Origin of the sequence: Paraburkholderia sp. IMGN_8 (assembly GCF_038050405.1) — a bacterium.
Lineage (GTDB): Bacteria > Pseudomonadota > Gammaproteobacteria > Burkholderiales > Burkholderiaceae > Paraburkholderia.
Window position 1 is genome coordinate 2,358,164 of sequence record NZ_CP150901.1, and the last position, 229,577, is coordinate 2,587,740.

Consider the following 229,577-nt stretch of genomic DNA (forward strand, 5'->3'; position numbering starts at 1 on the left):
GACCGAGCGTTTTGTATCGAACTTCGCTGCGGAGCTTGCGAACGCCCGTGATAAAAAGATCGTCCTAGTCACACTGCGCGCCGGATGACAAAGTGACGGCGTAAGTCTTCAGCCATTCAGGGAGTACGGCGTGTCCGAACCGATCACCTATAGACGCTTCACCAACGACGATATCGCCGCCGCGCACGCGCTCACGATCGAACTGAAATGGCCGCATCGCGCGGACGACTGGAGATTCGTCGCGCAACTCGGCATCGGTTTCGTCGCGGAAGACGCGAGCGGAGTGATCGGCACGGCGTTGTGCTGGAAGTTCGGGGCGGACCGGGCCTCGCTGGGGATGGTGATCGTGTCGCCCGCACAGCAAGGGCGCGGCATCGGCAGGAAGTTGATGGAGCTGGTGCTTGAAGAACTCGGCAGCCGGGTCACGTTCCTCCATGCCACCGTAGCGGGCCAGCCGTTGTACGAAAAGCTCGGCTTTCGCGCGCTCGGCACGCTCGACCAGCATCAGGGCGCGGCGTTTCAGCCGCCCCTCGTCTCGCTGCCGCCGGGCGAGCGTCTGCGCCCGCTCGGTTCGAGCGACACGGCGCGGCTGGTGGAACTGGCGTCGCAGGCGAGCGGGCTGGACCGCAGCGAAGTGTTGCCCGCGTTGTTGAGCGCCGCCGACGGCATCGCGCTCGACCGCGACGGCGAACTCGTCGGCTTCGCCCTGTTTCGCCGCTTCGGCCGGGGTTTTGCGATCGGACCGGTGGTCACGCCCGCGTCGGCGGATTCGAGCCGCGCCAAGGCGTTGATCAGCCATTGGCTGGCGCTCAACGAAGGCGTGTTCGTGCGGATCGATACGCCGGGCGAGAGCGGGCTGACTGAGTGGCTGGAACAGCTGGGGCTGCCGCGCGTGGATACGGTCGTCAAAATGGTCCGTCATGCCGCGCCGGACGGCGCGACCAACACAACCGGCCTTGGCAAGGACGCCGCTTATCAGCAGTTCGGCATCATCAACCAGGCGATCTGCTGATTCATCATGGCCTTCCTTTATAAAGCCGACCCGGCGCGCGGCGCGCAATGGGCCAAGCTGTTCGCGCAAAAAGCGCCGGACTTGCCGTTTCATATCTGGCCCGATCTCGGCGACCCGGCGGCAATCCGCTACCTCGCCGCCTGGCAGCCGCCTGACGATCCCACTCGCACCTTCCCGAATCTCGAAGTCGTGTTTTCGGTCGGGGCGGGCATCGATCAGTTCGACCTGTCGGGCGTGCCGGCGCATGTGCCGGTCGTGCGGATGATCGAACCGGGGATTGTCGAAGGGATGGTGGAATACGTCACGCAGGCCGTGCTGACGATTCATCGCGATCTGTTCGACTACGGTCTTCAGCAACAGCAGCAGGTCTGGCGGGAACAGCCGCTGAAGCCCGCGAGCGAACGCCGGATCGGCGTGCTGGGACTGGGCGTGCTCGGCACCGCGGTGCTGGAGCGGCTGCGTCTGTTCGGCTTCGCATGCGCGGGATGGAGCCGCTCGCCGCGCGCGATCGACGGTGCCGATTGCTATGCGGGCGAAAGCGCCCTCGACGATTTTCTCGCCCGCACCGATATTCTGATCTGCCTGCTGCCGCTGACGCCCGCCACACGCGGCCTGCTCGACGCTGAGTTATTCGCGAAGCTGCCGCGCGGTGCGTCGCTGATCCAGACGGGACGCGGTCCGCATCTGAATCAGCAGGACCTGCTTGCGGCGCTGGACAGCGGCCAGTTGCAGAACGCGATTCTCGACGTCACCGACCCCGAGCCCTTGCCCGCCGGTCATCCGCTGTGGACGCATCCGCGCGTGCGGATCACCCCGCATATCGCCAGCGCGACGCGGCCCGAAACCGCCGTCGACGTGGTGCTCGAGAATCTGCGCCGGCATCGCGAAGGCCTGCCGATGGTCGGTCAAATCGACCGGACGCAGGGATATTGAAGCCGCATTGAGCGCGACATGGCGGGGCCGCGTCCGCTTTTCAGTGTCCGCAGCAGAAAATGCTAAGCACGTGCAGCAAAACGCGTCGCGCGCGCTTTTCAGGCAATTGTTTAGCTGAGCGGGCAATCGTCGCAGGTCAGTAGTATGGAACGGTCAACAGCCCTCTTCCGCGACGAGAAACCACCATGCCGATTCATTCGCTTATCGAAGCCGACCGCAAACATCTGATTCACCCGGTCATCAACTACCGCGTGCACGAAGCCCGTGGCGTCACTGTCCTCGAATCCGCCAGCGGCGCGTTTCTGCGCGACGCGGCAGGCAACGAACTGCTCGACGCATTCTCCGGCCTGTGGTGCGTGAACGTGGGCTACGGCCAGCAGAGCATCGTCGAGGCCGCCACCGAGCAGATGAAGAAACTGCCCTACGCGACCGGCTATTTTCACTTCGGCTCGGCGCCGGCGATCGAACTGGCGGAGAAGCTGGTCGAGGCGTCGCCCGCTTCGCTGCAACACGTTTACTTCACGCTCGGCGGCTCGGACGCAGTCGACTCCGCCATTCGTTTCATCACGCATTACTTCAACGCGACGGGGCGGCCGTCGAAGAAACACATCATCGCGTTGCAGCGCGGCTATCACGGTTCATCGTCGATGGGCGCAGGCCTCACCGCATTGCCGGCGTTCCATCGGAACTTCGATCTGCCGTTACCGACCCAGCATCATCTGCCATCGCCGTACACGTACCGCAATCATTTCGCCGACGACGCCGCGCTGATCGCCGCCTCGGTCGCTGCCCTCGAAGCGAAGGTGGCGGAGCTCGGCGCGGATCATGTCGCGGCCTTCTTCTGCGAACCGATTCAGGGCTCGGGTGGCGTGATCGTGCCGCCGGTCGGCTGGCTGAAAGCGATGCGCGAAGCCTGCCGCAAGCTCGGCATTCTGTTCGTCGCCGACGAGGTCATCACCGGCTTCGGCCGCACCGGTCCGCTGTTTGCGTGCCAGGCCGAAAACGTCGAACCGGATCTGATGACCGTGGCAAAGGGCCTGACCGCCGGCTATGCGCCGATGGGCGCGGTGCTGATGTCCGACGAAATCTACCAGGGCATCGCCGATGGCGACGCCGAAGCGATCGTCGGTCATGGTCACACGTACTCGGCGCATCCGGTTAGCGCGGCGATCGGCCTCGAAGTCATGCGGCTGTATCACGAAGGTGGCCTGCTCGCCAACGGCGTGGCGCGCGCCCCGCGTTTCGCCCGGGGCCTGGATGCGCTGCTCGCCCATCCGCTGGTCGGCGACTCGCGCCACCGTGGCCTGCTCGGCGCGCTCGAACTCGTCGCGGATAAAAACAGCAAAGCGGGTTTCGATCCCTCGTTGAAACTATCCGATCGGATTGCTGCCGCCGCGTATGAAAACCGCCTGATCTTCCGCGCGTTTGGCGACAATATTCTCGGCTTTGCACCGGCGCTGTCGTACACCGAGGCGGAGTTCGATCTGATGTTCGAGAGACTCGAAAAGACTCTCGACGACGTTCTCGCGCAAGCCGATGTCAGGGCCGCGCTTAGGGACAAAAGCCATGTCGCTGCGTGCTAGAGTAGAGGATTCTTAGAGACCCATTCATCCATCGCCGGAGCGATAACGTTACGATGAGCAGCGACTGCAAGCTGGACCGGATTGACCTGCGCATACTTTCACAGTTGCAGAAGAAAGGCCGCATAACCAACGTCGAGCTTGCCGACGCGGTCGGCCTTTCGCCCAGTCCTTGCCTGATCCGCGTCAAGCGTCTGGAGAAAGCCGGCTACATCATCGGCTACGGTGCGCAGATCCAGCTCGAAAAGCTCGGCGACGTGCAGATCGTGTTTACCGAAGTCACGCTCGCCGATCATCGGCGGGAAGACTTCATCAAGTTCGTCAACGCGATCCGCGACGTCGACGAGATCGTCGAGTGCCATCTGGCGAGCGGCGGTTATGACTATCTGCTGAAGTTCGTCACGCGCAGCGTGAGCCACTATCAGAGCATCGTCGAAGGTCTGCTGGAGCGCGATATCGGCATCGAGAAGTACTTCAGCTACGTGATCATCAAATCGCCGTTCGTGAAGAGCCACTACCCGCTCGAAACGCTGTTCTCACAGAACCACAACTAGTACCCGCACCGCCACGCCATTGCCGGCGCCCGTTACGGATAATCGCTAAACCGGGATGTCGGTGCGCTTTCCGTTGTCGCCGGCGTATAACCCGGCACGTTCGCGCGAAACTGATTGAGCAAACCGTTATCGACCTGCGAAAAGCCTTTGAGCTGGAGTTGCATCAACACACGCGTGCCGGTGCTGGGCGACGTGGTCGAACTGGTGGCGTTGGTGTACTTCTCGAACGCGACACCGAGCGACCAGCAATCCGCGTCGTACTGAAGCCCCAGCAAGCCTGCGATCAGCCGATGGGCGCTCATGTCGTAATTGACACGCGCGACACTGACCACGTTGTGCGATAGTGGCCATTGCTCGGACACGATGAACTGATTGACCGGTTGATAGTCGAGCGTGCTGTTGGCGCGCGTGTAGCGATACGCGACATTCAACACCTGCCGTGCGGCCGGCGCCCAGCCAAAGCCGGCTTCCGCATGCGTGAGGTAGTGGTTGGCCTGACTGTACTCCACGGCCTGTTCCGCTGAGAAGCCCGGACCCAGCTTGTACGACGCGCCGCCGATCACACTCGTGCGCGCAACGGTGCCAATTGCGTCGTCTGTGTTGAGGGTCACGCGCGGCGTGCGAAAGTCGTACTGCTCCGCAAGGACGAAACGGGCCCGCTCGTCGCCGCTCGAAGGATCGATGAAACGCGAAGTCAGTGCAGCCGTGATGCGGTTGGAATCGGACACCCGGTCATTGCCAACGAAGCTGTTGGGCATGAACAGTTCCGCTAGTCCGAAATCGGCCGTCGCCGTATCGAACAACGGCGCGAACGACTGGTTGCGGTAAAGCGTGTACACATAGAACAGCCGCGGTTCGAGCGTCTGGATGTACGACTGCCCGAAGAGCCGCACGCTTCGTTCGAAGCGCATGCCCGAATCGAAGCTGAATGTCGGCACGTTGACGTTGAACGTCTTCGGCTGTCCGGCGGGTGCATCCGTTCCGATCGACGTCAGGTCATACGCGGCGAAATGCCATGCGAGCTTCGGCGTGATGAACCAGCCCGGACGCTCGATCGGATAACTTACGTAAGGGTTGAAAACGAAACGGCTGCCTTGCGTCGCATCGGCCGACGAGATCGTGAAGCGCGTCGCATCCGCTTCGGCGCCAAAGTCGAAGCCCCCTACGTTGTAGCGCGCATAACGGACATTGACCTGCGGTTCGCGGTTATAGGTCGAGTCGCTCGAGAAAGCCTGCCAACGCTGCTCGCGAGCCAGCACACTCCACGGCCCGCTTGTGTAAGTCAGACCCGCTTCCTGCTGATACAGCGTGGTGGAACCCGTCGGAAACGCGACACCCGACGCAAGATCGGTCACCACCGTCGAGTCCGAGACCCGGTTGTAGTTGACGTAGGCGGCAAAGCCCGAGCCGAGATTCCAGTTCTGATTCAGCGAGATCGAGTAGCGATCGGTTTTGGTGATCGCGTCGTGCGGCAGCCACGCGACCGAAATCGACCCCGAATCGTTCGGCTGGAGATAGCGGTAGTCCGCCGTCAACATCTCCCCTCTTTTCGACATGATGCGAGGCGTCAGGGTGAGATCGTAGTTCGGTGCGAGGTTGAAGTAGTACGGCACCGAAACGTCGACGCCATTGGTCGAACTCATCGAGAACGTCGGCGGCAGGATGCCGCTGCGCCGCGCGCCGGACAATGGAAACGATAACCACGGACTCGCAAGCAGCGGCACACCCTGGAAAAACAGCACGCTATTGTGCGCGATCCCCTCGTCGTTGCCGCTATCGATGTCAAATTCGGAGGCCTTCAGATACCACGCGGGATCCGACTCGCATTGACAGGTGCTATACGTACCGTGATGAACGACAGTGCGCTCGTTATCGACCAGATCCGCGCGTTGAGCGCTGCCCCAGCCTCCAGTCAGATGAAACCGGTACTTGGGCACGCTGATGTAGCCTTCATTCGCCTCGACGTAATAATGTGCGTCTGGTCCGTCGAACACATTGCCATTGTCGACCAGTTGCACCTGCCCGTAAGCGTCGGCCTTATCGCTATCGACGTCGTAGTGCAGCGCATCGCCCTTGACGATCGACGCGTACCGCCGCAGTTGCGCGTGCCCCTTCAGCGAAACGTCCGTGTCGGTCGTGGTGGTCATCGAATCGCCGATGACCGACGTAGCGGGCTTGTCTCCCGCCCGTAAGGGCTGCTCGGTCAGTTGCGGCTCAAGCCGCAGGCTCCAGACGCCGTCGAGCGGTTCCGGGACCGCAGACGCGCCGACTAATTGTGCATATCCGGCAAGCGGCACGCATCCGGCCGTACCCAGCATGAACGAAACGACAGGCCTTAAGCGTAGGCGTCGAAATACACCGCGTAGTATCAAAACAGATAAGTTTCGGAAAGGATGACAGACGCATCAAGGCGAACGGAAACCCTGACGTGCGTCAGGATGAACAGCGGGGAGTGCGCGCGGCGCTATTGGAGCGTGACGTCGTTAGAGCGGGAATCCGCCACGCCTGCCGCGCCCGCTGCGCCACCCAGCGCCTGCAGCAGATACGGAATCTGGTCTGCAGGCAAAGAAAACGATAGCCCCGCGCTACCGGATAGACGGAACCGGATCACCACCATTTCCATGCCGTTCAGTCTGCCGACTTCCCACCCCTGGCAGTGCAGCGCGAAGCCCATCTCCTGATTGTCATGAAGCACGCGGTCGGCGTGCTCGATTGCGTTCGGGAGCGCCACCAGCAGGTCATTGAGCACCGAACGGTGGAGTGCCGCCGTGGGTTGATTGCCGTGTATCAGCAGATATTGACCATCTGCCGTCAACTGCATATCGGTGATCGAATTCAGCATGAAGGTCGACGGATCAGGCACGGCGTGCGCCCTCCTGCGTGCCTGCGGAACGGTCCACCGCCCTGCCTTGCGCTGCGCTCACCGTGCTGCCGGACACGTCGCGCAACGTGCGCATCGACGCCGTCGCCAGACGTGCTGAAAAGATCGGCGATGAGCTCGCGCGTAAGACAGCCGCAAGAATCGCCGGTGAAAGAAATTCGATCATGATCAATTCTCCAAATGGTGCTACGCAGGTAGCGGAAGCCGACCATTTGACGATACCAGCGCAAGAACGGTTTCAGGTTACGCGTGCCCTACGCTCCCTTCGGATCTGTAACGCATTATTTCGACGTCCCCACTGTAATCCGCACCGGCCCGAGCAGCCGGCTCGACGGACGCGTTAGCAACCCTAATGAGCGGAAAGTTTTCGGTAACGGATGGCAGGGAAGCACGCTCCTATACTTCGCGCTTTCCAGAGCCATGGAACGTCGTTTCGAATGCACCGCTCGCTGTCGAGCGTACTCGTTTGCGCTTCGCGCGCTGCATCAGGACAGAACCCCAAGATGAATCTTCAAGCTTTAACGAGCCGTATCGCGGGCGCGCTCTCGCTCGCCGGCATCACGCTGACAGCCGGGTCGGCTCACGCGGCACAGCCGTTCGTCGTGCAAGACATCCGGATCGAGGGACTCAAACGCATCGAACCCGGCACCCTGTTTGCCTATCTTCCTATCAAGCAAGGCGGCATGTTTAGCGACGACAAGGCTTCGGAAGCCATTCGCGCGCTGTATGCCACCGGTTTCTTCAACGAAGTACGCATCTCGACTGAAGGCAATACCGTCATCGTTCAGGTTCAGGAACGGCCGGCGGTCGGTACGATCGACTTTGCCGGTATTCACGAATTCGACAAGGAAAACCTGACCAAGGCGCTCAGTTCGGTCGGGCTGTCGCAAGGCCGTTACTACGACAAGGCGCTGGTCGACAAAGCCGAGCAGGAGTTAAAGCGCCAGTACCTGACGCGCGGCTATTACGCCGCCGAAGTGACCACCACGATCACGCCGATTGACCGCAACCGCGTGGCGGTGCTGTTCTCGGTCGCAGAAGGCCCGAGCGCGAAGATCCGCCAGATCAACTTCATCGGCAACAGCGCATTCAGCACGGACACGTTACGCGACGAAATGCAGATGTCCACGCCGAACTGGTTCTCGTGGTACACGAAGAACGACCTGTACGCGAAAGACAAGCTGACCGGGGACCTGGAGCACATTCGCTCGTACTACCTGAACCGCGGCTATCTGGAGTTCAACTTCGAGTCGACCCAGGTATCGCTTACGCCGGACAGGAAGGAGATGTACCTGACGGTCACGCTGCATGAAGGCGAGCCGTACACGATTTCGTCGATCAAGCTCGCAGGCAACCTGCTCGATCGCGAGAGCGAGCTAACGCAGCTGATCAAAATCAAGCCGGGCGAGCGCTTCTCCGCCGAAAAACTTCAGGCCGCCACCAAGGCCGTCGTCGACAAGCTCGGCGAGTACGGTTATGCGTTCGCCACCGTCAACGCATTGCCGCAGATCGATCAGGAACACCACAAGGTCGACCTGACGCTGCAAGTGGACCCGAGCCGCCGTGTGTACGTGCGTCACATCAACGTGGTCGGCAACACGCGCACGCGCGATGAAGTGGTGCGCCGCGAAATGCGCCAGCTCGAAAGCTCGTGGTTCGATTCGAACCGCCTCACGCTGTCGAAAGACCGGGTCAACCGTCTCGGCTACTTCACCGATGTCGACGTCACCACGGTGCCGGTAGAAGGTTCGCCCGATCAGGTCGATGTGGACGTCAAGGTGAGCGAAAAGCCGACCGGCGCGATTACTTTGGGCGCGGGCTACTCGTCGACGGACAAGGTGGTGTTGTCAGCCGGTATCTCGCAGGACAACGTGTTCGGCTCGGGCACCAGCCTCGCCTTGAACGTGAACACCGCGAAGACCTACCGCACGCTTACTCTGACGCAAACCGATCCGTACTTCACGGTGGACGGCATCAAGCGGATCACCGACGTCTACTACCGCACGACCTACCCGCTCTATAACTACACCGATACGAGTTTCAGGATCCTCACGATCGGCGCCGACCTGAAATTCGGCATTCCGTTTTCCGAAGCCGACACCGTCTATTTCGGCCTCGGTATCGAACAGAACCGGCTGACGACGGATTCCTTGACTCCTCAGAGCTACAAGGACTACGTGGCGGAATTCGGCCATGTGGTGAACAACGTGCCCATTACGACGGGCTGGGCCCGGGATAACCGCGACAGCGCATTGGTGCCTAGCCGGGGCTATTTCCTGCAAGGCAATGGCGAAGTCGGCACCCCGGCTGGCGGCACCGAGTACTACAAGGCGGACGTTCAGGCGCAGTATTACTATTCATTCGCGCGCGGCTTCATTCTCGGCCTGAATCTTCAAGGCGGCTACGGCAACGGCTTCGCGGGAAAGGCGTACCCGATCTTCAAGAATTACTATGCGGGTGGCATCGGCTCGGTACGCGGCTACGATTCGGGTTCGCTCGGTCCTACCGACAAGACGACTGGCGACCCTATCGGCGGCTCGCGGATGGTCGTGGCCAATGTCGAGATGACGTTCCCGCTGCCGGGCACCGGCTGGGACCGGACACTGCGCGTCTTCACCTTCATGGATGCGGGCAACGTCTGGGGCGACGAAGGCAACAGCACAGGTGCCAACGGTTTGCGGTACAGCTACGGCGCCGGTCTCGAGTGGATCTCGCCGATCGGACCACTCAAGCTGTCTCTCGGCTTCCCGCTGATCAAACACGCCACCGACAAGTACCAGAAATTCCAGTTTCAGATCGGCACATCGTTCTGATCGTGAACGCCCGCGGTCATTGCATGAATACCGCGGGCATGACACACACCAACGCGCCATCCGGTCGCGTTGTCAGGTGCCCACCGGGCCTGAATCGGTTCGCAACCCGTTCAAAGCTCCGCATCTTCGCCCTCCTGCTCCGACTTCACAAAGTCTCCTCAATTTCGCCATTGTTGCTCCGACATTAATACATATCATTCGCTCATCATCAGCGCGACCGCGTACGGTCCGCTTTCCGAGTTCGATATGTCGTTCCAAAGCAGCGGATGGTTGAAATGGCTGAACGTGAACGTCGCACAGACTGCAACCGTCGATTCCGGTTGGGGGGTAACGCAGATTTATGACTATTAACCTTCTTGTAGTCGAACCGGACCAATCAGTCCGGGATCAGTTGCGCTTTCACCTTCATAAGAACCAGATCGCGCTCTCTGTACTGTATAGCGCGGCTCAGCTTGTCAGCCGGGTGGAACTGGAGTGTCCGTCAGCGATTCTATTGCGCGCCGAGCAGCCGATGATCGAGGCGCGAGAGGCGCTCCGACAACTGCGGTTAGCGGGCTACGACATGCCCATATTCGTACAAAGCACCTCCGACGAGATCGTCGACAAAATCGTCGCTTTCGAATTGGGTGCGGACGACTATATCGTCGACCCCGTCGATCCGCACGAATTGACCGCCAGGATCAAGCGCGCCGTGCAACGCTGCAACCGGACGCTTTGCGACGCACCGGAAATTCGTGAGAAGGTTTCGTTCGGCAGTTACCAGATAGACTTCGCTACGCGACGGCTGCTCAAGAACGGCTGCGAAATCTCGCTGCGATCCGGCGAGTTTGCCTTACTCAAGCTGTTCGCAAGCAACCCGATGCGAATATTGACGCGCTCGATGGTCAACAGCCAGCTAGGAAGGGCTGAGAGCCAGAAGGCCAGTCTGGATGTTGCGGTCTGCCGCTTGCGCGGCGTGATAGAGGCAGATCCGTCCGCCCCCAAGTTCATTCAGACCTTGCGCGGACGAGGCTATATGTTCGTACCATCGCCAGAGTCGCCACCCGCGCATGGGGCGCGCGAAAGTGCGAGTTTTGCCGGTCACAGGGAGTTTGGCGAACGAGGCACTGGGGCCGTATGACGACCGGGTCGATATGAAGAGCGATTGATTTGCAACTCGCGTCGTGGGACAGGCGTAACGCTCACGCTGCACGATGGAAGATACTGAAAGATTCCCGCGAACGGGATCGCACGGCACTTTGCGTGCTTGCCGCCATGCGGCGCTATTTTCGATCTTCCGCCACCGCTAGCTGCATGATAGGCAACGTCATCGCGGCGTCGATCACGTCGACATAGTCGTCATACAGGTCACTGGTTGCCGCCAGCAGGCCACCGAACCCGTAGTGGAAATCCGCCGGAACGATCGGCCTGAACCCCGCGGCATAGTGGGCCCGTGACGCGCACCCGCTCAGATCATCTGCGCCACCCGCGGGAACGCGGCCATTGCCGTGTGTGAAAGCATTTATACCCTCCAATCGCAAACCATGGCGGATCGAAGGGCAGCAGATCGCTGCCACGGCCAGAACGAGTATGAGGATGCGCATAAAAGAAACACCGAAATTTAAGTCTGCCAGTCAGACAGACATAGGATACCGAAGTTTTTTGGTTGAATTACAATCCCTTTCCGCCGAACTGAAATACCTGCGACAGTGAGATTCAACAGCGCTCAAGCGCGCCGCAGACGCACGCGGCCCGCAGGCGTAGCGGGGTCGTCCGTCAGGGTGTGGCGCAGACCGTTGCGATGCGTACGCACGCGCTCCTTGATCTCGGCCTCGGTCGCGGCGCCTCGCACGGCAATGCAAGAGTACTCACCGTTGCGGTCGATCCACTCGACGATCCGGCAGCACTCGCCCCACGGTTGCATGAGCGGCGCAGATACGCGGCAGCCGCATATCTTCACGACGTCCGTCACCCGTGCTGCGCTAACGCCGCTTTCCGCCTTGCAGCGGGCTCTGTCAGCGGTGACTGTCTTTCGGCCGGGCCGGAAACCGCGCGACACGGCACGGTTCACAGGTGAGGAAACTTGCATGAGATTGCTCCACTGACGGAACTGACCACCGGATATGGCCTCTTGGTCAGGCCACCGTAAAAATGCCACGCCATCTTATCTAGGCAACGCGCAGACACAACGAAGAAAGGATGGAGAAGTTGTGGAGATTCGTCGGCAACGGTGGATTGACGCGGCATTCATCTAGAATTCAGCCATGCAAAGTGAAACTATCCGTACTCGTCCGAGCCACCCTTTCGGGGTCTTTCTCTCCCACGCGCGGCAGCGGCGAATGAAGATGCGCTTTGGCATTACCTGGAAAATGTTCCTCGCGGTATTAGTCGCTTGCCTGGCGATTTCTTTAACGATGGGCTACGCCGTGCGCGTGAGCTTCGAAAACGGTTTCCTGCACTACGTTCGGGAGCGCAACGCCGGGCGCATCAAAGCCGTCATGGCGAAGGTGACGAGTGAATACGCCGCTCGCGGTAACTGGAATTTCCTGCGCGAGCATCCCGACGCCATGGCTCGCGCTGCTGGACGGTGCCGCACACGACGCCCTGCGCGAAGAGCAGGCCACAGCGCAACTGGGCAAGCCGCCGGCCTGGCGAACCTTTCCCGGGAGCGGAAGCGTTCAGCAACTGCTCGGACCGCTCTCGGGCCCGTCCGAAGGACCGCACTGGGGCATGCGCCTGCCGCCGGCGCCGCCGTCCAATCCCGGCATCACGATAGAGCGTGACCGTGTGTCAGCAAGCGGTGTCGTGGGCGGCGACAGTAGCTATGACCGGCCGCTCCCTCCAGCCCCTTCGTCCCTGTCGCATGACGGCATGATTCGTAACACTTCACCCGAGGGGCCGCCCGTCACACTCTACGACGCCAGCCACGAACTCGTGGCGAGCAACGGCCAGCCTCCGCCACCCGGCAGCGCGATGAGACCCGTTGTCTACAACGGCAAGGTAGTGGGCTGGCTCGCCGCGACCGGGCCCGACACCCTTTCGGACGCCGCCGACATCGCCTTCCAGGCGCAGCAGCAGCGCGCGACCCTGGAGATCGCGGGCGTTGCTGTCGTGCTCGCGGCGCTAGTCGCGCTGATACTTGCGCGCATCGTTCTCGCCCCGGTCAAGCGTTTGATGAATGCGACCCATCGCCTTGCTGGCGGAGACTACACGGCGCGGGTGCCCGCCGGCAGACGCGACGAGCTTGGCCGGCTTGCGTGCGACTTCAACGTATTGGCCGATTCGCTGCATAAAGCCGAGCGCTCCCGGCGCGATTTCATTGCGGATATTTCACACGAGTTGCGCACGCCGCTCGCCGTGCTCCGCGGCGAGCTGGAAGCGATAGAAGACGGTGTGCATGTGTTCGACCACGATTCGCTCGCTTCACTGCAAACCGAAGTGAACATGCTCAACAAGCTCATAGAGGATTTATACGAGCTTTCTCTGAGCGACGTCGGCGCACTCAGTTATCGCAAAACGCCAACTCATGTCGGGCAACTGGCGCGAGCTTCGATCGAGGCCATGCGGGAGTCGTTCAAGGCGAAACGAATTGAACTCGACCTGACCTGTATGCCGGCAATCGCCAACACCACTTTCGCGGTCGATCCCGCGCGTTTCGTACAACTGCTGAAAAATCTGCTGCAAAATTCGTTGCGTTATACCGATCCGGACGGCCAGGTGCGCGTGTCGCTTTCGCAGAGCGCCAGCGGTTGGCAACTTGACGTGCAGGACTCGCTGCCCGGTGTGCCCGAGGCCGCGCTCGGGCATCTGTTCGACCGCTTCTATCGCGTGGACGAATCACGCAGCCGCCAGAACGGCGGCGCGGGCCTGGGCCTCTCGCTGTGCCACGCCATTGTGACGGCGCATGGCGGCACGATCGACGCCAAGGCCTCGCCTCTAGGCGGCGTCTGGATCACTGCCCGCTTTCCGCCGGAAGGAGACTGACATCATGACCGAAGGGCGCCCTTCGCACATCCTGATCGTCGAGGATGAGCCCAAGCTTGCCGCCGTGCTCGAAGATTATTTGCACCTCGAGGGTTTCATCACCACGATCCTCGACGACGGCCATCACGTGATGCCATTCATTCGCTCAACGCCGCCAGCGCTGATGCTGCTCGACCTCATGCTGCCCGGGCGCAGCGGCATGGACATTTGCCGCGAGCTACGGCAATTTTCGGCATTGCCCGTCATTATCCTGACCGCGCGTATCGACGAAATCGACCGCCTGCTGGGTCTCGAGATCGGTGCCGACGACTACGTCTGCAAACCATTCAGTCCGCGCGAAGTGGTTGCGCGCGTCAAGGCGATCCTGCGCCGTGCGATGCCTGCCGCCCCCGCTGCCGACGGTTTGCCCCAGGCGCCACGCGGTCTAGAAGTCGACGAGCAGTTTCATCTTGCTTTACTCGACGGCAAGGAGCTCAAGCTCACGCCTCTTGAATTGCGGCTCCTTGCACTACTGATGAAATCGCCGGGACGCATTTTTTCTCGCGACTACCTGCTGAGCCACCTCTACGCGGATCACCGGGTGGTCACCGACCGCACCGTCGACAGCCATATCAAGAACCTGCGCCGCAAGCTGCAGGGAGCACGGCCGGACAGCGAACCGATCGCGTCCGTATATGGCGTAGGCTACCGTTTGGAAATCTGATCGATACGACCGGATGAGTCAATGCCGTCCTCATCTGGCGCGAGCCATGTTCCCATTCAGGTCGCCTGGCCCGCCGCCGCTGTTGGCTCAGGCGGCGGACTCCATTGCGCGAATTCCTCGCTCAGAAAGTCGACGCACACCCGCACCTTTGCCGATTGCGCGAGACGCGCCGGATACACCGCCCACAGGTTCGCGGGTTGCGTCACGTCCGGAAGTATCTGCTGCAACTGCCCGCTTTCGAGCAGCGGCCGCACGTCCCACATCGAGCGCAGCACGATACCGCGGCCGGCCAACGCCCATTGCACGGCCACTTCGCCGTGATTGGTGGACAACGGCCCGGTGACCTTGATCGACACTGTTTCGCCACGCGCTGTTAAACGCCAGAGACCGAATGGATGATCGCGCTCCTTGATCGCCAGACACGCATGCGACGACAGATCGGCGAGTTGCCGCGGCGCGCCGTACCGCGCGAGGTACTCGGGCGACGCGCACAATACCCGATGATTCGATGCGAGCCGCTTCGCGATCAGATGCGAGGCAATTTCGTCGCCGATCCGGATATCGAGGTCGAAGCCCTCGGCGCCCACGTCGACGAGGCGGTCGAACAGATCGAGCCGCACGCTCAGCTGCGGAAACCGGTCCGAGAAACGGGCGAGCGCGGGCGCCACGTAGCGGCGGCCAAAGCCGAAGCTGCTGGAGATACGCAACTTGCCGCCCGGAATGCGGCGGGTGGTGGAGACGTCTTCCACGAGCTGCTCGACGTCGTCGAGAATTTTTTCGGCCCATGTGTAGACCCGCTCACCCGCTTCCGTGATCGCGACTCGCCGCGTGGAACGGTGCAACAGCTTCGTGCCGAGCGTAGTCTCGAGCACATTGATTCTTTTGCTGACGTACGCCGCCGAGACTGACAAAGCCTCGGCCGCCGCGCTGAAACTCGATTTGCGCGCCACTTCGCAAAACACGCGCAAATCGCCGAGATCGGGTGATGGGACGGTGTTCATAGGTCGTTTATTTGCACATGCGTTTGTACACGAATCGTGCACAGTGGCTTAACTAAAGTGACCATTTTAAGCTTAATTGGCAGGAATAAAATAACCGCTATCGAAACGTCGAAAGTCCCATTGGAGGAGCAGGAACATGTCGAAGAAATATCGGATCGCAGTCATCCCCGGCGACGGCATCGGTGTCGAAGTCATGCCGGAAGCCGTCCGCGTGCTGGACATCGTCGGTAAGCGCTTTGGCATCGAACTGGAATACCAGCACATCGAATGGGCGAGCTGCGAGTACTACGCGAAGCACGGCAAGATGATGCCGGACGACTGGAAGGCCCAGTTGCAATCCGCCGACGCGATTCTGTTCGGCGCGGTCGGCTGGCCTGACACGGTGCCCGACCACATCTCGCTGTGGGGCTCGCTCTTGAAGTTCCGGCGCGAATTCGATCAGTACATCAACCTGCGCCCTGCACGTCTGTTTGCCGGCGTGCCTTCGCCGCTCGCGGGGCGCAAGGCCGGCGACATCGATTTCTGGATCGTGCGCGAGAACACCGAGGGCGAGTATTCGTCGGTGGGCGGCGTGATGTTCGAAGGCACCGAGCGCGAATTCGTGTTGCAGGAGTCCGTGTTCACGCGGCACGGCAGCGAGCGCGTGCTGAAGTTCGCGTTCGATCTCGCGCAAAGGCGCGAGCGCAAGAAGATCACCGTCGCGACGAAGAGCAATGGCATCGCGATCAGCATGCCGTGGTGGGACAAATGCGCGGCAGGCATCGCGGCGCAATACCCGGATGTGGCATGGGACAAGCAGCACATCGACATTCTCTGCGCGCGTTTCGTGCTGAACCCGGACCGCTTCGACGTGGTCGTGGCGACCAATCTGTTCGGCGACATCCTGTCCGATCTCGGTCCGGCCTGTACCGGCACGATCGGCCTCGCGCCCTCGGGCAACCTGAATCCCGATCGCAAGTTTCCCTCGCTGTTCGAACCGGTGCACGGCTCGGCGCCTGATATCGCCGGCAAGAACATCGCCAATCCGATCGCGATGATCTGGTCGGCCGCGATGATGCTCGACTTCCTCGGCAATCACGAAGGCCGCGAACGCGAGGCGCACGACGCGATTCTGGCGGCGATCGAAGCGACGCTGATCGAAGGTCCGCATACCGGCGATCTCGGCGGCAAGGCGAGCACGGCCGAGGTCGGCCAGGCGATCGCGGCGAAACTGGCTTAAGCGAAGTTGAGCAAAGGGCAATCAAGGGGAACCGTATGGCACGTACTTTTGAAGTGAGCGAGCTGATTCGCTCCGACAATTTCATCGACGGACACTGGACGCCGGCTCAAGAAGGCGCACGCTTTGCCGTCACCGATCCGGCCACCGGCAAGACGATCGCCCAGGCCGCAGACAGCAGCCCGGCCGACGCGCGCGCCGCCACCGATGCCGCTGCCCGCGCTCTGCCGGCGTGGCGCGCATTGCTGCCGAAAGAACGCGCGGCGGTGCTGCACCGCTGGCATGCGCTGATCGTCGCGAATCAGGAAGCGCTCGGCGCGCTGATCTCGCTCGAACAGGGCAAGCCGCTTGCCGAAGGCAAAGGCGAAGTGGCGTATGGCGCATCGTACGTCGCCTGGTTCGCTGACGAGGCCACCCGCATTTACGGCGATCTGATTCCGCAGCAGCAGCGCGGCAAGCGCATGACGGCCGTGAAGGAGCCGATCGGTATCGTCGCGGCGATTACGCCGTGGAACTTCCCGCTTGCGATGATCGCGCGCAAGATCGCCCCGGCGCTCGCCGCCGGTTGCACGGTGATCGCCAAACCCGCTGAAGACACGCCGCTCACCGCCTCGGCGCTGGTCCTGCTCGCACACGAAGCCGGCGTGCCGGCGGGCGTGCTGAACCTGATCACGGCGTCGCGCGATCACGCGGTTGCGACCGTCGCGGACTGGCTGCACGATGCGCGCGTGCGCAAGATCACCTTCACCGGCTCGACGCCGGTCGGCAAATATCTCGCACGCGAATCGGCGGAAACGCTCAAGAAACTGTCGCTGGAACTGGGCGGCAATGCGCCCTTCATCGTGTTCGACGACGCGGACCTCGACGCCGCCGTCGCCGGCCTGCTCGCCGCCAAGTTCCGCAATGGCGGCCAGACCTGCGTGTGTCCGAATCGCGTGTATGTGCAGGCAGGTGTGTATGAGCGTTTTGCCGGTATGCTGGCCGAGCGCGTCGGTGCGCTGAAGGTCGCGCCCGCCACCGATCCCGCCGCGCAGATCGGCCCGATGATCAACACGCGTGCGCTCGACAAGATCGCCCGCCACGTCGACGACGCCGTGTCGCACGGCGCGCGCGTGCTGACCGGCGGCAAGCGCCTGCCCGAACTGGGCGCGCACTATTACGCGCCCACCGTGCTCGCCGACGCCACCGCGGACATGCAGTTGAATATCGAAGAGACCTTCGGCCCGATCGTGCCGCTGTTCCGTTTCGACGACGAAGCCGAAGCCGTCCAGGCCGCCAACGACACGCCGTTCGGCCTCGCCGCGTACTTCTACAGCGAAAGCGTGAAGCGCATCGACCGCGTGTCGCGCGCACTCGAAACCGGCATCGTCGGTATCAATGAAGGCGCGGTCGCGAGCGAGGCCGCGCCGTTCGGCGGCGTGAAGGAATCGGGCTACGGACGCGAAGGCTCGAAGTACGGTCTGGACGACTATCTGTCGATCAAATACCTCTGCCAGGGCAATCTCGAATGAGCACCGGAATGAGCACCGAGGCCTATCCCATCGAAGTCGAATTCCCCGATATTTCGGCGCATGAACACTCGCCGTCCGGCATTGCCTACGTCCATACGTTCGACTCGGGCGCGCCGGGACCGCATGTGATGATCAACGCGCTGACGCACGGCAACGAAGTGTGCGGCGCGATCGTGGTGGACGAATTGCTGCGCCGCGGTTTGAGGCCGCGGCGCGGACGCTTGACGCTTGCCTTTGCGAACGTCGCCGCGTATCGCAGCTTCGATCCTGCGAAACCCGACGCGGCCCGTTTCGTCGACCAGGACTTCAATCGCGTGTGGACCGCCGCGGTGCTCGACGATACGTCGCGCACGTCCAGCGAACTGGCCCGCGCGCGGGAAATGCGGCCGGTAATCGACAGCGTCGACGCCCTGCTCGACCTTCATTCGATGCACGAGAAAAGCGCGCCGCTGATCGTCTCGGGACCATTGCAGAAAGGAATCGACCTTGCGGTCAGGCTCGGCACGCCTGCCACCGTGATCTGCGACGAGGGTCATCCGGAAGGACGGCGGATGCGCGATTACGAAGGGTTCGGTGAGCCGGACAGCTCGAAAAACGCGCTGCTGATCGAGTGCGGCCAGCACTGGGAACAGAGCGCGGTTGCGGTGGCGCGCGATACGACCGCGCGCTTTCTTCTGCTGGCGGGCGTGGTCGACGAGGCGGATCTGCCGGCCGGCTGGATTGCACCGCTGCCGCCCGGTCAACACGTCGTGCGGGTGACACAACCGGTGGTGGCCGAGAGCATGGATTTTCGTTTTGCGGCGCCCTACACCGGGCTGGAAATTTTTCCGCAAGCCGGCGCCGTGATCGGCTGGTCGAACGGCGCACCCGTGCTCACGCCTTACGACAACTGCATGCTCGTGATGCCCTCGCTGCGGCAACTGCGTCCCGGCGTCACCGTCGTGCGGCTGGGCAAGGTCGAACGAACCATCACAAACAGCCGGTGAGCTGACTCCCGCACATTCAAAAGGTAACGTGAGCATGAAGGTTCAACACATCAAACAAAGCGTGAATCTGCAGAACCTCGAGGATTGGGGCACAGCAGGACTGCCCGGCACGACGCCGATTAAGGTGTCGGGCGTGCAACGAGTGATCAAGGGCAGCGAATCCATCGACACCGGTATTTTCGAGTGCACGGCGGGCACCTACCGCCGTTCAGTGAAGCAGGCCGAAGTGATGCACTTCCTCGCGGGCCGTGGACGGTTCACGCCTGATAACGAAGAGACCGTGCACTTTGAAAGTGGCGACACGTTGTTCTTCGAAGCCAACACGGAAGGGCTTTGGGAAGTCGAAGAGACCATGCGCAAGGTCTACGTGATTTTTTGAAACCGGGGCAGACGCGGTGTGCACGAGCCAGCACGCGCCGCGCCTGCCCACATGACTTACTAGCCCAGAAACGCCAGCAGATCGGCGTTCACCTTATCCGCCTCGACCGTGCACATACCGTGCTGGCCACCCGGATAGACCTTCAGTGTCGCGTTCTTCACAATCGTTGCGGTCTTGCGGCCCGCCGCGTCGATCGGCACGATCTGGTCGTCGTCGCCGTGCAGCACCAGCGTCGGCACGTCGATCTTCTTCAGATCTTCCGTATAGTCGACTGCGGAGAACTGCTCGATGCAGTCGTATAGCCCTTTGATCGAGCCGGCCATGCCCTGTGCCCAGAACGAATCGATCACGCCTTGCGACACTTTCGCATTCGGGCGGTTGTAGCCGTAGAACGGCAGCGCCAGGTCCTTGAAAAACTGCGAGCGGTCGTCCACAACACCCTTGCGGATGCCGTCGAACACTTCGATCGGCAAGCCACCGGGGTTCGCCTCGGTCTTGAGCATCAGCGGCGGCACGGCGCCGATCAGCACGGCTTTCGCAACGCGCTTCGTGCCGTGACGGCCGATGTAATGCGCGACTTCGCCGCCGCCTGTCGAATGGCCGACCAGCGTTGCGTCCTTCAGGTCGAGATGCTCGATCAGCGCGGCCAGATCGTCAGCGTAAGTATCCATGTCGTTGCCGTCCCACGGCTGGCTCGAACGGCCATGGCCGCGCCGGTCGTGCGCGATCACGCGAAAACCCTTGCTGCCGAGGAACAGCATCTGGGCATCCCAGGCGTCCGCTGACAACGGCCAGCCATGCGAGAAGACGACCGGACGGCCGCTGCCCCAGTCCTTGTAGAAAATCTGCGTACCGTCTTTCGTGGTGATCGTGCTCATCTTTCGACTCCTGTTGGGGTGAAGTCTGCCGTCACCGGCAGGTGGATGAAGCGTGCCCTTTCAAACCCATTCGCGCGACTCAAGCAGGCTGCCCGGCGCGGATCGCACACGTTGCGATATTCGTCGCATGGTAGAAGCAAACGATCCGCTTGGCGAACTAACAGGCTAGTAGAAAATCGCCAGCGGCGGCGTTATTGTTCAGGCGAACACACAGTGGTGCCGACGCCGTCGTAACCGTTCATCGCGGTCCTGCTCCCGCCCTCTTCCCGTCGTTCGATTCGCGAACCACGACGCAAAGCGGGCGCGAACCACGTTGTTGCAGCGCGGTCGATTGACGCAGTCGGCACTTCAAACAGTGAGAATGAGCGCAAGCACGCAATCAGGAAAACTTGATGCCCATCAACGCTTTAGCGTCTCAAAATTCAGACTCAGCACAAAACAACGCGGTTTTTTGACGCACGTCGCGCCGCAGCAAAAAGTTCTGCCATCCCCTACTCTTGTGCCATCTGCCCAGCGCAGTGCGCATCGACAACGGTCGACGCGCGTAGTCCGCCCTCGGGCATCACGCACTTCACGCTTATGAACTCCGCACTCACGGCATTCGATCTCGCTCGCATTCAGTTTGCGTTCACCGTCTCGTTTCATATCGTTTTTCCGGCGCTGAGCATCGGCCTCGCCAGCTTCATCGCCGTGCTCGAATGGCGCTGGCTCAAAACCGGCAAGGCGTACTACAAAGATCTTTGCCTGTTCTGGTCGAAGATCTTCGCAGTCGCCTTCGGTATGGGCGTTGTCTCCGGCGTCGTGATGAGCTATCAGTTCGGCACCAACTGGTCGGGCTTCTCCAGTTTTGCCGGTCCTATCACGGGGCCGCTTCTGATGTACGAGGTGATGACCGCGTTCTTCCTCGAAGCGGGTTTCCTCGGCATCATGCTGTTCGGCTGGCAGCGCGTGAGTCCGCGCGCTCACTTCGGCGCGACGTTGATGGTGGCGATCGGCACGCTGATCTCGACCTTCTGGATCCTCGCCTCGAATAGCTGGATGCAGACGCCGCAAGGCTTCGAAGTCGTGAACGGCCAGGTCGTGCCGCTCGACTGGTTCAAGATCGTCTTCAATCCGTCGTTCCCGTACCGGCTTGCGCATATGGCGATGGCGGCATTCATCGTCGCGGGGCTGGTGGTGTCGGCGGTGGGCGCGTGGCATCTGTTGCGCGGACGGCGCGACCCGGCAGTCAGGAAGATGTTCTCGATGGCGCTCTGGCTGCTGCTGATCCTCACGCCGGTCCAGGCGTTCGTCGGCGATCAGCACGGTTTGAACACGCGCAAGTATCAGCCGGCCAAGATCGCCGCGATCGAAGGTCTGTGGGAAACCGAGAAAGGCGGCACCGCGCTGAATCTGTTCGGCATTCCGGACATGCAGGCGGAAACGACGCGCTATGCGGTGTCGATCCCGCACCTCGGCAGCCTGATCCTCACGCATAGCTGGGATGGCGAGATTCGCGGCCTGAAGGAATTCGCGCCGCAAGACCGGCCGAACTCGACCGTGGTGTTCTGGAGTTTCCGCATCATGGCCGGGCTTGGCGTGCTGATGATTCTGATGTCGGTGACCGCGTGGGTGCTGCGCCGTGGCGACCGGCTGTTCGAGGCGAAGTGGTTCCAGCGGCTCGCTGTCGCGATGGGACCGACCGGTTTCATCACGCTGCTGGCCGGCTGGGTCACCACTGAGGCAGGCCGTCAGCCGTGGGTGGTGTACGGCGTGATGCGCACCTCGCAGGCCGTGTCGCCGCTCACCACGCAACAGGTCGGCATCTCGCTCATGGCGTTCGTGGTCGTCTACTTCCTGGTGTTCGGCACCGGCATCTATTACATGCTCAAGCTGATGCGCTCGGGTCCGGCGCTGCCGGGGCAGACGCCGCATGGCGTGCCGGAACACTCGCCGGATCACACCGCGCGCCGCCCGCTGTCCGCCGCCGATCGACTGATCGACGCCGCCTGACCGTAACGGCTTCCCTACCCGCTTCACTACTGCTGACGAGATAGAAAATGGATGTAACCGTAGTGTGGGCCGCGATCATCGCACTGGGCCTGTTCATGTATGTGGTGCTCGACGGCTTCGATCTGGGCATCGGCATCGTGTTTCCGTTCTTCCCTGACGAAAAGGAACGCGACCTGATGATGAACACCGTCGCGCCGGTGTGGGACGGCAACGAAACCTGGCTGGTGCTCGGCGGCGCGGGGCTATTCGCGGTGTTTCCGGTCGTGTATTCGACCGTGTTGTCCGCGCTCTATCTGCCGCTGATCTTCATGCTCGCGTGCCTGATCTTTCGCGGCGTGTCGTTCGAGATTCGCGCCAAGGCCAACCGCACGAAGCATATATGGGACCTGGCGTTCATCGGCGGCTCGGCGGGTGCGGCGTTCTTTCAGGGCGTCGTGCTGGGCGCATTCCTGCAAGGCATTCCAGTGGTCGACGGCGCCTATGCCGGCGACGCCTTCGGCTGGCTCACGCCGTTCAGTCTGCTGACAGGTCTGGGTCTGATCGTCACCTATGCGCTGCTCGGCTGCTGCTGGCTGGTCGCGAAGACCGAAGGCGATCTGCAACGCCGCCTGCATCGGGTGGTGTGGCCGCTGACGATCGTGCTGCTCGGGTTCATCGCGATAGTCAGCCTGTGGACGCCGTTGCAAGATCCGAACATCGCGCAACGCTGGTTCGACGACGGCCTGTTCTACCGCCTGCTGCCGGTGCCGTTCCTCGTGGCGATCTGCGCGTTCTTCATGCATCGCGCGGTGCGCGAGCGGCATCACAACACGCCGTTCGTGCTGGCATTGGTGCTGGTGCTGCTCGGCTACCTCGGGCTGCTGGTGAGCTTGTGGCCGTATGCGATTCCATCGAGCATGACGCTCTGGCAAGCGGCAGCGCCGCGCTCGAGCCAGATGTTCACGCTGGTCGGCGCGGCGGTGATTCTGCCGATCATCATCGGCTATACGACAATGGGTTATTGGGTATTTCGCGGCAAGGTGCGTCATGGCGACCAACATCACTATCACTAAGGGCGGCCGTGCCGCTCGCCAATCTCCCCGCAAACTGCCGGGCTGGTTGTGGTTCATCGCGCTGTGGTGCTTCGGCGTGGCCTCGGCGATGTCGCTCGGTTATGCGTTCAAGCTTCTGATGAATGCGACGCTTTTCGCTGTCAAATAGATCCTTGTCTGGCGTGATTTCACCCGCCGCGCATAACCTTCGGAATCCTGCATGGACGGCTTAAAAAAACGGGGTATGCGGCTCGTCTACGTAGCAAGCCGGAACCTATGCGCGGGAGACCTGCCTTACCTGGAACGCTGGTCCATCGAACCAGCCGGCGATCGTACAAATTGTCAAATAGACACTTAGAGGTCACTTAAGCGGCAACCCGCAAGGCGCGCCGCACCACCGATCGGCTTATGATCGCGGGGTAGCAAGCGATGACGGGATTCACAGGGAGTAGCCTCCGCCGTCAAGGAGGCTCGCAGCAAAGAAAGGGCCACACGCCGCGGCATGACGCAACCCGCGGCGGACTGACGGACGGGTGTGCGACGGGGGTCGCACCATCCGCGCCTGCGTCGGCACAACCACAGCCACAAGCTGAGCGGCTCAATAGAAGTACAACGAGCAGCACAACGGCGGTAGTCCACAACGCGCAGGCCCGACTCGCGGAGACATCATGAAGTTTCTAGTGGCCGACGACCATGAACTGATCCGGCAAGGCGTCAAGGGGCTGCTGCGCGGGCTCGATCCCGACGCCCAATTCGACGAGGCCGACACCTGGGAAACCCTCGCCGCCGCAGCGCGGCCCGACGCCGATCACGATCTCGCGATCGTCGATCTGCATATGCCGGGAATGAGCGGCGCCTCATCGCTGGAAGTGCTGTTGAAGGCGAATCCCGCGTTGCCGGTGGTCGTGCTCTCCGCCGAAGAATCGCCTGACGAAATGCGCGCAGTGCTCGCAGCCGGTGCGCTCGGCTTCGTGCCGAAGCGGCAGCCCGCCAGCGTCATGCTCAAGGCGATCGAACTGGTGCTGTCAGGCGGTGCATACGTGCCGATGGAAGCGCTCAGCCTGCTGGGCTCGCGCGAGGCACAGACCGAGCCTTTGCATGCCGAAGTGCCTGCTGAGGCGTCCGCTCAGGCGTCCGGCCAGGCCGGCGCCTCGCTGACCGAACCCATCGTGCAAATCCAGACGCTGCAGCCGCACCAGCAGCATTTGCTGGAGAACCTGTCGCCGCGGCAGCAGGACATCATGCGGCTGGTTCATCGCGGCTGGACCAACAAGATGATTGCGCGTGAACTGGGGGTCGCCGAAGGCACGGTCAAGGTGCATCTGTCGGTGATCTTCCGGGCGCTGGGCGTGCACAACCGCTCGACGGCGATCGCCGTGATCAACGGCTGGCTGGAAGCCGGGAAAACCCTGTAGCGGCACCTGCCGCAGTAGGCGGTGTACACGCCGCCTACTTTTGCGACTCGCTCTGGGATTGGCTCTGCGTCTGATTCTGCGTCTGGCTTTCCGACTCGCTCCTCGTTTCGCTCCTCGTTTCGCCCCTCGTTTCGCTCCTCGTTTCGCTCCTCGTTCCGCTCTGCGATCTCTGCGGTTCGCCGGCGCGCCGCTCTATGGTGGCCGCCGCCCGCCCCTTATCCAGTTCGGCCTGTTGCCACAGCATTTCCAGCGTGCGCCGCAAGCGCGCCGGCGTGACCGGCTTGTGCAGCACCGGAATCCCCTGCAAGGCCAGCGCCGCAAGTTCCGCCGACGCCATATCGCCGGTGATCAGCAGCGTCACCACGCCTTCGTGACCGCCATGCGCGAGCACATTGCGCACTGCCGTGAGCGCCTGCGCGCCGGTCCGATGGTTCGCCAACTGGTAATCGCATAACACGGCATCCGGCACGAAGCCGTCGCCAAGCGCCCTGAGCGCGTCGGCTTCGTCGCGTGCGCCGCGCACGCTGCAACCCCAGCGCGCCAGCAGACTGGCGATGCCTTCGAGAATCGACGGGTCGTCGTCGATGCACAGCACGCGCCGCCCTTGCGCCGATGGGCCGCCCGCCACCGCTTCGTTCAGGCTCGCGACAATCCCGCCGGCCTCGCCCGCCCGCACGGGAAAGCGGAACACCGAGCCACGGCCCGGCGCCGAGCGCACCTGCAATTCGCCGCCGAGCAAACCGACCAGCCGCTTCACCGTCGGCAATCCCAGGCCGTGCCCCTGGCGCGCGTCGCGCTGTGGATTGGCCACCTGATAGAACTCCTCGAAAATGCGCTCATGTTCTTCGGGCGGGATGCCGATGCCCGAATCGCGCACCTCGATATAGCCGCCCGAAGGCTGCCCCGAGCGGCGCAAGCCCATCCAGATCGCGCCTTCCTCGGTATAGCGCACCGCATTCGAGAGCAGATTGCTCAACACGCGTTCGAGCAGCACCGGATCGTCGTGCACCACCATCGTGGTCGGCGCGATCCGCAGCGCCAGCCCTTTGGCCGCCGCCTGTGGCCGATACTGGCTGCCGACCCGCTCGAACAGTTCGGAGAGCCGGAAATGCAGACGAAGCACCTGGGTCACGCCGCTTTCGAGCCGGGCCAGATCGAGCACCTGATTGAACAACTGGTTCAGCGCCTCGACGTTATAGACGATGTGCTCGGCGGTCCTCGCGTGCTGCACGGGCGTCGCCGCCGCATCGTTGAGCGAGGCCGCCAGCAGACCGATCGCGTGCAGCGGCTGGCGCAAATCGTGGCTCGCGGCGGCAAAAAAACGCGTCTTGGCGAGACTGGCTTCTTCGGCGACACGCTTTTGCGCGGCCAGCGACTCCGCCAGATATTGCTGATCCACCCGCGCGTGCACGACACGCTGGAACAGCTTGCGATAACTCAACGCATAGACGTTGATCGCACAGAAGAAAAACGCGAGGACGATCGCGAGAATCGTGCGGTCGAACGTATGCGAGCCGAAATGCAACACGATCGACGGCAACAGCAGGAAGGGAATCGAGGTCGAAAAGTTCAGCAGATCGAAGCCGTTCGCCATGAACACGCCCGCCGCCAACGTGACCATCATCACGGTATGCAGCAGCGGCAAGTCGGTTTGCGGGCTCTGGAACGCGAACCAGACCGCGACGCCCGGCGCGCTGTACAGCAGCATGCCGCGCAATGCATGCAGATTGATCCACGCGCGCGGGCTCACGAGGTTCGGATAGCGGCGATTGCAGATCCACAGCGCGAGGCCGGCGCAATTGGCCGCGGCATAGAACCCGAAGCACGCGATGAACAGCGTCGGCGACGGTGGCTTCGGCCAGTAGATCGCCACCAGAACGGCGATCGAAAACCAGTGCGAAAAGAACGCGATCGGGTCCTGGGCGTACAGCACCCGCACCAGGTCTTCGTCGATCGCATGCTGCATAGGGTCGGCCCGCATCGTGTGGTCTCCTTTGTCGACCGGAGTTAGCGCTTTAGCTGTCGGCCAGAGTTCGCGTGTCGGCTGGAGTTAGCGCTTTAGCGCTTACTCCAGCCCCATAGCGCGTTACTCTGGTCCCATGCAAAGCACTTACTCCGGTCCCATGCAAGATGGTTGCTGTCGGGCACGGCAAATTCGATGGCGTAGCGCGAAGAGTCAGCCGCGAAGCAGGCGTCGCGGGCCGGGGGTGCTGCGCACAGGTGCGGCATGGTTCGTTTGCGTGCGCGCAGCGTTTTGGTGCAGCGCACCGCGCGCGACAACGGGTAAGACGGCCCGGCAAGCGCTCTTTTGAATTCGTTTTTGAGATGGTTTACCCAGCAGTTTACCCATCAGCTACCACTTAATCCATATAGGCGAAGCCGTCGCCGGAAACCATACTGGTTTCACATTCCAGCGCGGCTTCAAGTCTTCAACCACCCTTTGCCCGCCTGCAGTTCAGGCTCACCGCGCTCCTTGCCTTACCCCTTATGGAGGCTTTCATGGGCGCAGTTCCGAGCCACGAGTTCGTCCGCAATCTCGACGATGCGATCCTGCCCGACCTGTGGCGCCGGCGTACCCAGCTGTCCGCCGATGAAATGGTGTCGATGGTCGAGCTGGTCAGGCGGGCGCTGCGGACCTATCACCCGCTCGAATTGCAGGCGCTCGGCGAAGACAAGGAAGAGCTGGTCGCGCAGTTCATCTACTCGAAGGTGCTGCGTCTCGCGCCTGGCCACACGGAAACCCATGCCTGCGCCGACAGCGCGCCGTCCAACGGCTACGCACTGTGCGCGTACTTTCGCCGCTATCTGATCGACTGCCTGCGTAGCGCGGGCCACCAGCGCAACGTATCGATGGAAAACGAAGGCATGGTGCAGGAAATCGATCTGCACGCGCATGCGCTGGAAGACCCGGTCGAAAGCGTGCTGTTGCAGTACGGCCTCGACGAACAGCGCGTGCGGTGCGCGGCGCGCGCCTTTATCGAAAGCCTCGACGAACCGGAGCGCATTGTGCTGGCCGGCAGCCTCGGCTGGTGCTCGGAGGGTAAAGGCGGTCTGTCGGCGGTCGCGGCTCAGCATCGTGTGCCCTCATATCACTATCGCGCAGTCAAACTCGGCGTCACCATGAAAAAGACGGCCAATGCCGCCGATTTTTCCAACACCAAGATCGGCCGCTGGCTCACCGACGTGCTCGGCATCGAGATCGACCTCGACAATCGCGCGGCGATTCTGCTCGTGTTGAACCTGCTCGCCGCCGAATCGAGCGACAGCGAAATGAATGAAGTAGCAGCCTAATTGCACCTGAACAAACGGCTCCGTCCGGTCGCCGGCTTTCCTGAACACAGTAGAAGCAGCACATATGGCGTGCGCGCCACGTACCATGCGCCTTTTTTTGTCGTTGCGCACCGCCTACGATAAAAAACCGGCGGCCGCGCACCGTCTTCTTTCCGAACTCCGGGCTCCCCCACCCGGCTCCAACTCCTGACGAGGTGGTCGTGATGAATCGCTTATCGAGCGCCATGACGGCGCTGCAGCCGCATTACGAAGTCGTGGTCGTGGGTTCGGGTTATGGCGGCTCGATTGCCGCCAGCCGCATGGCGCGCGCCGGGCGTCAGGTGTGCGTGCTGGAGCGCGGGCGGGAATTCATGGCCGGCGAATTTCCGCGCACGCCGCTCGAAGGCGCCGCGCAGGTGCAATACAACACCAGTCTCGCGCAGATCGGCTCGCCGCTCGCGCTGCTCGAAGTGCACGTGAATTCCGAGGTGAATGCGGTGGTTGGCTGCGGGCTGGGCGGCACTTCGCTGATCAACGCGAACGTCGCGCTCGAAGCCGATCCGCGTCTGTGGGACGATCCGCGCTGGCCGGCCGCGCTGCGCGGCGACAAGGCGGGTCGCGACACCGGCTACAAGCTTGCCCGCGAGATGCTGCAGCCGTCGCCGGTGCCCGACGATTATCCGCAGCTACCGAAACTGCAGGCGCTCGAACAATCGGCGCAAGCGCTCGGTATGCAGGACCGCTTCTACCGGCCGCCGATCACCGTTACCTTCAAGACCGGCAAGAACGCAGCGGGCGTCGATCAGAACCGCTGCGTCGGCTGCGGCGATTGCAATTCCGGCTGCAACTACGACGCGAAGAATTCGACCCACATGAACTATCTGCCCGATGCGGTCGCGCACGGCGCACAGATTTTCACGGGCGCTGCGGTGCATTCGGTGGTGCGCGACAAAGACACGCAGAAATGGATCGTGAACTATCAACTGGTCAGTCTCGGCCGCGAAAGCTATGGCGCGCCCGATCTGTTCATCAGCGCCGATATCGTGATCGTGGCGGCCGGCACCATCGGTTCCACGGCGCTCCTGCTGCGCTCCAGCAAGGCCGGGCTGCCGGTGTCGAAACAACTCGGCGAACACTTCACCGGTAACGGCGACGTACTCGCCTTCGCCTACAACACCAACCAGGTGATCAACGGCGTCGGCTGGGGCGCGCACACGGCGGGCGAGATTGCGCCAGTCGGGCCGACCATCACCGGCATCATCGACCATCGCAACACTGAAGACGTAAAAGACGGCTTCGTGATCGAAGAAGGCTCGCTCGCCGGACCGATCGGTGTGGCGATGATCGGCGTGCTCGGCGGCGCCGCGCCGCTCGAAGGCGTGGACATTCCCGCGCCGCGGCCAGCGGACGAACCGCTCGGCGCGCCCGCGCGCGTGATCGAGAGTCTCCTGCGCGGGCCCTACCACGGCGCGCTCAACCACTCGCAAACTTACCTCGTGATGGCGCATGACGACGAGAGCGGCCAGATTCGCGTGGATGAAAAAGGCAGTCCGCGCATCCATTGGCCGAACGCCGGCAAGCAACCGATCTTCGAGACGGTCGAAAAGACGCTCATCGACTCGACAGCCCCGCTCGGCGGCGAATTCCTGCGCAATCCGATTTCCGCCGATATGGCCGGCAACCGCGTCGTCACCGTGCATCCGCTCGGCGGTTGCGGGATGGGCGAAGACGCGGAGCACGGCGTGGTCGATCACGCGGGCCGCGTGTTCAGCGGCAACGCGGGCAAGGCGGTGCACGAAGGCCTGTATGTGATGGACGGCGCGGTGATGCCGATGTCGCTCGGGGTCAATCCGCTGCTGACGATCTCGGCGCTTGCCGAGCGCAATTGCGCGTTGCTCGCGGCGTCGCACGACTGGCACATCGACTATGAGTCCAAGGGGGATGCCGCCACGCCGCCGCCCAGGGCAATCGGTTTGCGTTTCACTGAAACGATGGTCGGCACGTATACGCCGACGGTCGCGGGCGGCGCAGTTGCTACGAGCCCGATCCAGTTCACGTTGACCGTCGAATCGGACGATCTGGCCGACATGCTGAACAATCCGCAACACGAGGCGCGCACGGCCGGCACGCTGACCTGCCCCGCGCTTTCCGCGCAACCCATGACGATCGCCGACGGCACATTCAACCTTTTTGTCGTCGATCAATCGGACGTGGATCAGCGTGACATGAACTATCGCATGACGCTCAATGCCACCGAAGGCAAGACGTACTACCTGACTGGGCGAAAGATCATCACGCGCACGTCGCCGATCAATCTGTGGGAACAGACCAACACGTTATACGCCGAGATTCGCGAGTCGCCGCAAGCCGATGCGCCGGCGCTCGGCAAAGCGACGCTGATCATCACGCCGGAGAACTTCCTCAAACAGCAGCGCACGCTGGAAGTCACGAACGCACCTGACCTGAAGACCCGCCTCGAATGGACCTTGAAGTTCGGCAAGTTTTTCGCGGGCGTGCTGTTTACCGAATACGGCGGTGTGGCCGCGCCCCTGCAGTTTTTTGACTCGAAGATGTCACCGCGTTTGAAGCGGGCACTGCGCGCGCCGGCGCCGCAAGTCTTCTTTTTCGACACGCCTGACAAGACGCAACTGCGGCTCACGCGCTACGTCGACAGCGCCAACAAAGCGGCGCGTCCGTTGCTGCTGATCCACGGCTCGGGTGTCTCGAGCCGGATCTATTCCACCGATCTGGTCGCGACCAACCTGGTGGAATATCTCTGCGCGGCCGGCTACGACGTGTGGCTCGTCGATCTGCGCGTCAGCATCGAAATGCCGAGCGTGCTGGTGCCGACCAACGTGGACAAGGTCGCTCGCGAGGACATTCCGGCCGCCGTCGCGAAAGTGCGCGAGTTGACCGGCGCGCCAAAAATTCAGGTGCTGGGCCACTGCATGGGTGGGCTGGCATTGAGCATGTCGTTGCTGTACGGCCTCGAGGGCGTGCGCTCGGCGGTCATCTCGCAAGTATCGGCGCATCCGGTGCCGGGCACGCTGGAACGCATCAAGTGCGGCCTGCATATACCTGACATCATGGAGCATCTCGGCGTGCTCGACCTGACCGCGTATACGCAGCACGAGAAGTGGCCCCACAACCTGCTCGATGAAGCGTTGAAGTTCTACCCGCTCAATCATAAACAGGGCTGCGGCAATCCCATCTGTCATCGTGCGACCTTCCTTTACGGCTTGCTATACGAACACGAACAGTTGAGCGAGACGCTTCATTCGAATCTGCAGGAACTGCTCGGCGTGCATGACGTCGAGGTGTTCAAGCATCTGGCCGCCATGGTGCGGGCGGGCAAGGTTGTCGACGCCGCCGGGAAAGACGTCTACCTCGGGGGGATGAACGGCATGAAGGGACTCGAGGGCATGCGCCTGCCGATCGGTTTCATCCATGGCGATAAAAACGAAACCTATTTGCCGAAAAGCACCCAGATTACCTATGACATTCTGGTCGAGCGTTTCCCTGAGCAGCCGTATGAGCGGCATGTGATTCCCGGCTACGGGCACATCGACTGCATATTCGGCAAGAACGCGGCAGTGGATGTTTATCCGGTGATCGCGAGGTATCTGGATGCGCATTGAGCCAGGCGCGCACGCCCCGCTCAGAACAGCTTGCCCGGATTCAGGATACCGTGCGGGTCCAGTGCATGTTTGATCGCGGCCATTGCGGCCAGCTCGGCGGGCGAACGCGAGATCGGCAAGAACTCACGCTTGAGCAAACCGATCCCGTGTTCCGCCGACACCGAACCATTGAGCGGCCCGAGCATCTCGTAGACGAACGCATAGACCGCGTGATGCTCGACGCCCGGTATCGAATGGCCGTCGACAGTGACATGCAGATTCGAATCGCCGATATGGCCGAAGAAATACGATTCGTTGCCCGGCCAGCGCTGATCGAGCGCCGCGCGGCAACGGTCGACGAATGCGCCGATCTCGCCGATCGGCAAGCTCACATCGAAGTTGATCGCGTCCAGCCGCACCGGAAACTCCGCGGTGCATTCGCGAATCGCCCATAAGGCCCGTACGTCGGCGACCGATTGCGCGATCACGGCGTCGCGCATCACCTGCGCGTCGAGCGCTTCGGTCAGCGCGGCGGAGAAGCGTTCGCCGTCGTCTCTAACGTCGAAGCTCGCGTGTTCGATCAGTGCATAAAGCGGGTGTACGTCTGCGAACGGCGAACGCGCGCCCGTCAGCTTCACGCCGAAATCGTAGAAATCCGGCCACATGATCTCGAACGCGCCGATGTCGTTGCCAAAGCGCGTCGACAAGCGGCGCAGCAGGTTCACCGCGGCATCGTAATCGTCGAGTGCGACCAGCGCCGTGTGCCGCGCCGTGCGTGGTGGATGCAGCCGCAACACCGCGCGAGTAATTACGCCAAGTGTGCCTTCCGAACCGATGAACCAGTGTTTCAGGTCGTAGCCGGTGTTGTTCTTGACCATCTTGCCCAACGACGTCAGCACGTCGCCGTTCGCCAGCACGACTTCCAGCCCGAGCACCTGATCGCGCGCGGTGCCCGACTGGATCACGCGATTGCCGCCCGCGTTGGTGGCCAGATTGCCGCCGATCTGGCACGAGCCGCGCGCGCCCAGATCGAGCGCGAGTTCGAAGCCCGCCTCCGCGGCGGCTTCCTGCGCGGTTTGCAAGGTGGTGCCGGCGCGCACCGTCAGCGTGGCCGAGGCGACATCGATTTCTTCGATACCGCTTAAACGTTCGAGCGACAGCGCGATATCGGCGGCGCGTGCGATCGCGCCGCCGGCGAGGCCGGTCATGCCGCCCTGCGGCACCACGGGTTGATGCGCTGCGTGGCAGATGGCCAGCGCGCGCGAGACCTCTTCCGTGCTGCGCGGCAAGACGAGCGCTGCGGGGCGCGTCGGATCGTGGCGCGTCCAGTCGGTCATCGCGCGTTCGCCGATCTGCTCGCCGACTCGCACCGCGTCGTCACCTAGCGCGGCGCGCAACGCGTCGAGCGTCGCGCAAAGCGGTGCTGGGTTTTTATCTGTCATGCAGTCGGTTCCTGTGCTGCCTTCTTCCGATAACCCATCGAATCGTTGATGCGTCCGAGGATGTAGTCGCCCGCGGCGACCGGTTGATACTTGAGGTCGGCGTCGCTCGTACCGAGTTCGCGCGGATCGACCGTCGCGCCGTAAGTCGGATCATAGAACGTCGCGATCGAATAGCGCTCGCGCCCCGATGCATTGATCACGCGATGCAGCGTCGAGCGGAACCGGTCGTTGGTCCAGCGCGCCAGCAGATCGCCGACGTTCACCACGAAGCTGCCTTCGATCGGCGGCGCCTCGACCCACGTATCGTTGGCGATTTCGCGCACCTGCAAGCCGCCCACCTGATCCTGCCACAACAACGTGATGCAGCCGTAGTCGGTATGCGGCGCGACGCCGAACTGATCGGCGTCCGATTGGGGCGGCTGCGGCGGATAGTAGACCATCTGCGTGCGCTGCATCCGCTTCGTGTAGCGTGGCGCGAAGAAATGCTCGCCGACGCCCAGGCTCACCGCCACCGCCCGCAGCAGATCGGCGCCGCATGTCGCCACCGCTTCGTAATAGCCATAGAGCGCGGGACGCAATTCAGGCATGAAGTCCGGCCAGTTGTTCGGCCCGCGCAGCGCCTGGCCGGCGAGCACATCGGGATCGTCCTCCGGCAACTCCAGCCCGATGCTGAAGAACTCCTTGTAGTCGGGACGCTTCGCCTGATACATGGTCGCGTCGCCGAGCGCGTTGAAACCGCGATGCCTTTGATTCACCGCCGCACGCCGCTTGGTCTCTACAGGAAACGCGAAGAATGTGCGCGCCGCCTGCTCGGCCGCATCGATCGAAGCTTGCGGCACGCCGTGATTGACGATGTAGAAAAAGCCGATCGTCGTGCACGCTTCGCGGATTTCATGGGCCACGCGCTGCAAAGCTTGCGGATCGCCGGCGCGAACGCCGGCGAGGTCGATGATCGGAATACGGGTCACGGGCATCGCTTAGCTCCCTGAAAGTCCCTGAAGGGCCGGCCTATTCAACTGACAAAAGAGGCCCGCCAATCACGCTCAATAAACTCGTCACAGCGGCGCACGCCTCCTGCATCCCAGTTGTATATACCGCCAAAAGCACGCTCGCAAGTAACGTCGCAACGCTTCACGTAAGGGCTTTTCTCTACTCGCGTGTTTATTTATTTCGCAGGAAAACTGCGGTATATACTGCATCGCATGACTCGCGCCGAGCCCGTCTTATGAGCCGCTTGCGCGCGACACCGCTTTGCCAACCGGAGAATCCCATGAGCATCCTTGCAGGCTGGAAGTGTCGTTTGGTCATGCTGGCGTTGTGCGCGGCAAGCGTCAGCGCCCACGCGGAAGACCAGCTCGCCAAAGTGAAGAAAGCCGGCGAACTGGTCGTCGGCACCGAGATGCAATTCGCGCCCTTCGACTTCCTCGAAAACGGCCAGCAAGCGGGCTTCAACAAGGATCTGTTCGCCGAGGTCGGCAAGGAAATGGGCGTGAAGGTGCGCTTCATCGACTTGCCGTGGCCGAGCGTGCTGCCGGGTCTCGAAGCGGGCAAGTTCGATATGGTCGGCGGCCCGCTGACGGTGACGAAGGCGCGCATGGAGCGCTACACATACACGCTGCCAATCGCGGACGCCACCGACGCGCTGCTCAAGCGCGCGAACGATACGTCGGTCAAGCAATCGTCGGACATCGCCGGCAAGACGGTCGGCGCGGGCAAAGGCTCGGCGCAACTCGACCAGCTGAAGAGCTACGCCGCCACCTTGCCGAAGCCGCCTGAAATCCGCGAATACGTTGACAACAATCAGGCCTATGCCGATCTGGCCGCCGGCCGCATTGCGGCAGTCGCGAACTCGATGACCAACATCGCCTATGTCGCCAAGCAGCGTCCGGAAACTTTCGCGGTCGTGCAGCCGCCGTTCGGCGCGAAAGTGTACTTTGCCTACTGCCTGCGTAAAGACGCTGACAGTAAACCGCTTGCCGATGCCTTCAACGCCGCGCTCGTGAAAATGCACAACGACGGACGTCTCGCGACCTTGCAGAAGAAATGGTTCGGCGTCGCGATGGATGCACCAACCACGATGCCCACGCCGAACTATTGATGACCTGATGTCCTGATGCACGCGATTTGACGTATGCGATGCGGGCTTCCTGACGAGCCGCATCGCCCTCCCCGTTCTAGCGAGTGCGACGCTTATGTTCAGCACAACCGTCTTCGCCCAGGGCTTGCCGCTGCTATTGCACGCGGCGCTCGCCACCATCGGCATTTCGCTGACGGGCCTCGTGATCGGCTTCTTCGTCGCGATCGGCGTGTGCGCGGCGCGGCTTTCCGCGAACCGCGCGGCGCGCATGTTCGGCGGCGCCTACGTGTTCTTCTTTCGCGGCGTGCCGATGCTGGTGCAACTGCTGCTTGTGTATTACCTGCTGCCGTTCGCCGGGATCAATGTGTCGCCGGTCGTCGCGGCGATCAGCGCCGTGTCGCTATGTTCCGCGTCATACATCGCCGAGATTCTGCGCGGCGGTTTTCTCAGCATCCCGCCGGGTCATATCGAAGCCGCTCGCATGCTGGGGCTTTCACCGTTCGATATGCTGCGGCGGATTCTGGTCCCGCAGGCGTTTCGTCTGACGCTGCCGTCGCTCGTCAATGAAATGGTGCTGCTGATCAAGGCTTCGTCGTTGATCTCGGTGGTGGGTGTGGCCGAGTTGACCCGCACCGCGCAGAACATCGCGGCCAGTACTTATCGACCGCTCGAAGCGTACCTTGCTGCGGGGCTGATTTACTTCGTGATCTGCGGTGCGCTCGCGCTCGTTGCGCATGCCGCCGAATATCGTTTGCAGCACGCCTGAGCCCAAGCCGGACGTTGACGCCAAGCCATGCAAAAGTTCGACCCCACCGTCATCACGCACAATCTTCAACCGATCGCCGCCGGTCTCGCGACGACGCTCGGCACGTGGATCGCGGGCGTCGCGATCGGCATTCTGATCGGCTTTCTGATCGCCGTGCTGCAACTCTTTTGCGGACGCTGGGTGCGCGGCGCGCTACGCTTCTATATTGAAGCATTTCGCGGCACGCCGTTTCTGGTGCAACTGTTTTTGCTGTACTACGGCGGCCCTTCAATCGGTCTCACGCTCGAACCGATGACGGCCGGCGTGCTCGGCCTCGGCCTGTACGGCAGCGCGTATTTCGCCGAAGCATTCCGCTCCGGTTTCCAATCGGTGCCGCCGGGACATCTCGAGGCGGCGTCCTGCCTCGGACTCACGCGCTGGCAAGCCGTACTGCGCATCCAGGTGCCGCAAATGCTGGTGCTGATCGTGCCGGCGCTGACCAATCTGATTATCGTGCTGAGCAAGGAAACCGCGGTGCTGTCGATCGTCACCGTGCCCGAGCTCACGTTCGTGCTGACCGGCATCGGCTCGGCTACCTTCGCTTTCGTCGAAACGCTGCTGGCGCTGTGCGTGTGCTATCTGGCGCTGGTCGAGCTGACTTCGCGCGCCGGCATGTGGGCCGAAGCCCGCATCGCGCGCTTCATGGCATGAACGGAACTTGGACCACCCTATGAACGCCATCGCCGACATGCCCTCCTCCGCGTCCACCGCTGCCGCCGATACGCCACCCGGCACGCCGCTGATCGAAGTGCGCGACTTGCGCAAACGCTTTGGCGAAGTCGAAGTGCTGCGCGGTGTGGATCTCGAGATCGCCCGTTCCGAAGTGGTCTGCATTATCGGACCGTCGGGCTCGGGTAAGAGTACGCTGCTGCGCTGCCTCGCCGCGCTCGAAACCTACGATCAGGGCGACGTGCGCATCGAAGGCGAACTGCTCGGCTATAGCGAGCGCAACGGCAAACGCATGCGGGCGTCGCAAGGCGAAATCAATCGCGTGCGGCGCAACGTCGGCATGGTGTTTCAACAGTTCAATCTATGGCCGCACATGACGGCGCTCGGCAACGTGATGGAAGCGCTGCTGCGCGTGCGTCATCTATCGCGCGACGAAGCGCGCCGCCGCGCCAACGCGATGCTGGAAACGGTCGGCCTCGCGCACAAGGGCGATGCGTATCCTTCGAAACTCTCGGGTGGCCAGCAGCAGCGCGTCGCGATTGCACGCGCGCTGGCGATGGAGCCGCACATCATGCTGTTCGACGAGCCGACCTCGGCGCTCGATCCGGAACTGGTCGGCGAAGTGCTGCAAGTGATGAAACAACTCGCGCGCGACGGCATGACGATGGCGGTGGTGACACACGAAATGGGCTTTGCCGCGCAAGTCGCCGACAAGGTCATGTTCATCGACCAGGGGCGCATCGCCGTCCAGGGAAAGCCGCGCGAAGTCTTTCACGATGCCGGGCAGCCGCGCTTGCGGCAGTTCCTGCAAAACTACTTCGACCGCAACGCCTTCTGGGCGCGCGGTCCCGACGAGGCGGAGCCGGTATGAGCGCGCTCGTGTTGGCCACCGCCTCGCACGGACAGTAGCGCGAGGGCCGCCGATGTCCGCCACAGTTCGCAGCAAAGCTCACGACAAGCCGCTTCCTGCCGCGGCGATGAAAACCGCGCGCATGGCATCCGATGCGCCGGCCGCGCGCTACGAGCAGGTCAAAAGCCATATTCGCCAGATCATCGACTCGGGTGCGCGGCAAGCGGGCGACCGTCTGCCTTCCGAACTCGACCTGGTGGCGACGCTGGGCGTGTCGCGCATGACGGTCAATCGCGCGCTGCGCGAGCTCGCCGACGAAGGCCTCGTCACACGCGTATCCGGCGTCGGCACCTTCGTCGCGCAAACCAAGCCGCAATCGACGTTGCTGATGATCGCCCATATCGGCGACGAGATCCGCTCGCGCGGCCATGAATACAGCTACGACACCGTGCTGGCGCAACGCGAAACCGCGCCGGTGACGGTGTCGAACGCGTTAGGCCTCGCGCCGGGTGCTTCCGTATTTCACGTGATCTGCGTGCATCGCGAGAACGGCTTGCCGGTGCAACTGGAAGACCGCTACGTCAATCCGGCGATCGCGCCGGATTTTCTGCAGCAGGATTTCGCATCGATCCGGCCGTCGGAGTATCTGTACGATATCGTGCCGGCGCATGACGTCGAGCATGTCGTCGATGCGGGTTTGCCGACGCGCGCCGAAGCCGAGTTGCTGGAGATTCGTGCCGAGGAACCGTGCCTGACGCTCATGCGCCGCACCTGGACGAGCGGCGTCGCGGTGACGTTCGCGCGTTTCGTGCATCCGGGCTCGCGGTATCGGCTGGGTTGCCGTTTCTCGCCGGATATGTCGCAACGGCAAGGCTAGCCGCGCAAACGCGCCGCACGCGTTCGTTAAACGTTCCCCGCCAGATGAAAACGCGACGCCGGATGCCACAACTGCACCGAGGTCGCGACCGCTTCACCCACCCAAGTCCGGCGCCATAGCTGCAAGCACGGCTCGCCGATCTCCATCATCAGATGCCGTCGCACATACGCATCGGGCTTCTGCGCATAGATGCGAAACTCCGCGCGCTGAATCGGCGCGAGACGCACCATGTAGTGATTCGGCGTCTCGACGGTGAAATCCTGTTGCAGATAGTCGGGGAAGACCTTTGGATTGACGTAGCGATCCTCATACTGGATCGGCTCGCCTTCTTCGCTGTGCACGATGCACGAGTGAAATGCCGGGCCCTCGGCGAGACCAAGTGAGTCGAGCGCCTGCGGGTCGTCGCTGGTTTCGAGCGTCAGCACGCGCGCCGAGTGACGATGCCCGCGTGCCGCGATTTCGTCAGCGATATTGCGGATTTCCAGTACCGTTGATTCGTAGCGTTGCGGCGCGACGAAGGTGCCTGAACCCTGCACGCGCGTCAGCACGCGTTCGGTGGTCAGCTCGCGCAACGCGCGCGACACTGTCATGCGCGCAACGCCGAATTCCTTGACCAGTTCCGTTTCGGACGGGATCAGCCCGCCCGGTTTCCATTCCCCTTCACTGATGCGTTTGAGCACGTAGCGTTTGATCTGCTCATAGGCGGGCATCGCCTTGGCGGGGGCCGCATGGTTGCGGCCTGGGTGGTCTTGAGTGTCTGCGGTTTGCGCGTTTGTAATGTTGTTCACGTCGACCTCGTGGGTGGTACGCAATACGCCGGTTCACCAGCTGGTAAGCCCGCTCACCGGCACTGTCTCCAATCAAGCTGTAGGGGTTGCCGATGGGCCGCCGGTGGGCCGTCGTTGACGGCCATGGCAGCGCCGGCCGCACAGCCGGCCACGCTCGCCAATCCGGCAAGGTCCGCAGCAGCGGCAGCGGTGGCAAGCGCAGGCCGCATCTTACCCGGGTTCGGCAGCGGTGGCGGCGCGCCGTCGGCGATCATGCGAAACGCGATGGTCATATCGTCGGCGAGCGGCCGGTCGTCGCGATAGGTCGGCACGACGCCGCGCACACGCTGCCAGAGCGCGTCGGTATGCGGCGCGCGCGGCGCGTCGACGGTTTGCAGGTCGTAGGCCTGCGCCGCGGCCAGCAATTCGATCGCGACAATGCGCCCGGCGTTGTCGACGATCTCCAGCGCTTTGAGCGCGGCGGGCGTCGCGTGGCACAAGTGGTCTTCCTGCAAGCCGGACGTGATGCCGCCGTCGAGGCTCGCGGGCATCGCCAGACGCCGGTTCTGTGCGACCAGCGACGCCGCCGTGTACTGCGCGATCATGAAACCTGAACAGGTGCCGCCCGGCTCGGCGAGAAACGCCGGCAAGCCGCTGACGAGCGGATTGACCAGACGGTCCAGACGCCGCTCGGCCATTGCCGCGACTTGCGCGATCGCGGTGGCGAGACTGTCCATCGCCAGCGCGATCGATGCGCCCACCGCATGCGCCTGCGAATAAACGCGCGGCTCATCCGGCGTGCCGGCGACGATCGGGTTATCGGTAATCGATGCGAGCTCGCGGTTGAGCACTTCGGCGGTCGCGGCCAGCACGTCGCGCGCGGCGCCGTGCACATGCGGAATGGTCCGCAAGCTCAACGGGTCTTGCGTGCGCTGGCCGACCACTGCCGCGAGAATGCCGCTGCCGGCGAGCGCCGTGCGCATCCGTTCGCCGACCAGGCTCAGGCCGGGCGAGATGCGCAATGCCAGCGAATCGGCATCGAACGCGGCGAGCTGGCCTCGCAGATTCTCGAAGCTCATCGCGGCGACCACGTCGGTCCAGTCGAGCAGGCGCTCGGCGCGCGCGAGAGCCAACGCCGCGAGACCTGTCACACACGGTGTGCCGTTGACGAGGCTTAAGCCTTCCTTTGCTTCGAGCACCAGCGGTTCGAAGCCAAGCAGTTGCAACGCGTCGCGCCCTTTGAGCCGTTCGCCGCGATAGCGCACATAGCCTTCGCCGATGCATACCAGCGCGATATGCGCCATGTGGCTCAGATAGCCGACCGAGCCGAAAGCCGGCACTTCGGGCAAGCAATCGGCATTAAGCAACGCGACGAGTTGGTCCGCGACTTCGAGGCGAATCCCCGAATGTCCGTGCGCAAAGTTGTTGACAGCCGCCGCCATGATCGCGCGCGTCTCGGCGACACCGAGCGGCACGCCTACGCCAACCGCATGGCTCATCAGAATGTTGCGCGACAGCGTGTGCTGCTCGGACGGAGATACGATCACGTCGCACAATGCACCGACGCCGGTATTCACGCCATACGCGCGAATACCGCGCTCGACGATCTGTTCGACAAGGACCCGCGCCGCCGCGATGCGCGCGCGGGCGCCGGCGGAAAGTTCGAGCGGCTCACCGGCGGCAACCGCCGCGACCTGAGCCCAGTCGAGAGGACGATCGGAACGGATCACGGCCATGATATTGCCCTTCACGTGGTGAGTTAGCTAGTAGTGCGGTCGTGGTGGCTCGACACGAATTGCCTGAAGCGCTCGGACTTGCATTCGACGAAGACTTCGTCGGGCGTGCCGTCGGCTTCCACCTGGCCTTGATGCAGAAACAACACGCGATTCGACACGTGGCGCGCGAAACCCATTTCGTGCGTCACGACCAGCATCGTGCGGCCTTCTTCGGCGAGCGAGCGCATCACGCGCAATACTTCGCCGACCAGTTCCGGGTCGAGCGCCGAGGTCGGCTCATCGAACAGCATGACCTTCGGATGCATGGCCAAAGCACGCGCAATCGCCACACGCTGTTGCTGGCCGCCAGACAGATGCGCTGGATAGTGGCCGCGCTTTTCCGCGAGGCCCACTTTCGCGAGCAGCGCTTCGGCCTCTTCAACCGATTCGGCACGGCTGCGCTTTTGCACGCGCATCGGCCCTTCGATCAGATTCTCCAGCACGGTCATATGCGACCACAGGTTGAAGTTCTGAAACACCATGCCGAGCTGCGAGCGCACCCGGTCCACCTGGCGGCGGTCGCTCGGTTGCAGTTTGCCGTCGCCGCGGCGCTTCATTTTCAGTTCTTCGCCGGCCAGCGCGACCGAGCCGTCGTCGGGCGTTTCGAGCAGGTTCAGGCAGCGCAGAAAGGTACTCTTGCCGGAGCCGCTCGCGCCGAGAATCGAGATCACGTCGCCTTGATGAGCGTCGAGCGAAATGCCTTTGAGCACGTGATGGTCGCCGAACGACTTATGAATGTTCTTGACCGACAGTGCAACGGGTGCCGTAGCGTTCATGGGAATCTCCACAGGATAAGCGGCCGTTCAGGGCGCGGCGCGACGTGCTTCGGTGGTGGTGGAAACCGGGCGGCTCGGTGCGGTTTGCGTGGGCGCCGCGCGCAGATGGCGCGACAGACGCGTTTCGAGCATGCCGAGCAGGCGCACGATGACGAAATTCAGGAACAGATAGATCAGCGCGGCGCAGATGAACACTTCAGTGGTGCGATACGTTTGCTGAATGATCTGCTGCGCAACGCCAGTCACTTCCCACACGGTGACCAGACTCGCGAGCGCGGTCGATTTGACGAGCAGCACGGCTTCGGTCGAATACGCGGGCAGGCACTGACGCAACGCAATCGGACCGATCACACGGCGCAGCAACGCGAAGCCCGACAGACCGATCGAATAACCCGCTTCGATCTGACCGACCGGCACGGCCATCAACCCGCCGCGAATGATTTCCGCGGTATATCCAGCCGTGCACAACGCGAGCGACAGCACCGCGCACATATACGGCTCGCGCAGCACGGGCCACAGGAAGCTCTCGCGAATCACGCCGAACTGGCCCATCCCGTAGTACACGAGGAACATCTGGATCAGGAGCGGCGAGCCGCGGAACACGAGGATATAAGCTCGCGCAAAGCGATTCGGCAGCCAATGCGGCGACACGCGCATCGTGACGATCACGAGCGAGAGCAAGCCGCCGAGAATCAACGAACAGAAGAACAGCCCGAGTGTGGTCGGCACGGCCGCAATCAGTTGCCGCAGCGTGTCGAGCAGGAAATCGAAGTCGAAATTCATGATGTCCGCTCTTCGTCAGTTGCGCGCGAAGTTGCGCTTGAAGGACCGGCCCACGTGTGCTTCAGCGCGGTTGAAGACCCGGTTCGAGATGCTGGTCATCAGCAGATACAACGCGCCGCCCACCACGAAGAACGTGAAGTATTGATGCGTCGAACCCGCCGCGACCTGGCTTGCACGCAGCAGTTCGGCCAGACCGGTGACGGAAATCAGCGCCGAGTCTTTCAGGCTCAATTGCCACACATTGCCGATGCCGGGCAACGCGAAGCGCAGCACCTGCGGAATCAGGATGCGACGCGCCATTGTCAGCGTCGGCATGCCGATCGAGCGCGCCGCTTCGAGTTCGCCGCGCGACACCGCGAGCACCGCCGAGCGGTACACCTCGGCCTGATACGCGCCGGAAATCATGCCGACCGCGAGCGCGCCGATCACGAATGGCGGCACGCCGACAAAACCCTCCGCGCCAAACCATTGGCCGACGTTGGTCACGAGCGTCGAGCCGCCGAAATAGAACAGATAGATGACGAGCAGTTCAGGCACGCCGCGAAACACGGTGGTGTACAGATCGCCGACGACGCGCAGCGTGCGAAAGCGCGACAGCTTGGCCGCCGCGACGAGCGCGCCAAATACGGCACCGACAGCAAGCGCCGCGAGCGTCAGCGCGACCGTCATCAATGCTGCCAGCAGCAACACGCCGCCCCAGCCTTCCGGCCCGAAGCCGAGCATCTCTATCAGAGCCATTCCCTACCCCTCATCCATTACGACGGATACGACGGATCGAACCAGCCGGCAGGCGCAGCGTGACGCCGCGCCCGCCGCTACAGCTGTACGCGACGACGCATCAAGGCGTGACGTCGGTCTTGAACCACTTGTTGGAGAGTTTCTTGACCGTGCCGTCGGCGAGCGCGGCGCTGATCGCCGTGTCGAACTTCGCTTTCAGATCGGCGTCCTGCTTGCGGAACGCGAGACCTTCGCCCGGACCCCAGATCGGGCCGCCGATCTTCGGGCCGGCCATCACGATCGATGCGGTTTCTTTCTTGTCCATGCTGGCGGCGTAGTAGGTCACGTCGTCGAACGAGGCGTCGATGCGGCCGTTGGCCAGATCCAGATCGCGCTCGGGCGAAGTCTTGTAGACGCGGATCGTGGCGACGTCCTTGAAGCCGTCGTTGATGAACTTGGTGTAGACCGTGCCCGACTGGATGCCGATGGTCTTGCCCTTCAACTGCTTGCGCAACGCGTCGACGGTCGGCTGATCGGTTTTCGGATCGCCCGACAGCTTGACGACCGCGGCGGTCGGCGCGGCCTTCGGCAACACTTTCGCGTCAGTCACGGCGAAAGTCGCGGGTGTGGCGGCGTACGGCTTCGAGAACGCGATGATCTTTTCGCGCTCGGGCGTAATCGAGATCGCATCCATCAGGACGTCGAACTTGCCCGCTTGCAGACCGGGGATCATGCCGTCCCAGTCTTGAGCAACGAGGTTGCACTGCAACTGGATGCGGGCACACAGGTTGGCGACCAGTTCAGGCTCGAAGCCGCCCAGCTTGCCGCCCGGCAAGGTCAGGTTCCACGGCGCGTATCCGCCTTCCAGCGCGATCGTCACTGTCTTCCAGTCTTTCGCCTGCACCGGTGCCGCGAAAATGGTCGCGGCGCCGAGGACGGCGCCCATCAATGCTTTTGCTAACGTCGTGCGCTTGAACTTCACGTCGAAACTCCTTTGATTGAGGAAACCGTCGAGGCGGATTTTTTAACCGCCGCTGAATTTGTATAGACAAGTCTGCATGAGTCAAAAAGCTGTCGCAAGAGGATTTTCTGGAAATCGCTCAAATCATCGGGTAAGCCCCTAGTTGCCCCGTCTTACAAGGCTCTTAAGGAAGTGTTGAAAGGATGGAGGTCGTGCACTGTTCACCACCGCGTGCGTCAGCGCGGTGCGTTTTGTCTAGACAGGTTGGTGCAAAGCGATCGAATGCGCTTCGCGATGGCGCATCCGCGGGCCTACCAGACGAACGGTATAAAGCGGTAGCGCACGCGGGTCATGTAGTCGGCGTAGCCGTCGAGTTGCGATGCCAGCAAGCGCTCTTCACCCACCGCGCGCCAGCCGAGAGCGATCACCATGAGCGGCACGCAAGTGAAACCCCACCACGAACCGAGCAACAGGGGCGTGCCGACGAAGAACAGCAGCGCGGCGGCGTACATCGGGTGACGGACATACGCGTAAGGGCCGCTGTCGACAACCTTGTGACCACGGCTTGTCTGGATTTTCACGACCGGTGCGGCATAGCTGTTCGCCCGGAACACGAAGCGGCACATGAAGATGCAGAGGAACACGCAAAGCGAACCGAAACTCACCAGCGACACCGGCAACGGTGCCGACCAATGGAAGCGCATGGCGTCGAGCCCCATCAGGATCAGCCAACCGCACCACACCAGCGCGACGACGATCATGAAGAAGCGGTCCCAGCGGCTTTGCTGCGCCTGCATGATCGGCGCAAGACGTTCGGCGAGCAAGCCGGGATCGTGGCGCGCCAGCCAGAAGCCGATCCATAGGCTTAGCACGCCTATCTCGAGCAGATACCACCAGGCGGCCGGCCACGCGAGCGTGCCCGCCGCGCCGAATAGCAGCACGCCCATGACGGCCAGCGAGATCAACGTCTGGAAGACGAGGCGCTTGATCATCGTTTCAGGCGGCCGTCGCCGCGGGCTTGCGCACGCGGTCGAATATGCCGGCGATGTCGATGTCGCCGGTGTTCAGGCCGAATTGGTCGCGCAGGCAGGCTGCGAGTTCGTCTGCGGTTTTGAGTTGCCGTTCGCTGATTATTTCGCCATCCGCGGCGCGTTTGTTGAGCTGGTCGTTGAGGAGCGTCAGGCGCGATTGCTCCAGTACACGGCAGACGATCAGGTTGCTCGCGAAGATCGAATCGGGTGAGGTCGAGGTGTACCAGTTGGAGGTTTCGTAGTCGATCCACTCGACTGGGTGCAGATCGAAGCGGTAGATGCGGGACCAGGTTTTGTCTCTCGCCTGCACTTCGAGGTAGAGCGCGTCGTGCGACGCGTCGGCGAGGCGGAAGGTGCCTAGCGGGGTCTGCTGCGCGATGCCTGGGGTTAGGCGTAGGGGCGCTGTTAGTGTCACGCTGCCGAAGCCGACGTCGGCAATCCATTGTGTTTCGTTGTTGTCGTTGTTTCTGTCGAGGTCGACGCTGAGGATCATGTGCGTGCGAGGGGGGATTGCTTCCGGTTCGCGGCCCCACAGGACTCGGCCTATTAGCGGCGTTATTTTGAAGCCTAATTGCTTCAGCACGCTCGCGAAAAGTGCGTTTTGTTCGAAGCAGTAGCCGCCGCAGTTTTGGGTTACCAGCTTTTCTTCTATCGATGGGATGTCCAGGTTTACTGCGCGGCGCGTTAAAGGGTTGAGGTTCTCAAATGGGATCGCTTTAGGGTGGAGCCTGTGCAGCTCTTGCAAGACTTCCAGCGTCGCCGCGCGTGGGCCTTTGTAGCCTATGCGGGTGAAGTAGTTGTCCAGATTCACTGTGTGTGACATCGGTGTCGTCCTTTGGGGCGCCGGGCGCTTATGGGTTTTGCCCTTCGGTGCGGTCTTGGGTGATGATCATAGCTTTTTTGTTGTTCGCCTGCGGTGTTGGCCTTTCCTTGATTTCTTAGTGGTCTATTAGCGTCGCCCCTGTGCGGGGCAGGCACTTACTTTCTTTGCCCACCAAGTGGACTTCCTTCGGGGCGCCGCCGCAAAGAAAGTAAGCAAAGAAAGCAGCTTCACACCGCTAACCCTTAAGCGGGTCCCCTGGCCTGGAGGAGGCAGTGGAGCATCTGGAATCGGTGTTCTCGCACACTCCGCGCTGGTGACAAGGCAGTCATACTTCCGGCGGCGCTGCGCGCGCCGCAGCGGTGCTTCATTAAACCGCCCGGCGCTTTTGGCGCCTGCGCCTGGTTCGGCTCGCGGGCTCGCGCTGCGCCCGCCGTGAAGCACTTCCTCATACCGCTCTAGCAGGGTCCCGCCCTGCCGGGCGAAACCCCGCCGTTTAATCTGTTTTACTGCCCGCCCTTCAACGCCGCCGTCGCTATCGACGGTACGCTGATGCCCTGGCTCGATGCGAACTGCACCGCCGAGCTGAGCGTCGACATCAAGGATTGCAATTGCCCCGGCGCGGACTGCGCTATATATGATGCGGCCTGCGCGGTCTGTGGATTCATCGCCGCCTGCAATAGCGACGAGGGGTTCATCTGGCCAATGCCGCCCAGCCCGGACTGCAAGCTCGAATACTGGCTCACGCCCTTGCCTAACGACGACAAGCCGTCCGTGAACGCCTGCTTGTTCACCGGTGTCGCCGGCGCCGCGCCGCTCGCGCGGTTCGTGAATGCCTGGGTCAGCGTCTGCGATAACGATTGCTGCGTACCGCCCATTTGCGTCAATTGACTCACCGACGGCGTTCCACCACTCAACAATCCCGCCGCCTGTTGCGCCTGGCCCGCCGCGCTGCTCAAACCCATCGCCGATGCAAGACTCGATTGCCCATTCAGTACCTGCTGGTTCGCGCCGACGTACGTCTGCAGCAACTGCGACACACCACCCGATGACGCCGTCGCGCCAGCATCCGCCGAACTGTCGCCGCCTATGCCGAACTGCTTCAGATTCAACTGCGCGCTCGATACGCCACTCACCAGCAAACCACCACTAGCAAGCAACGAAAGCAAAAGCATGCGTTTCTTCATATCTATCTCCTGACATTGGTCTTCCGAGGTACTCGTGCGCTTCGACACCCCCTCATGCCACACGTTCGATATGACTTAAACCATACTGAAACATTACATATTTATTCCGTTTAAATTACATTCAAATGCCGTTTCGCAGCAGTGCGTAAATATCAGTATTACATCTCAGTAATATTGATGCGAATCGTTCTCATTTGTGTTGACGCACCCATTCCGCATGCGTACGATCTCGCCATCTGCTGCATCCGGCGTCGCGAACCGATGCGGCAAATCGCAGGCACGCAGTCATATAGCGCCGCGATGGTTAGATCAGTCGATACAACACAATAAGGATTTCGATGAAGTTCGCCCAGTCCAACGGATCCGCCGCTCACGCGCGCTCACTCCGGGATGCCGATCCGTACGGCCGCGCCGTACGCCGCTCTCGTCTGCCTTCAATGCGGCGCGCCGCCCTCTGCACCGCTTTCGCATGGGCCTCGCTGACAGCCGGCGCGGCCATGGCCGAAGCCAATCCCGATGCCGCGCCGGAAGCGCCGGAAGCCGACCTGAATATCCAGGCGACCCAAACGAGCCAGTGGACCGGTTTCTGGAATCGCCAGACCATGCTCGGCGACATGGGCGGTCTGCGCCCCTGGCTCGGCAAATACGGCGTGACATTCGCGCTGACCGAAACCAGCGAACTTCTCGGCAACGTGCGCGGCGGCCTCGATCGCGGCGTCGCCTACGACGGTCTGACGACGGCCACGGTACAGGTCGATACGCAAAAAGCCTTCGGCTTGCCGGGCGGCCAGTTCAACGTCAGCGCACTGCAAATCCACGGTCGCAATCTGAGTTCCGACAAGCTCGGCACGCTGAATACGGCGAGCGGTATCGAAGCGCAGGATACAACCCGTCTGTGGGAACTCTGGTATCAGCAGTCGTTCCTGAACAAGCGCGTCGACGTCAAGATCGGTCAGCAAAGTATCGACCAGGAATTCATCACCAGCACGTATTCGGCGCTGTTCGTCAATACGATGTTCGGCTGGCCCGCCCTGCCGTCCTACGACATGCCCAATGGCGGCCCGGCTTATCCGCTGTCGGCCCTCGGCGTGCGCGTGCGCGGTCAGATCACGCCTTCGTTGACGGCGCTCGCGGGCGTGTTCGACGGCGATCCGCTCGGCAACAATCCCAACAATAAGAGCGGCACCAACTTCAACCTGCATAACGGCGCGTTGTTCATCGGCGAATTGCAGTACGCCATCAACCAGCCGGCCGACGGCGAAATGGTCGGCGCGGGCGGCGGCGGTTTGCCGGGCACCTACAAGATCGGTGTCTGGTACAACAACGGCAGCTTCGCGGATCTGCGCTACGACAACACTGGTTTGTCGCTGGCGAATCCGGCAAGCACCGGCATCGCCGCGAAGCGCCGTGGCGACTACAGCGTCTACGCGGTAGCCGACCAGATGATCTGGCGTCCGAACCCGGACGAAGCGCGCAGCCTCGGCGTGTTCGCCCGTGTGATGGGCGCGCCGGGCGACCGCAACCTGGTGAGCGTCGCAGCCAACCTCGGCATCGTGCTGAAAGCGCCGTTCGCAGGCCGCGACAACGACAGCGCTGGCCTCGCGCTGACGTACATCAAGGTCGGCAGCCACGCACACGAACTCGATCAGGATAACCTGGCATTCAGCGGCGGCCCGTACGGCGTGCGCACCAGCGAAACCGCGCTCGAAGCGACCTACCAGTACCAGGTTAATCCGTGGTGGACGCTGCAAGCCGACGCGCAATACACGTTCAACGCCGGCGCCGGCCAGAATCCGAGCGATCCGACGCAGCCGCTGCGCAACACGTTCGTCATCGGCGTGCGGACCAACATCACGTTCTGACGCCGTTAGCGCCATTTACACAGGCTCCCAATCCATCATGCTTTCGAACATGACCGCATTCACCGCTTTGTGCGCAGGCACGGAGGCTCATTCATGAACAATCGCACGCGCAAATTTTCGCCGCACGCCGCGCGGGCCCTGATCGCCGTCACTGTCAGCGCCGCTGCATTCGCGACGGCCGGCAGCGCGCACGCCGAGCCGCAGGGTTTCCTTGAAACCGTCAAGCATCACACCACGCTGATCAACACCGTGCCGGAAAACGGCGACCAGAATCCGTACGCGGTCGTGGTCGCGCCGGTCACGGCAGGCACCGTCAAGCAAGGCGACGTGCTGGTCGGCAACTTCAACAACTCGACCAATCTGCAAGGCACCGGCAGCACGATCGTCAACTATCACCCGGACACGAAGCAGATGACGGTGTTCGCCACGGTGCCGCGCGATCTGAAGGAATGCCCGGGCGGCATCGGCCTGTCGACCGCGATGACGATGCTCAAGTCGGGCTACGTGATCGTCGGCAGCACGCCGAGCAACGACGGCACCACCGGCACCAAGGGCGCCGGCTGTCTGATCGTGATCGATCCGAACGGCAAGGTCGCCTCGAGCATCGTCAGCCCGAACATCAACGATCCGTGGGGCAACATGGCGGTCGTCGATAACGGCAGCAGCGCGACGCTGTTCGTCAGCAACGCCGGCTTCGGCGTGGGCGACGCGAACGGCAATCCGCCGGTATTCAAGCAGGCCACCGTGCTGCGTCTGGACCTCGACGTGCCGGCCGGTAAGCCGCCGGTCGTGAAGAAGGAAACGGTCGTGGGCAGCGGCTTCGGCGCGCAGGCCGACAAGGGCGTGTTCCTCGTCGGTCCGACCGGCCTCGCGCTGTCGGCCGATCAGAAACTACTGTACGTGTCCGATGCGATCGGCAACCGCGTCACCGAAATCGACGATCCGATGACGCGTGACACCAGCGCCGGCGTCGGCCGCCAGTTGACCGCCGACGGCCTGCTGCATCGACCGCTGGCAATGGTCACCGCGCCCAACGGCCACCTGCTGGTCACGAATGCGTTGAACGGCCAGGTCGTCGAAATCGATCCGGCCAGCGGCAAGCAACTCTACGCCCGCTGGATCGACACCGACAAGGCGCAATCGCCTCCCGGCAACGGCGACCTGTTCGGCATCGCGATGACACCGGAAGGCGACGGTTTCTATTACGTGCAGGACGACGTGAACACGCTGGTGCTGGCGAAGTAAGTGACGCAACCAGGCGACGCAGATAAACGACGCAAACCCCGCAAAACCCAAGGCCAAATAAAGGCTAAGTAACCATGGCAAACGATCATCCGTCGCGGCCTGCAAGGCGCGGCTTTCTCAAAGCGGGCGGCGCAGCGGTAGCGGCCGGTGCGAGCCTCGGCGCGGGTCTGGGTACGCCCCAGGCCGCGCTCGGCAAGACGCCCGCGCACAATGCCGATCCGCAAATGGCAGTCGAGCCGTTCTATGGCGCGCATCAAGGCGGCATCGTCACGCCGCAGCAGAGTCACACGTACGTGGCCGCGCTCGATCTGACCACCGACAAGCGCGACGACGTCATCGCGCTGCTGCGTGCCTGGACCGACGCCGCCGCACGCCTGACGCAAGGCGCCACGGCCGCGCCGTTGCCCCCGGGCGACGTGGGCGGAGACAAGGCCGCGCCCGATTCCGGCGATGTGCTCGGTCTCGGCCCCGCCGGTTTGACAATCACGTTCGGCTTCGGCCCGGGCCTCTTCACGCATGAAGGCAAGGACCGCTACGGCCTCGCTGCGCGCCGCCCTGCCGCGCTTGTCGATCTGCCGCGTTTTAACGGCGACCAGCTGATCGCCGAGAAAACCGGCGGCGACCTGTTCATCCAGGCATGTGCGAACGATCAGCAAGTCGCTTTCCACGCGGTGCGGCAACTGGCACGCCTCGGCTACGGTGTCGCGACCATGCGTTGGGGCCAGTCCGGCTTCCTGTCGGGTCCGCGCGGTCAGACGCCGCGCAATCTGATGGGCTTCAAGGACGGCACCAATAATCCGTCGACCGCCAAGCCGCAGTTGATGAACGAGTTCGTGTGGGCCGGCGCCACTGCCGACGCACCGTGGATGGAAGGCGGCACCTACACCGTCGTGCGCCGCATCCGTATCACGCTCGAACACTGGGACAACACCGAACTGGGTTTCCAGGAACAGGTGTTCGGCCGTCACAAGTACAGCGGCGCGCCGATCGGCAAGAAGAACGAGTTCGACCCGGTGGACCTCAAGGAAGAGGACAAGGACGGCAATCCTGTCATTCCGGAGAACTCGCACGTGCGTCTGTCGAATCAGGCGAGCAACAACGGTGCGCAGATTCTGCGCCGCTCGTACTCGTACAACGAGGGCACGAACTTCTACATCGAGCGCTGGCCGCCATGGCGCCAGGAAACCGAATACGACGCGGGACTGATTTTCGTCGCCCACCAGAGCGATCCGCGTACCGGCTTCATTCCGATCAACGACAAGCTCGCGAAGTTCGACATGATGAACCAGTTCACGACGCACGTAGGCAGCGCGGTATTCGCGGTGCCGCCGGGCGCGAAGCCGGGTTCGTATATCGGCGCGGGGCTGTTCGAGACATAATGGCAGCCGCCAGACGATCAGCAAAATAAGCAGCAGAGAAGATCAACTATTACATCATCTATGGACTTTAGGATCATGGCTCATTCCTGGTTTGTCACCCGCCTGCGCATCGTCAGCAGCGCAGGCGCGCTCACGCTGGCCGCACTCGGCACCGCACCGACGGCGGCTCACGCTGCGTCGATCACGCTGTACAACGCGCAGCACGAACAGGTCGTCAATCTGCTCGCCAAAGACTTCGAAAAGCAGTCCGGCATTTCGGTGAAGATCCGCAACGGCGAAGGCCCGGCGATGGCCGCGCAACTCGTCGCGGAAGGCGCCGCCACGCCCGCCGACGTGTACTTCACGGAAAACTCGCCCGAGCTGACGCTGCTCGAAGAGAAAGGCCTCTTGAACAAGGTCGACGGCTCGACCCTCGCCACCGTGCCGGCGCGCTTCAACTCGCCGACCGGCGCGTGGGTCGGCGTGACCGCGCGTGAAAGCGTGCTGGCCTACAACACGAGCAAGCTGCAAGCATCGCAACTGCCGCAATCGCTGTTCGACCTGGTCAAGCCGGAATGGAAAGGCAAGGTCGGCATTGCACCGAGCGACGCCGACTTCCTGCCGCTCGTGAGCGCCGTACTCGCGCTGAAGGGCGAAGCGCAAACCGTCCAATGGCTGAAGGGCCTGAAAGCCAACGCGCAGATTTTCGACGACGAAGAAGGCGTGGTCGCCGCCGTCAATCGCGGCGGCGTGGCCACCGGTGTGGTCAACAACTACTACTGGGACCGTCTGCACGCCGAACTCGGCGACGCGAAAACCCGCAGCGCGGTTCATCACTTCGGCAACGGCGATGTCGGCGCGCTGGTGAACGTGTCGGGCGCGGCAGTGCTGAAGTCCGCGCACAACACGGACGGCGCGCAGAAGTTTCTCGCCTATCTGGTCAGCGAACGCGCGCAAAAGTTGATGGCGAACAGCCACGTCATGTTCGAATATCCGCTGCATGCGGGCGTCGCGCCGGACCCGATCCTCAAGCCGTTCGCCGAACTGAGCCCGCCGTCGCTGACGATCCAGCAACTCGGCGACGACAGCCAGGCCGGCAAGCTGCTGCGTCAGGCAGGCTTGCTGTAAATGAGCGATGCCGTGTCAGCCGGGCCACCGGCTGTAACTCCCACCCCGGCGCGCGCCCACTCGCGCGCGCCGCGCGGTTTGTTTGCGGCAGCAACACTCAGCGCTTTGCTGGTGTTGCTGCCGATTGCGTTTACCTTCTGGCGGGCGGCAAGCTTCGGGATCGGCGAGGCGGTCGACCTGATAGTCCGGCCATTGGTGGGTGAACTGCTGGTCAACACGCTGCTGATCGCCGTGTCGACCACGCTTGTCTCCGCTGTCATCGGCACGGCGGCCGCATGGTTCGTCGAACGCACGCATTTGCCGGGACGCCGTGCGTGGGCCGTGCTCACTGCCGCGCCGCTCGCGATGCCGGCCTTCATCTCGAGCTATGCGTGGGTGTCGTTGAGTCTCGATTTACAGGACTTCGCGGGGGCGTTGCTGGTGCTGACGTCCGCGTACTTCCCGCTGGTCTATCTGCCGGTGGCCGCCGCGTTGCGCGGCATGGACCCGGCGCTCGAAGAAAGCGCGCGCGCGCTCGGCTGCAACCGCTGGACAACTTTCATTCGCGTGGTGCTGCCGCAATTGCGCCCGGCGCTGCTCGGCGGCATGTTGCTGGTTGCGCTCGGCGTGCTGTCCGAATTCGGCGCGTTCACGCTGCTGCGCTTTCGCACATTCACGACGCAAATCTACGCGGAATATCGCACCAGTTTCGATGGCGGCGGTGCTTCGCTGCTCGCCTGCCTGCTGATCGTGATCTGCCTTATCGTGCTCGCGTTCGAGTTCCGTGTGCGCGGCGCGGCGCGTTATGAACGCTTCGATCGCGGCACGCGTCGCGCGGTGCTGCGCTACGAACTCGGCGCATGGCGCTGGATCGTGGTGGCCGGCTTCGCCGCGCTGGCGATCGCAACGCTCGGCGTGCCGCTCGGCATGATCGGCTACTGGCTCACGCAGCCGGGCGCTGCCGCCGTCACACCGGCTGACGTGTCACCCGAGTTGCTGTTCAACGCGACGATCTCGTCGCTTGGATTCGGCCTCGCCGCCGCGGCACTGACCACGCTGCTGGTCCTGCCGCTCGCGTTCCTGCTGGTGCGCTATCCGACGCGTTTCGCGACGCTGTTCGAACGCACGGTGTTTCTCGCCCAAGGCATTCCGGGTCTGGTGATCGCGCTGGCGATCGTCTCGCTCGCGGTGCACGCACTGCAACCGCTTTATCAAAGCACGACACTGCTGATCATCGCATATGCGATCCTGTTCATGCCGGTTGCGTTGGTGAGTGTGCGCGCCGCCCTGATGCAGGCACAACCGCGCCTTGAAGAGACAGCCCGCGCGCTCGGCCTCGGCTGGTCGCAGACTGTGTTCCGCGTGTTGTTGCCGCTTGCCGGCCCGGGGCTCGGCGCCGCAGCGGCGATGGTGTTCATCTCGGTCGTCACCGAACTCAACGCGACGTTGCTGCTCTCGCCCATCGACACCCAAACGCTCGCGACACAAGTCTGGGCCGACACGTCGACGATGGCCTTCGCCGCCGCCGCGCCGTATGCGGCACTGCTAACCGGCATTTCGCTGTTCGCCTCCGGCCTGCTGTTCGCGCTGCTCGGCAAATCGGCGCTGCTCGGCGAACGCAGTTGACGCACCTCGCTTTTCTCATCGGATTCTCATGAGCGAACTTCGTATCCGCGGACTGCAAAAATCGTTCGACGGCCATCCGGTGCTGCACGGCATCGATCTGTCCATCGAGCGCGGCACGCTCCTCGCGCTGCTCGGGCCATCCGGCAGCGGCAAGACCACTTTGCTGCGCCTCTTGTGCGGCTTCGAACGCGCGGACAGCGGCACCGTCGAAATCGACGGGCGCCGCGTGGCCGGCGAGAACCTGCATGTCCCGTCCGAACAACGCCGCATCGGCTACGTGCCGCAGGAAGGCGCGCTGTTTCCGCATCTTTCCGTGGCGGACAACATCGTGTTCGGCCTGCCGCGCGCGCAACGCCGTGCGCGTCATCGCGTGGCCGAATTGCTCGAGCTGGTCGGCTTGCCGGCGAACTTCGGCGAGCGCGCGCCGCAGCAACTGTCCGGCGGGCAGCAGCAGCGTGTCGCACTGGCGCGAGCGCTCGCGCCCTCGCCGACGCTGGTGATGCTCGACGAACCGTTTTCGTCGCTCGACGCGGCATTGCGGCTTGAAACGCGGCAAGCGGTGGTGAGCGCGCTGGCCGCGACCGGCGCGACAGCCGTGCTGGTCACGCACGATCAGTCGGAAGCGCTATCGCTCGGCCATGAAGTCGCAGTGCTATGGCAAGGCAAGCTGATTCAGACAGCGACGCCGGAGACCTTGTATCGGCGGCCTGTCACGCGAGAACTGGCGTCGTTTGTCGGCGAGGCGGTGTTGTTGCCGGGCGTGGTCGAACAGGATCGCGTGACGTGCGAATTGGGTGAACTGCCCTTATGCGCGCCGATGGGTCATGGCGCCGTCGACGTGATGGTGCGCCCTGAACAGATCCGTCTGCTGCGCGCGGACGAAACGATGCCGAATGGTGCGGCGTCGTATGAAGCTGTCGTGCAGGACGTGATCTTCCAGGGGCAGGACGCAGGTGTTTCGCTGCAATTGCAGTCGCCCGCGCAGACCGTGGTGCGCGCGCGCGTGCCGGGCTACCTGACGCCGCGGCCGGGCGAGCATGTGCGGCTCGCCGTCGACGGTGATGTGACGGCCTATGCCCGCGGATAATTGACACAAATAAGTGACAAAAATAAGCGACGCAACCAAGCAACACAGTTAAGCGACGCTGCGATGCGTTACCTATCAGCCGTTACGCGGACGCCGCCACACCGGGCGCGCGCGTCTGCGGACGCAGCGACAAGTCCTGCACCATCTGCGCGGCCAGATAGTCGCACGTGGGCCGGTCCGATTTGGCGCTGCGCGCCACCACGATTTCCAGCGGCGCGATTCTCGGCAAACCTTGCGCTTCGCCGAGAATCGCCAGCCGCGACGGCACGCTGCAACGCGTCAGCGCAATCACCGACAATCCCGCATCCACGGTCGCCACGAGACCCATCAGACTCGCGCTGCTGAACGCGGCCCGATAACGGATTCGCGCGCCGTCGAGTGCCGCCAGCGTATGCTGCCGCGCGACACATCCAGGCTCGTAGAGTCCCACCGGCAACGGCGACGCCGCCAGCACCGGTGTATCCACCGAAGCCCCCACCCACACCATCGGCTCGCTGCGCACGAATTCGCCGCGCAACTTGCGGTCGCGCGTGACGAAGGCGAGATCGATCTTGTTATCGGCCAGCATCGGCGCGAGCGACGTGCTCTGCGCGCAGACGATCTCGATCTCCACGTGCGGATACAGATTCGAAAAGCGCCGCAATACCGGCGACAGCAACGACGACACGTAGTCGTCCGGCGCGCCGAGCACCACGCGCCCGGTCACCTCGGGCCGCACGATCGCCGACCATGCTTCCTCATGCAAAGCCAGCACTCGCCGCGCGTACTCGAGCAGCGTGTTGCCGGGCCGCGTGAGCGAGAGATTGCGCGTGTTGCGGGCGAACAGCGTGGTGCCGAGCATGGTTTCGAGCCGCTTGATCTGCATGCTGACCGCCGCCTGCGAGCGGTGCACGGTTGCCGACGCCTTCGTGAAGCTGCCCGTTTCCACCACCGCGAGGAAAGTCCGCAGCAGATCGACGTCGAATTCGGGGTGCATGATTTATCAATCCAGCTTATGGAATTTCTCAATTTAATTCGTTTGTCGGTGCCATGCAAGCCACGCGATACTTGGGACTCACTGCCACGGAGCCGCTTCGCATGTCCCTCACCCCACGTCAACAAGGCGCCATCACGCTGGCCAGCGGCGGGCTATTGATGGGCACGCTCGGCATCTTCGTCGAGGAAGCGCGGCTCGGTGCGCTCACGCTGGTGTTCTTTCGCTGCCTGTTCGGTTTTCTTGCGCTGGCCGCGTATTGCGCGTGGAAGGGCTTTTTCACGCGCCAGCATTTCACGCGGCGCACCGTCGTGCTGGCGCTGATCTCCGGCCTGTTGATGGTCACGCAGTGGGTCGGCTTCTTCGATGCGATTCATCGCACCAGCATCGCGGTCGCGACGGTTGTGTTTCACGTACAGCCATTCTGGGTCGTGCTGATCGGCGCGGCGCTCTTCAACGAGCGACTCGGGATGGACCGGCTCGGCTGGATCGCGACTGCGTTCGTCGGGCTCATACTCGCGTCGGGCGTCGCGGCGACCGACAATCTGCAAGGACACACGAGCTATCTGATCGGCATCGGCGAAGCGTTGGCAGGCTCGGTGCTGTATGCGAGCGTCACGCTGATCGCCAAAGGGCTCGGCAGTTTACGGCCGCACCTGCTGACGCTCGCACAGTGCTTTGTCGGCGTGGTGTGTCTGCCGTTCATTGCGCCGCTCACCGCCGTGCATATCGGGCCGATGCAGTGGTTCTGGCTGGTCGGCATGGGTGTGCTGCACACGGGGCTGTCGTATGTGCTGATTTACGGCGCGCTGCCCAAGCTGACGACGCCGGTCATCGCCGTGTTGCTGTTCGTGTATCCGCTGACGGCGATTGTCGTCGATGCCGTCGTGTATGGGCGGGCGCTGTCGTTGCCGCAACTCGCGGGCATGGCGTTGATTGTCGTCGCGAGTCTGGGCGTCAATCTCGGCTGGCCACTGCTTTCGATGTTGCGGCCCGGTGGACGGGCGCGGCATCACGCCGATTGAGTTTCAGCCGCGCTGCGTGCAGGCGGACCGCGCGCGCGTGGACTTTCAGATGCTGCTGGCGTTGAAGGCGTTGAACGAAACACCGGGCGTTGCGCCCGGTGTTTTTAGTCGTCGTAGTGAAAGCACCTCACTGCGGCAACACCTCCCCCTTCGTCTCCGGCGCAAACGGAATCACGAACAACCCGACGACAAACGCCAACGCCGTTAGCGCCACCGGCACGCCGAGCGTATGCATATGCAGCACGGCCGCCCCTAGCAAAAAGTTGACGCCCGCGCCGACAAACCGCCCGAACGACGTGCAGAACGCGAACGCTGTCGCCCGCACGCGGGTCTCGAACTGCTCCGGCAGCCACAAGCTGAACAACGCGAAATTACCGCCGAAAAATCCCAGCACGAAGAGCCACGCGATGAACGGCGCAAGCCCATTGGGCAGATAGAACGCCCAGCCGAAACTGCCGGCGATCGACACCGCCATACCCGTGAAGTAAACCGCCAGCGTCTTCTTGCGGCCAATGCGTTCGGCCAGCAGCGGCAACGCGAGACAGCCGAGAATCGTCGCAATCGACAGCAAGCCGGTGGCCAGCGACGCGGTTCTGATCGCATCGTTCTTCGCCATGCCGGCTTTCGTCGCCAGTTGAATCACCGCGGACGGCTCGTACACCGCGCCCGCCCACAAACCGACGATGGCGATCGTCAGCAGAATGCACGCGACCCACGTGCGGCGCCGGTAAGCCGGCCCGAGAATCTCACTCAGCGGCTTGGTGCGCACGGTGCGCGCTTCGGCTTTCTGCCACTTCTCCGACTCTTTCACGCGCAGCAAGATCAGAATCGCCACCACCACCGGCACCGCTCCAGTCAGGAACATCGCGCGCCAGCCGTAATGCACGCCGACCGTGTAATTGAGCGCCGCGGCCAGAAAGAAGCCGGCGTAGTAGCCCGTTTGCAGATAACCCGCGCCCATCTTGCGGCGATCTTCGGGCCACGACTCGGCCACATACGTGCCCGCCAACGCCCACTCGCCGCCAATGCCGACGCCGGCAATGAAGCGGTAGATGCCGAGCTCCCACACGTTGTGCGACGTCGCGGCGAGCCCCGTAAAAATGGCGAACGTGAAGATCGTGCCGGCCAGCACCTTGGTGCGTCCAAAGCGGTCGGCGAGCGGTCCCCAGATAAACGACAACCCCCACCCGACCAGAAACAGCGCGAACAGAATCGAACCGGCAAGGCCCACGTTCGCGGGTGTCGCCGCATAGCCCGAGCGCGGCAATAATTCGGTCAAGGCCGGAGTCAGCACGAGCGCATAGATGAACGAGTCCATCCCGTCGAGCGTCCAGCCGGCCCAAGCTCCCCAAAAACCTACAATCTGCGAACGATTGAGCGGCGTGCGACGCCGTGCAACCGACATGCGGTCGGTCAGTGAATTCATCATGCTCCTCCGGTCCTGCAAGTTGGCGTACTTTCGTACATATCGGGAACAACGGGATGGCGCGTTTGTGATGGAGTTGAAGTGCCGTGTTGCAACCACGGCGAGGGACATGGCCAGCGGTCTGCTGGAAAACATTCCGGGTTTGCCCACCTGTAAAACGCGTCTTTTTATATATAATATTTGATCTTATGAGCGACGCAACAGATGGTTTTCCCCTGGACGCCCCGGCGCGCACCCCGCTTCTGCCTGCGGCGGCGCCGCGCGAAAGCACGTCCCGCGTGATCGCGGAGGCGCTGCGCGCGGCGATTGTCGACGGTACGCTGGCGCCTGGCGCGCCGCTGCGGCAAGACGCCATTGCGCGGCATTTCTCCGTCAGCGCCATTCCTGTGCGCGAGGCGCTGCGCCAGCTGGAAAGCGAAGGCTGGGCGAAAGCCGCGGTGCATAAAGGCGCAACCGTCGCGCCGCTGTCGGCGGATGAAGCGCGTGAGATCTACGAGATCCGTTCGGCGCTGGAGAGCCTCGCCATCGGCCTCGCGATTCCGAATCACACCGCCGCCACGCTGCGCGAATCCGCGGACCTGTGCCGCGCAGCCGAGCGTGAAGCCGACCCGTCGCTGTACGTCACGCGCAACGCCGCGTTCCACATAAGCCTGTATGCGCCCGCCGCCCGTCCGCAACTGGAGGACATGATCGGCGCGTTGCATCGGCGCGGCGAACGGTATCTGCGGCTGAAGTTCGGGCTGCCGTCGTACAAGGGCGAATCCGACGAGGAACACACCGCCTTGCTCGACGCGGTGCAACGCCGCGATGTTCCAGCTGCGCAAGCGCTGGTGGTCGCGCATTTGCTCGGCACTGGCGACCTGCTCTACCGTTTCCTGACTGAACGCGCACAGGCGGAAGCCGCGCTAGCGAATCAACCCAAGCCGCGCGCAAGACGCACGCGCACCACCTCCGGGAGCTGAATCCGCCGATGAACCGATCCGCCGAAGCGTCACCCCCAACCCGTTCATGGACCACGCGCCGCGACGAAAAGAACCGGCGCCTGGCCGCCATTGCATCGTGGCTGGAAGACGGCGTACTGCCGACCCACCGCATCGTCGATGCGCTCGAAACGTTGATTCAACCCGGCGACCGCGTCGCGCTCGAAGGCGACAATCAGAAGCAGGCCGACTTCCTGTCGCGCTCGCTCGCCAAAGTGGATGCACAAAAGATTCACGACGTGCATCTGCTGATTTCAAGCATCAGCCGTCCTGAACATCTGACGCTGTTCGAACGCGGTATTGCGCACAAGGTCGATTTCTCATTCGCTGGACCTCAGAGCTTGCGGGTCGCGCAACTGCTCGAAGACGGCCAGCTGGAAATCGGCGCGATCTACACGTACGTCGAGTTGTACGCGCGGATGTTCGTCGATCTGACGCCGCACGTCGCGCTACTGTGCGCGGAGAAAGCCGACCGTCACGGCAATCTGTACACCGGCCCGAATACCGAAGACACGCCGACGATCGCCGAAGCCGCCGCGTTCCGGCACGGCATCGTGATCGTTCAGGTCAATGAGATCGTCGATGAACTGCCGCGCGTCGACATTCCGGGTTCGTGGGTCGACGTGGTCGTGCAAGCTGACCGGCCGTTCGCCGTCGAGCCGCTCTTCACGCGCGATCCCCGGCATATCGGCGACTTGCAGGTGCTCACTGCGATGATGGTGATTCGCGGCATCTACGCGCCGTACGGCGTGACGTCGCTGAATCACGGCATCGGCTTCGACACCGCGGCGATCGAATTGCTGCTGCCCACCTACGGCGAATCGCTCGGCCTGAAAGGCAAGATCTGCCGCAACTGGACCCTCAACCCGCATCCCACGTTGATCCCCGCGATCGAATCGGGTTGGGTTGAAAGCGTGCATTGCTTCGGCAGCGAAGTCGGCATGGAGGCGTATATCGAAGCGCGGCCGGACGTATTTTTCACCGGCAGCGACGGCAGCCTGCGTTCGAACCGCGTGCTGTGCCAGTTGGCCGGACAATACGGCGTCGATCTGTTTATCGGCTCGACGCTGCAGATCGACGCGGACGCGAATTCATCGACGGTGACGCGTGGGCGCCTCGCGGGTTTCGGCGGTGCGCCGAACATGGGTCACGATCCACGCGGCCGGCGTCATTCGAGCGAAGCGTGGCTCAAGCTGCTGAAGAATCAAGGGCCGGTCTCGCGCGGCCAGAAGCTGGTCGTGCAGATGGCCGAAACATACAAGAAAGGCGGCGAGCCGACTTTCGTCGATGAACTCGATGCGATCGCGGTCGGCGCGCAAAGCGGCATGCCGATCGCACCCGTGATGATTTACGGCGACGACGTGAGCCATGTGGTCACCGAGGAAGGCATCGCGCATTTGCACAAGGCCGAAGGGATCGACGAGCGGCGCGCGGCACTGGCAGCGGTGGCGGGCGTGACCCCGATCGGGCTGCGTGCGAAGCCGGAAAAAACGGCCGAGTTGCGCAGGCGCGGCATCGTTGCGTATCCGGAAGATCTGGGCATTCGTCGCGGCGAAGCGAAGCGTTCATTGCTGGCCGCACGCAGCATCGACGATCTGGTGACGTGGTCGGGCGGGCTTTACGCGCCGCCGGCGCGCTTCAGGAGCTGGTAACGATGGCGCCCGCTGTTTTGCTCGAGCGTGCGGATGAATCGTCCGGGCTCGCTACGTGCGATGCCTGGCCTGCAACGGCTGAGCCGCGCACCACGGCAACGCATGAGATCGCTTCCGATGATGCGGGACTTGCCCGGCTCGCCGTCACCGCGCTGATCGAAGAAGCTCAGCTCACGCCGAAACCCGCCCTGGTCGACCGGCGCGGCAGCGGCGCGCATCGCGACCTCGATCTGGCTACCATGCTGCGTTCCGCTCATTCGCTCGAGCCAACTTTCGCGGCGCTCGCGCGGGCATCGCGGCGGCGTGAACCGTCCGCGGTTTTGCGCGCTGAACTCGCGCAGATCGGCCGCGCGGGCGAAGTGGACATGCTGCGCGCCACCGGCGGCAGCAACGCGCATCGAGGCGCGATCTGGATTGTCGGCCTGCTGGTGGCGGGCGCCTCCGGCTCGGGCGGATCTGCATCCTTGCCGGCTGCGCACATCTGCACGCGCGCCGCGCGGATCGCCTGCTTCCCGGATCGCTTCGCCGCGCCCACCGGGAGCCACGGTGAACGCGTACGTCGGCGCTACCAGGTCGGCGGCGCGCGACGAGAGGCGCAAGACGGTTTCCCACACGTTATCGACGTCGGTCTGCCCGCGTTGTTAGCGGCGCGCGTTCGAGGCATCGACGAAGACGCCGCGCGCGTCGACACCCTGCTCTCGATCATGGCCTCACTCGACGATACGTGCCTGTTGCATCGCGCGGGCTTGCCCGGTTTGCACGCTGGACAACGCGGCGCGCGGCGTGTCCTCGACGCCGGCGGCAGCTCGACCGCAGCCGGCCGCGCCGCCCTTGCCGCGCTCGAACACGAACTGCTGTCGCTCAATGCATCGCCCGGCGGCGCAGCCGATCTGCTCGCCGCTACCCTCTTTCTCGACATGCTGGCGCATCACCACGCCGGCGGGAGCTCAGTCCCATGGAACATCTGACCTTCGACTATCCGGCGCAACGCGCCGTCACGACCCGCGCGCATGTCGGCGTGGTCGGTTCGGGCGACCTTGAAGTGCTGCTGTCGCCGGCCGATAGCACTGCCGGGTTGACCGCGCACGTGGTCGTGCGCACCAGCGTCGACGGCTACAGCCATATCTGGAAGAGCGTGCTCGACCGCTTCTTCACGCGCTACGACGGCGCCGCACAAATCGAAATCAACGACTTCGGCGCAACGCCGGGCGTCGTGGCATTGCGGCTCGCGGAAGCCGTCGAAGCCGCCGAACAGGGGGACGACGCATGAGTACAGTTGCTACGACATCAACAACGGGTGCCGCGCCGATGCTGCGCGAAAGCTTCATCGAATTGCCGGCGCGCGAGCGTGCCCGCACGCTGCTGGATGCGGGCACCTTCCGCGAATTGCTCGGTCCGTTCGACGGGATCAAGTCACCATGGCTGCCGCTGCAAGGCGTCGTCTGCCAGGCGGATGACGGCTGCGTGATCGCACGCGGCACTATCGACGGCGAACCGGCCGTGGTGGCCGCGATCGAGTCCGCGTTCCAGGGCGGCAGCATCGGTGAAGTGTCGGGAAGCAAGATTGCGGCCGCGCTCGAAATGGCCTTGCGCGATTGCGAACGTGGCAAACCGGTGCGGCCTGTCGTGCTGTTCGAAACCGGCGGCGTGCGCTTGCAGGAAGCCAATCTCGGCCTCGCGGTGATCGCCGAGATTCAGGCTGCAATTGTCGCGTTGCGCCGGCATGTGCCGGTGGTCGGCGTGATCGCGGGGATGGTCGGCTGCTTCGGCGGCATGTCGCTGGCGGCCGCGCTGTGCTCGTATCTGGTGATAACCAGACAGGGGCGGCTCGGCATGAACGGCCCGGAAGTGATCGAGCAGGAAGCCGGCATCGATGAACTGGACGCCAGCGATCGCCGGCGCGTGTGGCAGCTGATCGGCGGCGAGCAACGGGCAGCGACCGCGCTCGCGGATCAGTTAGTCGACGATGACGCAAACGCGGTGCGTGCCGCCGTGCGTTCGGCATTCGCGCAGGGACTGCCGGCTGCGCATCGCAGCGAGCAGGTCGACACTTTTCTGAACCGTCTCGCGCAAATCGATCCGGCCAGCGTCACACCTGAAGCGATGCGTGCGGTCTATCACCCGCGCAAGGAGCAAGCATGAGCGACACCACACTCAGCCGCGGCGCGCGCTGGTTCCGTGCGTTGGCCGGAGAACCGTCCGATAAGGCGCCCGTATGGAGCGGCGATGCCCCTCTCGGCGACGAAACCGCGCGTTTCATTACGGTCGTCCCCGATCCCGACAACCGCTTTCCACGCGCGACCGATAACGTCGTCGGCCTCGAACAAGGCTGGCTGCTCGCGCGTGCTGTGCGCGACGCCATCGCACAGGACGAAGCGAGCGGCACGCACCGCCCGATCGTTGCGATCGTCGATGTGAAAAGCCAGGCGTACGGTTATCGCGAGGAGATGCTCGGCATTCACCTCGCCTGCGCCGCTGCCGTCGATGCCTATGCGTCGGCGCGCGCCGCCGGGCATCCGGTGATTGCGCTCATCGTCGGACCGGCGATGTCGGGCGCGTTCCTCGCGCACGGCTATCAGGCCAACCGGATCGTCGCGCTCGACGCGCCCGGCACCATGGTTCACGCAATGGGCAAGGAAGCAGCCGCGCGCGTCACGCGACGCACGGTCGAAGCGCTCGACGCGCTCGGCGAAACCATCGTGCCGATGTCGTACTCGATGGCCTCGTTCGCCAGACTCGGGCTACTGGACCAGCTGATCGAAGGCATCGACGCGGATGCGCCGGATGCGGTGCAAATCGAGCGCGTGCGCCAGGTGTTATCGGACGAGGTTCGCAGCGCGCGAGAAGGCCGCCGCGATCTGTCGCATCGATTGGAATCGGCGGCGGCGAAACGGAACCGCGCGGCGTCGATCGAAGTGCGGCGGCGTCTCGCCGAACAATGGGATGCCGCGTGATGCAGGCATGTGCTGCCCCGCCGTTCGCAGCCGGTCGCGCGTTGGATGGCGGGTTGGGTTACGACCCGCGCTGGCGGCCGCATGATCTGCTGCGGCTGCGTCGTTTGCAGCGGTTCGACGGCGAACCGGCGTGGGTGCGGGACGCCTTTGAACGTGCGCCATATGCAGTCGTGAGACGCGCGCTGGCCGCGGGAGGCTTCGTCGCGATTGGTCTGCGCGGTACGGCGCGGTCGCAGCGCTACGGCACATGGGCGCGCTCGGCCGATATCGGGACCGTGGTGGCGCCAGAAACCTTGGCGGAATACCAGCCCGATTCCGAGCGCGGCACATTGGCTGCCTTTGCAGCCCTCGCGGCATTGCAACGCGACATGACCGGCGCGCTAGCCGGCTTCATCTGGGGGCCAACCGGCAGCACGGGTTTCGAACTGGCGACGCAGGTACCCACTGTCACTGCGTCGAGCGATCTGGATCTGCTGATTCGCGCACCAGCCAAACTCTCGCACGACACCGCCGTTCAGATCCTGAACCAGCTGCAAGCTCACGCACGACGCGCCGGCATTCGCGTGGATGCGCAACTCGAAACACCCGCTGGCGGCGTTGCACTCGCCGAGTGGGCAGCGGGCAAAGCACGCGTGATGGCTCGCCATGCAAAGGGCCCGCAACTGATCGCCGATCCGTGGGCGCTTGCTCACGGCGATGCCTGATGCTCGCCCTTCTATTTCCCGGTCAAGGCGCGCAGACCGACGGTTTCCTGCACCGTCTGCCGCAGCACCATGCGGTGCGCGAAACGCTCGACGAAGCGTCCGAGGCGCTCGGCACCGATGTACTGACACTCGACACAGCGGATGCGCTTCGTTCGACCGTCGCCGTGCAGGTCGGCTTGACGGTCGCGGGCGTGGCCTTCGCGCGCGCGCTCGCGCACGAACACCTCACGCCGGAGATCAGCGCGGGCTTGTCGGTCGGCGCCTATGCCGCGGCGGTCAGTTGCGGCTCGGTTCGCTTTGACGACGCATTGAGGATGGTTCGCAAGCGCGCCGAATTGATGGAGACGGCATATCCAGCAGGCTATGGCCTCGCGGCCGTGTCGGGTTTGACTGAACACCAACTGGAAGTACTCGCCGCGCAACATGCGAGCGAAGGCAATCAGCGTGTCTATATCGGCAATGTCAATGCGCCACGTCAGATCGTGATGGCCGGCGCGAATGGCGCACTGGATACGTTTATAGAACGCGCGCTGGCCGCAGGCGCGCGCAACGCAACCCGCCTCGCGGTGAGCGTGCCGTCGCATTGCGAACTGCTCGCGCATGCCACGGACGAGCTGGTTGCGTATGCGCGGGATGTGCCTTTTCGCGCGCCGCACAGCACCTATGTCGGCAATCGAGGCGGCCGTCCGCTGCACACGGCGGAGGCCATCCGCGACGATCTTGCCACCAACATGCGCTACACCGTGCGCTGGTTCGACGCGCTCAGCGTGATGCCGGAAATAGGCGCCCGTGTGCTGGTCGAAGCGCCGCCAGGCCAGGTGTCGACGGACATCGCGCGCGCGAACTTTCCGGACACCGCTGCGCTGGCCGCGAGCACCTTTTCGTTCGACAAACTGGCCGCTACCGTGCGACGGCGCCTGAGCGCGTGAGACGCGGCGGCTTGCGCTACTACAACGCCTGTTCCGGCGCGCGTCCGATCGCATGCGAGTCGGACGCCGCCACGTCGCTGCGGCCTTGCCCACGCTCGCGGCCAGGTGTCACGACCGCGCCCGTACCACCTGGCCGCCGCACCGATTTCGCGTGCCGCTCGATCAGCCGTTGCAGCAGGCAGAACGCGCACAGCAACGCGCCGATCACGATGCGGGTCCACCACGAGCTGAGCGTGCCGTCAAAGGTAATCAGCGTCTGGATCGTGCCGAGAATGCCGACGCCGAACAGCGAGCCGATCACATAGCCGACGCCGCCCGTCAGCAAAGTGCCACCGATCACCGTCGCGGCGATCGCGTCGAGCTCCATGCCCTGCCCCTGCAGGCCATAGCCCGACAGCACGTAAAAGGTGAACACCGCGCCGCCGAGCGCCGAACAGAAGCCACTGAGCGCATACACGCCGATCCTCGTGCGCGCGACCGGCAAGCCCATCAGCAACGCCGAGCGCGCATTGCCGCCGATCGCATACACGTTGCGGCCAAAGCGCGTGAAATGCGCGACATAGATCGCCGCGACCAGCGTGACGAATGCGATCAGCACGTTGGCCGTGACCGAACCGATGCCGATGTCGAGGCGAAACGCCGAAATCTTCTGGAACGTCGGATCGCTGATGGTGATCGACTGCGTCGTGATCAGGAAGCACAGGCCGCGCGCGAAGAACATGCCGGCCAGCGTGACGATGAACGCCTGCAAGCGGAAGAAGTGGATCAGCGCGCCCTGCACCGCGCCGAACACGGTGCCCATCAGCAACACGATCGGCACGATCAGCCAGACCGGCAGATGCATGTGCTCGGACAGCACGGCTTCGACGATGGTGGTCAACGCCACCACCGAGCCCACCGACAGATCGATCCCGCCGGACACGATGACGAAGGTCATCCCGATCGCAACGATCAACAGGAACGCGTTATCGACCAGCAAGTCAAGCAGCACTTGCCACGAGAAAAATCCGGTGTACACCACAGAGCCGAAGCCGAACAGCACGCAGAACAGCAAAATCGTCACGGCGATCGGCAGCGTGCGCGGATCGGCGATATGGGCACACGCCTCAAGAAGCCGCCTCATCGCGCCACCCCACGCTGCGTGACGAGCGACATGGCCAGCGTTCGCGCCGACGGCGACTGGATCACACTCACGGCAAGCACCACGGCCGCCTTGACGACGAGCGTCGCTTCGGGTGGCACGCCGATCGAATAAGTGGTGTAAGTGAGCGTCTGAATGATCAGCGCGCCGAGCACGGTGCCCGCGAGACTGAAGCGGCCACCGAGCAGCGAGGTGCCGCCGAGTGTCACCGCCAGGATCGCATCGAGTTCGAGCAGCAGGCCGGCGTTGTTGCCATCGGCACTGCGCACGTTCGAGCTGATGAGGATGCCCGCCATCGACGCAGTCAATCCGGAGAAACCGTACACCGCGAACACGAGTGCTTTCGAGCGCAAGCCGACAAGGCGCGTCGCCACCGGATTCACGCCGATCGCGCGAATGAAAAGCCCGAGCGCGGTGCCTTCGACGAGCACCGCGGTAGCCAGCACGGCCACACTCGCGATCCACACCGAACACGGCACGCCCAGCCAGTAACCACCGCCGACGAACAGGTAGCCCGGCGCGCCGATTGGAATGATCTGCCCGGCCGTCAGCAATTGCGCAACGCCACGGCCCGCAACCATCAGGATCAACGTTGCGATGATCGGCTGCATGCCGACAAACGAGACCAGCAGCCCGTTCCACATCCCGCTCAGCACGCCGACGATCAGCGCCGCCACCAACGCTTGCGCGATCAGCCCGGCGCTCGGTGCGGGCTGCGTCGCCAGGATCGTCGCCGCTGCGGCGCCGGCAATCGCCACTACCGCACCGACCGAAATGTCGATGCCGCGTGTTGCGATCACGAGCGTCATGCCGGTGGCGACGAGCACCAGCGGCGCGGCGCGATTCAATACGTCGATCGGCGCGCCGAACAGGTGGCCGTCGAGCATGCGCAGTGACAGAAAATGCGGATTCACCCACAGGTTCAAGCCGCACAACAGCACCAGCGTCACGCACGGCCAGATCAACGGACGCTCCACGCCGTCGCGCACGAACCAGTTCGATAGCTTCATTCGCCGCTCCCCGCGATGAGTCGATAGATGTTGTCTTCGTTCGAGGCTTTACCGGCCACCTCCGCGATCTTGCGGCGATCGCGCAAGACCAACACGCGATGACTGACCCGCAGCACCTCGCTGATCTCCGACGAAATGAACAGAATGCTCAGGCCATTCGCGCACAGCGCCAGCAACCGATCCATGATGTCGAACTTGGCGGCGACGTCGATGCCGCGGGTGGGCTCGTCAAGAATCAGCAGCTTGGGGTTGGTGGCGAGCCAGCGCGCCAATAAGGCCTTTTGCTGATTGCCGCCGGAGAGAAGGCCGATCGGCTGTTCGGCGTCCGTTGCCTTGATGCCGAGCCGTTCAATCCACATGTCGGCCAGTTCGCGCGCGCGATTCCGGCTGATCTTGCGCAACCAGCCACGCCTCGCTTGCAACGCCAGCAGGATGTTCTCGCGAATCGACAGCTCGGCGACGATGCCCTCCTTCTTGCGATCCTCCGCGCAGTAGCCGATGCCGTGGCGAACCGCATCGCGCGGCGAACGCAGCCGCACAGCGCGGCCTTCGATCACGATCATGCCGCTGTCGGCGCGGTCCGCGCCGAACAGCAGCCGCGCGGTCTCCGTGCGGCCCGAGCCGAGCAAACCGGCGAGACCCAGGATCTGGCCCGGCTGCACGTCGAGATCGATCGGCTGCAGCGTGCCGCGCCGTCCAACCGCGCGCAGTTCGACGAACGGTTGAACAGCCTGCTTGCTCGCCTGCCCTTCGTGTACCTCGTGCCCTTCGTGCGCCGCTTCGCGTAGCCGCGCGCTCATGCGCTCGTGGCCGACCATCTTCGCGACCAGTTGATCGGCGGGCAAATCGCGCGCGAGATATTCGCCTTCGCGTTCGCCATTGCGCATCACCGTAATGCGATCGGAGATGGCGTAGGTCTGCTCGATAAAGTGCGTGACGAACAGAATCGCGATGCCGGATTGCTTAAGATGTCGAAGTATTTTGAAAAGCTGGGCGACTTCACTGTCGTCGAGACTCGAGGTCGGCTCATCGAGAATCAGCACGCGCGCATCGACCGAGAGCGCTCTGGCGATCGCCACCATTTGCTGCACGGCGATGGGATAGGCATCGAGCGATTTGGTGACGTCGAGCGTCACGTCCAGACGGGCGAGCGCGGATTGTGCGCGCCGTTTGATATCCGGCCAGTCGATCGCGCCGAAGCGCTTTGGCTGCCTGCCCGCGAAGATGTTCTCTGCCACTGACAGGTTCGGGCACAGATTCACCTCCTGATACAGCGTGCGCACGCCGGCTGCTTCGGCCTCCTGTGGCGACGCAAACGCCACGGTCTCGCCGCCGAGCCGGATCGTACCGGCGTCAGGCGCGACCACGCCGGTCAGCACGTTGATCAAGGTGGATTTGCCGGCGCCGTTCTGGCCCATCAGCGTGTGGATCTCGCCCGGAAACAGCCGGAAGTCGACTCGCTGCAGCGCTTTGACACCCGGATACGTCTTGCTGACGCCGGCGGTCGCCAGTATGGGCTCAAGTTCGTTCGAGGCGGTGCCGGCGCTTTTAACTGCGCCACTGGCTGGCGGATTCGGTTCGGAAGCGGGATGCGTCATAGACCTCGCTCGATCGGCGGTGCTTCGGTTCAGCAGGGTCAGTGGAAAAGAGACCGCCCGCTGCCGAAGTAGCTGGGCGGTCAGGCACCGCTGGAGAAACCCTGCAATCTGCCTGTACTGCGCTGTTGTCCTGCTTCTGTCCTATGGAGTGCTTAGTACTTCGCCTTAGTATTTGCGCGTCGGCAGAGTCTGCGCCGCGACGCTCATCGGGAAGACGGTCTCTTCCGTCAGGATGCGCTTGGGCAGCGGCTTGCCTGCCATCACGTCCTTGACCGCCGACATCAGTTGCGGCCCCAGCAGCGGGCTGCATTCGACGTCGACGTTCATCTTGCCCGCGGCCATTGCCTGGAAGCCGCCCTTGGTCGCGTCGAACGAGACGACAGTGATGTCCTTGCCGGGATGCATACCGGCCTCTTCCATCGCCTGGATGGCGCCGAGCGCCATATCGTCGTTATGCGCATAAACTACATTTATTTTATTTCCATAAGTTTTTATAAATGCTTCCATCACCTGCTTGCCGCCGGCAAGCGTGAAGTCGCCGCTTTGCGACGCGATGATCTTGAATTTGGGATCGCTCTTGATCACTTCGATCAAGCCCGAATGCCGGTCGTTGGCAGGCGCCGAGCCGACCGTTCCCTGAAGTTCAGCGATGTTAACGGGGCCTTGATCGTTTTTATAGTGATCTGCAAGCCAATGGCCACCACGGCGCCCCTCTTCCATGAAGTCGGAACCGATCATCGTGACGTATAGCGAGGTGTCTTTCACGTCGATGTTGCGGTCGGTCAGGATCACCGGAATCTTCGCGGCTTTGGCCTCACGCAGCACGGGCTCCCAACCGGATTCGACGACCGGCGAGAACGCGATCACGTCGACCTTCTGCGCGATGTAGGAACGGATCGCCTTGATCTGGTTTTCCTGCTTTTGCTGGGCGTCCGAGAATTTGAGCTTGATCTTCGCGTCCGTGGCCGCGGACTTCACCGACTCGGTGTTGGCGGTTCGCCATGCGCTTTCAGCGCCGACTTGCGCGAAACCGAGCGTGATCTGTTTGTCTTGCGCGTAAGCGCCCGGCGTTGTCAGCGTCAGCGCACCGATGCTCGCGCAAATCGCGAGAGCGCCCAACGCACGACATGCGGCGCGTCGTGTATTCGCCATGACTGTCTCCTGATCGTTGTTGTGTAGGCGATCCATCGAACCGCCCGCCGTTCCGGCATGTCTCGGAGCGTGGATCGTGCTGTAGCGTAGTGTCTGACGCGTTAACCGTCCAATCATATGATTTGCGTTGGCGATACCAATTTCGGTATAGCGGACGGTATCGGCCGTGGCGCCGACATAAGAGTGGCCGCCGTTGTCACGAGAGTAGCGCCGGCCAGGAACCCGCGCCCTCCACATGCTTTTTATGCGCTTAAGTGCTCGACGACCGATTCGTCTAACGGTTCGCCGTGCGCGGCGTCACCCAACGGAATGTCAGATTGATTCGCTCACCGGCGACGCCCGGTTCTTTCGGCACCCGGTGCCGCCAGTCGGCCTGCGTGTTGCCCTTCATCACCAGCAGGCTGCCGCCCTTCAGCGAAAATGACTGAACCGTACCCGTACTGTTGTGCCGCAAATCGAAAGTGCGCGCCACACCCAGGCTGACCGAGGCGATGAGCGGCCGCGCGCCTAGCTCGGGCTCACGGTCCGCGTGCCATCCCATGCTGTCGGTGCCGCTGCGATAGCGATTGATCAGTACGCTGTTAAAGCGGGCGTTGCATGTTGCTTCGGCGGCGGCCTTCAGTTCGGCGACTGTTCGGGTCCACGGTTGGGGCTCATTGCGAATGCCTGAGTAGACATAGATCGCGTCCGGCTCGCCCTGCCAGGCAGTCAGCCGCGGCAGTGGTACGCGCCCGGCGGGAGTGCCTATCATGTCCTGACGCCACTCAACTTCGCCGATGAGGTGAGCCATCGCATGCACCGCTGCTTCAGGCGCGAGCCAGTCGGGATACCAGTCGACGTCGGGTGCCGGAAGGTCATCGAAAAGATCCGTCATGAGATTGCCTGAATGCGATTGCGCACGCTCAGCGTGCTCGTGTTAGAACCTTGGCTATTATGGCGGCAGCGACGGCGCCGCTCACGCATGCGGCTTGCGCTGTACGGTGATCGTCGGGATGGATATGGCGTTCTACGAACATCTGCCGAAACTGTTTCCACACGCCGACGCGCGCAGCTGGTTTGCCGGCAACGACAAGGCAATCGCCGATACCGCTTATCGCAATTCGACACTGCAAGGTGGCTACCTGATTCTCGCGGCGCGCGCTCGTCCTGGACACCGGCGCGATGTCAGGCTTCGACGCGGCCAAGGTCGACGAAGCCTTCTTCGCCGGCACGACGGTGAAGTCGAATTTCCTGATCAATCTGGGCTACGGCGACGCGTCGAAACTGTTTCCCCGCAGCCCGCGCTTCACCTTCGACGAAGCTGCGCGGATCGTCTGAATAGTCTGAACCTGCCGCTGCGTGTTTATGTGAACAACGCCACGTAGAACACCACCACGCCGATCACCGCGCCGATAAAACAAAAACCTTCTTCGGCGTCGTCGCCATTGGAACGCAACCACCCGCCGACGACGCCGAACACCCCGGCAATGCCGAGCGCGACGCATACCATCACGACGTCGAATAACGCACTTCGTCCCAGTTCGGAAAAGTCGATGTCGCGTACGCCGTAGTACAAGCCGACTGCCATCAGCGATATGGCTACCAGCGGCAGCATCACGTGGCTTCCCTCATATCCGACGTGATGCGCGTGATGTGCGTGGCGTGCCCGATTGCCTGATCTGAGCAGTTTCATCATGCGTCTCCTGCCTCACCCTCTTCCGACGATAAACCGAACCGCCACAGAGCCGCGACAACCCTGATATAAGCCGGTTCTCTTCCAGAATAGTCCACGCACGACGACAACTCAAAGGGCGTTTAATTATGCTGAGCGGCCCGCCTGGAAGGGCTTCATACGGTACGACGGATGCTGCGTTGCGGCAATCTCTCGCAGCGACAACAGTGGCCCGGTTCGCGCCCGGGGCGGCCCAATTTGACACGGCCGGCAAGGGATAGCACATGCCAGTAGAATGATCTGGCCGTCAGCGTTTTTCCTGGTTCGAGCTGACGGCCGCCGCTGGTCTTCCAACTGCGCCGGCCCCTTCCCGCCTCTATCCTCTCTATGCGCCGCTCATCGTTTCTTGTTCGCATCATCCTGATTGGCATTCTGCTGCACATTTACGTCGGTTTTCGCCTGATTCCCGATCTGCCGATCAATGCCGCCGGCCGGTGGCTGTGTGCGGTGTGGCTGGTTCTGTCGATCTTTCTGATTCCGCTCGGCATGCTGGCGCGCACGGTCAAACAGCAACCGCTCAGCGACCGGCTAGCGTGGGTCGGCCTGCTGACGATGGGCTTCTTCTCATCGCTGCTGGTGCTGACTTTCGTACGCGACCTTGGTCTGGCTTCGCTGCTGACCGTCGACGCAATCTGGCCGAACACCATCGCGCTGGCGCACTGGCGGACCGGCACGGCTGCAGCCGTGCCAGCGCTCGCACTGCTCTCTACGCTGGTCGGCCTCTTCAACGCGCGGCGCCGCGCCCGGGTCGTGACGATCGAGGTGCCGATCGACGATTTGCCGGCGGCGCTCGACGGCTTCACGATCGTCCAGATCAGCGATATCCACGTCGGCCCGACCATCAAACGCCGTTACGTGGACGCGATCGTCGACGCGGTCAATCGCCTCAAGCCGGACCTGATTGCCGTAACCGGCGATATCGTGGACGGCAGCGTGCCGCAGCTGACCAAACACACGCAGCCGCTGGGGCGGCTCAGCGCGCGTCACGGCGCCTTCCTGGTGACCGGCAATCACGAGTATTACGCCGGTGCGAACGCATGGATCGACGAGTTCCGGCGCCTGGGTCTGAACGTTCTGCTGAACGAGCACGTGATCGTCGATCACGACGGTGCACGCGCCGTGATTGCCGGGGTGACCGATTACTCGGCAGGTCACCATGATCCATTGCACCGCAGCGATCCGGTTGCGGCACTCGCCGGCGCGCCGGGTGACGTGCTGATCAAAGTGCTGCTCGCCCACCAGCCGCGGTCCGCAGAAGCGGCCGCAGCAGCAGGATTCACGTTGCAGTTGTCCGGCCACACGCACGGCGGCCAGTTCTTCCCGTGGAATTTCTTTGTGCGTTTTCAGCAGCCGTTCACGGCGGGTCTCGCGCGTCTGAACGGACTGTGGGTCTACACGAGCCGCGGCACCGGCTACTGGGGGCCGCCGAAGCGCTTGGGCGCGCCCTCGGAAATCACGCGGCTGCGCCTCGTGCCCGGCGAGCCAGACTGAAGCGTCACGTCATATGGCATTGCGCATCATCCGGATATGAACTTTGCCGCCCTGCTTGATCGGCGCGAGGTTGCCAATATCCGTGATATTGAACGAGGCTTCCCCGCCCTGTGCGTCGAGCACGGTAACCGAATGTTTCGCCTGATCCACCGATTTCACGACGCCATCCGCTTGCAGCGTGCTGCTGCCTTCAAACGGCGCGGGCAAGCCAGCGGCGAACGACGCGAGCGGCGCAGCAGCGATCAACGCACCGGCAACGATGCCAAGAGCTTTAACTTTCATACATTCCTTAATTGGGTGAACAGCGGAAAAAAGATGACGTCGCACAGAGCGTTCTGCGAAGCCGTGAGAAGTGCAACGCGGATTGAGCACCAAACCAGACCGGCGCGGCACGACGTGTCCTGAAGTATCCAGACAGTGTGTTTTCCGGGACGGACACCGTCAATATTCGGAGTCCGTATTTATGCAAGGAAGAATCTGGGTTCGCCGCGGAAACGTCCTAAAGGTTGCAAAAAGCAACGTCGCAACCAGACTTCATCCCGGCTTGACTTAACTTTGCAGAGCTGCCTAAAATTCGCCCATCTCATTTAACCGGAATGACGATCTTGGACAGTAGCAGTAGTAGCAGTCGAGCTTCGATTCGCGCGATCGCCTGATCCGCAAGATTTCCGCGTCAGCAGTTTGCCTGTCGCCGTCTTGCCGTGAGGCCAGACGGTGCACGTCGTTTATCCCCTCATACTGCCCATGAAGCGCTGCATGGCTCCATGCCGTACAGATGCTCCATTGCATTGCGCGCCACGAGCCTTTGCTTGCGCGCCTCGTCACGCCTGACACGCACCCGCGTGTCCACGTCCGGATACGTGCTGCTGTCACGCGCAGGATTCACAATGTGCGAAGCGCACACCAACTTTTCTTATCGATGACACTTGAATTCGTCTTGCGGCTCCTTGCCGCTTTCGCCTGCGGCGTCGCCATCGGCCTCGAACGGCAGATGCGGCAGCGCAGTGCCGGCCTGCGCACCATCACGCTGGTCGCCAGCGGCGCGTGCCTGTTCGTTACCCTCGGCGTGCTGACCGGCACCGGCACGGCCGGCATCACGCAGATTGCTGCATATGTCGTGTCCGGCGTCGGTTTTCTCGGCGGCGGCGTGATCATGCGCGACAAAGGTTCCATTCAGGGGATCAACACGGCCGCGACCTTGTGGTGCTCGGCGGCGGTCGGTGTATTGTGCGGCGCAGGCCATTACGGCCCGGCGCTCGCCGGCACCGTGGTCGTACTGCTGACCAACACGCTGCTGCGCGAAGTCAGCCGTACCATCAACGCGACGCCCGTCTCAAACGCAGACCTGGTGCGCGAATACGTGCTGACAGTAGTGTGCCGGGAAGCTGACGAGATTCATATTCGTACAGCCCTGTCCAATTCGATGTATTCAGCACCGCTGTCCTTCCAGAGCCTGACGAGCGAAGACGTCGAAGACGATGCGGGCCGCATTCGCGTCACAGCCACGTTGAAACTGCATCCGAAGGATCAATCTAAACTGGAGCAGATGGCGAGCCGCATCAGCATGGAAAAGAGCGTATCCAGCGTCAGTTGGATCGCTAAAGAAGCGGAGCCGACGCCGGAATGACCGGCCGTCGATAAGCCCCCCATATCTCCACGCATCGTCTACACTTAGCTTGCAATAGATTTAGACAATGTTAATTCCACGTCCTGAATATGGACGGTGCAACAGCCATCGACTAAGCTCTGTCACCGTGAATTTTTCACACTTAACCATGGAGTCTCGATTATGGAACACGGCATCATTGCATGGCTCATCATCGGCGCGATCGCCGGCTGGCTGGCTGGCGTGCTCGTCAAGGGTGGCGGTTTCGGCCTGATCGTCGATATCATCGTCGGGATTGTCGGCGCGTTCATCGGCGGCTGGCTTGCCGGTGTGCTGCATATTTCGCTCGGCGGCGGCTGGATCGGTTCGATCATTACCGCTGTGATCGGCGCGGTCATTCTATTGTTCATTGTCCGGCTCTTCCGACGCGGTACCTGACCATAGCAACTGATGTTGTGCGGCGTCAGGGGCCAATGCCACCTGACGCCGGCCTTACTTAAAGAAGTGCTTCCCCCGCCGGCAACATAGAGCCGGTGTCACGCAGCCGCGTATGCCATGCGAATGCCTGGTCCAACCGATGCGGCGTTTGCCCACCCCATTGCAAGGCGTCCCGATAGTAGTCGCGAAGCAGATCGCGATACAGCGGATGCACGCAGTTCTCGATGATCAGCGTGGCGCGTTCTCGCGGCGCAAGCCCGCGTAGATCGGCGAGCCCCTGCTCCGTCACCACCACATCCACGTCGTGTTCGTTGTGATCGCAATGCGGCACCATCGGCACGACGCTCGAGATCCGGCCGCTCTTTGCCATCGACTTGGTCGCAAAGATCGCACACGACGCATTGCGCGAAAAGTCGCCCGACCCGCCGATACCGTTCATCATGTGCGTGCCGCCTACATGCGTCGAATTCACGTTGCCGTAGATGTCGAATTCCAACGCGGTATTCAATGCGATCAGCCCGAGCCGGCGAATGACTTCAGGATGGTTGCTGACCTCTTGCGGACGCAACACGAGACGGTCGCGATAGCGCTCGAGTTCCCCGAACACCTGCGCCTGGCGCGCGGCCGACAGCGTGATCGACGCACCGGAGGCGAACGTCACCTTACCGGCGTCCATCAGGTCGAAAGTCGAATCCTGCAGCACTTCTGAATAAATTTCGAACGCATCGAACGGCGCATCGACAAAGCCGGCGAGCACCGCATTGGCAATCGTACCGATGCCGGCCTGCAACGGCGGCAGGCTCCTGAGCATGCGCCCGTGCGACACCTCGTGCTGGAAAAATTCGATCAGATGGCCGGCGATCTGCTCGGTCTCCGTATCCGCGGGCAGCACCGTGGACGGACTGTCCGCCATATCGGTAATGACGATCGCGGCGATTTTTTCGAGCGGAATCTCGATAGCCGACGTGCCGACGTGGTCTTGCGGACTAACAATAGGCAGCGGTTCGCGGTGCGGCCTGCGACCCGGGATCCAGATGTCGTGCAGCCCTTCGAGCGCGAGCGGCTGAGCAAGATTGATTTCGACGATGACTTTGTCTGCCAGGATCGCGAAGCTTGCCGAATTGCCAACCGAGGTGGTCGGCACAATGCCGCCGGTTTCGGTGATCGCGGCGGCTTCGATAATGGCGATGTCGAGCTTGCCGAGTTGATTCGCGCGCAGCATCTCGACGGTTTCGGACAGATGCTGATCGACGAACATCACTTCGCCGCGATTGATCGCGTCGCGCAAGGTCTTGTCCACTTGAAACGGCAGACGGCGTGCCAATACGTGCGCCTCGGTCAGCATGCGGTCAACGTCATGACCGAGCGATGCGCCGGTCATCAGCGTAATGCGCAGCGGTTTGCCTTCGTGGCGCGCCCGCTCGGCGAGCGCAACAGGGACAGCCTTGGCGTCGCCCGCGCGCGTAAAGCCGCTGGCGCCGACACGCATGCCGTTCTGAATCAGCAGCGCTGCCTCGGCGGCTGAAGTGATCTTGCCGCGCAGCGCGGCACAACGAATCCGGTCTTCGTACATGAAACTGAGTCTCTCCATAGTCACCAGCCCAGTCTACCGGTGCGCACGTCTGCGGTGTGCTTCGCTCAGTAGCCAGATTGTCGCACCATGCCGCGGCGTCTCGATGGAACGGCGTCGCGGCCAGGTGTCTCGTCACGCACCAAACTCTCGCGTCAGGTCTTGCAGGTACTGCCAGTGTGACGCGCGACGCTGCTTAGCTGCCGAAGTAGATATTGCAGAAACTCATAGGACCGACACATTCTTCAACTTTGGCTTTCGGCGCAACAGCCCGGTCTTCCGCACCGACGCTGTTGGCGCGCGGCGCATTCGCTTGCGCAACTTGCGGCGTCGGGGCGGCGGGGGCAGTTTGTGCGTGAGCAACGGCAGCGGACAAAGAGCAGGCAATCAGGACAATCTTCAACACTTTCATTTTATTCTCCAGTACTTACGGTTACGCCCCGTATGAAGTCCCTTTGGGGGACTGCGTGGCAGTGATGAAACTATATGACTGCCATCTGCGCAGATAAACGGGGCTGCCCGGAAGTGATCTTTCCATCTGGCAGAAGGATCGGATCGCCTGGTGATCGGGCACATCCTTCAGCGCGTGTTGAAGGGCGCGTCTTTGTCGAGCAAGGCTGTGCGAATGAAATGCAGGCAACTGAGGATGCGTTGCAGGTCGTGACGCTTATCACGATCGGTATGAACGGTTTCGAGAACGTCCTGCACCGTCCACGTAGCCGAGCGCACGGATACGAGCGCGCGTTCGAGACCACGTGCGTCCGGCTGCGCGAAGAGCCGGGCGAGGTCAGCGCCGGTGCGCTCGAGGCTGCTGCCCCAGCGCGGGTGGAGTGCCCGCGCGTAGGGCGCGCGAGCCACTTCGTTGCGCAGATCGATCACGGCGTGCCCCACTTCGAGCGTGACCAGCATCCAGCGCAAAGCGTCGCGGCGGCGCCGCGAGCGCCGCGCCAGCAGCAGACGCAGTTGCGAAGTCAGATCGTGCGTGCTCGACTGGAATCGCTGATTGAGTCCTGGCAGTTCGCCCTTGCACGCGAACACGACTTGCGCGCGCAAATCGCCCTTGATTCTCTCCGTGAGCCACGGCATATCGGCCGGAAAAACCACCGCGAAGACGATCGCCGCGAGCAGCAGCGATGCGATGACCGCGATACCGTTGTTGATCAGCAGATCGGGCGCATACGTGACGACGTTGTCCGGTCCGGCGAGCAGGCAGAAGAACACCGCAAAGCCGATGCCGTAACCCGACGCGCGCTTGCGTGTCGCGATGAACGCGCCAAGCGCAAGCACCGGCGCGAGCGACGTGCAAAGCAGCGGAAAACCGTCGATGTTCGGATAGACGTAGCAGGTGAACAGGTAGCCGGTCATGGTCGCCAGCACGGCGCCGACGGCCATCTGCACGGCCATCTTCGAAGCGTTCGGCGCGGTGGACGTCAGCGCGCATCCTAACGCTGCGCCAATAACCGCAAGACCGCCGCTCGGCCAGTCGGTAGCGATCCAGAACCAGCCGACGACTGCGGTCACCACCGCAGTCCTGACAAAGGTGAACGCAACGACGAAGCCGTTCGTCTTGCTGACATAGCGGCTGGTGTTGCGCTGCCGCCCTGCCGGCTTGCGCTGCGCCAGCGAAGCGTAAGTCTCCGAATACCCGATCCATTCGCCGACGAACCGATACAGTAGTTCCGCAGCCGTATCGAAGTCCGCCAGCGATTCAGCGGACGCCGCTTCGAGAGGCCGCCTTGTTGCGCGCACGCGTCGTGGCAGCGTCGCTTGAAAGAGCCGCAGACGGGCGGCCACGCGCGATGCATCGACTTCGGTACCAGGCTGTGGCGCGATGAACGCCGACAGCTCGTGAAAGTACGGCGTGACGGCCTCGACCATCCTTCGCGGCCCGCTTATGCGCAAACGCTTGAGCAGCTGATGCAGCGCATGCAACCGCGCGCATGCGTCCATGAATTCGCCGTTCAGACGACCGAGATGCTGGCTGCGTGAGCGCATCGCGGGGTCTTCGAAGGCGGCAAAAATACGCGTCGCTTCGAAACCGACAATTTCATCGACCAGATCGGCAAAGCGCCGCTCGAACTGCCCACGCTCGAGCCCGCGGCCCAGCACGTCGGCGGCGAACGCAGTAAAATTCGTATATCGAATTTGTAGCGCGCGTCGCAGCGCAAGGCTGGAACGCTGCGGCACGATTAGCGCGCTCACCGCACTCGAACACACGATGCCGACCGCCACTTCCGCCGCGCGCGTTAGCGCGGCCAGAAACAGATCGTGGGGCGCATTGACATTCGGAATGCCGATCAAGGCGGCGGTGTAACCCGCCAGCACAAAGCCATACCACCTGAAATGCCGATAACGGACCGCCGCAGCGATACACGCGCTCACCCAGCAAATCATGCCGAGCATGTACAACTCGGGCTGCTGGACAAACAGCGAGCCGAGCACCAGCGCAGCGACCGTACCTACCGCGGTCCCGAGAATCCGATAGAAACTCTTGGCGAGCACCATGCCGCTGAATGGCTGCATCAGCACGAACACCGTAGTCATCGCGATGCGCGGCTGTTGCAGATCCAGCAGCATTGCAATGCCAAGTGCCAGCAAGCCGGCTGTTACGGTCTTCAGCAGATACAGCCAGATCACACCGTCGCTGCTCGCCCAATCGCGAGTAGCGGCACTGAGCGCTTGCAACATGTCGTTCGACTGCCGACGAGAGTCCACCGTCGGTTTGATCGCATGTTGGCGTTTCATGGAAAAGTAATGCGCCCCGGTTTGTCACTGAAGAAAGCACCGGTGAAGAAACCGCGCACACCGGCAGGCAAGGCGCCGATTGTAGGAGCATGCGTCGCGCGCATTAATAGGACGGGGACGGAACGTCCCTTCCAGAACGAACAACGATGAGTTTTCGCGACAGGCGGACAATATGGCCTCTGCCGTGAAATAGAAGGATCGATGGATACGTTACAAAATATGCGAGTGTTCGTGCGCGTGGTCGAAGCCGGTAGTTTTACCGCCGCCGCGCATTCGCTCAATTCAACGACCGGTGCGATGTCGCGCGCGATCTCTGAGCTCGAAGCTCATTTGCGCACACGTTTACTAAACCGTTCGACGCGGCGCCTTGCGCTCACCACGGCTGGCGAGCGCTACCTGAAGCGCAGTCTGCAGATCCTCGCGGACGTCGATACAGCGGAAGAAGAAGCAAGTTGCGCGCACGAGCGGCCTAGCGGCGCTTTGCGCATGCATAGCTTTGCCAGCATCGGCCAGCATTACGTGCTGCCGGCCATCTCGCGCTATCGCGCGCTTTATCCCGAGGTCACCGTCGAACTCACGCTATCGCAGCGGATGCCTGATCTGTTTGAAGGCAGCAGCGACGTGGCTGTGGTCGGCGCATCGTCTTTGCCGAATTCGGACCTCGTGTCGCTGCTGCTAGGCTCGACATTCAGCATCTTGTGCGCGTCGCCGGCATATGTGCGCGCCCGCGGCACGCCGAAAGAACCTCGCGATCTTGCGCATCACGAATGCCTGATCTTGCATACACCGGCCTTTCCGCCCCATGAATGGGTACTCGACGGGCCTAACGGCAGTGAAACGATGGAGATCAACGGGCCGGTTCAGGTCAATATCGCGGAATCGCTGATCGTGGCGATTCGTGAAGGAATGGGCATCGGCATGGTACCGCTCTATGCAGCGATTGCAGGCTTGCGCGACGGAACGCTGGTGCGTGTGTTGCCGCAGCATACGCTGCAGAAGATGAACATTTACGCGCTGTATCCGTCACGTAAGTTCATCGATGCAAAGACACGGACATGGGTTGAATTTCTGCGTGCGCATCTGCCAAAAGTGATTGCGCGCGACGAAGCTCTGCTCGCGGAAGTCGACCAGGCGCTCGCAGTCAATGACGCGTTGCACGTTCCGGCTCCGGCGGGCGTGATCGCCGATAGAGATAGCCATCCAGGACATTGATCCAGAACGAAAGGACGAAGCGGTGCGCTGGGTTTTCGGCGCATGCGCCTCAGTTGGGAAGGAACTGAGAGAAAGAACCAAGCGTGTTTTCAGTCGCGAAGGTTTTCGGGCCGTAAACGCAGAAACCCCACCTTTGTGGGGTGGGGTTTCTGTTGCTGCAGGGGAGCCTGACGATTACCTACTTTCACACGGGAATCCGCACTATCATCGGCGTGGAGTCGTTTCACGGTCCTGTTCGGGATGGGAAGGGGTGGGACCGACTCGCTATGGTCATCAGGCATGACTTGTTGCCGTACTGCCCTGGGGCAATACAGCCAATCTGGAAGAAGTAGTTTCTGATGATTCAACATCAGGTCATGCGGGCTGTGTTGTTTCCGGCACAACACTGATCTCAACCTGTGTGTTCTGGAGACCCTGCGCGTGGCGCAGGGTGGGGCATCCATAAGTGCCAAAGCACTAACGGCTGCCGACACACACCTGTTATAGGATCAAGCCTTACGGGCAATTAGTATCAGTTAGCTTAACGCATTACTGCGCTTCCACACCTGACCTATCAACGTCCTGGTCTTGAACGACCCTTCAAGGGGCTCGAAGCCCCGGGGATATCTCATCTTAAGGCGAGTTTCCCGCTTAGATGCTTTCAGCGGTTATCTCTTCCGAACATAGCTACCCGGCGATGCCACTGGCGTGACAACCGGTACACCAGAGGTTCGTCCACTCCGGTCCTCTCGTACTAGGAGCAGCCCCCTTCAAATATCCAGCGCCCACGGCAGATAGGGACCAAACTGTCTCACGACGTTTTAAACCCAGCTCACGTACCTCTTTAAATGGCGAACAGCCATACCCTTGGGACCGGCTACAGCCCCAGGATGAGATGAGCCGACATCGAGGTGCCAAACACCGCCGTCGATATGAACTCTTGGGCGGTATCAGCCTGTTATCCCCAGAGTACCTTTTATCCGTTGAGCGATGGCCCTTCCATACAGAACCACCGGATCACTATGACCTGCTTTCGCACCTGCTCGACTTGTCGGTCTCGCAGTTAAGCACGCTTATGCCATTGCACTATCAGCACGATTTCCGACCGTACCTAGCGTACCTTCGTACTCCTCCGTTACACTTTGGGAGGAGACCGCCCCAGTCAAACTGCCTACCATGCACTGTCCCCGACCCGGATCACGGGCCAAGGTTAGAACCTCAAACAAACCAGGGTGGTATTTCAAGGACGGCTCCACGCAGACTGGCGTCCACGCTTCACAGCCTCCCACCTATCCTACACAGACCGGTTCAAAGTCCAATGCAAAGCTACAGTAAAGGTTCATGGGGTCTTTCCGTCTAGCCGCGGGGAGATTGCATCATCACAAACACTTCAACTTCGCTGAGTCTCGGGAGGAGACAGTGTGGCCATCGTTACGCCATTCGTGCAGGTCGGAACTTACCCGACAAGGAATTTCGCTACCTTAGGACCGTTATAGTTACGGCCGCCGTTTACCGGGACTTCAATCAAGAGCTTGCACCCCATCATTTAATCTTCCGGCACCGGGCAGGCGTCACACCCTATACGTCCACTTTCGTGTTTGCAGAGTGCTGTGTTTTTATTAAACAGTCGCAGCCACCAGTTTATTGCAACCCCTTCGCCCTTCTGGCGCAGGCCAGTCAAGCTACAGGGGCGTACCTTATCCCGAAGTTACGGTACCAATTTGCCGAGTTCCTTCTCCCGAGTTCTCTCAAGCGCCTTAGAATACTCATCTCGCCCACCTGTGTCGGTTTGCGGTACGGTCTTGTTAAACTGAAGCTTAGAGGCTTTTCTTGGAACCACTTCCAGTTGCTTCGTGACCTGGATCACTCGTCCCATGCCCTTGAATTGCGCGCCCGGATTTGCCAAAGCGCCTTCTCCAACACAGGAACCGGGACTTCCAACACCCGGACAACCTTCCGCGATCCGTCCCCCCATCGCATTTAACAATGGTGCAGGAATATTAACCTGCTTCCCATCAGCTACGCATTTCTGCCTCGCCTTAGGGGCCGACTCACCCTACGCCGATGAACGTTGCGTAGGAAACCTTGGGCTTACGGCGAGGGGGCCTTTCACCCCCTTTATCGCTACTCATGTCAGCATTCGCACTTCCGATACCTCCAGCGCACTTTTCAATGCACCTTCGCAGGCTTACGGAACGCTCTCCTACCATGCACATTACTGTGCATCCGCAGCTTCGGTATATTGCTTAGCCCCGTTACATCTTCCGCGCAGGACGACTCGATCAGTGAGCTATTACGCTTTCTTTAAAGGATGGCTGCTTCTAAGCCAACCTCCTGACTGTTTTAGCCTTCCCACTTCGTTTCCCACTTAGCAATATTTGGGGACCTTAGCTGGCGGTCTGGGTTGTTTCCCTCTTGACACCGGACGTTAGCACCCGATGTCTGTCTCCCGTGATTGCACTCTTCGGTATTCGGAGTTTGCTATGGCGTAGTAATCCGCAATGGACCCCACAACCATGACAGTGCTCTACCCCCGAAGGTGATACACGAGGCACTACCTAAATAGTTTTCGGAGAGAACCAGCTATTTCCAGGTTTGTTTAGCCTTTCACCCCTATCCACAGCTCATCCCCTAACTTTTCAACGTTAGTGGGTTCGGACCTCCAGTACGTGTTACCGCACCTTCATCCTGGCCATGGATAGATCACCTGGTTTCGGGTCTACACCCAGCGACTGAACGCCCTGTTCGGACTCGCTTTCGCTACGCCTGCCCTAATCGGTTAAGCTTGCCACTGAATGTAAGTCGCTGACCCATTATACAAAAGGTACGCCGTCACCCCTTGCGAGGCTCCGACTGTTTGTATGCATGCGGTTTCAGGATCTGTTTCACTCCCCTCCCGGGGTTCTTTTCGCCTTTCCCTCACGGTACTGGTTCACTATCGGTCGATCACGAGTATTTAGCCTTGGAGGATGGTCCCCCCATCTTCAGACAGGATTTCACGTGTCCCGCCCTACTTGTCGTACACCCAGTTCTTCCTCGCTGTTTTCGTCTACAGGGCTATCACCTGCTATGGCGGCACTTTCCAGAGCCTTCGACTAACAATGAAGATAAAGAGTACAGGCTGGTCCCATTTCGCTCGCCACTACTCTGGGAATCTCGGTTGATTTCTTTTCCTGCGGTTACTTAGATGTTTCAGTTCACCGCGTTCGCTTCGCATAGCCTATGTATTCAGCCATGGATACTCCATACGGAGTGGGTTTCCCCATTCGGATATCGGTGGATCAAAGCTCGTTTGCCAGCTCCCCACCGCTTTTCGCAGGCTACCGCGTCCTTCATCGCCTGTGATCGCCAAGGCATCCACCACATGCACTTGTTCGCTTGACCCTATAACGGGTGTGTCTCCGCCACGCTTGCGCATGACTTCATCACATCGTTACAGGTTGAGTATTCGTGTTGCGCCGTATTCCAAAGCAATCTTTCGATCACTTATAAAATACATTGATACAATCACAACCCTGATTCACCTACTCGGACACCCATCTCTAAGTATCCTTTCGTGAATCTCTTTACTACTTCTTCCTGATTGTTAAAGAACGACAGCCGATATAAAGCTCTGCTTCATATCACTCTGACTGGCTCAATCGCCAATGCCTGTTTCACTACACCGCAAACATCTTTCAATGTTCACCGCAGTAAAACCGGCATTGAGGATTGGTGGAGGATGACGGGATCGAACCGACGACCCCCTGCTTGCAAAGCAGGTGCTCTCCCAGCTGAGCTAATCCCCCAGTCATACACAGATATCACTACCTGTACTCATACCCAGAGGTTTCAGTTGATCAGCCACCGCAGAAACAGTGGTGGGTCTGGATGGATTCGAACCATCGACCCCCGCCTTATCAAGACGGTGCTCTAACCGACTGAGCTACAGACCCCTGAGTCTGTCTTTTTCACAGCCGATAAGCGTGAGCGCTCAACGTTTGACACGTTAGCTCGAGAAAGGAGGTGATCCAGCCGCACCTTCCGATACGGCTACCTTGTTACGACTTCACCCCAGTCATGAATCCTACCGTGGTGACCGTCCTCCTTGCGGTTAGACTAGCCACTTCTGGTAAAACCCACTCCCATGGTGTGACGGGCGGTGTGTACAAGACCCGGGAACGTATTCACCGCGGCATGCTGATCCGCGATTACTAGCGATTCCAGCTTCACGCACTCGAGTTGCAGAGTGCGATCCGGACTACGATCGGTTTTCTGGGATTGGCTCCCCCTCGCGGGTTGGCGACCCTCTGTTCCGACCATTGTATGACGTGTGAAGCCCTACCCATAAGGGCCATGAGGACTTGACGTCATCCCCACCTTCCTCCGGTTTGTCACCGGCAGTCTCCCTGGAGTGCTCTTGCGTAGCAACTAGGGACAAGGGTTGCGCTCGTTGCGGGACTTAACCCAACATCTCACGACACGAGCTGACGACAGCCATGCAGCACCTGTGTTATGGCTCCCTTTCGGGCACTCCCACCTCTCGGCAGGATTCCATACATGTCAAGGGTAGGTAAGGTTTTTCGCGTTGCATCGAATTAATCCACATCATCCACCGCTTGTGCGGGTCCCCGTCAATTCCTTTGAGTTTTAATCTTGCGACCGTACTCCCCAGGCGGTCAACTTCACGCGTTAGCTACGTTACCAAGTCAATGAAGACCCGACAACTAGTTGACATCGTTTAGGGCGTGGACTACCAGGGTATCTAATCCTGTTTGCTCCCCACGCTTTCGTGCATGAGCGTCAGTATTGGCCCAGGGGGCTGCCTTCGCCATCGGTATTCCTCCACATCTCTACGCATTTCACTGCTACACGTGGAATTCTACCCCCCTCTGCCATACTCTAGCCCGCCAGTCACAAATGCAGTTCCCAGGTTAAGCCCGGGGATTTCACATCTGTCTTAGCGGACCGCCTGCGCACGCTTTACGCCCAGTAATTCCGATTAACGCTTGCACCCTACGTATTACCGCGGCTGCTGGCACGTAGTTAGCCGGTGCTTATTCTTCCGGTACCGTCATCCCCCCGGGGTATTAACCCAGAGGTTTTCTTTCCGGACAAAAGTGCTTTACAACCCGAAGGCCTTCTTCACACACGCGGCATTGCTGGATCAGGCTTGCGCCCATTGTCCAAAATTCCCCACTGCTGCCTCCCGTAGGAGTCTGGGCCGTGTCTCAGTCCCAGTGTGGCTGGTCGTCCTCTCAGACCAGCTACAGATCGTCGCCTTGGTAGGCCTTTACCCCACCAACTAGCTAATCTGCCATCGGCCGCCCCTGTAGCGGGAGGTCCGAAGATCCCCCCCTTTCCTCCGTAGAGCGTATGCGGTATTAATCCGGCTTTCGCCGGGCTATCCCCCACTACAGGACACGTTCCGATGTATTACTCACCCGTTCGCCACTCGCCACCAGGATTGCTCCCGTGCTGCCGTTCGACTTGCATGTGTAAGGCATGCCGCCAGCGTTCAATCTGAGCCAGGATCAAACTCTTCAGTTCAAACCTGTTACTGTTTTTCGGTTGTTTTACCAACCGGTCGCTCACTCAACGTACTGACGAATGATCCTCCTGCCGGCGTGAATCCACCCCAGCAGGAAAACCTTTCCTTGATACTAGTGTGAGACTTGATACTTTCGCTTGTCGACAGACCCCGAAGAATCCATCGTCGCGTCGCGCATCAAGCGCCCACACTTATCGGCTGTTAATTTTTAAAGATCGAGTGCGCATTCACCACCAAACCGCCACCGCGCGTCGTCAACCTCACAACCACCCGGCACCGCTTCGTTCTGCGTCGCTGCATCAGCAGCAGAGAAGCGAGATTATGGAGAACTTTCGCTACGTCGTCAACAGGTTTTTTTAACTTCCTGAACCTGCCCGACCTCTCGGAAACCCCCGCCATTACTGGCTCTCCCGCCTCCCGCGCCCCGTTGTCCGAAGCGCGAAAGAGCGAGATTCTAGCGAGCCGGACCGCGGCTTGCAAGCGTTATTTTGATACGTATGGATTGCGCCAGATTTGGCGCGAAGATAGCAAACAAGAACAACAGATTCAGGCAATCACGTGCTTCTGCATCGCTCGCTCAACCACGCCTAAATAGTGATCGAGATCGGGCGTCACGCGGCCCTCTTCTTTTGCGCGATCGTCCCATTTGCGCAGGCGCAATGCGTCTTCGGCGTAGGGCTTCTTCAGGAACATCGCAGCCTCTTCCTCGCTGAAGATGCCGCCTTGCAACGCAAGGCTCCGCACCGAATCGGCCGAGAGCTTGCCGAAATAGGCATTGTCGATCGCACATAGGCAGCGCTTGGCGTCGACGTGCAGCCGGATCGGCTCCAATACCACATCCGACAACACTGGCCGCAAGAACGGCAGCGCAAAATACTGATGTAGATCGTCGATGCCGCGCTCCGTCGGTGTTTCGCCTTGCAGATTCAGCAGATGGCCGAGGTCGTGCAAAAAGGCGGCGGCGACCAGTTCGTCGTGGGCACCCTCTTCTTCCGCCAATGCGCCGCTTTGCAACGCGTGTTCGAGTTGCGTCACCAGCTCGCCGCTATAAGCGAGATTGCCGTATTGCTCGAATAACGAACGGATGTCGCTCAGACTCAATGCCACGCTATTACTCCCACGGTAATGAAAAGGTCTTCAGGTTGGTGAAGCTCTTCATCGCTTCCTGAACGCCTTCTTTATAGCCAAGCCCGGAATCCTTGACGCCGCCGAACGGCGTCAATTCGATCCGGTATCCCGGCACTTCCCATACGTTGACCGTCCCCACGCGCAGTTCATTGATGAAGCGCGTGATCGCGTCCTGCTGGTTCGTGCACACACCGGACGACAACCCGAACGGCGTCCCGTTGCTGATACGAATCGCGTCGTCGAGCGTGTCGAAGGTAATAATCGGCGACACGGGCCCGAAGGTTTCCTCGCGCACGAGCGTCATCGAGGGATCGACGTCGTCGAGCACCGTCGGCGAATAGAGTGCGCCGTTGCGCTGGTTGCCGATTCGCAACCGCGCGCCGCTCGCCACCGCTTCATTGACGCGCGCTTCGAAAAGCTGCGCGGCAGCGGCGTCGATCACGGTGCCCATCAGATTCGAAGCATCGAACGGATCGCCATAGGTCCACGCGCGCGTTTTCTCGACGACCAGGTCCGTGAAATCCGCCGCGATGCCCTTCTGCACCAGCATCCGCTTGACCGCGGTACAGCGCTGCCCGGAGTTCTTATACGAGCCCTGCACGGCAAGCGTCGCCGCGCGTTCGAGGTCGGCGTCTTCGAGCACGATCAGCGGATCGTTGCCGCCCAGTTCCAGCACGACACGCCGGTAGGCCGCTTTCGCGGCAATGTATTTACCGATCGCCACGCCGCCCGTGAAGGTCACGAGCTCGGCCAACGGATGCGTAATCAGTTCATCGGCGATTTCGCGCGGATCGCCGGTCAGCACCTGCAGCATCGGTGCGGGCAAGCCGGCTTCATACAGAATGTCCGCCAGATAGAACGCCGACAACGGCACCTTCTCCGACGGCTTGAGCACAACGCGATTATTCGTCGCGATCGCCGGCGCAATCTTATGCGCGACCTGGTTCATCGGATGGTTGAACGGCGTAATCGCGACGATCACACCCGCCAACGGCTCGCGCTGCGAAAACACACGGCGCTTCTTGCCATGCGGCGTCAGATCGCAGGAGAAGCTCTGCCCGTCGTCGCGCAACGCTTCGATCGACGCGAACTTGAATACATCGGCAACACGGCCGATCTCGTAACGTGAATCCTGCTTCGACAAGCCCGACTCGAGCGAAATCAGATCCGAGGCGGCTTCGGTCCGCTCGCGCAGCAACGCTGCGGCGCGTTCGAGAATCTGCGAACGTTCGTAGCGTGTGAGCTTCGCCTGATACGCGGCGGCATATTCGAACGCGGCGCGCACGTCTTCAATGCTCGCCAGCGGGACGGTGCCCACGCGCGTTCCCGTAAAAGGATCGAACACGTCGAGCATGCGTTCGCGCGTCGCTCGCTCGCCTTTGAGCCGCAGCGCTTCGGTGCGAAATGCCGGATGGTCCTGCAGCATCGCGTTCATGATGCCGCCACATGATTCAAGGCGACATCGAAGATATCGAAGTTGCGCAGCCTCTTATCACTTTTACCGGCTAGCAAAGCCTCGACGCGCCGATTGAACAGCAGCGGCACTTCCTGCTCGGAGATTCCGCCATGCGAGCGCAGCGGCACGGTCAGTCCGGAGAGGTCGTGTTCTTCGCGACGCGTACCGAGCACGACATGTTTAGTGCTCACCACGACGATATCGCCGACGCGGTCGTTCGGCAGCTCGAAGCGCTCGCATGCCGCGCGATTGTCGAGCACCACTTCGATGCCCTGCAAGCCGCCGATCCGCTCGATGACCTGCGCGACGTTGACATCGCGCGGCAGGTAAATCGTCGCAAACGAACCGAGCGCGCCGTGATGCACCACATACGGATCGGTGATCGGCAAGATGACACGTGCTCTGCGAGCGCCGAGCCAATCGTCCATCACGTCCTGCAGATAGATCACGTTGGGCTCGCCGGTCTGCGGATCGTGTTTGGCGTTCATGCCGTGGTCGGCGGTGACGCCGATCACCCAGCCGAGGGCATCGAGCTTCGCAAGATAGCCGTCCATCATCGCGTAGAACGCGTTCGCGCCTTCGGTGCCCGGCGCGCATTTGTGCTGGATGTAATCGGTGGTCGACAGGTACATCAGATCGAGCTTGCGGGTTTCCGCGAGCCGCACACCGGCGGCGAACACGAACTCGGACAGACCGGCGCTATATACGTCCGGGACCGGCAAGCCGACCAGATCGAGCACCTCATCAATGCCGTTTTCCTCGCGCGTCACCTTGTCGGCTTTTTCCGCCGAGAAGCAGATGCCCTTCAGTTGCCAGCCGAGCAGCCGGCGCAGCTTGTCTTTCGCGGTGACCACGGCAACTGCGGCGCCCGCTTCGGCGGCGGCTGCCAGCAACGTGCCGGCGCGCAGATAGGCGGGATCGTTCATCATCACTTCCGCGCCTTCGCCGCCGTTCGCGTCCGGATCCCAGAAGTAATTGCCGCAGATGCCATGTACCGAAGGCGGCACCCCGCAGACGATCGACAAATTGTTGGGGTTGGTGAACGACGGAATCACGCAGTCGCCTTTGAAGGCCGCGCCGCTCTTGAGCATCTTGCCGATGAACGGCGCCACGCCTGCCGCGACGGCGGCTTCGAGGTAATCGTATTCGCAGCCGTCCACGCAGACGACCACAGTAGGCTCAGCCGGGAGCCGGTAGTTACGGCCGTTCACTTCAATACTGCGTTCGCTTAGCGTTGCCATCGTTACCTTCCATGCGTGTCGATCACGCGTGCTTGTAGTCAATCCGCTGCCATCAAACCCTGGCCGGACCTCTGCATTTCACCCAACGCGCCGGCCGGTTCGCACGCCTCATGCGCGCGCTGCCGGCCGCCGTTCACATGCGCGTGCATCAGCGCGGCGGCATGGTCGGCATCGCGCGAGGCCAGCGCGGTCAGAATCGCGCGATGTTCGGCGAGCGAGCGTTCCATCGCGTCGGCACGCACCGCCAGCGCCGCGCGACGAAACAGACTCAATTCGCTCACCAGCCTTCGATATGTCTCGTACAGCTTGACGTTGCCCGAGGCCGCCACGATCGCGTCGTGAAACGCCACATTCCCGCGCGCGTAGGCGTCGTGATCCTGCGCATCGAGCGCGGCGCGCATGGCGTCGAGCCACTCGCGCAGCCCGGCAAGCTGCCGCGCATCGATACTCGAAGCCAGCATCCGGCACGCCGCCTCTTCGAGCACCGCGCGCACCGCGTAAATCTCGTCCGCTTCCGCCAGCGAGACCGTCCGCACGAACACGCCGCGGTTTTTCTCGGTGCGCACAAGGCCGGCTTGCTCCAGCGCGCGAAACGCTTCGCGCACCGGCCCGCGCGATACCTGCAGACGCGCGGCCCAGTCGGCTTCGTTGAGTTTGTCGCCGGGAGCCAGCGCCCCTCCGATGATGTGCCGTTCGATTTCGTCGCGGACTAGCGCCGTCAACGAATGCCTGCGCACAACCTCGATCGAATCGATTGAAGTGGTTTGCATATATTCGGTCATTTTGGCATATTTTGCCACATTGCTATGTGAGATTTATGTGATTTGTGCGGGGGCGCCCCCGTGGCACGCAAACGCAAAAATCAGCAATTGCCCGTCAGTCCAATCGCCGACGCGGGACACGCGCCGCGATCAGCAGCAGCGCAGCAAGCGAGACCAGCAGCAGAATCAGCGACAGCGCGGAGGCCGGCAGGTAATAGCCGCGCTCCACTTGCCCGACGACGACGATCGGCACCGTCGCAAAGCCGGGCGGGTACACGGTCAGCGTCGCGCCGAGTTCGCCGAGCGACAGCGCAAAACCCAGTGCGAGACTGGCACGGATCGCCGGCACCAGTTGCGGCAGCACGACGCGGCGCAACACCATCGACGGCGGCGCCCCCAGGCTTGCCGCGGCTTCGCGCAAGATGGTCAACTCCGGGCGCAACGCGGCAGCCGCGCACCGGTAGCAGAACGGCAGCACCAACGCGAGCTGCACGAACACGACGATCGCCGCCGAACTGGACAGATCGACCGGACGCTTGTGATACGCGATCAACACCGCCAGCCCGAGCACCACGCTCGGCACGCCGTTGGGCATCATGGCGATCGTATCGACGATGGCGCCGAGGCCGCGCCGGTCGCGCCCTTCGAGCGCCAACGCCAGCCACAGACCGAGAATCGTGCCGAGCACGGCGACGCCCATGCCGATTTCGAGGCTGGTGGTCAGCGCGTCGAAGTCGCTCGAGCTGAGCCGCTCGAACCAGCGCATGCTGAAGCCATCCGGCAAGATCGTGCCGGACCAGTGCGCGGCCACGCTGGACAGCGCGACCACCAGCACCGGCAGGACGAACAGCCAGAAGCACAGCAACGCGGCGAAGCCGAGAAACAGGCTGCCCAGTATCCGCACCGCGAGACTGCGGCGCACCGGCCGCGCCTTCTTGTGCATGACCGGCAATACGGTCGGGTCCAGTTCAACGGCCATGGCCCGCTCCTTTCACCTTGCGTCGGTTGACCTGGCGGTACAACGCGTACAGCGACAAAGACATGATCAGCATCACGACCGCGCCGGCGGCGGCGGTCGGCAAGTCGAGATCGACGGTGGCGGAGCTGTAGATCGCGACCGGCAACGTAATCAGGTGGGCGCTGCCGAGCACCAGCAGAATGCCGAACTCGTTGAGCGTCAGCAGAAAACACAGGATCGTGCCGGCGGCGATGCCCGGCCACGCGAGCGGCAGAATCACCTTGTACGCGACCATCCAGCCATGCGCGCCGAGGCTGCGCGCAGCTTCGATCAGACGCATGTCGAGCGTGGCGAACGACGCGAGAGTCGGCCGCACGACGAACGGCGCGTAGAACACCACCTCCGCGAGAATCACGCCGCCGACGCCGAACAGGAAATTGAGCGGCGGCGCCTGCAGATGAAACAGCCGTTGCAAGCCGATGCTGATCGAGCCTTGCGAGCCGTACAGAAAGATCAGCGTGAACGCGACCAGAAACGACGGAAACGCGACGAACAACTCGAGGAAGCGCGTGACCATCCGCGCACCCGGAAACGGCTTGAAGAACAACAGCGACGCCAGCGCGACGCCGAGCAGCGACGCGAGCCCGGCGCTGGCAAACAGTATCCACAGCGTCGTGCCGACCACACCGCGCGTCTCCGGATTGCCGAAGAACGCTGCATAGGCTTGCAGGCTCAAACCGTGCGGCCCCGTCAGGCTCAACAGCACAAGCCGCACGAGCGGATAAATGACGAGCGGTCCGAGCACGACCACCGCGAGGAACAGCAGGTGCCATTGCGCCGCGCGTTCGCGGCGCTTGACCGCTGCCGTATGCGCCGCGGCACTGGCGCTGCGGCGGGCGTCGGCGTCGGCCGCGCTGAGCGAATTGGGCGTATCAGGGGTTAATAAGGACAACATCGTCTGCCTCATAACGCAGGGAAACACGCGCGCCCTTCTCCGGCATCATGCCTTGGCCGCGCTGCATGGTGACCAGCACGGGCTCGTTGGGCATCGCGTCGAGCACGACCGACACTGACAACACCGCGCCGTACCACTCGACCGACGCGATCGCGCCATGCAACTGGCCTTCGCCGAGCGGCACGATACGCAGCGCTTCCGGACGCAGACAGGCCACGCGCTCACGCTCGTTGTAGCGCGCATCCCCCATGCTGAACGCGACCTGCGACGGCAGCAGATTGGCCGCGCCCAGATAGCGCGCGACGAACGCGTCATTCGGCGTGTCGTACAACTGCTGCGGGGTGCCGAGCTGCGCGATGCGGCCTTCGCGCATCAGCAGCGTGCGGTCGGACAGCACCAGGGCGTCGTCTTGATCGTGCGTCACGCAGACGATCGTCAGATTCGGCAAGCGCTCGTGCAGCGCCTTCAATTCGGAACGCACCGACGCGCGCAGATTGGCGTCGAGTGCGGAAAGAGGTTCGTCGAGCAAGAGGACGTCAGGCTCGATCACCAGCGCGCGCGCCAGCGCCACGCGCTGCTGCATGCCGCCTGACAACTGCGCGGGCATGACATGCCCGGAATCGCCCAGTTGCACGAGCTTGAGTGCATCGGCGACACGGCGCGCCACGTCTTTGGATGGCGTGCGGCGCGCGCGCAATCCGAAGGCCACGTTGTCGAACACCGACAGATGCGGGAACAGCGCATAGCTCTGGAACAACAAGCCGAGATTGCGCTTATGAGGCGGCACATGGGTGAGGTCGTGACCGGCGACCGTCAGTGTGCCGGCCAGACCGTCCGCTTCGATGAACCCGGCGATGAAACGCAACAACGTCGTCTTGCCGCAACCGCTGCGGCCGAGCACGGTCAGCAATTCGCCGCGCTCGATGGTCAGCGACAGATCGTCGAGCACCATGCGAGAACCGAAGCGCACAGTCAGATGGTCGATCTGCACGCCGCCTGGCGTGTTCGAACGCGCGGTTTCGAGCGCGTCCGGTGAGGCGCCGAGCGCGCCGGGGTGAGCAAGACTGGCCGTATTCACCGGGTTCATCCTCCAGCTGGATTAATGCTGATGCGGCGCCTCGCACGATACCTGGAGGCGCCGCCTGATTCGACTGCTAATTGCAACTCGCTGCGTGCGGCTTACTTTGGCTTGACGACTTCGATCTGCTTGCCCGACGAACCGATCACGTCGCTCTTCCAGCGCGCGGTCCAGTCAGCCTTCTTCGCCATCACCTGGGTCCAGTCCACCGGAATCAGCTTCACGCCCGCAATAGCCTGCTTGACGGCTTCGCCGTTCTTGCCGGCGAGCGGCACGTCGGTGCGGCCCGGGATGCCGAAGATGTCCGGCACCTTGGCTTGCACTTCGGTCGACATCAGATAGTCGATCAGCTTCTTGCCTTCAGCCTGGTTCGGACCGTTCTTGATCAGGCCGATCGCGTACGGCAACTGGAACGTAGTCGGCTGGCCGCCGGCGCCGGCTGCGAGGAAGATCGGCTTGAGCGACAGGCCGCCGTTCGCGGCATCGTCGAGATCCATTTGCAGGTCGCCGTTGGCGAACGCGATTTCGTTACGTGAAAGCAGCACGTCGAGGTAGCCGGTGCCCTTGGTGTGGAACTTGGCGCTCTCTTCGAGCTTCTTCAGATAATCGAACGCCTTGTCCTCGCCCATCAGCGACGTGGTCAGAATGATCACCGCCATCCCGTCGCCCGCCGTGGCCGGGTTCGAGTAGGCAACCTTGCCGGAGAAGTCCGGGTGTAGCAGGTCAGCGAAAGTCTTCGGCTGGGTCTTGGTGACTTCCGGGTTGATCGCGAACGAGAAATAGTTGTTCACGAAGGTCGCCCACGCACCGTTCGGCGCCTTGGCGATCGCCGGCACGTTCTTGTAGTTGGCGCTCTGATAAGCCTGCAGCAGGCCGCTTTGGTCGGCTTGCTGAATGAAAGGCGGCAGCGTGACGATCACGTCGGCCTTCGGCTGATCCTTTTCGATGGTGGCGCGGTTCACCACTTCGCCGCTACCCGCCGTGACGATGTTGACCTTCACGCCTTCCTTCTTTTCGAAGGCCGGCAGCACATCTTTATAGAGGTTTTCGAGGCCGTCTGCGGTGTACAGCACCACTGCGTCGGCCGCCTGGGCCGGCATGGCCGCGCCGCCGAACGCTGCCGCGGCGACCAGCGCCGGCAGCAGTTTGCGTACGAGGCCAGCAGTTGCGTGAAGGGAATTCGTCTTTGTCATGTCGCTCTCTCCGAAAGGCAAAAAACCAGACGGTCGGGAAACCCCGATACCTGTTGTGATTGAACGGCGGTAGCGCCGCGCCGCTTGCGTATTGCCCGCAGCCAGTTGTCGTGCAAATTCACACGATTGCAGATTGCCGACAACTTTGCCGCGTCTTCTCCAGCCTGACTTACAGCCCACCTATGACAGTCGCGCTGCCTGCCATGCCTGAATGGGCACAGCAAGAATCACAGGTTTCCATGACAACGCCATGACTATTCTGTCGAATTCCAAAAAATGACACAATACGCCAATAATATCCAAATCAAACTTTTCGCCGCCTTACTTGGGCAACGTGTATTCATCTGATAAAGGAGGCCGTGTGATCCTTGGAAACAACCCAGTCCTGCTGACCCCGGGACCGCTCACCACTTCGCCCCAAACGCGCGAGGCGATGCTGCGCGATTGGGGTTCGTGGGACGCCGCGTTCAACCGCATGACCCATAGCGTGTGTGCCGACCTCGTGAAAATCGTACATGGCGATCATGACTATGTATGCGTACCGCTTCAAGGCAGCGGCACATTTGCGGTCGAGGCGGCGATCGGCACGCTGGTACCGCGTCAAGGCTGTGTGCTGGTGCCGAACAACGGCGCGTATTGCGCCCGCCTGATCAGGATATTGCAGCGGATGGGGATTGCTTATGTCGAGTTGGCGCTGCGCGAAGACGAACCGGTCAGCGCCGCCGCCATCGAAGACGCCTTCAATCGCGACTCGCGCATTACTCACGTTGCGCAAGTGCATCTGGAGACGAGCGCCGGCCTGCTCAATCCGCTCGACGATATCGCCGCGGTATGTCAGCGGCACGGCAAGAGCCTGATTGTCGACGCGATGAGTTCGTTCGGCGCGCTGCCGATCGATCTGCGGCGCGGTGGCATCGACGCGTTGATCTCGGCGAGCGGCAAGTGCCTCGAAGGCGTGCCGGGAATGGGTTTCGTGATTGTGCGGCGCAGCGTGCTGGAACGGAGCGAAGGCCGTTCGCCGTCACTGGCGCTCGATCTGCACGATCAGTACGTCTACATGCAGAAGACGACGCAATGGCGTTTCACGCCACCCACTCACGTGGTCGCCGCATTGCGCGCCGCGCTCGATCAGTTCATCGCGGAAGGTGGCCAGCCCGCGCGCGGCACACGCTACGCGCTCAATTGCGCGGCTTTGGTAAGCGGGATGAAGGCGCTCGGCTTCGAGCCGTTCCTGAAGCCTGAAGTGCAGGCGCCGGTGATCGTCACGTTCCACGCGCCGCGCGACCCTGCGTGGAATTTCGCCGATTTCTACGCCGCGGTGCGCGAGGCCGGTTACGTGCTGTATCCGGGCAAGCTGACGCAAGTGGAAACGTTTCGCGTCGGCTGCATCGGCGCGATCGATGCAAACGAACTGCATAACGCGGTGGCCGCGATCGGCCGTACGCTCGAACGGTTCGGCATCCGCGTGAAGTAGCGGTCAGTAGCAGGTCAACCGCTCAGGCAATCAGGATTTCCGGACCGTGCGCCGTAATCGCTTTGCCGAGCGCACGCTCCGGCGCCAGCTCGGTGACCAGATAGCGCGCCGATTCGATACCGTTGATGCGCACCGGCGTCACACGCCCGAACTTCGAATGGTCGGCAACGATGACCACCGTGTCGGCGGCGGCGATCATCCGGCTGCGCACTTCGGCGGCCATCCGGCTGTAGTCGGTCAGGTAGCCGTCCGGCGAGATGCCGCCCGCGCCGATGAAAGCGAAGTCCGTGTGGTACTGCGTGAGTTGATGAACGGTGTCGAGGCCGAAGGTGGCATCTTCGATATCCGACAGTTCGCCGCCGAGCAGCGTCACACGGTTGTCGTTGCGGCGGCCGAGCAGCAGCGCGATGCGCCAGTCGTTCGTGTACACCGACAACCGATGCCGGTCAAGCAACGCACGCGCCACCGCTTGCGTGGTGCTGCCCGAATCGATGATGAGCGATGCGCCGTCCGGCACGAACTCGGCCGCGCGTTCGCCGATCGCCCGCTTGGCGCCGGCGTTGGCGGCTTCGCGCGTATCGAGGTCGGGCTCGCGCCGGTCGCTCGACAGCGCGCCGCCGTGGGTCGTAACCAACAGACCGCGCCCGGCCAGCGCGTTCAGATCGCGGCGGATCGTTTCGCGCGACACGTTCAATTCGCGGACCAGCTCGGCCACTGAGAGCGCGCCGGTTTTGGCAACTTGCGCCAGGATGTATTGGTGACGTTGTTCTGCGAGCATCTATTGAGGGCCGGGAGCCGGCACGCTTGGGTTTCGCCACGATTGGAGAAGGCCGGCGTATTGTATTACGCGTGGCGCGGGGATGCTCCCATTGACGCGCTTCCCTGCTAACCTGAACGCCCTTGGCCGCGTGTCGACGTCACGCGGCCGCCAATAGAACCGCCGATGCCGCCACTGTTTCGCCGCTTACTGTTGCTGTTCCACGCGCTGCGTTATGGCGCGCGCCTGATCTGGCTCGCCGCCCCGTCCGATCACAAACTGCACTGGATGATCGAACTGGTCAGCCGTGTGCACGCATCCGGGCGCAGCCGCGAGAGCCTGCATGGCCTACTGCCGGCGCTCGGTCCATTGGCGAGCAGCTTCGCACAGACGTTGGCCGAACGTCCCGAACTGGCGACAGGCACCTTGCACGAGGCCATCGACGCGATCGATCACCTCGAAACTCCGCTTCCGCCCAAGGAATCCGAGCAGGCCTTGACGCGCGCGTTCGGTCGGCCGCTAACCACGATCTTCAGTGCGGTCGATCTGGTGCCGGTGCGCGGCGGCTTTGCCGAACAGACGCATCTTGCGCGGCTCGCGGTGCCGGTCAACGGTCATAGCGAAGTGTCCGTCAAACTGGTGCGCGCCGATCTGTTGCAACAGATCGGCGACGAACTCGCGCTTTTGCGCTGGGTCGCGCGCTGGCTGGAAAAGTTCTCCGGCACCGCACGCCGGCTGCAACTGCGCGCGCTAGCCCAAACGTTTTCCGACGACATCCTGCGCCGCTTCGACCTGCGCGCCGAGGCCGCCAACCTGAGCCAGACCGGCCATCATTTCGACGGCGACACGCGCATTGCCGTGCCGGCCGTGATCTGGGACCTGTGCACCAATGAAACGCTGACGATGCAGCGCATCAGCACCTTGCCGGCCAGCGATCTGCCCGGTCTGCAAGCGCACCGCATCAAACTTGCGCCGCTCGCCGCGCATATCGTCGAGGTGGTGACCGAACAGGCTTTCGAGCACGGCTTCTTTCACGCGACCCTCGACTCGCGCCGGGTACGCGTGAGCGTCGAGCCGGACACGCTGGGGCGCCTCGTGCTCGCCGAATTTTCGATCATGTCGAGTCTATCGACCGAGGAGCGCGAGTTCTTCGTGCATGGCGCGACCGCCCTGTTCGACCAGGATTACGGCAGGCTTGCCGAACTGCATCGCGACGCCGGGCACGTGCCCCACGACACGCGCGCCGAAATGCTCGAAGCGGAACTGCGCACCCGCGCGGAAGCGCATTTCGCGGCCGCTCCCGAAGACCGCTCGGCGGGCGCGCTGTTTCATCATCTGCTGCACGCGGTGCAACCGTTCGACGGCGCCGTGTCCGGGCGCCTCGCCACCGCGCAGCGCTCGTTCCAGCAGGCGGAAATGCTGGCGCGCGCGCTGCATCCGGGCGTCGATACGTGGAATATCACGCGCAGTGTGCTGGCCGGCATCGCGCGGCGCGACCTCGATCATCGCGGCTGGATCAAGCGCATTTCGCGCGAACTGCCGCATCTGGCGCATATGCTGCCGCGCGTGCCGCAACTCGCCGTTCGATACCTGCAGCACGAGCATGATCGCGCTCGCACGCCGCGGCAGAATACTCAGTTGATGGAGGAACTCGGCCGCGAATATCGGCGCACGCGCGTGTTGTTGTGGGCGTGCGCGGTATGCGGCGGCGTGCTCGGCGCGGGTACGGTGCTGTTGCTGATGTGGTGAACCTGCGGCGGCAGGTGGCTTAAGCGTACGCCGGCGATTGCAGCTTCGAACAAGACGCGCTTCGCGCGCCTCGGCAAGATGGCGGACTTTCGCATTCCCACCGCCGAAGCTCGATGCTCGCTACCTTTGCCGCCGCCGTGTTCGTCGTGTTGTGGTCGACTGGTTTCGTGGTCGCCCGGGCGATCACTCCGTATGCCGATCCCAATCTGTTTCTGCTTGCGCGCTTTGGCGGCACCGCGTTGCTGTTCGCATTGGCCGCGTTGCTCGCCCGCGCCGCATGGCCGACCGGCCGCGCTCTCGGCAAGCATCTGGTGGCGGGCGCGCTGCTGCAAGGCGTCTATCTCGGCGCAGGCTATTGGGCGGTCGCGCAGGGCTTGAGCGCCGGCGTGATGGCCTTGCTCGGCGCGCTACAGCCGCTGGCGACGGCAGCCGTCGCCGCGCCGCTGTTCGGCGAGCGGCTCTCGCGGCGCGGCTGGGCAGGAATGGCGCTCGGCCTCGTCGGGGTCGCGCTGGTCCTCGAACCGAAACTGGCCGCCGCCACGCCGCCGACGCCGCATGGCGACGCGCCGCCCTGGCTGGTGGTGCTCGTCTCGATTCTCGCGGTCGGCGCGATTACCGCGGGCACGCTGTTTCAGAAGACTTCGCTCGCGAAGGCCGACATTCGCAGCGCAAGCGCGGTGCAGAATTTCGGTGCGGCGCTTGTCGCGGTGATTTTTGCGCTCTCGCTCGGCGAGCATCGCTGGATTGCTTCGCGGACGCTGTGGACCTCGCTGGCGTGGGGCATCGTGATGCTGTCCGGCATCGGCGTGACTTTGCTGGTGTGGATGGTCCGGCGCGGAGACGCCGCGCGCGCCACCGCGCTCGTGTTTCTGGCGCCGCCGCTGGCTGCGCTCGAGGGTTATCTCGGCTTCGGTGAAACGCTGCTGCCGGTACAGATCGCCGGTTTTGCAGTGGCGCTGGCGGGTGTGTTGCTGGCGCGCTCGTGAGCCGTTGAGTGACGTACGGGCCGTTCTCCGTTGGTCGCCTCTCGCCCTTCCACCCTCTCACAAGATCGACACGTTCGATACTCGCGCGATACCCGCTAATTAGTCTGCCGTGTCCGCGCCGGCCGGCACTTTTGCTCGCGCCTTGGTGCCGGGTCCCGGCGCCCACGCCGGGCGATTTTTGCGCCCCGAATCCACCACGACGACGTAGCGCCCCGCCCACGGCGTCACCTGGCGATCGCTTTTCAACACCCACAGCGATTTGCCGGACGCGACCAACTCCATATATTCGGCGTCGAGAATACCGTAATGATCGAGGAACGCGTTGAGCGACGCGGGAATGCGCACGCTGCCCTTCGAATGGCGAATGCCGAGCAGCGGCTCGAGCCGGTCGGGGTCGGTTGCATGCATCTGGAAGCGCATCTGCGACATACCGCCCTTACCCCAGCCGCGCTCGCCTTGCGCCCAGCCGAGATCGAAGATCCTCATATCGCGCTTGCCATAGCCGCGGATGTGGTTCTCGTTCGTCGTGCCTTCGGAGCGGAAGTCCATGTTGGCGGGAGTATGTTCGAACACGCCAAGCGGCGTGATGAAGTGATCGTACTCGCCGGGCCGGCCGGTCGCGACGAGCGACGCGCCGATCATCTGCCAGGTATCGGACGGAGTCGCGCGAAAGTAGATGAACAGCACCTGCACGTTGGCGTTGCGATCGACCAGCACGACATACTCGCCCGACAGGTTGCCGAGGACCTTCTCCCCGAGCGCCGTTTGCAGACGGTCGGCGTAGGCGCGCTGCTCCGCGGCCGGCACTTTCAGCCGACGGGCGACCTCTTGAGCGAACACGCCCCGAAACAGTAACGCCCGGCGCGGGTCGACCACGCCGACCGCATCAGACGCGACAATATCAGACGCGTCGATCCGCGGCGCCGGACGGTCCGCCGGCGCGGGGGCCGCGATTGCGATGCTGCATGACAAGGCGCAGAAGAAGGCGCTCACGGCGCGCGTCAGATAGCGCATCAAATAAGCTACGCGCGGAGAACGCGGCGCATAGGGTGAAGATGGCATACAGGCCACTTCGTGCCGACGATCTACCGAAGCGGAAGTCATGCGGTCCGGAACAGGCTGGCCAGGCCGATTAGGGTAGTTCATCGCGAATTTGAGCAAACCTGCTTATTATTGACTGCCCGCCAGCTCATGCGGCGTACGGATACTCGACGATATTACTAAGCACATCGCAATCTGTCGATGAAGAATCGGCCGGCTTATCAAAATCGCCATAATATTCGTCCATTTTTGACGATTCTCAAACCGATTTAACGGCACATAACAAACTGTATTTAAGGCCGATATTGACAATAAACCCGATACTGATGTGTCACAGCATGCCGGCTGAACCGGCACGCTTATGGCTACGCCGCTCGCGCATTTCGCATGCAAGCGCACATCGTTTGACTTTGACACAATCCTAAATGGAGGAAGAAGAAATCATGGCGCAACAAGACCCAAGCGCACGCCAGGCACGCATCGCCGCGGAAATGCACGTCGGCGCGGACTTCGACGCTGCGCAGGAAATCGAGCGCCGCATCGTCTTTCTGGCGAACTATCTGCGCAGCAACGGCCTGAAAACCTATGTGCTCGGAATTAGCGGCGGTGTCGACTCCACAACAGCCGGGCGCCTCGCGCAACTCGCGGTCGAACGGTTGCGCGCCGAACATTATGACGCCCGCTTTGTCGCAATACGCCTGCCCTACGGCATTCAAAAAGATGAGGCCGACGCGCAGCAGGCATTGCAGTTCATTCTCGCGGATGAAAATCTCACCGTCGACATCAAACCAGCTGCCGATGCGATGCTTGCCGCGCTGAACACGAGCGGCGTGCTGTTTCCCGACGACTCGCAGCAGGATTTCGTTCACGGCAACATCAAGGCCCGCCAACGGATGATTGCGCAGTACGCGGTGGCGGGCGCACGGGCCGGCGTAGTGATCGGCACCGACCATGCGGCCGAATCGGTCATGGGTTTTTTCACGAAGTTCGGCGACGGCGGCGCCGACGTGCTGCCGCTCGCCGGTCTGACCAAGCGTCGCGTGCGCGCGCTGGCCGGCGCGCTAGGCGCCGCCGAAGCACTGGCGCACAAAGTGCCGACCGCCGACCTCGAAATGTTGCGTCCGCAACGGCCGGACGAAGACGCATATGGCATTCCGTACGACGATATCGACGACTTTCTGGAAGGCAAACCGGTGAGCGATGCCGCGCGCGAAACGATTATGCGTTTTTATGACGTCACACAGCACAAGCGCGCGTTGCCCTACACGCCGTTCGATTGGCCGGTGCAGACAGGCGGGGCATGAGAGAAGAAATGTGACAAACTGGGTGCGCTTGTCACGCGCACCTGGTTCGAGAAAGGCGGCAGCGGCTATTCAGTTCGCGGTGGGCGGTTCGTCGCTGAACAGATCGGCGCTCGCCTCGAGCGCCAGACCGCCCAAATGCTTGCCGTGAATCTGCCGCGCGATCACTTCGCCCACATACGGCACTTGCGCGTCCAGTTCGACGGTGGCGTACGCGCCGGGTTTGCCGGCGTCGACCACATCGACATGTTTCGCGTAATGGCCAAGCTCGCGCTTGAGGAATTCCCGTACTTCCTGCTCGCTGCACGATTCCGCGATGTTGCGCACGATCAGGTTCATGCCGGCTACCCTCGGTGCGCGCGGCGGTCCGCACCGCGGCCAGCGGTATGCACGCGCACCGGTCGCAACGCCGCACGCTGTTTTGCCTGAGTTGCGGCGAGTTGGCGGATAAATGCAGCGCCGGCGGCACCCAATGCGGCCAACGACAGATAGAAGGCAACCATTTAAATCTCCCCTTCGAATTTCGTCCTGTTTTCAGGATAGCCACAATCGACAGCAAAAGCGATGCGACACAATGTCGTGAAAACGACTTAAAACATCCGTTAATGCACTGTACCTGAATAAGCACCGGCAAAAATACAAAACAAATGCATATTCAGCGGTAGAGGCCCGGCGCGAGTGCCGAACGTCGATACCGGATGCACAAACCGAGCCGTGCCACGCGTCGAAACAGCCATCCTGCGGGGGACGGGCGTCGTGCGCAGCGGCGCCCAGCCTCATGGCGCGCTTTCGCGTTCCGAGCCGGTGGCGACATCGAGACGGCTCACGTCGCAAGACGTCTGACTGAAGCCCGAATAAACCACGGACCAATTGCCGACAATTGCAGCTTGCGCTTCCGCGAGGCTCAGTTTGCCCTCGCAGACGCAGCGCTTGAGCATGACCGCCGCGCGTGCCTTGCGGCGCTCACCCTGCTGGCCTGCCCATGGCAAAAGATTGAGATTGGAAGGTGCGTCCGGCGAGCCGCCGAGCTCGATCGGCACGCGCCGATCGAGCGCGAAGGCCACACCGCTGTCGGCATCGATGCCGCGCGCGGCGAGCATTCTGTCCTTGTGCGCCATGAGTTCGTCGAACGGAGGCGCGACAGTATCCGCATAGCCGGGGCGGCAAATGGTTTCGCCTACCGATTGCTGCGTGACGCGCTCGTCGAGCATCGCGGCATCCTGGGCACGGGCTTCGCCGATACGCAAAGCGAGTACCGCGGTGAAGCCGAGCGCGACCGCTAAGCGCCTTCGGCGTGTAAGACGCGCGGGGCCGCACTGACGCTCGAGCGTCGACGGAATTGCCTCATACGTACTGTTGGTTGCGCCGCCGCGATGGTTGCTGCGACGCCTGTCTACAATGGCTGCGTTCATTCGTCGGCGCGCCGGGAAACGGCGCGCAATAGTTCAATTCGCAGGTCAATTAAAACATATTCAATATAAGACTGTAAAAAATGCCCTGCTCGCTCGCACCGTGAAGCGCGCGCTGCAGGGCGTTCAAAGACTCAGGTTCGCGGCTTGTCTGGCACGAATGCATTTCACAACACCGCTCCCACGCACCGGATAGCGACGACGTACCCGGCGCGAGCCGCTCACCCGCCGGCCGGCCGGGCAACGCGAGCCTGCAATGCGCGGATGCGGAACAGCGCCTGGCTATTGGACACCGTCGCGTCGTACATTTTCGCGAGATCCGCTTTAAGCGCGGTTCGCGATCCGCCGTCGAGATAGACCATGTGACCCGACGGATAAAAGCGCGCCGACAGGTTTTGCCGGACCTGCTGACTGAGAAGCGGCATCTGCTGCAGGTCCAGCACCGTCTGATAGAACGGCGTGACGAAATCGAAAAAACCGTTCGCCGATAAAACCTTCAGATCGGGATTGAGCGCCATCACTGCGGCGAGGTCGCCGGCGGTGTACAGAATCACGTTGCCGTTCGCGTCGAGACCCTTCTGCGCGCCGGTCGGGTCGATGTGGCCGAAGTCCCAGAACTTGAACGCCTGATCGTTGAGGTCGGTGAACGACGAATTCGACGTGTATTTCAACTGCTCGTTCAGATACACGTTCCACATGGTCGTGTAGACGCCGGAGACGGCCGTCATGGTCGGATCGTTGCCGCCGGAGTTCGGATCGATCATGCCGGCGATGCCGGTGTCGATCGCCGTCACCCGCCCGTCATACGCGCCGAGCGCGAGGCCTTGCGATTTCAGGAGCGTGGTCAGGAACAGCGAATTGCTGCGGCTGTCATACGACGCAATATCGAGGCTCCAGGCGAGCAAGGTGGTGGTGTCGATGCCGGTGTATTCGCTGAGCTTTTCGACCGTTGCCGAATCGGTAGTCGGAAACTTGCGCAGCGCCGCCAGATAGTCGGTGCGGGCGAACTGCGCCACTTCTTCGGCGAACGTGCCGAGATCGGTAGGCCGCGGCGCGATGCCGAGCTTCTTGTGATACCACGCGTCCGCAGCCGCAGTGGGCAACGCGCCGACCGGATTGCCCGACTGCGTGTAATCGAGAATCGACGATTGCAGCGTGATGCCGTTCAGATCGACGCCGTCTTCATGCAGCCGGTACGCCAGCACGCAACTGCGCGCGGTGCCGTACGATTCGCCGAACAGATACTTCGGCGAATTCCAGCGATTGTTCTTCGTCAGAAACCGCTTGATGAACTGCTTGATCGAGTCCGCGTCCTGGTCGACGCCCCAGAAGTCGCGGTTCTTCTTCGGCGCGATGGCCGCCGAGTAGCCGGTGCCGACCGGGTTGATGAACACGAGGTCGCTCTTGTCGAGCAGGCTGTCCGGGTTGTCTTCCATCGAGTACGGCGCGGGCGGCGTAAAGCTCGGCATCGACGTCTTGATGCGGCGCGGCGCGAACGAGCCGAGCAACACGAACACCGCCGACGAACCCGGCCCGCCGTTATAGAAGAAAGTCACCGGGCGGGTTTCCTCCTTCTGGTTGTCCTGCGTGAACGCAACGTAGAACATCCTGGCTTCCGGCTGCGAACTGCTCGGATCGACAATCACGAGGTGACCGGCAGTCGCCGTGTAGTTGATCTTGTGCCCGCCGATTGTGACCGAATGGTGCGTGATCGCGGCTGTTTCAGCGGTTTCGGTGACGGAATCGTCCGGCCCGTTGCCATAGGCGACCGGATCGAAAAATGGCTGGTCGCCGGCGTTGGGCGGCGCGCTCGCCGCAGCTGGCGCGGGCGCCGCATGAGAATTGTGTGACGACGGCGGACTAACGGAAGCTGACTCGGTGTTTGTCATGATCGCTCCATGGATTCGTTAACGTCTCGTTAACGTCGTTGACGTCTTGTGTTGTCTTATCTCGTGTGCCTCTTGAAATGCACCCGTAACGCTTGCTGGCCGACACGGCGCACATCGCTCGTTGTTACCGGGCGTGGACGGCTCGCAACCACCTGAGCGGGCCACCACCCTACCACTGCCCGAGCCGATCCGCCGCTCACCAGACTATAGTGCTGCCGCCACCTTCTGACCATTGGGACTGCCGAGTCCCGTGCACGCGTCCCAGCCTACCGACGCGGCAAAACTGCCGTTGTTGCCTTGCGTGATGTCGTTGCAGGCATCCGTGGCCTTATACAGCTTCGGGTTGATGAAACCGGCTGGTTGTCCTTTCGCCGCATTGATGCGCGCAATCAGCGCCGCCCACAGCGGCGCGACCGCACTCGTGCCGCCGACCACCGTTTGCGTGCCGTCGATCAGGACGCTGTAGCCGGTGGCAGGAGATGCGTCGCCGGCGACGTCCGGCACGCCGCGCCCGCTGAGCGGCGTCTTGCTGCCGTCAGAACTCGTCGACGATAAGCCTCCTTGCCACACCGGCACCGGAAACGCCTGGCTCACGCCACCGCCGCCCGCACCGCCACCGGGGCCGTCGTTCCACACCACTTCGCGCGAGATCGACGTGCTCGACGCGGTCACGCTCGTACCGCCGCACGCCAGCACATAAGGGCTCGACGCCGGGAAGTCGACGTGATCGCCGCCGCCCAGGCCGTCGCTCGAGCCGCTGTCGCCCGACGCGGCGCACACGGTCACGCCGAGCGTCGCCGCCGCCTGCAGCACGCTGTTGAAAGCCTGCAGCGACTGGCTGGTCCAATTCGACTCGGGCCCGCCCCAGCTGATCGAGATCACCGAGGGCTTATTGGTCGTGTCGTGCACCGCGCGGCTCACCGCGTCGATGAAACCGGCATCGCTGTTCTGCGTGAAATACACCGCGATCGTCGCGCCCGGCGCAATCGCGCCGACGATTTCGATGTCGAGCGTGACCTCGCCGTCCGGGCCGCTTGGGTCGCCGGTCGGCTGGTTGCTGCCCTGGTCGACGCCGACCGGCTTGACCGTCGGCGAGTGGACGCCGAGGCTCGCGAAATAGCTTGTGAGGTCGGAGCTGACGTAGCCACCGCCGAGTTCGATGATGCCGACGCACTCGCCGCTGCCGTCGCCTTGTGGGAACTGATAGAGCGACGCGAGCTGCGGCGGCGTAAAGGAAACCTGCGGCGATCTGGCCGGCTGGAACGGCGGCCGGATGCGAAAGTGCGGCCGCGCCTGCGGCCGGTTGTCGAGACCCAGCACGGCCTCCACCACGCCGTGCAGATCGTCCGGCACGCTGATCGTGCCGGTGCGGCCGCGGAACTGGCCGGCCGAATGATGCTCGTAATGCTGCAGCTGCACACCGAACGCGGTCTGGAATTGCGCAATCGTGCCGCTCAGCAATACTGAGCGCGCCGCCGGATCTTCTCGCACCACCGTCAAGCCATGCGCGTCTGCAAAGGCTTTCACTTTGGCGATGTCGTCCGGCGCCGCGCCGTAATCCTTTGCAAACGCCTCACGCGACAGTGGTTTGACGCCCGGATCACCCGCCTCGATCTTGCTCATCAACGCATTGAACTGTGCTTGCTGCTGACGGCGCAGCATCACGAAAACCTCGATCCGTTCAGCGGGATCGCATTGCCCTACGACTTTCGAACCTTGCTCTACCGTGCGCTCGCTGCCCGGCAGCGGATGCTTGTTGGCCATGGTACCGACTCTCCTGTTAGCGTGACGGCGCGGACCGCTGGAATACCCAGGCAAACCCAGCCACGGCACGCGCCTGCACAATCTCCCTACCTCGAACCGGCGGAGGATTGCTGTTTCAAGAACTCCGTCAAGCCGTCCGACAAATGCATTCGACCACAGTTCCGGCATGCGCGGCAGTTGTCCGAATGGCTAACGTCGCGCCTCGTCAATTCGCATCGTGCACTGCTCGCGCTATGATGCTGCAGCGGCAATCCAGCCGTTACATTGCCTCGCGCGCCGCCCGCGCGCACGATCGAAGAATCAGAGGAACCCCATGTCCATTACGATGTATCAAGCATCACTGCCCGTGCTGGTGCGCGGCCTGACCAACCTGCAAGCCATTCTCGGCAAAGCCGAAGCACACGCTGCCGAGAAACAGATCGACCCGTCCGTGTTCACGAACGCCCGGCTCGCTCCGGACATGCTGCCGCTGGTGCGCCAGATCTATATCGCCAGCGACACGGCCAAGGGCTGCGCCGCACGTCTCGCAGGCGTAGAAGCGCCGAAGTACGAAGACGTCGAACAGACCTTCGACGAACTACATGCTCGCCTTCAAAAGACGATTGATTATCTGAAAGAATTCAATGCGGAACAGATCGACGGATCGGAACAACGGAGCATCACGCTGAAAATGCGCACCGGCCCGATCGAGTTCACAGGGCTTTCGTACCTACTGGGATTCGTGCTGCCGAACTTCTATTTTCACGTCACGACGGCTTACGACATCCTCCGTCACAACGGCGTCGAACTCGGCAAGCTCGACTATCTGGGCGGCATCAAGTAAGCGGCGTGCGCGCTGCTGCGTGAGAGGTGCGCGATCGGTGCGCAATGGGCACATGAGCATCGCATGAGCAATGTCAAACGCGCGGCTGGAAAGCGATGATCGCCATGCCGGCCAGCGTGAATGCGACGCCGGCCGCATCCCACAGCGTGGGGCGCACTTTGTCGACGCACCATAACCACACGATCGCCACAGCGACGTAGACACCGCCGTACGCCGCGTAGATGCGGCCTGCGGCGGTGCCGTGCAGCGTCAATAGCCAGGCGAACAATGCGAGGCTGAGCGCGCCGGGCACCAGCAGCCAGACAGAGCCACCCTCCTTCAGCCAGCGCCACGGCAAATAGCAACCGACAATTTCGGCAACGGCGGTCACGGTGTAAAGCAGAAAAGTTTTCATCGATAGAAGGAAGCGAGTGGTTGAGTGGCCGCGTGCGTATGTATGCATTTGCGCGTCCATCTATCGGCTTTATTAACACAATCACTTTGCGCGTGGCCATAGCCCATGCGACAGTCGCGGCAACTATCCCCTATTCACCGCACCTTATGAGCATCGAATCACCCTGTATCGACATCTGCAAGTTCGACGGCAAGACCGGCTTCTGCATTGGCTGTTTGCGCACCCGCGACGAATGCAAAAGCTGGAAGAAGATGAAAGACAAGCATCGCCGGACAATCATCGAGGACCGCTCGCGGCGCGAGCATAAATTGAGCAAGTGAGCCGCGGGGAAAATCAGTCCAGCGACAACCGCAACGCGAAGCCGATCAGCGCCGCAGAGAAAGTCCAGCGCTGCAGCGTTTGCGCGAGCGGATGAGCGCGCATCCAGCCGGCGATGCGCGCGGCGCCGATCGCGTACATGACGTCGAAGCACACGCCGATGGCGAGCAGCACCAGACCCAGTTCGATCATCTGCAACGCCACCGGTCCGGCCTCCGGACGCACGAACTGCGGCAACAGCACCGAGCAGAACAGCAGCGCTTTCGGGTTCAGCAGATTGGTCAGCAAGCCCTTGACGAAATCGGCACGCAACGGCCGTGACTCGGTGCTCGCCGCGCCGCTTTCAGGCAACGCGAACACCGGCGAGCGAAAGATCTGGATGCCGATCCACGCGAGATAAACCGCGCCGCCGTAGCGCACCACTTCGTATAGCCACGGCGCGCTGCGCAACAGCGCGGCCACACCGCATGCCGAGAGCGTGACGTGCGTCGCGCGCGCCACCCCGAGGCCGCCGGCGGCAGCGAAGCCGCTGCGCACGCCGCGTCCAATACTGGTTTGCAGAACCAGCGCCATGTCCGGTCCGGGCACTGCGTAGACGACGAACAGTGCGGCCATATAGACGATCAGAAGATGTGCGGAAATCATAGGAGCCTCGCGTTTCAAGGCCTCTATGTTGCTATCGTCGATGGAGGGTTTGCTGGCGAACTACATGGCCGGATCCATAAAATTTGGAGGAATGCGCTAATATTTGCCTCTTAATCCATGTTTCCCGCTAGCCCAAAATCAACGACGAAAAGCGATGACCACCGAGCTCGATAAAACAGACCGCGCGATCCTCGCCGCGCTGCAAAGCGACGGCCGCATGTCGAATGCGCGGCTCGCCGAAACGGTCGGCCTGAGCGAGACGCCATGCGCGCGCCGTCTCAAGCGGCTGGAGAACGACGGCTATATCGATCAGTACCGCGCAATGCTGTCGCGGTCCGCGCTTGGCTTCGGCGTGGTGGCGTTCGTCTACGTGCGCTTTGCGGTGCACGACCGCGCCGTAGCCACTCGCTTCGAGCGTGAAGTGCAGGCGATTCCGCGCATTCTGGCGTGCCACAACGTGTCGGGCAGCGCGGACTACATCCTGCAGGTCGTCGCGCGCGATCTCGACGACTACGGCACATTCATGCGCGACGAGATGCGCAGCCTGCCGGGCGTGACGTCGGTGGAGTCGGCATTGTCGTTGCGCGAAGTGAAAGCCAACGGCGGCTTGCCGCTGTCCTGAATGCCGTCGTGGCATAGTCACCCATTTGATACGGCGCGAGCCGACCAGACGAACACGGAGTTTTCATGGATCACGAACAGGCGCGAGCCGAAGAAACCGCGGCAATGGAGCGCGTTTTGACCGCCACCAGGCGGGTGCAGTCCGCATTTGCTTCGCTGCAATCGCAATTCCCGCCTGCCGGCAGCGGCAAGCCTTCACAGTTCGCGTTGCAAACCTTCGACGCCGCATTGCAGGAACTCGAAGACGCGCAAGCCGCATTCGACGGCCTGCTCGGCGATCTGCTTGACGGTAACCGTTGAGTGGCATAGCCGGCTCTTCACTGCATAGCCGCTGCGTGGGACGCGGGCGGCGGTCGTCTCAAGTTTCCGCTTGGGGCACCGCCGCGTTATTTGGAGGCGTCCGGCGGGCTTGACCGTTAGTTGCGCCCAATGAAGCAAAGCCGAAGCCACCCCACCTTCGCCGGCGAAAGCACGACGGCGAATTTGTTCATCGCGAGGCCGCCGTCTACGCAGGAGACGTCGCCAAAATACAGTTCTCCCGTAGCGTCACTGCAGACGCACCGATGGCGATCCGCCTCCCCTACATACCCCAGCGCAATCCCGGCGTATGCACTGCGCTATCCCAGTGGCGCTTCATCTCATCGTCGAGCACGCACAGCGTTATCGAGGCACCCGCCATTTCGAGCGAAGTCGTCAATGCGCCGACCTGCGCACGGGCGACCTTCAGACCGCGCTGCTCCAGCCACACACGCGTGGAGTTAAAGAGCAGATAAAGCTCGCCAAGCGGCGTGCCGCCGAGCCCATTGACGAGCACTAGCAACTCCGCGTCAGCCGCCGGCTTCAGGTCTTCAGCGATCGCCGTGAGCAATTCGCCCGCGATCGCGTCGGCCGGCGCGAACTTCGCGCGCCGCCGGCCGGGCTCGCCATGAATGCCGACGCCCACTTCGATTTCATCGTCGCCGATCTTGAACGTCAGCGTGCCGGCCGCCGGCACCGTGCAACTGGTGAACGCCACGCCCATTGACGCGGTGCGCTTGTTGATCCGGTCGCCAAAGGCCTTGCATTGCTCGAGGTTCGCGCCGCTCTCGGCCAGGCTGCCCACCAGCTTTTCGACGATCACCGCGCCCGCGACACCCCGGCGCCCCGTCGTGTAACTCGAGTTTTCGACGGCCACGTCGTCGTTGATCAACACCATCGCGTTCGGCACCTCGGACATCTCCGACGCCATTTCGAAGTTCATCAGGTCGCCGGAGTAGTTCTTCACGATGAACAACACGCCCGCACCGGTATCGACGGCCCTCGCGGCGGACATCATTTGGTCCGGCGTCGGCGACGTGAAGATCTGCCCTGGACAGGCGGCGTCGAGCATCCCATAACCGACAAAGCCCGAATGCAGCGGCTCGTGCCCCGAGCCGCCGCCTGAAATCAACGCGACCTTGCCGTGCTTCAGGTCCTTGCGGCGCACGAACACGGGTTCATTGTGGAGCACCACTAGGTCGCTATGCGCGGTGGCGAATCCCGCCAGACTCTCGGCGAGAAAGTCGTCCACATGGTTGATGAATTTTTTCACGGTTTCTCGCTCCTTCACTCGTTGTGTTGCGCCAGCCGCACGCATATCGCCGCAATCATGATCTGACTGGAACGTGCGCCGGGATCGATATGTCCGCGCGAACGCTCGCCGAGAAACGATGCGCGTCCTTTGGTCGCCAGCATGTCGAGGGTCGCGAGCATGTTTTCCTCGGCGACCTGCGGTAGCGCCTCGCGCACTTCGCGGGCCGTCGCGCCTTCCGCGGCGAGTTCATCGAAGCGCCTGGCTACAGGGATCAGCACGTCCATCATCGTTTTGCTGCCGACGCCGGTCTTGCCGCGTTGACCGACTGCGTCCACGCCTGCTGAAAAGACATGCGCGAAACCGGCCACGTCCAGCGTATTTCCCGCGGACGCTTTCGCCATGCCGCTCAGCAACGAGAAAAACAAGGGCCCTGACGACCCGCCGACCGTCGACAACACCTTGGATGCGGCGAGTTCGAGCGCGGGACCGAATGCTTCCGCTTCGATATCCGCTCTCACGGCAAGCAGCGCTTCCATGCCTCGCAGCAGATTGAAGATGTGATCGCCATCACCGATCTGCTGGTCGAGCAAAGCGATCTCGTCGGTGTGTTCCTTCAGCGACGCATAGGCGGCGTCGATGCACGTCATGACCGTTTTGCCGTTCATGTCGGGATCCTCCTGCCGTCGGCACGGAAATATAGAAGGCTGCGCGCCGGCAGCGAAACGCCGACCGATTGCCCTGGCGAAAAATTGCGCTCGGCAACCGTCGTCGCCACCACGGCGGTTCCGGCGCGATCGAGAATCAGCAAGTGGCGCAGCGGCGAATATTCGAGCACCTTCAGATTCAGTGCATCCTGTGCGCCCGCAACGTCGCGTTGATCGCGTGCATCAGTGTCGTGCAGCACGATGTCCTCGGGGCGGATCGCGACGGTCGCCGTGCCCGCCGGCATGTGCGCCGAATCGAACAGCGCGGGCGGCAGCAGGTTGATCGGCGGGGAGCCGAGCCGCTGCGCGGCGCTTAGCGAAACCGGATTGCCATACACTTCGCGCGGCGTGCCGAGTTGCACGAGACGCCCATGTTCGAGAATGCCGATGCGATCGGCGAGCGTCGTCGCCTCGACCTGATCATGTGTAACGTAGACGATCGTTGCGCCGATCGTGCGATGCAGGCGCTTGAGTTCGATGCGCAACTCCTCACGCAGCTTTGCATCGAGCGACGACAGCGGCTCGTCCATCAGAAACGCCTTGGGCTGCCGCACGAGCGCGCGCCCTATCGCCACGCGCTGCATTTCGCCGCCTGACAAATGCGTTGCCATGTTGTCGAGCTTCGATTCCATGTGCAGCAGCTCGGCCACTGCGTGGACTCGCGCGCGCACCTCGACCTCGCTGCTGCGCCTTCTCGGCGAGCGCAACGGAAACGCGAGATTGCCAAACACGGTCAGATGCGGATACAGCGAGTATTGCTGGAAGATGAACGCAACATCGCGATCGGATGGATGCACGCCTGTCGCGATGTTGCCGTCGATCAGCACGTCGCCGGCGTCCGGCCGTTCCAGCCCGGCGATCAGGCGTAGCGTGGTTGTCTTACCCGCGCCACTCGGTCCGAGCAGCACCACGAACTCGCCGTCCTTCACATCGATCGAAAGATCGTCGACAGCGAGGATGTCGCCAAAGCGTTTCGACACATTGCGCAACTGGATTTCAGCCATGAGCTTCTCCGTATGCGGGAATCGTGTGAGCGGCGCCCGGCAGCAGGCGGCCCGATTGCGCGTCGTAAAGCAGCGTGCGTTCCTTCCGAAACGACAGACCGACCGGCGATCCGGCAGGCAAACCGTCATCTTTGCCCGCACGCACACGCACAATACCCAGTGCGGTTTCGATCACCAGCACCTGATGCGAGCCGAGATATTCATCGGCGATAACCTCGCCGCGCAGCGGACCGTGTTCATCGATGACGACATGCTCCGGGCGGATACCCAGCAACACGTGCGCAGCGGCCTGCTCACACCGCGGCACCGGCACCGCCGCGCCATGCAGGCTCACCTCTTCGTGACCCACATCGACACCGCCATCCACCGGCAAGAAATTCATCGGCGGACTGCCGATAAAGTTGCCGACGAATACCGTCGCCGGAAAGTAATAGATCTCATGCGGCGGCCCGGCTTGCAACACCTCGCCCTTGTTCATCACAACTATGTCGTCGGCCATCGCCATCGCTTCGCTCTGATCGTGTGTCACGTAGACGGTCGTCGCGGCAAGCGCGTTATGCAGCTTGCGCAGTTCGAGACACATCAATTCACGGAAGTCCGCATCGAGCGTGCCGAGCGGTTCGTCCATCAGAAACGCCTTCGGTTGCCGCACGATTGCACGGCCGAGCGCCACGCGCTGCCGGTCGCCGCCGGACAGGCCGCCGGTCTTGCGATCGAGAATGCTCTCGATGCGCAGCATGTGCGCGGCCGCGTCGACCCGGGTCGCGATCTCCTTGCGCGACACGTGCTCGTTTTTCAGCGGAAATGCGATGTTGTTGCGCACCGTCATGTGCGGATACAGCGCGAACATCTGAAAGACGAACGCGATATCGCGCTGACGCGCACGCAACGCCGTCACGTCTTCGCCGTCGATCAGGATTTGCCCGGAAGTGGGCAACTCGAGCCCGGCGATCATCCGCAACGTGGTGGTCTTGCCGCAACCCGACGGACCGAGCAACACGACAAAGCGCCCCGCGCCGATCGTCAGACTGGTGCCGCGCACCGCGACGAAGTCGTCGAAGCGTTTGTGGAGGTTGGCGAGAACGATCGTGGACATATTGTCAGTCCGGGAAATGACTGGTGACGACGAACGCGAGCGCGCCCACCAGGACGACCGGAAACGACCACGTGAACAACGCCAGCGAAAACGGCTGCACCAGCATCGCCATGCCGAGACCGATCAGCGCGGTCGACGCCGCTTCGCTGTAGCCACGGCGTAGAAAATGCCTGCGCGACAACACGGAGTCTCGTTTCATTTGCGCACCGCTCCAAAGGTGATGCCACGCAACAGATGCTTGCGCAGCACGACAGTGAAGATGAGGATCGGCAGCACGAACAGCGTCGTCGCTGCTGCAACGGCAGGCCAATCCTGGCCGCCTTCGCCGATAATGAACGGGATGAACGGCGGCATGGTCTGCGCATCGCCGCTTGTCAGCAGCGACGCGAACGCATACTCGTTCCATGCGAAGATCAGGCAGAAAATCGCAGTCGCCGCGATGCCGGTGATCGCCTGCGGAAGCACCACTTTGACGAAGGCCTGCAAGCGCGTATAACCGTCGACTAGCGCCGCCTCTTCGTATTCACGCGGAATCTCGTCCATGAAACCCTTCAGCAGCCACACCGCCAGAGATACGTTCACCGCCGTATACAGCACGATCATGCCGACATAGCTGTCGCTCAAACCCAGCGCGCGGTACATCAGGTAGATCGGAATCGCGACCGCGATCGGCGGCATCATGCGCGTCGACAGGATGAAGAACAGTAGATCGTCGGCGAGCGGCACCTTGAAACGCGAGAACGCGTAAGCCGCGAGCGTGCCGAGAAACACCGCGAGAAAAGTCGAGCCGAAACCGATCACGAGCGAGTTCACGAAACGCGGCAAAACCTTCGACGGTCCCGCGATCACCATGTTGCGCTTGCGCACGTCGCGCTCGTACCAGGTCTGCGCAGGCGGCAGACTGGCGATGAACTCCGGCGTCTGCCGCGAACGGATCGTGAACAGATTCACGTAGCCTTCCATCGACGGCTGAAACAGTACGACGGGCGGATAGGCGATCGCGTCTTCCTGCGACTTGAAGCTCGTCAGGAAGATCCAGACCATCGGCAAGGTCGCGAGCAATGCATACGTGATGACGGCCGCTGCGGCGAACCGCTTGCCGCGCGCCGACGACGCCACCACCGAATGTTGGGTAGCAGTCGGTCTCATCGCTGTTTCACCCGGTTGAGCGCCTTGACGTAGATGTTCGCCGCACCGAACACCGTCACGAACAGAATGATGGCCAGCGCCGACGAATAGCCGGTCTGCCACTTCTCGAACGCGGCACGCTTTAACGTGATCGACACGGTTTCCGTTACCGAACCTGGTCCGCCCGAGGTCAGCAGATTCACCATGTCGAACATCTTGAAGTTCTCAATGCCGCGAAACAGCACGGCGAGCATCAGGAACGGCAAGGTCATCGGCAGCGTGATCGACCAGAACTGGCGCCACGGCGTGGCGCGATCCACTTCGGCTGCTTCGTAGATGTAGTCAGGAATCGAACGCAAACCTGCGAGGCAGATGAGCATCACATAAGGCGTCCACATCCATGTATCGACCATCACGATGGTCCACGGCGCAAGCGACACGTCGCCGATCATCTGGAACGAGCCGGGCGCAATGCCGGTGAAGAAGCCGACGATGTCGTTGAAGAGACCCGTCTGCGGCTGCAACAGAAAGGTCCAGAAATTACCCACTACTGCCGGCGACAGCATCATCGGCAGCAGGATCAGCGTGGTCCAGAAACTATGGCCGCGAAACTGCCGGTTGATCAGCAGCGCGAGGCCGAAACCCAGAAGAACTTCAAGTCCGACCGACCAGAACACGAAACGCGCCGTAACCTGCATCGCGTACCAGATGTCTTCGTCGGTGAGAATGTCGACGTAGTTGTCGATGCCGACAAAGCGCGCCGGCATGCTCGGCATATTCGACTTGAAGTTCGTGAACGACAAACGTAATGCCCAGATCAAGGGAAAGATGTTGATCGCGAGCAGCAACAGGATCGTCGGGAGAATGAACAGCCACGCTATCGTTCTGTCCGACAGGCCGGCCAGGCGCGTGCGCACGCGCGCCGACGCGCCGGATTCGAGACCCGTCGACGCAAAAGGCTTGTTTGCCAACATGCCTGACTCCTTTAAGCGGACCGGCGCAATGTGCAAATGCACGTGCACGCGCCGCCGGTCCAGTCCGGATACACGCTAGTTCTTGCCTTCGGCCTTGAAGACCTTGTTCCAGTCTTTGACCAGCAGATCGAGCGCCTCCTTGGCCGTGCCCTTGTCGGCCACCACATAGTCATGGATGCGTTTTTGCATATCGAGCAGAAGTTCGGCATAAGCGGGCTCGGCCCAGAAATCCTTCACGATCGCCATCGACTTTAGGAAAGCCGGTGCAAAGGGGGCGCTCTTTGGAAAGTCCGGTGCATCCACCACGGACTTGGCCGCCGAATAGCCGCCCAGCTGCCACCACTTCTGCTGAACGTCGGGCTGCGCGAACCATTTGATGTACTCGAGCGCGTCGTCCTTATGATCCGAGTACGAGACGACCGAGATGCCCTGCCCGCCCAGCTGCGTGTATTGCTTCAACTCACGCGGATTGACGAAGAAGCCGATCTTGTCGCCGCCGACATTCGGGTCTTTATAGAGTCCAGGGAAGAACGCAAACCAGTTCATCTGCATCGCCACCTGGCCGGACTTGAACGCGTCGAGTCCTTCCTGCATGTACGCGTTGGTCATGCCCGGCGCCGTGCAGCACTTGTAGAGCGCCTTGTAGAACTCCAGCCCCTTGACCGCGCCCGGTGAATTCACAAAGCCGTCGAGGTGATAAGGCTTCTTGGGGTCTTCGTATTCGAAACCGAAGTTATAGAGCGCATTGGTCACGCCCATCGTGATACCTTCGGAACCGCGCTCGGTGAAAATATAGGCGCCGTACACGGTTTTGCCGTCGATCTTGCGGCCCTGGAAGAACTCGGCGGTTTGCTTGAGTTCGTCCAACGTGGTGGGCGGCTCGAGTTCGCGTTTATATTTCTGCTTGAACTCCGCACGTAATTCAGGGCGTGCGAACCAGTCCTTGCGATACGTCCAGCCGACCGCATCGGCCATTGCCGGCAACGCCCAGTAGTTCGGCGTATTCTTCGGCCACTCCGAATAACCGACCACGGTCGCCGGCACGAAGTCGTTCATCGATATCTTGTTCTTCGCGAAGAAATCATTGAGTTTGACGTAGTGCCCATTGACCGCCGCGCCGCCGATCCACTGGCTGTCGCCGATGATCAGGTCGCACAGTTTGCCGTGCGAATTGAGCTCGTTAATGAAACGATCCGCGTAACTGGTCCACGGCACAAACTCGAATTTCATCTTGATGCCGGTCTTGCTCGTGAAATCCTTCGACAGTTCGACGAGTGCGTTGGCCGGGTCCCACGCCGCCCAGCATAAGGTCAACTGCTTGCCCTGTGCTTGCGCGCCCGTCGCCATGCCGAGTCCCAACGATACGATGGCCGCCGCCATTACCCTTGCTGACGTAAGACGAAACATGTGTCTTCTCCTTGTCTTTCTCGGGTCTCCAACCTGATATGGAACAGCGCCCATGCGCCGGGCGCCGCGTTTCGGCTCCAGCGGATTCAGACCGCAATCCGCGTGTCGCGAGCTTCAGGCATGCGCATTCTCACGAAGATAAATTCGGGTTTCCGGCGTTGGGATGGCAAGCGCACCACGCACGTCGTTAAGAAAATTGATTGCAGCGAGACCGGCCCAGTGAACAATGCCGCGCACGTCCTGATCGAGGATCACATCGATCGCGCGCTCGGATAACTGGCTACGCGTTTCCGCGGTGCACTCATGGCCAATCAGAACGAGGCGGGATTTCTCGCCCGATTCCTGCAATGCCGACGCAATCCCGGAGATGCCGCCACCGGTTGCATAGACGCCGACCAGATCCGGATGACGCGCAAGCAGGCCCTGCGCGGCGAGACCTGCGCCGTCGTCGTCTTCGGCAAAATCGGGCTCGGCGATCCAGCGCAGGTTGCGGAAATCCTCTTCCAGCACTTGCGAGAAGCCGGTGCGCCGCTCCAGTTGATCGTGCAAGCGCGACGATGCGGACAGCACCGCCACCGTGCCGATGCGAGAACCGAGAAAGCGGCCCATCAACAAACCGGCTGTGCGCCCGGCGATCCGGTTATCGACGCCGACATACGCGGCGCGGCGACTCGCGGGCAGATCGGAGAACACCGTGACGACGGGCACGTTCGCCACGCTCATGTCCTCGATCAGACGTTCGACCCACGGATAGTCGAGCGGCACGAGCACGAGTGCGTCGTAGTCGACCACTTGCTCGGAGAATGCGGCGGTATCGCGCTGGCTTGAGAAATCGCAGCGATAGAACGACGGGATGATCCGGTGTTCGCGAAAGAAGCTCGCGGACAGCGCGATGTTGCGCTCCACATGATCGAGGAAGCGCGAGTTGATTTGCGGAAGCACGAAAGCGACGCGAAACGAACTGAGCTTCGACGGGCGGCCGCGACTCGCGCGTTCGTCGCGCAGCGTCGCCAGCGCGAGGTGAACGCGTTCAGCGGTTTCCGGACGCACGGCCTGATCGTCGCGCAACACACGATCGACCGTGGCCACGCTAACGCCCGCACGACGCGCAATCATCATACGTGTAGCCGGCATGTGTCTCCTCCGGTGCCGAACCAGAGTCATTTTGTTTAATTAAGGTAGCTTTTTCTGCGCGGAATGCAAGTTTTTTTACTTCAGTAAATCCATCATTTCTGATGACATTGTGCGTTGCACACAAGGAGCGTGAAAAGTGACTTGCGGAGTGGGGAAATGGAGGAAATCGGCGGGGCTGCGATATTTCTACCGGATGCAAGTGATAGTCGCGAATCAATCGCGGCGGCTGTTGTTGAGTGCTCCCGCCCTATCAGACAAAAATCCGAAAAAACCGTCACGCACCCGTCAAACCGCATCCGTCTCGATTGTCGGCTCACACAGGATAGGAAAGTTGACCGAGTTCGCGATATAGCACTTCTCATGTGCGACATGATGCAAACGCTCGGCCAGGCTGAGATCGCCACCGGCCTGAATGACGACATGCGGGTGCAGGACTATCTTCGAAAAGCGACCCGCCTTCGGGTCGTCGAGCATCGTGCCTTCGGCGTTGTCGCGATAGCGCAGAACCACAATGCCGGCATCGGCACAAAGATGCAGATACCAGAGCTTGTGGCATGCGCACGCCGAGGCGACCAGCAGATCTTCCGGATTCCAGCGGCTGGCGTCGCCGAGAAATGCCGGGTCCGATGATCCCGGAATGTCGGGCTTGGTTCCCGCGGCGATCACATGGTCCCGCGCGTATTCACGGTACCCCGATGTACCGCTTCCGCGGTTACCCGTCCACTCCACCGCTACCTGATATTTGTGCTCGCCGTACGCCATGCCAATCTCCTCGATGTTGAACCGGACGTCACTTCCCTGCACCTGAATTCTATACGCCACCTGCCATTTGGTATACCATTATTCCAAATCGCAAGGACACATGCACATGGAAATCAAACTGGATTCGACGGCAGACACAGTCGCCATGTCGCTACGCGAACTGATTGCGGCGGGTGAACTGGGCGACGGCGCACGGCTAGTCGAGCGTGAGCTAGCCGACCGATTTGGCGTGAGCAGGGTTCCGATGCGGGAGGCAATACAAAGGCTGGAGGGCGAAGGACTGGTCGAAATCCTCCGGAACCGCGGTGCGGTCGTGCGGACCCTCACCGAGGCCGACGTGGAGGAAATTTATAGTCTGCGCATGTTGCTCGAGGGAGACGCAATCTACCGCGCGGTGAAACGCATGGACAATGAAACGTTATCGCGCGCGGAACTCGTTCACCGGCTTCTAGGAGAAGCCGATACGGCTCAGAGACAGGGCGAACTCAATCGCGAGTTTCATGAACTGTTGTACCGCTCGTGCGCCAACAGCCGTCAGCTCAACGCAATATGGGAGTTGCGCGCTCAGGTTGAGCGCTATGAACGACTGCAGGCCACGCTGCTCGCCGATACGCACGCCTTCCAGGACGAGCACCTGAAAATCCTCGAGGCTTGCCAGACCGGCAACGCGCGCCTGGCGCGGTCGATGACCGTGGAACATCTCGCGTCTGCAAAGCGAATTGTTCTGCAGCTGGTTGGGGAACTCCGACGAGATATTGACGCCAGAGCGTAGCCACACGGTGGAAGTACAGGGCGCGAGCCACTCGGTGTATGTGTCGCGTCCCAAGGAAGTTGCCGCGTTGATCGAGCAGGCGGCTGAACACGCTCAGGATTGAGTCGCGCATTCGCCACTGCGCAACGCGGCGTTGACCGTAGTACGTGTGTGGCTAGACAACAGGGTTCGCACGTCGCTGCGCGAACCCGGCAACGACGTGCGGACTATCGCGGCGGTGCGAACGCGTTTCCCCCGACGTTAGGCGCTCGAGGGTCGGGGTTCATATTCAGGCTCGTGCCATTTGCTCTCATGTTGTTGGCCGCAGGCGCGCCCGATCCAGTGCCGACCCCGCCGCCGATCGCTGTCGTGCCGCGCGCCGGCCCCCCGCTCAGGCCGGTGCCTGCCGCACCGGTTCCCAAGCCCGTTCCTGTGCCCGCTCCATTGGCGCCGCTCGGATCACCGGGGGTAGCGCTTCCTGACTGAGCGTAAGCGGTTCCCGACATGCACACAACCAAAACCGCCGCCAAAATACTGTTTGTGACGATCTTCATAGCCGACTCCATAACGCCATCGAATTCTCTGCCCGACACACACAACGTCGTATTGCTGTTGAGCACATGACGCTCACGAGTGAAGTCGGTCAATGAGTAAGACGGCGGCCCGCCCTGCTTTGTTCGCGCATAAAATACATTCGCATCGCTTGTGTCATGCCGCAAGCGATGCGTGGAAACGCGCCGTCCAGTTGTACAAATGCTTACAAAGCAGCGGGCTGGCCGAGTGCACCGCCCTCAGTGTTGCGGCGTTATTGCAGACACCTACCAGCGGAGTCCACAATGAACACGAACCTCACACCCAGCAACCCGCAGCGCAGTCGCATTCATCCTCTGGTCGCAGGCGCGGCGGTGGCGGTTATCCTCGCCAGCGCCACCGGCATCGCGGCGATGACCGGCATTCTGCCGACCTCGCGCGCTGTCACGGCGCCCACGCCGCCGGTCGCAGCAGTTGCGGCACCGGTTGCAAGCGCTCCGCTGGCCGCTATCCCGGCGAATACGGTACAACATACTGCACAGGAAGCCGCCCCTGCCCGGCCGCGCGTCCATCACACGCACAGCACTGCGGCAGCGGAGGCGCCGCGCTACTCGAACAACCAGGGATACCAGGCGCCTTCGGAATCTGCGTCGACGAGATCAGTCGCTGACCCGTACGCGGGCGAAGTCGTCGCGATCAACACAGTCCAGGCACCCGAGCCGACGACAGGCCTCGGCGCGGTGGGTGGCGCGGTCGCAGGCGGGCTGATCGGCAATCAGATAGGGGGCGGCCGCGGTAAAGTTCTCGCGACCATTGCAGGGGCAGTGGGTGGCGGCGTGGCAGGTAACGGCATCGAGCACGCCGTGCGCAAGCAGACGACTTATCAGGTACAAGTGCGCATGCAGGACGGCAGCTACCGGAACTTCAGCTATCCGACCCAACCGGCCGTACAGGTTGGCGAGCGCGTCCACGTATCCGGCGATTCCCTGACGGCTTCGTGACCCGATTCGTGAGCCCGGGTCGGGCGGCCTGCCGCACAACTTATGCGCGGCGGGCCGTGATGTTACCAGTGGTTACACAAGTGACAATGGTGGCGTACATACCGGGCCTAAGCCGCCCTACAATCCAGCTCGTCCGTCACCGCTCGGCGCCCGCCTGAAGCGAACGGGTCAGGAGAAACACAATGAAACGTCTCACTCTTTTATTCGCAGCAGGCCTCTGCGCTGCGAGCGCTTCCAGTGCCGCCATGGCGCACGTGGACGTCGGCGTGTTCCTTGGGGTGCCGGCGCCCGTGTATGTCCAGGAGCCCCCAGTCATCTATCAGCCGCCTGTGGTCTATGCACCGGCACCTGTCTACTATGGCGGTTATGGATATGGCGGTGAGTACCGCGACGAACGCCGCTGGCACGACAACGGCAGGCACCGCGGCTGGGAGCACCATCGTCATGGAGATGAAGACGACTGACCTGTGGTCCCGCACTAACGCCATGCACAGCAATCATTGATGAAATTCGCCCACGCGCGACGCAAATACACGTGCATGGCGTTCGTGCCGTTCCTGCTTCGACTTCGCTGATGCGCTGGGGAGCGGGTAAGCCGTAGCGCAACCATCGTGGCGAGCATTCCTTGCATGAGTCCCATGTGTAAGCCCCACAGTACGACACCGAGTATCACCACCGGCCAGTGACTGCCGTACGCCAGTACGATATCCGACGCAGTCGGCACCACGAGTCCAATCGCCGGCAGCCTGGCGCAGCTCATCGGATCGGCCCGTTTTCCGAACGGATACGCCGACACCGAATACACGAAATTCATCGCCACCAGACGAGTGGCACCAGGGCCACCGGCACGCCGCCCGGCATCGCGCGCGGTACGAGGAATGCCTCGCTGAACCGCGCGAGCGTGAAAACCACGCCGATGAACACCACTAACCAAATGTTAGGGCAATGATCCGTTGCCTGACCCTGACACGCGCCGATAGTGCCATCCGACCGTGCGCGTTATCATCAACCGTTACGTCAGACCGGTCCATAGCGCACGATGGAACAAGCGTACGTCCAACTGTTGCATCTGCTCGCCGGTCACCCGGCATGGACGCTTACGGTCGTTTTCCTTGCAGCGTTCCTTGAAGCCATTGCCGTGATCGGCACCTTCATCCCTGGCAGCACCGCAATGTTCCTGGCCGGCGCACTGGCCGGCACCGGATCGCTGAGCCTTGGCTGGGTGTTCGTATCGGCGATAGCCGGCGCGGTCGCGGGAGACGGCATAAGCTTCTTGCTCGGCAGCCGTTACAAGGACAGGATCGTCCAGGTGTGGCCTTTCCGCAAGCATCCGCAGGTGCTCGATGCAGGCCACCGGTTCTTCGAAAAGCATGGCGCGAAGAGTATCGTGTTCGCCCGCTTCGTCGCACCGTTGCGGGCGATCGTGCCGGTGGTTGCGGGGATGCTCGGCATGACGCCGATGCGCTTCTACACCATGAACGTCCTTTCGGCGCTGCTCTGGGCGCCCGCCCATATCCTGCCGGGCGTGGTGTTCGGCGCATCGGTGCTGTTGGCCGGCGCGGTGTCGTTCCGACTCGTCGTCATCATCGCGCTGCTGGCGGGCATCGTATGGCTGAGCTTTCGAGCCGCGCGCTTTCTGCTGTCGCACGCCAATGCGTGGTCGAGCGCGGCGGGCCGCCATCTGGCGAACTGGGCCAGCCGGCACCCGGGCCGAGTCGGCCGTCTCGCCCGGAGCATGCTGGATCCCGATCAGCCGGACGCCGGCAGTATTGTGGCGGCCTCGTCCGTTGTACTGGTATGCGGCGCGCTTTTCTTCGTCGTTCTCGAAGACGTCATCAGCGGCGATCCGCTGGTGCGCATCGACCTATCCGTCTATCACTTCCTGCAATCGGTCCGCACTCCCTGGAGCGATACCGTCCTCGCAGGTCTCGCCACGCTGGGCAGCGTCGTTACGCTGGCAACACTGGTCGTCACGGTTGCGCTGTGGATGCTGTGGGAACGACGTTGGCGCACCATCGGCTACTGGCTGGCTGCGGTTGCATTTTCCCAGTTGCTGATCTTCGCTTTGCAGTTCGCGATGCACCGTGCTCCGCCGGATTCGCTCGTATCCGCCGCCTATGTGTTTCCGAGCAATCACGTCGCCGCTACCGTGATCGTCTATGGCTTTCTGGCATTTCTGCTCGCGCGGCGGGTCGGCATGCTGGAGGGTTTGCTCGTCGCAACCGCGAGTGCGGTCGTCGTGGTCGTCGTCGCGCTGGCGGGACTTTACTTCGGCAGGTTCTGGGTTTCCGATGCGATTGGCGGCGCGGCGCTGGCGTACGTCTGGGTCGCCATCGTTGCGCTGACAGCCATGTGGCGGCATCCGGAACCACCACCGTCACGCCAGTTCATGCCAGTGGTGATTCTGCTGGTCGTGCTCGTGACCGTGGGCGTGCAGCTTGGCGTCAACCCGCCCGCCGCGCCGCCGGATAGTACGCGCCCCCCGCCACCCGTATTGGTCACGCAATCGCAGTGGACCGTTTCCCTCTGGAGGCATCTGCCTTGCTATCGCTCCGATATGGGCGGCGACCGCAAGGAACCCCTCACGCTGCAGTGGGTGTCGAACCGCGATGCGATAAAGGGACGACTCCGCGCTCAGGGGTGGGTCGAAGGCATGGACCTGTCGGCGCGCAGCCTGCTTTCTCTCGCCTCGCCCAACGTCGCAGCCGTGTCGCTGCCGGTGTTGCCGAAGCTGAACAACGGTGTGCCCTCGTCGCTCGTTTTCACGCGTCCCGGCGGCACGCGCGACGAACGCGACGTACTGCGCTTCTGGCCAAGTGGCTACGCAGTGGCAAACGGCGCGTCATTCACCCCACTCTGGATCGGTGCGCTGGCGCATGAACGGCTGTTCCGTCCGTCGTGGCCAATCAATATCCTGCGCGCCGACAAGCAGGCCGCGGCACTCGATGCTCACGGCAACGGGAGCGCAGACTTCGGAGCCGCCGTAGTGGCAACGGTGAGTTGTCATGGCGTGCCGGTGTCGCTCCTGGCGTCGCCCGAGGAATAGTGGAACTACGTTCGTGCAGGGAGGTCTATGGGGGATCGCTTTCGGCTACGGGCTCGATAATCAGCCGGTGAACACGTTGTTCTTTGCTGCGGGGCCAAATGGGGAGATGGACGGTGTCTATGGACGCATCGACCTGAAGATGTGAGGGTCGGTCCTCGATCGTACCGATCTAAGCATTCCCTAAGGTTCACACACTAAGATCGGTCCGCGAGCGTTCCAAGCGCGCCGGTTGCCGGCGTTCCGGCGGCGGGCGCTCCGGCTAGCGGAGCAGCGCTCGCCGTCGCGCCTATGCTGGTTTGCGCCTCGGTGCCCAGTCCACTATTCCTGACACGTCTCTCAAAAAAACGCACTGCATGAATACACTCGAAGCGTTCAATCAAGCGCTCTTTCTGATGATCAACGCCACAGCGTCGACGCCGGTTTGGCAAATTAACGCAGCACGGTTTATCGCCGATTACGTCATCTATCTCATTCCGCTGTCGCTGGTAGCGATGTGGCTATCCGGCGACGAGCGTCAGCGCGACACGGCGGTTCGCGTGTGCGGCGTAACCTTGCTCGCCCTCGGCATCAATCAGATCATCGGTCTTGTCTGGCCGCATCCCCGGCCGTTCGTGATCGGGATCGGCCATACGTTTTTGCAACATGCGCCAGACCCGTCGTTCCCAAGCGACCACGGGACGATATTCGCGAGCGTCGCCTTGACCTTGTTGTTGGGGGGGCTGCGACGGTACGGCATGCTCATGCTGCTGTCCGGCGTCGCCGTTGCGTGGGCACGCGTGTTTGTCGGCGTCCATTTCCCGCTCGACATGGTGGGCGCCGTCGCCATCGCATGCATCGCATTCCTGCTGGTCATGCCGCTTTGGCGGCTAGGCGGAACCATGGTGATGCGCGGGTTGGTCATGTTGTACCGCACGCTGCTCGCGTGGCCGATCAATCGCGGCTGGCTGTCCTCGTGAGCATCGCGTCGACCGAAGGCCTCCGCACAATTTCCGCGGAAACCTTCATCGCCTCGCCGGAGTAGCTACTCCGGCAACACCGCGACGGATGCTTCGCTCGTCAGCAGCAGGAAAGTCAACGTTTCCTGCAGGTACAGGCGCACCACCTGGTCCGTGTGGCTCAAATATCCGATGCACAGGTCCTGGCCGATGTGCAGGTCGAAGTCGCCGCCACGGGTGGAGAGCACGCTGCCTCCGTCGAGGGCCGGGGCCCAGATGATCTCGCCGTTCACCAGCCGCTTGATATGTTCGAGCACCGGGTAACCCTGATCGCTCGCTTCGCTCACCGCGGTGTACGCATCGGCGCCCAGCAGGACCGAATACGGACCGTCGACGCCGGCCAGCCGCAACTGCTCGAGCGCCTTGGCGATGACGGTGGGATAGTCGCTAACGTCAGCCGGCAAGCTCAGCGTGGGGTTCGACGACCCTTCCCGAATACCGACGATGTTCGCCGCCTTGTAGCCGTCGAAAATGGCGCGGTCTTCGGCGTAGGCCAATTGCTGTGCTGCATCCTTCGCTGGCTGCCAGTCGGAATCGCTCGCGCCGCGTTCCACGTCGTCGATCGCCTCGCGCTGCAACTCGAACGGCACACGCAGTTCGACTAGCGCCCTCACCTCGCGCTGGCGTGCACTCACGCCTTCCTGCGGCGCGGCGATGGTCGACTGGTGACCGGTGCCGACCGCGCTCAAACTGGCGCCGCCAGGACCTTTCACATCGACCACGCGACGGCCGGCCACGGAGCGCTTGAAGGTGCGTGCAACTTCTTCCTCGATCTCCGACCAGGCCGCGGTGGAGATGGGGGCCAGCTCGCGATGCAGATTATTCATACTGAGGTGCTCCTTTGAGAGAGCCGATATTCAGCGAACCATCGCCGACCGGCTCGATAACTGTTGGGAAATCAGGAGACTCGATCGCACTCGCGGCGATAGCCGGGCTGCGATCCGCGAGCGCTTCGAGCAACGGCTCGGACGGCACGAAGAACAGCCCGCCCGTCACCGCGCGGCTGAAATCGAGCAGCCGGTCGTAGTTGCCTGGCGGCCGGCCGACGAACATGTTCTCCAGCATCTGTTCAATCGGCGCCGGCGAACGGGCATAGCCGATGAAATACGTGCCGAATTCGCCTGAGCCGGGTCGCCCGAACGGCATGTTGTCGCGCAGGATCTTGACTTCCTCGCCGTTTTCCTCGAGCACGGTGAGCGAACTGTGCGATGAGCTTGGCTTCACTGCGTCGTCGAGTTCGATGTCGGAGAGTTTGGTGCGGCCGATGATGCGCTCCTGCGTTTCGACCGGCAACGCATTCCAGCCGGTCATATCGTGCAGATACTTCTGCACGAGGACATAGCTGCCTCCCGCGAATTCGGGGTCCTCCTCACCGACCACGGTAAACGTGACAGCTTCGTTACCGGTCGGGTTCTCGGTTCCGTCGACGAAACCAACCATGCTGCGTTGATCGAAATAACGAAACCCATGCACTTCGTCGACTGCCGTCACCGCCGTGCCGAGCCTGCCCATGAGATGAGTGGCCAGTTCGAAGCACAGATCCATCTGGTCGGCACGAATGTGCAGCAAGATGTCGCCCGGTGTCGACACTGCCAGGCGCTCGCCCGAGCCGAACTCGCGGAACGGGTGCAGACCGGCCGGTCGGGGCGCACCGAACAGCGCATCCCAGGCGTCGGAACCGAAGCCGCATACACACGACAGGCCGCCGTCAGGGTTCCGTTTGCCCACCGCCCGCACCAGTGCGGCGATATCCGCGCACCACGCACGCACGGTGTCGCGGCTCTCCGCGTCCGGATTGATAGTGGCGACGATGAAGATCGCACTCCGCTTGGCCTGTGTGGACACGGCCTGCGGTTCGGGGGTGACGGCGGCTTGGATGGGAGTGTCGGACATCGCGCAAGGGCTTCAAGGTAGCTGTTGCTGGGGAACAGCATATATAACCCGAAGCGTGTGGCAACGCCAAGCGCATATGAGATGAAATCAGGCGATGGCCCGCCTGCGCACGACCCCGCCCGGCGACATCCCGAGCCCGACGATGGCCGACTTCTACGGCCAGCGCCCATCGGAAGGCGGCGCGACGACTCGCCGCCGCGTCCACGCCGCGACGCCAGTCAGCGTGTTACCGCTGCGGCCACAGCTCGCGGCCCCAAAAGGTCAGCGTACGGTCCCACGCCAACTGCGACCAGACCGGATCGAACTGGGTCCTGGGGATACGGCCCGGCCCAACCGCCGTCTCGTTGGCGAACGCATGATGCGCAAGATAGCGGTGAAACTCCACGTCGACGTTCGCCCCGGTCAACTTGGTTTCGAGCGCGTCGACCGTTTCGGCGGGAAAGAACTCGTCTTGTGTGGCCCAGTGACCGAGCACCGGAACCTTGATCTTCGATGCATCGATGTACTCGAGCGGCGGGAAGCCGTACCACACCACGCCGGCCGATACCTCCGGAATATTGCATAGCGCGAGCAGCGTGAGCGCACCGCCCATGCAATAGCCGGTCACACCCACCCGCTCCGAATGCTGCTTCAGGTACTGCACGGCGCCGCGAATATCCTGGCTGGCGGCGTCGCCGAAGTCGAGCCCGTCCAGCAGATGGTGCGCCTCCTCCTCTTCCACCGTCGTTTTTCCGCGGAAAAGATCGGGGACCAACGCCAGATAACCGGACTGCGCGAGTCGGTCCGCCACGCCGCGAATCTGGTCGTTCAACCCCCACCACTCCTGAATCACGACGATGGCGGGCGCGCCCTCGAGCTTCTGCGGCTTCGCCAGATAACCCTGGATGTCCTGGCCATCAGGGCGGCGAAAGGTGATCATGGATCCCGATGTGTGTTTCATGAGATGGTCCTCGACTAGACGGATTAGACAGAACCGCTAGCATAGCGCCAGTCGTGAAAGTACGCCGACGGGCGCAGCATGCGACGGCTCTCACTAACCGACGCAGCAGCACAATCTGGAAACCGCTCAGGTTCGCTGCTCGGCACGCCGCTCGACAAAGCGCCTCACATAGTCATCCGCCGGACGCGTGAGAATTTCGTCCGGCGATCCCTCCTGCACCAACTTGCCGTCGCGCAGGATCGCAATGCGATTGCCGATCCGCAGCGCCTCGTCGAGATCGTGCGTGATGAACACAATGGTCTTGTTCAGCGTCGCCTGCAACTGCAATAGCTGGTCTTGCATTTCCGTGCGAATCAGCGGATCGAGCGCGGAGAATGCTTCGTCCATCAGCAGCACGTCGGTATCCGCAGCAAGCGCACGGGCAAGGCCGACACGTTGCCGCATACCGCCGGACAACTCATCCGGGTAGTGTTCGCCGTAACCGTTCAAGCCCACCTTGCCGAGCCAGACACGTGCCTTCTCATTGGCTTGCGCGCGGCTTTCGCCACGCACACGCAGCGCGTAAGCCGTATTGTCGAGCACGGTCTGATGCGGCAGCAGCCCGAAGTTCTGGAACACCATGCTGACCTTGAAGCGGCGCAACTCGCGCAAACCTTGCGCGTTGAGCTTGATGACGTCCGAGCCGTCGATCACGATCTCGCCGGCGGTCGGCTCGATCAGGCGGTTGAAGTGCCGCACCAGTGTCGACTTACCCGAGCCCGACAGTCCCATGATGACGAAAATTTCGCCTGCGCCGATATTCAGGCTCACGTCGTTCAGACCGACATTGCAACCGGTCTGCGCAAGGATGTCGGCTTTACCCTTTCCGCCTCTCAACAGATCGAGCACGCGCGCATGACCGGTCTGCGGGCCAAAAAGCTTGTACACGTGTTTGACTTCTATCGCTGCCATATCGCTCTCCGGTTACTTCGCCGTGCGGGTTTCGAGGGCGCCTTCGCCAGCATGCGTCTCGTTCGTCTGCGCGCTGTTCACGCGGTAAGGAATGCGCGAAGCCGCTTTTGCTTTCCTGCGTTGCGAGAAAAGGCGCCGCGTGCGGCGATCCTGGCCGTAGCCCTGGCTGATCCGATCGATCACGATTGCCAGTATCACGATGGCGATGCCCGCCTGCGTGCCCTTGCCCACATCGAGCGTCTGAATGCCCGCGAGCACATCCTCACCGAGCCCACGCGAGCCGATCATCGATGCGATCACCACCATCGAAAGCGCCATCATCGTCGTCTGGTTGATGCCGGCCATGATGCTGGGCCGCGCCAGCGGCAACTGCACGTTCACCAGCAATTGCCAGCGCGTCGTGCCGAATGCACGGGCAGCCTCGACGACATCGCCGTCCACGTGACGGATGCCGAGATCGGTCAAGCGAATCAACGGCGGCAGCGCATAAATGATCGTCGCGAGGATCGCGGGTACCTTGCCGAGACCGAACAGCATCAGCACCGGAATCAGGTAGACAAAGCTCGGCAGCGTCTGCATGACGTCGAGTGTCGGCAACAACATACGCCGCAGCCACGCGCTGCGCGACGTGAAAATGCCGAGCGGCACGCCGAGTGAGACAGACAGCACGGTTGCCACCAGCATCAATGCAAGGGTCTGCATCAGCTTTTCCCACAGGCCAAAGCAGCCGATCGCGTAGAGCAGCAGCACGAAGAAGCCGGCAATGCCCAGACGCCGCGTCGCGTTCCACGTAATCGCGCCAACCGCCAGCAGAATCAGCCACGGCGGCATGGCGCGCAGCGCGCCTTCGAGCGGCACCAGGACGTAGCGCAATAGCGCGATGCTGAACTGGTGGAAGCTGTCGCCGTGGCGGGCGACGAACGACTGCACGGCATCGTTCACCCAGTCGGCAATCGAAAGATGCAGAAAAAACGAATTCATGATCAACCCCTCCCCTGCAGGTGGACAGCAGACGTGGGACATCCGCTGTCCAACACCGATCCGCAAAGCGCGATGACGTCATCAGCTCATGACGTCGCCGGCGATCAGGCGCCCGCGAGGCCCGCCTGCACCTTCGACGCCACATCGGCCGGCACCCATTGTTTCCACATCTCCGGATGCTCACGCAGGAATTGCGTGGCCATGGCGCTCCCGTCGAGTTTCTTCGTGCTCATTTCGAGAATCGTGTTGTTGAGGAAGTCCATCGGGAACTTCACCTTGCCGAGCATCGACATGAGTTGCGGGTCCGCGTCGTAGAACGGCGAGGACACACCGACCGTGACATGCGAGACCATGTAAGACGATGCGCATTGCGACGTGCTGCTCTCGTCACGCAAGGTCTTCCAGCAGGCGTCGTTATAGGCCGGCATCTTCAACTCGACGAACTTGTACTTCGCCATCAACGCGGCCGGTCCCCAGTAATAGAAGACGATCGGCGCGCCGCGCTGATACGCGGATGCGATTGCCGCGTCGAGCGCAGCACCGGTTCCCGGATGGAAATTGGTGTAAGCCGAGTCGAGATTCAGCACTTTGAGCAGACGCGTGTTGACGCGTTCGCAATCCCACCCCGTCGGACAGTTGAGGAAGCGGCCCTTATCCGGTTCCTCGTCGTCGGCGAACACGCTCTTGTACTTCGGCAGGTCGGCAACCGAAACAAGGCCCGGCGCGACCGGCTTGATACCGCGCTTCGGATCGCCCTTCACCACGTATTCCGGCACGAACCAGCCTTCCTTCGTGCCGCCCGGCAAGGTGTCGCCGACCAGCTTGACGCTGCCCGAGGCCACGGCTTTCGCGGTGATCTCGCTGCGCCCGGTCCATTGTTCGGCCCACACCTGCACGTCGTTGTGTGCGAGCGCGGTTTCGGTGGCCGCTGTACTGCCAGGCACGACATCCGTCTTGCAGCCGTAGCCCTTTTCCAGAATCTGCCGCAGCACTTCGGTGGCGAAGGAGCCGCTTTCCCACGTAATGCCCGCGAAATGCACGGTCTTGCCCTGCGCGCACCAACTGTCCGCGGCATGCGCGCTCGCGCCTGTGAGGGCAAGCGCGGCGGCGCACAGGGCCGCCCGGAATTGTCTGAGTTGCATCGTCGATTACCTTTGGAACGTTGAATTGCGTTGAGTTCGATTGCGGAAAATCCGAGTGCTGGGCGAATGCCTGGGCAGCCGCCTCGTACACTCAGGCAAGCAGGCGCTTCTCGAACGGATAGTCGGACAGCAGTTCCACCTGGCCGTCGTCGCGTACGTACACCTGTTCCTCCAGCTTGACGCCTTCACCACCGTCTTCATGGCCGATATAGCTTTCGATGCAGAGCGTCATACCGGGCTCGATCACGCCGTCATAGCCCTTCGCTTCGTTGTCCTCGCGATGGACGATGTACGGGTATTCGCCGGTCATGCCCACGCCATGCGCAAGCGCGAAATAGCGGCGCGCCTGATACGGCCCGGGAATCTTCCAGGCGCGGGCGATGAACTCCTGGAACGTCGTGCCGGCACGCACGTTTTCCATATTCGAATGCACCTGTTCGTACGCCAGGCGGTACAGGTTCTTCTGGGCCGCCGTAGCCGGACCGTCGCCGCACAGGAAGGTGCGCGAGAAGTCGGCGTAATAGCCGAACCGCCCCACCACGTCGGTATCGAGTCCGACCAGCTCGCCTGCCTGAATCTTGCGCGGACTGCTCTCCTGAAACCACGGGTTGGTGCGCGGCCCCGAACTGATCAGACGCGTTTCCACGTAATCGCCGTCGGTTTCGATGATGTGCTTATGCAGATGCGACCACAGCTCGTTTTCGCTGATGCCGGGCACCAGCGCCGCTTCCAGCTTGCGCACACCCTCTTCGGCGGCACGCAGCGACGAGCGGATCATCTTGATCTCATTGGGCACTTTGATCGCACGTGCGCGTTCGAGCGGCTCCTGCGCGTCGGAGATCTGATAGCCGCGCGCCTGCAGCGCGAACGCCGCAGCCGAAGTCGCGCTCTCGATCGCGATGCGCTTGCCACCGCCGCTCTGCTTCACCAGTTCTTCGATTTCATCGGCCCAGCGTTCGGTGACGCGACCCAGCATGTCATCGCAGAAGTAATAGGAAATCGCCGTGGCCGGCCGCACTTCGTCGACGGTGTCGAGCCCGTCGGCGAGAAAATCGCAGCCCGCGTATTCGAACAGCACGACCTTTCCTTCAGCCGGCACGAACAGATAGCGCGCGGGATTGCGCATCGAATAAACCTGCATGTTGCGCGAGCCGGTCGCATAGCGCATATGCGTCGGGTCGAACAGGATCGCCGCGGTGAGGTCGCGCTTTTTCAGTTCACGGCGCACGCGGCCAAGCCGGTCCCGTTGAATCTGCGCGATTTCTTCAGCGGTCGGTTCACAATCTTCCGGGCGGTGAGTCGGGCGAATAATCATCGTGTTTAGAAGGGGACGTGGTGGTTATAAGAGGAGAGCTTCAATCGACCAGATTGTCGGCACGCACGAGCCGCTGCTCGGCTTCCAGATGCATTTCTGACACGCGTCCATACAACTGCCGGGTGCGCTCGAGCCGGCCGATCACGCCGGACGTCTTCGAGTACGCGAAGATCGCGGTGTGACGATCGATCCCGCCCTGCACCCGCGTGACGCGGTGCAGCGAAAAACGCCCCTTGAACAATTGCAGATCGCCGGGTTGCAAAGTGATGACGTTGATCGGCGCACGTGTTTCGCCGCGCACCACCCTGCCCACGTCGCCGTAGTTCTCGCCTTCGGGCGAGCGGATATTCGGGCAATACTCGAAATCGCCGCCCGCCTCCGGCTGCTGGGTCATCATCGAGACGATGAATTCATTGGTGTCGTAGTGCCAGGGCTGTTCGGTGCCGGGCGGCATAACGTTCTGCACCAGCCCCGCATACGGGTCCGCGTATTCCCACACGCGCGCCTCGCCGAGACAGGCGGCGACGAAACGCTTCATCGCTTGCGCCACATAGATGCGATGCACAATCGCATCGGCCGGAATCACGTCGCGCGTCACAAAGCCGCTGGTGCGGTCCATAAAGACACGGCGCGGATCGTCGGCGGGCAGCGACGGATCGTCGGCGGTGAAATAGGCGTTGACCTTACGGGTCGAAAAATAGGTTTTGGCTGCCAACGCCACGCCCTCGGCGCGCGCCCTGGCAAGCGCTTCAGGCCGCAGGAAATCGTGCAGCACCGCGCTGCCGTTGCCCGCCAGGTGGGCGCGGCAGGTCGCAATCAGCTCGCGCATGCGCGGATGGTCCGGATCGTGCAACGGATAGCGCCCGGTATCGACGATGTCGCTCAGATCGTTGCATTCGGCATCGGCAAGAGAAAGACTGACTGACACGGCAGTGCTCCAGATTAAGGGTTCGGACTGATTTGTGACGCGAATTTTTTTCGACAACAATCACCTGTCTAGTGCCCCCATCTTTTGATCGTCAAATTTCTTTGGAAAGCGAGTAATTCCGATGGCTGCCATCAGCGGACCCGATTGGTCGAAACTCAGCTCTCTGGACCCCGAACTGGTGCGCGCCTTTGTCGCCGTGGTCGATAGCGGCGGCTTTACCGCCGCGGCGAAGCAATTGCACCGTACCCAGTCGACCATCAGCCTGCGGATTCGCACGCTCGAGGACCGGTTGGATACGCATATGTTCTTGCGCAATAGCCGGCGCCTTGCCTTATCGCGGGACGGCGAGAATTTCCTGATTCACGCCCGCCGCATTATTCAGGTGCAAAACGAAGCGATCGCGGCACTGAACCGGAGCAACAGTGACGGCGTGATCCGATTCGGCTTGCCGGAGGACTATGCCGAGCTCTGGCTGCCTGAGTTGCTCAAGAAGTTCTATGCGCTGCGGCCTGGCGCGCGGCCCCATATCCATTGCCGGATGTCGCTCGAATTGCTCGAACGGCTGCAGGCGGGGGAACTGGATCTGGCTTTGGTGGTGCGGCATGGCTCGCAGACCAGCGGTAGGCATCTGGGGCGCGAGGAGGTGGTGTGGGCGGCGCACCGCAGCTTCGTACTGGATCGGCAGGCGTCGGTGCCGCTCGCGTTGTTTCCGGAGACTTGTTGCTACCGGCAGCGCGGGCTGGAAGCGCTGGCCGCGCTGCAGCGGCAGTATCAAGTGGTTTATACGAGTCAGAGTCCTACCGGGATTAAGGTTGCTGTCAACCATGGCGCGGCTGTGACTATCATCGATCGCTGTACGCTGCCGGAGAACTGGCGTGTGCTTGGGGCAGAGGAAGGGTTGCCGCCTTTGCCGCCGGCCGATCTTGAATTGCATCGTTCTTCAGTGAATCGCGATCCGGCCGCGGATGATCTTGCTGCGTTGATTGAGGCGATGGTTGAGGAGCGGCGTAGTTCTGCGGTTGGTGGCATTGCTGCTTAAGTGGCTGTTTTGCCTACGGCGTTGGCTTTTTCTTGCTCTTGCCTCTTTGGCCTTTCCTTGTTTTGTTATTGGTTTATTAGTGTTGCCCCTGTGCGGGGCGGCACCTACTTTTCTTTGCCGCCGCAAAGAAAAGTAGGCAAAAGAAAGCGGCTCAAACCGCTAACGCTTAAGCGGGTCCCCCGCGCAGTCACGGTAGTGGAGCATCTGGAATCCGTGTTCTCGCACATTCCACCTTGGTGACAAGGCAGTCATTCTTCCGGCGGCGCTGCGCGCGCCGTAGCGGTACTTCAAAACCATCGGTTTACTTCGCGCCTCACCTAGGCGCCCTTGTTTTGCGAACCCCTCCAGCAGCGAACAAATAATTCGGATAGCAAACGTTCCATAAGAGCGTGCCTCTTGCTGTTCTCGCTCCATCGGCGTTTCCGATTGCTGCCATCAGAATTCCTCGCTTTGCAAAAAGTATTGGCCAGAAAATCATGCGTCGGCCACTTGCCAATAAATTCTGGAGATCTTATGAAAAAGAAAGTCATCGCCATGGCCGTACTCGGCGCCGTCGCCGCCCCGGTGTTCGCGCAAAGCAGCGTGACCCTGTACGGCGTGATCGACGAAGGCATCGACTACACCAACAACGTAGGGCACGGCAGCGTCGTTGAACTCGCGAGCGGCTATGCACAAGGCAGCCGCTGGGGCCTGAAAGGCTCCGAGGATCTGGGCGGCGGAATGAAAGCCATCTTCCAGCTCGAAAACGGCTTCGATCTGAACTCGGGGCGTCTCAATCAGGGCGGGCGCATGTTCGGCCGTCAGGCTTATGTAGGCATCAGCAGCGATCGCTTCGGCACGGTCACGCTCGGGCGGCAGTATGACTCGGTGGTCGACTACCTCGCGCAAACCACGGCCAACGGCAACTGGGCCGGTTATCTGTTCGCGCACCCGTACGACAACGACAACACCGACAACTCGTTCCGCGTCGACAACACCATCAAATACGCAAGCCCGGAGATGGCAGGGTTCCAGTTCGGCGGCACGTATAGCTTCAGCAACGACACGAACTTCGCCAACAACCGCCAGTACAGCTTCGGCGCTCAATATGCGAACGGCGGTCTGCTGGTCGCCGCAGCCTACCTGCAGGCGAACAATCCGGGCGTGGGTTCGAACGGTGCGATCACCGCGAACGACGCCAGCTTTATCGCCGGCCGCATGCGCGTGTTCGGCGGCGGCATCAACTACACCTTCGGTCCGGCCACCGTCGGCTTCGCCTACACCAACTCGAACTACAAGAACCCCACCGGCAATGGCTATATCGGCATCCCGCTCGCCGCGACCGGCGTCACGCTGAATACGCTGAAATACCAGAACTTCGAAGTGAACGGAAAGTATCAGGTCACCCCGGCGTTCTTCGTCGGCGCGCAGTACGTCTACACGATGGAAACCTATGACGCTTCCACGGGCAGCGTAAAGCCGAAGATCCACTCCGTCGGTCTGATGGCGGACTACAACCTGTCCAAACGAACCGACGTCTACGTGCAGGGCGAGTATCAGAAGGTCACCGGCAGCTCGACCAACTCGATTCTGGATGATGCATTCATCCCGGGCACGCAATCGCCTTCGTCGACGGCGAATCAGGTGGTTGCGCGCATCGCGCTGCGCCACAAGTTCTAGAGCCGCACGCCGTCGCGCGATGTCATCTCGAAGGCGTCGGGCGTCGAACTCAGAATGCCTGACGCCGGCTTGTTGGCCGCAGAGGCCGTGTACGGTCCCCATTAACTTTCTGAGTTCGATTAACTAAAATGAATTCATGGCCGTGTCCTGATCGGGAGGCGTCGTGAGTGAATTTGCTAGCGTTGCTATGAAGCTCCTGGGATCGGCGGTCCATGCCCAGTCCTCTGTATCTGTTGATGACCTCCTCGGCATCCTCTGTGGGCTGGCTGGTCTCGCCCTTCTGGTCGTGGTTCTGCTCATGCATGACGGAGTGGAAACTGCCCGGAAATGGAAATCGGGCTGGCACACTGACCGGCATCATTTACATGTTGGCTGGCCGGGTCATCGCAAGCATTGACGCGGCATTGTCGCGCTGACAACCCGCGCAGCACGCAGCGCGCCAATCGCATGCGTCAAACACGCTGTCGATGTGTGGCGGGCTGAACGGCCGGTTAACACCTGCCGCCGCCTGCCGCGCAAAAATGCGGCCGCCAGAATCTGATCTTCCCCACGTTGGCACGGCTCCTCGCGATGCGAAGCGAGCCGTCCGTCACGTCAACCCCAGGCGCGCCAGGGTTTTCCTCGATGCGGCCGGGTCAAACGCTGCTACCCGCGATTAATTAAAGCGGCATCGCCGGCTCACCGAACCGTGACTACGCGATCTCGCGCGTGAGCGCTGCAATCGACCGTGCTAGGCTACGCGCAGATGTCGGCCGGCACGATGCATTCCGGCGTCAGGAAAAACATCGAAAGTTCACGTTGCCTGAATATCCGCGTCCGCTCCGTCGTTTAGGCTAAACGCAGGCGATATAAGGTGGATCGATGATCGACGTTAACCCGCGTTTTGTCCGGCGGCCTCAGTGCGCCACGCTATGCGCAGCGCTTTGCTGCTGTGCAGCACTGGCCGGCTGCAAGGTCGGCCCGGACTATCGCACGCCCCTTGCGCCCCCTACCGACACCTACACCACCACCCCATTGCCCGAGCAGACGGCCTCCGCACCGGGCGCCGCCGGCTTGCCGCAGCGCTTTGTGCCGGGCCAGGACATTCCCGCCGCCTGGTGGGCCCTCTTTCATTGCGAGCCGCTAGATACGCTGATCCGCGACGCTTTTGCCAATAGCCCGAACGTCGCCGCTGCACAGGCCGCATTGCGGCAGGCTCGCGAGAATTTCTCGGCGCAAGCCGGCACGCTGCTGCCCAGCGTGGATGCACAACTTGGCGCCACGCGCGAAAAATTGAACGGAATCGCGTTCGGCCGGCCCGGACTCACCGAGGAGTTCAACCTCTACAACGCATCGGTCAACGTGTCGTACAAGCTCGACGTATTCGGCGGAACGCGGCGCGAACTCGAAGCGCTGCACGCGCAAGTCGACTACCAGCGCTACCAGTTGCAGGCCGCCTATCTCGCGATGTCGGCCAACATTGTGACGGCCGCGGTCAAGGAAGCCTCGCTGCGCGCCCAGATCGAAGCCACGGAACGCATCGCCGCCGAGGAGGACGAACAACTGGGCGTGCTCAGCAAGCAGTTCGAGCTGGGCGGCGTGGGCCGCACGGCGGTGCTCGCGCAGCAGACGCTACTGGCGCAAACCCGCGCGACGCTGCCGCCCCTGCAGCAACAGCTCGACCAGGTGCGCCACCTGCTCGCCGTGCTGGCCGGCAAGCTGCCCAGCGACGTCACGCTGCCCGAATTCAGGCTCGACATGTTTTCGTTGCCGCAGACGCTGCCGGTGAGCCTGCCGTCGGCGCTGGTGAGGCAGCGGCCCGACATCCTTGCCGCCGACGCCGTGCTGCATCAGGCAAGCGCGCAAATCGGCGTGGCAACGGCCGCGATGTACCCGCAGATCACGCTGTCCGCCAGCTACGGCGCCGAGGCGCTGACACCCGCGCAAGTGTTCAAGGCCGGCAGCACGATCTGGAGCCTGGGCGCGAACCTGTTGCAACCGCTCTTCCACGGCGGTCAACTCACCGCGCAGAAGCGCGCGGCCGAGGCGGCGTACGAGCAGGCCGACGCGCAATACCGCGAAACGGTACTGCTCGCGTTCCAGAACGTCGCGGACTCGCTGCGCGCACTCGATCACGATGCCACCGGCCTGAAAGCGCAAACCGACGCATGGCGCGCCGCCAGCGACTCGCTCGACCTCACGCGCGGACAGTATCGGATCGGCGGCGTGAGCTACCTGTCGCTCCTCGACGCCCAACGTCAGTACCAGCAAACAGTGGTGAGCCTCGCGCAGGCGCAGGCGTCGCGCTACGCCGACACCGCGGCGCTGTTTCAGGCGCTCGGCGGCGGCTGGTGGAACGCCTCTGCCGCGCCCACCACTCCCGCAACGCAATGACCCAACCCGAGAGGACACTCGCGGTACCGTACTTTGCAGCACGCGCTTTGAAACACGCTCTGTCAGGAACATAAGGCTCGGCGTTTCGCCCGATGCCGATGAAGGACATGACGATGACTGAAAAACCAAGGATGACCAGGCGGATGACGATCATGCTGATATGTGTCGGCCTGCTGCTGGCGGCGCTCGTCGGCTTCAACCAGTTCAGGACGTACATGTTCGCGAAGTCCATGGCGGGCAATACGGCGCCACCCGCCACCGTCTCGGCGGTGGTTGCCAGCTATCAGTCGTGGCAACCGCAGCTTGCCGCGGTAGGCAGCCTGCGCGCCGTGCGCGGCGTCGACGTGACCACCGAAGTCGCCGGCCTCGTACGCGAAGTCGCGTTCAGCTCGGGTCAGGAAGCGAAAGCGGGACAAGTCCTCATCAGGCTCAACGACGACGCCGACGTGGCGCTGCTTCATTCGTTACAGGCAGCGGCAGAACTCGCGCAGACCGTCTACCAGCGCGATCAGGCGCAGTACGACATCAAGGCGATTGCCAAAGCCCAGCTCGACGCGGACGCCGCGGACCTGAAGGGCAAGAAGGCGCAAGTCGCAGGACAGACAGCGCTCGTCGACAAGAAGACCATCCGCGCGCCGTTTGCGGGGCGTCTCGGCATCACCACGGTCAATCCAGGGCAGTACATCAATCCCGGCGATGCGATCGTGACGCTGCAAGCGATCGACCCGATCTACGCCGATTTCTACCTGCCGCAACAGCAACTCGGCCTGCTCGCGATCGGTCAGACCGTGGTGGTCGACACCAGCGCGTTCAACGGGCAAACGTTCACCGGCAAGATCCAGTCGCTCAACCCGAAAATCGACAGCGCGACGCGCAACGTGCAGATCGAAGCGAGCGTGGACAATCACGAGCGCAAGCTGCTGCCCGGCATGTACGCGAACGTGAAGATCGACGCGGGCGTCGCGCAGCGCTATCTGACGTTGCCGCAAACGGCTATCACCTACAACCCGTATGGCGCTACGGTGTTCATCGTCAAGCCGGGCACGCAACCGAACGCGCAAGGTAAGACGTTGCCCGTCGCACAGCAGGTGTTCATCACACCCGGCCCGACGCGCGGCGATCAGGTGGCGATCCTGAAGGGCGTCTCCGAAGGCACGCAGGTTGTCACGAGCGGGCAACTCAAGCTCAAGAACGGCGTGCCGCTCGTTATCGACAACCGCGTGCAGCCGGCCGACAACCCGAACCCGACGCCTCAGGAACAATAGAGAGGCCGCCCGATGAAATTCACCGATCTCTTCATCCAGCGGCCCGTACTCGCTTCCGTGGTCAGCCTGCTGATTCTCGTGCTCGGGCTGCGCTCGCTCGAAGCCCTGAAAGTACGCCAGTATCCGCAGACCGAAAACGCGGTCGTGACGATCAGTACCGCCTACTATGGCGCGAACGCCGATACCGTCGCCGGCTTTATCACGCAGCCGCTCGAAGCGGCGATCGCCCAGGCACAAGGCATCGACTACCTGTCCTCGTCGAGCAGCACCGGCGTGTCGACCATAACCGCGACGCTGCGCCTGAACTATGACGCGAATCGCGCGCTGACCGAGATCAACACGCAGATCCAGTCGGTGCGCAACCAGTTACCGCCGCAAGCGCAGCAGCCGGTGTTGAAGGTACAGATCGGGCAAACCACCGACGCGATGTACATGGGTTTTTACAGCGACGTGCTGCCGAGCAACAACGTCACCGATTACCTGCTGCGCGTGGTCAAGCCGAAGCTCGATTCGATCGAAGGCGTGCAGACGGCGGAAATTCTCGGCGGCCGGCAGTTCGCGTTGCGCGCGTGGCTCGATTCGACGCGCCTCGCCGCGCACGGCGTAACGGCGGCCGACGTCTATACGGCGCTCGGCAACAACAACTACCTCGCGACGCTCGGCACCACCAAGGGACAAATGGTCAGCGTCGACCTGAACGCTGGCACCGACCTGCATACGGTCAACGACTTCAAGCAACTCGTCGTCAAGCAGAAGAACGGCGCGATCGTGCGCCTCGAAGACGTTGCGAACGTCGTGCTCGGCGCCGACAGCTACGACTTCAACGTCGCCTTCAGCGGCAAGCGTTCGGTATTCATCGGCATCAAGGTCGCGCCGGACGCGAATATCCTCGACGTGGCCAGGCGCGTGCGCGCTGTCTTTCCATCGCTGCAGAAGCAGTTCCCAATCGGCATGACGGGGGAGATCGTTTATGACGCCACCGATTTCGTCAACACGGCGATCACGGAAGTCATCAAGACGCTGGTCGAGGCGTTGCTGATCGTCACCGCGGTTATCTTTCTGTTCCTCGGCAGTTTCCGCGCGGTCATCGTGCCGGTGATCGCGATGCCGTTGTCGCTGATCGGCACGTTCTTCGTGATGCAACTGCTCGGCTATTCGATCAATCTGCTGACGCTGCTCGCGCTCGTGCTCGCGATCGGGCTGGTCGTCGACGACGCGATCATCGTCGTCGAAAACGTCGATCGTCATATGAAGGAGGAAGGCAAGCCGCCCTTTGATGCCGCGCTGATCGCCGCACGCGAACTCGGCGGACCGATCCTCGCGATGACCGTCGTGCTGGTCGCCGTGTATGTGCCGATCGGTTTTCAGGGCGGCCTGACGGGCGCCCTCTTCACCGAGTTCGCGTTCTCGCTCGCGGGTGCGGTGACGGTGTCCGGCGTGATCGCGCTAAGTTTGTCGCCGATGATGTGCTCGCGCTTCTTCCGCGCGGACCAGGAGTCCGGGCGCTTCGCGCGCTTCGTCGATCGCCAGTTCGAACGCGTGCATCGCGGCTACGGCAGGCTATTGCACGCGACGCTCGACACCTGGCCGGTATTCACCGTGATGGGCGCACTGCTGCTCAGCGGTGCGGTCTACCTGTTCATGACGTCGAAATCGGAACTCGCGCCGCAGGAAGATCAGGGCATCGTACTGTCGCAGATCCAGGGGCCGCCGAACGCGACGATCCAGCAGATGCAGATGTATGCGGATCAGGTGTTCGATATCTCCAAACGGCTTCCCGAATATGCACAGATGTTCCAGCTCACCGGCGCGCCGACCCTCAACCAGGGGATCGGCGGCGTGCTGTTCAAGACGTGGGACAAGCGCAGCAAGGGCGCGACGCAGTTGCAGCAGGAACTGCAGCAGAAATGGAACGAGATCGCCGGTGCACGCGTCGCGGCGTTCCAGTTTCCGCCGCTGCCTGGCTCGCAAGGGCTGCCGGTGCAGTTCGTCATCAGCACGACCGAGCCTTTCGAGAATCTCAACGAGGTATCGCAGGCAGTCCTGCAAATAGCGCGAGCGAGCGGGATGTTCTTCTTCGTCGACAGCGATCTCAAGCTCGACAAGCCGGAAGCCACGCTTGTGGTCGACCGCGACAAGGTGGCCTCGCTCGGGCTCTCGCAGAGCGATGTCGGGCAAGCGCTCGGTTCGGCGCTCGGAGGGGGTTACGTCAATTACTTTTCGATTGCCGGACGATCGTACAAGGTGATTCCGCAAGTGTTGCAGACCGACCGGCTGAATCCTTCGCAGGTGCTCGATTACTACCTGCGCACGCCGGACGGCAGCGTCATTCCCGCTTCGACGATTGCTCATATCGAGCACAACGTCGTGCCGGAGTCCATCAACCACTTCCAGCAGCTCAACTCCGCGACGATCTCGGGCGTGATCGTGCCGGGCGTGTCGCAAGGCGAGGTGCTCGATTTCCTGCGCAAGGCGGCCGCACAGGTTGCTCCCGCGGGATATGCGGCGGATTACTCGGGCCTGTCGCGGCAGTTCGTGCAGGAATCCGGCGGCTTCGTCATCACGCTGATGTTCGCGACGATCATCGTGTTTCTCGCGCTGGCCGCGCAATTCGAAAGTTTCCGCGACCCTGTCGTGATTCTGATTTCGGTGCCGATGGCGCTTTTCGGTGCGCTTATCTTCATCAACATCGGCTTGACGACGCTAAACATCTATACGCAGGTCGGGCTCGTCACGCTGATGGGGCTCGTCAGCAAGCACGGCATCCTGATCGTCCAGTTTGCCAACGAGTTGCAGCGCGCGGGCAGATCGAAGCGCGAAGCCCTGGAGGAAGCAGCGGGCGTGCGGCTACGCCCGATCCTGATGACGACGGCCGCGATGGTGCTCGGCGTGGTGCCGCTCGTGATCGCCTCGGGGGCGGGCGCCGCGGGCCGCAATGCGATGGGGCTCGTCATCTTCACGGGGCTGTCGATCGGCACCCTTTTTACCTTGTTTGTGGTGCCCGCCATGTATATGTTCCTCGCCGCGGATCACCATCACGAAACCAGGGCGCAGCACGCCGGTTAGTGCGTCTGGCGACAGGCGGTGCGTCCGGACAAGCCAAGCCTATCGACCCCATAGAAAGTAGTGGCTTCAAGTATATCGTCAAATTCCGATATATGATTCGTCTTGTAGCGATGCAGATGCGTGAGCCGACCGGCGCCACATCTGTTTGTTGTTCATGATTTGAAACCACCCAGATGACGCTCGACATCGACGCGATCCACAAAGCGCTTGCCAACCCCGTGCGCCGGGAGATTCTCGGCTGGCTGCGGGAGCCGTACGCGCATTTCGCCGACCAGGAACTGCCGCTCGATCAAGGCGTGTGCGCCGGCAAGATAGACGCGCGCTGCGGCCTGTCGCAGTCGACCGTGTCGGCGCACCTCGCCGCTTTACAGCGCGCGGGCCTCGTCACGTCGAAGCGAGTCGGCCAATGGGTGTTTTTCAAACGCAACGAGCCCGTCATTCAGGCGTTTCTCGAGCATATGAACGCCGAGCTCTGAGCAGCCCATCCGCGTCGCCGCGCTTCTTTCATCACGTTGTTTTTTAAGGCCCGGGCCATGCGCCCGCCAGGAAAGGTGAACTCATATGCCGACTCTTTTTGACCCGCTCCAGATTGGCGACATCACGTTGTCGAACCGCATCATCATGGCGCCGCTCACGCGTCAACGCGCCGGCGAAGTCCGCGTACCGAACGAATTGATGGCGAAGTACTACGCCGAGCGCGCAACGGCCGGGCTGATCATCAGCGAAGCCACCTCGGTGACGCCGCAAGGCGTGGGCTACGCCGAAACGCCCGGCATCTGGTCGCAGGAACAGGTCGAAGGCTGGAAAATCGTCACGAACGCCGTGCACGCCGCCGGCGGGAAGATTTTCCTGCAACTGTGGCACGTCGGCCGTATTTCGGACCCGCTGTTCCTGAACGGCGAACTGCCGGTTGCGCCGAGCGCGATCCCCGCCCAGGGCCATGTGAGCCTCGTGCGTCCGGAGCGCACCTATGTGACGCCGCGCGCACTGGAACTCGATGAAATCGCCGGCGTGGTCGACGCGTTCCACAAGGGCGCCGAGAACGCGAAACAAGCTGGTTTCGACGGCGTCGAAATCCACGGCGCGAACGGTTACCTGCTCGACCAGTTCCTGCAGGACAGCACCAACAAGCGCACCGACGCCTACGGCGGCCCGATCGAAAACCGCGCCCGCCTGCTACTCGAAATCACCGACGCATGCATCGAAGTGTGGGGCGCCAACCGTGTCGGCGTGCACCTCGCACCGCGCCGCGACGTGCATACGATGGGCGACTCCGATCCGGTCGGCACCTTCGGCTATGTGGCTCGCGAACTCGGCAAGCGCAAGATCGCGTTCATCGCCGCACGCGAAGCGCTCGGCGAAGACCGCCTCGGCCCGCAACTTAAGAAGGCGTTCGGCGGCCCGTACATCGCCAACGAAAGGTTCACCAAGGAAACCGCGCAGCAAGTGCTCGACGCGGGTGAAGCAGACGCGGTGGCGTGGGGTCAACTGTTCATCGCGAATCCGGATCTGGTGCGCCGTTTCGCAACGAATGCACCGTTGAACCAGCCGAATCCGGCAACGTACTATGCGCGCGGCGAAACCGGCTACGTCGATTATCCGGCGCTGGAAACGGTGGAGTAACAGCGGCGGAGTCAGCGGAGGCATAGACCGCCGCATTAAAGCGGCTGGTTAGTGGAAGTACGCTGCAAAAACGCGCGGCGGGTATGACCGGCATGAAATCCGTTCACACCCGCCGCGTTTTTTTATGCGCTACCCGATGCAAACTCCGCGCGCGCCGCCAGCTTCATGCAAGATCGCGCCGCATGAACACACGTTTCGATTCGTCGAGTCCGCGGGCGATATGCGCGTCGCGCCGCTCGATCAACGCCGCGTCCAGTTCGGCTTCTTCGATATCGCGAAAGCCGAGCCGCCGATAGTACGGCGCGTTCCACGGCACCTCGCGAAACGTCGACAACGTGAGTTGCGTCATCTCTCTTGCGCGCGCGAGTTGCGCGACCTGCTCGATCAGCGCCGCACCGATGCGCTGGCCAGCATACGCCGTAAGCACATCGAGTTCCTGGACGTAGAGTCGCGTAGCCTGCGGCTCGAACATCACGAACCCGACGCATGTCTCGCCGGCTGCCACGGCGACGACGATCTGCTGCGCGGCGATCTTGCGGTTGACGAGGTCCACCTCCATCGGCAGCGCATCGGCGATACCGGCCATGCCGACGCTGACGAAGCGCTGGCCCGCCTCGAATTCGATCGTACGGACAGCGTGCGCATCGTGCGGCGCGGCAAATCGGAAGGTGACGCTGGAAGCCTGTTGCATGGGCGTTTCGTGCGACTTTCCCTGAAGGACACGCCGCGATATTGACATCATCACGGTGAAATAAACAAGTGCCCGCGCCGCCGCGGGACTACACTCCTGAACACCTGAATTCCCGTTCGACTCAAGATGGATCTGATGCATCTGCTGCAGGTCGCCCTGCACTTCGACCAGCACCTCAGCGGCTTGATCGTGCAATACGGCGCCGCCGTCTACGCGATGCTGTTTCTCGTAGTGTTCGTCGAGATCGGCTTCCTGCCGCTATTCTTTTTGCCGGGCGATCCGCTGATTTTCATCTGCGGCGGCCTCGCCGCGACCGGCGCGCTGAATGTCTGGATCGTGATCCCGGTGCTGTTCGCCGCGACCGTGGCCGGCAGCATCGTCGATTATGCGTTCGGCCGCGCGATCGGCGAGAAAGTCTATACCGCCGACTATCGCTGGGTCGACAAGAACGCGCTGCGTAAAGCGCACGCATTCTACGAAGCACGCGGCGGCCTGACCTTCCTCCTGTCGCCGTTCATTGCAGTGGTGCGCACGTTCGCGCCGTTCGTCGCCGGTGTCTCGCGCATGACGTTCGCACGTTTCGTGTCGTTCGTCACGACCGGCGCGGCGCTATGGATCGTGTCGCTAGTGGCGGCAGGTTATCTGTTCGGCAACGTGCCGCTGGTGCGCGATCATATGAGTTCGATCGTGCTGCTGGGCGTGGGGCTCGGTGTCGGGTCGTTGCTGGTGAGCGCACTGTGGCGTTTCGTCAACCGGCGGCTGCGCGCTGACTCAAAATCACGGAGATATCCATGACGCTTTCCGCTTTGCTCGTCTTTGCGCTGGCGCTGATCATCGCCGCCGGCACGCCCGGTCCCAGCATCGCCGCGCTGGTCGCGCGCGTGGCGCTGGCGGTGTAGCGGTTTTCGATACCGCCGCACGCAACGACGCCAGCAGCGCCTGCCACCATTCGCCGTGCCGCAGCAGAAATACACGATCAGGGAAATGGTGGCGCGCCACGTGGTCTTGCGGCACCGTATCCCAACCGCGATGCTCGACTGTCACGCGCGTTTCGTCGCCGATCGCTTCGAAACGCACCTCGACATGCGTGTGCTGCGCGGCGGTAAAGCTGGCCTGACGCCAGCCGAACGCCAGACGCTGGCCCGGCGCCCAAACCGTGACGCGGCCGATCTCGAACAGGCTGCCGTCCGGCTGCGTTTCGACCAGGCGCCCATGCTCGCCGGGTTCCAAAGGCAGTTCAAACGACAGCACGCCCGCGCCTTGCGGCGTGAACTGAAACAGCCCGTTCGGCCGCCACCATGCGCCGATCTCGCGCGTGAACACGTCGAACGCGCGCAGCGGCGACGCCGCAACGCGTAACGAGACCTGCACGCGCGAACTCATGCTTGCCGCTCCACATGCGCCTTGAACGACAGCAATTGCGCGGACCACATCGCTTCGGTCTGTTCGAGCCATGCCTTCAGTTCGCTCATCGGCGCCGAACGCAACACATAGAGGCGCACGCGCGCGTCGATGCCGTCATGCGACTCTTCGATCAACTCACTCGAACGCAGGACCCGCAAATGCCGGCTCATTGCTTGCGGGCTCAGGCCGGTGGCTTGCGCGAGTTCACCGGCGCGCATTGACCGCTGGCTGAGCAGATCGACCACCCGACGCCGGTTCGGATCGGCTAGCGCCGCCAGGGTTCGATCGAGCGTTGCGCTAACAGGCAGTCCCATGCGCTCACATCCATCCTTCGATTTTTAGGCCGCTCACCTGCTCGGCTTCCTCGCGCGACACCTTGCGCACGGTTTGGCCGAAGCTCCAGACGTGCCCTTCCGGGTCGCGTGCCGCGTACACACGGTCGCCGTAGAACTGATCCGCCGGCTCGCGCGTGATGACGGCGCCCGCGGCGCGCGCCCGTGCGCAATGCTCGTCGATACCTTCGCGCAGTTGAACATGCACCGACTGCGTGTTCTTGCCGCCGATCGAGGCCGGACTCGCCGCGTCTTCCGACCACTCGCGACAGATCATCACGTAGCCGTCGCCGAAACGCATTTCCGAGTGACCCAACTGGCCGTCGCTGTCCGTGACGACCAGTTGACGCTCGAAACCGAAGGCTTTTTCGAGCCAGTCAAGCGCGGCAAACGGGTCTTTGTAGTACACCGACGAACCCAGTGAAGGACGGTGAAGCGGATCGCTCATGACAGGCTCCTTTTGTAAACCTCTCGGTTGATATTTAACATCATAGTTAAACAAATGGGAAAGGCAAGGAGGATGGCGTCGCCAATTGGTTCTACGAGAAGCCACGGCAAGCCGGCAACGCCAAGCGTTGCAGGACCACCCACGCCACATCAAACGTGCACGTCCTGCTCGTTGAGCGGGGGTGCCGTCGCCCCCGCGAACTCCTCGCGCAACATGTCGCGCGCGTGATGTCGACGCACCCAGAGCGCGGTGAGGATCGGCACGAGAAGCGCCGTCACGAGACAGGCGGTCGCGACCATTGCCGTGGCGGCCGGCACCAGCGGCTTGAAGCGCGGAATCATCTCGCCGATGATCGCCGGGTTCGCCACCGCGGCCCCCGCAGTCGACGACGCCGCCAGCCCCGCCGCCCCGTTGCCGCCCGCGATCCAGCGGTCCGCGACGATCAGCGGAATGCCCGTCACGACGATCACCCCGAGGCCGAGCACGATGCCCGGCAAGCCGCTCGTGACGATCACGTTCAGGTCGATGCCGTTGCCGAGCGCAAAGCCGAAGAACGGAATCAGCGGATGCACGCAGCGGCCAAAGAATTCGCGCAGGTCGCTGTCGAGGTTGCCCAGCGTGAAGCCGACCAGGAACGGCAGCACCGCGCCGACGAACAGGCGCGGCTCGAAGAACGCGACACCGGTCGCGCCGAGGATGATCATGCTGACGAGCGGCCCCGACTCGATCGACATCAGCACGAACGCGCCCGCCTCTTCCCTGGTGCCGTATTGCTGCATCACCGCCGCATAGAGGCCACCGTTGGTCATGTCCATCGAGGTCGTGATCGCGAGCACCGAGAGGCCGGCGAACAGCCCCGCCTTGACGCCGTCGATCGGAATGAAGTGCGAGGCGACGATCGTCGCGATCCACGCCACCACCATCTTTGTCACGAGCAGCGTGCCCGACTTGCGCAACACCGTTCCGGTCGCCCGCAGGTCGATCGTCGCGCCCATGCAGAAGAACCACACCGCCAGAATCGGCACGGTGCCGGTGATCAAGCCATTCGTGAACGACCCGAAGTATTTCCCCCCGCCCGGCGCAAATGTGTGGACGCAGGCGCCGAGCAGCAACGGCACCAGCATCAGGCCGCCCGGAATGCGGTCGATGGCCTTCTTGAGCTTCATGTCTCCTCCATGGACTTCGCGTCCAGTTGTCGGGTGAATAACCCTGGGTGATGTCCCGTTCTTGCGTCGGGCTACTCCCTTTCGGCGCAATATAGCATTGCGATAGGAACGACGTTCCGTTTTTGACAAGACTCTAGTCCATCGTTTACCCGAGCCTCATTTAAGACCCTTGCCAGCCTTGATGCGGAAGCACAATATTTTCGGATCACCGTTCTGAATTTGAAATTCCGCGCTACATTCGAAACCAGACCGGCGCCGCAGCACCGTCACCCAACCCAGCGTGTGGCCGGCGCGCTAGCCCGGCAGCAGGTCACGTGGAACGCTGGACGCGGTATGCTCCCGGCGCTCGGTATCGATAGGAAATGACGGAAATGACAGCAATGGGCAGACAGCGCAGGGACGACGCGGCCGCACACGCGCAGGACGCGGACAGCGCTGAAGGCAACCGCGGCACGGGCAACGACCGGGGCGAATCGGTTTCGTCGATCGGCAGGGTGTTCGCGATTCTGGGCGCGGTCGGAGACAGCGGACAGATCGGCATCAGTGAATTGTCGCAGCGGCTCGGCATGTCGAAGACCACCGTCCACCGCGTGCTCCAGACGCTGAAGGCGCTCGGCTATGTGACGCAGGAAGTCGAGACCGAGCGCTACCGGCTGACGATCCGTCTGTTCGAACTAGGCGCGAAGGCGCTGGAGAGCGTCGATCTCGTGCGCGAGGCCGACGTCGAGATGCGCCGCATTGCGCAGGCGACCCGCGAGGCGGTCCACCTCGGCGCATTCGACGAAGACGCCATCATCTACATCCACAAGATCGACGCCGACTACGGGCTGCGCATGCAGTCGCGGATCGGCCGCCGCAATCCGTTGCACAGCACTGCGATCGGCAAGGTGCTGCTCGCGTGGATGGACCCGGCCGAGGCGCGCGACGTGCTCTCGCACGTGGAATTTCGCAAGTCGACACAAAAGACGCTCGCCTCCGCCGACGCCGTGCTGAACATCCTGCCGCACGTGCGCGAACAAGGCTACGGCGAGGACAACGAGGAACAGGAAGAAGGGCTTCGGTGTCTCGCGGTGCCGGTGTTCGACCGCTTCGGCCGCGTCATTGCGGGCCTGTCGATTTCGTTTCCAACGATGCGCTGCGGCGCCGACACGAAATCGCACTATGTGGCCCTCCTCAAGCAGTCGGGTCACGCGATCTCGACGCGGCTCGGCTATCGTCAAGCGCCGGCGCCGGAGCATGCGGCCACCGGGCAGGGTTGAGCGAAAGCGCCTCCGCCCAAAGCCGGCGCGGTTCTTCAGGCGTCCGCGGCGTGCGCCGCAAGACTCAATGCGTGACGCCAAAAAACGCTTCAGCGCCTTCGACCGGTGTGAGTCCTACCTTGAAATAACCCTCGAGCCGTTCTGCCGTCGCGTCGCTCAGCGTGAACGGTGGGCGGACGAAGCCGACCGACACGGCGTGGTCGTACCATGCCAGCATCCACGTACGCAGCTCCAGTTCGTTCTGCGAAAGGCCTTGCGGAGTATCCTCAGCCATGCGTCGTCTCCTTCGCCGTCATCGGGTCGTCCAACGGCAAGCCGGCGACGCTCATCGAAGGACGCGCGGCGCCGGGTGGAAAAACATGCCAGGTTCCATCGTTGTGGCGGAAGAAAAACAGGGCGAGCGGGCCGCCCGGCCGTTGCACTTCGACACACACGCGGCGTGTCCGGCCAGATTGCGAACGATGAGTCAACAGTATCCGGACTGGCTGGGCGCCCGCCGCACCGAGCAATTTTTCGACCAGTCCGCGTAACGACTTTTCTCCCACGACCGTTTGCGCTCCATGATTGCCCATAGAAGCCATCGTAAGGCGCCCTTGTTGGCGGCTCAGTCGGGAGCGGCGGATAGTTCCTTCAGGAAAATCTGATTCGAACGTCAGGATTTCCCTAGCGCAACGACTGCGATGATTCATCAGACAAGCATCATTCGGCGGCCAGCCCGTGCCTGATCGCATAGCGGATCAGTTCCGCGTTGTTGCTGAGACCGAGCTTCTGCATCAGGCGCATCTTGTGGGTGCTGATGGTCTTGGCGCTGAGCGAGAACGTGTCCGCGATGTCGTTGATGCTTTTGCCGAGCGCCAGCATCTGCAGCACCTGGAATTCACGATCGGAGAGTATGTTATGAGGCGGCGCATCGTCCGAGTGGGTCTCGAAGATGATCGCGTCGACGAGCTTCGGATCGATAAACCGCCCGCCGGCGGCGAGCTTGCGAATAGCGGCAAGCAGCACCTCCGGGTCGCTGTCCTTCGTCACATAACCGGTGGCGCCCGCGCGCAACGCGCGCGAGACGACCTGCGCTTCGTTGTGAATGCTTAACACCAGGACCGGCAAGGCCGGCTGTTCCGCGCGCACGCGCCGGATCAGATCGACCCCGCTGATTCCCGGCATCGTCATATCCAGCAACAGCAGATCGACGTGACTCGCGCGCAGCTTGTCGACGACCTCCGAGCCTTGAGCGGCCTCGCCGGCGACGACGATATCCGTCGTCGTCGCGATAATCTGTTTCAGGCCGCCACGCACAATCGCATGGTCATCCGCAATCAGGATCTTGATCATTTCTCTGCTTTGTTGTCTAACGGAATGTGAATCGAAACCGCCGTGCCCGCGCCGGGCGCGCTGTCGATCTGCAGCGATCCGCCAATCGCCCTCGCGCGCTCGCTCATGCCGAGCAGGCCATAGGAATAACTCTTGCGCGCCGCCTCCTGATCAAAGCCGCGACCGTCGTCGCTGACATGCAGATCGAGGGCCGTCGCGGTGCGGGTCAGTGTCACGTCCGCTCGCGTCGCGCCGGCATGGCGCGCGACGTTGGTGAGCGACGCCTGGACGATGCGGAACACGGCAGTCGCGAACGCATCGGGAAGAACGGGCTCGCTGCCGTTGATCCGGAACTGGCAGGGAACGCCGGTATGCCGGCCGAAATCCTCGACCAGCCACTCCAGCGCCGACACGAGCCCGAAGTTCAACGCCGCAGGCCGTAAATGACTCGCCACGTTGCGCACCATCCAGATCGTCTTTTCGACCAGTTCGCGCATGCTGTCGGCTTTCTTCATCGCCTCCTGGTCGCTGCCAAGACGCATCCTGAGCAGCGATACGTCCATTTTCAACGCTGTCAGCAACTGGCCCAGTTCGTCGTGAATTTCCAAGGCGATGCGCTTTCTTTCCTCTTCGCGGATCGCTTCCATATAGGCCGACAGTTCGCGCAGCTGTTCGCGCGACTCGAACAGCGCCTGCTCGATACGCTTGCGTTCGGTGATGTCGTTCAGACCGACATAGATAGCAGGCGCATCGTCATAGGTCGCCACCCGGGCCGTCGCGATCGCCCAGAATGTCGTGCCGTCCGGCCGCCTGAACTGGACTTCCATATCGCGGAAACTGCCCTCCTCGCGCAGATGCTGCACCAGCCTGTTGCGCTCCGCGGGATCCGCATACAGGTCCACGATGCTGGAGACCACGCGGTCGCGCGCATCGATACCAAATAGCTCCCGCAATGGCTCATTCGTATAGAGAATCTTTCCGCCGGGCATCGACGTGATGCACAGCGGCACCGGGCTCGTCTCGACAATGGTGCGAAACCGCCCTTCGCTCGACAGCAGTTTCGCCTCGGCCCGCCTGCGCTCGTCGATCTGCGAATGGAGGCGGGCATTCGCCCGCGCCAGTTCGTCGGTGCGTTGCGCGACGCGCTCCTCCAGGCCGTCGCGCACGCGGGACAGCGCCGCCTCGGCCTGCTCGCGCACGGCCACTTCGCTCTGCAGCTGCTTGTTGCGGGCAACGAGTTGCCTGTGCATGGCGCGCAGCGCCAGATGCGTGTCGATGCGCGCCATCATTTCGTTGACCCGCACCGGCTTCGTCACGTAATCGACACCACCCGCCGCGAATCCCTCGACCATGTCCTCGCTGCCGGTGAGCGACGTCATGAAGATCACGGCGATATCGCGCGTCGCGTCGTTCATCTTGAGCCGGCGGCAAGTTTCGAAACCGTCGATGCCCGGCATTTTCACATCGAGCAGAATCAGGTCCGGCTGCGAAAATTGCGCGCGCTCGAGCGTTTCCACGCCGTCGAGCGCGACCAGCACGCGAAATCCCCGGTCCGCCAGACTGTCGACGACCACGCCCAGATTCGACGGCGTGTCGTCGGCGATGAGGATGGTGGGTGGCCCACTCAAGTGGGCGGATGCGTCGTTCATGGTGCCGGCCTGCGTTCCATATGCTGCTCGACCAGTTGGAGAATCGCTTTCGACTGATAGCCTTTCGCCAGTTGACGAAGCTGTGCCGTGAACGACGCGTAGAGCGGGTTGAGCGCGGCGACACGTTCGGCCCAGAGCACGATCTCCCGCATATTGCCGTCGCGGGCGAGGCGGTGCAGTTCGCTCATTTCCGATGCAGGCACGGCAAGCTGCGGCTCCTGCGATGCGCCGGGTGCCACGGATGGCGTCTGCGGCGCATAAGTCCACGTCAGCGCCAGCAACGCAGTCATCTGCGCGAGCAGCTTGTCGAAATCGACCGGCTTGGAGAGGAACGCATTGACGCCGGCGGCAAGGCTGTTTTTCTCATCGGCGCCGGACGAAGTCGCTGACACCGCAATGACCGGCACGTCAGCCAGGCCGGAAAGTTGCCGCAGGCGGCGGGTGGTCTCGAGGCCGTCCATTTCGGGCATGACGATGTCGGTCAGGATCAGCGAGGGTCCCTCGCTTTGCGCCTTCGCGAGCCCTTCGCGGCCGGTCGCGGCTTCGACGGTTTCGAAGCCGAGCCTCGTCAGAAACTCGACGACGACCTCGCGATTGACCTGTACGTCGTCGATCACCAGAATCTTCCGCCGCGGGCCCAGGTAGCCCGTCTCGACCTGAGTGGCGGGTGCGGCAGGCATGGCGGCCGGTTCGGCAAGCGCAGGGGCAAGTTCGAACCAGAAGGCGCTGCCGTGCCCCACCCGGCTCTCGACGTGGATCTCGCTACCCATGGCACGAACGAATTGCCGGCTGATCGCGAGACCGAGCCCGGTGCCTTCGACTCGCCGCTCGGCACCGCCGACCTGCTCGAAGGGCTCGAAAATCGCCTCCAGCTGGTCCGCGCTCACGCCAATGCCGGTGTCTCGCACGTCGAATCGAACCTTCCCGGACGCGCCCTGCGCGATATGCAGGCTCACCTCGCCGTGGTCAGTGAACTTGACCGCATTCGCGAGCAGGTTGAGCAGGACCTGCCGTAACCGGCGTTCGTCGGCGCGCACACCGGACGGCACGCCAGGGGCGATCTCGCAGATGAATTCAAGCTGTTTCTGCTCCACCTTCACACCGATGATTTCGCGAATCACGTCCATCATGGCGGCCAGCGGCACGTCGCCGATCTCGATGCGCAGTTTGCCCGCTTCGAGCTTGGTGAAATCGAGCGTGTCGTCGATCAACGTCAACAGATGTTCGCCGCTGCGCTGGATCACCGCCACCCCTTCACGTTGCCGCTCGTTCAGCGTGGGGTCGCGCCGCAGGATCTGGGCATAGCCCAGAATGCCGTTGAGCGGCGTGCGCAGTTCGTGACTCATGCTGGCGAGGAATTCGCTCTTGGCCCGGTTCGCCGCTTCGGCCAGGCGCCGCGCTTCGCGCTCGGCGGCCGCATCGCGCTCCTCGAGGTACCAGCGGTGGAGTCGCTCGCCCATATCGTTGAATGCGGCAACCACCCGGTCGAGCTCGTCCGGCTGCCTCGGAGGGCGGCGCTGCAGGCTGAACGGCCGCGGCGTCTGATGGAAATCGTAGCCGCCGACGGTCCGCGCGATAGCGCCGAGGTGCCGCGTCACGAGCCGCGACAGGATGTAGATCGTGAACAGAGAAACCAGAAACGTATTGGCCGCCTGACTCACCAGAATCACGAGCGCGGTCTGCGTCAGCTCGTGGTAGAGATTGGTCAGCGTAGCCTCGACGTAGAGCGTGCCGATGCGCTGCTCCTTGCCCTGCACCCGGTAGAGCAGCGGAAATTCGCGTGTCACGGCCGCTTCCGCCACACGCCGACCCGCCGTGACGACCATCGGCGACGACGCCGAACCGGCCTCGCGCACCTCAGCAGCGCGAATATCGGCCAGCCGCAGAATACCGTCGAGTTCAAGTTGAAGCTGCGCCCGGTCGAGGCGCCACAGTGCCTCGCCGAGACTGTCGCGATAGCTCCTGTCGATATCGGCGAGGCGAGTCTCGACACTTTCGATGCCGCTTGCATAATCGCGGTAGAGTTGGAATGCAGTCAAAACCAGCGTAACCACGCAACTGAACAGCAACACCGTCGCCAGAAGCCGCAGCACTACGCTGCGGCGAAAGCGATTGATCGAACTCCAGAAGGCGCCAAACGTGTTGAGAGCCATATTCCCCCGCGAGTGCTCTGGATCTCTTTTGCCCTATTCTGCGCCCGTCGCCGATTCGCGGTCTACCGTCGGCGCCTCCCGCGGCACCCCGCCTGCCTGCACGAAATCCCGCTTCGGCGCCCTCTCTCCGCGCACCTGGGGCGTTGCGGCCATACGTGGCCTGCTCGCCGGATTGTCGATCTGGGCCGCGCTGATTCCGGCGGTATTCGCGCTGGATATCGTCAAACCGCTCAAGTCAGAAGAATTCCTTGTCCGCTACGCCTACCCGTTCGAATTGTTGACGGAAGTGCTCACCCGCACCACCGCCGCGTATGGCCCGTACGCCGAACAGCCTTACACCGACGCCATTTCGGTAGCCCGTTCGCATCAGGAGGCGCTCAAGGGTGAACGCATCAACGTCATGATCAGCGATGCGGGCCACCGGGAATTCGACGAAGACATGATCCCGATTCCGTTTCCAATCGACAAAGGGCTGCTTGGCTACCGCGTCGCACTGATCGCCGCCGACAACCAGCCGAAGATCGACGCAGTCCGCACGCTCGACCAGTTTCGCAAGCTGTCCATCGGACAAGGCAGCAATTGGGGCGACGTGCGCGTCTATGAGTACAACCATGTGCCCATCAGGACGGCGGAAACGTACGATTCGCTTTTTCTCATGCTTCTGCATCGGCGCTTCGACCTGTTCCCGCGCGGCGTGACCGAGGCGCCGCAGGAATTACGTGCTTACGGAGCACGCTACCCGAACCTCGCGATCGATCGCCATCTGCTGATCAGGTACCCGTTTGCCCAGTTTTTCTACGTTAGTAAATCGGAACCGCGCCTCGCCGCGCGCATTCGCGACGGGCTCGAGCAGATGGAGCGGGACGGCAGCTTCGATGCATTCTTCAACCGGCACTTCAGCCAGCAGTTGAGCGCCCTGAAACTGAAAGAGCGGACACTTGTCGAGCTTCAGAATCCGTTCCTGCCGGCGTGGGTCCCGCTGTCGCGCAAGGAACTCTGGTTCGATCCCGCAAGCTTGCGCTAGCCGTTTGCCGTTATCCGCTCGGACACCGGCACCGTTCCGTATGCGAGTATCTCGTCCACACAGTCGGCCAGTTCGCGCAACGCGTGCGACGAGTCCCGGTCGAGTGCTTCGGCATGCGATTTTCTGAGCTCGCGCAGCGTATCGCCAAGCCGCCTGATCGCATGGGGCCCGCTATCCAGGAGCGGCCAGCAATGCAGCAGATAACCCAGCGGTGTCACACTCCTGTTCTCGCACCATGTATCGAACAGGCGCAGGCAGATCGAGTTGATGTACTCCACCTCGTTTTCGCGTCCGGACAGATAGGGAATCATGGAGAGGCAACCGCGTGAGACGATTTCGATATTCCATCCTAAGCAGGCAAAGAGCGCTACGCAGTCAGGAAGCGCGGAAAATCGGAGCTACGCATCCTGAATCGCGCGTAAGGAAATCCTGACATCATCCGTATGGCCGCCCTTCCTCCGCTAAAAGGATTGGCGATGCTGCCCCGGCTACTGCCCGGGCTTCAGCGCCGCGTAAGCCCCCGGCGTGACTCCGTATGCTCGCTTGAAAAGCCGGTTGAGATGGCTCTGATCATAAAAGCCGACTGCCGCAGCGGCCGTTGCTGCGTTATGTCCCGCCGCAAGCATCCGTCTTGCTGCAAGCAGGCGCATCTGAGTCGCATACGCGTGTGGCGGCAGACCGAACTCCTTGCAAAAAGCGCGCATCAGATGATATCGACTGAGGCCGACGAGTTCAGCCAATTGGTCTATCGATATGTCGCGCGCAAAGTTGGCGGCGACGTAGTCACGAACCTGGGCCATTTTTCGGGATTCGCGCCGTGCTTCGCCGGCATCAGGCCCGGATTGACCATACCTTCCGAACAACATGCCCATCGCCGCCCACCAGTTCGCCTGCCGTTCCATCAACGACGTCGAGCCGTGTTCGTGAAGACTGGCATGCGCCTTGACCAGCAGACCTGAAAGAAGCTCGTCCTGATAGAGGCCAGGCGGAACGAGAAGCGGTTTGTCGAGACGTGAGTCTGGGCAAAAGACGGCGCCCAGTGCGGCGAGACCTTCCACGTCAAGATAGATGGCACGGTAAATCCATTCACGGCCCTCCCACACCTCGCCGCTGTGGTATTCGCCCGGCCCAAACACCAGCACGCTGCCCGGTCCGGCGATGTCGCTACCGGCGCGCGTATGGCACTGGCCGGCACCGTTTTCCGTCATGACGATAACGAGCTCGTCGTGCAAGTGCCGATCGAACTTGTGCTTACCATAACGGGCGCTTGCAAGGCAGGCGCCGTCAAGTGCGCTATCGCGCCAACAGACAAACCCCTGCTCGCTTTTTTCAGTCATCGCCATGGTTCGCGCCCCTCGTTCCACCCTTAAACCAGTTCCAGTCTTACCCGGCGATTGTGACGGCCCTTGTTCTCTATCTTCACGATGCGGATAGGTCTCGATTGCGCCGTGTTGGACAAATGCGTGCCGCCGCAGGCCTGCCGGTCGAGATCGCCGATTTCCACGATCCGAATAGTGCCCTCGGGTGTCGGCGGGGGTGCTACCGAAAGGCTGCGGATCAGACCGTGCGTCGCCTTTGCTTCCATTTCGCTTACATAATATGCGCGCACGTCCATGCCGCGGCGGATCACCTCGTTGATGGGCTCCTCCAGAGACCGCAACGCATCGTTATCCGCGTCGGGCAAATCGAAGTCCATGCGAGCGGTACCATCCTCGTTAATTTGTACGCCCGTGACGAGTGCGCCGGCGAACCGTTGATACACAAGCGCGTTGAGGATGTGCGTGCCCGTATGGAGCTGGGCAACTGTGGCACGCCGGGTCGCGTCGATGGCGACGTGGACGTCGCCGTTCAGTTCGAGTGGCTCGTCGAGCAGATGCCATAAGACGCTTCCTTCCGCCGAAACACCGGTAATCCGGGCGGCGCCGTGTGCGTGTGTCAGCGTTGCCGCGTCCGAGACCTGGCCACCCCCGCCCGGATGCAATGCCGAGCGGCTCAGCACGACCGCGCCGGGCCGAGCGGCAACAACGGTTGTTTCGAACTCGAGCAAATCCGGCTGCTCATGGCAAAGATAGTGCGGCACCTTTTTGACCTCGCATGAATTGACTGGTTAAGCCCAGCATACTGAGTCTGGGCCCAACCTGTCTTGGTCAAAAATGCTCCTGTCTCCTGTGCCGGGCAGCGCTGCAGATTCGCGTTGAATCAGCCAACCGTCCCCCGTCGCACGCTATGTGTGCCGTTCAAGTTGTCGCCATTCCGTGTCGTATATGTTTTTGACGAAGCAATACCGCAATGCGACGTCATAACGTCCAATACGATGCTTAAACATCGGCGTCGTCTGCACAAATGCGCGAACCAGATAACGGTATGAAAATTGATTGGTTCTTTCCGGAGCCCGGCATGCCGAGAATAGGCGATCCAGAATTCCGCCGATCCTTTCATGTTCAACGCTCCGCACCGCATCACCCACCGCATCACGGTTAACCGCGCTCTGCGCGCCTTCACTGTTCTCGCCGCCTTCGCCGCCGGCGCCGCGCACGCGGACAGCACGCTCGACCGTATCCATCAGCGTCACAAGATCGTGATTGGCGTGATCCTGTCCGGGCCGCCGTTCGGTTCACTCGACCCCGCCACGCAAAAGCCGGTTGGATTCAATGTCGATCTCGCCGAAGACGTCGCGAAGCGGCTTGGCGTCGAAGCGGAACTGACGCCGGTGCAGCCGTCGAATCGTGTGCAGTTCCTTCAGCAAGGCAAGGTCGACGCGCTGATCGCCAACATGGAAGTCACCAAGGAACGCGCGGAGATTTTCTCGTATCCGCCCACACCGTTCGAGGAAATCGGCGGCGCGCTCATCACGCGCAAAGACAGCGGCATCAAGACGTGGAACGATGTGCGCGGCAAACCCGTGTGCGTCTCGCAGGGCAGCAACTACACGAAGCCGCTTGCCGAGCAATACGGCGCACAGGTGAAGGCATTCCGCGGCCAGCCGGAATCGCTGCTCGCGCTGCGTGGCAATAACTGCGTCGCCGCGGTGCATGTCGCGCCCACCTTGCGCCTGCTCGCCGCACGCAATCCGGATTGGAAGGACTACACCATCCCCGTCTCAAACGATCTGATTCCGTCGCCGGCCGTGATCTGGGTGCGCAAGGGCGAAACCGACACGCAGAACGCGCTCGATAAAATCGTGCAGGACTGGCATCGCAGCGGCTGGCTGATCGATGTCGAGCGCAAGAACGCGATGCAGCCCTCGCAGGCCGTGCTCGATCTGCACGAGAAGTACAAGGCGCAACGCACATGAGTTCGCCGCTTGCAGGCTTCTCGCAAGCCACCGCAGCGCTCGTCGATGCCATCGGCAAGACCGGCCTGAACTACAGCTTCGTGCTCGACGCGGACGAACGCGCATCGTTCCTGCACGGCATGCTGGTGACGCTCGAGTTGTCGCTCGTCACGGCGCTGGGCAGTCTGTTCGCCGGCGTCGTGCTGGCAGCCATGCTGACTTCGCCGCGCGCCGCGCTGGCGCGGCCGGCCCGAGTCTTCGTCGAAATCACTCGCAATACGCCGACGCTTGTGCAACTGTTCTGCGCGTTTCTGGTGATCAACATGCTGATTAGCGAGGTGCTGCGCAATCTTGGCGGCAATACGTTGACGCCGTTCATCTGGAGCGCGATCGTGATTTCGCTGCACAAGGGGGCGTTTCACGCTGAAGCGCTGCGTGCCGGAATCGAAGCCGTACCGCGCGCCACTCTGGAAGCGGCGCAGTCGCTCGGCTATAGCCGCCGCCAGCGTCTGTGGGGCATGCAATTGCCGCTCGCGGTGCGTTTCGCGCTGCCGGCGCTCGTCAACAATATGACGGATCTCGTCAAGATGACCACCGTCGCCTCGGCGATCGCCGTCGGCGACATCACCTATGCGTCGATCATGATCTGGACGCAGCGCGACAACGTGCTCGAATTGATGATCCTGATTCTGCTGTTCTTCGGCGCGCTGACCTTCGCAATCAACCGCGCAGGGCGCTGGCTCGAAGCGCGCTTGAGGATGCCAGGCTATGGCCACTGAAACGCTCTCGTCACTGGCGCGGAGCGAACGGCGCCGCCCTGCCGCGCTACTCGCCGTGGTTGGCGTCGCTGCCTTGCTTGCGGTGTTCGAGCATGAGATCGCCCATGGCCGCCACTACCCGACGCTCGCCGCGCTCATCACGTGGGCGCCCGCGCTCGGCAAATCGCTGTGGGTCAACATCGAGATCAGCCTGCTCGCGATCGCGCTCGGCACCCTGGCCGGTCTCGTGCTCGGACCGCTGCTGCTGTCGCCGATCCGGATCGTGCGCGTCGCGACGCGCGGCTATGTGCAGGTGTTCCGCAACGCGCCGCTGCTCGTGCTGATCTATTTCTCGACCTATGTCTTCCCGTTCGAGATCGCGATCGGCCATCAGACGCTGCCGTTCCCCGACTGGTTCAAGGTCACGCTCGGCCTTGCGCTGCCCGCGAGCGCCAACTTCGCGGAGATCTTCCGCGGCGCGATCCAGTCGATCCCGCATGCGCAGTGGGACGCCGCGCGTTCGCTCGCGTTCAGCCGCACGCAGGTATTCCGCTGGATCATTCTGCCGCAGTGCGTGAAGCGGATGCTGCCGCCATGGATGAACCTCTACGCCAGCATCACGATGGCGACGGCGCTCGCGTCGCTAGTCGGTGTGCACGATCTGCTCGACACGGCACAGGTCGCCAGCAATACCGTGGCGCGTGCTGATTTCACGGTCGTCGTCTATTTCACCGTGCTCGGACTGTTCTTCGCGTACTGCTATCCGATTGCGCGCCTCACCCGTTTCATTGAAAAACGCTATGCCTTCAGCTGACGCCACATTCGCAGCCTCTTTCGCCGCCCCTTCCGCCTCCGCCGCGCACCCGCTGGTACGGTTGCGCGACGTGCATCTTTCATTCGGCGCCAATCCGGTGCTCAAGGGCATCGACCTCGACGTGTTCCGCGGTCAGGCCGTGTCGATCATCGGTCCATCCGGTTCGGGCAAATCGACGATCCTGCGTTGCATCACGGGACTGCTGCATCCCCAGCACGGCACGATCGAAGTCGACGGCACGCGCGTCGATCAACTTGCGTCCGAACGCGACGAGATTGAATTGCGCAAGCGTGTCGGCTTCGTGTTTCAGCAATACAACCTGTTTCCGCATCTGAGTGTGCTCGACAATCTGGTCGTTGCGCCGGTGCGCATTCTCGGCCGCGACAAAGCCGCCGCGACCCGCACCGCTTACGATCTGCTGAAGAAAGTGCGCCTCGCCGATAAAGCGCATGCCTATCCGGGCGAGTTGTCCGGCGGACAGCAACAGCGCGTGGCGATCGCTCGCGCGCTCGCCATGCAGCCGGATCTGATCCTGTTCGACGAGGTGACCTCCGCACTCGATCCTGAAACCGTGGGTGAAGTGCTGACCGTGATACGCGATCTGGTCAGGGACGGCATGACCTGCGTGCTCGTCACGCACGAGATGCGCTTTGCCGAAGAAGTCAGCGACGCGGTTTATTTCACCGAGGCCGGGGTGATCGTCGAGCACGGTCCCGCGGAGCGTCTGTTTCGTGCGCCCACGAGTCCGCGCACGCGGGCGTTTCTGGCGCACACGCCGGTTGCACCGGAAGCCGCACCCGCAACGCAACCGCGCGTGCCGCTGCAACTGGATCTGAGCCGCTTCGCGATCTGAGCATACCTGGCCCGAGCGGAACTGACTCAGCGACAAGTGACTCAACGACACGGCGTCTGTCGCACAGGCGCCGTGTTTTTCTTTGCCCGACTCAACGGGCCGCGTAACGGCTCACGGGCCGCTGCAAGCCGAGGTGATCGCGCAGCGTCGTGCCGCTGTACTCGGTACGGAACAGACCGCGCCGTTGCAGTTCGGGCACGACAAGTTCCGTAAAGTCGTCGAGGCCGCCAGGGAAATACGGCGGCATGATATTGAAGCCGTCTGCGGCCTCGCCGGTGAACCACTCCTCGAGCGCATCCGCGACCTGCACCGGCGTGCCCCACACGATGCGGTGCCCACGTGCGCCCGCCACGAGGTAATACAGTTCGCGCAAAGTCAGATTCTCGCGGCGCGCGAGATCGGTCAGCAGTTTGGCGCGGCTTTTCAACTGATCCGATTCGGGCAGCTCAGGCAGCGGACCGTCGAGCGGATACCTCGACACGTCATGGCCGAGCCGGTCGGACAACAGCGACAATGCGCCGGACGTGTCGGTCCATTGCTGCAATTGCGCGTACTTGTCCTTCGCTTCCTGTTCCGTTCGGCCGATAACCGGAAACACGCCGGGCATCACGTGCAGTTGTTCGCCCTCGCGGCCGAACTTCGGCAGACGGCTCTTGAGGTCGCGGTAGAACGTCCGCGCTTCTTCGATTGTTTGCTGCGCCGTGAACACCACTTCCGCAGTGCGCGCGGCGAGATCCTGCCCCGGTCCCGACGAGCCGGCCTGAATCACCACCGGATGTCCCTGCGGCGGACGCGACGCGTTCAGCGGCCCTTTCACCTTGAAGAACTGCCCTTCATGGTCCAGCGCATGGACCTTGGCGGGATCGAAGTAGACGCCGCGTGCCTTGTCTTTTACGACCGCGTCGTCGTCCCAGCTGTCCCACAGTCCTTTGACGACATCGACGAATTCGCCCGCCATTTCATAGCGCAATGCGTGGTCCGGGTGATTGCCGCGCGTGAAATTCGCGGCCGTGCGGTCGTACGAAGTCGTCACGACGTTCCAGGCCGCGCGGCCGTTGCTCAGATGATCGAGCGACGCAAATGCACGCGCGACGTGATACGGCTCGCTATAAGTAGTCGACGCCGTGGCGGCGAGACCGATGTGGCGCGTGCCCATCGCCAGCGCCGACAGCAGGCACAGCGGCTCGAACCGCATCGCCATCGACGGATGCGCATCGGGTCCGCTCGTCAGGCCGTCGGCGAGAAAGACCATGTCGAACTTCGCGCGCTCGGCGGTCTGCGTGATGCGTTGCATCAGCGCCAGATTCTCGCTGCCGGCCTGCGCATCGGGATGTCGCCATCCGGCGACGTGGTGCCCCGCGCCCTGAATGAAGAGCCCGAGGCGCATCTGCCTGCGGGCGGCGTGACTGTTGGTCGTGGTCATACGCTGATCTGTGCGAAGGCTTTGAAAAGAGAAGCGAGATCGGCAGCGCTGTGCATCGTGTCGATCAGTGAAGGAACAAATTCGAGCACGCGGCTGTGGCTGGTGGCGTCCGCAAACTTCGCATGTAAATCTTCAGCGCCATGCAGACGGTCCGTCTTGTGGCTCAGCATCGTACCGTTGCGCAGTTCGATCTCGACGGTCGAGAAACGCGTGGCCGGATCGGTCGATGCACGCGCCGCAGTTTCATCATGACGGCGCGCCACGCGCGCGGCGAGCGCAATCAGGTCGTCGCGCACGGGTACGTCGGCGAAGGTCGCCACGCCAGGTGAGCCGTCCGTCAGCGCAGCCGCCACTGCGTATTCGACGCTGAAACGCGCTTCGAGACCCGTTGCCGGGAGCTGGTTCGCGAGCGGCGTGTCACCGCCCGGCGGGAAGGTCACCGCCACGCATTCGATGTCGTGCGGCGTGAGCAGGTGTAGGTCGCGCAACGTCAGCGCGGCATGCACGGCGTAGTGCGTCGCCGTGCAGCATGCCCACGGTTTGAAATACAGTCCCGGCGTGACGATCTGCCAGGGCGCGCCCCATCCTTCGAGCACCCGCTCCGGTCGCGCAGCGCCGCCGCTGAACACGGCGAAAAAGCCGACCGGTCCATCGAGCACGCCCGCGGATCCCTGTAGGCCAGCCGCCGCCAGTTCGGCCGCGAACACGCCCGCGCGCGCGGCGAGCCCGGCATGCAGCGGTTTCGCCTCGCTGCCGAACTGCAGGCGCAATCCAGCCGACTGCGTACCCGCCAGACCGAGCGCATTCTCGACGGCCACCGCATCGAGCTTCAGAAGAAACGACGCGGCCGCCGCGGCGCCGAGGGTGCCCAGCGTCGCGGTGTTGTGAAACCCCTGCTCGTAATGACGGCTGCCCAATGCCAGACCGAGGCGCGCCATCGTTTCGACACCGACAACGTACGCGTCGAGCAATTCGAGCGCACTACTGCCGCGCGTCTGCGCAAGCGCGAACAGCGCAGGCAGCAGCACGGTCGCCGGATGGCCGCGCACGCTGCTGTGCACGTCGTCGTAGTCGAGCGCGTGTCCGGCGTAGCCGTTGAGCAAGGCGGCCTGTTGCGCCGACGCGCCAAACGCGCTGCCGATCACCGACGCTTCGCCGCGTGAATCCTGGCCATTCACCGTCAATAGTTTTCGATAGCCGGCGTCGCCGGCGCCGGCGAAGGCGGCAGCGAGAAAGTCGAGAATGCCGCGCCGCGCTGCGGCGATCGCGGTCGTGTCATCGGCAGGAACGGCGTTTGCGATCGCGGCTGCCAATTGTCGCGTGATACCGGCAGCCGGTTCCGCTGGAGTAGATGCGCACAGGCGTGACATGTCGAAAGAGTGAAATCGTGGAAGATCGCGTACGGAGCGCCGCGTGCCGCCGGCTCGACATAAGTCTTGCCGCAAGCCTTGCCACCCGCACCCGGACGCGTCCGGGCGGCAACGCTCTAAACGCAGAATGCTAACGAAGCACCCGCTCGCCAACAAACAAGATTTCCCGCTTTCGATATCGCGGATTCAGCGTTGCTCCAGCAGACGGATCTGCCCGCGCCACGTCCGGCGCGCGGGCAATAGCGGACACACGCCGCGCGACGACGCTGGAGACGCTTGCGCCAGGATGCTAGAATCCGGCGCGTCTTTACGTTCGCCATCATGACACTACGCTCCCGCAACCGCATGACCGCATGGCTTGGCCTGATCGCCATGTGGCTCATCGTGTTCGCGCCGGTCGTCAGTCAGATGCTGGTGTCGGGGCGCGCGCACGAGCCGGTCGCCGCGCTCTGCTCGGCGCTCCAGCCGCAGGATTCCGTACAGGCGAGCCATGCCGGTCAGCCGCCGGTCCACCTGAGCCACGACGATGCATTCGGTGCGTGCGGCTACTGTCATCTGCTCGAGCATCACGTCGCGATGACAAACGTCGCGCCCGCCGAACCGTCGGTTGGGCTCGCGATCGCAAGCGCGGCGCCGCCCGCGCTCTCTACCCGCTTCACGCCGCTCGGCGCGTTCCCCTCCGGACGCCCAAGAGATCCCCCAGCCGTTTCCTGATCGCTGTTGTTCCTGATCGCGCATCTCGCCGCGCCCGTCGAGGGCGCGCGCGATCGCCTGTTCAATGCATCCAGGAAACACCCATGTTTAACTTCGCTTTGCGAAGGCTGCCCTCTTTCGTGCTTCAAGGCGCCCGTCTCGGCGCGCGTCGCGTCACGTTCGGCCTGCCGCCGCTGTCATTCATTCCGGCTTGCGTGCCGGCGCTTGTCCCGGCCGTCATCCCATCGCTCGCTCACGCGGACAGCGCAACAGCCGACGCCACCCTGCCCTCGGTCACGATCGGCGCCAAGGCGCCCGCTGCTCCGCGCGCCGTCGATCCGAACATGCCGGCATCAGTCGAGACCGTGACACCCGAACAGTTCGACAACTGGAACGTCGTCAACACCGAAGACGTGCTGAAGTACATCCCGAATCTCGCGGTGCGCAAGCGCTTTATCGGCGACCTGAACTCGATCATCGCCGTGCGCGGCACCAGCAATACGCAAAGCGCGCGGGGCCTCGTCTACGCCGACGGGCTGCTGCTCAGCAATCTGCTCGGCAACAGCTATTCGTTTCCACCGCGCTGGTCGATGGTCTTTCCCGACGACATTCAACAGGTCGACGTGCTCTACGGGCCGTTCTCCGCGCTTTATCCGGGCAATTCGCTCGGCGCCACCGTGCTCATCAGCACACGCATGCCGAAGCGCTTCGAAGCCAGCGCCGACGTCAAAGCCTTCACGCAGCATTTCAGCCTGTTCGGCGTGAATCAGAACTTCAACGGCAGCGAAGCGAGCGCGTCGATCGGTGACCGGATCGGCAAATTCTCCTGGCTGCTCGGCGTGAACCATCTGGAGAATACGAGCCAGCCACTGCAATTCGCCACACTCGCGAAGTCCAGCACGCCGGCCAAAGCCGGCGATACGCCGGTCAGCGGCACCTACATCTACAACAACCAGACCAACACGCCGACCGCCGTACTCGGGGTCAACGGCGAAGGCATCGAGCACACGGTGCAGGACCAGTTCAAGCTGAAGATGCAGTACGACTTCACGCCCACGCTGCAAGCCGGCTTTACGCTCGGCTACTGGCATCAGACCTATAACAGCCAGACCTCGACGTTTCTGCGCGACGCCAACGGCAATCCGGTCTACAGCGGCAAGGTCGCGATCGGCGGCTACGAATACGCGATTCCCGCTGCCGCGATGGCGCCGAGTCTGGGCCATAGCGAGAACTGGCTATATGGCGTGTCTCTGAAAACGCGCAACGCCACCGGCTGGAATGGCGAAGCGCTTGCTTCGTACTACGACATCGGCAACAGCGTGGCGCGCACCGCCAGTTCGGGTGCGCCAGGCAACGGTCCCGGCACCGTCATATTCGGCGACGGCACTGGCTGGAAGACGCTCGATCTCAGAACCACCTATACGCCCGCCACGCCCGAGGCGGGGTTGGCGAGCCACTGGTTAAGCTTCGGCTATCACTACGACAACTACTTTCTCGAGAACGAAAGCTACAACACGCTGAACTGGCGGGACGGTCCGGCCACCACGTTTGCCAACGCGTTCACCGGCAAGACGCAGACACAGGCGCTGTACGCGCAGGACGCGTGGCGCTTCCTGCCGCGCTGGAAGTTCGTGTACGGCGTGCGCTATGAGGATTGGCAGGCCTATGACGGCTCGCAGGCGCGGGCCGGCACGAGCCTTCCTTATAGCAACGCGAGCGAGCACCACTTCTCGCCGAAGGCGTCGTTGTCGTTCGACGTCACCGACGATCTGACCTTGCGCGCGTCGATTGGCCGCGCATATCGCTTTCCCACCGTCAGCGAACTGTTCCAGGGGCAAATCAACGGCTCGTCGATCGTCAATAACAATCCGAACCTGAAGCCTGAAGACGATCTCTCGAAAGAGCTGACCGCCGAATGGGCGCACTGGAACGGACTATTCCGTTTCTCGCTGTTCCAGGACGACGTGAAGAACACGATCTTCACTCAGACCGATACGACCGTGATCCCCAACGTGACGAACTTCCAGAACATCGGCAAGGTGCGCTCGCGCGGCGTGGAGACCAGCTACCAGGGGCAAGATGTGTTCGTGCGCGGCCTCGATCTATTGGCGAGCGTCGCGTATACGCAGTCGAAGATCGTCGCGAATGCGCAGAACCCGGCGACGGTCGGCAAGTATTTCTACCGCATTCCGCTGTGGCGCGCCAATATCGCCGCGACGTATCACATCGACGAACGCTCGGCCGTCACGCTCGCCGCGCGTTACTCGGGACGTCAGTACAACACGCTGACCAACACCGATACGAACCCGGATGTATTCGGCGGCACCAGTACGTACACCGTCGCGGATGCCAAATTTACCTTCAGGCCCACGAAGCTGAGTGAACTCGGCGTCGGCATCGACAACCTGTTCGACGCGCGTTACTTCGTCTACCACCCGTATCCGGGCCGCACGTTTTACGTCGAAGCGAAGTTACGGATGTGAGCGCGGCTGCGCGCGTATATCCGTGCTCCCGTTCGTTCACGACGCCCCGCCTGGCCACGCGCGCCGCGCAGGGTGATTCGAAAGATCAATAACTGCCTACAGGAGGATCGAATGTCCACCACCACCGCTCAACGCACGGCTGCGCCGGTCAGCATGGCAAACGCCGGCTATCGCACGCTATGGCGCTGGCACTTTTACGCGGCTCTGTTCGTCATGCCATTCCTGGTGATACTCGCGATTACCGGAACGCTGTACTGCTTCCAACCGCAAATCGAGCCGCTGCTTTATCCGCACCGGTTGATCGTCGAACCGCAGGCGACGCCCACGCTGACCCAGGATACGCTGCTGGCGAAGGCACGCGCGGCGATGCCCGCCGATGCAGCGGCGGTTACCGCGGTGATCGCGCAGGCGCCCGACCGCAGTGCTGAATTCATCTTCCGCCTCGCCGATGGTGAAAAGCAAAGCGTCTACGTGAACCCGTATAGCGGCGAAGTATTGGGCACGCTGAGCGTCGAGCACCGCTTCATACAGGTGGACCGCATGCTTCACCGCAAGCTGCTGCTCGGCAAGCCAGGCGAACTGCTGATGGAGTTGGCGGCGTGCTGGACGCTCGTGATGATCGGCACCGGCGTCGCGTTGTGGTGGCCGCGCGAAAAGACGACCGCGAAAGACGCTCTGGTGCCGCGTTTCGCACTTAAAGGCCGTGCTCTGTGGAAGAACCTTCACGCGGTGATGGGCATCTGGCTCGCGCTCGGCGCGCTGGCGTTCGTGCTGACCGGCCTGCCCTGGTCGGGTTCATGGGGCAAGCAATTCAAGGCGCTCGCGACCCGCGCGAATCTGGGTGCGCCCGCGGGCTCATGGGGCGGCCTGCCGCTACGCTCCACGCTGCCGGGCACGCAGGCATCGATCCAAGGCCAACCCATGCACCACATGGACAACGCACATGACTCGAAAATGGAGTCGATGCCGGGCATGGTGATGGACGACCTGCCTCTGCCTATCACGCCATGGGCCGTCGGCAACGCCCCCGTACCGGCATCCGCCGATACGCGCGCGCTGCAAGCGCTGCCGCTCGGACCTGTCGTCGCGCTGGTCGCGTCGCTCGGCGTGACCCGCGGCTATAACCTCGTGCTGCCAGCGTCACCTTCCGGCGTCTATACCGTCTCGTACTTTCCGGACGACCCGCAACAGGAGCGCACGCTGTACCTCGACCAATACAGCGGCGCGGTGCTGAAGGACATCCGCTACGGCGACTACGGCGCCGTGTCGAAAGCAGTGTCGTATGGCACGTCGTTGCATATGGGGCGCTATTTCGGCGTCGCCAATCAGATTCTCTGCGCTGCGATTTCGCTCGGACTCGCCGGCATGGCTGCGACTGGCTGCGTGATGTGGTGGAAACGGCGGCCGCAGCGTTCGCTCGGCGCACCGGCACGTGAGCGTTGCGCACCGCCGATGCGCGGCTGGAAGAGCGGCCTCGTGCTGCTCGGCATCGTATTCCCGCTGATGGGCGCCACGCTGCTGGCGGTATGGCTGGCCGATCGCACAATTTTCGGCCGCGCGTCGCGGCAAGCTGCCTAACGCGCAGTTTTCCACTGTGAAATCGAGGAGAAAACCATGACGAACATCCAGAAGCTTTTACTCGCCGCCGCGCTGTGCGGCACATCGATCTCCGCGTTCGCGGGCACCGCGGCAACCGCGAGCGTATCGGATTGCTGGATCCGCGCATTGCCCGGCAAACTGCCATCGGGCGGCTATTTCAAGGCTAGCAACGCCGGCGACCAACCGCTGAATCTCGTCGGCGTCAGCTCGGACGCCTTCGGCATGGCCATGCTGCATCAGACGCAAAAACAGGGCAGTACGTCGGCGATGGTCATGGTGGATCAGGTGCCAGTGCCGGCGCACGGCTCGCTCGCATTTGCGCCGGGCAACTATCACGTGATGCTCGAGCAACCAAAAGAGCCGCTCAAAATCGGCTCGACGATCCCGCTGACCTTTACGTTCAGCGACGGCCAGAAAGTCATCGCGGCTTGCACCGTGAAAAGCGCTGGAACGATGGGGCAGTGAGACGCGTTCTGACGCTTGCCGTCCTCGCCGGCGGCTGTTTTGATATATTGATCGTTCCAACCTCGATTTCCCCTCCAGATGCGCGTTGGCCGTCCTGTCAAAGCCCTTCCCCAACCGATCTGCAACTACTGCGGCGCGAAGGCCGTTCTCGTCAGAGCAGATGAGGACGCCTACCCATACCGCGAGGACCACGGGCCGCTCTGGATTTGCGCGCCATGCGAAGCGTGGATCGGCATTTTCGCGCGCAGCACACGTCATCTGCCGCTCGGGCGGCTCGCGAATGCCGAGCTACGCGAATGGAAAGCCAGACTGCACGCGGCGCTCGAACCGATGGTCGAAGCGAAGGTGCGCCGCGACGGCTGCAACACGTTCGAGGCGCGTTCCAAAGGCTACAAGTGGCTCGCGGACAAACTGGAAATCGACGAAAAAAAATGCCACATCCATCTGCTCGACGTCGACCAATGCAAGGCGGCTATCGAGATCATCGAAAGTTTCGAGCGCGAACGGCGCTCCGGTGAACCCCGATAAGGGCAATCGCCGCCAACTTGACCATCGCCATTTATGAAGGCAACCTTCACAGGTTACCTTCATATTGTGAGATGGCATGATCAGCAACAACCTGCGGGCCGATTCCGAAGCTACGCACGCAATGGCGGAAGACCTTCGCGTTCTCGTCGGCAAACTGCGCCGCCGTCTGCGTGAAGAAGCGCATGTCGGCGATTTCACGCCGTCGCAGGTGCAGGTTCTTGGTCTGCTGGAGCGCGAGGGCCCGGCAACGGTCACCGCGCTCGCACGAGCCCAGGGCGTGCGCCCGCAGTCAATGGGCGAGACGCTGTCGGTTCTGAAAGCGGCCGGTCTCGTCAGCGGCGCGCCCGACCCGAATGACGGGCGGCAAACCGTTCTCTCGCTCACCCCCGCCTTTCGCAAGAAGGTCAAGGCAAGCCGCGCGGCCCGCGAAGACTGGCTATTCCGCACAATCCAGACCCGCTTTACGCCAGCCGAGCAGCAACAACTCGCAACCGGCGTCGAATTGCTCAAACGCCTCGCCGATTCATAACCAGGAGTATTCCATGGCACTGACAACACTCGACGCAACGACCGCACTGGTCGTCATCGATTTGCAGCAAGGCATCGTTGCGCTGCCCACCGCCCATCCCACCGGCGAAATCGTGAAGCGTGCCGCCGTACTGGCCGATGCCTTTCGCCGCCACAGCTTGCCGGTGGTGCTCGTCAACGTCGCGGGCGGTGCGGCGGGCCGCGCGGAACAGGCGCGCAACCGCGGCGACTTTTCCGCCGGCTTTACGGATCTGGTGCCCGAACTGAACCAGCAGCCGTCGGATCATCTGGTGACCAAGCGGACCTGGGGCGCGTTCACGAACACGGACCTCGAAGCCTGGCTGCGCGAGCAAGGCGTCACGCAAGTGGTGCTTGCCGGCGTATCGACCAGCATCGGCGTCGAATCGACCGCGCGTTACGCACACGAACTCGGCTTTAACGTCACGTTCGCGGTCGACGCAATGACCGATCTGCACCTCGACGCCCACACCAACAGCATCGCGCGAATCTTCCCGCGGCTCGGCGAAACCGGCACGACGCAGGAAATCCTCGACCTGCTCGACAGCACACGCGTATGAGCGCTCTTTGAACAACTGCGCGACACGGGTCGCTCGTCGTCGGCGCGCTCTACCTGATCAATCCAGAAAAAAAGCCGCGCCTGAATCAGGCGCGGCTTTTTTTTCACTGCGGTCTCGCTACGCTGTTACTTCGCCACCGGCATCGTAAATTCAGCACCCTTGGCGATGCTATCCGGCCAGCGCTGCATGATGCTCTTGTAGCGCGTATAGAAACGCACGCCTTCTTCGCCGTAAGCGTGATGATCGCCGAACAGCGAACGCTTCCAGCCGCCGAACGAGTGCCATGCCATCGGCACCGGAATCGGCACGTTGATGCCGACCATGCCCACCTGAATCTGTCGCCCGAATGCGCGCGCCACGCCGCCATCCGACGTGAACAGCGATACGCCATTGCCGAACTCATGCGCGTTGATCAACTCGACCGCGCTCGCGAAATCGGCCACACGTACCACCGCCAGCACCGGGCCGAAGATCTCTTCCTTGTAGATCTTCATGTCCGTGCCGACCTGGTCGAACAGCGTGCCACCGATAAAGAAGCCTTCTTCGCCCGCCACCGGATGCACGCGGCCATCGACGATCAGCTTCGCGCCTTGCGCCTCGCCCGATGCGATATAGCCGGCTACCTTGGCCTTATGTTCGGCGGTAACCAACGGACCCATTTCGGCGTCGAGGTTCTCGCCGTTCTTGATCACCAGCGACTTCACGCGCGGCACCAGACGCTCGATCAGTTCATCGGCGACATTGCCCACCGCCACCGCCACCGAAATCGCCATGCAACGCTCGCCTGCCGAGCCATAAGCGGCGCCGATCAATGCATCGACCGCCTGGTCGAGATCGGCGTCCGGCATCACCACCAGGTGATTCTTCGCGCCGCCCAGAGCCTGCACACGCTTGCCGCGCTTCGACGCTTCCGTATAGATGTATTCGGCGATCGGCGTGGAGCCGACAAACGACAGCGCGGCGACGTCCGGATGCTCGATCAGCGCATCCACGGCCACCTTGTCGCCGTTCACGACGTTGAATACGCCATCGGGCAGACCCGCTTCCTTCAGCAGTTCGGCGAGCCGCAGCGACGCCGACGGATCACGCTCCGACGGCTTCAGCACGAACGTGTTGCCGCAGGCGAGCGCGACCGGGAACATCCACATCGGCACCATCACCGGGAAATTGAACGGCGTAATGCCGGCGACCACGCCGAGCGGCTGGCGCAGATTCCAGTTGTCGATGCCGCCGCCGATCTGGTCGGTGAAATCGGTCTTCAGCAGATTCGGAATGCCGCACGCGAACTCGACCACCTCGATGCCGCGCACCACTTCGCCTTGCGCGTCCGTGAACACCTTGCCGTGTTCGCGCGTAATCAGCAGCGCAAGTTCGTCATGATGCTTGTTCAGCAGCTCCTTGAACTTGAACAGAATGCGGGCGCGCTTGATCGGCGCCGTTTCGCTCCACGCGGGAAAGGCGGCCTTCGCGGCCTTGACCGCGGCATCCACTTCTTCGACCGAAGCGAGCGCGACCGAGCCGGTCACCTTGCCGGTGGCAGGATTGAACACGTCCTTGAAGCGGCCGCTAGTGGCCGCAGCCGGCGCGCCGCCAATGAAATGGCCCAACTGCTGCACCGACAGCCTTCCTTGTTCGTTCACTGCATTCATCTGGTTACCTCGTGTTCTGGATGGGCCGGTACGAATCACCACCGGGCCGTAAGCAAAAAATCAGGCTACGTTGCGCAGCACATTGGCGGAGGTCCGCTCATCGGCAGGCTCCATGAAGACCTCCCAACTGTATCGACGGCGCCGGTCATATTCCCGATACAGCACAATAAAACCGCACCTCACTGTATTGTTTTTTGCGTCGCAACTGTATTGGAACCCGCGGCGAGGCGCGTTTTGCGGCGTCGCCAGCGTTCAAATTAGCGAGTCGCTCAGTTCTTTGCCAACACTCAACGCCACTGCGCGGTCAATTCGTTGGCCAGCGCCATCTTCTCGCGAACCAGTTCGGTGAAATTCGTTGACGATCCGCCCTGCGACGCCATGAACTTCAGCGCGGCGGAATGAACAGCCCGCATCGACCGGCCGTCGATCCCGGCCATGCGCCCCGCACTTCGCGAGGTCTCTTCGACAAGGTCGCGTGCGCCGCTGAAATCCGGCGACAATCCGCTCTGCGCCTGGAACGCGGCGCGCATTTCGGCTGCGTATTCGCGAGAGTGCCCAAGCCGGTCGACGTCGATCACTAGATCGACGCCGTCCGACAAACGCAACGCGCAGAGAATCCACAGCGCAATGAACGCCCGATACGCGTTGTTGCCTTCAGCCGTGCGCGCATACTGCTCGCACGCCATTGCGTAGGCCTCGTCCGAAGTGGGTTGCGCAGGTGGCAAGCTCACACCGCATGCTTCAATCGCCTGCCTGACCACCGGCTCCGATTGGTTGAGGCCCAGGACGCGAAATGGCGCGGCGACAAAGAACGGATTGCTCCATTGCTGATTGAGCAGCCACCCCGATGCAAACTGCGATGCGGCATTTCGCAGCACGGCCGCATGCATTGCTTGCGGAAACGCGCGCCTGAACCAGGGCAAGCGGCCGGACGAGCGGCAAAACTTGAAGACCGGCACCTTGCCTTGCGCGGCCGACCGCTCACACAGACGCCGCAAATAAGCCTGCAATGCGGGGAATTCCGCGTCGGGCGCGCTTGCGAAACGATCGGTGCCAAAACGTTTCCGGTACCCAGGCACACCGCGAGCGCCCTCTTGCAAAAGTGGCCGGTACTCTTCGAAGTAAGGCGCGGTAAGCTGCGGATGCCCCGAAGTCATCGTGGGACGGCAGGCCGAAACTTCGGCGAGACTCAAATCGGCAAGCACATTGCTCAGCGGCTCATAGAATCCGGTCACGGAATCCAGCGCCCGCAGACGCGACCAGATCCACGTTCCCGCGCTGCGCCAGCCCGTATGCAAGAAAATGCCCTGTTTCAGGTCACTCTGTAGCGTGGCGGCATGCGGCTGAGGAGCCGGATCATTCGACATAGGCGTTTGGCCGTCAGCGGCGCTCGACGGGCCAATCGGCGGACCGTGCGACACAGGCATGGGGCTTCTCTTCAAATGAAAGCAACAACGAAGCGATGGACGGCAGGTGCTGCCTGCTCCACGCTGTTCAAGCGCACACTTTAGCGAGTTGAGCCGTAGGCCTGGTTACGGAAGATTTCACGTGGCTAGCGATGACGTTCATGCCGGCACGAAGCTGCGCGTCCTGCCGATCCATTCATGCGTTTCCAGCGCCCAGATTCCATGCCTGCCTGGGCTGCGCGAGAAAGCAACGGCAAACGCCACCGCGCCCGCATCGGGGGAATAAACCTCTAACTCACTCCGCGTCTTCCTCTTCGAGGCCGGCGAGCAGATCGTCGACCGCGCGATACACGCGCTCGACGATTTCCGGCCCGACCTTGCGCTCCAGCTCGCGATAATGGGCTTCAAGATCCTTAGAGATCACCCGTACCAATTCGACACTCGTTTCCGTTAGCGACACCAGCACGCGGCGCTGGTCTTCCGCAAAACGCTCCTTCGTCACCAGTTCCATGCTCTCCATGCGGGCGAGCACGCCAGCCATGCTCGGGCTCGAAATCGTGCAGATATCGGAGATGTGGCGCGGCTCCATCGGGCCATGCTCGTTGAGCGCGCGAATCACGCGCCACTGCTGTTCGGTCAAACCATGCGCGGTAATCAATGGGCGGAAACGCTCCATCATTTTTTCTCTGGCGCGCAGCAACAACATCGGCAGATTGCGGTGCAGAACTCGGGTAGCAGTGGAAGCGGACATGGCGGAAGATGAGTAAAGACAGCTGTCAAAGCTTAAGGGAAAACCCGCGATCAGCCGACAGGCTATTGACCGTGGATGATATCAAGCGCAATACTACTAACATGTTAGTATTTTCTCCGGGAGGCAGCTGATTTATGTTTGCACTTGCCGATCATCTGCTGCATCCCGAAGGCGACGCGTTGCCTCGCGACGTGGACGCGCGCACCGTTGCCGCGCTGCTTGCACGCGGCATTGCCTGCCGCGCGCCGGTTTCGGGCGCTGTCTATGGAACCCTGCTCAACGACCGGGCCGCATTGGACGCGCTGGGCGATGCGGTGAACGCCGCGCCCTATAAAGCGCCGCCGAAAGCGCCGGTTCTTTATCTGAAGCCGCGCAACACGCTGGCCGGGCACCGTGCGCGCGTCGTCGTGCCTGACAACGCGCTGGGCGTGGAGGTCGGTGCGTCGCTGGGGATTGTGATCGGCCGCACTGCAACACGCGTGAGCGCGGACCACGCGTTCGACTACATCGCCGGCTATACGCTGGTCGCCGATCTGAGCGTGCCGCATGCAATCGTCTACCGGCCTTCGGTACGGTTCAGGGCACGCGACGGTTTTTGCGTGATCGGGCCGGCCGTGGTTTCGGCGCGTCATGTTTCAGCACCGGACGATTTGACCATCAAGGTGCTACTGAAGGGACACGAAACCTTCACGGCGAGCACCGCCTCGTCGGTACGTAACGTGGCGCAATTGATTGCGGACGTCACCGATTTCATGACGCTTTGCGCCGGTGACGTCATCACGCTAGGCGTGCCGCATGGTTCGCCGGTCGCGCATATCGGCGACACAGCCACGCTATCGATCGGCGAATTGCCGCCGCTTGAGGTGTCGTTTGCCGGTGCACAAGAACACGATGGAGAACAGCAATGATGCGCGGCCGTGTTGCGTATGCAGGAGCGATTCACGAAGCCTGGCCGGACGCCAACGGCGTGCGCCTCGCCGATGGCCGCGTGCGTCGCGAAGATGAAGTCGTGTGGCTCGCGCCGATCGAGGTCGGCACGATCTTCGCGCTCGGCTTGAACTACGCCGAGCATGCCAAAGAACTGCAATTCACCAAGCAGGAAGAGCCGCTCGTTTTTCTCAAAGGCCCTGGCACGGTGATCGGCCATCGCGGCGTGACGCGCCGCCCCGCCGACGTCACCTTCATGCACTACGAGTGCGAACTGGCTGTCGTGATCGGGCAGACCGCACGGAACGTTACGCGCGAAAACGCCATGCAGCACGTGGCCGGCTACATGATCGCGAACGATTATGCGATCCGCGACTACCTGGAGAACTACTACCGCCCCAACCTGCGCGTGAAGAATCGCGACGGCGGCACGGTGCTCGGCCCCTGGTTTGTCGACGCCGCCGATGTCGCGGACGTCATGCAACTCGAGTTGCGCACCTATGTGAACGGCACGCGGCAACAGCACGGCAATACGCGGGATCTCGTCACCGACATCCCGGCGTTGATCGAATACCTGAGCAGCTTCATGACGCTCGCGCCCGGCGATGTGATCCTGACCGGCACGCCGGAGGGCATCGTCAACGTCAATGTGGGCGACGAAGTCGTCTGCGAAATCGACGGCCTGGGCCGTCTCGTCAATACGATTGCATCCGACGCGGACTTTGGCCGCGCCTGATCGACGATTTTACATGGGATCGGAGTAAGCGCTATGGGACCAGAGTAAGCGCTAAAGCGCTAACTCTGGTCGACAGCTCTGCATGGGACCAGAGTAAGCGCTAAAGCGCTAACTCTGGTCGACACGCTAACTCCGATCGACAGCAAAAAGAGAAAGGACAAGGCAATGCGAATCGAGCATCTGATCAACGGCAAGTCGAGCACGGCGCGCGACTACTTCGAAACCGTCAATCCCGCGACGCAAGACGTGCTCGCCGAAGTCGCGCGCGGCACCGCGGAAGAAGTCGACGCCGCCGTGCGCGCGGCGAAAGACGCGTTTCCGGCGTGGGCCGGCAAACCCGCTGCGGAACGCGCGAAACTGATTCGCAAGCTCGGCGAGCTGATCGCCGAGAACGTGCCGGACATTTCCGAGGCCGAAACGAAAGACACCGGCCAGACGATCTCGCAGACGCGCAAGCAGCTCGTGCCGCGCGCGGCCGACAACTTCACCTATTTCGCGGAAATGTGCACGCGTGTCGACGGCCATACGTACCCGACCGATACGCACCTGAACTACACGCTGTTTCATCCGGTGGGCGTGTGCGCGCTGATTTCGCCGTGGAATGTGCCGTTCATGACGGCGACGTGGAAAGTCGCGCCCTGCCTCGCGTTCGGCAATACCGCTGTGTTGAAGATGAGCGAACTGTCGCCGCTGACCGCGTCGATGCTCGGCAATCTCGCGCTCGAAGCCGGCATTCCGGCCGGCGTGCTGAACGTCGTGCACGGCTTCGGCAAGGAAACCGGCGAACCGCTGGTGGCGCACCCGGACGTGCATGCGGTGTCGTTCACCGGATCGACGGCGACCGGCAACCGCATCGTGCAAACCGCGGGTCTGAAGAAATTTTCGATGGAACTCGGCGGCAAGTCGCCGTTCGTGATTTTCGACGACGCCGATTTCGAACGCGCGCTCGATGCCGCGGTATTCATGATCTTCTCGAACAACGGCGAACGCTGCACGGCAGGCTCGCGAATTCTCGTGCAGCGCTCGATTTACGCGCGCTTTGCCGAGCGGTTCGTCGAACGCGCGAAGCGCTTGACCGTTGGCGATCCGCTTGCCGACAACACGATTGTCGGTCCGATGATCAGCCAGGGGCATCTGGCGAAAGTGCGCAGTTATATCGAACTGGGTCCGCAAGAAGGCGCAACGCTCGCATGCGGCGGACTCGATGCGCCCGATCTGCCTGACGCGATGCGCAAAGGCAATTTCGTGATGCCGACGGTGTTTGTCGATGTCGACAACCGTATGCGGATCGCGCAGGAAGAAATCTTCGGGCCGGTCGCCTGCCTGATTCCTTTCGACGACGAAGCCGACGCGATCAAACTCGCCAACGACATTTCCTACGGCCTGTCGAGCTACATCTGGACGGAGAGCACCGGCCGCGCGTTGCGTGTCGCTGCAGCCGTCGAAGCCGGCATGTGCTTCGTCAACAGCCAGAACGTGCGCGACCTGCGTCAGCCGTTCGGCGGCACCAAGGCATCGGGCGTGGGCCGTGAAGGTGGCACGTGGAGCTACGAAGTGTTCCTCGAACCGAAAAACGTGTGTGTGTCGCTCGGCTCGCATCACATTCCGCGCTGGGGCGTTTGAGATGTTGGGGCGCGCTGGAGCGTTGTTCTATGCGCGCCGCTGGGTCACGCTTCACGCCATACAGAATAGGAGATCGCGATGGGCAAACTCGCGTTAGCAGCAAAAGTGACTCACGTCCCGTCGTTGTATCTATCCGAACTCGACGGTCCACATAAAGGCTGCCGTCAGGCAGCGATCGACGGCCACCATGAGATCGGCCGGCGCTGTCGCGAGCTGGGTGTCGATACGATCGTCGTGTTCGATGTGCATTGGCTGGTGAACAGCGAATACCACATCAATTGCGCGCCGCGTTTTGAAGGCATCTATACGAGCAACGAACTGCCGCACTTCATCAAGAACATGCCGTACGCGTATCCCGGCAATGTCGGGCTCGGCAATCTGATCGCGGAAGTCGCGAACGAAATGGGTGTGAAAAGCCGCGCGCATAGCGACACCACGCTCGAACTCGAATACGGCACGCTGGTGCCGATGCGCTACATGAACAGCGACCAGCACTTCAAGACGGTGTCGGTGTCGGGCTGGTGCATGTGGCACGACCTCGAGACCAGCGCGCGTTTCGGACTCGCGGTGCGCAAGGCGATCGAGGAGCGTTACGACGGCACCGTGGCGATTCTGGCGAGCGGCTCGCTCAGCCACCACTTCGCCAACAACGGCACGGCCGAGCAATTCATGCATAAGGTATGGAGCCCGTTTCTCGAACAGATGGACCGCAGGGTCGTCGAGTTATGGGAAGCCGGCGACTGGAAAACCTTCTGCGAGATGCTGCCGCTCTACAACGAAAAATGCTGGGGCGAAGGCGGTATGCACGACACCGCAATGCTGCTCGGCGCACTCGGCTGGGATCGCTACGAGGGCAGGGTCGAAGTCATCACGCCTTATTTCGGCAGCTCTGGCACCGGCCAGATCAATGCGATCTTCCCTGTCACGCCCCTGCCCGCTTAAGCCTTGAGGAGCCCAACGTGCCGCACCTGACACTTGAATACAGCGCCAACCTGGCCGGCGAAGACAGCATCGCCCAACTGTGCAAGACCCTCGCTGATTGCCTTGCTCATTGTCGCGATACGCAGCGCGAGAACGAACAACGCGTTTATCCGCTGGGCGGCATCCGCGTGCGCGCATTGCGCTGCGAGCAGTACTGCATCGCCGACGGCCAGCCCGACGCCGCGTTTTTCCATGCGAATCTGAAGATCGGCGCTGGCCGCTCCGAGGCCGTAAAGAAGGCAACCGGCGACGCGTTGTTCGACTTGATCAAACAACACTTCGCTGCGGAATTTGAAAAGCACGGCTTGGCGTTATCGCTCGAAATCAATGAATTCAGCGAAGCGGGCACGTGGAAGCACAACAATTTGCACGCGCGGCTGAAGGCCCGGTAACCAGGGCCTGGCGGCGGTTAATAGAGAATCGACCATGCTAGATGAACAGACTATCCGCGACCTCGCGGCACAACTCGACAATGCCGAGAAAACGCGTACGCAACTACGCCACTTCTCGGCCGCCTATCCGCAGATGACCGTGCAGGACGGATACGCGATTCAACGCGAGTGGGTGAAGCTGAAACTGGCCGAAGGGCATGTGATCAAGGGTCGCAAGATCGGGCTGACATCGCGCGCAATGCAGCGTTCATCGCAGATCGACGAACCTGACTATGCGCCGCTGCTCGACAGCATGTTCATTGAAAGCGGCCAGGACATCCGCGCCGACCGCTTCATCGCGCCACGCGTCGAGGTGGAGTTGGCGTTCGTGTTGAGCAAGCCGCTCAAGGGTCCAGGCGTCACCTTGTTCGACGTGCTCGACGCGACGGCCTACGTGAGCCCGGCGGTGGAGATTATCGATGCGCGCATCGAGCAATTCGACCGCGAAACGAAGGCGCCGCGCAAGGTCTACGACACCATTTCGGACTTCGCGGCGAACGCGGGGATTGTTCTGGGCGGCCGACCGGTGCGTCCGCTGGACGTCGATCTGCGCTGGGTCGGCGCGTTGCTGTACAAGAACGGCGCGGTGGAAGAAAGCGGACTTGCTGCGGCGGTGCTGAATCACCCGGCCACGGGCGTAGCGTGGCTCGCGAACAAGATCGCGCCCTACGACGAAGTGCTAAACGCAAACGACGTGATCCTAAGCGGCTCGTTCACGAGCCCGATTCCTGCCTGCGCCGGCGATACGTTCCATGTCGACTATGGTCCGCTGGGCGGCATTGGTTTGAACTTCATTTGAGTGTGCCGACATGTCTCTACCGCAAAACAGTTTCAAGCGCGCCTTGGCCGAAGGCAAACCGCAATTCGGCCTATGGGCCGCGCTCGCAGATGCCTACGTGACCGAATTGCTGGCGACTGCCGGCTTCGACTGGCTGCTGATCGACAACGAGCACGCACCGAACGATGTGCGCAGCACGCTGGCGCAATTGCAGGCGGTGGCCGCATACGCGTCGCACCCTGTGGTACGCCCGGTGCGTAGCGACAGCGCGCTGATCAAGCAACTGCTCGACATTGGCGCACAGACTTTGTTGTTACCGATGATAGACACGGCCGGGCAAGCGGTTGACGCGGTGGCGGCAACACGCTATCCGCCGCAGGGGATTCGCGGCGTGGGTAGCGCGCTGGCGCGAGCGTCGCGATGGAACCGGATACCGAACTATCTGAACATTGCGGCGGAGGAGTTATGTGTGTTGGTGCAGGTTGAGACGGTTCCGGGGATTGGAAATCTGCCGGCGATCGCGGGCGTGGAAGGTGTCGACGGCGTGTTCTTCGGACCGGCGGACTTGAGCGCTTCGATGGGGTTACTGGGCAAACCGGGCGATGCGCGGGTGCGCGAGACGATTTGCAACGGCATCAGGACCGTCCGGAACGCGGGCAAGGCGGCGGGCGTGCTGGCACCGGACGCGGGAATTGCCGCTGAGTATTTGGCGGCAGGCGCGACGTTTGTGGCGGTGGGGACGGACACCGGGTTGTTGAGCCGCGCGGCGGCGGAGCTGGCGGCGTCGTATAAGAAAACTGCGGGAGTGGCTACGGCGGTAACGGGTGGTTACTGATGGCGCGTAACTTGCAGCCGTTCTGCATTGGCGCGAAGATTGTGCCTCACCGCGTCGTAGTGTTGGCTACGGCGTTGGGCTGTTCTTGATCTGATTGCCCTCCCGGCGGTTTTGGTGGTACGCCTGCGGCGTTGGCTTTTTCTCTTCTTTTTGGTTTATTAGCGTTCCCCCTTGTGCTGTTTGCCTGCTCGGCGCTTTTTGGCTGTGTGCCTGCGGTGTTGGCCTTTCCTTGTTTTCTTAGTGGTCTATTAGCTTCGCCCCTGTGCGGGGCAGGCACTTACTTTCTTTGCCCACCAAGTGGACTTCCTTCGGGGCGCCGCCGCAAAGAAAGTAAGCAAAGAAAGCGGCTTCACCCCGCTAATTCTTAAGCGGGTCCCCTGGCTTGGAGGAGGTAGTGGAGCATCTGGAATCGGTGCTCTCGCACATTCCGCCCCGGTGACAAGGCAGTCATCCTTCCGGCGGCGCTGCGCGCGCCGCGGCGGTACTTCATAAAACCATCGGGCGCTCTTTGTGCCTGCGGTTGCTCAGGTGTTACGGCTTGTGTTTGCTGCGTTAGCGTAGCTCGCGGCTGCGTTTCGTTCGGCACTTTTTCGGTGCCTGCGGTGGCTCGCCGCTCGCCCTCAAGCCCCCCATGCCTTGCCGAGGCGCTAGCGTCTCACTCGGAGTGGTAGCTCGTACTCGCACACTTGGGCGCCTCGCCGAGGCGAAGCCGATGGCCCCCACCGCGCGCAAACGAAGTCACTGGTTTCCCTGGCAGACCGTTCCGGCGAGCACGCAGTGCGAGGCGGGAAGGATGATGCCGAAGGCACACATGCCCCATCGGTGTTGGGAAGTACCGCCACGGCGCGCGCAGCGCCGCCGGAAGTATGACTGCCTTGTCACCAGCGCTGAATGTGCGAGAACACAGATTCCAGATGCTCCACTACCTCCTCCAAGCCCTCAGGATTACCCACATCTGTGCCGGGATAGCGCTTGTAAACAGCTTGAGGTGGTGTTAACTTGAGGCACCGCCACAGGAACCAGACGCAATTGCCTTCGACCGAGAATCAGGATGACCAGGACGACTGGGCCGACATCGAATTCGGTGCGGCAAATCTGGGCGATGCCCGTTTGACGAATCGGCTCGTTGCACTGGCACGCCGGCTTGCCAGCACACCGGACTGCTCGTTTCCACGCTCCATGGATGCCGCCGAACTCAAGGCGGCCTATCGCTTCTTCGATAACGACCAGGTCGATACGGACGGTGTGCTTGCACCTCACGTAGACCAGACGCTCAAGCGCATGACCCAGGTGCCAGTCGTGCTCGCGGTGCAGGACACAACCGAATTCAACCTGACGCATCTGGGCGCGACCGAAGGCCTGGGCTACGGCACGGGCAACCAGTCGCGCGGCTTCATGCTGCACAGCCTGCTGGCCGTGACACCGGAAGGCCTGCCGCTCGGCGTGCTGGGCATGAAGACGTGGGTGCGCGATGACGCAGATCTGGGCCGCAGGCGTCAACGCTCAAAGCGCGACTTCAATGACAAGGAAAGCGTTAAATGGGTTGAGGGTCTGAACCATCTGGCAGCCCTTAAGACCCGATGTCCCGATACGCGCATGGTGGGCGTGGGCGACCGCGAAAGCGACGTCTATGAAGTGTTCGTGGCCGAGCGGCCTGCTGGCGTAGACTGGCTCATTCGTGCGGCATGGGACCGTCGGACGGCGCACCCCGAGCGTTATCTCTGGGACACGGTGACGGCGAGCGCCCCATCAGGCGAGATCGAACTGGAGTTGCCGGCACACCGCAACATGGCCCGGCGCACTGCGCGTCTGACGCTGCGTTGCACGCAGGTCAGCCTGATTGCACCACCCAGACCGTCGACCAAAGGCACCGGGCGCGCCCGGCTCACCCCGGTGGATGTGTTTGCAATCCACGCACTTGAAACCGATCCGCCAGCGGGCGTCGAGCCGCTCGAGTGGATGCTGCTCAGCTCTGTGCCCACGCTCACGCTGAGCGATGCACTTGAACGACTCGAATGGTATGCACGTCGCTGGACGATCGAATCGTGGCATCGTGTGCTCAAAAGCGGCTGTCGGATCGAGGCGCGCCAGTTCGGCAATCTTGAACGGTTCGTCCGCGCGACCGCGCTATTTGCAGTGATCAGCTGGCGAATCATGTACGCCACGCTGCTGGGTCGGGCCGACCCGGATCTGTCGTGTGAAGTGCTACTTCAGCCCGACGAATGGCGCGCGCTTTACTGCCGCGCCAACCGCACCTCAAAACCACCGGTGGCAACGCCTTCGCTAGGCGAAGTCGTACTGTGGATCGCCAAACTCGGCGGTTATCTGAACCGTAAGCATGATCACCCGCCCGGGCCCACCGTCATGTGGCGAGGGTTCCTGGTCCTTCACGAAATCACCGAGATGTACCGGATCTTTAGCCAGGACGGGTGATTCACATCACGAGATGTGGGTAATCCTGAGCTCCAAGCCAGGGGACCCGCTTAAGGGTTAGCGGTGTGAAGCCGCTTTCTTTGCTTACTTTCTTTGCGGCGGCAAAGAAAGTAAGTGCCTGCCCCGCACAGGGGCTACGCTAATAGACCACTAAGAAATCAAGGAAAGGCCAACGCCGTAGGCACACAGACATAAGCGCCGCGAAAGGCAAAAAAACAAAACCAAAGACCAACACCCCAATCAGTCGCTACGCGCAAAAAAAACCCCTAATCACTTGCCGGCCAAGGCAACCCCACAGAAGACCAATCCAACTCGACCCCAACAACAGACCGCTCCTTGGCCAACTGCACAGCCAAAGTAACAGCAATACAAGGCCGGCCACTGGCCAAAGAAAGATAAGGATTACTCGCCACCGGAACACCAGGCAACAAAACCGCATTCCTAAAATAAGGCCGATGATCCCACCGAGCATCACGCGGATTAGCAACAGGATGCAGCGAAGCCGCATCACTACTCCACGCTGGTCCGGGCACTTCAGACCCGACCTGCCGCCCCGAATCATCCAGAATAAAACAGCTAACACATCGCTCAAACGTAGCGAGAAAAGCAAACGCCTCATCCATCACCACGCCGGCAATCAATTCATCAGCCGCCCGGCTCAAAGCCAACCGATAAGGCTCGACCTCTGACTCGAACAAAGCATGCTGATGCGCACGCCCCTGTGCAATCACATCGAACGCATCGTCGATCCGCCGCCGCACCGACTCCGGGGGCGCCATCTCGGCAGCCGGCCGCCCGAGCAAATATCCCTGTGCAAAATCCACATTCGACGCGACCGCGAGAATCAACTCCTCGGTCGTTTCGACACCTTCCACCACCACCAGCATCCCCGCCTGATGCAGCAGCGATACCAGCTTCGGCAAAATCGGCTGCTCAGTACCGGGACTCGTCGCGCGAATCAGTTCGCCGTCGAGCTTGACGAGATCCGGCCGGATCCGGAACAGCCGGTCGAGATTCGATTGACCCGCGCCGAAATCGTCGACGGCGATCAGGAAACCGTGCTCGCGGTACAAGGCCGCCGCCCGCGACATTTCATCGACGCTGCCGCCATGCGACTCGAGAATCTCGAGAATCACCCGCTCCGGTTCGAGCCCCACCGTCCGCACAATCGTCGCGAGCTGATCGGCATAACCTTCGGCGATGAACGTGGCCGGCAGAATGTTGAGGAAGAGCCACGCACCCGGAGGCAGCGACCTGTGCGCATTGCCCAGATGCACGGCGTGACTCGCGCGATCGAGCGCGCCTTCGTCGTTGCCAGGGTTCGGCGCAAACAGCACGGCCGGCGGCACCAGCGTGCCGTCGGCCTGCTCGCCGCGCAGCAACGCCTCAAAACCCACCTGCTTCTGGTGCGACAAGCTGTAAAGCGGCTGGAAATGCGAGGTCAGGTAATAGTCTTCCCATTTCAACCTGGGCGGTGCCGCCCCGCCTGCTGCATGCGCCGCGTCGGACGCGAATTGCAGTGCCTCGCCCGGCAGCGCGCGTTCGGCGCATACGCGGTTTCTGCCCAGGTGCTTGGCGCGCAGCAACGCTTCGTCGGCGCGGTCGAGCAGCATCATGATGCTTTCGCCGCTGCGGTGTTCGGCCACGCCGAAGCTCGCGGTCAGCGAGCCATCGGGGCGCTCGAGCGCGGCAATCGCGCCGCGCAAACGCTCGGCCAGTGCGAGCGCGCCGGGAAGGCCGTCACGCAGCAGCACCGCGAACTCCTCGCCGCCGATCCGGCTTACGCTTTCTTCCGCAGTGGTCTGTTCCATCAGCGCCTGGGCGATCTGATGCAGCGCATGGTCGCCGACCGCATGACCGAAACGGTCGTTCAGCGATTTGAAACTGTCGATGTCGAGAAAAATCGCGCTGACTCGCGCATCGGGTGTCATGGCTTCAAGGCGGCGCTCAGCCTGCTTCACGAACGCGCGACGGTTTTGCAGCCCGGTCAGCGGATCGGTCGCGGCGAGTTGCGCCAATTGACTCTCGAGCAGGAAGTGGTTGCGCCGGAACCAGTAGAAGCCGAAGTGAAACACAACGGAAGTCGGCATGCCGATCGCCACGATCCACATCCATGTCACGACGCTCACGTCATGCGTGCTCGGCCCGCCAAACAGCAAGGCGAGCGCCGTCGCGTAGAAGAGCGCGCTGCCGACCAGAAAATGCGTCGGCGTGAGCCACAACGGCGCTGCGCAGATCGGTATCACCACCACGGCGGGCAGCGCCCAGAGCAACGGCTGATCGACCCCGGAAACGTTCAGCGCGAGACCCACCGCCAGCACCAGCGAATACGCCACGCCGATCGCGCCGAATACAAAGGTTGTCGCTGCGCGCGGAATCGCCAGCACCAGCAGGCCGAGCACCAGTGCGCAAAGAAGCCGGTACGGCAGCGGCAACGCCGGTCCGCCGACAAAGTTGCGCGCCCCCACGAAGCACAGGAACGCGACCACGGTAAACGCCATCGTGACCGTCGAAAGCGGGCGTTGGTGTTCCAGCGATCGTCGATGGAAACGCTCGCGCAAGCCGGAATCGGCCATTTGCTTCGTCGAGGTGGAAAGCATATTGATAGTTATCAGGCGGGTTCCGGTCACGCTGCCAATGTATAACGGCAACCGTCTGACAAATGTTTATCCCTTCCGCTCAAATGGGCGTGAGGCGCGGCGCTGCTGTCATCGATCACAGCCAGGAGACCTCGACACACCGTGCCGGCAAACGTTTGCCGGTCGGAACGACACCGGCGTGACGCCACCCGGCTTTCGCGAAGTGAACGCGAGTGACTCTCCGCGGTGTATGTGCAATGCATCTTCAGCAAGCAAAACGGCTTGCTGCCGTTTCTGCCGACGCCGCTAAGCTCGCCGTATCTGTCGTTGTCGAATTGACCTTTCGGGTGCTGATCGGGCGTTGCCCAGGATTTTTTTGAGTTATCCCCAGTTTTTGTTAACAACACTGTGGATAAGGTGCTCGCTTGGCTCGCAAGTTGTTGAGGTTTAAGGGTTATTGGGGTCTGACTCGGTTGTTGTTTTTGCCTGCGCGGCGCTTATGTCTGTGTGCCTGCGGTGTTGGCCTTTCCTTGATTTGTTAGTGGTCTATTAGCTTCGCCCCTGTGCGGGGCAGGCACTTACTTTCTTTGCCGCCGCAAAGAAAGTAAGCAAAGAAAGCGGCTTCACACCGCTAACCCTTAAGCGGGTCCCCTGGCTTGGAGGAGGTAGTGGAGCATCTGGAATCGGTGTTCTCGCACACTCCGCCCTGGTGACAAGGCAGTCATACTTCCGGCGGCGCTGCGCGCGCCGTGGCGGTACTTCCCAACACCGATCGCAGATTGGCACCTCCGGCATCATCCTGCCGGCCTTGCACTGCGTGCTCGTCGAAACGGTCTGCAAGGGAAACCAGGGGCTTCGTTTGTGCGCGGTGGGTGCCGTTGGCTTCGCCTCGGCGAGGCGTTGAATTGTGGGAGTGCGGACCACGTCGCTGAACGAAACACAGCCACGAGTTACGCCAACGGAGCAAAGGAGCGCAGCCGCGAGTTACGCTAGCACAGCAAAGGCAAGCCTTTACGCTTGCACAACCGCATGCACCGGAAGCGCCCAACGGGCCCAACGGTTTTTGAAGTACCGCCACGGCGCGCGCAGCGCCGCCGGAAGTATGACTGCCTTGTCACCGGCGCGGAGTGTGCGAGAACACCGATTCCAGATGCTCCACTCCGCCCTCCAAGCCAGGGGACACGCTTAAGAATTAGCGGTGTGAAGCCGCTTTCTTTGCTTACTTTCTTTGCGGCGGCGCCCCGAAGGAAGTCCACTTGGTGGGCAAAGAAAGTAAGTGCCTGCCCCGCACAGGGGCGACGCTAATAGACCACTAACAAATCAAGGAAAGGCCAACGCCGCAGGCACGCAGCTAAAAAGCGCCGAGCAGGCAAACAGCACAGGGGCAACGCTAATAAACCAATAAAAAGAGAAAAAGCCACCGCCGTAGGCATACAGAAAAAAAACAGAAAAAACCGCCGGGCAGGCAAACACCCCAATCAACCGCTACGCGCAAAAAAACCCTCACTTCTAGCCTACAATTACCGCTGCAGCGAGCACAATCGCGGCTGCCTAAAGTACCGAGAACCACCATGCCTGCCGAACCCGAAAAAGTCCCATCTGCCAGCACCGCGGACAACCTGTCAAAACGCAAACCACTGCCCATCGCGGTACGCAACCTTCTAATGGTCGCCGTCGGCTTAATCGTGTTCGCAATCGTCTCAGGTCTCGTGCTATACGAGCCGATCGCTTACGGCGACCCCGTTCCCAATTTCGGCGTCATCCTGATGATGACTGTGCCGGTTATCGCCGGTGTGGCGTTCCGGGTCGGCCTGGATGCGTGGCTGGATAGAAACTGATCGGGTTGGGATAGGCGCACTGGCGAACCGGGAGTCGAACGACCGGTGAAATTCTCCTAGCTCGGCAACGCGACTTCACCCGTCTCAAGCAGTGACTTGAGGTTGGAAAGAATGCGCGGCCAACCGCCGGACACAGCGTCGATGAACTTCGAATCCTCTCTGTCCAACGAGTGCATGATCGTGAGCTTGGCTGCATTGCCCACCGCTTCTACGTCGATCACGCACCGCGAATAGCCCTCGGCCTTCAACTCCGGCCTGAACTCGTTGCGCCATCTAAGAACCATATGCCTCGGCGGATCGATCTCCACGATCTCGCCGGTATCGGCAACTCGGCCGTCGGGGAAAACCAGCTTCCATGACGAACCGGCCTTCCAGTCAGTCTCGTGATGCACACCGAACCAATATTGCTTCGTGAACTCGGGACTCGTCAGCGCCGACCAGAGCTGCTCGGGCGTCGTGCGGATGAAGGTGACATAGACAAACGTTGAAGCGGCCTTGCTAGTCATGATCGTTTCCTTCAAGGGTCCTCTTGAGATCGGACAGCACGCTTAACTGCGGACGCTCGAACTTGCCGATCCAGCGCTCCGCGATCTCATTGATCGGAACAGGATTGATGAAATGCAGCTTCTCCCGGCCTTGACGCTTGCACGAAACAAGGTTCGCCTCTTCAAGGATCGAAAGATGCTTCGCAACGGCCTGGCGCGTCATATCCAGGCCCTGGCACAGTTCGCCTAGCGTCTGGCCATTTTCTTCATGCAAGCTGTCCAGCAAGCGCCGACGGCTTGCGTCCGCCAAAGCCCGAAACACCGCGTCGTCGTTCATTTCTTCATTATGCAACCATTTGGTTGCATGTCAAGGAAAAATGTGGGTGCGGCCTTGGCGTCGGGTCATCGCGCCGTACTCACACAACAACTGGGGCGAGTCTCCAGTTGAGACAAGACACCTATAGAAGCGCAAGCAAGCCGGCTTCGTGAGGCTTGCACGCCCTCTGCCCTACGCGCCTTACCCCGCAAGCGGCAACACCACCCACACCTCCACCCCGCCGCCCTCGCGCGCATGAAACTGCAAATTGCCGCCGTGCAGCCGCGCGATCCGTTCGACAATCGCCAGCCCGAGGCCGGTGCCGCCGCTACGCGTGCGCATTGCGGCCACGCTGAAACGGCGCCTTCAACTGCGCCAACTCCTCTGACGAAAGACCCTTGCCGCGATCGCCGACTGCCACATACACCGCATCGGCTGTCGCCCAACTGCGCACCGCGAGCCCCGCGCCGCCGTACACGACCGCGTTCTGCATCAGGTTCATCAGGAGCCGCATCATGCTGATCGGCCGATACGCAACAGCAGGCAGGCTCGCCAGCGCCATCCGCTGGGGCAGTTTCCAATTGAGCGACGAACCGCTCGACAAACCATCGGGTTTGCTCGAAGAAGCCACCCGCCAGGTGAGGTTCGCGCCCGGCGCACTCACGATCCTGCGCTATGGGCAACCGCCCGAACTGAACGGCAGCGATACATCGGACAAGTAACGGCACACCGAAAGCAAACCGTTAGCTCACCGCTAGCGGGTGCGCGGAACGCGCCTTGCTACATGTTTTTGCACGGGGCGCGTCCGGCCGCTGGACGCGTCGGCCGAACTGCCGGGCGTCCCGCCCGCAGCGTATCGGTCTGCGAAACACCCGTCTGCCGAGCGGATACCCGAGGAAGCGGGTTTACGAACGGGAATATAAGTGCGGTCCGCTCCGTTTTATTGCCGACAGCCAAATGACGCGGCGGCACCCGCATGGCGCACCGCCTTGTTGCCGATCCACTTACTGGAACGTTAGATGAGCTATCAAGACATTGACAAAGAGATTGTCCACCTCGAATTCGTGTTCGAGCTGATTTCCACCAACGATCGCATTCCACTTTCGTATTGGCGCAATCGCCTCAGCAAGTTTCCGAAGCCGTGGCTGATGCCGACGCAGTGCGAGCGTCTTGCGCGGCTCGAAGCGGCGCTGCATGCGCTCGAACAGTCTGCTGAAACGGAGAACACCGCGCTACCGCTGCGTTCGACTGGCACGCGGCCATGACCGACGCCTTAAAGAAGAAACACGAAGACATACCTGACGAAACCGTCTTCAACGCCGCCGCCGCGCGCTTGCAAGATGCCGGCAGCGGCCAGCCGCATCTGGACGAGGGCGAGCAGGACCCGGCTCCTGTCAACCGGTCAAAATCCGCGCGGCGAGCGCCAGCGCGAGGGCCGGCAGCATCACCACGGCGCCGACTTTCAGGAACTTCATAAAGCTCACGTCTTCGCCTTCGCGGCGAATCGCGTTGAGCCAGAGGATTGTCGCGAGCGAGCCGGTAATCGACAGATTCGGGCCCAGATCGACGCCGATCAGCAGCGCGTCGATCACACGTTCGGGGCTGTGCGCCTGCATCACGGTCGAGCTTGCGATCAGACCGGCCGGCAAGTTGTTCATCAGATTGCTGGCGATCGCGACGATGCCGCCGGCCGATGCCGCCGTCGCCAGTTCGCTGTGTTGCGTCGCGCGTTGCACGGCACTTGCCAGCGTTGTGATGACGCCTGTGTGATCGAGCATCTCGACCAGCACGAACAATGCCGCCACCAGCGGCAGCACGCTCCACGAGATTTCTTTGACCAGTGGCAGCGGCGACTTGCGCTCCTGAATCAGCACGACCGTGGCGGTCAGCGCGCCGAGTATCGCGGTGGGCAAGCCGAGCGGGATATTGTACGCGGAGACCGTCAGCAAGACGACGGCGGTGACCGCGATGCCCGCGAGCGCGACGCGTCCGCTCGACGACAACTCGAGCGGCTCGAGATCCGCCTCGCAAACGCCGGCGAGTGCCTCGCGCTGGGTCCAGCGCAATAGGACGTAGGTGGCGGCGATCGACAGCAGCGACGGTAGCGTGAAGCGCATCAGCCAGGGGCCGAGTGCGGGCGTGTGGTTGCCGTATAGCACCAGGTTAGCCGGATTCGAGATCGGCAGCACGAAGCTGGCGGCATTCGCGATGAACGCGCACACGAACAACAGCGGCAGAGGATGCGTTTTTGCTTTCCTGGCGGCCGCGAACACCGCGGGGGTGAGGACTACTGCGGCGGCATCATTGGAGAGGAATGCGGTGATGACCACGCCGACCAGATAGACCAGCAGGAACAATTTTCTTGGCGAGCCCTTCGCGTGGTTGACCGCCAGCACGGCGACCCAGTCGAACAGGCCTTCGCGGCGGCCGACTTCGGACAGCGCCATCATGCCGAACAGGAACAGATAGACGTCTGTGCCTTTTTCTATGGCCTGGATGGCCAGGTCGACCGGCAATAGTCTGAGTGAGACTAGCAGTAGCGCGCCGGCTACGGCCCAGATGGCTTCAGGCCATTTGAATGGCCGGGAAATGACGCCGGCCGTGGCGGCTGCGGCGATGCCCCAGGAGAGAAATAGGGTACTCACTATGGTGGTTTGACGCGTGGCGATTTGGGGTGGATGCGGCAGCATACCTGATGTTGTCTGTATGCCTGCGGTGTTGGTTTTGTGCTTTTTGCCTTTGGCGGTGGCATTTGTCTGTGTGCCTGCGGGGTTGGCCTTTCCCTGATTTCTTCGTGGTCTATTAGCGTCGCCCCTGTGCGGGGCAGGCACTTACTTTCTTTGCCGCCGCAAAGAAAGTAAGCAAAGAAAGCGGCTTCACACCGCTAATTCTTAAGCGGGTCCCCTGGCTTGGAGGAGGTAGTGGAGCATCTGGAATCGGTGTTCTCGCACACTCCGCCCTGGTGACAAGGCAGTCATTCTTCCGGCGGCGCTGCGCGCGCCGCAGCGGTACTTCATAAAACCGTCGGGCGCTTTTCGCGCCTGCGGTTGCTCAGGTGCAACGGCTTGTATTTGCTGCGTTAGCGTAGCTCGCGGCTGCGTTTCGTCCGGCACTTTTTCGGTGCCTGCGGTGGCTCGTCCTCATGTCCCCCTGCCTCACCGAGGCGCTAGCGTCTCACTCGCACTGGTGGTTTGCACTCGCACACTTGGACATCTCGCCGAGGCGAAGCCGATGGCCCCCACCAAACCAAAACAAAGCCCCTGGTTTCCCTGCAGACCGTTCCAGCGAGCACGCAGTGCGAGGCCGGAAAAATGACGCCGGAGGCGCCTATCTGCTATCGGTGTTGGGAAGTACCGCCACGGCGCGCGCAGTGCCGCCGGAAGAATGACTGCCTTGTCACCAGGGCGGAGTGTGCGAGGACACCGATTCCAGATGCTCCACTGCCTCCTCCAAGCCGCGGGACCCGCTTAAGAATTAGCGGTGTGAAGCCGCTTTCTTTGCTTACTTTCTTTGCGGCGGCGCCCCGAAGGAAGTCCACTTGGTGGGCAAAGAAAGTAAGTGCCTGCCCCGTACAGGGGCAACGCTAATAAACCACTAAGAAATCAGGGAAAGGCCACCATCGCGGGCACACAGCCAAAAAGCGCCGAGCAGGCAAAAACCCCAATTACCTTCACTACGACAACAATCTGTTCTCCCCCACCCTCCTATTCAGTTTTCATTGTCTTACCTACTATCCGCATTCGCACGAAGCAAAAAGCACGCGGCACGCAGCACACGCTACAGCGCCTCACACCAGGTAAGCATGAAAAACCCAAACTCCGGTCCTTCGGACATAACCCACTACAGCACGCCAGCCATCGCCCTCCACTGGCTAATCGCGCTGCTGATCGCCAGCGCGTTCTATATCGGCTGGATCATGACCGACATCCCCGGCTTCACGCCCACCAAGCTGAAGTATTTCTCCTGGCACAAGTGGATCGGCGTCACAGTATTCGTACTGGCCATAGCACGCGTCCTATGGCGCGCCACCCACCGCGCGCCGGCGCTGCACAGCGCCACGCCCACGTGGCAGAAGGCTGCGGCCCATCTCGTGCACGGCGTGCTCTACCTGCTGATGCTCGCGATTCCGTTGTCCGGCTACCTCTATAGCTCCGCCGCCGGCATTCAGGTCGTCTATCTCGGCATCGTGCCGCTACCCACCCTCATCGGCCCGGATCAGGCGCTCAAAGCCACGCTGCGCACCGTCCACGTGCTGCTCAATTACACGCTGCTGGCACTGGTCGTCATGCACGTGCTGGCGGCGCTCAAGCATCAGTTCGTCGATCGCGACGGACTGCTCGCGCGCATGATTCCGTTCCTCAAGTAAGGAGCGATTCGCTCCAGCATGTTGGCAATCTAATTCCCAGCGGTGTTCAATCAACGCGCGCGGGTTCGATAGGATGCGTACCACTATGAAATCAAACCTTTATCACTCGATTCTCGCCGGCGTCGCCGCCCTGTCCTTGCTCGGCGCCAGCCTCGCCCACGCCGATGTCGACGCGAGCAAAAGCAGCGTCATCGCAACGACCAAACAGATGAATGTACCTGTGGACGGCAAGTTCAAGAAGTTCTCGGCGCAGCTGAATTTCGATCCGGCCAAGCCCACCGTCGGCAGCGCCAACGTGTCGATCGATACCGGCAGCTACGACCTCGGCGCCGACGACTACAACAAGCAGGCTCAAGGCAAGGAATGGTTTGATAGTGCGACCTATCCTGCCGCGACCTTCGTGTCGAGCGCGATCGCGCCGGCCGGCGGCAATCAGTACAAGATCACCGGCAAGCTCACGATCAAGGGCAAATCGCAAACGGTCGTGGTGCCGGTCACGATCGCCAGCCAAGGCACGACGCAAACCTTCGACGGCTCATTGCCGATCAAACGCTCGCAGTTCGATGTCGGCACCGGCGAATGGAAAGACACGTCGGTCGTCGCCGACGAAGTCGTCATCAAATTCCATATCGTCGCTTCGAAGAAATAACTGAAGCAAACAAGCGACCCCGCACTTTTTAGCGCCTCCAAAGAAGTCTCTTTTGAAGCATCTTTAGACGCATTTTTTTGAATCACCTGGAGAAGAACTTGAAGAAACAACTTTTGCTCGCCGCCGGCGCGCTCGCCGCAGCCCTGTCGTTCAACGCAATGGCCACCGATACGTATCAGCTCGACCCGACGCACACGTACCCGAGCTTCGAAACCGACCACTTCGGCGGTTTGTCGATCTGGCGCGGCAAGTTCAAGAAGAGCAGCGGCACCGTGGTGCTGGATCGCGCGGCCAAGACCGGCACGGTCGACGTGACGATCGATATGAGCTCGGTGGATATTGGCAACGACAAGCTGGACTCGGAACTGGTCACGGACAAGTTCTTCGACGCCGCGAAGTTCCAGACCGCGACCTACAAGGGCACGCAGATTCGCTTCGACGGCGACAAGCCGGTGGAAGTGATCGGCACGCTGACACTGCATGGCGTGACCAAGCCGGTCAACCTGAAAATCGAATCGTTCAAGTGCTTCATGAACCCGATGCTCAAGCGCGAAGTGTGCGGCACGGAATCGACCGCGACGTTCAATCGCGACGACTTCGGCGTCGACTTCGGCAAGACCTACGGCTTCAAGATGCTGACCACGCTGAATATCCAGGCTGAAGGCATCAAGCAGTAATCGTCAGCAGCACGGTGCCTTGCCCAGGCGGAGCAAGGTACTATTATGGTTTGGCATCCGGCGCGCGGCGAATCATTCCAAACGCGTCCGGACGCCCGACGCAGCGAGCCATACGCGGGGCAGCACCAGCGAGGCGCTGACGTTCCTGCCCCGCTGCTGATACCCGTTTCCGCCATCCATGAGTTCTGCAAGCCGCCGCATCGCGCACCTGGACATGGACGCGTTCTACGCGTCGGTTGAGCTTTTGCGCTATCCGGAACTGCGCGGCAAGGCGGTGGTGATTGGCGGCGGCCGCAACGGCGCGCCGCAAACGCTGGAAGACGGCACGCGCCGCTTCGCGCGCTTGCGCGATTACGCGGGTCGCGGGGTGGTCACCACCTCAACCTATGAAGCTCGCGCGCTCGGCGTGTTCTCGGCAATGGGCATGATGAAAGCCGCGATGCTCGCGCCGGACGCGATTCTGCTGCCAACCGACTTCGAATCTTATCGCCACTACTCGCGCCTGTTCAAAGCGGCGGTCGCCACGTTTACCGACCGGATCGAAGACCGCGGCATCGACGAAATCTATATCGATCTCACCGAGGTGCCCGGCGAACCGCGCGAGATTGCCGCGCAAATCAAGCAGGCGGTCAATCAGGCAACCGGCCTCACCTGCTCCATCTGCGTGGCGCCGAACAAGCTGCTGGCGAAGATCGGCTCCGAACTCGACAAACCCGACGGACTCACGATTCTGACGCCGGCCGACGTGCCGCTGCGGGTCTGGCCGCTGCCGGTGCGCAAGGTCAACGGGATCGGGCCGAAGGCGGCGGAAAAGCTGACCGCGCTTGGCCTTACCACCGTCGGCGATCTGGCGGCGGCGGACCTGGGGCTGTTGCAGGACAACTTCGGCCGCAGCTATTCGGCGTGGCTCACGCAAGTCGCGCAAGGCTACGACGAGCGGCCGGTGGTCGTCGAATCGGAGCCCAAGTCGATGAGCCGCGAGACAACCTTCGAGCGCGATCTGCATCCGCGTCACGACCGGCCGGCGCTGTCTACTTCGTTTACCAGCTTGTGCGTGCGTGTCGCAGAAGACCTCGTGCGCAAGGGTTATGTGGGCCGGACCGTGGGCATCAAGCTGCGCTATGACGATTTCCGCACGGTCACGCGCGATCTGACCTTGGACGAGCCGACCGCGGACGCGACCGAGATACGGCGCGCGGCGACCGAATGTCTGAGACGGGTGGAATTGAACCGCAAGCTGCGTCTGCTAGGTGTGCGCGTGAGCGCTTTGACGCCGGCCAACGCGCAACCCGTGAAGCAGCGTGTGCCGGTTCAGGCCGATTTACCCTTTACCAGCGACGAGTAACTGGTGGTTTCAGAGGAAGCAGGCACGCCGGCATTCAAGCGCGCCGCCGGCAGGTCGCTCTCCGTGCGCGACGCCGCGATTGAAAACGCAAACGTGTTGACGCCGTGCGCGCTTTCCACCGACACCGTGCCGCGATGCATCTCCGCGATCGCCTTCACGATCGCCAGACCTAGCCCGTGGTTTTCGCGGCTATTGGTGCGCGACACTTCCGCGCGATAGAAGCGGTCGAACAGATGTTCAAGCACCGCGGGCTCGATCGGCTCGCCAGGATTGGCCACCGCTATCCTCAATTGATCCGCTTCACGCGCGATCGTCACCGTGATCGCCGCGCCGGGCGCGCAGTGCTGGATCGCGTTCATCAGCAGATTCGTGCACGCGCGGCCGAACAGCGAGCGGTTCACGCGCGCCATTGCGTCGCCGCGTAACTGCGCATGCACGCGCGCTTCTTCAAGCGGAATCTCGAGAAACTCCAGCGTATGCGCGACTTCCGCGGCCAGCGACAACTCGACCAGACCCGTCGCCCGCTCGCCCTGATCGGCGCGGGCGAGGAACAGCATGTCGTTGATGATCGTGCGCATGCGTTCGAACTCTTCGAGATTCGATTGCAGCGTATGGCGCAGATCGTCGACCGAGCGGTTGCGCGTCAACGCCACTTCGGTTTGCCCGATCAGAATCGTCACCGGCGTGCGCAATTCGTGCGCGACGTCTGCATTGAACGATTCGAGGCGGCCATACGCGCCGTCCAACCGTTCAAGCGCGCCGTTGAAGGAGTTGGCGAGGTCGTTCAGTTCGAGCGGCAGCGAAGCGGTATTCAGCCGCTGCGAACGGTTGTTCGGGCTCACCGCGGAGGCGTCTCTCGTCAAGCGCGTCAACGGCGCGAGGCCCAATCGCGTCACCGAGTAACTGAGCAACAGCACGGCCAGACTGCCTAACGCCGACAGCGCGGCGAGCGCAAAACCGAACACACGCATGGTGATCACGTTCGGCGAACAACTCGCGGCGACCTGCAATTGCACGGGCGGACGCGCGCCGTAAGCCGGTATCGGCATCGTAATGGTGAGCATGTCCGCGCCGCCGCCCACTGGCGAAACGCGCGCGTAGCCGCCCTGCCAGCTCTTCACCGCCGGCCCCTCGATGGGCTTGCCGTAGTGGAAATTCGGGTCGGCGCTCGACACCGAATACGTCGTGCTGCCGTCGCGCGGTGTCATGTCGGTGAGTTTTTCGCGCGCCATGCGCCACTTTTCCGGCGTCCCCGCGTGATAAACGATGATGCGTGCGACCTCCGTGCGACCGTCGAGCGACTCGCGCAGGTGACGTTCGAGTTGCGTGCGCAACACCAGAAACAGCCCTGTTCCGACCAGCGTGAACACGAGCAGCGCGACGAGTGCGAACATCAACGCGAGGCGGCGGGCGATCGAACGGTTCATGGCAGTTCGGCCTCTTCACGCACTTCGAGCACGTAGCCCATGCCGCGCACGGTGTGCAACAGCTTCGACGGAAATGGGCCGTCGAGCTTGGCGCGCAATCGTTTGATCGCGGTTTCGACCACGTTCGTATGGCTATCGAAATTTACGTCCCACACCAGTTCGGTAATCGCGGTTTTCGACAGGATGTCGCCTTGCCGGCGCGCCAGCACGCTAAGCAACTGGAATTCCTTGGCGGTCAGGTCGAGGCGCACGCCGTCGCGGGTCGCGCGCCGGCCAATCAGATCGACGAACAGGTCGCCGACGGAAATCAGTGTCGATTCCTGCGCGCGCGTGCGGCGCGCCAATGCATGCAGCCGCTCGACCAGTTCGAGGAACGAAAAGGGTTTGGTGAGGTAGTCGTCCGCGCCTTCGCGCAGGCCGCGCACGCGGTCGTTCACATGATCGCGCGCGGTCAGCATGATGACCGGCGTCGACTTGCGCATCCGCAGCGCCTTCAGCACGCTGAAGCCGTCGCGTTTGGGCAGCATCACGTCGAGGACGATCACGTCGTAATCGAATTCGGTAGCCAGATGCATGCCTTCCTCGCCGTCGAGCGCGACGTCGACGACCCAGCCCTGCTCTGTCAAACCGGAGCGCAGGTAGTCCACCACCTTATGCTCGTCTTCAACGATCAGCAATTTCATGCGCGTCCCCTTGTGTCTGCATTATATGAAACGCCTCGCCGCGATCTTTCCTGCCTGGCCTTGTCATCTTCTATCCGGCTCACTTTGCGGGAGCCATCGCCTCCTTCGTGTCCCTGGCCGCCTGATTGTCGGCCGCGCTAGTGGAAACATCCCAGCCGCCGCCGAGCGCTTTCACCAGCGCGACCGACAAGGTCATCTGCTGACCGCGGATCTGCACGTCCTGGCGCTCGCTCGTCAGCAGCGACTGCTGCGCGGTGATGACGTCGAGGTAAGCGACAAGACCGCCCGAATAGCGGTCGTTGGCGAGCGACAGCAGATGCTGCGCATCGGTCACCGCTTCGTGCGATTCCTTCGCCGCGCCGTCGAGCACCGAGAGGCCGGTGATGCCGTCCTGCACCTGCTGGAATGCGTTGAGCACGGTCTGCCGGTAGTTCGCCTCGGTAGCTTTGTAGCCTTCACTCGCGAACTCGACGTTCGCCGCGCGGCGGCCGCCGTCGAACAGCACCTGGCCGACCGCCGCGCCGAGCGTCCACATCAAGGTGGGCGCGCTCAGCAAACTGGCGAACTGCGTGCTCTCCCAACCGATGCCCGGCGTCAGTGTCAGGCTCGGAAAGAACGCCGCTTTGGCGACGCCGATCTGCGCATTCGCAGCGGCCATCGCGCGTTCTGCCGATGCGACATCGGGGCGGCGCTGCAACACGTCGCTCGGCACACCGAGCGGGATCGACGGCACCTGCACATCGAGAACCTTGGGCTCGATCGCGAACTGCGGAGCGGGTACGCCGACCAGAGCAGCGATCGCGTGTTCGAATTGCGCGCGCTGATTCAGCAGCAATTGCGCCTGCACGCGTGTCGAATCGAGTTGCGATTTTTGCTGCAACACGTTCAGCCCGGAAACCGCGCCGAGGTCATGCTGGGAGGTGACGTAGTCGAGCGCCTGTTGCTGCAGCTTCACCGATCGATTCAGCACGTCGATCTCGGCGTCGAGCTCGCGCAGCGAGAAATAATCGGTGGCGAGGTCGGCGCTCAGCACGAGCCGCGCGTTGGCGAGGTCATCGGCCGATTGCTCAACCGAGGCCGTCGCGCCTTCCACCTCGCGACGTATCCGGCCGAATAGATCGGTGTCGTAGTTGACCGTGAGGCCGAGTTGAAGATTGTTCTGTACCGTCGAATGCGTCGGCGTGGCGTAGTTGGTGAGCGGACGGTTCTTCGAAATCCTGAAGCGCGACGCCGACGCCGCCAGATCGACCTCGGGAATCCGTTGCGCGCTGGTATTGGCGAGCGTCGCTTTGGCCTGCGCATAGTGGGCGCTGGCCGCGGCCAGCGTCTGATTTTGGGCGAGCGCCTGCGTTTCCAGCGCGGCGAGCGTCGCATCGCCGAAGCCGCTCCACCAGTCAGGCGAGATCGGCGCATGCGAAGGAACGGCCACGCGCCAGTAGGAATCGGTTTGCCACGCAGGCGGCACCTCGGCCTGCGGCCGCTGATAATCCGGCCCGACCGTGCACGCGGCCACTACCGCAACGCTCGCCGCGCTCGCAGCGGCCGTCAGCATGGCGCCTGCCCTGCAAGCGGCCGCCCGTTTCACGGCGCCCCCTTGCCGCTTTGCTGCGGCTGCGCAATCTGCACATGATCGCCGTCCGCGATCGAATCGCTCGGGTTAATGATGATCTTGTCGTTCGCCTCGACACCGCTTTCGATTTCGAGCGACTGCCCCAGATCCTGCGCGATCAAGACCTTGCGCAACTGCACGTTCCCGTTCTGATCGACCACGGCGACCCGCGGACCTTCGGCGCGAAACAGCAACGCATTGCCCGGCACCATCAAGCGCGCATGAGCGGCCGCCGGCAAAGCAACCTGCACATACGCGCCGGGCCGCAGCTTGCTATCGGGGTTCGGCAGCGTCACTTCGACTTGCAGCGAGCGGGTCGGCACATCGATCGCGCCGGAAATGTGCGTGATCGCGCCGTGAAACTGCTGCCCCGGCAGTTCCGCCTGGGTCACAACCACCTTCTGTCCATCGGTGACATTCTGCGCATACGCCTGCGGCAGTTGCACATACACCCGCAGCGGGTCCGACTGCGCGAGCGCGAACAACGCGCGGCTCGTGCCGCTGCCCGCGTCGATCAGATCGCCGACATCGACATTGCGCTGCGTAATGACGCCCGCGAACGGCGCGACGATGCGCTTGAACGATTCGAGCTGCCGCAAGCGCTGCACGTTGGCGTCGGCGGCGGCGAGATTGGCGAGGTCCTGCGAGTAGGTGCTTTGCCGTTCGTCGAGTTCCTGCTGCGAGACCGCATCGCGCTGACGCAATTGCTGCCAGCGCTCCAGCGAACTCTTCGCGAGACCGAGACTCGAGCTGGTTTGCTGGCGCTGCGCCAATGCCTGCGCGAGTTCCTGATCGACTTCAGGCGTATCGAGATCGGCCAGCAATTGCCCCTGCTTCACGCGCGTGCCGATATCGGCGTACCAGTGCAGCAGATAGCCGGTCGAGCGCGCATAGATCGGCGATTCGACGTTGCCGCGCAAGGTGCCCGGTAGCAAGGTGTTGCCGCCGCCTTCAGTTTGCGTCGGGCTCACCACGCTGACGTACTGGACAGCGTTTTGCCGGGTCGTTTCGGCCACTGTCCGGCTTTGCAGAACATCCACGACCACGGTGCGCAGCGCGCCCACCGCGAGCAGCGCCAGGACGATCAAAACGGCGATTTTTGCGCGTTTCCATTCACGATTGCGCGGCGGCAATGCGTGGCCGCCTTCGGTTTCTCGAGAAGGGATCGCTAGCGATGCATGAGTTTTTTCGGTCATCTCAGTCAGCCGTCATTTAACTTTACGCGTGCTTGCCATCGCCGCCGTGCTCCGGCGCGGGGCCGTCATCGGGTGCGTTGCCATGGCGGCCTGTACCGCCTTCATTGCCGCCATTGCCGCCGTTACTGTCATTACCACGGCGGCGCGCAAGGCGGCCATGAATACCCGCGAACACGAGTGGCACAAAAAACAGCGTGGACACCGTGGCGAACAGCAAACCGCCGATCACCGCGCGGCCGAGCGGCGCATTCTGCTCGGCACCTTCGCCGAGACCGAGCGCCATCGGAATCATGCCGATGATCATCGCGAACGCGGTCATCAGCACCGGCCGGATCCGGCTCGCTCCGGCTTCGAGCGCGGCGGTGAGCGGCGGCGCACCGGCCCTGAGCCGCTGGCGCGCGAACGACACCATCAGAATACTGTTGGCGGTCGCCACGCCCATCGTCATGATCGCGCCGGTCAATGCCGGGACGCTCAGATGCGTGCCCGTCAGGAACAATATCCACACGATACCCGCGAGAGCCGCGGGCAACGCGCTGATGATGATGAGCGGATCGACCCACGACTGAAAGTTTACGACGATCAACAAGTACACCAGCACGATCGCCATCGCCACACCGAGCCCCAGACCGAAGAACGAGCTGCGCATCGTCTGCACCTGGCCGCGCAGGGTGATCTGACTGCCGCGCGGCAGCGACGCCCGCGCGTTATTGACAAGCTTGTCGACCTCGTTCGCCACGCTGCCGAGATCGCGTTTTTCAACGCTCACGTACAAATCGATCACCGGCCTGATGTTGTAATGCGTGACCATCGCGAACTGGTTCTGCGGCGCGACGCGCACCAGATTGCCAAGCAGTTGCGTCGGTCCGGTGGCCGAACCCGACACAGGCGTGCGCAACAGTTCGTCGATCGAAGAGATCTGGTATTGCGGGGTTTGCACCGCGACGTTGTATTCGACGCCGTTGCGGTTGTTGAACCAGAAACCCGGCGACGTTTGCGAGCTGCCCGACAACGAAATGAGCACGTTTTGCGCCACATTGCTCGCGCTCAGATTGAGTTGCTGCAGGCGAGTGCGATCCATCTGAAGATTGATCGCCGGTTCGTCGAGCCTCTGCTGGATGTGCGTATCGACGGTGCCCGGAATCATCCGCACCTGTTTCAGCAGCTTGCGGGCGATGTCGAAGTTGCCTTGCTGATCCGTGCCGGAAATTTGCACGTCGACCGCGGCGGGCAGGCCGAAGTTGAGAATCTGCGTGACGATGTCGGCGGGCTGAAAGAAGAACTCGACGCCCGGAAAGCGCTGCGGCAGCAGCGCGCGCAATCTGTCCATATAGGTTTGCGTGGGCTTGTGGTCCGGCTTGAGCGCCACCTGAATCTCGCCGTCCAGCGTGCCGATCGTGCCCGCGTTGCTGTACGAGAGATTGATGCCGCTGTACGGCAAGCCGAGGTTGTCGAGGATCGTGCCGAGTTCGTTGCCCGGCACCACCTCGCGAATCGCCTTTTCGACCTGGTCGGCCAGACGCGCGGTTTCTTCGATACGCGTGCCGGTCGGCGCGCGCATGTGCAGACGAATATCGCCCGCATCGACGCTCGGAAAGAAGTCCTCGCCGAGCACGAGCGCGAGACCCATCGACGCGACACAAAAACCGAGGAACGCGCCTGCGAACAGACGCCGGCGCACCAGCAGGCTGCTGAGAATCATGATGTACGCGCCGCGCATGCGCTCGAAGCCGGCGTCGAAGCGATGATAGAGCCGCATGAACAGATTCGGTCCGGCACCGGCCTTGGGCTTGTGCGCGTGCCCCATCAGCAGCATGGCCAATGTCGGCACCAGCGTGCGCGACAGCACGTACGACGCGAGCATCGCGAACACCACCGCTTCGGCGAGCGGCACGAACAGGTAACGCGCGACACCGGTCAGGAAGAACATCGGCACGAACACGATACAGATACACAGTGTCGACACGAGGGCGGGAACCGCGATTTCACCGGCGCCTTCGAGAATCGCATCGTGCAGATTCGTGCCCATATGCAGATGCCGTTCGATGTTCTCGATCGTCACTGTCGCATCGTCGACCAGAATCCCGACCGCCAGCGCGAGGCCGCCGAGCGTCATGATGTTGATGGTCTGTCCCAACGCGTGCAATGCGATCAGCGACGACAGGATCGAGAGCGGAATCGATACCGCGATGATGCAGGTGCTGCGCCAATTGCCGAGAAACAGCAGAATCATCGCGGCCGTCAGCGCGGCGGCGGCCAGCGCCTCGCGCACCACGCCCTGCACCGCCGCATTGACGAACACCGACTGATCGAACAACGCCGTGATGTTCAAGTCCGGCGGCAGCGCGGCACGTACGGTCGGCAGCAGGCCGTGCAATGTGTTGACGATCGCCAGCGTCGACGCACTGCCGTTCTTGAGCACCGACAGCAGCACGCCACGATGGCCGTCCTGCCGCACGATATTGGTCTGCGGCGAAAAACCGTCGCGCACGTGGGCCACTTCACGCAGATAGGTCGTTGCGCCGTTGAGCGTGCGAACCGGAATGTCGTTGAGCCCTTCCACCGTGGGCGGCGAGCCGTTCATGTTGATCGTGTATTCCTTCGGCCCGATCTTGGCCGTGCCGGTCGGCAGAATCAGGTTTTGCGCGTTGAACGCGCTGACCACATCGGACGGCGTCAACCCCTTTGCCAGCAGCGCGCGCGTGTCGAGATCGACCGAGATCAAGCGCGATTTGCCGCCATACGGATACGGTACGGCTGCGCCCGGAATCGTCACGAGTTGCGGGCGCAGGAAATTCAAAGCGGTGTCGTTGAGCGCCTGCTCGGACAGCTTGGGGCTCGACAAGCCGAGCTGGATCACCGGAATGCTGGACGCCGAATAGCTGATCACCAGCGGCGGCGTGGCGCCCGGCGGCATCTGCTTGAGCTGCGCCTGTTCGATCGCCACGGTCTGCGCGATCGCGGTCTGGATGTTCGCGTTCGGCTGCAGGAACACCTTGATAATCGCGATGCCGGCGAGCGACTGCGATTCGATGTGCTCGATGTCGTTGACCGTGGTGGTCAAGCTGCGCTCGTTGACCGACGTCATGCGGTTGGCCATGTCTTCGGCCGACAAGCCCGTGTACGTCCAGATGATGCTGACCACCGGAATATTGATTTCCGGCAGAACGTCGACCGGCGTGGTCAATAGCACGAATGGCGTAGCCAGCAGAATCAGAATGGCCATCACGATGAACGTGTATGGCCGCTTTAGCGCTACGTTGACGATCCACATTGAAACGCGCCCGAGAGAATGCAGGTAAGGAACTGAATCGCCGTGACTGGATGGTCGCGCGGCTTCCGCCTATGACATGCCGAAGCCGGCAGACCTGAGCACAGGTTGCCGGAGCCTATGGCGCGAGCCTCTCCCGGTGAATCAGTGCTTATGCTAGATCGGTAGCACCAACGCCTGCATGGCGCCAAAATGGCGGAATTGTCAGGAAGGTTAATGTAAGAGTATGCGCCCGATTTCGTGATGCGCCGGTTAGCGATTGGCAAACGTTTGGCGGTGGGAGATCGGTGTTTTTAAAGCGCTGAAACAAAAGGCCGGTCAACCCTTTCGGTTGACCGGCCTTCTAGTTCAGGCGGCTGAATTTACTTCGCGAACAACGACGACATATCGGCAAACGCCTTGAACTCCAGCGCGTTGCCCGACGGATCGAGAAAGAACATCGTCGCCTGTTCGCCGACTTCGCCCTTGAAGCGCACGTGCGGCTCGATGATGAAGTCGATGCCTGCCTGCTGCAGCTTGTCCGCCGCGGACTGCCATTGCTCCATCGACAGCACCGCGCCGAAGTGGCGCACCGGCACCGCGTCGCCGTCGACCTTGCTGGTCTGCCGATGCCCGGCCTCTTCCGGCGCGAGATGCGCGACGATCTGGTGGCCGTAGAAGTTGAAATCCACCCACTCCGCCGAGCTGCGCCCTTCCGGACAGCCCAGCAGGTCGCCGTAAAACTCGCGCGCGGCGGCGATGCTATGAACAGGAAACGCCAGATGGAACGGCGGCAAAACGGTTTCGGCAACGCTCATGATGGAAGAACTCACAGATAAGAAAGTGGAGACGCGCATCGGGGCGCGCAACGTCGAGTTTAACCACGAGTAAAAGTGTTGAATAACGATATATATTCGCCCTGACCAACACCAGAATCGATCAATAAATCACGCTCGGCGAACCCGATTGTCCTGCCGGGCCGGACCTCAACTGTATCTGTGACAATCGCGCGCCGCCCGGCAGAATCCCTGTTCGCGTATCGTTTCGCGCTTCCGGCCGCGCCGCCTTGCGCGGTCTCCTCCAAGGTATCGCCCATGACCGCCAGCACCTTCCTGACCGCCGATGTCCTGATCGCCTATAGCGCCTACTTCGTCGGCACGGCGAGCCCGGGGCCGAGCAATCTCGCGATCATGTCGCTGGCGATGAGCGCCGGCAGAAAGTCCGCGCTGACCTTCGCGCTCGGCGTGGTGTCCGGGTCGTTCTTCTGGGCGTTGCTGGCGTCGCTGGGTTTGTCGGCGGTGCTTGCGAGCTACTCGGAATGTCTGGTGGCGATCAAGATTGCCGGCGGACTCTATCTGTTGTGGCTCGGTTTTAAATCCGCGCACTCCGCCTTGCGCACCGAACACCTGCCCGCGAGCGCCGCACGGCAAGGCGAGCCGCTCAAACGGCTCTATCTGCGCGGTTTGCTGCTGCATCTCACCAATCCGAAAGCGATCCTGGTGTGGCTGTCGATCGTGTCGCTGGCGATAACGCCGGCAGGCGGCACGTCGCACACCGCGCCAGTGGTGCTCGGCTGCATGTGTATCGGCGTGTGCGTGTTCAGCAGCTATGCCGTGCTGTTTTCAACCGCGTCCGCACGGCGCATCTATGTCTCGATCCGCCGCTGGTTCGACGGTTCGCTTGCGGTCATGTTCGGCATTGCCGGCGTCAAGTTGCTGACTTCGAGAATCTAGAAGCCGCCACGCCTATCCGCCCTGCAATACTGTCCATGCCGCTATAAAGCGTCTTTCATGTGCTCACCCGGCTATGCACCCCGGCCATGCGCAGCGCCTCGTGCAGCGTGTCGAAAATGCAGCTCGCGTCCACGATCGGCGTAATGCCATGCCGATCCATATCCGAACGCAAATAACGATTCACGCGCGCGAAGATCACTTCGACGCCGCTCTGCTTCAACGTCTGGCATAGCTCGCCCACCGAGCGCGCCGCCGAGTAATCGAGGTCGGTGATCGCGCTCGCGTCGATCACGAACCAATGCACCGGGCTCGGCGCCTGCGCGATCAACTGGCGTGCGTCTTCGATGAAAAAATGGTCGTTGGCATAGAAAAGATCGGCGCCGAAACGATAGACGATCAGTCCCGGCGCAGTCTGCTCGCCGGGCAAGGCCGGCACCGGCACCCAGAGGCCGTCGTCGCCGGGTGCGAGGATCATGGTGTGCGGCCGGTAGCTGTGCCGCACATGCCGCAACAGCGACAACGCAACCGCCACCAGAATGCCGTGCTCGACGCCGATCAGCACCACCGCCGCGGCGGTGAACACGGCCAGCGTGAATTCGCCCGGACTCTCGCGGCGAATCGAAAACAGCGTCTGCAGATTGATCAGGCCGATGGCGATCGTAAACACGATGCTGGCCAGAATGCAGTGCGGCAAATACTGCAAAAACCGGCTGAAAAACAGCAGTACCACGACCACCGCCACGGCGAACACGATCTGCGCGAACTGGCTGCGCGTGCCGACGCGGTCGGCCATGGCCGTTTGCGTCGCACTGCCGTTGACGACGAACGCGCCGGTGAACGCGGCAGCGGTATTAGCTGCGGCGAGGCCCAGCAGATCGGCGTTGATATCGACAGGTTCGTGATAGCGCTCGGCGAACACGCGGCTCGCCGCGGCGCTTTGCGCGACGATCATCACGAAGCATGAGGCTGCGACCGGCAGCAGATCGAGCGCCTGCTGCCATGTCACCGACGGCATGCGCAACGGCGGCAGTCCGCCCGCCACCGGTCCGAGCACGGAGATACCGTGCGCCGCGAAGCCATAGAAGTCGCTGGCGGCGATGCCCGCGACCACGGCGATCAATGGCACCGGCACCCGTGGCAAGAAACGCTTGCACGCCAGAATGGAGACGACCACCAGCACGGAAATACCGAGCGTCGGCACATTAGCCTGCGCCGCTTCACGCGCCACCAGCGCAAGCTGATCGATGCTGCGCGCGGCGTGTCCAGCCAGGCCGAGCATGTCGCCGAGCATCGCAATGCCGACCTGCACGCCGACACCGGCCAGAAAACCGACCAGCACGGTGCGCGACAGGAAGTCAGCGAGAAAGCCGAGTTTGAAAACCCGCGCGATGAGCAGCAACGCGGCGGTGAACAACGCGACCATCGCGGCGAGCGCCGCATACTCCGCACTCGCGGCCGGTGCCATGGTCGACAGCCGGCTCGCGAAAATCGTCGCTGTCGCCGAATCGGCGGCGACCACGAGATGCCGCGATGCACCGAAAAACGCAAACGCGATCAGTGGCAAAAAGACGGTATAAAGGCCGGTCACGGCAGGCATGCCGGCAATGCGCGCATAGCCGAGCACTTGCGGAATATCCATCGACGCAAGCTCCACGCCGGCCAGCGCATCGCGCGCCGCCGCAGCCCGGTTCAAAGGAAAGACGCCTTTGAGTACGCCAAGGCGCGTGGCCATGTTTGCCAGAAAATCTTGCATGCGCGATGCAGCCCCCATTCAGGTTTATCGCGCATCGTGCCGCGAGTCGGCACACAAAAGCAAGACTCAGGAGATGAATCGGCTAAATAAGCCGGCGAAAACCGGGACTATCCGGACTCCGCTTGTGAATCGCCTGAAATTTGAATTTAACGCTTGAACTGCCCTGTCAACGGATCCACGCGCCGCGCGAAGCCGAACAGCGCGGCGATGCAAATAGGACAGGCAATCATGAACACGGCCAACATCTCGCACCCCGGTAACAAAATGTTGCGCGTAGTCTAAGCGATAGCCGCATGAAAAGAATGAGGAAAAACCGCAAAACAGTGTTGCAGCGTGTTACGCCGTCATTATCGGCACTGGAATTTTCGCTCGTGAAAATGCGGCGAAAACCGTTGGAAATGGGGGAATAAACGTGTTCACTGTCGTGCGCTATGATGCGCAAACCTTTGCCAGTCCCTTTGCCAGTCTATAAACCGGTTTCGCCATGTACACGTCCACGTTCATTTTCGCAACGAAGCAATTCGACGAACACTTCTACCGCCTGGACAAGGCAATCGCCATGGCTGCCAAAGCCATTCCCGGTTATCTCGGCGAAGAAGCGTGGGAAAACGCGGCAACCGGCCTGACCTCGAACGTGTACTACTGGGCGTCGCTCGAAGCGTTGCAGGCGTTAATGCAGCATCCCGCCCATCTGGAAGCGAAAGCCGCGCAGGCGAACTGGCTCAACGGCTATCAGGTGATCATCGCCGAAGTGCTGCGTACTTACGGCGACGCGGGCTTCGCTCATCCGGCGGCGGCGCATGCGGCGGCGCCGGCTCAAGCCTTGCCGCCCGCACCGTAATCGAGCACGCGATTGGGCCGTTGTTGAAGAAGGCTGTGAGCAATGCGGTGGCCGGATAAGCCACACCCCTTATAATCCGGCATGACCCGAACCCAGCACCACACCTCCTCGCCAACGGCCACGCATGGCCGCTTCGCCGCCCACCGCTTCCCGGCGGCCGCATGAAAACCCCGAAACGTCTGCTCCCGCTGGTCGAAGAAGGCCTGATCGACGAAGTCATCTCCCAGTTGATGAGCGGCAAGGAAGCCACCGTCTACGTGGTGCGCAGCGGCGACGCCACGCGCTGCGCGAAGGTCTATAAAGACGCCAAACAGCGCAGTTTCCGCCAGGCGGCGTCGTATCGCGAAGGCCGCAAGGTCAAGAACAGCCGCCAGCAGCGCGCGATGGAAAAAGGCAGCCGCTATGGCCGCGAAGTGCAGGAGCAGGCGTGGCAGAACGCCGAAGTCGATGCGCTGTTCCAGCTTGCCAATGCAGGCGTGCGCGTGCCGCAGCCCTTTATCTGCACCGACGGCGTGTTGCTGATGGAATTGGTCACCGACGTCGACGGCAATGTCGCGCCGCGTCTGAACGATGTGGACCTGACCGAAGCGCGCGCGCTCGAATTGCACGCGCTGCTGCTCAACCAGGTGGTGCGCATGCTGTGCGCCGGCGTGATTCACGGCGACCTGTCGGAATACAACATCCTGCTCGCCGCCGATGGTCCGGTGATCATCGACTTGCCGCAAGCCGTGGATGCCGCGGGCAATCTCGAAGCGCCGGCGATGCTGGAACGCGACGTGAACAACCTCGCCACGTATTTCGGCCGTTTCGCACCGGCCTTGCTCGATGCGAGCTATGGCAAGGAAATTTGGGCGTTGTTCGAAGCGGGCGCGTTGCATGTCGATGCAACGCTGACCGGCCGGGTCGAACTGGACACCACGCCGATCGATCTCGAAGCCGTGCTGCAGGAACTCGAAGATACGCGGCTCGACGAAGAAGCTCGCCTGCGCTACGAACAGTCGCTGCGCAGCGGCACTTGAGCGTTAATCAAGCAGTAGTCAAGCAAGCGCCGCTACGTAGTAGACGCTACAACGCACGCTACAACGCGGTGCCACACCCGGCAGGCTCGCTCGAAGACCGCGCCGTAACCGGCGCCGGCCCCACCGACTCCCGCATCGTCACGCTTACCGGAAACTCGCGAATGATCTCCCACGAGGTCCGGTAGCACTGATTGACCAGCCAGCGCACCGCATTCTGCGTCAATTCCGCCGTCGGAATATGCACCGACGTGAGCCCCGGCGCGGCATAGGCGGCCGAATAGTCGTCGTCGTAGCCGATTACCGAGACCTCGTCCGGCACGGCAATGCCCGCCTGGTGAAAGCGCGCCAGCACGCTCACCGCCATCGTATCGTTCGCGCAGAAAAGGCCGGTGAAACGCCGCTTCGCATCGAGCAGCTTCTGCGCGGCGGCATAGCCGCCTTCCGGCGAGAAGTCCGATTCGATCAGCGTGACGTCGTCGCGGGCGATGCCGTCACGCGCCAGTTCGGCAAAGAAGCCTTCGAGCCGGGTTTGATTGTCCGAAGCGCTAAACGGCCCGGAAATCACGGCGATCTGGCGATGCCCATGGTCGAGTAGCGTGCGCGCCGCCAGTTCGCCGCCGCGCCGGTGATCGGCGCAAAACGACGCCTCCGGAAGTTGATCGAACGCGCGATTCAGGAACACCATCTTCGGATGCATCCGATGCAGCATGTCCAGGTCGTCGTCGTGCAGATCGTGGCTGATCACCACCACGCCGTCGCAATCGCGGCCGATCAGAAAGCGCACCGCCTCGATGGCCTGCTCGCGCGGCGACACTTCCCCGCAGCCGGTCGCAACCACCACGTGACGGCGCACCGCGCGCAGTTCGGCATCGGTCTGCTTGAGAATCGTGCCGTAGTACGAGCCGAAGAAGGTCGGCACGAAAATGCCGATCATGCCGAGCGATTGCGTCGCCATCGCCCGGCCGATCGACGATGGGCGAAAATTCAGCGCTTCGATGGCGGCCTTTACGCGCGCGGCGGCATCGGCCGAAATAGGTCCTTTACCGGAAATGGCCCGCGACGCGGTCGACATGCCGACGCCAGCCAGTGCCGCGACATCTTTGAGTGTTGCCACGCGGTTCTCCGTCAAACCATGTTGTTTAACCGACGTCGCATGCCGTCGCCGTCGCTATAGACGTGCCCCGCCCGCTTCGTCGAACAACGAAATATGTGCGCAGTCGATTGAAAATGCCGATACGTCGCCTACCGCCACCGGCGTCTTCGTCTGATCAATCGACGCGATTTGTTCTCCATGATAGTCGAGCCAAATGACACGGTGGTTGCCCATCGGCTCAACCAGCGAAACCTTGGCGGATTCGCGCGCGCTCACGTTCAGGCCCGCGCGCACGCTAACATCGCCTACGCGCACGTCGCCCAGGCGCACCTCCTCGGCCCGCACGCCGAGCACACACGGCAGCCGATCCGCAGGCACGCCTTTGAATGGGTACTGCGACACGTCGAGCCGCAAATGCGCCGTGTAAAAGTATAGCGAGCCATCGCGCCGCTCCAGTGTGCCCTTGAGCACATTCATCGCGGGCGAGCCCAGAAACGTCGCGACGAACAGATTGTTGGGCCGCGCGTAGACTTCGGCCGGCGTGCCGAACTGCTGGATGACGCCGCCGCGCATCACCGCCATGCGCGTGGCGAGCGTCATCGCTTCAACCTGATCGTGAGTCACGTAGATCATCGTCGCACCGAGACGCTGGTGCAGTTGCTTGAGTTCGCGGCGCAGTTCGGTGCGTAACTTGGCGTCGAGATTCGATAGCGGTTCGTCGAACAGAAACACGTCGGCTTCGCGCACGATCGCGCGGCCGATCGCCACGCGTTGCCGTTGTCCGCCCGACAGTTGCGCCGGTTTGCGCTTGAGCAGCGGCCCGAGTTGCAGCATGTCGGACGCACGCGCCACGCGCCGCTCGATTTCCGCCTTCGGCGTGCCGTTGATGCGCAACGCGAACGACAGATTGCGCTCGACGTTCATGGTCGGATACAACGCGTACGACTGAAACACCAGCGCGATACGGCGGTCTTTTGGATCGGCCCACGTCATGTCCTCGCCGGCGATCTCGATGCTGCCATCGGTGACGTCGATCAAGCCCGCGATGCTGTGCAGCAAGGTGGATTTTCCGCAACCGGACGGGCCGAGCAGCACGACGAACTCGCCGGCCCGCACGTCGAGATCGAGATTCTCGATCACGGTGTTGGCGCCCAGCTGGATCGTCAGATTGCGTACCGACACATTGGCCGCGTTGGCCGGGTTCGCCACATTCACCGCGTCAGCAGTATCAGCTGTAGCGGCCATGTTCGCCACGCTTGCCAGATTGGTCATGCCCTATCCTTTGACGGCGCCCGATGCAATGCCGCGCACAAACCAGCGGCCCGAAATGAAGTAGATCGCAAGCGGCACCAGCGAGGTCAGAATGGTCGCCGCCATATTGACGTTATAGAGCCGCTCGCCGGTCGTGGTATTGATGATGTTGTTCAGTTGCACCGTCATTGGCAGGTTTTTTGTGCCGGCGAACACGAGGCCGAGAATGAAGTCGTTCCAGATCCCCGTCACCTGCATGATGATCGCCACGACGATGATCGGCGTCGACATCGGCAGCATCAGTTGCACGAAGATACGCCAGAAACCGCCGCCGTCGATGCGCGCCGCCTTGAACAGCTCCTGCGGAATCGACGCGTAGTAGTTGCGAAACAGCAGCGTCATCACCGGCATGCCGAAGATCGTGTGAATCACCACGATGCCCGGCAGCGAACTGAACAGATGCACGCTAGCAAGCACACGCACCAGCGGATAGACCATCACCTGCACCGGAATGAAGGCGCCCATCAGCAGCACGCCGAATAGCAGACCGGCGCCGCGCGGGCGCCAGAACGACAACGCATAACCGTTCACCGCGCCGATCAGGATCGACAGCACCGTGCTCGGCACGACAATCCGCACCGAATTCCAGAAGCCGACCTGGATGCCGTTGCAATCGAGCCCCGTGCATGCGGATTGCCACGCGGCACGCCATGCATCGAGCGTGAAATGCGCGGGAAACGCGAGCAGATTGCCGAGGCGAATCTCGCTCATCGGCTTCACCGACGTGACGAGCATCACATACAGCGGCAGCAGGAAGAACAGCGCGGCTGTCAGCAGAAACGCGTAGACGCCCAGGCGTGCCGGCGTGAATTTCGTGCGGCGCCGGCGCGGACGTTCTGCATGTGCCGAAGGTGCTTTTAGCGGAGAAGCGCTCGCGTTCATCAGACGTCCTTGCGCAACGCGGCGCGGCTGCGGGCATAGAAGAACGGCGTGAGAATCGCCAATACCGTCACCAGCAACACGATCGACGCGGCGGACGCGAGACCGATGTTGGCGCGCCCGAACAGATAGTCCATGATGAATTTCGCCGGCACCTCGCTGGCCGTGCCGGGTCCGCCTTGCGTCATCGCGACCACGGCGTCGTAGAGCTTCACGACCATCACGAACAGCAGCACGAAGGCGGTGGACATCGAGGGCCCCAGCATCGGTACGACAATGCTTGCATACACGCGCCAACGCGGAATGCCGTCGATGCGCGCGGCTTTCCACAGTTCGTCGTCGATACCGCGCAAGCCCGCCAGCAGCAGCGCCATCACGAGCCCCGACGCCTGCCACACTGTCGCGATGACGACGGTGTAGATCACCCAGTCCTGGTCGACGATCCAGTCGAAGCGCGCGTGCACGAAGCCGAGCTTGCGCAACACGGTCTGCGCGCCGAGTTCCGGATTGAGAATCCACTGCCAGACCAAACCAGTCGCGACAAACGACATCGCATACGGATAGAGAAACACCGTGCGTAGCGCGCCCTCCGCCACCACGCGCTGATCGATGAAAATCGCCAGCAGCAAACCGATCACCATGCACGCCACGATAAAGCACGCGCCGCAAATCACGATGTTTTGCAGCGACAACAGCCAGCGGTCATTATGAAAGAGCCGCGCATATTGCGTGAGCCCCGCGAAATCGCCGGAAGGAAAGGTGCGCGAATTGCTGAGCGACACGCGCGCGGTCCAGACCATCGTGCCGAGATACGCGAACACGACGGTCAGGACCATCGGCAGCAACGCCACCCACGCCGCCAGCGGTAATCGTTTTTTCAGCGGCTTCTTCTGCGGCTCTTTCAGTTGCCTGGATCGGGCGGCTTGCAGCTTGAGCGCGTGCATCGCGGCGCCTAGCTTTTCAGCGCGCTGGCAAACGCCTTCTGCGCATCGTCGACCGACTGGTTCTTGTTCCAGAAGTTCGTGATGACGTCGATCAACGCGCCCTGCGTGTCAGGCGAGAGCAACATTTCCGGATTCGGCAACTGACGCGACTTGTCCTTCATGATCGCAATGCCCTCCTTCGCGCAGATGTCGAGACTGCTGGCATCCACATCGGGACGAATCGGAATCGAGCCTTTTTTCGCGCTGAATGCGACCTGCGCGGACGGCGAGGTCATCACCGTGGCAAGCAGATTTTGCGCCTTGATCGCGGTGGCGTTGTCGGTTTTCGGGAACACGAACACGTCGCCCGCTACCAGATACGGCGAATGCGGACCGAAACCCGGGAAGCAGCCGAAGTCTTTACCGGCACTCTGATTGGCTGCCGAGAACTCGCCCTTGGCCCAGTCGCCCATGATCTGCACGCCCGCCTTGCCGGAAATCACCAGCGCAGTAGCATCATTCCAGTTGCGGCCCGGCGAACCCGCATCGACGAAATCGTGCAGGCGCTTGAACGACGCGAGCACCTTCCTGAACGCATCCGACTTGACCGCGTTCATATCGCGATCGCGATACACCTTCAGATAAAGATCGGGACCGCCGACATCGGCGAACACCGCGTCGAAGGTGATTTTTTCCTGCCACGGCTGGCCGCCGAACGCGAGCGGTGTCACGCCCGCGGCTTTCAGTTTGGTGAGGTCGGCGACGAATTCGTCGAAGCTCTTCGGTTCGGCGGCAATGCCGGCCTTCTGGAACACCGGCTTTGAGTAGAAGAACCATGCCGGCATGTGGATATCGACCGGCGCGGCATAGTAATGCCCCTTTACCTTGATGCTGTCGATGATCGATTGTGGAAACACGCCGTTCCAGTTCTCTTTCGCGGCGACATCGTCGACGTTGTTCAGCAGGCCCTGGTCGATCAGGTCGTGAAACTGCCTGGACGTATTGAATTGCGCGGCCGTGGGTGGATCGCCGCCCACGATACGGTTGATCGCCGTGGAACGCGCCTGATCGGCGCCGGCCACCGCGTTATCGACCCACTGGCCGCCGGCCTTGTTATACGCATCGGCGAACTGGCGGATCGCGGCCGATTCGCCGCCGGACGTCCACCAGTGAATCACGTTGGCCTTCAAGGGCTCCGCATGCGCGACGACGCCATACAACGCCAGTGCCGCAACGACACTCGCCACGGCCATTTTTTTGCTGTTCATTCCGTCTCCTCCAGGCTTGATGCCCGTGTTTCAGGTCGACATACAAACCAGCTCACACCGTATTAAACCCTTGCCGCATTACATCCTTGCTTTACGCTCCTTCAGAAATTTAGCCACCAGCTCCGCACTGCGTTTGACCGTACGCTGTTGCGTGCCGTAGTCGACGTGCACCACGCCGAAACGCCGCTCATAACCGAACGCCCACTCGAAGTTGTCCATCAGCGACCAGAGGAAATAGCCGCGAATATCGACACCCGCCTTGATCGCGCCATCCACGGCGGCGAGATGGCGCTTCAGGAACGAGATTCGCTGCGTATCGTCGACGCGGCCGTCGATCACCTTATCATCCGACGCCATGCCGTTTTCGGTAATGTAGATCGGCGGCAAGTTCTTATACGTGCCATTGAAACCGACCAACAGATCGCGCAAGCCGTCGGGATAAACCTCCCAGCCCATCTGCGTGCGTTCGACGCCTTCGAGCGGCACGTCCCTGAAACCGTGCGCGCCGTCGCTCGCGACGTTGGTGCGGAAGTAATAGTTGATGCCGAGGAAATCCAGCGGCGCTGAAATCGTCTGCATGTCGCCGTCCAGCATCAGCGGCTCGGTGCCCGGCCATAGTTCGAACAGGTCTTGCGGGTAGGCGCCCTTGAGCAGCGGATCGAGAATCCACGCATTGTGCTGGACCTCGAATAAATGCGCCGCGCGGCGATCCGCTGCGCTGTCCGTATTCGCCGTACCGCGGCCAATATTCGCGACGATACCCTTTTGCGAAGCCGGATCGTTGCCGCGCAACACTGGAAGCGCGAGACCATGCGCGAGCAGCAGATGATGCATCGCCTGGGTCGCGAAGCGATCGTCGGCGAGACCGGGCGCGTGATGCCCGTTGCCGTAGCCCAGGTAGGCCGAGCACCACGGCTCGTTGAGCGTGGCCCATGCGTCGACCATGCCGGCCAGTTCGCCGCTCATCAGATCGGCGTAGTCGGCGAAGCGATACGCGGTATCGCGGTTGAGCCAGCCGCCGCGATCTTCCAGATGCTGCGGCAAATCCCAGTGATACAGCGTCGCGAAAGTCGTGATGCCCTTCTCTTTCAGCCGGTTCAACAGGCGCTTGTAAAAGTCGAGTCCTTTGCGATTCGGCGCGCCTGCTGCGTCCATCACGCGCGGCCAGGCGATCGAGAGCCGATAGCCTTCGAGGCCGAGTCCCGCCAGCATGTCGACGTCCGCCTCCCAACGATGGTAGTGATCGCATGCAACCGTGCCGGTGTCGCCGGCCAGCACCTTGCCGGGAATCGCCGAGAAGGTGTCCCAGATCGACGGCACGCGGCCATCTTCATTCACCGCGCCTTCGATCTGGTAAGAAGCCGTGGCCGCGCCAAGCAGGAAGTTCTTGCGCCACAGCGACGAGTCGGCAGGCGGTGTAAAGGGATCGGAGAGCGAGTGGTGGGATGCAGCGTCGGAAACAGCGGATGTGTCGTTTGCCACGGATTCTCCTGCGCTGAGGTCGTTGAACCGGGTGCGGCGGAAGCTCGGGTGGAAGCGCTTCCACAAGGCCAGCGAACGATAGCAGTGGCGAATTCAACGCAGCAATCAGGGTTTGTCTGGATGGGTCGCTGGCATGCGCGGCGCACGATGCACCGCGCATCGAGAGAAAGTTGGAACAACGAGCCAATGGCGCTCGGTCAAGCGCCAGGCCTGGTGAATCTCACGGCTTGGCCGGCACATCGAACGCGCCGCGATCGTAGGCATCGCAATACGCTTTCCAGTCGGCCGCGACCTGCGCTTCGCATTGCACCGCGATTTCGATCAACGGCAACTGCCAGTCGCGGCGAGCGCCGAACGCGATCAGCTCGTCGGCGATCGAAGACCCTTGCCGTCCGCCGCTGCGCAGATGCGCCCACGCGCTCAACTCCGCCATGCTGTTGACCACCTCTTCGAGGCGCGGCAGCTTGCCGTCCCAGTCGTTCAACGCCACACGGTCTTCCGACGGCTGCAAACTGCGCAGCACATACGAGCGCTGATTGAATTCCACGGCATGCAAAAACGCCTGCGAGACCGCTTGATTGCGCCGTTGAATCTCGACCACGCGCTGCGCTTCGGTCTGCCACTTCGGCTGCGGCGTGCGCACATGCGGCAGCACCGACGAAGGCAGCGCCTCTTTCAGATCGATCAGATAGTTGCCGTCCGGCGAGCCTTTACCTTCGACGAGAATCACATACCGGTCGACGCCGAGACTACCGGTGCCGGCGATGCGCCGCGCCACGTCGATGATGCGGTAAAAGTCCGGATTGGGCTCGCTAGCGGCGAACGTGTTCATGAACGCAGTGACTGCGGCGCGCGCCTTGTCGCTGACCGGCAGCGCTTTCTTGCCGTCCACTTTCAGCGCGCGGGTCTTGCCTTTGAGCGTGGTGCGCCGGTCCAGATGCGCGGCGCGCGAGCGGCTTGCCAGCGCGTCGAACAGATCGCGCACCATGCCGACCGAGGTTTCCGCTTCGATCCAGCGCGATTTGCCGAAGACCAACGCCTCGCTGTACGCGTCGAGCGCGGTGTGGCAAAGCGCGAGCGCCTCCGCGCGGCTGAGCTTGAGATCGGCCGAGCCGACCAGCACGCTCGTCAGGAGGCGTACCAGTTCGTACAGACTCGGCGCGAGGCACGCCTCGTCGAAGTCGTTGTTATCGAAGTAGATGAGGCGGTTGTCGCCCTTGTAGCTGCCGAAGTTTTCCAGATGCATGTCGCCGCAGATCCAGACCGGCGGCGCAGCGTCGAGCATCTTGTCGCGCGGCAGACGCTGATAAAACAGATGGCACGTGCCGCGCAGAAACACGAACGGCGAACTGCGCATGAGCTTGTATTTCATCGCGAGCCGTTCGGGGTCGCGACCGGCGTTGAAGCTGGCGATAGTCTGTGCGATATCGAGCATGGGGGTTCCCTTTCAGTCCGAGCTCAGTGCCGGTTCAGCACGAGCCCTTGGTGCTCGCGCTCAGTGCGCTCGAATCGAATCCGCAAGCGCGTGGAGATTTTGCGGCTTCACGCGAATCACGCCGCCGCATGAAACATGCGGCAACGCTGCATCATAAGCGACGCGGCGGGGGTGGGCTCAGGAGCCCGTCATCGCATCAAACCGCCCCAAACTTCTTCCGGTATGCGCCCGGGCTCGTCAACGCGATACGCCGGAAATGCCGGCGCAAAGATTCTTCCGAACCGAAGCCCGCCAGCTCCGCGACTCGCGCCATCGGCAGCGGCGTGGGTGCTTCGAGCAACTCGCGGGCAATCGCCACACGTTCGCGCACCAGCCATTCGTATGGCGCCATGCCGGTGGCGTCGTGAAATTGCCGTTGCAGCGTACGCGGACTCATCGCCGCCCGCTCGGCGAGCGAGCATAACGTGTGCGGCAAAGCAGGATGCCTACGCACCCAATCCATCAGCTTCGCCAGACGGCCGCTTTCGTCCTGCGGCATCGGACGCGGCACGAACTGCGCCTGGCCGCCCTCGCGATGCGGCGGCACCACGAGCCGCTGCGCGACGCGATTCGCCACGGTGCTGCCATGATCGCGCCGCACCAGATGCAGCAGCATGTCGAGTCCCGCTGCCGATCCCGCCGAGGTGATGATCCGCCCTTCGTCGACATACAGCGCGTCCGGCTGCACGCGAAGCTGCGGGTAACGCTGCTGCAATTTCCCGGCATAACGCCAGTGCGTGGTGACCGTCTTGCCGTCGAGCACGCCTGCTGCCGCCAGCACGAACACGCCGGAGCAGATCGAACAGAGCCGCGCGCCGCGTTCGTAGGCGGCGCGAATTTTCTTCAGCAGCGCTTCAGGCGGCAGCTCGTCCGCGTCGCGCCAGCCGGGTACCACGATTGTGTCCGCACGCTCCAGCAGCTTCAGCGTATATGGCGCGGCGACCGTGATACCGCCTGCCGCGCGAATCGGGCCGGACTCGCTCGCGCAAACCGCGAAGCGATACCAGTCCACGCCGAGTTCCGGACGTTCGAGTGCGAACAACTCGGTCACGCAGCCGAATTCGAAAGTGCAAAGCCGGTCATAAACCAGCGCGACGACGAGATGGTTATGCATGGCGCGATGTTACCGGAGATTGACGATTACGCCACTTATCCGGCGCGCGGTTCATCGCGACAATGAAGGCTCACTACACGTCATTGCACTTACCGGGACCCACACCATGTCGACCAGCAACCCCGTCACCGCCATCCCCGCCGCCGACAGCGCCGCCGCGCTCGCCCACTTCCAGGCATCGCTGCAATTCGAAACCGACTGCTCGGATGTCTCCGCGGCGCTCGCCAGCGGCTCGCCCGGCTTCGTGCTGCTCGACGTGCGCAGCCCCGCGCTGTTCGCGCAGGGCCATGTGCCCGGCGCGCTCAACCTGCCGCACGGCAAGATCGTCGCTTCGAAGCTCGCGGAGTATCCACAAGACACATTGTTCGTCACCTACTGCGCCGGTCCGCACTGCAACGGCGCCGCGCGCGGCGCGTTGCGTCTCGCGCAACTGGGGCGCCCGGTCAAGCTGATGATCGGCGGCATCACGGGCTGGCTGGATGAAGGGCTCGAACTCGCGTAAGTCACAGCCACGCGATAAACAGTCGATTCAAACAACTGACTATGACAAACATGATGGAAATCAACTAAATAAACGCCGCCAACGGTCGATAACAAGTCCAGCCGCTTCCCTTTCGCGGTTGGACTTAACATGCAGAGCTCATACAATTTTTGGCTGGTGGCGATATCGTTCGTCGTCGCCACGCTGGCGTCCGACACGGCGCTCGACCCGACTGGGCGCATCTTCCTGCTGGCCTCGCCGCGTCAGCGCCATGCATGGCGGCTGGGCGGCGCCGACGCCTTCGTCCGCATCTCGGGGCGGCGCGCTTGCTCGTGGCGGTGGGCAGCTGCATCGCCATGCTCAATGCGACGGTGCCGCTCATGCTCGTGTTGCTCAACCGCGCCAACCTGTCGCTGCTGCTCGGCAACCCGCACACCACCTCGTCGCTTTACGCGGTGGTGTGCGCGGGCGACCTGCTACTGACCGTCGGCCTGATCGTGCTGGCCTTGCAGCATCTGATCGTCGAGCGGAACATGCTCGCCACGCTCGACCAGGGCGCGTTGCAACACCTCGCCGGATTGCGTGAAGCGCGTGGACTGCGCGAGCCGCGGCTGCCGCGGTTCGACGCAATCGGCAATGACAAGCCCGTGCAATGTCAATCGCTACCGGGGCCGGTTTGATACGTGCGTAGCGACGTGCGTAGCGGCGTGCGTAGCGACGTGCGCAGCGACGGGCGCCGATTGCAAACCCAGGCGCCGCTTGCTGAGTCGTTCGCCGGACCGACGGCGGGCGGCTAGCCGGCCTTGAGGTCCTGACGCCCGGCATCGGCGACCGACACGAGAATCGGCGCCGCCTGCGCACCTTCACGCTTGCTCAGCTTGCCGTCCACCGACGCGCCGCAATCCATCCGCAATTGCTGGTAGTAGATGTTGCCGGTCACATGGGCATTGCTCTGCAACTCGACAAAGTGATCGGCGATCACGTCGCCGACGATCCTGCCATTGACCACCACGTCATAGCCGTGCACGTTGCCTTCGATCGAGCCGCGGTCGCTCAGCACCAGCAGCGTCTGGCTGCCCGGCTCGCCGCTGACATTGCCCTTCACGTGGCCGTCCATGCGCAGACCGTCGCTGAACTGGAGATGGCCGGTCACGCGCACGTCGTGCGCGATCAGGGTGGCGAGCTTGGTCTGCTGGATGCCCGCGGTTTTTTTCTTGCTGAACATAAAGATCTCCTGGACATAAAGATGTTCGTCGCGTGATGCTGTCCGGGCGACGGGCCGGGGGTCGTTTTCTGCTTGCTGCTTACTGCTTACTGCTGTGCGTAGGTGGCGGTGCTGTTTGCACTGGTTGTGCTGGTTGCGCCGGCGGCCTGGTCTTGCTCTGGCCGCGCAGGAACTGCAATTCGGCGGTTAGCCGGGCGACCTCGGCGGCGGCGCTGTCGGCGGTTTTCTGCACCGCGCCGCGCGCCGCCGATTCCTGCGCGAGTGCGAGCCGCGTGCGCGCGAGTTCTGCCTGTAAGCTGCCTTCCGGGACTGGCACTACCGTGCATTGCTCCGCCAGCGCGGCGCCGCGCTGCATGTGCCAGGCCACCGTGGCCGCCACGCCCGCCGCAGCGCTGAGCACGCAAACAACGACCCACACAGCCACGCGAAGACCAGGCGACCGCGCCGGCTGCAACGTATACGAGCGGCGCGTCAGACTGCCCGCAGTGCGGGAGAAACGCGGTTCAGCCATGAGGATCGGGCGCGAAAAGCGCGAGATAGCCAGCCGGATCGACAGGCGAGCCGTTCACCAGCACCTCGAAATGCAGATGCGGACCGGTCGAGCGGCCGGTCGACCCGACATCGGCGACATGCTGTCGCGGCAGCACCAGTTCGCCGACATGCACGACGATGCGCGACGCGTGGCCGTAGCGAGTCACGAGTCCGTTGCCGTGATCGACTTCGACCGCATTGCCGTAGCCCGATTTCTCGCCGGCGAAGATCACTCGGCCGCCCGCCGCCGCGAGAATCGGCGTGCCGGTTCTCGCGACCAGATCGATGCCGGGATGAAAACTCAAACGCTGCGTGAATGGATCGGTGCGGTTGCCGAACGGCGAGCCGAAGCGCGCGCCGTCGGCGGGCATGCGGCCGGGGAACGCGGCGTAAGCGATCGCGTGGTCGGCGGTCTGCTGTTCGAGCGCGGACAGCGTCGAAGAGATGCAATCCAGCTGTTGCTGCGTGCTCTGCGCATTGGCTTGACCGGCGCGTTGCGGCGCCGGCTCGGCGCAGCGCCGCGGCGGCAACGAGGGGCCGCCCTCGCCTTCGCTGTCGGTGGCGGAAGTGTCGGGGTCGGCGGGAACACTGGGCGCGGCCGGTGCGCGCGGCGCCGGCTTCGGCGTTTTCAGACGCGCTTCGAAATCGCGCAATGCACCGACCTGCATGGTCAAACGCGCGATGCGCGGTTCGATTTGCGCCAGCGATGCGTTCAGCTTGCCGAGTTGGTCGATCGCATAATCGCGCTCCACGCGGTTCGCCGCCCGTTCGCCGGAGACATCCTGCGCCGGCCAGTGCATGCCGATCGCGATGCCCGCGGCAAGCGCCAGCGCTGCCGTGCCGAACGCGGAGGCGGTCGAGATCGTCAGCGCGGTACGGCGCGTGACGAAGCTCACCGAGCCGCTGCTGAGCTGACTGCCGGCGCGAAACAGGGACGCCATCAGCGGCTCCCAGCGCGTGGTGCGCCAGGTCGCGTGCGGGCGGCGCGGCACACCATCGAACAGGACAGGACAGCGGCGAACGGAACTAACTGCATGCGGCGTGCACCGGCTACATACCGGTGGCGATCGTGGACAAGGGCGCCAATTATCGCCTGGCATCACGAAGCATCATCTCAAATACAGGGCGTCTCGCGGGATGCGCAGCGCGGCGCGCTTGCCAGTACGAATCTCGCCGCGACGCGCGCCGGCGACCGCGCCAGCCTTGGCCTTGACGCCGACGCCGGCGTTGACGTCCGCGTGCAAAAGCGCGCCTAGGCCGATACGGCGTTCGAACGCGGCTCAAGCCCACCGTGCCCATCAAACCTTTCCAGTCCCTCAAGCCCTTCCAGCGCCTTGAGCCGTTCGACGAGCGCATCGCTCGCGCGCGTCATCGGCATGCGCAGTTCATCACGCATCAGGCCCTGAGCCGCCAGAAGTGCCTTCACCGGCCCCGGATTCGGTTCGGCAAACAACGCCTGGATCAGCGGCGCGAGCGTGAGAAAAATGCGCCGTCCTTCTTCAAGCCGGCCCGCAGCGAGTGCGCGATACAACGCGACAAACCGTTCGGGCCGCAGATGCGCCGACGCCGCGATCGCGCCACTGCCACCGAGACACAAGGTGTTGAAGATATTGATGTCTTCGCCGGTGAGCACCTGCAAGCGGCCGTCGCGAATCAGCGCGAGCGTGGTGTCGAGCGAACCGGCGCAATCCTTCACCGCCTGAATCCGCGGATGCGCGGCGAGCGTCAGCAGCGTCTCGAGTTCGAGTCGCACGCCGGTTCGATAGGGAATGTCGTACAGCACGACCGGCTTTTCGCTGGCATCGGCAAGCGTCGTGAAATGGCCGACGATACCCGCTTGCGAAGGCCGGATGTAGTACGGCGCGGCCATCAGCACGCCGGCTATCGGCAGCCGGTTCAGTTGCACGATGCGCTCGCGCATGCTCGCCGTGTGATTGCCGGATACGCCGACCAGCACCGGCAGCGGTTCTGCATCCGCTGCGCTGTTGGCGACGGTTCGAGCTTCATCGAGAATCGTCGCGAGCACGGCGTCCTGTTCGGCGGCGTCGAGCGCGGCCGGTTCGCCAGTCGTGCCGAGCGCGACCAGACCGGCCACGCCTGCGTCGGCGTAACGGCGCACCAGCGCTCGCAGCGCGGCGTGATCGACCTCGCCGTCGGCGAACGGTGTGATGAGCGGAACCCAGATACCCGAAAAAATAGACATGTCTTTACCTCGAATGCGACCGTATCGATTCCGTACAGCGTGCGAGGGAGGAAAGACAGGAAATGCCGAAGGCGGGCGTTGACCGGCTGTTCCGTCGCACATCTGACGGAACAGCGTGCTCCGGTCAGATGAGCGGCTGTTTTTTGGCTTTGGCGCTAACGTTCACGCAACCCGCGTGCGCAATCACGACGACGTTCGCAAGAACGGGACGTGCGGTGCGTGACGAGCGGAGTCGGAGCGTTTGGCCGGTATGCATGAAGCGCAGTGTAACCGGCTTGGGCGCAACTTGACAAAGCCCATCGCAAAATTGCTTGACTTCTGCGCCGGGCAAACTAATATACGCACTGCGTACATAAACCAGTACGAAATCTACTCTCGACAGGTGAGCGCATGAGCGTCCCGCAACAAGCCTTCCTACGCGATGCGATGCGTCGCCTGAACATGACCCGCGACACCTTCGCCAGCCGCATCGGCGTCTCGCGACGGGCACTCGACACGTGGCTGCTGCCGGACGATTCGCAGGAATCGCGAGCCATGCCGGAGATCGTCGAGCGTTTCGTGTCGGAAATCGTCGTGCACGGCGAGCCGGGAGAGAAGCATACGCAAAGCGTAGACTCGCAGTCGCTGGCGAGCCAGATGCTGTTCGAGGGCAAGCCGCAACTGCTGTCGGTCGACCAGTTCTCGCGCGATTCGGTCGAGGCGCTCTTTCGCGTCGCCGACATCATGCAGCCGATCGCGCGGCGCCGGAAAATCTCCCGCGTGCTCGAAGGCGCGGTGCTCGGCAATCTGTTTTTCGAAGCCAGTACACGAACACGCGTCAGCTTCGGCGCGGCGTTCTGCCGGCTCGGCGGCTCGGTGTGCGACACCACCGGCTTCACGTTTTCGTCGATGGCCAAGGGCGAGTCGATCTACGACACCAGCCGCGTGATGAGCGGCTACGTGGATGCGCTGGTGATCCGCCATCCGGAGCAAGGCTCGGTGGCTGAATTCGCGCGCGCGACCAATGTGCCGGTGATCAACGGCGGCGACGGTCCCGGCGAACATCCGAGCCAGGCGCTGCTCGACCTGTACACGATCCAGCGCGAGTTCTCGCGGCTGGGCAAGATCGTCGACGGTGCGCACATCGCGCTGGTCGGCGACCTGAAATACGGACGCACCGTGCATTCGCTGGTCAAGCTGCTGGCGCTGTATCGCGGCATCAAATTCACGCTGATCTCGCCGCCGATGCTCGAAATGCCGGGCTACATCATCGAGCAGATCTCACGCAACGGCCATGTGATCGAGCAGACCCACGATCTCACCGCCGGCCTGCGCGGCGCGGACGTGGTGTACGCCACACGCATCCAGAAAGAGCGCTTCACCGACGAATCGTTCGAAGGCTATACGCCGGACTTCCAGATCAATCAGGCGCTGGTGGATAGCGTGTGCGGCAGCGACACCTTGATCATGCATCCGCTGCCGCGCGACAGCCGGCCCGGTGCGAACGATCTGAGCGTCGATCTGAATCATGATTCGCGGCTGGCGATTTTCCGGCAAACCGATAACGGCATTCCGGTGCGAATGGCGATTTTCGCGGTGCTGCTGGGCGTGGAAAAGCTGGTCCAGCATTCGATGCGCGACGCCGCGTGGCGCCCGCCCGCCTATCTCGGCCCAGACGACGCGGTGTTTCACGGCATCGATTGATCGATCGGGATTCAGTCGATGCAAAACGGCCTTGCTGTTGATCAGCAAGGCCGTTTTTTTATGCTGCCGCAATGGAACCGCTGCGCGCTCAACCCCACGCTTGCGGCGACTTGCCCTCCACCACCGTGCACTGCAAGCCCGACATGCGGCCGGCTGCGTCGATCGCCGCATCCAGTTCGGCAAACGGATACGACTTCAACTCGACTGCATCGAGCGCGATCTGCCCCGACGTCACCAGCGAAACCAGCGCGAGATAGTCGGCGCGCGTGTACATGAAGTGGCCGATCAATTCCCAGCTGTTCAGCAACATCTCGCTGTACGGAATCGGCAAATCCACCCGCATGCTGCCCATCAGCACCAGCCGCCCGCCGCGGCGCAGGCTGCGTAATGCCGCGAGGGTCGCGTTCGCGTCGGTGGCCTGGCCGACCATGTCGAACGCGAGATCCGCGCCGCCACCGCTTGCGTCGCGGATCGCCTTCACGTCTTGCGCGGCGTCGCCCGTCAGGACGACCGGCACCACGCGTCCGCGCCCCTGCTCGGCCAGTGCTTGCAGCGGTTCCAGACGACGGCCGAGCGCGACGACTTTGCTCGCGCCGAGCGCCAGCGCCGCCAGCACGGCCGCCGAGCCGAAGTAACCGCCGGCGCCATTTACCACCACCGTTTCGCCAGCCGCCAGACGGCCGCGCCGCAAGCCGCCGAACGGCACCGCGAATTTGGCAAGGACAGCAAGGCGAGCGGCTTCGATATCCTCCAGACCGTCGAGCGCGATCAGCGTCGACGCTGGGAATTCCGCCGCCTCGCGCAAGGTGCCGTGCGGAAACTCCGCCAGCAAGACGCCACTGTCGGCGCTGACGGCGGTCAACCCCAGCAGCGCTTGTGCCGGCTCGCGCACCGTTTCGTCGGCGACCCAGTACGGATTCACGGCGACCCGTTGTCCGACGCGAAACGCCACCACGCCCTCGCCGACCGCGACGATCCGGCCCACGCCGTTGGTGCCGGGTGAGAACGGTCCCGGCGGACACGCATACGGCAACTTCCCTTCGACATAGTCCCGCGTGTAACTCAGCAACGGCACCGCCTCCATCCGCACCAGCACTGCACTGCGGCGCGGCTGCGGTTGCGCGACGTCGCGCAGTGCCAGCGGCTTGCCGGGTTCGTCGAGCATCCAGGCTTTCATCTTGCGGCTCCCTCAGTTCGTTTGGGTGGTTGAACTGTAGATGCAAGGTACGTATTCTAGAAATCAATTACCCGTATGCGACCCATCAATATGATTGATCTCCGTGGTATCGACCTGAACCTGCTGGTGTCGCTCGACGCGTTGCTCGCCGAATCGAACGTCACGCGCGCGGCCGAGCGGCTGCATCTGACGCAACCGGCCGTCTCGACGCAACTCGCGCGTTTGCGGCAGATTTTCGGCGACCCGCTACTGCTTCCCGCCGAAACCGGCCGCGGCATGACGCGCAGCGCACGGGCGCTGGAGTTGATGGAGCCGCTGCACGCGGCGTTGAAGAATCTCGAAGCGGTGGTACGCCATCAACCGGCCTTCGATCCGTGGATCGATACGCGGCGCTTCGTGATTTCCGCACACGACAACGCCACCGCCGTGCTGGGCATGCGGCTAATGGAGCGCTTGCCGACGTTGGCGGGGCCTGGTGTGCGGGTTGCATTTGTGATCGGCGAGCAGCCGGTGGCCGCGGCGCGGCTCGAAAGCGGCGAAGTCGACCTGCTGCTCGGTTCCGACCGGATGATTCCGCCGTCGATGAAAGCGCGCAAGCTGTTCGACGAGCACTTCCTGTTCGTGCAGCGCAAGGGCCACCCGCGCGGCACCGCGCCGCTCGATCTCGACACTTACTGCGCGCTCGATCACGTGCTGGTGTCCACCAGCGGCGGCAGCTTCCACGGCTTCATGGACGAGCATCTCGACGCGCTCGGCCGCGAACGGCGCGTCGCGCTGTCGGTCCAGCATTTCACGCTGGTGCCCGAGTTGCTGTCGAAAACCGATTACGTTTCGACGTTGCCGTCGCGCTTCGCCGCGCGTTATCTCGATCGGCTCGACGCTTTCGCGCTGCCGTTCGAAGCGCGCGGCTTCACGTTGTATGCGGGTTGGCATCCGCGCAACCAGGCTGATCCGGCGCTCGTGTGGTTGCGCGACACGCTGGCGGAGCTGGCCGAACTGTAATAATTCAAAACCATTTTGTTGAGAACGC

General features: G+C 62.4%; 206 protein-coding genes, 2 tRNA genes, 3 rRNA genes and 6 pseudogenes. 101 read left to right on the forward strand and 116 right to left on the reverse strand.

Annotated elements, in window-relative coordinates; translation table 11 throughout:
- Positions 1–130 precede the first annotated feature (130 nt).
- From WN982_RS31675 to WN982_RS31690, 4 genes are all read left to right on the forward strand, one after another.
- A complete protein-coding gene (locus WN982_RS31675) occupies positions 131–1,012 on the forward strand; it encodes a GNAT family N-acetyltransferase (RefSeq protein WP_341315980.1) in 882 nt (293 codons plus the stop codon).
- Positions 1,013–1,018: 6 nt separating this feature from the next.
- A complete protein-coding gene (locus WN982_RS31680) occupies positions 1,019–1,945 on the forward strand; it encodes a glyoxylate/hydroxypyruvate reductase A (protein WP_341315981.1) in 927 nt (308 codons plus the stop codon).
- Positions 1,946–2,130: 185 nt separating this feature from the next.
- Complete coding sequence (locus tag WN982_RS31685; protein ID WP_341315982.1) at positions 2,131–3,528, forward strand: aspartate aminotransferase family protein; 1,398 nt, start codon at positions 2,131–2,133, stop codon at positions 3,526–3,528.
- A gap of 53 nt (positions 3,529–3,581) precedes the next feature.
- A complete protein-coding gene (locus WN982_RS31690; protein WP_111934233.1) occupies positions 3,582–4,079 on the forward strand; it encodes a winged helix-turn-helix transcriptional regulator in 498 nt (165 codons plus the stop codon).
- Between the two features lie 32 nt (positions 4,080–4,111).
- On the opposite strand, the gene WN982_RS31695 is transcribed toward WN982_RS31690, so the two are convergent.
- From WN982_RS31695 to WN982_RS31705, 3 genes are all read right to left on the reverse strand, one after another.
- The gene (locus WN982_RS31695) at positions 4,112–6,397 is read right to left on the reverse strand and encodes an LPS-assembly protein LptD (protein WP_341315983.1); all 2,286 of its coding nucleotides are present in this window, start codon (positions 6,395–6,397) and stop codon (positions 4,112–4,114) included.
- A gap of 146 nt (positions 6,398–6,543) precedes the next feature.
- Complete coding sequence (locus tag WN982_RS31700; protein WP_341315984.1) at positions 6,544–6,942, reverse strand: hypothetical protein; 399 nt, start codon at positions 6,940–6,942, stop codon at positions 6,544–6,546.
- Positions 6,935–7,126, reverse strand: a complete 192-nt coding sequence (locus tag WN982_RS31705; RefSeq protein WP_341315985.1) for a hypothetical protein — start codon at positions 7,124–7,126, stop codon at positions 6,935–6,937. Before WN982_RS31705 ends, WN982_RS31700 begins: the two co-directional genes overlap by 8 nt.
- 337 nt (positions 7,127–7,463) lie before the next feature.
- On the opposite strand from WN982_RS31705, the gene bamA reads away from it, so the two are divergent.
- Complete coding sequence (bamA, locus tag WN982_RS31710; RefSeq protein ID WP_341315986.1) at positions 7,464–9,773, forward strand: outer membrane protein assembly factor BamA; 2,310 nt, start codon at positions 7,464–7,466, stop codon at positions 9,771–9,773.
- Positions 9,774–10,113: 340 nt separating this feature from the next.
- Complete coding sequence (locus WN982_RS31715; RefSeq protein ID WP_341315987.1) at positions 10,114–10,893, forward strand: response regulator transcription factor; 780 nt, start codon at positions 10,114–10,116, stop codon at positions 10,891–10,893.
- A 142-nt stretch (positions 10,894–11,035) separates the two neighbouring features.
- On the opposite strand, the gene WN982_RS31720 is transcribed toward WN982_RS31715, so the two are convergent.
- Positions 11,036–11,356: a hypothetical protein gene (locus tag WN982_RS31720; RefSeq protein WP_341315988.1), complete on the reverse strand. Its 321-nt coding sequence runs from the start codon at positions 11,354–11,356 to the stop codon at positions 11,036–11,038.
- A gap of 122 nt (positions 11,357–11,478) precedes the next feature.
- Complete coding sequence (locus WN982_RS31725) at positions 11,479–11,841, reverse strand: DUF2866 domain-containing protein (protein ID WP_341315989.1); 363 nt, start codon at positions 11,839–11,841, stop codon at positions 11,479–11,481.
- Positions 11,842–12,266: 425 nt separating this feature from the next.
- Here WN982_RS31725 and WN982_RS31730 point away from each other — a divergent pair, with 425 nt between their 5' ends.
- Together WN982_RS31730 and WN982_RS31735 are read left to right on the forward strand one after the other, a co-directional pair.
- A complete protein-coding gene (locus tag WN982_RS31730; protein WP_341315990.1) occupies positions 12,267–13,736 on the forward strand; it encodes an ATP-binding protein in 1,470 nt (489 codons plus the stop codon).
- 4 nt (positions 13,737–13,740) lie between these two features.
- Positions 13,741–14,439 carry a response regulator gene (locus WN982_RS31735; protein ID WP_341315991.1) on the forward strand — a complete coding sequence of 233 codons (699 nt, stop codon included), beginning with the start codon at positions 13,741–13,743 and terminating at the stop codon, positions 14,437–14,439.
- A 56-nt stretch (positions 14,440–14,495) separates the two neighbouring features.
- Here WN982_RS31735 and WN982_RS31740 read toward each other — a convergent pair whose 3' ends face one another.
- Complete coding sequence (locus WN982_RS31740; RefSeq protein ID WP_341315992.1) at positions 14,496–15,440, reverse strand: LysR substrate-binding domain-containing protein; 945 nt, start codon at positions 15,438–15,440, stop codon at positions 14,496–14,498.
- A 136-nt stretch (positions 15,441–15,576) separates the two neighbouring features.
- On the opposite strand from WN982_RS31740, the gene WN982_RS31745 reads away from it, so the two are divergent.
- Genes WN982_RS31745 through WN982_RS31760 form a run of 4 tightly spaced genes read left to right on the forward strand, consistent with a single transcriptional unit; the run spans position 15,577 to position 19,532 of the window.
- Positions 15,577–16,659, forward strand: a complete 1,083-nt coding sequence (locus tag WN982_RS31745) for a tartrate dehydrogenase (protein WP_341315993.1) — start codon at positions 15,577–15,579, stop codon at positions 16,657–16,659.
- Between the two features lie 35 nt (positions 16,660–16,694).
- Positions 16,695–18,167 (forward strand): NAD-dependent succinate-semialdehyde dehydrogenase, encoded by a 1,473-nt coding sequence (locus tag WN982_RS31750; protein ID WP_341315994.1) that lies wholly within the window; start codon positions 16,695–16,697, stop codon positions 18,165–18,167.
- An 8-nt stretch (positions 18,168–18,175) separates the two neighbouring features.
- A complete protein-coding gene (locus WN982_RS31755; protein ID WP_341315995.1) occupies positions 18,176–19,153 on the forward strand; it encodes a succinylglutamate desuccinylase/aspartoacylase family protein in 978 nt (325 codons plus the stop codon).
- A 34-nt stretch (positions 19,154–19,187) separates the two neighbouring features.
- Complete coding sequence (locus WN982_RS31760) at positions 19,188–19,532, forward strand: cupin domain-containing protein (protein WP_341315996.1); 345 nt, start codon at positions 19,188–19,190, stop codon at positions 19,530–19,532.
- Between the two features lie 59 nt (positions 19,533–19,591).
- Here WN982_RS31760 and WN982_RS31765 read toward each other — a convergent pair whose 3' ends face one another.
- Positions 19,592–20,410: an alpha/beta hydrolase gene (locus WN982_RS31765; RefSeq protein ID WP_341315997.1), complete on the reverse strand. Its 819-nt coding sequence runs from the start codon at positions 20,408–20,410 to the stop codon at positions 19,592–19,594.
- A gap of 579 nt (positions 20,411–20,989) precedes the next feature.
- On the opposite strand from WN982_RS31765, the gene WN982_RS31770 reads away from it, so the two are divergent.
- The 4 genes from WN982_RS31770 to WN982_RS31785 all read left to right on the forward strand — a co-directional run bounded on the left by WN982_RS31770 (position 20,990) and on the right by WN982_RS31785 (position 24,848).
- On the forward strand, positions 20,990–22,402 hold the full coding sequence (locus WN982_RS31770; protein ID WP_341315998.1) for a cytochrome ubiquinol oxidase subunit I: 1,413 nt from the start codon (positions 20,990–20,992) through the stop codon (positions 22,400–22,402).
- A gap of 47 nt (positions 22,403–22,449) precedes the next feature.
- Positions 22,450–23,454 (forward strand): cytochrome d ubiquinol oxidase subunit II, encoded by a 1,005-nt coding sequence (gene cydB, locus WN982_RS31775; RefSeq protein WP_341315999.1) that lies wholly within the window; start codon positions 22,450–22,452, stop codon positions 23,452–23,454.
- The gene (locus WN982_RS31780) at positions 23,429–23,602 is read left to right on the forward strand and encodes a hypothetical protein (RefSeq protein ID WP_341316000.1); all 174 of its coding nucleotides are present in this window, start codon (positions 23,429–23,431) and stop codon (positions 23,600–23,602) included. Before cydB ends, WN982_RS31780 begins: the two co-directional genes overlap by 26 nt.
- Positions 23,603–24,101: 499 nt before the next feature.
- Positions 24,102–24,848: a response regulator transcription factor gene (locus WN982_RS31785; RefSeq protein WP_341316001.1), complete on the forward strand. Its 747-nt coding sequence runs from the start codon at positions 24,102–24,104 to the stop codon at positions 24,846–24,848.
- Positions 24,849–24,882: 34 nt separating this feature from the next.
- Here the strand turns inward: WN982_RS31785 and WN982_RS31790 are convergent, their stop codons facing one another.
- Positions 24,883–26,829 carry a hybrid sensor histidine kinase/response regulator gene (locus tag WN982_RS31790; protein WP_341316002.1) on the reverse strand — a complete coding sequence of 649 codons (1,947 nt, stop codon included), beginning with the start codon at positions 26,827–26,829 and terminating at the stop codon, positions 24,883–24,885.
- A 518-nt stretch (positions 26,830–27,347) separates the two neighbouring features.
- Between WN982_RS31790 and WN982_RS31795 the strand changes: the two genes are divergently transcribed.
- Positions 27,348–28,139, forward strand: coding sequence for a hypothetical protein (locus WN982_RS31795; RefSeq protein ID WP_341316003.1), 792 nt, complete (start codon positions 27,348–27,350; stop codon positions 28,137–28,139).
- Positions 28,140–28,342: 203 nt separating this feature from the next.
- Positions 28,343–31,756 carry an alpha/beta fold hydrolase gene (locus WN982_RS31800; protein WP_341316004.1) on the forward strand — a complete coding sequence of 1,138 codons (3,414 nt, stop codon included), beginning with the start codon at positions 28,343–28,345 and terminating at the stop codon, positions 31,754–31,756.
- A 20-nt stretch (positions 31,757–31,776) separates the two neighbouring features.
- Here WN982_RS31800 and WN982_RS31805 read toward each other — a convergent pair whose 3' ends face one another.
- Positions 31,777–33,177, reverse strand: a complete 1,401-nt coding sequence (locus WN982_RS31805; protein ID WP_341316005.1) for an FAD-binding oxidoreductase — start codon at positions 33,175–33,177, stop codon at positions 31,777–31,779.
- Positions 33,174–34,151 carry a 2-oxoglutarate and iron-dependent oxygenase domain-containing protein gene (locus tag WN982_RS31810; protein WP_341316006.1) on the reverse strand — a complete coding sequence of 326 codons (978 nt, stop codon included), beginning with the start codon at positions 34,149–34,151 and terminating at the stop codon, positions 33,174–33,176. The genes WN982_RS31805 and WN982_RS31810 overlap by 4 nt, the downstream gene beginning before the upstream one ends.
- A 296-nt stretch (positions 34,152–34,447) precedes the next feature.
- Between WN982_RS31810 and WN982_RS31815 the strand changes: the two genes are divergently transcribed.
- The 5 genes from WN982_RS31815 (at position 34,448) to hutC (WN982_RS31835) (ending at position 38,455) form a co-directional block, all read left to right on the forward strand.
- A complete protein-coding gene (locus tag WN982_RS31815; protein ID WP_341316007.1) occupies positions 34,448–35,275 on the forward strand; it encodes a transporter substrate-binding domain-containing protein in 828 nt (275 codons plus the stop codon).
- A 94-nt stretch (positions 35,276–35,369) separates the two neighbouring features.
- The gene (locus tag WN982_RS31820; protein ID WP_341316008.1) at positions 35,370–36,020 is read left to right on the forward strand and encodes an amino acid ABC transporter permease; all 651 of its coding nucleotides are present in this window, start codon (positions 35,370–35,372) and stop codon (positions 36,018–36,020) included.
- A 27-nt stretch (positions 36,021–36,047) separates the two neighbouring features.
- Complete coding sequence (locus WN982_RS31825) at positions 36,048–36,710, forward strand: amino acid ABC transporter permease (RefSeq protein ID WP_341316009.1); 663 nt, start codon at positions 36,048–36,050, stop codon at positions 36,708–36,710.
- A gap of 19 nt (positions 36,711–36,729) precedes the next feature.
- Positions 36,730–37,599, forward strand: a complete 870-nt coding sequence (locus WN982_RS31830; RefSeq protein ID WP_341316010.1) for an amino acid ABC transporter ATP-binding protein — start codon at positions 36,730–36,732, stop codon at positions 37,597–37,599.
- A 52-nt stretch (positions 37,600–37,651) separates the two neighbouring features.
- The gene (gene hutC, locus WN982_RS31835) at positions 37,652–38,455 is read left to right on the forward strand and encodes a histidine utilization repressor (protein WP_341316011.1); all 804 of its coding nucleotides are present in this window, start codon (positions 37,652–37,654) and stop codon (positions 38,453–38,455) included.
- A 26-nt stretch (positions 38,456–38,481) separates the two neighbouring features.
- On the opposite strand, the gene hutC (WN982_RS31840) is transcribed toward hutC (WN982_RS31835), so the two are convergent.
- The 9 genes from hutC (WN982_RS31840) to WN982_RS31880 form a co-directional block, all read right to left on the reverse strand.
- A complete protein-coding gene (hutC, locus tag WN982_RS31840) occupies positions 38,482–39,165 on the reverse strand; it encodes a histidine utilization repressor (protein WP_341319482.1) in 684 nt (227 codons plus the stop codon).
- Between the two features lie 131 nt (positions 39,166–39,296).
- On the reverse strand, positions 39,297–40,958 hold the full coding sequence (gene hutH, locus WN982_RS31845) for a histidine ammonia-lyase (protein WP_341316012.1): 1,662 nt from the start codon (positions 40,956–40,958) through the stop codon (positions 39,297–39,299).
- A 23-nt stretch (positions 40,959–40,981) separates the two neighbouring features.
- Complete coding sequence (locus WN982_RS31850; RefSeq protein WP_341316013.1) at positions 40,982–41,773, reverse strand: ATP-binding cassette domain-containing protein; 792 nt, start codon at positions 41,771–41,773, stop codon at positions 40,982–40,984.
- A 27-nt stretch (positions 41,774–41,800) separates the two neighbouring features.
- Positions 41,801–42,556 (reverse strand): ABC transporter permease subunit, encoded by a 756-nt coding sequence (locus WN982_RS31855; RefSeq protein ID WP_341316014.1) that lies wholly within the window; start codon positions 42,554–42,556, stop codon positions 41,801–41,803.
- A gap of 15 nt (positions 42,557–42,571) precedes the next feature.
- Complete coding sequence (locus WN982_RS31860; RefSeq protein ID WP_341316015.1) at positions 42,572–43,294, reverse strand: ABC transporter permease subunit; 723 nt, start codon at positions 43,292–43,294, stop codon at positions 42,572–42,574.
- Between the two features lie 100 nt (positions 43,295–43,394).
- On the reverse strand, positions 43,395–44,219 hold the full coding sequence (locus WN982_RS31865; RefSeq protein ID WP_341319483.1) for a transporter substrate-binding domain-containing protein: 825 nt from the start codon (positions 44,217–44,219) through the stop codon (positions 43,395–43,397).
- A gap of 326 nt (positions 44,220–44,545) precedes the next feature.
- Entirely contained in the window at positions 44,546–45,226 is a 681-nt protein-coding gene (locus WN982_RS31870; RefSeq protein ID WP_341316016.1) for an isoprenylcysteine carboxylmethyltransferase family protein, read from the reverse strand.
- A 4-nt stretch (positions 45,227–45,230) separates the two neighbouring features.
- Entirely contained in the window at positions 45,231–46,088 is an 858-nt protein-coding gene (locus WN982_RS31875; RefSeq protein WP_341316017.1) for an arylamine N-acetyltransferase, read from the reverse strand.
- Positions 46,089–46,591: 503 nt separating this feature from the next.
- Positions 46,592–47,272, reverse strand: coding sequence for a hypothetical protein (locus tag WN982_RS31880; RefSeq protein ID WP_341316018.1), 681 nt, complete (start codon positions 47,270–47,272; stop codon positions 46,592–46,594).
- 338 nt (positions 47,273–47,610) lie between these two features.
- On the opposite strand from WN982_RS31880, the gene WN982_RS31885 reads away from it, so the two are divergent.
- From WN982_RS31885 to WN982_RS31910, 6 genes are all read left to right on the forward strand, one after another.
- Positions 47,611–49,134 carry a carbohydrate porin gene (locus WN982_RS31885; protein WP_341316019.1) on the forward strand — a complete coding sequence of 508 codons (1,524 nt, stop codon included), beginning with the start codon at positions 47,611–47,613 and terminating at the stop codon, positions 49,132–49,134.
- A gap of 93 nt (positions 49,135–49,227) precedes the next feature.
- On the forward strand, positions 49,228–50,379 hold the full coding sequence (locus tag WN982_RS31890; RefSeq protein WP_341316020.1) for a hypothetical protein: 1,152 nt from the start codon (positions 49,228–49,230) through the stop codon (positions 50,377–50,379).
- A 74-nt stretch (positions 50,380–50,453) separates the two neighbouring features.
- Positions 50,454–51,758 (forward strand): iron uptake transporter deferrochelatase/peroxidase subunit, encoded by a 1,305-nt coding sequence (gene efeB / locus WN982_RS31895; protein WP_341316021.1) that lies wholly within the window; start codon positions 50,454–50,456, stop codon positions 51,756–51,758.
- Between the two features lie 75 nt (positions 51,759–51,833).
- Positions 51,834–52,865, forward strand: coding sequence for an iron ABC transporter substrate-binding protein (locus WN982_RS31900; protein WP_341316022.1), 1,032 nt, complete (start codon positions 51,834–51,836; stop codon positions 52,863–52,865).
- The gene (locus tag WN982_RS31905) at positions 52,866–54,470 is read left to right on the forward strand and encodes an iron ABC transporter permease (RefSeq protein ID WP_341316023.1); all 1,605 of its coding nucleotides are present in this window, start codon (positions 52,866–52,868) and stop codon (positions 54,468–54,470) included.
- A gap of 28 nt (positions 54,471–54,498) precedes the next feature.
- On the forward strand, positions 54,499–55,557 hold the full coding sequence (locus WN982_RS31910) for an ABC transporter ATP-binding protein (protein ID WP_341316024.1): 1,059 nt from the start codon (positions 54,499–54,501) through the stop codon (positions 55,555–55,557).
- Between the two features lie 82 nt (positions 55,558–55,639).
- On the opposite strand, the gene WN982_RS31915 is transcribed toward WN982_RS31910, so the two are convergent.
- Complete coding sequence (locus WN982_RS31915; protein ID WP_341316025.1) at positions 55,640–56,533, reverse strand: LysR substrate-binding domain-containing protein; 894 nt, start codon at positions 56,531–56,533, stop codon at positions 55,640–55,642.
- Between the two features lie 101 nt (positions 56,534–56,634).
- Here WN982_RS31915 and WN982_RS31920 point away from each other — a divergent pair, with 101 nt between their 5' ends.
- The gene (locus WN982_RS31920) at positions 56,635–57,555 is read left to right on the forward strand and encodes a DMT family transporter (protein ID WP_341316026.1); all 921 of its coding nucleotides are present in this window, start codon (positions 56,635–56,637) and stop codon (positions 57,553–57,555) included.
- A 127-nt stretch (positions 57,556–57,682) separates the two neighbouring features.
- Here WN982_RS31920 and WN982_RS31925 read toward each other — a convergent pair whose 3' ends face one another.
- Positions 57,683–58,981, reverse strand: a complete 1,299-nt coding sequence (locus WN982_RS31925; RefSeq protein ID WP_341316027.1) for an MFS transporter — start codon at positions 58,979–58,981, stop codon at positions 57,683–57,685.
- 188 nt (positions 58,982–59,169) lie between these two features.
- Here WN982_RS31925 and WN982_RS31930 point away from each other — a divergent pair, with 188 nt between their 5' ends.
- From WN982_RS31930 to mdcH, 8 genes are read left to right on the forward strand one after another with little or no spacing between them, the layout of a single operon-like run.
- On the forward strand, positions 59,170–59,943 hold the full coding sequence (locus WN982_RS31930) for a GntR family transcriptional regulator (RefSeq protein ID WP_341316028.1): 774 nt from the start codon (positions 59,170–59,172) through the stop codon (positions 59,941–59,943).
- An 8-nt stretch (positions 59,944–59,951) separates the two neighbouring features.
- A complete protein-coding gene (mdcA, locus tag WN982_RS31935; RefSeq protein ID WP_341316029.1) occupies positions 59,952–61,613 on the forward strand; it encodes a malonate decarboxylase subunit alpha in 1,662 nt (553 codons plus the stop codon).
- Between the two features lie 2 nt (positions 61,614–61,615).
- Positions 61,616–62,581, forward strand: coding sequence for a triphosphoribosyl-dephospho-CoA synthase (locus tag WN982_RS31940; RefSeq protein ID WP_341316030.1), 966 nt, complete (start codon positions 61,616–61,618; stop codon positions 62,579–62,581).
- Positions 62,569–62,883: a malonate decarboxylase subunit delta gene (locus tag WN982_RS31945; protein ID WP_341316031.1), complete on the forward strand. Its 315-nt coding sequence runs from the start codon at positions 62,569–62,571 to the stop codon at positions 62,881–62,883. The genes WN982_RS31940 and WN982_RS31945 overlap by 13 nt, the downstream gene beginning before the upstream one ends.
- Positions 62,880–63,755: a biotin-independent malonate decarboxylase subunit beta gene (locus WN982_RS31950; RefSeq protein ID WP_341316032.1), complete on the forward strand. Its 876-nt coding sequence runs from the start codon at positions 62,880–62,882 to the stop codon at positions 63,753–63,755. The genes WN982_RS31945 and WN982_RS31950 overlap by 4 nt, the downstream gene beginning before the upstream one ends.
- Entirely contained in the window at positions 63,752–64,567 is an 816-nt protein-coding gene (gene mdcE, locus WN982_RS31955) for a biotin-independent malonate decarboxylase subunit gamma (RefSeq protein WP_341316033.1), read from the forward strand. Before WN982_RS31950 ends, mdcE begins: the two co-directional genes overlap by 4 nt.
- Positions 64,567–65,271, forward strand: a complete 705-nt coding sequence (locus tag WN982_RS31960; RefSeq protein ID WP_341316034.1) for a malonate decarboxylase holo-ACP synthase — start codon at positions 64,567–64,569, stop codon at positions 65,269–65,271. The genes mdcE and WN982_RS31960 overlap by 1 nt, the downstream gene beginning before the upstream one ends.
- Positions 65,271–66,200 carry a malonate decarboxylase subunit epsilon gene (mdcH, locus tag WN982_RS31965; protein WP_341316035.1) on the forward strand — a complete coding sequence of 310 codons (930 nt, stop codon included), beginning with the start codon at positions 65,271–65,273 and terminating at the stop codon, positions 66,198–66,200. Before WN982_RS31960 ends, mdcH begins: the two co-directional genes overlap by 1 nt.
- Positions 66,201–66,219: 19 nt before the next feature.
- On the opposite strand, the gene yjfF is transcribed toward mdcH, so the two are convergent.
- The 5 genes from yjfF to WN982_RS31990 all read right to left on the reverse strand — a co-directional run bounded on the left by yjfF (position 66,220) and on the right by WN982_RS31990 (position 71,975).
- Positions 66,220–67,323 (reverse strand): galactofuranose ABC transporter, permease protein YjfF, encoded by a 1,104-nt coding sequence (yjfF, locus tag WN982_RS31970; protein WP_341316036.1) that lies wholly within the window; start codon positions 67,321–67,323, stop codon positions 66,220–66,222.
- Complete coding sequence (locus WN982_RS31975) at positions 67,320–68,351, reverse strand: ABC transporter permease (RefSeq protein ID WP_341316037.1); 1,032 nt, start codon at positions 68,349–68,351, stop codon at positions 67,320–67,322. The genes yjfF and WN982_RS31975 overlap by 4 nt, the downstream gene beginning before the upstream one ends.
- Positions 68,348–69,949, reverse strand: a complete 1,602-nt coding sequence (locus WN982_RS31980; protein WP_341316038.1) for a sugar ABC transporter ATP-binding protein — start codon at positions 69,947–69,949, stop codon at positions 68,348–68,350. The genes WN982_RS31975 and WN982_RS31980 overlap by 4 nt, the downstream gene beginning before the upstream one ends.
- 165 nt (positions 69,950–70,114) lie before the next feature.
- Positions 70,115–71,101, reverse strand: coding sequence for an ABC transporter substrate-binding protein (locus tag WN982_RS31985; RefSeq protein ID WP_341316039.1), 987 nt, complete (start codon positions 71,099–71,101; stop codon positions 70,115–70,117).
- Between the two features lie 274 nt (positions 71,102–71,375).
- The gene (locus WN982_RS31990; RefSeq protein ID WP_341316040.1) at positions 71,376–71,975 is read right to left on the reverse strand and encodes an alpha-ketoglutarate-dependent dioxygenase AlkB; all 600 of its coding nucleotides are present in this window, start codon (positions 71,973–71,975) and stop codon (positions 71,376–71,378) included.
- A gap of 103 nt (positions 71,976–72,078) precedes the next feature.
- On the opposite strand from WN982_RS31990, the pseudogene WN982_RS31995 reads away from it, so the two are divergent.
- Positions 72,079–72,418: pseudogene (locus WN982_RS31995) on the forward strand (malonic semialdehyde reductase); the annotation flags it as partial.
- A gap of 25 nt (positions 72,419–72,443) precedes the next feature.
- Here WN982_RS31995 and WN982_RS32000 read toward each other — a convergent pair.
- A complete protein-coding gene (locus WN982_RS32000) occupies positions 72,444–72,773 on the reverse strand; it encodes a hypothetical protein (RefSeq protein ID WP_341316041.1) in 330 nt (109 codons plus the stop codon).
- Positions 72,774–73,139: 366 nt separating this feature from the next.
- Here WN982_RS32000 and WN982_RS32005 point away from each other — a divergent pair, with 366 nt between their 5' ends.
- The gene (locus tag WN982_RS32005; protein WP_341316042.1) at positions 73,140–74,303 is read left to right on the forward strand and encodes a metallophosphoesterase; all 1,164 of its coding nucleotides are present in this window, start codon (positions 73,140–73,142) and stop codon (positions 74,301–74,303) included.
- A gap of 12 nt (positions 74,304–74,315) precedes the next feature.
- Here WN982_RS32005 and WN982_RS32010 read toward each other — a convergent pair.
- Positions 74,316–74,585, reverse strand: a pseudogene (locus WN982_RS32010) (hypothetical protein); the annotation flags it as partial.
- 637 nt (positions 74,586–75,222) lie between these two features.
- Here WN982_RS32010 and WN982_RS32015 point away from each other — a divergent pair.
- Together WN982_RS32015 and WN982_RS32020 are read left to right on the forward strand one after the other, a co-directional pair.
- The gene (locus tag WN982_RS32015; protein ID WP_341316043.1) at positions 75,223–75,930 is read left to right on the forward strand and encodes an MgtC/SapB family protein; all 708 of its coding nucleotides are present in this window, start codon (positions 75,223–75,225) and stop codon (positions 75,928–75,930) included.
- A gap of 162 nt (positions 75,931–76,092) precedes the next feature.
- Positions 76,093–76,347: a GlsB/YeaQ/YmgE family stress response membrane protein gene (locus WN982_RS32020; protein ID WP_341316044.1), complete on the forward strand. Its 255-nt coding sequence runs from the start codon at positions 76,093–76,095 to the stop codon at positions 76,345–76,347.
- Positions 76,348–76,405: 58 nt separating this feature from the next.
- Here the strand turns inward: WN982_RS32020 and WN982_RS32025 are convergent, their stop codons facing one another.
- The 3 genes from WN982_RS32025 to WN982_RS32035 all read right to left on the reverse strand — a co-directional run bounded on the left by WN982_RS32025 (position 76,406) and on the right by WN982_RS32035 (position 80,662).
- Entirely contained in the window at positions 76,406–77,920 is a 1,515-nt protein-coding gene (locus WN982_RS32025; protein WP_341319484.1) for a succinate CoA transferase, read from the reverse strand.
- Between the two features lie 193 nt (positions 77,921–78,113).
- Positions 78,114–78,329, reverse strand: a complete 216-nt coding sequence (locus WN982_RS32030; RefSeq protein WP_341316045.1) for a hypothetical protein — start codon at positions 78,327–78,329, stop codon at positions 78,114–78,116.
- 167 nt (positions 78,330–78,496) lie between these two features.
- On the reverse strand, positions 78,497–80,662 hold the full coding sequence (locus WN982_RS32035; protein WP_341316046.1) for an FUSC family protein: 2,166 nt from the start codon (positions 80,660–80,662) through the stop codon (positions 78,497–78,499).
- 201 nt (positions 80,663–80,863) lie between these two features.
- Here WN982_RS32035 and WN982_RS32040 point away from each other — a divergent pair, with 201 nt between their 5' ends.
- On the forward strand, positions 80,864–81,874 hold the full coding sequence (locus WN982_RS32040; protein WP_341316047.1) for a LysR family transcriptional regulator: 1,011 nt from the start codon (positions 80,864–80,866) through the stop codon (positions 81,872–81,874).
- A 165-nt stretch (positions 81,875–82,039) separates the two neighbouring features.
- On the opposite strand, the gene rrf is transcribed toward WN982_RS32040, so the two are convergent.
- The 13 genes from rrf to phnS form a co-directional block, all read right to left on the reverse strand.
- A 5S ribosomal RNA gene (rrf, locus tag WN982_RS32045) occupies positions 82,040–82,152 on the reverse strand.
- A gap of 206 nt (positions 82,153–82,358) precedes the next feature.
- Positions 82,359–85,237 (reverse strand): 23S ribosomal RNA (locus WN982_RS32050).
- Positions 85,238–85,565: 328 nt separating this feature from the next.
- A tRNA-Ala gene (locus tag WN982_RS32055) sits at positions 85,566–85,641 on the reverse strand.
- A 70-nt stretch (positions 85,642–85,711) separates the two neighbouring features.
- Positions 85,712–85,788: transfer RNA gene (locus WN982_RS32060), tRNA-Ile, on the reverse strand.
- Between the two features lie 63 nt (positions 85,789–85,851).
- Positions 85,852–87,382: ribosomal RNA gene (locus tag WN982_RS32065) — 16S ribosomal RNA — on the reverse strand.
- The 16S, 23S and 5S rRNA genes sit together here with 2 tRNA genes alongside, the layout of an rRNA operon.
- A 547-nt stretch (positions 87,383–87,929) precedes the next feature.
- Positions 87,930–88,490, reverse strand: a complete 561-nt coding sequence (locus tag WN982_RS32070) for a phosphonate degradation HD-domain oxygenase (RefSeq protein WP_341316048.1) — start codon at positions 88,488–88,490, stop codon at positions 87,930–87,932.
- 4 nt (positions 88,491–88,494) lie between these two features.
- On the reverse strand, positions 88,495–89,946 hold the full coding sequence (gene phnY, locus WN982_RS32075) for a phosphonoacetaldehyde dehydrogenase (protein WP_341316049.1): 1,452 nt from the start codon (positions 89,944–89,946) through the stop codon (positions 88,495–88,497).
- Positions 89,943–91,208, reverse strand: a complete 1,266-nt coding sequence (phnA, locus tag WN982_RS32080; protein ID WP_341316050.1) for a phosphonoacetate hydrolase — start codon at positions 91,206–91,208, stop codon at positions 89,943–89,945. The genes phnY and phnA overlap by 4 nt, the downstream gene beginning before the upstream one ends.
- Before the next feature lie 38 nt (positions 91,209–91,246).
- Complete coding sequence (locus WN982_RS32085; protein WP_341316051.1) at positions 91,247–91,990, reverse strand: phosphonate utilization associated transcriptional regulator; 744 nt, start codon at positions 91,988–91,990, stop codon at positions 91,247–91,249.
- 94 nt (positions 91,991–92,084) lie between these two features.
- Positions 92,085–92,948 (reverse strand): 2-aminoethylphosphonate ABC transport system, membrane component PhnV, encoded by an 864-nt coding sequence (gene phnV, locus WN982_RS32090; protein WP_341316052.1) that lies wholly within the window; start codon positions 92,946–92,948, stop codon positions 92,085–92,087.
- On the reverse strand, positions 92,938–93,882 hold the full coding sequence (locus WN982_RS32095; RefSeq protein WP_341316053.1) for a 2-aminoethylphosphonate ABC transporter permease subunit: 945 nt from the start codon (positions 93,880–93,882) through the stop codon (positions 92,938–92,940). Before WN982_RS32095 ends, phnV begins: the two co-directional genes overlap by 11 nt.
- Positions 93,860–94,960 carry a 2-aminoethylphosphonate ABC transport system ATP-binding subunit PhnT gene (gene phnT, locus WN982_RS32100; RefSeq protein WP_341316054.1) on the reverse strand — a complete coding sequence of 367 codons (1,101 nt, stop codon included), beginning with the start codon at positions 94,958–94,960 and terminating at the stop codon, positions 93,860–93,862. The genes WN982_RS32095 and phnT overlap by 23 nt, the downstream gene beginning before the upstream one ends.
- A gap of 101 nt (positions 94,961–95,061) precedes the next feature.
- A complete protein-coding gene (gene phnS / locus WN982_RS32105) occupies positions 95,062–96,153 on the reverse strand; it encodes a 2-aminoethylphosphonate ABC transporter substrate-binding protein (protein WP_341316055.1) in 1,092 nt (363 codons plus the stop codon).
- A 364-nt stretch (positions 96,154–96,517) separates the two neighbouring features.
- Here phnS and WN982_RS32110 point away from each other — a divergent pair, with 364 nt between their 5' ends.
- A complete protein-coding gene (locus WN982_RS32110) occupies positions 96,518–97,627 on the forward strand; it encodes a 2-aminoethylphosphonate--pyruvate transaminase (RefSeq protein WP_341319485.1) in 1,110 nt (369 codons plus the stop codon).
- Positions 97,628–97,649: 22 nt separating this feature from the next.
- On the opposite strand, the gene WN982_RS32115 is transcribed toward WN982_RS32110, so the two are convergent.
- Positions 97,650–98,405, reverse strand: a complete 756-nt coding sequence (locus WN982_RS32115) for a DeoR/GlpR family DNA-binding transcription regulator (RefSeq protein WP_341316056.1) — start codon at positions 98,403–98,405, stop codon at positions 97,650–97,652.
- 165 nt (positions 98,406–98,570) lie between these two features.
- Between WN982_RS32115 and WN982_RS32120 the strand changes: the two genes are divergently transcribed.
- Positions 98,571–100,133, forward strand: coding sequence for an AarF/UbiB family protein (locus WN982_RS32120; RefSeq protein ID WP_341316057.1), 1,563 nt, complete (start codon positions 98,571–98,573; stop codon positions 100,131–100,133).
- 113 nt (positions 100,134–100,246) lie between these two features.
- Positions 100,247–101,119, forward strand: coding sequence for a DMT family transporter (locus tag WN982_RS32125; RefSeq protein WP_341316058.1), 873 nt, complete (start codon positions 100,247–100,249; stop codon positions 101,117–101,119).
- Positions 101,120–101,218: 99 nt separating this feature from the next.
- Here the strand turns inward: WN982_RS32125 and WN982_RS32130 are convergent, their stop codons facing one another.
- The gene (locus tag WN982_RS32130) at positions 101,219–102,133 is read right to left on the reverse strand and encodes a hypothetical protein (RefSeq protein ID WP_341316059.1); all 915 of its coding nucleotides are present in this window, start codon (positions 102,131–102,133) and stop codon (positions 101,219–101,221) included.
- A 470-nt stretch (positions 102,134–102,603) separates the two neighbouring features.
- Here WN982_RS32130 and nadE point away from each other — a divergent pair, with 470 nt between their 5' ends.
- Positions 102,604–103,464 carry an ammonia-dependent NAD(+) synthetase gene (gene nadE, locus WN982_RS32135; protein WP_341316060.1) on the forward strand — a complete coding sequence of 287 codons (861 nt, stop codon included), beginning with the start codon at positions 102,604–102,606 and terminating at the stop codon, positions 103,462–103,464.
- A 69-nt stretch (positions 103,465–103,533) separates the two neighbouring features.
- Here nadE and WN982_RS32140 read toward each other — a convergent pair whose 3' ends face one another.
- The 4 genes from WN982_RS32140 to WN982_RS32155 form a co-directional block, all read right to left on the reverse strand.
- Positions 103,534–103,800 (reverse strand): RNA-binding protein, encoded by a 267-nt coding sequence (locus WN982_RS32140; RefSeq protein ID WP_341316061.1) that lies wholly within the window; start codon positions 103,798–103,800, stop codon positions 103,534–103,536.
- Between the two features lie 437 nt (positions 103,801–104,237).
- On the reverse strand, positions 104,238–104,873 hold the full coding sequence (locus WN982_RS32145; protein WP_341316062.1) for a hypothetical protein: 636 nt from the start codon (positions 104,871–104,873) through the stop codon (positions 104,238–104,240).
- Positions 104,874–105,091: 218 nt separating this feature from the next.
- A complete protein-coding gene (locus WN982_RS32150) occupies positions 105,092–106,759 on the reverse strand; it encodes a peptidase S1 (RefSeq protein WP_341316063.1) in 1,668 nt (555 codons plus the stop codon).
- Between the two features lie 204 nt (positions 106,760–106,963).
- The gene (locus WN982_RS32155) at positions 106,964–108,523 is read right to left on the reverse strand and encodes a S53 family peptidase (RefSeq protein WP_341316064.1); all 1,560 of its coding nucleotides are present in this window, start codon (positions 108,521–108,523) and stop codon (positions 106,964–106,966) included.
- 313 nt (positions 108,524–108,836) lie between these two features.
- On the opposite strand from WN982_RS32155, the gene WN982_RS32160 reads away from it, so the two are divergent.
- Complete coding sequence (locus WN982_RS32160) at positions 108,837–109,346, forward strand: DUF1993 domain-containing protein (protein WP_341316065.1); 510 nt, start codon at positions 108,837–108,839, stop codon at positions 109,344–109,346.
- A gap of 73 nt (positions 109,347–109,419) precedes the next feature.
- Here WN982_RS32160 and WN982_RS32165 read toward each other — a convergent pair whose 3' ends face one another.
- Positions 109,420–109,740, reverse strand: coding sequence for a YnfA family protein (locus WN982_RS32165; protein ID WP_341316066.1), 321 nt, complete (start codon positions 109,738–109,740; stop codon positions 109,420–109,422).
- Between the two features lie 146 nt (positions 109,741–109,886).
- Between WN982_RS32165 and WN982_RS32170 the strand changes: the two genes are divergently transcribed.
- The gene (locus WN982_RS32170; protein WP_341319486.1) at positions 109,887–110,060 is read left to right on the forward strand and encodes a DUF1289 domain-containing protein; all 174 of its coding nucleotides are present in this window, start codon (positions 109,887–109,889) and stop codon (positions 110,058–110,060) included.
- 13 nt (positions 110,061–110,073) lie between these two features.
- Here WN982_RS32170 and WN982_RS32175 read toward each other — a convergent pair whose 3' ends face one another.
- On the reverse strand, positions 110,074–110,703 hold the full coding sequence (locus tag WN982_RS32175) for a LysE family translocator (RefSeq protein WP_341316067.1): 630 nt from the start codon (positions 110,701–110,703) through the stop codon (positions 110,074–110,076).
- 154 nt (positions 110,704–110,857) lie between these two features.
- On the opposite strand from WN982_RS32175, the gene WN982_RS32180 reads away from it, so the two are divergent.
- A complete protein-coding gene (locus tag WN982_RS32180) occupies positions 110,858–111,325 on the forward strand; it encodes an Lrp/AsnC family transcriptional regulator (protein ID WP_341316068.1) in 468 nt (155 codons plus the stop codon).
- Between the two features lie 65 nt (positions 111,326–111,390).
- Positions 111,391–111,624 carry a hypothetical protein gene (locus tag WN982_RS32185; protein WP_341316069.1) on the forward strand — a complete coding sequence of 78 codons (234 nt, stop codon included), beginning with the start codon at positions 111,391–111,393 and terminating at the stop codon, positions 111,622–111,624.
- A gap of 280 nt (positions 111,625–111,904) precedes the next feature.
- On the opposite strand, the gene dhaK is transcribed toward WN982_RS32185, so the two are convergent.
- From dhaK to WN982_RS32235, 10 genes are all read right to left on the reverse strand, one after another.
- A complete protein-coding gene (dhaK, locus tag WN982_RS32190; RefSeq protein WP_341316070.1) occupies positions 111,905–112,894 on the reverse strand; it encodes a dihydroxyacetone kinase subunit DhaK in 990 nt (329 codons plus the stop codon).
- 14 nt (positions 112,895–112,908) lie between these two features.
- Positions 112,909–113,541 carry a dihydroxyacetone kinase subunit DhaL gene (gene dhaL / locus WN982_RS32195; protein ID WP_341316071.1) on the reverse strand — a complete coding sequence of 211 codons (633 nt, stop codon included), beginning with the start codon at positions 113,539–113,541 and terminating at the stop codon, positions 112,909–112,911.
- On the reverse strand, positions 113,538–114,584 hold the full coding sequence (locus tag WN982_RS32200; protein ID WP_341316072.1) for an ABC transporter ATP-binding protein: 1,047 nt from the start codon (positions 114,582–114,584) through the stop codon (positions 113,538–113,540). Before WN982_RS32200 ends, dhaL begins: the two co-directional genes overlap by 4 nt.
- Positions 114,577–115,680, reverse strand: a complete 1,104-nt coding sequence (locus tag WN982_RS32205) for an ABC transporter ATP-binding protein (protein ID WP_341316073.1) — start codon at positions 115,678–115,680, stop codon at positions 114,577–114,579. The genes WN982_RS32200 and WN982_RS32205 overlap by 8 nt, the downstream gene beginning before the upstream one ends.
- A gap of 4 nt (positions 115,681–115,684) precedes the next feature.
- Positions 115,685–115,879 (reverse strand): hypothetical protein, encoded by a 195-nt coding sequence (locus WN982_RS32210; protein WP_341316074.1) that lies wholly within the window; start codon positions 115,877–115,879, stop codon positions 115,685–115,687.
- A complete protein-coding gene (locus WN982_RS32215; protein ID WP_341316075.1) occupies positions 115,876–116,829 on the reverse strand; it encodes a carbohydrate ABC transporter permease in 954 nt (317 codons plus the stop codon). The genes WN982_RS32210 and WN982_RS32215 overlap by 4 nt, the downstream gene beginning before the upstream one ends.
- A complete protein-coding gene (locus tag WN982_RS32220; protein ID WP_341316076.1) occupies positions 116,826–117,782 on the reverse strand; it encodes a sugar ABC transporter permease in 957 nt (318 codons plus the stop codon). The genes WN982_RS32215 and WN982_RS32220 overlap by 4 nt, the downstream gene beginning before the upstream one ends.
- A 75-nt stretch (positions 117,783–117,857) precedes the next feature.
- A complete protein-coding gene (locus tag WN982_RS32225) occupies positions 117,858–119,189 on the reverse strand; it encodes an extracellular solute-binding protein (protein ID WP_341316077.1) in 1,332 nt (443 codons plus the stop codon).
- Positions 119,190–119,303: 114 nt separating this feature from the next.
- The gene (locus WN982_RS32230) at positions 119,304–120,323 is read right to left on the reverse strand and encodes a LacI family DNA-binding transcriptional regulator (protein ID WP_341316078.1); all 1,020 of its coding nucleotides are present in this window, start codon (positions 120,321–120,323) and stop codon (positions 119,304–119,306) included.
- 285 nt (positions 120,324–120,608) lie between these two features.
- A complete protein-coding gene (locus WN982_RS32235) occupies positions 120,609–121,085 on the reverse strand; it encodes an OsmC family protein (RefSeq protein ID WP_341316079.1) in 477 nt (158 codons plus the stop codon).
- 106 nt (positions 121,086–121,191) lie between these two features.
- Between WN982_RS32235 and WN982_RS32240 the strand changes: the two genes are divergently transcribed.
- The 4 genes and pseudogenes from WN982_RS32240 to WN982_RS32255 all read left to right on the forward strand — a co-directional run bounded on the left by WN982_RS32240 (position 121,192) and on the right by WN982_RS32255 (position 123,832).
- Positions 121,192–121,857: a GntR family transcriptional regulator gene (locus WN982_RS32240; protein WP_341316080.1), complete on the forward strand. Its 666-nt coding sequence runs from the start codon at positions 121,192–121,194 to the stop codon at positions 121,855–121,857.
- Positions 121,856–121,960: pseudogene (locus tag WN982_RS32245) on the forward strand (alpha/beta hydrolase); the annotation flags it as partial. The gene WN982_RS32240 and the pseudogene WN982_RS32245, both read left to right, overlap by 2 nt.
- Before the next feature lie 712 nt (positions 121,961–122,672).
- A complete protein-coding gene (locus WN982_RS32250) occupies positions 122,673–123,368 on the forward strand; it encodes a glycine zipper 2TM domain-containing protein (RefSeq protein ID WP_341316081.1) in 696 nt (231 codons plus the stop codon).
- Positions 123,369–123,550: 182 nt separating this feature from the next.
- The gene (locus tag WN982_RS32255) at positions 123,551–123,832 is read left to right on the forward strand and encodes a hypothetical protein (protein ID WP_341316082.1); all 282 of its coding nucleotides are present in this window, start codon (positions 123,551–123,553) and stop codon (positions 123,830–123,832) included.
- Positions 123,833–123,969: 137 nt separating this feature from the next.
- Here WN982_RS32255 and WN982_RS32260 read toward each other — a convergent pair.
- Positions 123,970–124,301: pseudogene (locus tag WN982_RS32260) on the reverse strand (MFS transporter); the annotation flags it as partial.
- Positions 124,302–124,407: 106 nt separating this feature from the next.
- Here WN982_RS32260 and WN982_RS32265 point away from each other — a divergent pair.
- The 3 genes and pseudogenes from WN982_RS32265 to WN982_RS32275 all read left to right on the forward strand — a co-directional run bounded on the left by WN982_RS32265 (position 124,408) and on the right by WN982_RS32275 (position 127,370).
- Complete coding sequence (locus WN982_RS32265; RefSeq protein WP_341316083.1) at positions 124,408–126,414, forward strand: VTT domain-containing protein; 2,007 nt, start codon at positions 124,408–124,410, stop codon at positions 126,412–126,414.
- A gap of 1 nt (position 126,415) precedes the next feature.
- Positions 126,416–126,559: pseudogene (locus WN982_RS32270) on the forward strand (TIGR03118 family protein); the annotation flags it as partial.
- A 208-nt stretch (positions 126,560–126,767) separates the two neighbouring features.
- Positions 126,768–127,370: a phosphatase PAP2 family protein gene (locus WN982_RS32275; protein ID WP_341316084.1), complete on the forward strand. Its 603-nt coding sequence runs from the start codon at positions 126,768–126,770 to the stop codon at positions 127,368–127,370.
- A 65-nt stretch (positions 127,371–127,435) separates the two neighbouring features.
- Here WN982_RS32275 and WN982_RS32280 read toward each other — a convergent pair whose 3' ends face one another.
- The 8 genes from WN982_RS32280 to WN982_RS32315 form a co-directional block, all read right to left on the reverse strand.
- Positions 127,436–128,236, reverse strand: a complete 801-nt coding sequence (locus tag WN982_RS32280; RefSeq protein ID WP_341316085.1) for a family 1 encapsulin nanocompartment shell protein — start codon at positions 128,234–128,236, stop codon at positions 127,436–127,438.
- Positions 128,229–129,302, reverse strand: coding sequence for a Dyp-type peroxidase (locus WN982_RS32285; RefSeq protein WP_341316086.1), 1,074 nt, complete (start codon positions 129,300–129,302; stop codon positions 128,229–128,231). Before WN982_RS32285 ends, WN982_RS32280 begins: the two co-directional genes overlap by 8 nt.
- 226 nt (positions 129,303–129,528) lie before the next feature.
- Positions 129,529–130,242: a dienelactone hydrolase family protein gene (locus WN982_RS32290; protein ID WP_341316087.1), complete on the reverse strand. Its 714-nt coding sequence runs from the start codon at positions 130,240–130,242 to the stop codon at positions 129,529–129,531.
- A gap of 126 nt (positions 130,243–130,368) precedes the next feature.
- Entirely contained in the window at positions 130,369–131,193 is an 825-nt protein-coding gene (locus tag WN982_RS32295) for a betaine/proline/choline family ABC transporter ATP-binding protein (protein ID WP_341316088.1), read from the reverse strand.
- 12 nt (positions 131,194–131,205) lie between these two features.
- A complete protein-coding gene (locus WN982_RS32300) occupies positions 131,206–132,174 on the reverse strand; it encodes a proline/glycine betaine ABC transporter permease (RefSeq protein ID WP_341316089.1) in 969 nt (322 codons plus the stop codon).
- A 104-nt stretch (positions 132,175–132,278) separates the two neighbouring features.
- The gene (locus WN982_RS32305; RefSeq protein ID WP_341316090.1) at positions 132,279–133,316 is read right to left on the reverse strand and encodes an ABC transporter substrate-binding protein; all 1,038 of its coding nucleotides are present in this window, start codon (positions 133,314–133,316) and stop codon (positions 132,279–132,281) included.
- A 91-nt stretch (positions 133,317–133,407) separates the two neighbouring features.
- Positions 133,408–134,631 carry a Xaa-Pro peptidase family protein gene (locus WN982_RS32310; protein WP_341316091.1) on the reverse strand — a complete coding sequence of 408 codons (1,224 nt, stop codon included), beginning with the start codon at positions 134,629–134,631 and terminating at the stop codon, positions 133,408–133,410.
- A gap of 40 nt (positions 134,632–134,671) precedes the next feature.
- A complete protein-coding gene (locus WN982_RS32315; RefSeq protein ID WP_341316092.1) occupies positions 134,672–135,559 on the reverse strand; it encodes a hypothetical protein in 888 nt (295 codons plus the stop codon).
- A 121-nt stretch (positions 135,560–135,680) separates the two neighbouring features.
- On the opposite strand from WN982_RS32315, the gene WN982_RS32320 reads away from it, so the two are divergent.
- The 7 genes from WN982_RS32320 (at position 135,681) to WN982_RS32350 (ending at position 146,584) form a co-directional block, all read left to right on the forward strand.
- The gene (locus WN982_RS32320) at positions 135,681–136,598 is read left to right on the forward strand and encodes a LysR substrate-binding domain-containing protein (RefSeq protein ID WP_341316093.1); all 918 of its coding nucleotides are present in this window, start codon (positions 135,681–135,683) and stop codon (positions 136,596–136,598) included.
- A 513-nt stretch (positions 136,599–137,111) separates the two neighbouring features.
- Positions 137,112–138,257 carry a porin gene (locus tag WN982_RS32325; protein ID WP_341316094.1) on the forward strand — a complete coding sequence of 382 codons (1,146 nt, stop codon included), beginning with the start codon at positions 137,112–137,114 and terminating at the stop codon, positions 138,255–138,257.
- An 861-nt stretch (positions 138,258–139,118) separates the two neighbouring features.
- Positions 139,119–140,630 carry an efflux transporter outer membrane subunit gene (locus WN982_RS32330; protein ID WP_341316095.1) on the forward strand — a complete coding sequence of 504 codons (1,512 nt, stop codon included), beginning with the start codon at positions 139,119–139,121 and terminating at the stop codon, positions 140,628–140,630.
- A gap of 113 nt (positions 140,631–140,743) precedes the next feature.
- The gene (locus WN982_RS32335; RefSeq protein ID WP_341316096.1) at positions 140,744–141,895 is read left to right on the forward strand and encodes an efflux RND transporter periplasmic adaptor subunit; all 1,152 of its coding nucleotides are present in this window, start codon (positions 140,744–140,746) and stop codon (positions 141,893–141,895) included.
- 12 nt (positions 141,896–141,907) lie between these two features.
- Positions 141,908–144,961, forward strand: coding sequence for an efflux RND transporter permease subunit (locus WN982_RS32340; RefSeq protein ID WP_341316097.1), 3,054 nt, complete (start codon positions 141,908–141,910; stop codon positions 144,959–144,961).
- Between the two features lie 173 nt (positions 144,962–145,134).
- Positions 145,135–145,437 carry a helix-turn-helix transcriptional regulator gene (locus WN982_RS32345; RefSeq protein ID WP_341316098.1) on the forward strand — a complete coding sequence of 101 codons (303 nt, stop codon included), beginning with the start codon at positions 145,135–145,137 and terminating at the stop codon, positions 145,435–145,437.
- A gap of 85 nt (positions 145,438–145,522) precedes the next feature.
- On the forward strand, positions 145,523–146,584 hold the full coding sequence (locus tag WN982_RS32350; RefSeq protein WP_341316099.1) for an alkene reductase: 1,062 nt from the start codon (positions 145,523–145,525) through the stop codon (positions 146,582–146,584).
- A gap of 163 nt (positions 146,585–146,747) precedes the next feature.
- Here the strand turns inward: WN982_RS32350 and WN982_RS32355 are convergent, their stop codons facing one another.
- On the reverse strand, positions 146,748–147,275 hold the full coding sequence (locus WN982_RS32355; RefSeq protein ID WP_341316100.1) for a GNAT family N-acetyltransferase: 528 nt from the start codon (positions 147,273–147,275) through the stop codon (positions 146,748–146,750).
- A gap of 126 nt (positions 147,276–147,401) precedes the next feature.
- Between WN982_RS32355 and WN982_RS32360 the strand changes: the two genes are divergently transcribed.
- A complete protein-coding gene (locus WN982_RS32360) occupies positions 147,402–148,070 on the forward strand; it encodes a VTT domain-containing protein (RefSeq protein WP_341316101.1) in 669 nt (222 codons plus the stop codon).
- A 36-nt stretch (positions 148,071–148,106) separates the two neighbouring features.
- On the opposite strand, the gene WN982_RS32365 is transcribed toward WN982_RS32360, so the two are convergent.
- The 4 genes from WN982_RS32365 to kdgT all read right to left on the reverse strand — a co-directional run bounded on the left by WN982_RS32365 (position 148,107) and on the right by kdgT (position 150,625).
- A complete protein-coding gene (locus WN982_RS32365; protein ID WP_341316102.1) occupies positions 148,107–148,658 on the reverse strand; it encodes an SRPBCC family protein in 552 nt (183 codons plus the stop codon).
- A complete protein-coding gene (locus WN982_RS32370; protein WP_341316103.1) occupies positions 148,655–148,993 on the reverse strand; it encodes a metalloregulator ArsR/SmtB family transcription factor in 339 nt (112 codons plus the stop codon). Before WN982_RS32370 ends, WN982_RS32365 begins: the two co-directional genes overlap by 4 nt.
- A gap of 4 nt (positions 148,994–148,997) precedes the next feature.
- Positions 148,998–149,459 carry a VOC family protein gene (locus WN982_RS32375; RefSeq protein WP_341316104.1) on the reverse strand — a complete coding sequence of 154 codons (462 nt, stop codon included), beginning with the start codon at positions 149,457–149,459 and terminating at the stop codon, positions 148,998–149,000.
- A 149-nt stretch (positions 149,460–149,608) separates the two neighbouring features.
- Positions 149,609–150,625, reverse strand: coding sequence for a 2-keto-3-deoxygluconate transporter (kdgT, locus tag WN982_RS32380; RefSeq protein ID WP_341316105.1), 1,017 nt, complete (start codon positions 150,623–150,625; stop codon positions 149,609–149,611).
- Between the two features lie 371 nt (positions 150,626–150,996).
- Between kdgT and kdgR the strand changes: the two genes are divergently transcribed.
- Positions 150,997–151,884: a DNA-binding transcriptional regulator KdgR gene (kdgR, locus tag WN982_RS32385; RefSeq protein WP_341316106.1), complete on the forward strand. Its 888-nt coding sequence runs from the start codon at positions 150,997–150,999 to the stop codon at positions 151,882–151,884.
- 64 nt (positions 151,885–151,948) lie between these two features.
- Here kdgR and WN982_RS32390 read toward each other — a convergent pair whose 3' ends face one another.
- From WN982_RS32390 to WN982_RS32410, 5 genes are all read right to left on the reverse strand, one after another.
- Entirely contained in the window at positions 151,949–152,158 is a 210-nt protein-coding gene (locus WN982_RS32390; RefSeq protein ID WP_341316107.1) for a hypothetical protein, read from the reverse strand.
- Entirely contained in the window at positions 152,151–152,456 is a 306-nt protein-coding gene (locus tag WN982_RS32395; protein ID WP_341316108.1) for a hypothetical protein, read from the reverse strand. The genes WN982_RS32390 and WN982_RS32395 overlap by 8 nt, the downstream gene beginning before the upstream one ends.
- 127 nt (positions 152,457–152,583) lie before the next feature.
- Positions 152,584–153,216, reverse strand: coding sequence for a response regulator transcription factor (locus WN982_RS32400; protein ID WP_341316109.1), 633 nt, complete (start codon positions 153,214–153,216; stop codon positions 152,584–152,586).
- A complete protein-coding gene (locus WN982_RS32405) occupies positions 153,213–154,844 on the reverse strand; it encodes a response regulator (RefSeq protein ID WP_341316110.1) in 1,632 nt (543 codons plus the stop codon). The genes WN982_RS32400 and WN982_RS32405 overlap by 4 nt, the downstream gene beginning before the upstream one ends.
- Complete coding sequence (locus tag WN982_RS32410; protein ID WP_341316111.1) at positions 154,841–156,997, reverse strand: ATP-binding protein; 2,157 nt, start codon at positions 156,995–156,997, stop codon at positions 154,841–154,843. Before WN982_RS32410 ends, WN982_RS32405 begins: the two co-directional genes overlap by 4 nt.
- A gap of 28 nt (positions 156,998–157,025) precedes the next feature.
- On the opposite strand from WN982_RS32410, the gene WN982_RS32415 reads away from it, so the two are divergent.
- Positions 157,026–158,021 (forward strand): hypothetical protein, encoded by a 996-nt coding sequence (locus tag WN982_RS32415; protein ID WP_341316112.1) that lies wholly within the window; start codon positions 157,026–157,028, stop codon positions 158,019–158,021.
- On the opposite strand, the gene WN982_RS32420 is transcribed toward WN982_RS32415, so the two are convergent.
- The 3 genes from WN982_RS32420 to WN982_RS32430 form a co-directional block, all read right to left on the reverse strand.
- A complete protein-coding gene (locus tag WN982_RS32420; RefSeq protein ID WP_341316113.1) occupies positions 158,018–158,332 on the reverse strand; it encodes a hypothetical protein in 315 nt (104 codons plus the stop codon). The genes WN982_RS32415 and WN982_RS32420 overlap by 4 nt on opposite strands.
- A gap of 177 nt (positions 158,333–158,509) precedes the next feature.
- The gene (locus WN982_RS32425) at positions 158,510–159,364 is read right to left on the reverse strand and encodes an AraC family transcriptional regulator (protein ID WP_341316114.1); all 855 of its coding nucleotides are present in this window, start codon (positions 159,362–159,364) and stop codon (positions 158,510–158,512) included.
- 23 nt (positions 159,365–159,387) lie between these two features.
- Complete coding sequence (locus WN982_RS32430; RefSeq protein ID WP_341316115.1) at positions 159,388–160,101, reverse strand: alanyl-tRNA editing protein; 714 nt, start codon at positions 160,099–160,101, stop codon at positions 159,388–159,390.
- 357 nt (positions 160,102–160,458) lie between these two features.
- Between WN982_RS32430 and WN982_RS32435 the strand changes: the two genes are divergently transcribed.
- The 4 genes from WN982_RS32435 to WN982_RS32450 are packed head-to-tail and all read left to right on the forward strand — an operon-like array spanning position 160,459 to position 163,720.
- Positions 160,459–161,316 carry a transporter substrate-binding domain-containing protein gene (locus tag WN982_RS32435; protein WP_341316116.1) on the forward strand — a complete coding sequence of 286 codons (858 nt, stop codon included), beginning with the start codon at positions 160,459–160,461 and terminating at the stop codon, positions 161,314–161,316.
- On the forward strand, positions 161,313–162,074 hold the full coding sequence (locus WN982_RS32440) for an amino acid ABC transporter permease (protein ID WP_341316117.1): 762 nt from the start codon (positions 161,313–161,315) through the stop codon (positions 162,072–162,074). The genes WN982_RS32435 and WN982_RS32440 overlap by 4 nt, the downstream gene beginning before the upstream one ends.
- The gene (locus WN982_RS32445) at positions 162,064–162,867 is read left to right on the forward strand and encodes an amino acid ABC transporter permease (protein ID WP_341316118.1); all 804 of its coding nucleotides are present in this window, start codon (positions 162,064–162,066) and stop codon (positions 162,865–162,867) included. Before WN982_RS32440 ends, WN982_RS32445 begins: the two co-directional genes overlap by 11 nt.
- Positions 162,854–163,720, forward strand: a complete 867-nt coding sequence (locus tag WN982_RS32450) for an amino acid ABC transporter ATP-binding protein (RefSeq protein WP_341316119.1) — start codon at positions 162,854–162,856, stop codon at positions 163,718–163,720. Before WN982_RS32445 ends, WN982_RS32450 begins: the two co-directional genes overlap by 14 nt.
- Before the next feature lie 91 nt (positions 163,721–163,811).
- Here WN982_RS32450 and WN982_RS32455 read toward each other — a convergent pair whose 3' ends face one another.
- Both WN982_RS32455 and WN982_RS32460 read right to left on the reverse strand, forming a co-directional pair.
- The gene (locus WN982_RS32455; protein ID WP_341316120.1) at positions 163,812–165,143 is read right to left on the reverse strand and encodes an LLM class flavin-dependent oxidoreductase; all 1,332 of its coding nucleotides are present in this window, start codon (positions 165,141–165,143) and stop codon (positions 163,812–163,814) included.
- The gene (locus WN982_RS32460; RefSeq protein WP_341316121.1) at positions 165,140–166,456 is read right to left on the reverse strand and encodes an MmgE/PrpD family protein; all 1,317 of its coding nucleotides are present in this window, start codon (positions 166,454–166,456) and stop codon (positions 165,140–165,142) included. The genes WN982_RS32455 and WN982_RS32460 overlap by 4 nt, the downstream gene beginning before the upstream one ends.
- Positions 166,457–166,834: 378 nt before the next feature.
- On the opposite strand from WN982_RS32460, the gene WN982_RS32465 reads away from it, so the two are divergent.
- From WN982_RS32465 to WN982_RS32495, 7 genes are all read left to right on the forward strand, one after another.
- Positions 166,835–167,227 (forward strand): DUF2946 domain-containing protein, encoded by a 393-nt coding sequence (locus tag WN982_RS32465; RefSeq protein WP_341316122.1) that lies wholly within the window; start codon positions 166,835–166,837, stop codon positions 167,225–167,227.
- Positions 167,228–167,310: 83 nt separating this feature from the next.
- A complete protein-coding gene (locus WN982_RS32470) occupies positions 167,311–169,689 on the forward strand; it encodes a TonB-dependent receptor (protein WP_341316123.1) in 2,379 nt (792 codons plus the stop codon).
- A 111-nt stretch (positions 169,690–169,800) separates the two neighbouring features.
- Complete coding sequence (locus WN982_RS32475; RefSeq protein WP_341316124.1) at positions 169,801–171,267, forward strand: PepSY domain-containing protein; 1,467 nt, start codon at positions 169,801–169,803, stop codon at positions 171,265–171,267.
- A 36-nt stretch (positions 171,268–171,303) separates the two neighbouring features.
- Positions 171,304–171,753 carry a copper chaperone PCu(A)C gene (locus WN982_RS32480; protein ID WP_341316125.1) on the forward strand — a complete coding sequence of 150 codons (450 nt, stop codon included), beginning with the start codon at positions 171,304–171,306 and terminating at the stop codon, positions 171,751–171,753.
- Positions 171,754–171,831: 78 nt separating this feature from the next.
- Positions 171,832–172,281 (forward strand): zinc-finger-containing protein, encoded by a 450-nt coding sequence (locus WN982_RS32485; protein ID WP_341316126.1) that lies wholly within the window; start codon positions 171,832–171,834, stop codon positions 172,279–172,281.
- A 76-nt stretch (positions 172,282–172,357) separates the two neighbouring features.
- Positions 172,358–172,810 (forward strand): MarR family transcriptional regulator, encoded by a 453-nt coding sequence (locus tag WN982_RS32490; protein ID WP_341316127.1) that lies wholly within the window; start codon positions 172,358–172,360, stop codon positions 172,808–172,810.
- A gap of 13 nt (positions 172,811–172,823) precedes the next feature.
- Entirely contained in the window at positions 172,824–173,387 is a 564-nt protein-coding gene (locus WN982_RS32495; protein ID WP_341316128.1) for an isochorismatase family protein, read from the forward strand.
- 125 nt (positions 173,388–173,512) lie between these two features.
- On the opposite strand, the gene WN982_RS32500 is transcribed toward WN982_RS32495, so the two are convergent.
- The 3 genes from WN982_RS32500 to hpaR form a co-directional block, all read right to left on the reverse strand.
- Positions 173,513–175,036 carry a CoA-acylating methylmalonate-semialdehyde dehydrogenase gene (locus WN982_RS32500; RefSeq protein ID WP_341316129.1) on the reverse strand — a complete coding sequence of 508 codons (1,524 nt, stop codon included), beginning with the start codon at positions 175,034–175,036 and terminating at the stop codon, positions 173,513–173,515.
- Between the two features lie 287 nt (positions 175,037–175,323).
- Positions 175,324–176,403, reverse strand: a complete 1,080-nt coding sequence (locus WN982_RS32505) for a hypothetical protein (protein ID WP_341319487.1) — start codon at positions 176,401–176,403, stop codon at positions 175,324–175,326.
- Positions 176,404–176,737: 334 nt separating this feature from the next.
- Positions 176,738–177,193 carry a homoprotocatechuate degradation operon regulator HpaR gene (gene hpaR / locus WN982_RS32510; protein ID WP_341316130.1) on the reverse strand — a complete coding sequence of 152 codons (456 nt, stop codon included), beginning with the start codon at positions 177,191–177,193 and terminating at the stop codon, positions 176,738–176,740.
- Between the two features lie 134 nt (positions 177,194–177,327).
- Between hpaR and WN982_RS32515 the strand changes: the two genes are divergently transcribed.
- From WN982_RS32515 to WN982_RS32550, 8 genes are all read left to right on the forward strand, one after another.
- Positions 177,328–178,101 carry a fumarylacetoacetate hydrolase family protein gene (locus WN982_RS32515; RefSeq protein WP_341316131.1) on the forward strand — a complete coding sequence of 258 codons (774 nt, stop codon included), beginning with the start codon at positions 177,328–177,330 and terminating at the stop codon, positions 178,099–178,101.
- Positions 178,098–178,856, forward strand: coding sequence for a fumarylacetoacetate hydrolase family protein (locus WN982_RS32520; RefSeq protein WP_341316132.1), 759 nt, complete (start codon positions 178,098–178,100; stop codon positions 178,854–178,856). The genes WN982_RS32515 and WN982_RS32520 overlap by 4 nt, the downstream gene beginning before the upstream one ends.
- 165 nt (positions 178,857–179,021) lie before the next feature.
- Positions 179,022–180,479, forward strand: coding sequence for a 5-carboxymethyl-2-hydroxymuconate semialdehyde dehydrogenase (gene hpaE, locus WN982_RS32525; RefSeq protein ID WP_341316133.1), 1,458 nt, complete (start codon positions 179,022–179,024; stop codon positions 180,477–180,479).
- A gap of 78 nt (positions 180,480–180,557) precedes the next feature.
- Entirely contained in the window at positions 180,558–181,421 is an 864-nt protein-coding gene (gene hpaD / locus WN982_RS32530; RefSeq protein ID WP_341316134.1) for a 3,4-dihydroxyphenylacetate 2,3-dioxygenase, read from the forward strand.
- Between the two features lie 17 nt (positions 181,422–181,438).
- On the forward strand, positions 181,439–181,852 hold the full coding sequence (locus WN982_RS32535; RefSeq protein WP_341316135.1) for a 5-carboxymethyl-2-hydroxymuconate Delta-isomerase: 414 nt from the start codon (positions 181,439–181,441) through the stop codon (positions 181,850–181,852).
- 34 nt (positions 181,853–181,886) lie between these two features.
- Entirely contained in the window at positions 181,887–182,690 is an 804-nt protein-coding gene (gene hpaH / locus WN982_RS32540; RefSeq protein WP_341316136.1) for a 2-oxo-hept-4-ene-1,7-dioate hydratase, read from the forward strand.
- A gap of 10 nt (positions 182,691–182,700) precedes the next feature.
- Positions 182,701–183,504: a 4-hydroxy-2-oxoheptanedioate aldolase gene (hpaI, locus tag WN982_RS32545; protein ID WP_341316137.1), complete on the forward strand. Its 804-nt coding sequence runs from the start codon at positions 182,701–182,703 to the stop codon at positions 183,502–183,504.
- A gap of 1,029 nt (positions 183,505–184,533) precedes the next feature.
- Positions 184,534–185,937, forward strand: coding sequence for an IS4 family transposase (locus tag WN982_RS32550; protein ID WP_341316138.1), 1,404 nt, complete (start codon positions 184,534–184,536; stop codon positions 185,935–185,937).
- A gap of 266 nt (positions 185,938–186,203) precedes the next feature.
- Here the strand turns inward: WN982_RS32550 and WN982_RS32555 are convergent, their stop codons facing one another.
- Entirely contained in the window at positions 186,204–188,537 is a 2,334-nt protein-coding gene (locus WN982_RS32555) for a bifunctional diguanylate cyclase/phosphodiesterase (protein WP_341316139.1), read from the reverse strand.
- Positions 188,538–190,087: 1,550 nt separating this feature from the next.
- Here WN982_RS32555 and WN982_RS32560 point away from each other — a divergent pair.
- Entirely contained in the window at positions 190,088–190,354 is a 267-nt protein-coding gene (locus WN982_RS32560; RefSeq protein WP_341316140.1) for a hypothetical protein, read from the forward strand.
- Between the two features lie 56 nt (positions 190,355–190,410).
- On the opposite strand, the gene WN982_RS32565 is transcribed toward WN982_RS32560, so the two are convergent.
- From WN982_RS32565 to WN982_RS32575, 3 genes and pseudogenes are all read right to left on the reverse strand, one after another.
- Positions 190,411–190,860, reverse strand: coding sequence for an SRPBCC family protein (locus WN982_RS32565; RefSeq protein WP_341316141.1), 450 nt, complete (start codon positions 190,858–190,860; stop codon positions 190,411–190,413).
- A complete protein-coding gene (locus tag WN982_RS32570; RefSeq protein ID WP_341316142.1) occupies positions 190,853–191,176 on the reverse strand; it encodes a metalloregulator ArsR/SmtB family transcription factor in 324 nt (107 codons plus the stop codon). Before WN982_RS32570 ends, WN982_RS32565 begins: the two co-directional genes overlap by 8 nt.
- 180 nt (positions 191,177–191,356) lie before the next feature.
- Positions 191,357–191,714, reverse strand: a pseudogene (locus WN982_RS32575) (ATP-binding protein); the annotation flags it as partial.
- On the opposite strand from WN982_RS32575, the gene WN982_RS32580 reads away from it, so the two are divergent.
- Together WN982_RS32580 and WN982_RS32585 are read left to right on the forward strand one after the other, a co-directional pair.
- Complete coding sequence (locus WN982_RS32580; protein ID WP_341319597.1) at positions 191,671–191,877, forward strand: hypothetical protein; 207 nt, start codon at positions 191,671–191,673, stop codon at positions 191,875–191,877. The pseudogene WN982_RS32575 and the gene WN982_RS32580 sit on opposite strands and share 44 nt — an antisense overlap.
- 297 nt (positions 191,878–192,174) lie before the next feature.
- The gene (locus WN982_RS32585; RefSeq protein WP_341316143.1) at positions 192,175–192,420 is read left to right on the forward strand and encodes a hypothetical protein; all 246 of its coding nucleotides are present in this window, start codon (positions 192,175–192,177) and stop codon (positions 192,418–192,420) included.
- A 129-nt stretch (positions 192,421–192,549) separates the two neighbouring features.
- Here WN982_RS32585 and WN982_RS32590 read toward each other — a convergent pair whose 3' ends face one another.
- Entirely contained in the window at positions 192,550–193,800 is a 1,251-nt protein-coding gene (locus WN982_RS32590) for an arsenic transporter (RefSeq protein WP_341316144.1), read from the reverse strand.
- A 1,157-nt stretch (positions 193,801–194,957) separates the two neighbouring features.
- Here WN982_RS32590 and WN982_RS32595 point away from each other — a divergent pair.
- The 4 genes from WN982_RS32595 to dinB all read left to right on the forward strand — a co-directional run bounded on the left by WN982_RS32595 (position 194,958) and on the right by dinB (position 198,192).
- Complete coding sequence (locus tag WN982_RS32595) at positions 194,958–195,521, forward strand: cytochrome b (RefSeq protein ID WP_341316145.1); 564 nt, start codon at positions 194,958–194,960, stop codon at positions 195,519–195,521.
- 85 nt (positions 195,522–195,606) lie between these two features.
- Entirely contained in the window at positions 195,607–196,170 is a 564-nt protein-coding gene (locus tag WN982_RS32600; RefSeq protein ID WP_341316146.1) for a YceI family protein, read from the forward strand.
- Positions 196,171–196,268: 98 nt separating this feature from the next.
- On the forward strand, positions 196,269–196,847 hold the full coding sequence (locus tag WN982_RS32605; protein WP_341316147.1) for a YceI family protein: 579 nt from the start codon (positions 196,269–196,271) through the stop codon (positions 196,845–196,847).
- A gap of 178 nt (positions 196,848–197,025) precedes the next feature.
- Positions 197,026–198,192 carry a DNA polymerase IV gene (dinB, locus tag WN982_RS32610; RefSeq protein WP_341316148.1) on the forward strand — a complete coding sequence of 389 codons (1,167 nt, stop codon included), beginning with the start codon at positions 197,026–197,028 and terminating at the stop codon, positions 198,190–198,192.
- Here the strand turns inward: dinB and WN982_RS32615 are convergent.
- The 7 genes from WN982_RS32615 to WN982_RS32645 all read right to left on the reverse strand — a co-directional run bounded on the left by WN982_RS32615 (position 198,159) and on the right by WN982_RS32645 (position 207,453).
- Complete coding sequence (locus WN982_RS32615; protein ID WP_341316149.1) at positions 198,159–199,619, reverse strand: heavy metal sensor histidine kinase; 1,461 nt, start codon at positions 199,617–199,619, stop codon at positions 198,159–198,161. The two genes, dinB and WN982_RS32615, sit on opposite strands and share 34 nt — an antisense overlap.
- Positions 199,616–200,302: a heavy metal response regulator transcription factor gene (locus tag WN982_RS32620; protein WP_341316150.1), complete on the reverse strand. Its 687-nt coding sequence runs from the start codon at positions 200,300–200,302 to the stop codon at positions 199,616–199,618. The genes WN982_RS32615 and WN982_RS32620 overlap by 4 nt, the downstream gene beginning before the upstream one ends.
- A 79-nt stretch (positions 200,303–200,381) precedes the next feature.
- Positions 200,382–201,854, reverse strand: coding sequence for an efflux transporter outer membrane subunit (locus WN982_RS32625; RefSeq protein ID WP_341316151.1), 1,473 nt, complete (start codon positions 201,852–201,854; stop codon positions 200,382–200,384).
- Positions 201,855–201,883: 29 nt separating this feature from the next.
- Positions 201,884–203,107, reverse strand: coding sequence for an efflux RND transporter periplasmic adaptor subunit (locus WN982_RS32630; RefSeq protein WP_341316152.1), 1,224 nt, complete (start codon positions 203,105–203,107; stop codon positions 201,884–201,886).
- A 22-nt stretch (positions 203,108–203,129) separates the two neighbouring features.
- The gene (locus tag WN982_RS32635) at positions 203,130–206,381 is read right to left on the reverse strand and encodes an efflux RND transporter permease subunit (RefSeq protein WP_341316153.1); all 3,252 of its coding nucleotides are present in this window, start codon (positions 206,379–206,381) and stop codon (positions 203,130–203,132) included.
- A gap of 359 nt (positions 206,382–206,740) precedes the next feature.
- Positions 206,741–207,175, reverse strand: a complete 435-nt coding sequence (locus WN982_RS32640) for a VOC family protein (RefSeq protein WP_341316154.1) — start codon at positions 207,173–207,175, stop codon at positions 206,741–206,743.
- A gap of 59 nt (positions 207,176–207,234) precedes the next feature.
- On the reverse strand, positions 207,235–207,453 hold the full coding sequence (locus tag WN982_RS32645; protein ID WP_341316155.1) for a hypothetical protein: 219 nt from the start codon (positions 207,451–207,453) through the stop codon (positions 207,235–207,237).
- On the opposite strand from WN982_RS32645, the gene WN982_RS32650 reads away from it, so the two are divergent.
- The gene (locus WN982_RS32650) at positions 207,452–208,090 is read left to right on the forward strand and encodes a LysE family translocator (RefSeq protein ID WP_341316156.1); all 639 of its coding nucleotides are present in this window, start codon (positions 207,452–207,454) and stop codon (positions 208,088–208,090) included. The two genes, WN982_RS32645 and WN982_RS32650, sit on opposite strands and share 2 nt — an antisense overlap.
- Before the next feature lie 55 nt (positions 208,091–208,145).
- Here WN982_RS32650 and WN982_RS32655 read toward each other — a convergent pair whose 3' ends face one another.
- On the reverse strand, positions 208,146–209,843 hold the full coding sequence (locus tag WN982_RS32655) for a SulP family inorganic anion transporter (protein WP_341316157.1): 1,698 nt from the start codon (positions 209,841–209,843) through the stop codon (positions 208,146–208,148).
- Positions 209,844–210,327: 484 nt separating this feature from the next.
- On the opposite strand from WN982_RS32655, the gene WN982_RS32660 reads away from it, so the two are divergent.
- Positions 210,328–210,684, forward strand: coding sequence for an antibiotic biosynthesis monooxygenase (locus tag WN982_RS32660; RefSeq protein ID WP_341316158.1), 357 nt, complete (start codon positions 210,328–210,330; stop codon positions 210,682–210,684).
- A gap of 161 nt (positions 210,685–210,845) precedes the next feature.
- Complete coding sequence (locus tag WN982_RS32665) at positions 210,846–211,703, forward strand: PA4780 family RIO1-like protein kinase (protein WP_341316159.1); 858 nt, start codon at positions 210,846–210,848, stop codon at positions 211,701–211,703.
- Between the two features lie 58 nt (positions 211,704–211,761).
- Here the strand turns inward: WN982_RS32665 and WN982_RS32670 are convergent, their stop codons facing one another.
- The 8 genes from WN982_RS32670 to ftrA form a co-directional block, all read right to left on the reverse strand.
- Complete coding sequence (locus WN982_RS32670; RefSeq protein WP_341316160.1) at positions 211,762–212,817, reverse strand: substrate-binding domain-containing protein; 1,056 nt, start codon at positions 212,815–212,817, stop codon at positions 211,762–211,764.
- A gap of 54 nt (positions 212,818–212,871) precedes the next feature.
- Positions 212,872–214,041, reverse strand: a complete 1,170-nt coding sequence (locus tag WN982_RS32675) for an ABC transporter ATP-binding protein (RefSeq protein WP_341319488.1) — start codon at positions 214,039–214,041, stop codon at positions 212,872–212,874.
- 30 nt (positions 214,042–214,071) lie between these two features.
- Positions 214,072–214,989, reverse strand: a complete 918-nt coding sequence (locus WN982_RS32680; RefSeq protein WP_341316161.1) for a carbohydrate ABC transporter permease — start codon at positions 214,987–214,989, stop codon at positions 214,072–214,074.
- Positions 214,989–215,930 carry a sugar ABC transporter permease gene (locus WN982_RS32685; protein ID WP_341316162.1) on the reverse strand — a complete coding sequence of 314 codons (942 nt, stop codon included), beginning with the start codon at positions 215,928–215,930 and terminating at the stop codon, positions 214,989–214,991. Before WN982_RS32685 ends, WN982_RS32680 begins: the two co-directional genes overlap by 1 nt.
- An 8-nt stretch (positions 215,931–215,938) precedes the next feature.
- Complete coding sequence (locus tag WN982_RS32690) at positions 215,939–217,177, reverse strand: ABC transporter substrate-binding protein (protein WP_341316163.1); 1,239 nt, start codon at positions 217,175–217,177, stop codon at positions 215,939–215,941.
- Between the two features lie 78 nt (positions 217,178–217,255).
- Positions 217,256–218,659, reverse strand: a complete 1,404-nt coding sequence (locus WN982_RS32695) for a GH1 family beta-glucosidase (protein ID WP_341316164.1) — start codon at positions 218,657–218,659, stop codon at positions 217,256–217,258.
- A gap of 220 nt (positions 218,660–218,879) precedes the next feature.
- On the reverse strand, positions 218,880–220,094 hold the full coding sequence (locus WN982_RS32700; protein ID WP_341316165.1) for a DUF2252 domain-containing protein: 1,215 nt from the start codon (positions 220,092–220,094) through the stop codon (positions 218,880–218,882).
- 196 nt (positions 220,095–220,290) lie between these two features.
- The gene (ftrA, locus tag WN982_RS32705) at positions 220,291–221,247 is read right to left on the reverse strand and encodes a transcriptional regulator FtrA (RefSeq protein ID WP_341316166.1); all 957 of its coding nucleotides are present in this window, start codon (positions 221,245–221,247) and stop codon (positions 220,291–220,293) included.
- A gap of 106 nt (positions 221,248–221,353) precedes the next feature.
- Between ftrA and WN982_RS32710 the strand changes: the two genes are divergently transcribed.
- Positions 221,354–221,749 (forward strand): rhodanese-like domain-containing protein, encoded by a 396-nt coding sequence (locus WN982_RS32710; RefSeq protein WP_341316167.1) that lies wholly within the window; start codon positions 221,354–221,356, stop codon positions 221,747–221,749.
- A 317-nt stretch (positions 221,750–222,066) separates the two neighbouring features.
- A complete protein-coding gene (locus tag WN982_RS32715; RefSeq protein ID WP_341316168.1) occupies positions 222,067–222,408 on the forward strand; it encodes a hypothetical protein in 342 nt (113 codons plus the stop codon).
- Between the two features lie 113 nt (positions 222,409–222,521).
- Here WN982_RS32715 and WN982_RS32720 read toward each other — a convergent pair whose 3' ends face one another.
- The 5 genes from WN982_RS32720 to dapA all read right to left on the reverse strand — a co-directional run bounded on the left by WN982_RS32720 (position 222,522) and on the right by dapA (position 225,687).
- A complete protein-coding gene (locus WN982_RS32720; protein WP_341316169.1) occupies positions 222,522–222,953 on the reverse strand; it encodes a polymer-forming cytoskeletal protein in 432 nt (143 codons plus the stop codon).
- Between the two features lie 79 nt (positions 222,954–223,032).
- A complete protein-coding gene (locus WN982_RS32725; RefSeq protein ID WP_341316170.1) occupies positions 223,033–223,464 on the reverse strand; it encodes a hypothetical protein in 432 nt (143 codons plus the stop codon).
- Positions 223,457–224,425, reverse strand: coding sequence for a M23 family metallopeptidase (locus WN982_RS32730; protein WP_341316171.1), 969 nt, complete (start codon positions 224,423–224,425; stop codon positions 223,457–223,459). The genes WN982_RS32725 and WN982_RS32730 overlap by 8 nt, the downstream gene beginning before the upstream one ends.
- Positions 224,426–224,593: 168 nt before the next feature.
- The gene (locus WN982_RS32735) at positions 224,594–224,728 is read right to left on the reverse strand and encodes a hypothetical protein (RefSeq protein WP_341316172.1); all 135 of its coding nucleotides are present in this window, start codon (positions 224,726–224,728) and stop codon (positions 224,594–224,596) included.
- 8 nt (positions 224,729–224,736) lie between these two features.
- Positions 224,737–225,687, reverse strand: coding sequence for a 4-hydroxy-tetrahydrodipicolinate synthase (gene dapA, locus WN982_RS32740; protein ID WP_341316173.1), 951 nt, complete (start codon positions 225,685–225,687; stop codon positions 224,737–224,739).
- Positions 225,688–226,077: 390 nt separating this feature from the next.
- On the opposite strand from dapA, the gene WN982_RS32745 reads away from it, so the two are divergent.
- Entirely contained in the window at positions 226,078–227,370 is a 1,293-nt protein-coding gene (locus tag WN982_RS32745; protein ID WP_341316174.1) for an aspartate carbamoyltransferase, read from the forward strand.
- A gap of 88 nt (positions 227,371–227,458) precedes the next feature.
- Here the strand turns inward: WN982_RS32745 and WN982_RS32750 are convergent, their stop codons facing one another.
- On the reverse strand, positions 227,459–228,547 hold the full coding sequence (locus WN982_RS32750; RefSeq protein WP_341316175.1) for a zinc-binding dehydrogenase: 1,089 nt from the start codon (positions 228,545–228,547) through the stop codon (positions 227,459–227,461).
- A gap of 90 nt (positions 228,548–228,637) precedes the next feature.
- Here WN982_RS32750 and WN982_RS32755 point away from each other — a divergent pair, with 90 nt between their 5' ends.
- The gene (locus WN982_RS32755) at positions 228,638–229,549 is read left to right on the forward strand and encodes a LysR family transcriptional regulator (protein WP_341316176.1); all 912 of its coding nucleotides are present in this window, start codon (positions 228,638–228,640) and stop codon (positions 229,547–229,549) included.
- Positions 229,550–229,577: the final 28 nt, after the last annotated feature.

What these genes read in the sequence shown, in the direction of transcription:
- WN982_RS31680 (WP_341315981.1), top strand. Translation starts at nt 1,019, where the DNA reads ATGGCCTTCCTTTATAAAGCCGACCCGGCGCGCGGCGCGCAATGGGCC.
- WN982_RS31685 (WP_341315982.1), top strand. Translation starts at nt 2,131, where the DNA reads ATGCCGATTCATTCGCTTATCGAAGCCGACCGCAAACATCTGATTCAC.
- WN982_RS31690 (WP_111934233.1), top strand. Translation starts at nt 3,582, where the DNA reads ATGAGCAGCGACTGCAAGCTGGACCGGATTGACCTGCGCATACTTTCA.
- WN982_RS31695 (WP_341315983.1), bottom strand. Translation starts at nt 6,397, where the DNA reads ATGCTGGGTACGGCCGGATGCGTGCCGCTTGCCGGATATGCACAATTA.
- WN982_RS31705 (WP_341315985.1), bottom strand. Translation starts at nt 7,126, where the DNA reads ATGATCGAATTTCTTTCACCGGCGATTCTTGCGGCTGTCTTACGCGCG.
- bamA (WP_341315986.1), top strand. Translation starts at nt 7,464, where the DNA reads ATGAATCTTCAAGCTTTAACGAGCCGTATCGCGGGCGCGCTCTCGCTC.
- WN982_RS31715 (WP_341315987.1), top strand. Translation starts at nt 10,114, where the DNA reads ATGACTATTAACCTTCTTGTAGTCGAACCGGACCAATCAGTCCGGGAT.
- WN982_RS31720 (WP_341315988.1), bottom strand. Translation starts at nt 11,356, where the DNA reads ATGCGCATCCTCATACTCGTTCTGGCCGTGGCAGCGATCTGCTGCCCT.
- WN982_RS31725 (WP_341315989.1), bottom strand. Translation starts at nt 11,841, where the DNA reads ATGCAAGTTTCCTCACCTGTGAACCGTGCCGTGTCGCGCGGTTTCCGG.
- WN982_RS31735 (WP_341315991.1), top strand. Translation starts at nt 13,741, where the DNA reads ATGACCGAAGGGCGCCCTTCGCACATCCTGATCGTCGAGGATGAGCCC.
- WN982_RS31740 (WP_341315992.1), bottom strand. Translation starts at nt 15,440, where the DNA reads ATGAACACCGTCCCATCACCCGATCTCGGCGATTTGCGCGTGTTTTGC.
- WN982_RS31745 (WP_341315993.1), top strand. Translation starts at nt 15,577, where the DNA reads ATGTCGAAGAAATATCGGATCGCAGTCATCCCCGGCGACGGCATCGGT.
- WN982_RS31750 (WP_341315994.1), top strand. Translation starts at nt 16,695, where the DNA reads ATGGCACGTACTTTTGAAGTGAGCGAGCTGATTCGCTCCGACAATTTC.
- WN982_RS31755 (WP_341315995.1), top strand. Translation starts at nt 18,176, where the DNA reads ATGAGCACCGAGGCCTATCCCATCGAAGTCGAATTCCCCGATATTTCG.
- WN982_RS31760 (WP_341315996.1), top strand. Translation starts at nt 19,188, where the DNA reads ATGAAGGTTCAACACATCAAACAAAGCGTGAATCTGCAGAACCTCGAG.
- WN982_RS31765 (WP_341315997.1), bottom strand. Translation starts at nt 20,410, where the DNA reads ATGAGCACGATCACCACGAAAGACGGTACGCAGATTTTCTACAAGGAC.
- WN982_RS31770 (WP_341315998.1), top strand. Translation starts at nt 20,990, where the DNA reads ATGAACTCCGCACTCACGGCATTCGATCTCGCTCGCATTCAGTTTGCG.
- cydB (WP_341315999.1), top strand. Translation starts at nt 22,450, where the DNA reads ATGGATGTAACCGTAGTGTGGGCCGCGATCATCGCACTGGGCCTGTTC.
- WN982_RS31780 (WP_341316000.1), top strand. Translation starts at nt 23,429, where the DNA reads ATGGCGACCAACATCACTATCACTAAGGGCGGCCGTGCCGCTCGCCAA.
- WN982_RS31785 (WP_341316001.1), top strand. Translation starts at nt 24,102, where the DNA reads ATGAAGTTTCTAGTGGCCGACGACCATGAACTGATCCGGCAAGGCGTC.
- WN982_RS31790 (WP_341316002.1), bottom strand. Translation starts at nt 26,829, where the DNA reads ATGCGGGCCGACCCTATGCAGCATGCGATCGACGAAGACCTGGTGCGG.
- WN982_RS31795 (WP_341316003.1), top strand. Translation starts at nt 27,348, where the DNA reads ATGGGCGCAGTTCCGAGCCACGAGTTCGTCCGCAATCTCGACGATGCG.
- WN982_RS31800 (WP_341316004.1), top strand. Translation starts at nt 28,343, where the DNA reads ATGAATCGCTTATCGAGCGCCATGACGGCGCTGCAGCCGCATTACGAA.
- WN982_RS31805 (WP_341316005.1), bottom strand. Translation starts at nt 33,177, where the DNA reads ATGACAGATAAAAACCCAGCACCGCTTTGCGCGACGCTCGACGCGTTG.
- WN982_RS31810 (WP_341316006.1), bottom strand. Translation starts at nt 34,151, where the DNA reads ATGCCCGTGACCCGTATTCCGATCATCGACCTCGCCGGCGTTCGCGCC.
- WN982_RS31815 (WP_341316007.1), top strand. Translation starts at nt 34,448, where the DNA reads ATGAGCATCCTTGCAGGCTGGAAGTGTCGTTTGGTCATGCTGGCGTTG.
- WN982_RS31820 (WP_341316008.1), top strand. Translation starts at nt 35,370, where the DNA reads ATGTTCAGCACAACCGTCTTCGCCCAGGGCTTGCCGCTGCTATTGCAC.
- WN982_RS31825 (WP_341316009.1), top strand. Translation starts at nt 36,048, where the DNA reads ATGCAAAAGTTCGACCCCACCGTCATCACGCACAATCTTCAACCGATC.
- WN982_RS31830 (WP_341316010.1), top strand. Translation starts at nt 36,730, where the DNA reads ATGAACGCCATCGCCGACATGCCCTCCTCCGCGTCCACCGCTGCCGCC.
- hutC (WP_341316011.1), top strand. Translation starts at nt 37,652, where the DNA reads ATGTCCGCCACAGTTCGCAGCAAAGCTCACGACAAGCCGCTTCCTGCC.
- hutC (WP_341319482.1), bottom strand. Translation starts at nt 39,165, where the DNA reads ATGCCCGCCTATGAGCAGATCAAACGCTACGTGCTCAAACGCATCAGT.
- hutH (WP_341316012.1), bottom strand. Translation starts at nt 40,958, where the DNA reads ATGGCCGTGATCCGTTCCGATCGTCCTCTCGACTGGGCTCAGGTCGCG.
- WN982_RS31850 (WP_341316013.1), bottom strand. Translation starts at nt 41,773, where the DNA reads ATGAACGCTACGGCACCCGTTGCACTGTCGGTCAAGAACATTCATAAG.
- WN982_RS31855 (WP_341316014.1), bottom strand. Translation starts at nt 42,556, where the DNA reads ATGAATTTCGACTTCGATTTCCTGCTCGACACGCTGCGGCAACTGATT.
- WN982_RS31860 (WP_341316015.1), bottom strand. Translation starts at nt 43,294, where the DNA reads ATGGCTCTGATAGAGATGCTCGGCTTCGGGCCGGAAGGCTGGGGCGGC.
- WN982_RS31865 (WP_341319483.1), bottom strand. Translation starts at nt 44,219, where the DNA reads ATGGGCGCCGTCCTCGGCGCCGCGACCATTTTCGCGGCACCGGTGCAG.
- WN982_RS31870 (WP_341316016.1), bottom strand. Translation starts at nt 45,226, where the DNA reads ATGATCAAGCGCCTCGTCTTCCAGACGTTGATCTCGCTGGCCGTCATG.
- WN982_RS31875 (WP_341316017.1), bottom strand. Translation starts at nt 46,088, where the DNA reads ATGTCACACACAGTGAATCTGGACAACTACTTCACCCGCATAGGCTAC.
- WN982_RS31880 (WP_341316018.1), bottom strand. Translation starts at nt 47,272, where the DNA reads ATGAAGAAACGCATGCTTTTGCTTTCGTTGCTTGCTAGTGGTGGTTTG.
- WN982_RS31885 (WP_341316019.1), top strand. Translation starts at nt 47,611, where the DNA reads ATGAAGTTCGCCCAGTCCAACGGATCCGCCGCTCACGCGCGCTCACTC.
- WN982_RS31890 (WP_341316020.1), top strand. Translation starts at nt 49,228, where the DNA reads ATGAACAATCGCACGCGCAAATTTTCGCCGCACGCCGCGCGGGCCCTG.
- efeB (WP_341316021.1), top strand. Translation starts at nt 50,454, where the DNA reads ATGGCAAACGATCATCCGTCGCGGCCTGCAAGGCGCGGCTTTCTCAAA.
- WN982_RS31900 (WP_341316022.1), top strand. Translation starts at nt 51,834, where the DNA reads ATGGCTCATTCCTGGTTTGTCACCCGCCTGCGCATCGTCAGCAGCGCA.
- WN982_RS31905 (WP_341316023.1), top strand. Translation starts at nt 52,866, where the DNA reads ATGAGCGATGCCGTGTCAGCCGGGCCACCGGCTGTAACTCCCACCCCG.
- WN982_RS31910 (WP_341316024.1), top strand. Translation starts at nt 54,499, where the DNA reads ATGAGCGAACTTCGTATCCGCGGACTGCAAAAATCGTTCGACGGCCAT.
- WN982_RS31915 (WP_341316025.1), bottom strand. Translation starts at nt 56,533, where the DNA reads ATGCACCCCGAATTCGACGTCGATCTGCTGCGGACTTTCCTCGCGGTG.
- WN982_RS31920 (WP_341316026.1), top strand. Translation starts at nt 56,635, where the DNA reads ATGTCCCTCACCCCACGTCAACAAGGCGCCATCACGCTGGCCAGCGGC.
- WN982_RS31925 (WP_341316027.1), bottom strand. Translation starts at nt 58,981, where the DNA reads ATGAATTCACTGACCGACCGCATGTCGGTTGCACGGCGTCGCACGCCG.
- WN982_RS31930 (WP_341316028.1), top strand. Translation starts at nt 59,170, where the DNA reads ATGAGCGACGCAACAGATGGTTTTCCCCTGGACGCCCCGGCGCGCACC.
- mdcA (WP_341316029.1), top strand. Translation starts at nt 59,952, where the DNA reads ATGAACCGATCCGCCGAAGCGTCACCCCCAACCCGTTCATGGACCACG.
- WN982_RS31940 (WP_341316030.1), top strand. Translation starts at nt 61,616, where the DNA reads ATGGCGCCCGCTGTTTTGCTCGAGCGTGCGGATGAATCGTCCGGGCTC.
- WN982_RS31945 (WP_341316031.1), top strand. Translation starts at nt 62,569, where the DNA reads ATGGAACATCTGACCTTCGACTATCCGGCGCAACGCGCCGTCACGACC.
- WN982_RS31950 (WP_341316032.1), top strand. Translation starts at nt 62,880, where the DNA reads ATGAGTACAGTTGCTACGACATCAACAACGGGTGCCGCGCCGATGCTG.
- mdcE (WP_341316033.1), top strand. Translation starts at nt 63,752, where the DNA reads ATGAGCGACACCACACTCAGCCGCGGCGCGCGCTGGTTCCGTGCGTTG.
- WN982_RS31960 (WP_341316034.1), top strand. Translation starts at nt 64,567, where the DNA reads ATGCAGGCATGTGCTGCCCCGCCGTTCGCAGCCGGTCGCGCGTTGGAT.
- mdcH (WP_341316035.1), top strand. Translation starts at nt 65,271, where the DNA reads ATGCTCGCCCTTCTATTTCCCGGTCAAGGCGCGCAGACCGACGGTTTC.
- yjfF (WP_341316036.1), bottom strand. Translation starts at nt 67,323, where the DNA reads ATGAGGCGGCTTCTTGAGGCGTGTGCCCATATCGCCGATCCGCGCACG.
- WN982_RS31975 (WP_341316037.1), bottom strand. Translation starts at nt 68,351, where the DNA reads ATGAAGCTATCGAACTGGTTCGTGCGCGACGGCGTGGAGCGTCCGTTG.
- WN982_RS31980 (WP_341316038.1), bottom strand. Translation starts at nt 69,949, where the DNA reads ATGACGCATCCCGCTTCCGAACCGAATCCGCCAGCCAGTGGCGCAGTT.
- WN982_RS31985 (WP_341316039.1), bottom strand. Translation starts at nt 71,101, where the DNA reads ATGGCGAATACACGACGCGCCGCATGTCGTGCGTTGGGCGCTCTCGCG.
- WN982_RS31990 (WP_341316040.1), bottom strand. Translation starts at nt 71,975, where the DNA reads ATGACGGATCTTTTCGATGACCTTCCGGCACCCGACGTCGACTGGTAT.
- WN982_RS32000 (WP_341316041.1), bottom strand. Translation starts at nt 72,773, where the DNA reads ATGAAACTGCTCAGATCAGGCAATCGGGCACGCCACGCACATCACGCG.
- WN982_RS32005 (WP_341316042.1), top strand. Translation starts at nt 73,140, where the DNA reads ATGCGCCGCTCATCGTTTCTTGTTCGCATCATCCTGATTGGCATTCTG.
- WN982_RS32015 (WP_341316043.1), top strand. Translation starts at nt 75,223, where the DNA reads ATGACACTTGAATTCGTCTTGCGGCTCCTTGCCGCTTTCGCCTGCGGC.
- WN982_RS32020 (WP_341316044.1), top strand. Translation starts at nt 76,093, where the DNA reads ATGGAACACGGCATCATTGCATGGCTCATCATCGGCGCGATCGCCGGC.
- WN982_RS32025 (WP_341319484.1), bottom strand. Translation starts at nt 77,920, where the DNA reads ATGTACGAAGACCGGATTCGTTGTGCCGCGCTGCGCGGCAAGATCACT.
- WN982_RS32030 (WP_341316045.1), bottom strand. Translation starts at nt 78,329, where the DNA reads ATGAAAGTGTTGAAGATTGTCCTGATTGCCTGCTCTTTGTCCGCTGCC.
- WN982_RS32035 (WP_341316046.1), bottom strand. Translation starts at nt 80,662, where the DNA reads ATGAAACGCCAACATGCGATCAAACCGACGGTGGACTCTCGTCGGCAG.
- WN982_RS32040 (WP_341316047.1), top strand. Translation starts at nt 80,864, where the DNA reads ATGGATACGTTACAAAATATGCGAGTGTTCGTGCGCGTGGTCGAAGCC.
- phnY (WP_341316049.1), bottom strand. Translation starts at nt 89,946, where the DNA reads ATGAACGCGATGCTGCAGGACCATCCGGCATTTCGCACCGAAGCGCTG.
- phnA (WP_341316050.1), bottom strand. Translation starts at nt 91,208, where the DNA reads ATGGCAACGCTAAGCGAACGCAGTATTGAAGTGAACGGCCGTAACTAC.
- WN982_RS32085 (WP_341316051.1), bottom strand. Translation starts at nt 91,990, where the DNA reads ATGACCGAATATATGCAAACCACTTCAATCGATTCGATCGAGGTTGTG.
- phnV (WP_341316052.1), bottom strand. Translation starts at nt 92,948, where the DNA reads ATGGCCGTTGAACTGGACCCGACCGTATTGCCGGTCATGCACAAGAAG.
- WN982_RS32095 (WP_341316053.1), bottom strand. Translation starts at nt 93,882, where the DNA reads ATGTTGTCCTTATTAACCCCTGATACGCCCAATTCGCTCAGCGCGGCC.
- phnS (WP_341316055.1), bottom strand. Translation starts at nt 96,153, where the DNA reads ATGACAAAGACGAATTCCCTTCACGCAACTGCTGGCCTCGTACGCAAA.
- WN982_RS32115 (WP_341316056.1), bottom strand. Translation starts at nt 98,405, where the DNA reads ATGCTCGCAGAACAACGTCACCAATACATCCTGGCGCAAGTTGCCAAA.
- WN982_RS32120 (WP_341316057.1), top strand. Translation starts at nt 98,571, where the DNA reads ATGCCGCCACTGTTTCGCCGCTTACTGTTGCTGTTCCACGCGCTGCGT.
- WN982_RS32125 (WP_341316058.1), top strand. Translation starts at nt 100,247, where the DNA reads ATGCTCGCTACCTTTGCCGCCGCCGTGTTCGTCGTGTTGTGGTCGACT.
- WN982_RS32130 (WP_341316059.1), bottom strand. Translation starts at nt 102,133, where the DNA reads ATGCGCTATCTGACGCGCGCCGTGAGCGCCTTCTTCTGCGCCTTGTCA.
- nadE (WP_341316060.1), top strand. Translation starts at nt 102,604, where the DNA reads ATGGCGCAACAAGACCCAAGCGCACGCCAGGCACGCATCGCCGCGGAA.
- WN982_RS32140 (WP_341316061.1), bottom strand. Translation starts at nt 103,800, where the DNA reads ATGAACCTGATCGTGCGCAACATCGCGGAATCGTGCAGCGAGCAGGAA.
- WN982_RS32145 (WP_341316062.1), bottom strand. Translation starts at nt 104,873, where the DNA reads ATGAACGCAGCCATTGTAGACAGGCGTCGCAGCAACCATCGCGGCGGC.
- WN982_RS32150 (WP_341316063.1), bottom strand. Translation starts at nt 106,759, where the DNA reads ATGACAAACACCGAGTCAGCTTCCGTTAGTCCGCCGTCGTCACACAAT.
- WN982_RS32155 (WP_341316064.1), bottom strand. Translation starts at nt 108,523, where the DNA reads ATGGCCAACAAGCATCCGCTGCCGGGCAGCGAGCGCACGGTAGAGCAA.
- WN982_RS32160 (WP_341316065.1), top strand. Translation starts at nt 108,837, where the DNA reads ATGTCCATTACGATGTATCAAGCATCACTGCCCGTGCTGGTGCGCGGC.
- WN982_RS32165 (WP_341316066.1), bottom strand. Translation starts at nt 109,740, where the DNA reads ATGAAAACTTTTCTGCTTTACACCGTGACCGCCGTTGCCGAAATTGTC.
- WN982_RS32170 (WP_341319486.1), top strand. Translation starts at nt 109,887, where the DNA reads ATGAGCATCGAATCACCCTGTATCGACATCTGCAAGTTCGACGGCAAG.
- WN982_RS32175 (WP_341316067.1), bottom strand. Translation starts at nt 110,703, where the DNA reads ATGATTTCCGCACATCTTCTGATCGTCTATATGGCCGCACTGTTCGTC.
- WN982_RS32180 (WP_341316068.1), top strand. Translation starts at nt 110,858, where the DNA reads ATGACCACCGAGCTCGATAAAACAGACCGCGCGATCCTCGCCGCGCTG.
- WN982_RS32185 (WP_341316069.1), top strand. Translation starts at nt 111,391, where the DNA reads ATGGATCACGAACAGGCGCGAGCCGAAGAAACCGCGGCAATGGAGCGC.
- dhaL (WP_341316071.1), bottom strand. Translation starts at nt 113,541, where the DNA reads ATGAACGGCAAAACGGTCATGACGTGCATCGACGCCGCCTATGCGTCG.
- WN982_RS32200 (WP_341316072.1), bottom strand. Translation starts at nt 114,584, where the DNA reads ATGGCTGAAATCCAGTTGCGCAATGTGTCGAAACGCTTTGGCGACATC.
- WN982_RS32205 (WP_341316073.1), bottom strand. Translation starts at nt 115,680, where the DNA reads ATGTCCACGATCGTTCTCGCCAACCTCCACAAACGCTTCGACGACTTC.
- WN982_RS32210 (WP_341316074.1), bottom strand. Translation starts at nt 115,879, where the DNA reads ATGAAACGAGACTCCGTGTTGTCGCGCAGGCATTTTCTACGCCGTGGC.
- WN982_RS32215 (WP_341316075.1), bottom strand. Translation starts at nt 116,829, where the DNA reads ATGAGACCGACTGCTACCCAACATTCGGTGGTGGCGTCGTCGGCGCGC.
- WN982_RS32220 (WP_341316076.1), bottom strand. Translation starts at nt 117,782, where the DNA reads ATGTTGGCAAACAAGCCTTTTGCGTCGACGGGTCTCGAATCCGGCGCG.
- WN982_RS32225 (WP_341316077.1), bottom strand. Translation starts at nt 119,189, where the DNA reads ATGTTTCGTCTTACGTCAGCAAGGGTAATGGCGGCGGCCATCGTATCG.
- WN982_RS32230 (WP_341316078.1), bottom strand. Translation starts at nt 120,323, where the DNA reads ATGCCGGCTACACGTATGATGATTGCGCGTCGTGCGGGCGTTAGCGTG.
- WN982_RS32235 (WP_341316079.1), bottom strand. Translation starts at nt 121,085, where the DNA reads ATGGCGTACGGCGAGCACAAATATCAGGTAGCGGTGGAGTGGACGGGT.
- WN982_RS32240 (WP_341316080.1), top strand. Translation starts at nt 121,192, where the DNA reads ATGGAAATCAAACTGGATTCGACGGCAGACACAGTCGCCATGTCGCTA.
- WN982_RS32250 (WP_341316081.1), top strand. Translation starts at nt 122,673, where the DNA reads ATGAACACGAACCTCACACCCAGCAACCCGCAGCGCAGTCGCATTCAT.
- WN982_RS32255 (WP_341316082.1), top strand. Translation starts at nt 123,551, where the DNA reads ATGAAACGTCTCACTCTTTTATTCGCAGCAGGCCTCTGCGCTGCGAGC.
- WN982_RS32265 (WP_341316083.1), top strand. Translation starts at nt 124,408, where the DNA reads ATGGAACAAGCGTACGTCCAACTGTTGCATCTGCTCGCCGGTCACCCG.
- WN982_RS32275 (WP_341316084.1), top strand. Translation starts at nt 126,768, where the DNA reads ATGAATACACTCGAAGCGTTCAATCAAGCGCTCTTTCTGATGATCAAC.
- WN982_RS32280 (WP_341316085.1), bottom strand. Translation starts at nt 128,236, where the DNA reads ATGAATAATCTGCATCGCGAGCTGGCCCCCATCTCCACCGCGGCCTGG.
- WN982_RS32285 (WP_341316086.1), bottom strand. Translation starts at nt 129,302, where the DNA reads ATGTCCGACACTCCCATCCAAGCCGCCGTCACCCCCGAACCGCAGGCC.
- WN982_RS32290 (WP_341316087.1), bottom strand. Translation starts at nt 130,242, where the DNA reads ATGAAACACACATCGGGATCCATGATCACCTTTCGCCGCCCTGATGGC.
- WN982_RS32295 (WP_341316088.1), bottom strand. Translation starts at nt 131,193, where the DNA reads ATGGCAGCGATAGAAGTCAAACACGTGTACAAGCTTTTTGGCCCGCAG.
- WN982_RS32300 (WP_341316089.1), bottom strand. Translation starts at nt 132,174, where the DNA reads ATGAATTCGTTTTTTCTGCATCTTTCGATTGCCGACTGGGTGAACGAT.
- WN982_RS32305 (WP_341316090.1), bottom strand. Translation starts at nt 133,316, where the DNA reads ATGCAACTCAGACAATTCCGGGCGGCCCTGTGCGCCGCCGCGCTTGCC.
- WN982_RS32310 (WP_341316091.1), bottom strand. Translation starts at nt 134,631, where the DNA reads ATGATTATTCGCCCGACTCACCGCCCGGAAGATTGTGAACCGACCGCT.
- WN982_RS32320 (WP_341316093.1), top strand. Translation starts at nt 135,681, where the DNA reads ATGGCTGCCATCAGCGGACCCGATTGGTCGAAACTCAGCTCTCTGGAC.
- WN982_RS32325 (WP_341316094.1), top strand. Translation starts at nt 137,112, where the DNA reads ATGAAAAAGAAAGTCATCGCCATGGCCGTACTCGGCGCCGTCGCCGCC.
- WN982_RS32330 (WP_341316095.1), top strand. Translation starts at nt 139,119, where the DNA reads ATGATCGACGTTAACCCGCGTTTTGTCCGGCGGCCTCAGTGCGCCACG.
- WN982_RS32335 (WP_341316096.1), top strand. Translation starts at nt 140,744, where the DNA reads ATGACTGAAAAACCAAGGATGACCAGGCGGATGACGATCATGCTGATA.
- WN982_RS32340 (WP_341316097.1), top strand. Translation starts at nt 141,908, where the DNA reads ATGAAATTCACCGATCTCTTCATCCAGCGGCCCGTACTCGCTTCCGTG.
- WN982_RS32345 (WP_341316098.1), top strand. Translation starts at nt 145,135, where the DNA reads ATGACGCTCGACATCGACGCGATCCACAAAGCGCTTGCCAACCCCGTG.
- WN982_RS32350 (WP_341316099.1), top strand. Translation starts at nt 145,523, where the DNA reads ATGCCGACTCTTTTTGACCCGCTCCAGATTGGCGACATCACGTTGTCG.
- WN982_RS32355 (WP_341316100.1), bottom strand. Translation starts at nt 147,275, where the DNA reads ATGCAACAGGCTTCCAGCGTCACCTTCCGATTTGCCGCGCCGCACGAT.
- WN982_RS32360 (WP_341316101.1), top strand. Translation starts at nt 147,402, where the DNA reads ATGGATCTGATGCATCTGCTGCAGGTCGCCCTGCACTTCGACCAGCAC.
- WN982_RS32365 (WP_341316102.1), bottom strand. Translation starts at nt 148,658, where the DNA reads ATGAGTTCGCGCGTGCAGGTCTCGTTACGCGTTGCGGCGTCGCCGCTG.
- WN982_RS32370 (WP_341316103.1), bottom strand. Translation starts at nt 148,993, where the DNA reads ATGGGACTGCCTGTTAGCGCAACGCTCGATCGAACCCTGGCGGCGCTA.
- WN982_RS32375 (WP_341316104.1), bottom strand. Translation starts at nt 149,459, where the DNA reads ATGAGCGATCCGCTTCACCGTCCTTCACTGGGTTCGTCGGTGTACTAC.
- kdgT (WP_341316105.1), bottom strand. Translation starts at nt 150,625, where the DNA reads ATGAAGCTCAAGAAGGCCATCGACCGCATTCCGGGCGGCCTGATGCTG.
- kdgR (WP_341316106.1), top strand. Translation starts at nt 150,997, where the DNA reads ATGACAGCAATGGGCAGACAGCGCAGGGACGACGCGGCCGCACACGCG.
- WN982_RS32390 (WP_341316107.1), bottom strand. Translation starts at nt 152,158, where the DNA reads ATGGCTGAGGATACTCCGCAAGGCCTTTCGCAGAACGAACTGGAGCTG.
- WN982_RS32395 (WP_341316108.1), bottom strand. Translation starts at nt 152,456, where the DNA reads ATGGGCAATCATGGAGCGCAAACGGTCGTGGGAGAAAAGTCGTTACGC.
- WN982_RS32400 (WP_341316109.1), bottom strand. Translation starts at nt 153,216, where the DNA reads ATGATCAAGATCCTGATTGCGGATGACCATGCGATTGTGCGTGGCGGC.
- WN982_RS32405 (WP_341316110.1), bottom strand. Translation starts at nt 154,844, where the DNA reads ATGAACGACGCATCCGCCCACTTGAGTGGGCCACCCACCATCCTCATC.
- WN982_RS32410 (WP_341316111.1), bottom strand. Translation starts at nt 156,997, where the DNA reads ATGGCTCTCAACACGTTTGGCGCCTTCTGGAGTTCGATCAATCGCTTT.
- WN982_RS32420 (WP_341316113.1), bottom strand. Translation starts at nt 158,332, where the DNA reads ATGATTCCCTATCTGTCCGGACGCGAAAACGAGGTGGAGTACATCAAC.
- WN982_RS32425 (WP_341316114.1), bottom strand. Translation starts at nt 159,364, where the DNA reads ATGGCGATGACTGAAAAAAGCGAGCAGGGGTTTGTCTGTTGGCGCGAT.
- WN982_RS32435 (WP_341316116.1), top strand. Translation starts at nt 160,459, where the DNA reads ATGTTCAACGCTCCGCACCGCATCACCCACCGCATCACGGTTAACCGC.
- WN982_RS32440 (WP_341316117.1), top strand. Translation starts at nt 161,313, where the DNA reads ATGAGTTCGCCGCTTGCAGGCTTCTCGCAAGCCACCGCAGCGCTCGTC.
- WN982_RS32445 (WP_341316118.1), top strand. Translation starts at nt 162,064, where the DNA reads ATGGCCACTGAAACGCTCTCGTCACTGGCGCGGAGCGAACGGCGCCGC.
- WN982_RS32450 (WP_341316119.1), top strand. Translation starts at nt 162,854, where the DNA reads ATGCCTTCAGCTGACGCCACATTCGCAGCCTCTTTCGCCGCCCCTTCC.
- WN982_RS32455 (WP_341316120.1), bottom strand. Translation starts at nt 165,143, where the DNA reads ATGACCACGACCAACAGTCACGCCGCCCGCAGGCAGATGCGCCTCGGG.
- WN982_RS32465 (WP_341316122.1), top strand. Translation starts at nt 166,835, where the DNA reads ATGACACTACGCTCCCGCAACCGCATGACCGCATGGCTTGGCCTGATC.
- WN982_RS32470 (WP_341316123.1), top strand. Translation starts at nt 167,311, where the DNA reads ATGTTTAACTTCGCTTTGCGAAGGCTGCCCTCTTTCGTGCTTCAAGGC.
- WN982_RS32475 (WP_341316124.1), top strand. Translation starts at nt 169,801, where the DNA reads ATGTCCACCACCACCGCTCAACGCACGGCTGCGCCGGTCAGCATGGCA.
- WN982_RS32480 (WP_341316125.1), top strand. Translation starts at nt 171,304, where the DNA reads ATGACGAACATCCAGAAGCTTTTACTCGCCGCCGCGCTGTGCGGCACA.
- WN982_RS32485 (WP_341316126.1), top strand. Translation starts at nt 171,832, where the DNA reads ATGCGCGTTGGCCGTCCTGTCAAAGCCCTTCCCCAACCGATCTGCAAC.
- WN982_RS32490 (WP_341316127.1), top strand. Translation starts at nt 172,358, where the DNA reads ATGATCAGCAACAACCTGCGGGCCGATTCCGAAGCTACGCACGCAATG.
- WN982_RS32495 (WP_341316128.1), top strand. Translation starts at nt 172,824, where the DNA reads ATGGCACTGACAACACTCGACGCAACGACCGCACTGGTCGTCATCGAT.
- WN982_RS32500 (WP_341316129.1), bottom strand. Translation starts at nt 175,036, where the DNA reads ATGAATGCAGTGAACGAACAAGGAAGGCTGTCGGTGCAGCAGTTGGGC.
- WN982_RS32505 (WP_341319487.1), bottom strand. Translation starts at nt 176,403, where the DNA reads ATGTCGAATGATCCGGCTCCTCAGCCGCATGCCGCCACGCTACAGAGT.
- hpaR (WP_341316130.1), bottom strand. Translation starts at nt 177,193, where the DNA reads ATGTCCGCTTCCACTGCTACCCGAGTTCTGCACCGCAATCTGCCGATG.
- WN982_RS32515 (WP_341316131.1), top strand. Translation starts at nt 177,328, where the DNA reads ATGTTTGCACTTGCCGATCATCTGCTGCATCCCGAAGGCGACGCGTTG.
- WN982_RS32520 (WP_341316132.1), top strand. Translation starts at nt 178,098, where the DNA reads ATGATGCGCGGCCGTGTTGCGTATGCAGGAGCGATTCACGAAGCCTGG.
- hpaE (WP_341316133.1), top strand. Translation starts at nt 179,022, where the DNA reads ATGCGAATCGAGCATCTGATCAACGGCAAGTCGAGCACGGCGCGCGAC.
- hpaD (WP_341316134.1), top strand. Translation starts at nt 180,558, where the DNA reads ATGGGCAAACTCGCGTTAGCAGCAAAAGTGACTCACGTCCCGTCGTTG.
- hpaH (WP_341316136.1), top strand. Translation starts at nt 181,887, where the DNA reads ATGCTAGATGAACAGACTATCCGCGACCTCGCGGCACAACTCGACAAT.
- hpaI (WP_341316137.1), top strand. Translation starts at nt 182,701, where the DNA reads ATGTCTCTACCGCAAAACAGTTTCAAGCGCGCCTTGGCCGAAGGCAAA.
- WN982_RS32555 (WP_341316139.1), bottom strand. Translation starts at nt 188,537, where the DNA reads ATGCTTTCCACCTCGACGAAGCAAATGGCCGATTCCGGCTTGCGCGAG.
- WN982_RS32560 (WP_341316140.1), top strand. Translation starts at nt 190,088, where the DNA reads ATGCCTGCCGAACCCGAAAAAGTCCCATCTGCCAGCACCGCGGACAAC.
- WN982_RS32565 (WP_341316141.1), bottom strand. Translation starts at nt 190,860, where the DNA reads ATGACTAGCAAGGCCGCTTCAACGTTTGTCTATGTCACCTTCATCCGC.
- WN982_RS32570 (WP_341316142.1), bottom strand. Translation starts at nt 191,176, where the DNA reads ATGAACGACGACGCGGTGTTTCGGGCTTTGGCGGACGCAAGCCGTCGG.
- WN982_RS32580 (WP_341319597.1), top strand. Translation starts at nt 191,671, where the DNA reads ATGCTGATCGGCCGATACGCAACAGCAGGCAGGCTCGCCAGCGCCATC.
- WN982_RS32585 (WP_341316143.1), top strand. Translation starts at nt 192,175, where the DNA reads ATGAGCTATCAAGACATTGACAAAGAGATTGTCCACCTCGAATTCGTG.
- WN982_RS32595 (WP_341316145.1), top strand. Translation starts at nt 194,958, where the DNA reads ATGAAAAACCCAAACTCCGGTCCTTCGGACATAACCCACTACAGCACG.
- WN982_RS32600 (WP_341316146.1), top strand. Translation starts at nt 195,607, where the DNA reads ATGAAATCAAACCTTTATCACTCGATTCTCGCCGGCGTCGCCGCCCTG.
- dinB (WP_341316148.1), top strand. Translation starts at nt 197,026, where the DNA reads ATGAGTTCTGCAAGCCGCCGCATCGCGCACCTGGACATGGACGCGTTC.
- WN982_RS32615 (WP_341316149.1), bottom strand. Translation starts at nt 199,619, where the DNA reads ATGAACCGTTCGATCGCCCGCCGCCTCGCGTTGATGTTCGCACTCGTC.
- WN982_RS32620 (WP_341316150.1), bottom strand. Translation starts at nt 200,302, where the DNA reads ATGAAATTGCTGATCGTTGAAGACGAGCATAAGGTGGTGGACTACCTG.
- WN982_RS32625 (WP_341316151.1), bottom strand. Translation starts at nt 201,854, where the DNA reads ATGCTGACGGCCGCTGCGAGCGCGGCGAGCGTTGCGGTAGTGGCCGCG.
- WN982_RS32630 (WP_341316152.1), bottom strand. Translation starts at nt 203,107, where the DNA reads ATGACCGAAAAAACTCATGCATCGCTAGCGATCCCTTCTCGAGAAACC.
- WN982_RS32635 (WP_341316153.1), bottom strand. Translation starts at nt 206,381, where the DNA reads ATGTGGATCGTCAACGTAGCGCTAAAGCGGCCATACACGTTCATCGTG.
- WN982_RS32640 (WP_341316154.1), bottom strand. Translation starts at nt 207,175, where the DNA reads ATGAGCGTTGCCGAAACCGTTTTGCCGCCGTTCCATCTGGCGTTTCCT.
- WN982_RS32650 (WP_341316156.1), top strand. Translation starts at nt 207,452, where the DNA reads ATGACCGCCAGCACCTTCCTGACCGCCGATGTCCTGATCGCCTATAGC.
- WN982_RS32645 (WP_341316155.1), bottom strand. Translation starts at nt 207,453, where the DNA reads ATGGGCGATACCTTGGAGGAGACCGCGCAAGGCGGCGCGGCCGGAAGC.
- WN982_RS32655 (WP_341316157.1), bottom strand. Translation starts at nt 209,843, where the DNA reads ATGCAAGATTTTCTGGCAAACATGGCCACGCGCCTTGGCGTACTCAAA.
- WN982_RS32660 (WP_341316158.1), top strand. Translation starts at nt 210,328, where the DNA reads ATGTACACGTCCACGTTCATTTTCGCAACGAAGCAATTCGACGAACAC.
- WN982_RS32665 (WP_341316159.1), top strand. Translation starts at nt 210,846, where the DNA reads ATGAAAACCCCGAAACGTCTGCTCCCGCTGGTCGAAGAAGGCCTGATC.
- WN982_RS32675 (WP_341319488.1), bottom strand. Translation starts at nt 214,041, where the DNA reads ATGGCCGCTACAGCTGATACTGCTGACGCGGTGAATGTGGCGAACCCG.
- WN982_RS32680 (WP_341316161.1), bottom strand. Translation starts at nt 214,989, where the DNA reads ATGAACGCGAGCGCTTCTCCGCTAAAAGCACCTTCGGCACATGCAGAA.
- WN982_RS32685 (WP_341316162.1), bottom strand. Translation starts at nt 215,930, where the DNA reads ATGCACGCGCTCAAGCTGCAAGCCGCCCGATCCAGGCAACTGAAAGAG.
- WN982_RS32690 (WP_341316163.1), bottom strand. Translation starts at nt 217,177, where the DNA reads ATGAACAGCAAAAAAATGGCCGTGGCGAGTGTCGTTGCGGCACTGGCG.
- WN982_RS32700 (WP_341316165.1), bottom strand. Translation starts at nt 220,094, where the DNA reads ATGCTCGATATCGCACAGACTATCGCCAGCTTCAACGCCGGTCGCGAC.
- ftrA (WP_341316166.1), bottom strand. Translation starts at nt 221,247, where the DNA reads ATGCATAACCATCTCGTCGTCGCGCTGGTTTATGACCGGCTTTGCACT.
- WN982_RS32710 (WP_341316167.1), top strand. Translation starts at nt 221,354, where the DNA reads ATGTCGACCAGCAACCCCGTCACCGCCATCCCCGCCGCCGACAGCGCC.
- WN982_RS32720 (WP_341316169.1), bottom strand. Translation starts at nt 222,953, where the DNA reads ATGTTCAGCAAGAAAAAAACCGCGGGCATCCAGCAGACCAAGCTCGCC.
- WN982_RS32725 (WP_341316170.1), bottom strand. Translation starts at nt 223,464, where the DNA reads ATGGCTGAACCGCGTTTCTCCCGCACTGCGGGCAGTCTGACGCGCCGC.
- WN982_RS32730 (WP_341316171.1), bottom strand. Translation starts at nt 224,425, where the DNA reads ATGGCGTCCCTGTTTCGCGCCGGCAGTCAGCTCAGCAGCGGCTCGGTG.
- dapA (WP_341316173.1), bottom strand. Translation starts at nt 225,687, where the DNA reads ATGTCTATTTTTTCGGGTATCTGGGTTCCGCTCATCACACCGTTCGCC.
- WN982_RS32745 (WP_341316174.1), top strand. Translation starts at nt 226,078, where the DNA reads ATGAGCGTCCCGCAACAAGCCTTCCTACGCGATGCGATGCGTCGCCTG.
- WN982_RS32750 (WP_341316175.1), bottom strand. Translation starts at nt 228,547, where the DNA reads ATGAAAGCCTGGATGCTCGACGAACCCGGCAAGCCGCTGGCACTGCGC.
- WN982_RS32755 (WP_341316176.1), top strand. Translation starts at nt 228,638, where the DNA reads ATGATTGATCTCCGTGGTATCGACCTGAACCTGCTGGTGTCGCTCGAC.